General features: G+C 64.7%; 197 protein-coding genes and 2 pseudogenes (2 of these 199 only partly in view). 114 read left to right on the top strand and 85 right to left on the bottom strand.

The annotated features are described in order from the left end of the window. Positions 1-624: the 3' portion of a LysR family transcriptional regulator gene (locus tag I6F24_RS02835; protein ID WP_109144533.1), read on the top strand. 309 nt of this gene lie to the left of the window's left edge; 624 of the gene's 933 nt are visible here — the last part of the coding sequence; the start codon falls outside the window, past its left edge; the stop codon is at positions 622-624. Positions 625-639: 15 nt separating this feature from the next. Here I6F24_RS02835 and I6F24_RS02830 read toward each other — a convergent pair whose 3' ends face one another. Continuing rightward, positions 640-1611 (bottom strand): hypothetical protein, encoded by a 972-nt coding sequence (locus tag I6F24_RS02830; RefSeq protein WP_225149936.1) that lies wholly within the window; start codon positions 1609-1611, stop codon positions 640-642. A gap of 365 nt (positions 1612-1976) precedes the next feature. Between I6F24_RS02830 and I6F24_RS02825 the strand changes: the two genes are divergently transcribed. Continuing rightward, positions 1977-3689, top strand: a complete 1713-nt coding sequence (locus tag I6F24_RS02825) for an IlvD/Edd family dehydratase (protein WP_225149935.1) — start codon at positions 1977-1979, stop codon at positions 3687-3689. Positions 3690-3701: 12 nt separating this feature from the next. Here I6F24_RS02825 and I6F24_RS02820 read toward each other — a convergent pair whose 3' ends face one another. After that, the gene (locus tag I6F24_RS02820) at positions 3702-4496 is read right to left on the bottom strand and encodes an enoyl-CoA hydratase-related protein (RefSeq protein ID WP_225149934.1); all 795 of its coding nucleotides are present in this window, start codon (positions 4494-4496) and stop codon (positions 3702-3704) included. Positions 4497-4723: 227 nt separating this feature from the next. Between I6F24_RS02820 and I6F24_RS02815 the strand changes: the two genes are divergently transcribed. Then, on the top strand, positions 4724-5941 hold the full coding sequence (locus I6F24_RS02815) for an FAD-dependent oxidoreductase (protein WP_225149933.1): 1218 nt from the start codon (positions 4724-4726) through the stop codon (positions 5939-5941). 161 nt (positions 5942-6102) lie between these two features. On the opposite strand, the gene I6F24_RS02810 is transcribed toward I6F24_RS02815, so the two are convergent. Together I6F24_RS02810 and I6F24_RS02805 are read right to left on the bottom strand one after the other, a co-directional pair. Continuing rightward, positions 6103-7011, bottom strand: coding sequence for a ribokinase (locus I6F24_RS02810; protein ID WP_225149932.1), 909 nt, complete (start codon positions 7009-7011; stop codon positions 6103-6105). Between the two features lie 6 nt (positions 7012-7017). After that, positions 7018-7911 (bottom strand): sugar kinase, encoded by an 894-nt coding sequence (locus tag I6F24_RS02805; protein ID WP_057027031.1) that lies wholly within the window; start codon positions 7909-7911, stop codon positions 7018-7020. Between the two features lie 212 nt (positions 7912-8123). On the opposite strand from I6F24_RS02805, the gene I6F24_RS02800 reads away from it, so the two are divergent. The 9 genes from I6F24_RS02800 to I6F24_RS02760 all read left to right on the top strand — a co-directional run bounded on the left by I6F24_RS02800 (position 8124) and on the right by I6F24_RS02760 (position 17601). Beyond that, the gene (locus I6F24_RS02800) at positions 8124-8972 is read left to right on the top strand and encodes a VOC family protein (protein ID WP_225149931.1); all 849 of its coding nucleotides are present in this window, start codon (positions 8124-8126) and stop codon (positions 8970-8972) included. A gap of 174 nt (positions 8973-9146) precedes the next feature. Next, the gene (locus I6F24_RS02795) at positions 9147-9854 is read left to right on the top strand and encodes a TetR/AcrR family transcriptional regulator (RefSeq protein ID WP_193375190.1); all 708 of its coding nucleotides are present in this window, start codon (positions 9147-9149) and stop codon (positions 9852-9854) included. 321 nt (positions 9855-10175) lie between these two features. Next, positions 10176-10985, top strand: a complete 810-nt coding sequence (locus I6F24_RS02790) for an ABC transporter permease (protein WP_225127396.1) — start codon at positions 10176-10178, stop codon at positions 10983-10985. A 57-nt stretch (positions 10986-11042) separates the two neighbouring features. Beyond that, a complete protein-coding gene (locus I6F24_RS02785) occupies positions 11043-12035 on the top strand; it encodes an ABC transporter substrate-binding protein (RefSeq protein WP_036025832.1) in 993 nt (330 codons plus the stop codon). A gap of 14 nt (positions 12036-12049) precedes the next feature. After that, entirely contained in the window at positions 12050-12880 is an 831-nt protein-coding gene (locus I6F24_RS02780) for an ABC transporter ATP-binding protein (protein WP_162130845.1), read from the top strand. 4 nt (positions 12881-12884) lie between these two features. Continuing rightward, complete coding sequence (locus I6F24_RS02775; protein WP_036025830.1) at positions 12885-14279, top strand: hypothetical protein; 1395 nt, start codon at positions 12885-12887, stop codon at positions 14277-14279. Continuing rightward, positions 14276-15427, top strand: a complete 1152-nt coding sequence (locus I6F24_RS02770) for a Gfo/Idh/MocA family oxidoreductase (protein ID WP_036025827.1) — start codon at positions 14276-14278, stop codon at positions 15425-15427. Before I6F24_RS02775 ends, I6F24_RS02770 begins: the two co-directional genes overlap by 4 nt. A gap of 120 nt (positions 15428-15547) precedes the next feature. Then, on the top strand, positions 15548-16738 hold the full coding sequence (locus I6F24_RS02765) for a dihydrodipicolinate synthase family protein (protein WP_036025824.1): 1191 nt from the start codon (positions 15548-15550) through the stop codon (positions 16736-16738). Then, complete coding sequence (locus I6F24_RS02760) at positions 16738-17601, top strand: sugar phosphate isomerase/epimerase family protein (protein WP_036025822.1); 864 nt, start codon at positions 16738-16740, stop codon at positions 17599-17601. The genes I6F24_RS02765 and I6F24_RS02760 overlap by 1 nt, the downstream gene beginning before the upstream one ends. Positions 17602-18158: 557 nt before the next feature. On the opposite strand, the gene I6F24_RS02755 is transcribed toward I6F24_RS02760, so the two are convergent. The 3 genes from I6F24_RS02755 to I6F24_RS02745 all read right to left on the bottom strand — a co-directional run bounded on the left by I6F24_RS02755 (position 18159) and on the right by I6F24_RS02745 (position 23586). Next, positions 18159-21530 carry an adenylate/guanylate cyclase domain-containing protein gene (locus I6F24_RS02755; protein ID WP_225149930.1) on the bottom strand — a complete coding sequence of 1124 codons (3372 nt, stop codon included), beginning with the start codon at positions 21528-21530 and terminating at the stop codon, positions 18159-18161. Between the two features lie 37 nt (positions 21531-21567). After that, positions 21568-21954, bottom strand: a complete 387-nt coding sequence (locus I6F24_RS02750; RefSeq protein WP_225149929.1) for a DUF4440 domain-containing protein — start codon at positions 21952-21954, stop codon at positions 21568-21570. Positions 21955-22056: 102 nt separating this feature from the next. Beyond that, on the bottom strand, positions 22057-23586 hold the full coding sequence (locus I6F24_RS02745; RefSeq protein WP_225149928.1) for a Spy/CpxP family protein refolding chaperone: 1530 nt from the start codon (positions 23584-23586) through the stop codon (positions 22057-22059). A 167-nt stretch (positions 23587-23753) separates the two neighbouring features. Between I6F24_RS02745 and I6F24_RS02740 the strand changes: the two genes are divergently transcribed. Continuing rightward, on the top strand, positions 23754-23927 hold the full coding sequence (locus I6F24_RS02740; protein WP_158284420.1) for a hypothetical protein: 174 nt from the start codon (positions 23754-23756) through the stop codon (positions 23925-23927). A gap of 290 nt (positions 23928-24217) precedes the next feature. Here I6F24_RS02740 and rocD read toward each other — a convergent pair whose 3' ends face one another. Both rocD and I6F24_RS02730 read right to left on the bottom strand, forming a co-directional pair. Then, positions 24218-25432 (bottom strand): ornithine--oxo-acid transaminase, encoded by a 1215-nt coding sequence (gene rocD, locus I6F24_RS02735; RefSeq protein ID WP_225149926.1) that lies wholly within the window; start codon positions 25430-25432, stop codon positions 24218-24220. Between the two features lie 231 nt (positions 25433-25663). Further along, complete coding sequence (locus tag I6F24_RS02730) at positions 25664-26884, bottom strand: cytochrome P450 (protein ID WP_225149925.1); 1221 nt, start codon at positions 26882-26884, stop codon at positions 25664-25666. Positions 26885-26989: 105 nt separating this feature from the next. On the opposite strand from I6F24_RS02730, the gene I6F24_RS02725 reads away from it, so the two are divergent. From I6F24_RS02725 to I6F24_RS02685, 9 genes are all read left to right on the top strand, one after another. Further along, positions 26990-27532, top strand: a complete 543-nt coding sequence (locus I6F24_RS02725; RefSeq protein ID WP_036004713.1) for a phosphonopyruvate decarboxylase — start codon at positions 26990-26992, stop codon at positions 27530-27532. Next, entirely contained in the window at positions 27529-28119 is a 591-nt protein-coding gene (locus I6F24_RS02720; RefSeq protein ID WP_225114420.1) for a thiamine pyrophosphate-dependent enzyme, read from the top strand. The genes I6F24_RS02725 and I6F24_RS02720 overlap by 4 nt, the downstream gene beginning before the upstream one ends. A 139-nt stretch (positions 28120-28258) precedes the next feature. Continuing rightward, on the top strand, positions 28259-28960 hold the full coding sequence (locus I6F24_RS02715; protein WP_063822469.1) for a TetR/AcrR family transcriptional regulator: 702 nt from the start codon (positions 28259-28261) through the stop codon (positions 28958-28960). Between the two features lies 1 nt (position 28961). Further along, positions 28962-30155 carry an efflux RND transporter periplasmic adaptor subunit gene (locus I6F24_RS02710; RefSeq protein WP_036004727.1) on the top strand — a complete coding sequence of 398 codons (1194 nt, stop codon included), beginning with the start codon at positions 28962-28964 and terminating at the stop codon, positions 30153-30155. A gap of 69 nt (positions 30156-30224) precedes the next feature. Continuing rightward, entirely contained in the window at positions 30225-33320 is a 3096-nt protein-coding gene (locus I6F24_RS02705) for a MexW/MexI family multidrug efflux RND transporter permease subunit (RefSeq protein WP_036025801.1), read from the top strand. A gap of 130 nt (positions 33321-33450) precedes the next feature. Then, positions 33451-36045: an ATP-binding protein gene (locus tag I6F24_RS02700; RefSeq protein WP_225149924.1), complete on the top strand. Its 2595-nt coding sequence runs from the start codon at positions 33451-33453 to the stop codon at positions 36043-36045. Further along, the gene (locus tag I6F24_RS02695; protein WP_025034870.1) at positions 36042-36431 is read left to right on the top strand and encodes a response regulator; all 390 of its coding nucleotides are present in this window, start codon (positions 36042-36044) and stop codon (positions 36429-36431) included. The genes I6F24_RS02700 and I6F24_RS02695 overlap by 4 nt, the downstream gene beginning before the upstream one ends. Next, positions 36428-37678 (top strand): adenylate/guanylate cyclase domain-containing protein, encoded by a 1251-nt coding sequence (locus I6F24_RS02690; protein ID WP_036004735.1) that lies wholly within the window; start codon positions 36428-36430, stop codon positions 37676-37678. The genes I6F24_RS02695 and I6F24_RS02690 overlap by 4 nt, the downstream gene beginning before the upstream one ends. 9 nt (positions 37679-37687) lie before the next feature. After that, positions 37688-38434 carry a hypothetical protein gene (locus I6F24_RS02685; protein ID WP_225127385.1) on the top strand — a complete coding sequence of 249 codons (747 nt, stop codon included), beginning with the start codon at positions 37688-37690 and terminating at the stop codon, positions 38432-38434. A 21-nt stretch (positions 38435-38455) separates the two neighbouring features. Here the strand turns inward: I6F24_RS02685 and I6F24_RS02680 are convergent, their stop codons facing one another. The 12 genes from I6F24_RS02680 to I6F24_RS02625 all read right to left on the bottom strand — a co-directional run bounded on the left by I6F24_RS02680 (position 38456) and on the right by I6F24_RS02625 (position 52181). Beyond that, positions 38456-39340: an ABC transporter permease gene (locus tag I6F24_RS02680; RefSeq protein ID WP_057027046.1), complete on the bottom strand. Its 885-nt coding sequence runs from the start codon at positions 39338-39340 to the stop codon at positions 38456-38458. Positions 39341-39343: 3 nt separating this feature from the next. Further along, a complete protein-coding gene (locus I6F24_RS02675) occupies positions 39344-40285 on the bottom strand; it encodes an ABC transporter permease (protein WP_025034874.1) in 942 nt (313 codons plus the stop codon). A 10-nt stretch (positions 40286-40295) separates the two neighbouring features. Continuing rightward, positions 40296-41804, bottom strand: coding sequence for an ABC transporter substrate-binding protein (locus I6F24_RS02670; protein WP_036025792.1), 1509 nt, complete (start codon positions 41802-41804; stop codon positions 40296-40298). Positions 41805-41826: 22 nt separating this feature from the next. Then, positions 41827-42933, bottom strand: a complete 1107-nt coding sequence (locus I6F24_RS02665; RefSeq protein ID WP_036025789.1) for a dipeptide ABC transporter ATP-binding protein — start codon at positions 42931-42933, stop codon at positions 41827-41829. Further along, positions 42933-43922: an ABC transporter ATP-binding protein gene (locus tag I6F24_RS02660; RefSeq protein ID WP_036025786.1), complete on the bottom strand. Its 990-nt coding sequence runs from the start codon at positions 43920-43922 to the stop codon at positions 42933-42935. The genes I6F24_RS02665 and I6F24_RS02660 overlap by 1 nt, the downstream gene beginning before the upstream one ends. Beyond that, positions 43919-44629 (bottom strand): DUF1028 domain-containing protein, encoded by a 711-nt coding sequence (locus I6F24_RS02655; RefSeq protein ID WP_036025784.1) that lies wholly within the window; start codon positions 44627-44629, stop codon positions 43919-43921. The genes I6F24_RS02660 and I6F24_RS02655 overlap by 4 nt, the downstream gene beginning before the upstream one ends. A 9-nt stretch (positions 44630-44638) precedes the next feature. Beyond that, positions 44639-46444 (bottom strand): gamma-glutamyltransferase family protein, encoded by a 1806-nt coding sequence (locus I6F24_RS02650; protein WP_036025783.1) that lies wholly within the window; start codon positions 46442-46444, stop codon positions 44639-44641. Positions 46445-46531: 87 nt separating this feature from the next. Continuing rightward, positions 46532-47521: an oligopeptide/dipeptide ABC transporter ATP-binding protein gene (locus I6F24_RS02645; RefSeq protein WP_036025780.1), complete on the bottom strand. Its 990-nt coding sequence runs from the start codon at positions 47519-47521 to the stop codon at positions 46532-46534. Continuing rightward, positions 47518-48504, bottom strand: a complete 987-nt coding sequence (locus I6F24_RS02640) for an ABC transporter ATP-binding protein (protein WP_036025779.1) — start codon at positions 48502-48504, stop codon at positions 47518-47520. The genes I6F24_RS02645 and I6F24_RS02640 overlap by 4 nt, the downstream gene beginning before the upstream one ends. 13 nt (positions 48505-48517) lie before the next feature. Next, on the bottom strand, positions 48518-49489 hold the full coding sequence (locus tag I6F24_RS02635; protein WP_036025778.1) for an ABC transporter permease: 972 nt from the start codon (positions 49487-49489) through the stop codon (positions 48518-48520). 11 nt (positions 49490-49500) lie between these two features. Continuing rightward, positions 49501-50481, bottom strand: coding sequence for an ABC transporter permease (locus I6F24_RS02630; RefSeq protein WP_036025775.1), 981 nt, complete (start codon positions 50479-50481; stop codon positions 49501-49503). 104 nt (positions 50482-50585) lie between these two features. Next, positions 50586-52181 (bottom strand): ABC transporter substrate-binding protein, encoded by a 1596-nt coding sequence (locus I6F24_RS02625; protein ID WP_036025774.1) that lies wholly within the window; start codon positions 52179-52181, stop codon positions 50586-50588. A 322-nt stretch (positions 52182-52503) separates the two neighbouring features. On the opposite strand from I6F24_RS02625, the gene I6F24_RS02620 reads away from it, so the two are divergent. From I6F24_RS02620 to I6F24_RS02595, 6 genes are all read left to right on the top strand, one after another. Then, a complete protein-coding gene (locus I6F24_RS02620; RefSeq protein ID WP_036025773.1) occupies positions 52504-52761 on the top strand; it encodes a DUF6489 family protein in 258 nt (85 codons plus the stop codon). Continuing rightward, positions 52761-53561, top strand: coding sequence for an alpha/beta hydrolase (locus I6F24_RS02615; RefSeq protein WP_036025771.1), 801 nt, complete (start codon positions 52761-52763; stop codon positions 53559-53561). Before I6F24_RS02620 ends, I6F24_RS02615 begins: the two co-directional genes overlap by 1 nt. Before the next feature lie 45 nt (positions 53562-53606). Beyond that, entirely contained in the window at positions 53607-55157 is a 1551-nt protein-coding gene (locus I6F24_RS02610) for a wax ester/triacylglycerol synthase family O-acyltransferase (RefSeq protein ID WP_036025769.1), read from the top strand. 10 nt (positions 55158-55167) lie between these two features. Beyond that, positions 55168-56163: an alpha/beta hydrolase gene (locus I6F24_RS02605; RefSeq protein ID WP_036004787.1), complete on the top strand. Its 996-nt coding sequence runs from the start codon at positions 55168-55170 to the stop codon at positions 56161-56163. A 132-nt stretch (positions 56164-56295) separates the two neighbouring features. Next, complete coding sequence (locus I6F24_RS02600; protein WP_225149923.1) at positions 56296-59532, top strand: cytochrome P450; 3237 nt, start codon at positions 56296-56298, stop codon at positions 59530-59532. Between the two features lie 139 nt (positions 59533-59671). Continuing rightward, positions 59672-60346: a spermidine synthase gene (locus tag I6F24_RS02595; protein WP_109144507.1), complete on the top strand. Its 675-nt coding sequence runs from the start codon at positions 59672-59674 to the stop codon at positions 60344-60346. Between the two features lie 13 nt (positions 60347-60359). On the opposite strand, the gene I6F24_RS02590 is transcribed toward I6F24_RS02595, so the two are convergent. Both I6F24_RS02590 and I6F24_RS02585 read right to left on the bottom strand, forming a co-directional pair. Then, positions 60360-60821: an ester cyclase gene (locus I6F24_RS02590; protein WP_225127369.1), complete on the bottom strand. Its 462-nt coding sequence runs from the start codon at positions 60819-60821 to the stop codon at positions 60360-60362. A 122-nt stretch (positions 60822-60943) separates the two neighbouring features. Next, positions 60944-61858, bottom strand: a complete 915-nt coding sequence (locus I6F24_RS02585; RefSeq protein ID WP_109145881.1) for an alpha/beta hydrolase — start codon at positions 61856-61858, stop codon at positions 60944-60946. A 162-nt stretch (positions 61859-62020) separates the two neighbouring features. Here I6F24_RS02585 and I6F24_RS02580 point away from each other — a divergent pair, with 162 nt between their 5' ends. The 16 genes from I6F24_RS02580 (at position 62021) to I6F24_RS02505 (ending at position 75967) form a co-directional block, all read left to right on the top strand. Beyond that, the gene (locus I6F24_RS02580) at positions 62021-62401 is read left to right on the top strand and encodes a hypothetical protein (RefSeq protein ID WP_225149922.1); all 381 of its coding nucleotides are present in this window, start codon (positions 62021-62023) and stop codon (positions 62399-62401) included. Further along, positions 62398-63480 carry an alpha/beta fold hydrolase gene (locus I6F24_RS02575; RefSeq protein ID WP_225149921.1) on the top strand — a complete coding sequence of 361 codons (1083 nt, stop codon included), beginning with the start codon at positions 62398-62400 and terminating at the stop codon, positions 63478-63480. The genes I6F24_RS02580 and I6F24_RS02575 overlap by 4 nt, the downstream gene beginning before the upstream one ends. Then, positions 63477-64070, top strand: a complete 594-nt coding sequence (locus I6F24_RS02570; RefSeq protein WP_225127366.1) for a GNAT family N-acetyltransferase — start codon at positions 63477-63479, stop codon at positions 64068-64070. The genes I6F24_RS02575 and I6F24_RS02570 overlap by 4 nt, the downstream gene beginning before the upstream one ends. A gap of 223 nt (positions 64071-64293) precedes the next feature. Continuing rightward, positions 64294-64749: a phasin gene (locus I6F24_RS02565; protein WP_036004804.1), complete on the top strand. Its 456-nt coding sequence runs from the start codon at positions 64294-64296 to the stop codon at positions 64747-64749. 196 nt (positions 64750-64945) lie between these two features. Further along, on the top strand, positions 64946-66232 hold the full coding sequence (locus I6F24_RS02560) for a DUF445 domain-containing protein (protein WP_225149920.1): 1287 nt from the start codon (positions 64946-64948) through the stop codon (positions 66230-66232). Between the two features lie 200 nt (positions 66233-66432). Further along, entirely contained in the window at positions 66433-67203 is a 771-nt protein-coding gene (locus tag I6F24_RS02555) for an alpha/beta hydrolase (protein ID WP_036025751.1), read from the top strand. A gap of 131 nt (positions 67204-67334) precedes the next feature. Next, positions 67335-68201, top strand: a complete 867-nt coding sequence (gene paaX / locus I6F24_RS02550) for a phenylacetic acid degradation operon negative regulatory protein PaaX (protein ID WP_036025750.1) — start codon at positions 67335-67337, stop codon at positions 68199-68201. Between the two features lie 75 nt (positions 68202-68276). Further along, positions 68277-69269: a 1,2-phenylacetyl-CoA epoxidase subunit PaaA gene (paaA, locus tag I6F24_RS02545; protein ID WP_036025764.1), complete on the top strand. Its 993-nt coding sequence runs from the start codon at positions 68277-68279 to the stop codon at positions 69267-69269. A gap of 9 nt (positions 69270-69278) precedes the next feature. Further along, positions 69279-69566: a 1,2-phenylacetyl-CoA epoxidase subunit PaaB gene (gene paaB, locus I6F24_RS02540; RefSeq protein WP_036025749.1), complete on the top strand. Its 288-nt coding sequence runs from the start codon at positions 69279-69281 to the stop codon at positions 69564-69566. Next, positions 69566-70342, top strand: a complete 777-nt coding sequence (paaC, locus tag I6F24_RS02535) for a 1,2-phenylacetyl-CoA epoxidase subunit PaaC (protein WP_036025747.1) — start codon at positions 69566-69568, stop codon at positions 70340-70342. Before paaB ends, paaC begins: the two co-directional genes overlap by 1 nt. Then, entirely contained in the window at positions 70336-70836 is a 501-nt protein-coding gene (gene paaD, locus I6F24_RS02530; protein WP_036025745.1) for a 1,2-phenylacetyl-CoA epoxidase subunit PaaD, read from the top strand. The genes paaC and paaD overlap by 7 nt, the downstream gene beginning before the upstream one ends. 2 nt (positions 70837-70838) lie before the next feature. Then, positions 70839-71921 (top strand): 1,2-phenylacetyl-CoA epoxidase subunit PaaE, encoded by a 1083-nt coding sequence (gene paaE, locus I6F24_RS02525; protein WP_036025744.1) that lies wholly within the window; start codon positions 70839-70841, stop codon positions 71919-71921. Between the two features lie 101 nt (positions 71922-72022). Then, positions 72023-72472, top strand: coding sequence for a hydroxyphenylacetyl-CoA thioesterase PaaI (paaI, locus tag I6F24_RS02520; protein WP_036025743.1), 450 nt, complete (start codon positions 72023-72025; stop codon positions 72470-72472). Between the two features lie 39 nt (positions 72473-72511). Next, positions 72512-73843, top strand: coding sequence for a phenylacetate--CoA ligase PaaK (gene paaK, locus I6F24_RS02515; protein WP_036025742.1), 1332 nt, complete (start codon positions 72512-72514; stop codon positions 73841-73843). A gap of 64 nt (positions 73844-73907) precedes the next feature. Next, positions 73908-74909 (top strand): zinc-binding alcohol dehydrogenase family protein, encoded by a 1002-nt coding sequence (locus I6F24_RS02510; protein ID WP_036025741.1) that lies wholly within the window; start codon positions 73908-73910, stop codon positions 74907-74909. Positions 74910-74911: 2 nt separating this feature from the next. After that, complete coding sequence (locus I6F24_RS02505; protein WP_036004835.1) at positions 74912-75967, top strand: YeeE/YedE family protein; 1056 nt, start codon at positions 74912-74914, stop codon at positions 75965-75967. Here the strand turns inward: I6F24_RS02505 and I6F24_RS02500 are convergent. Then, the gene (locus I6F24_RS02500; protein WP_036025740.1) at positions 75946-76860 is read right to left on the bottom strand and encodes a DMT family transporter; all 915 of its coding nucleotides are present in this window, start codon (positions 76858-76860) and stop codon (positions 75946-75948) included. The two genes, I6F24_RS02505 and I6F24_RS02500, sit on opposite strands and share 22 nt — an antisense overlap. Positions 76861-76943: 83 nt before the next feature. Between I6F24_RS02500 and I6F24_RS02495 the strand changes: the two genes are divergently transcribed. Beyond that, positions 76944-78389 (top strand): PLP-dependent aminotransferase family protein, encoded by a 1446-nt coding sequence (locus tag I6F24_RS02495; RefSeq protein WP_036025763.1) that lies wholly within the window; start codon positions 76944-76946, stop codon positions 78387-78389. Positions 78390-78399: 10 nt separating this feature from the next. Here I6F24_RS02495 and I6F24_RS02490 read toward each other — a convergent pair whose 3' ends face one another. The 4 genes from I6F24_RS02490 to I6F24_RS02475 form a co-directional block, all read right to left on the bottom strand. Beyond that, entirely contained in the window at positions 78400-79623 is a 1224-nt protein-coding gene (locus I6F24_RS02490) for an alpha/beta fold hydrolase (protein ID WP_036025738.1), read from the bottom strand. Positions 79624-79648: 25 nt separating this feature from the next. Then, a complete protein-coding gene (locus I6F24_RS02485) occupies positions 79649-80308 on the bottom strand; it encodes a sulfite oxidase-like oxidoreductase (RefSeq protein ID WP_036025737.1) in 660 nt (219 codons plus the stop codon). Positions 80309-80393: 85 nt separating this feature from the next. Further along, positions 80394-81617, bottom strand: a complete 1224-nt coding sequence (locus I6F24_RS02480) for a cytochrome P450 (RefSeq protein WP_036025735.1) — start codon at positions 81615-81617, stop codon at positions 80394-80396. Between the two features lie 56 nt (positions 81618-81673). After that, on the bottom strand, positions 81674-81883 hold the full coding sequence (locus I6F24_RS02475; RefSeq protein WP_018648108.1) for a ferredoxin: 210 nt from the start codon (positions 81881-81883) through the stop codon (positions 81674-81676). A gap of 136 nt (positions 81884-82019) precedes the next feature. Between I6F24_RS02475 and I6F24_RS02470 the strand changes: the two genes are divergently transcribed. Then, positions 82020-82667 (top strand): TetR/AcrR family transcriptional regulator, encoded by a 648-nt coding sequence (locus tag I6F24_RS02470; protein ID WP_036025733.1) that lies wholly within the window; start codon positions 82020-82022, stop codon positions 82665-82667. Positions 82668-82764: 97 nt separating this feature from the next. Here the strand turns inward: I6F24_RS02470 and I6F24_RS02465 are convergent, their stop codons facing one another. From I6F24_RS02465 to I6F24_RS02450, 4 genes are all read right to left on the bottom strand, one after another. Next, positions 82765-83403: an aspartate/glutamate racemase family protein gene (locus tag I6F24_RS02465; RefSeq protein WP_036025731.1), complete on the bottom strand. Its 639-nt coding sequence runs from the start codon at positions 83401-83403 to the stop codon at positions 82765-82767. Between the two features lie 168 nt (positions 83404-83571). Further along, positions 83572-84582, bottom strand: a complete 1011-nt coding sequence (locus tag I6F24_RS02460) for an amino acid ABC transporter substrate-binding protein (RefSeq protein WP_036025729.1) — start codon at positions 84580-84582, stop codon at positions 83572-83574. A 12-nt stretch (positions 84583-84594) separates the two neighbouring features. Beyond that, the gene (locus I6F24_RS02455) at positions 84595-85944 is read right to left on the bottom strand and encodes an aspartate aminotransferase family protein (protein ID WP_036025726.1); all 1350 of its coding nucleotides are present in this window, start codon (positions 85942-85944) and stop codon (positions 84595-84597) included. A gap of 3 nt (positions 85945-85947) precedes the next feature. Next, a complete protein-coding gene (locus tag I6F24_RS02450) occupies positions 85948-86820 on the bottom strand; it encodes a MurR/RpiR family transcriptional regulator (protein ID WP_074447505.1) in 873 nt (290 codons plus the stop codon). Positions 86821-86908: 88 nt separating this feature from the next. On the opposite strand from I6F24_RS02450, the gene I6F24_RS02445 reads away from it, so the two are divergent. From I6F24_RS02445 to I6F24_RS02435, 3 genes are all read left to right on the top strand, one after another. After that, entirely contained in the window at positions 86909-88090 is a 1182-nt protein-coding gene (locus I6F24_RS02445) for an ABC transporter permease subunit (RefSeq protein ID WP_036004908.1), read from the top strand. 2 nt (positions 88091-88092) lie between these two features. Further along, positions 88093-89202, top strand: a complete 1110-nt coding sequence (locus I6F24_RS02440; RefSeq protein WP_036004866.1) for an amino acid ABC transporter permease — start codon at positions 88093-88095, stop codon at positions 89200-89202. Between the two features lie 100 nt (positions 89203-89302). After that, a complete protein-coding gene (locus I6F24_RS02435) occupies positions 89303-90739 on the top strand; it encodes a hypothetical protein (protein WP_050995958.1) in 1437 nt (478 codons plus the stop codon). Between the two features lie 114 nt (positions 90740-90853). Here the strand turns inward: I6F24_RS02435 and I6F24_RS02430 are convergent, their stop codons facing one another. Further along, positions 90854-92272, bottom strand: a complete 1419-nt coding sequence (locus I6F24_RS02430) for an amidase family protein (RefSeq protein WP_036025722.1) — start codon at positions 92270-92272, stop codon at positions 90854-90856. Between the two features lie 127 nt (positions 92273-92399). Further along, on the bottom strand, positions 92400-93176 hold the full coding sequence (locus tag I6F24_RS02425; RefSeq protein ID WP_036025720.1) for an SDR family oxidoreductase: 777 nt from the start codon (positions 93174-93176) through the stop codon (positions 92400-92402). 153 nt (positions 93177-93329) lie between these two features. Here I6F24_RS02425 and I6F24_RS02420 point away from each other — a divergent pair, with 153 nt between their 5' ends. Next, complete coding sequence (locus I6F24_RS02420) at positions 93330-94403, top strand: tartrate dehydrogenase (RefSeq protein ID WP_036025718.1); 1074 nt, start codon at positions 93330-93332, stop codon at positions 94401-94403. Between the two features lie 197 nt (positions 94404-94600). On the opposite strand, the pseudogene I6F24_RS02415 reads toward I6F24_RS02420, so the two are convergent. The 5 genes and pseudogenes from I6F24_RS02415 to I6F24_RS02395 form a co-directional block, all read right to left on the bottom strand. Next, a pseudogene (locus I6F24_RS02415) lies at positions 94601-95242 on the bottom strand (suppressor of fused domain protein). Positions 95243-95406: 164 nt separating this feature from the next. Then, positions 95407-96480, bottom strand: coding sequence for a malate/lactate/ureidoglycolate dehydrogenase (locus tag I6F24_RS02410; protein ID WP_036004878.1), 1074 nt, complete (start codon positions 96478-96480; stop codon positions 95407-95409). An 11-nt stretch (positions 96481-96491) separates the two neighbouring features. Continuing rightward, positions 96492-97403, bottom strand: a complete 912-nt coding sequence (locus I6F24_RS02405; protein WP_036025717.1) for an NAD(P)-dependent oxidoreductase — start codon at positions 97401-97403, stop codon at positions 96492-96494. 12 nt (positions 97404-97415) lie between these two features. Beyond that, positions 97416-98666, bottom strand: a complete 1251-nt coding sequence (locus tag I6F24_RS02400; RefSeq protein ID WP_074447504.1) for a Zn-dependent hydrolase — start codon at positions 98664-98666, stop codon at positions 97416-97418. Positions 98667-98698: 32 nt separating this feature from the next. After that, positions 98699-99616 (bottom strand): LysR family transcriptional regulator, encoded by a 918-nt coding sequence (locus tag I6F24_RS02395; RefSeq protein WP_036004923.1) that lies wholly within the window; start codon positions 99614-99616, stop codon positions 98699-98701. A 120-nt stretch (positions 99617-99736) separates the two neighbouring features. On the opposite strand from I6F24_RS02395, the gene I6F24_RS02390 reads away from it, so the two are divergent. From I6F24_RS02390 to I6F24_RS02365, 6 genes are all read left to right on the top strand, one after another. Beyond that, positions 99737-100552: a putative hydro-lyase gene (locus I6F24_RS02390; RefSeq protein ID WP_057027085.1), complete on the top strand. Its 816-nt coding sequence runs from the start codon at positions 99737-99739 to the stop codon at positions 100550-100552. A gap of 89 nt (positions 100553-100641) precedes the next feature. Next, positions 100642-101886 (top strand): ABC transporter substrate-binding protein, encoded by a 1245-nt coding sequence (locus I6F24_RS02385; RefSeq protein WP_036025707.1) that lies wholly within the window; start codon positions 100642-100644, stop codon positions 101884-101886. A gap of 175 nt (positions 101887-102061) precedes the next feature. Further along, positions 102062-102940 (top strand): branched-chain amino acid ABC transporter permease, encoded by an 879-nt coding sequence (locus I6F24_RS02380; protein WP_036004931.1) that lies wholly within the window; start codon positions 102062-102064, stop codon positions 102938-102940. Next, positions 102940-103923 (top strand): branched-chain amino acid ABC transporter permease, encoded by a 984-nt coding sequence (locus I6F24_RS02375; RefSeq protein ID WP_036004933.1) that lies wholly within the window; start codon positions 102940-102942, stop codon positions 103921-103923. The genes I6F24_RS02380 and I6F24_RS02375 overlap by 1 nt, the downstream gene beginning before the upstream one ends. Then, the gene (locus I6F24_RS02370; RefSeq protein WP_225149919.1) at positions 103920-104651 is read left to right on the top strand and encodes an ABC transporter ATP-binding protein; all 732 of its coding nucleotides are present in this window, start codon (positions 103920-103922) and stop codon (positions 104649-104651) included. The genes I6F24_RS02375 and I6F24_RS02370 overlap by 4 nt, the downstream gene beginning before the upstream one ends. Then, positions 104635-105339, top strand: coding sequence for an ABC transporter ATP-binding protein (locus I6F24_RS02365; protein WP_225149918.1), 705 nt, complete (start codon positions 104635-104637; stop codon positions 105337-105339). Before I6F24_RS02370 ends, I6F24_RS02365 begins: the two co-directional genes overlap by 17 nt. 13 nt (positions 105340-105352) lie before the next feature. Here I6F24_RS02365 and I6F24_RS02360 read toward each other — a convergent pair whose 3' ends face one another. Then, positions 105353-105670, bottom strand: coding sequence for a hypothetical protein (locus tag I6F24_RS02360; protein ID WP_225149917.1), 318 nt, complete (start codon positions 105668-105670; stop codon positions 105353-105355). 53 nt (positions 105671-105723) lie between these two features. Continuing rightward, positions 105724-106398, bottom strand: coding sequence for an aldolase (locus I6F24_RS02355; protein ID WP_225149916.1), 675 nt, complete (start codon positions 106396-106398; stop codon positions 105724-105726). A 106-nt stretch (positions 106399-106504) separates the two neighbouring features. Here I6F24_RS02355 and ltnD point away from each other — a divergent pair, with 106 nt between their 5' ends. The 6 genes from ltnD (at position 106505) to I6F24_RS02325 (ending at position 115208) form a co-directional block, all read left to right on the top strand. After that, positions 106505-107422, top strand: coding sequence for an L-threonate dehydrogenase (ltnD, locus tag I6F24_RS02350; RefSeq protein ID WP_225149915.1), 918 nt, complete (start codon positions 106505-106507; stop codon positions 107420-107422). 13 nt (positions 107423-107435) lie between these two features. Then, a complete protein-coding gene (otnI, locus tag I6F24_RS02345; RefSeq protein ID WP_036025697.1) occupies positions 107436-108218 on the top strand; it encodes a 2-oxo-tetronate isomerase in 783 nt (260 codons plus the stop codon). Further along, on the top strand, positions 108215-109489 hold the full coding sequence (otnK, locus tag I6F24_RS02340; RefSeq protein ID WP_036025695.1) for a 3-oxo-tetronate kinase: 1275 nt from the start codon (positions 108215-108217) through the stop codon (positions 109487-109489). Before otnI ends, otnK begins: the two co-directional genes overlap by 4 nt. A 168-nt stretch (positions 109490-109657) precedes the next feature. Beyond that, the gene (locus I6F24_RS02335; RefSeq protein ID WP_074447503.1) at positions 109658-111349 is read left to right on the top strand and encodes a methyl-accepting chemotaxis protein; all 1692 of its coding nucleotides are present in this window, start codon (positions 109658-109660) and stop codon (positions 111347-111349) included. A 244-nt stretch (positions 111350-111593) separates the two neighbouring features. Next, positions 111594-113282 carry a CHASE3 domain-containing protein gene (locus tag I6F24_RS02330; RefSeq protein WP_225149914.1) on the top strand — a complete coding sequence of 563 codons (1689 nt, stop codon included), beginning with the start codon at positions 111594-111596 and terminating at the stop codon, positions 113280-113282. A 231-nt stretch (positions 113283-113513) separates the two neighbouring features. Then, a complete protein-coding gene (locus I6F24_RS02325; protein WP_225149913.1) occupies positions 113514-115208 on the top strand; it encodes a methyl-accepting chemotaxis protein in 1695 nt (564 codons plus the stop codon). Between the two features lie 141 nt (positions 115209-115349). Here I6F24_RS02325 and I6F24_RS02320 read toward each other — a convergent pair whose 3' ends face one another. Both I6F24_RS02320 and I6F24_RS02315 read right to left on the bottom strand, forming a co-directional pair. Continuing rightward, positions 115350-116858 (bottom strand): acetyl-CoA acetyltransferase, encoded by a 1509-nt coding sequence (locus tag I6F24_RS02320; protein WP_225149912.1) that lies wholly within the window; start codon positions 116856-116858, stop codon positions 115350-115352. 123 nt (positions 116859-116981) lie between these two features. Next, the gene (locus I6F24_RS02315; protein WP_225149911.1) at positions 116982-118115 is read right to left on the bottom strand and encodes a nitronate monooxygenase; all 1134 of its coding nucleotides are present in this window, start codon (positions 118113-118115) and stop codon (positions 116982-116984) included. A 285-nt stretch (positions 118116-118400) separates the two neighbouring features. Here I6F24_RS02315 and yghU point away from each other — a divergent pair, with 285 nt between their 5' ends. Further along, the gene (gene yghU, locus I6F24_RS02310; RefSeq protein WP_036023001.1) at positions 118401-119273 is read left to right on the top strand and encodes a glutathione-dependent disulfide-bond oxidoreductase; all 873 of its coding nucleotides are present in this window, start codon (positions 118401-118403) and stop codon (positions 119271-119273) included. Between the two features lie 188 nt (positions 119274-119461). Here the strand turns inward: yghU and I6F24_RS02305 are convergent, their stop codons facing one another. The 4 genes from I6F24_RS02305 to I6F24_RS02290 form a co-directional block, all read right to left on the bottom strand. Continuing rightward, positions 119462-120076 carry a flavin reductase family protein gene (locus I6F24_RS02305; protein WP_036023002.1) on the bottom strand — a complete coding sequence of 205 codons (615 nt, stop codon included), beginning with the start codon at positions 120074-120076 and terminating at the stop codon, positions 119462-119464. Positions 120077-120145: 69 nt separating this feature from the next. Then, positions 120146-121423: an acyl-CoA dehydrogenase family protein gene (locus I6F24_RS02300; protein WP_036023003.1), complete on the bottom strand. Its 1278-nt coding sequence runs from the start codon at positions 121421-121423 to the stop codon at positions 120146-120148. Between the two features lie 311 nt (positions 121424-121734). Beyond that, complete coding sequence (locus tag I6F24_RS02295) at positions 121735-122115, bottom strand: VOC family protein (protein ID WP_036023004.1); 381 nt, start codon at positions 122113-122115, stop codon at positions 121735-121737. A gap of 105 nt (positions 122116-122220) precedes the next feature. Next, positions 122221-123000, bottom strand: coding sequence for an SDR family oxidoreductase (locus tag I6F24_RS02290; protein ID WP_036023005.1), 780 nt, complete (start codon positions 122998-123000; stop codon positions 122221-122223). Positions 123001-123168: 168 nt separating this feature from the next. Between I6F24_RS02290 and I6F24_RS02285 the strand changes: the two genes are divergently transcribed. From I6F24_RS02285 to I6F24_RS02275, 3 genes are read left to right on the top strand one after another with little or no spacing between them, the layout of a single operon-like run. Further along, positions 123169-123957 (top strand): enoyl-CoA hydratase/isomerase, encoded by a 789-nt coding sequence (locus I6F24_RS02285; protein ID WP_036023010.1) that lies wholly within the window; start codon positions 123169-123171, stop codon positions 123955-123957. Further along, positions 123954-124940 carry a phosphotransferase family protein gene (locus I6F24_RS02280; protein WP_036023006.1) on the top strand — a complete coding sequence of 329 codons (987 nt, stop codon included), beginning with the start codon at positions 123954-123956 and terminating at the stop codon, positions 124938-124940. The genes I6F24_RS02285 and I6F24_RS02280 overlap by 4 nt, the downstream gene beginning before the upstream one ends. A 3-nt stretch (positions 124941-124943) precedes the next feature. Next, the gene (locus tag I6F24_RS02275; RefSeq protein WP_036023007.1) at positions 124944-125321 is read left to right on the top strand and encodes a DUF6285 domain-containing protein; all 378 of its coding nucleotides are present in this window, start codon (positions 124944-124946) and stop codon (positions 125319-125321) included. Between the two features lie 252 nt (positions 125322-125573). On the opposite strand, the gene I6F24_RS02270 is transcribed toward I6F24_RS02275, so the two are convergent. Next, positions 125574-126353, bottom strand: a complete 780-nt coding sequence (locus I6F24_RS02270; protein WP_036023008.1) for an enoyl-CoA hydratase-related protein — start codon at positions 126351-126353, stop codon at positions 125574-125576. 211 nt (positions 126354-126564) lie between these two features. Between I6F24_RS02270 and I6F24_RS02265 the strand changes: the two genes are divergently transcribed. Continuing rightward, the gene (locus I6F24_RS02265) at positions 126565-127839 is read left to right on the top strand and encodes an acyl-CoA dehydrogenase family protein (protein WP_036023009.1); all 1275 of its coding nucleotides are present in this window, start codon (positions 126565-126567) and stop codon (positions 127837-127839) included. A 142-nt stretch (positions 127840-127981) separates the two neighbouring features. On the opposite strand, the gene I6F24_RS02260 is transcribed toward I6F24_RS02265, so the two are convergent. Both I6F24_RS02260 and I6F24_RS02255 read right to left on the bottom strand, forming a co-directional pair. Further along, positions 127982-129559: a fatty acid--CoA ligase gene (locus I6F24_RS02260; protein WP_225149910.1), complete on the bottom strand. Its 1578-nt coding sequence runs from the start codon at positions 129557-129559 to the stop codon at positions 127982-127984. A 297-nt stretch (positions 129560-129856) separates the two neighbouring features. Next, positions 129857-130729: an SDR family oxidoreductase gene (locus I6F24_RS02255; RefSeq protein ID WP_036023013.1), complete on the bottom strand. Its 873-nt coding sequence runs from the start codon at positions 130727-130729 to the stop codon at positions 129857-129859. A 116-nt stretch (positions 130730-130845) separates the two neighbouring features. Here I6F24_RS02255 and I6F24_RS02250 point away from each other — a divergent pair, with 116 nt between their 5' ends. The 3 genes from I6F24_RS02250 (at position 130846) to I6F24_RS02240 (ending at position 133916) form a co-directional block, all read left to right on the top strand. Further along, positions 130846-131655, top strand: coding sequence for a crotonase/enoyl-CoA hydratase family protein (locus I6F24_RS02250; RefSeq protein ID WP_109144462.1), 810 nt, complete (start codon positions 130846-130848; stop codon positions 131653-131655). Between the two features lie 140 nt (positions 131656-131795). Next, positions 131796-133340, top strand: coding sequence for an acyl-CoA synthetase (locus tag I6F24_RS02245; RefSeq protein ID WP_225149909.1), 1545 nt, complete (start codon positions 131796-131798; stop codon positions 133338-133340). Positions 133341-133511: 171 nt separating this feature from the next. Continuing rightward, positions 133512-133916: a YccF domain-containing protein gene (locus I6F24_RS02240; RefSeq protein ID WP_036023017.1), complete on the top strand. Its 405-nt coding sequence runs from the start codon at positions 133512-133514 to the stop codon at positions 133914-133916. Between the two features lie 73 nt (positions 133917-133989). On the opposite strand, the gene I6F24_RS02235 is transcribed toward I6F24_RS02240, so the two are convergent. The 3 genes from I6F24_RS02235 to I6F24_RS02225 form a co-directional block, all read right to left on the bottom strand. Beyond that, positions 133990-135384 (bottom strand): TRAP transporter large permease subunit, encoded by a 1395-nt coding sequence (locus I6F24_RS02235; protein WP_225127319.1) that lies wholly within the window; start codon positions 135382-135384, stop codon positions 133990-133992. A gap of 26 nt (positions 135385-135410) precedes the next feature. Further along, on the bottom strand, positions 135411-135974 hold the full coding sequence (locus I6F24_RS02230) for a TRAP transporter small permease subunit (protein ID WP_109144460.1): 564 nt from the start codon (positions 135972-135974) through the stop codon (positions 135411-135413). A gap of 93 nt (positions 135975-136067) precedes the next feature. Beyond that, positions 136068-137174: a TRAP transporter substrate-binding protein gene (locus tag I6F24_RS02225; RefSeq protein WP_036006206.1), complete on the bottom strand. Its 1107-nt coding sequence runs from the start codon at positions 137172-137174 to the stop codon at positions 136068-136070. Positions 137175-138401: 1227 nt separating this feature from the next. Here I6F24_RS02225 and ppc point away from each other — a divergent pair. Continuing rightward, positions 138402-141200, top strand: coding sequence for a phosphoenolpyruvate carboxylase (ppc, locus tag I6F24_RS02220; protein ID WP_225149908.1), 2799 nt, complete (start codon positions 138402-138404; stop codon positions 141198-141200). A 70-nt stretch (positions 141201-141270) separates the two neighbouring features. Here ppc and I6F24_RS02215 read toward each other — a convergent pair whose 3' ends face one another. From I6F24_RS02215 to I6F24_RS02205, 3 genes are all read right to left on the bottom strand, one after another. Further along, complete coding sequence (locus I6F24_RS02215) at positions 141271-142185, bottom strand: SDR family NAD(P)-dependent oxidoreductase (protein WP_109144458.1); 915 nt, start codon at positions 142183-142185, stop codon at positions 141271-141273. A 187-nt stretch (positions 142186-142372) separates the two neighbouring features. Then, complete coding sequence (locus tag I6F24_RS02210) at positions 142373-143512, bottom strand: thiolase (protein ID WP_225145124.1); 1140 nt, start codon at positions 143510-143512, stop codon at positions 142373-142375. Positions 143513-143516: 4 nt separating this feature from the next. Further along, complete coding sequence (locus tag I6F24_RS02205; RefSeq protein WP_027558650.1) at positions 143517-143930, bottom strand: Zn-ribbon domain-containing OB-fold protein; 414 nt, start codon at positions 143928-143930, stop codon at positions 143517-143519. Positions 143931-144106: 176 nt separating this feature from the next. On the opposite strand from I6F24_RS02205, the gene I6F24_RS02200 reads away from it, so the two are divergent. The 5 genes from I6F24_RS02200 (at position 144107) to I6F24_RS02180 (ending at position 149120) form a co-directional block, all read left to right on the top strand. Next, entirely contained in the window at positions 144107-145456 is a 1350-nt protein-coding gene (locus I6F24_RS02200; protein ID WP_225149907.1) for an amidase, read from the top strand. Continuing rightward, positions 145449-146135: a DUF2848 domain-containing protein gene (locus I6F24_RS02195; RefSeq protein WP_225149906.1), complete on the top strand. Its 687-nt coding sequence runs from the start codon at positions 145449-145451 to the stop codon at positions 146133-146135. The genes I6F24_RS02200 and I6F24_RS02195 overlap by 8 nt, the downstream gene beginning before the upstream one ends. A gap of 280 nt (positions 146136-146415) precedes the next feature. Next, entirely contained in the window at positions 146416-147162 is a 747-nt protein-coding gene (locus tag I6F24_RS02190; protein WP_036023029.1) for a 2OG-Fe(II) oxygenase, read from the top strand. A gap of 9 nt (positions 147163-147171) precedes the next feature. Beyond that, positions 147172-147825, top strand: coding sequence for a DNA oxidative demethylase AlkB (alkB, locus tag I6F24_RS02185; RefSeq protein ID WP_036023030.1), 654 nt, complete (start codon positions 147172-147174; stop codon positions 147823-147825). 53 nt (positions 147826-147878) lie between these two features. After that, complete coding sequence (locus I6F24_RS02180; RefSeq protein WP_036023032.1) at positions 147879-149120, top strand: MFS transporter; 1242 nt, start codon at positions 147879-147881, stop codon at positions 149118-149120. On the opposite strand, the gene I6F24_RS02175 is transcribed toward I6F24_RS02180, so the two are convergent. From I6F24_RS02175 to hpaH, 6 genes are all read right to left on the bottom strand, one after another. Beyond that, positions 149098-150723, bottom strand: coding sequence for a thiamine pyrophosphate-dependent enzyme (locus tag I6F24_RS02175; RefSeq protein WP_036023033.1), 1626 nt, complete (start codon positions 150721-150723; stop codon positions 149098-149100). The two genes, I6F24_RS02180 and I6F24_RS02175, sit on opposite strands and share 23 nt — an antisense overlap. A gap of 25 nt (positions 150724-150748) precedes the next feature. Further along, positions 150749-151618, bottom strand: a complete 870-nt coding sequence (locus tag I6F24_RS02170) for a fumarylacetoacetate hydrolase family protein (protein ID WP_036023034.1) — start codon at positions 151616-151618, stop codon at positions 150749-150751. Beyond that, positions 151618-152601, bottom strand: coding sequence for a 3,4-dihydroxyphenylacetate 2,3-dioxygenase (gene hpaD, locus I6F24_RS02165; protein WP_036023035.1), 984 nt, complete (start codon positions 152599-152601; stop codon positions 151618-151620). The genes I6F24_RS02170 and hpaD overlap by 1 nt, the downstream gene beginning before the upstream one ends. 134 nt (positions 152602-152735) lie before the next feature. After that, positions 152736-154274 (bottom strand): 5-carboxymethyl-2-hydroxymuconate semialdehyde dehydrogenase, encoded by a 1539-nt coding sequence (gene hpaE, locus I6F24_RS02160; protein WP_036023037.1) that lies wholly within the window; start codon positions 154272-154274, stop codon positions 152736-152738. Next, positions 154267-154665 (bottom strand): 5-carboxymethyl-2-hydroxymuconate Delta-isomerase, encoded by a 399-nt coding sequence (locus I6F24_RS02155; RefSeq protein ID WP_036023039.1) that lies wholly within the window; start codon positions 154663-154665, stop codon positions 154267-154269. The genes hpaE and I6F24_RS02155 overlap by 8 nt, the downstream gene beginning before the upstream one ends. Before the next feature lie 20 nt (positions 154666-154685). Continuing rightward, positions 154686-155492 (bottom strand): 2-oxo-hept-4-ene-1,7-dioate hydratase, encoded by an 807-nt coding sequence (gene hpaH, locus I6F24_RS02150; RefSeq protein WP_225149905.1) that lies wholly within the window; start codon positions 155490-155492, stop codon positions 154686-154688. A gap of 111 nt (positions 155493-155603) precedes the next feature. Here hpaH and hpaR point away from each other — a divergent pair, with 111 nt between their 5' ends. The 8 genes from hpaR (at position 155604) to I6F24_RS02110 (ending at position 167657) form a co-directional block, all read left to right on the top strand. After that, positions 155604-156122 carry a homoprotocatechuate degradation operon regulator HpaR gene (gene hpaR / locus I6F24_RS02145; RefSeq protein WP_225149904.1) on the top strand — a complete coding sequence of 173 codons (519 nt, stop codon included), beginning with the start codon at positions 155604-155606 and terminating at the stop codon, positions 156120-156122. A gap of 115 nt (positions 156123-156237) precedes the next feature. After that, complete coding sequence (locus I6F24_RS02140) at positions 156238-157014, top strand: aldolase/citrate lyase family protein (RefSeq protein WP_061020197.1); 777 nt, start codon at positions 156238-156240, stop codon at positions 157012-157014. 103 nt (positions 157015-157117) lie between these two features. After that, the gene (locus I6F24_RS02135; RefSeq protein ID WP_225149903.1) at positions 157118-158641 is read left to right on the top strand and encodes an altronate dehydratase family protein; all 1524 of its coding nucleotides are present in this window, start codon (positions 157118-157120) and stop codon (positions 158639-158641) included. A gap of 237 nt (positions 158642-158878) precedes the next feature. Further along, on the top strand, positions 158879-159397 hold the full coding sequence (locus I6F24_RS02130) for a PAS domain-containing protein (protein ID WP_036006163.1): 519 nt from the start codon (positions 158879-158881) through the stop codon (positions 159395-159397). Then, a complete protein-coding gene (locus I6F24_RS02125; RefSeq protein WP_225149902.1) occupies positions 159375-160679 on the top strand; it encodes a methyl-accepting chemotaxis protein in 1305 nt (434 codons plus the stop codon). Before I6F24_RS02130 ends, I6F24_RS02125 begins: the two co-directional genes overlap by 23 nt. A gap of 292 nt (positions 160680-160971) precedes the next feature. Continuing rightward, on the top strand, positions 160972-164241 hold the full coding sequence (locus I6F24_RS02120) for a transglutaminase family protein (protein WP_225149901.1): 3270 nt from the start codon (positions 160972-160974) through the stop codon (positions 164239-164241). A 27-nt stretch (positions 164242-164268) separates the two neighbouring features. Further along, complete coding sequence (locus I6F24_RS02115) at positions 164269-166782, top strand: circularly permuted type 2 ATP-grasp protein (protein ID WP_109144443.1); 2514 nt, start codon at positions 164269-164271, stop codon at positions 166780-166782. Then, positions 166779-167657, top strand: a complete 879-nt coding sequence (locus I6F24_RS02110) for a transglutaminase family protein (RefSeq protein WP_225149900.1) — start codon at positions 166779-166781, stop codon at positions 167655-167657. The genes I6F24_RS02115 and I6F24_RS02110 overlap by 4 nt, the downstream gene beginning before the upstream one ends. A gap of 74 nt (positions 167658-167731) precedes the next feature. On the opposite strand, the gene I6F24_RS02105 is transcribed toward I6F24_RS02110, so the two are convergent. The 3 genes from I6F24_RS02105 to I6F24_RS02095 are packed head-to-tail and all read right to left on the bottom strand — an operon-like array spanning position 167732 to position 171341. Then, complete coding sequence (locus I6F24_RS02105; RefSeq protein ID WP_036006150.1) at positions 167732-169843, bottom strand: xanthine dehydrogenase family protein molybdopterin-binding subunit; 2112 nt, start codon at positions 169841-169843, stop codon at positions 167732-167734. Continuing rightward, entirely contained in the window at positions 169840-170817 is a 978-nt protein-coding gene (locus tag I6F24_RS02100; RefSeq protein ID WP_036006148.1) for a xanthine dehydrogenase family protein subunit M, read from the bottom strand. Before I6F24_RS02100 ends, I6F24_RS02105 begins: the two co-directional genes overlap by 4 nt. A gap of 2 nt (positions 170818-170819) precedes the next feature. Then, positions 170820-171341: a (2Fe-2S)-binding protein gene (locus I6F24_RS02095; protein WP_085968940.1), complete on the bottom strand. Its 522-nt coding sequence runs from the start codon at positions 171339-171341 to the stop codon at positions 170820-170822. A gap of 779 nt (positions 171342-172120) precedes the next feature. Between I6F24_RS02095 and I6F24_RS37735 the strand changes: the two genes are divergently transcribed. After that, complete coding sequence (locus I6F24_RS37735; protein ID WP_225149899.1) at positions 172121-172885, top strand: AraC family transcriptional regulator; 765 nt, start codon at positions 172121-172123, stop codon at positions 172883-172885. Here the strand turns inward: I6F24_RS37735 and I6F24_RS02085 are convergent. The 5 genes from I6F24_RS02085 to I6F24_RS02065 form a co-directional block, all read right to left on the bottom strand. After that, positions 172849-173673 (bottom strand): phosphodiesterase, encoded by an 825-nt coding sequence (locus I6F24_RS02085; RefSeq protein ID WP_225149898.1) that lies wholly within the window; start codon positions 173671-173673, stop codon positions 172849-172851. The genes I6F24_RS37735 and I6F24_RS02085 overlap by 37 nt on opposite strands. A gap of 63 nt (positions 173674-173736) precedes the next feature. Then, on the bottom strand, positions 173737-175017 hold the full coding sequence (locus I6F24_RS02080) for an ABC transporter substrate-binding protein (RefSeq protein ID WP_225149897.1): 1281 nt from the start codon (positions 175015-175017) through the stop codon (positions 173737-173739). A 28-nt stretch (positions 175018-175045) separates the two neighbouring features. Continuing rightward, positions 175046-175882, bottom strand: coding sequence for a carbohydrate ABC transporter permease (locus I6F24_RS02075; protein ID WP_225149896.1), 837 nt, complete (start codon positions 175880-175882; stop codon positions 175046-175048). Beyond that, on the bottom strand, positions 175879-176826 hold the full coding sequence (locus tag I6F24_RS02070) for a sugar ABC transporter permease (protein WP_225149895.1): 948 nt from the start codon (positions 176824-176826) through the stop codon (positions 175879-175881). Before I6F24_RS02070 ends, I6F24_RS02075 begins: the two co-directional genes overlap by 4 nt. Next, complete coding sequence (locus tag I6F24_RS02065; protein WP_225149894.1) at positions 176819-177970, bottom strand: ABC transporter ATP-binding protein; 1152 nt, start codon at positions 177968-177970, stop codon at positions 176819-176821. The genes I6F24_RS02070 and I6F24_RS02065 overlap by 8 nt, the downstream gene beginning before the upstream one ends. 152 nt (positions 177971-178122) lie before the next feature. Here I6F24_RS02065 and I6F24_RS02060 point away from each other — a divergent pair, with 152 nt between their 5' ends. The 6 genes from I6F24_RS02060 to I6F24_RS02035 all read left to right on the top strand — a co-directional run bounded on the left by I6F24_RS02060 (position 178123) and on the right by I6F24_RS02035 (position 184041). Next, positions 178123-179022, top strand: coding sequence for a LysR family transcriptional regulator (locus tag I6F24_RS02060; protein ID WP_057027230.1), 900 nt, complete (start codon positions 178123-178125; stop codon positions 179020-179022). 210 nt (positions 179023-179232) lie between these two features. Beyond that, positions 179233-180060: an HD domain-containing protein gene (locus tag I6F24_RS02055; RefSeq protein WP_036023069.1), complete on the top strand. Its 828-nt coding sequence runs from the start codon at positions 179233-179235 to the stop codon at positions 180058-180060. 134 nt (positions 180061-180194) lie between these two features. Further along, positions 180195-181088: an alpha/beta hydrolase gene (locus tag I6F24_RS02050; protein ID WP_036023109.1), complete on the top strand. Its 894-nt coding sequence runs from the start codon at positions 180195-180197 to the stop codon at positions 181086-181088. Positions 181089-181259: 171 nt separating this feature from the next. Beyond that, positions 181260-181886: a GTP cyclohydrolase I FolE gene (folE, locus tag I6F24_RS02045; RefSeq protein WP_036023070.1), complete on the top strand. Its 627-nt coding sequence runs from the start codon at positions 181260-181262 to the stop codon at positions 181884-181886. A 144-nt stretch (positions 181887-182030) separates the two neighbouring features. Further along, on the top strand, positions 182031-182606 hold the full coding sequence (locus I6F24_RS02040; RefSeq protein WP_036023073.1) for an HdeD family acid-resistance protein: 576 nt from the start codon (positions 182031-182033) through the stop codon (positions 182604-182606). Positions 182607-182829: 223 nt separating this feature from the next. Continuing rightward, positions 182830-184041, top strand: coding sequence for an ABC transporter substrate-binding protein (locus I6F24_RS02035; protein WP_036023074.1), 1212 nt, complete (start codon positions 182830-182832; stop codon positions 184039-184041). 440 nt (positions 184042-184481) lie between these two features. On the opposite strand, the gene I6F24_RS02030 is transcribed toward I6F24_RS02035, so the two are convergent. Beyond that, complete coding sequence (locus I6F24_RS02030; protein ID WP_225156168.1) at positions 184482-185375, bottom strand: hypothetical protein; 894 nt, start codon at positions 185373-185375, stop codon at positions 184482-184484. A 353-nt stretch (positions 185376-185728) separates the two neighbouring features. Between I6F24_RS02030 and I6F24_RS02025 the strand changes: the two genes are divergently transcribed. Both I6F24_RS02025 and I6F24_RS02020 read left to right on the top strand, forming a co-directional pair. Beyond that, entirely contained in the window at positions 185729-185878 is a 150-nt protein-coding gene (locus I6F24_RS02025) for a hypothetical protein (protein ID WP_157785985.1), read from the top strand. Continuing rightward, positions 185875-186549, top strand: a complete 675-nt coding sequence (locus I6F24_RS02020) for a DNA methyltransferase (RefSeq protein WP_225149893.1) — start codon at positions 185875-185877, stop codon at positions 186547-186549. The genes I6F24_RS02025 and I6F24_RS02020 overlap by 4 nt, the downstream gene beginning before the upstream one ends. Before the next feature lie 29 nt (positions 186550-186578). On the opposite strand, the gene I6F24_RS02015 is transcribed toward I6F24_RS02020, so the two are convergent. After that, entirely contained in the window at positions 186579-187319 is a 741-nt protein-coding gene (locus I6F24_RS02015) for a hypothetical protein (RefSeq protein WP_036023078.1), read from the bottom strand. Further along, positions 187282-187722, bottom strand: a complete 441-nt coding sequence (locus I6F24_RS02010; RefSeq protein WP_225149892.1) for a hypothetical protein — start codon at positions 187720-187722, stop codon at positions 187282-187284. The genes I6F24_RS02015 and I6F24_RS02010 overlap by 38 nt, the downstream gene beginning before the upstream one ends. Before the next feature lie 537 nt (positions 187723-188259). Between I6F24_RS02010 and I6F24_RS02005 the strand changes: the two genes are divergently transcribed. Next, positions 188260-189474, top strand: coding sequence for an acyl-CoA dehydrogenase family protein (locus I6F24_RS02005; RefSeq protein WP_036023081.1), 1215 nt, complete (start codon positions 188260-188262; stop codon positions 189472-189474). Positions 189475-189630: 156 nt separating this feature from the next. After that, entirely contained in the window at positions 189631-189924 is a 294-nt protein-coding gene (locus I6F24_RS02000; protein ID WP_225127281.1) for a hypothetical protein, read from the top strand. Positions 189925-190138: 214 nt separating this feature from the next. Here the strand turns inward: I6F24_RS02000 and I6F24_RS01995 are convergent, their stop codons facing one another. Then, positions 190139-191878 carry a methyl-accepting chemotaxis protein gene (locus I6F24_RS01995; protein ID WP_036023111.1) on the bottom strand — a complete coding sequence of 580 codons (1740 nt, stop codon included), beginning with the start codon at positions 191876-191878 and terminating at the stop codon, positions 190139-190141. A gap of 235 nt (positions 191879-192113) precedes the next feature. On the opposite strand from I6F24_RS01995, the gene I6F24_RS01990 reads away from it, so the two are divergent. The 4 genes from I6F24_RS01990 (at position 192114) to I6F24_RS01975 (ending at position 198598) form a co-directional block, all read left to right on the top strand. After that, complete coding sequence (locus I6F24_RS01990; protein ID WP_036023084.1) at positions 192114-193496, top strand: ethanolamine ammonia-lyase subunit EutB; 1383 nt, start codon at positions 192114-192116, stop codon at positions 193494-193496. A gap of 148 nt (positions 193497-193644) precedes the next feature. After that, positions 193645-195231 (top strand): B12-binding domain-containing radical SAM protein, encoded by a 1587-nt coding sequence (locus tag I6F24_RS01985; RefSeq protein WP_036023085.1) that lies wholly within the window; start codon positions 193645-193647, stop codon positions 195229-195231. Between the two features lie 6 nt (positions 195232-195237). Beyond that, complete coding sequence (gene eutC / locus I6F24_RS01980) at positions 195238-196023, top strand: ethanolamine ammonia-lyase subunit EutC (protein WP_036023087.1); 786 nt, start codon at positions 195238-195240, stop codon at positions 196021-196023. Between the two features lie 208 nt (positions 196024-196231). After that, positions 196232-198598: an MMPL family transporter gene (locus I6F24_RS01975; RefSeq protein WP_036023089.1), complete on the top strand. Its 2367-nt coding sequence runs from the start codon at positions 196232-196234 to the stop codon at positions 198596-198598. A 21-nt stretch (positions 198599-198619) separates the two neighbouring features. Here I6F24_RS01975 and I6F24_RS01970 read toward each other — a convergent pair whose 3' ends face one another. Both I6F24_RS01970 and I6F24_RS01965 read right to left on the bottom strand, forming a co-directional pair. After that, positions 198620-199453, bottom strand: coding sequence for a hypothetical protein (locus tag I6F24_RS01970; protein ID WP_036023090.1), 834 nt, complete (start codon positions 199451-199453; stop codon positions 198620-198622). Positions 199454-199544: 91 nt separating this feature from the next. Continuing rightward, entirely contained in the window at positions 199545-200042 is a 498-nt protein-coding gene (locus tag I6F24_RS01965; protein ID WP_036006098.1) for a hypothetical protein, read from the bottom strand. 458 nt (positions 200043-200500) lie between these two features. Here I6F24_RS01965 and I6F24_RS01960 point away from each other — a divergent pair, with 458 nt between their 5' ends. The 6 genes from I6F24_RS01960 to I6F24_RS01935 all read left to right on the top strand — a co-directional run bounded on the left by I6F24_RS01960 (position 200501) and on the right by I6F24_RS01935 (position 206657). Continuing rightward, complete coding sequence (locus I6F24_RS01960) at positions 200501-200734, top strand: hypothetical protein (protein WP_025035011.1); 234 nt, start codon at positions 200501-200503, stop codon at positions 200732-200734. Between the two features lie 190 nt (positions 200735-200924). Then, positions 200925-201809: a squalene synthase HpnC gene (hpnC, locus tag I6F24_RS01955; RefSeq protein ID WP_036023092.1), complete on the top strand. Its 885-nt coding sequence runs from the start codon at positions 200925-200927 to the stop codon at positions 201807-201809. Further along, positions 201799-202638 (top strand): presqualene diphosphate synthase HpnD, encoded by an 840-nt coding sequence (gene hpnD / locus I6F24_RS01950; protein ID WP_036023093.1) that lies wholly within the window; start codon positions 201799-201801, stop codon positions 202636-202638. Before hpnC ends, hpnD begins: the two co-directional genes overlap by 11 nt. Beyond that, positions 202638-203894, top strand: coding sequence for a hydroxysqualene dehydroxylase HpnE (gene hpnE, locus I6F24_RS01945; protein WP_036023095.1), 1257 nt, complete (start codon positions 202638-202640; stop codon positions 203892-203894). Before hpnD ends, hpnE begins: the two co-directional genes overlap by 1 nt. Before the next feature lie 64 nt (positions 203895-203958). Further along, entirely contained in the window at positions 203959-205911 is a 1953-nt protein-coding gene (gene shc, locus I6F24_RS01940) for a squalene--hopene cyclase (protein ID WP_036023097.1), read from the top strand. Then, a complete protein-coding gene (locus I6F24_RS01935; protein WP_036006088.1) occupies positions 205908-206657 on the top strand; it encodes a phosphorylase in 750 nt (249 codons plus the stop codon). Before shc ends, I6F24_RS01935 begins: the two co-directional genes overlap by 4 nt. A 165-nt stretch (positions 206658-206822) precedes the next feature. Here the strand turns inward: I6F24_RS01935 and hpnH are convergent, their stop codons facing one another. Both hpnH and ispH read right to left on the bottom strand, forming a co-directional pair. Next, a complete protein-coding gene (hpnH, locus tag I6F24_RS01930; protein WP_225149891.1) occupies positions 206823-207983 on the bottom strand; it encodes an adenosyl-hopene transferase HpnH in 1161 nt (386 codons plus the stop codon). A 36-nt stretch (positions 207984-208019) separates the two neighbouring features. Continuing rightward, on the bottom strand, positions 208020-208946 hold the full coding sequence (gene ispH / locus I6F24_RS01925) for a 4-hydroxy-3-methylbut-2-enyl diphosphate reductase (RefSeq protein ID WP_036006084.1): 927 nt from the start codon (positions 208944-208946) through the stop codon (positions 208020-208022). Positions 208947-209400: 454 nt separating this feature from the next. Here ispH and I6F24_RS01920 point away from each other — a divergent pair, with 454 nt between their 5' ends. Further along, positions 209401-211989, top strand: coding sequence for an MMPL family transporter (locus I6F24_RS01920; protein WP_109144425.1), 2589 nt, complete (start codon positions 209401-209403; stop codon positions 211987-211989). On the opposite strand, the gene I6F24_RS01915 is transcribed toward I6F24_RS01920, so the two are convergent. Further along, complete coding sequence (locus I6F24_RS01915; protein WP_036006080.1) at positions 211957-212619, bottom strand: DUF2147 domain-containing protein; 663 nt, start codon at positions 212617-212619, stop codon at positions 211957-211959. The two genes, I6F24_RS01920 and I6F24_RS01915, sit on opposite strands and share 33 nt — an antisense overlap. Before the next feature lie 141 nt (positions 212620-212760). Here I6F24_RS01915 and hpnO point away from each other — a divergent pair, with 141 nt between their 5' ends. Beyond that, positions 212761-214152 carry an aminobacteriohopanetriol synthase HpnO gene (gene hpnO / locus I6F24_RS01910; RefSeq protein WP_036006078.1) on the top strand — a complete coding sequence of 464 codons (1392 nt, stop codon included), beginning with the start codon at positions 212761-212763 and terminating at the stop codon, positions 214150-214152. A gap of 38 nt (positions 214153-214190) precedes the next feature. Here the strand turns inward: hpnO and I6F24_RS01905 are convergent, their stop codons facing one another. Together I6F24_RS01905 and I6F24_RS01900 are read right to left on the bottom strand one after the other, a co-directional pair. Then, positions 214191-215072, bottom strand: coding sequence for an alpha/beta hydrolase (locus I6F24_RS01905; protein ID WP_036023102.1), 882 nt, complete (start codon positions 215070-215072; stop codon positions 214191-214193). Positions 215073-215085: 13 nt separating this feature from the next. Further along, positions 215086-216705, bottom strand: a complete 1620-nt coding sequence (locus I6F24_RS01900) for a GMC family oxidoreductase N-terminal domain-containing protein (protein WP_036006074.1) — start codon at positions 216703-216705, stop codon at positions 215086-215088. 171 nt (positions 216706-216876) lie between these two features. Between I6F24_RS01900 and I6F24_RS01895 the strand changes: the two genes are divergently transcribed. Next, positions 216877-218049 carry a M20 aminoacylase family protein gene (locus tag I6F24_RS01895; protein WP_225113506.1) on the top strand — a complete coding sequence of 391 codons (1173 nt, stop codon included), beginning with the start codon at positions 216877-216879 and terminating at the stop codon, positions 218047-218049. 104 nt (positions 218050-218153) lie between these two features. On the opposite strand, the gene I6F24_RS01890 is transcribed toward I6F24_RS01895, so the two are convergent. Together I6F24_RS01890 and I6F24_RS01885 are read right to left on the bottom strand one after the other, a co-directional pair. Continuing rightward, positions 218154-219596, bottom strand: coding sequence for a UdgX family uracil-DNA binding protein (locus tag I6F24_RS01890; protein WP_225149890.1), 1443 nt, complete (start codon positions 219594-219596; stop codon positions 218154-218156). Then, on the bottom strand, positions 219596-220831 hold the full coding sequence (locus tag I6F24_RS01885; protein ID WP_036023108.1) for a putative DNA modification/repair radical SAM protein: 1236 nt from the start codon (positions 220829-220831) through the stop codon (positions 219596-219598). The genes I6F24_RS01890 and I6F24_RS01885 overlap by 1 nt, the downstream gene beginning before the upstream one ends. Positions 220832-220993: 162 nt before the next feature. Between I6F24_RS01885 and I6F24_RS01880 the strand changes: the two genes are divergently transcribed. Genes I6F24_RS01880 through I6F24_RS01870 form a run of 3 tightly spaced genes read left to right on the top strand, consistent with a single transcriptional unit; the run spans position 220994 to position 226735 of the window. Continuing rightward, a complete protein-coding gene (locus I6F24_RS01880; RefSeq protein WP_225149889.1) occupies positions 220994-221782 on the top strand; it encodes a DNA repair protein in 789 nt (262 codons plus the stop codon). Continuing rightward, complete coding sequence (locus I6F24_RS01875; RefSeq protein WP_225149888.1) at positions 221679-223274, top strand: DNA polymerase Y family protein; 1596 nt, start codon at positions 221679-221681, stop codon at positions 223272-223274. Before I6F24_RS01880 ends, I6F24_RS01875 begins: the two co-directional genes overlap by 104 nt. Beyond that, positions 223271-226735: an error-prone DNA polymerase gene (locus tag I6F24_RS01870; protein WP_225149887.1), complete on the top strand. Its 3465-nt coding sequence runs from the start codon at positions 223271-223273 to the stop codon at positions 226733-226735. The genes I6F24_RS01875 and I6F24_RS01870 overlap by 4 nt, the downstream gene beginning before the upstream one ends. 166 nt (positions 226736-226901) lie before the next feature. On the opposite strand, the gene I6F24_RS01865 is transcribed toward I6F24_RS01870, so the two are convergent. Further along, the gene (locus tag I6F24_RS01865) at positions 226902-227672 is read right to left on the bottom strand and encodes an SDR family oxidoreductase (protein ID WP_057027153.1); all 771 of its coding nucleotides are present in this window, start codon (positions 227670-227672) and stop codon (positions 226902-226904) included. 200 nt (positions 227673-227872) lie between these two features. Further along, entirely contained in the window at positions 227873-228160 is a 288-nt protein-coding gene (locus I6F24_RS01860) for a hypothetical protein (RefSeq protein ID WP_036006055.1), read from the bottom strand. Positions 228161-228250: 90 nt separating this feature from the next. On the opposite strand from I6F24_RS01860, the pseudogene I6F24_RS01855 reads away from it, so the two are divergent. The 3 genes and pseudogenes from I6F24_RS01855 to I6F24_RS01845 all read left to right on the top strand — a co-directional run. Next, a pseudogene (locus I6F24_RS01855) lies at positions 228251-228466 on the top strand (CoA transferase); the annotation flags it as partial. A gap of 145 nt (positions 228467-228611) precedes the next feature. Then, positions 228612-229862 carry an efflux RND transporter periplasmic adaptor subunit gene (locus tag I6F24_RS01850; RefSeq protein ID WP_225149886.1) on the top strand — a complete coding sequence of 417 codons (1251 nt, stop codon included), beginning with the start codon at positions 228612-228614 and terminating at the stop codon, positions 229860-229862. A 29-nt stretch (positions 229863-229891) separates the two neighbouring features. Continuing rightward, a protein-coding gene (locus I6F24_RS01845) for a CusA/CzcA family heavy metal efflux RND transporter (protein WP_225149885.1) crosses the window boundary here: on the top strand, positions 229892-230686 show its beginning. Its footprint extends 2322 nt past the window's final position; the window shows 795 of its 3117 coding nt (coding positions 1-795); the start codon lies at positions 229892-229894; its stop codon lies off the right edge, out of view.

The raw sequence follows: 230686 nt of genomic DNA, 5'->3' as shown, positions 1-230686 counted from the left end.
CGGCTATGCTTGCAGCCGATCCTTGCCGAGTTTCTTGCGGCATTTCCGGAGGTGGATGTTCAGCTCATCTTGCAGGACCGGACGCTTAACCTTCTGGACGAGAACATTGACGTCGCGCTTCGTGTCGGCGATCTCGCCGACAGCGGCCTGATCGCCGTGCGCGTTGGGGAAATTCACCGCGTCGCCTGCGCCAGCCCGTCCTATCTGAAGCTGCGGGGAACGCCGAAGGCTCCCGATGATGTCTCCGCCCACGACTGCATCAGCTATCCTCCGCTTCAATCGCCGGGCACGTGGAGATTCAAACGAGGGCAGACCGAGTATGCAGTGCCGGTGCGGTCGCGCTTCATTGCGAGCAATCTGGAATCGGCCATCGATGCCGCGCGCGCAGGCATCGGGATCACCGTCGTGTTCTCCTATCTGGCGTCGGATGCGCTGAGGTCTGGAGAGCTCGTTGCGGTCCTGCAGGACTTTCAACCGCCGCCGCAGCCGGTCAGCTTCGTCTACTCGCCCAACCGCTTCATGCCGGCGAAGCTGCGAGCGTTTCTCGACTTCGCAGGGCCGCGCCTGAGGGCGCGCTTGGCCGACAGTCCCGGAAACGTTGCGCCGCGGAGGCCGCGGGCGTAACTGCGGGCCCGCACATCAGAAATGCAGGTTGAGCCGCAACAGCGCCTGGTGCCGCTCGAACTGATCGAGGTTGAGGCTGCGAACGTCGCCGATCGCCTGGCCGGCAACCTGCATCTGCCAGGTGCCGGAGATGCCGACCTCCTTCGAGATGTTGTAGGAGAAGGTTGGGCCAGCAAAGACTGCGTCTCCCAAAAAGCGGTCGAGGCCGCCGCCGTCATAGGCCCGCGCGTAGCGCACGCCGAGGCCGAGCACGAGGTCTGGCTGCACTACGTAGGAGATCGCGGCCTGGAGCTGCATCTCGGAATCGTGTCGCCAAAGATTGGTCGAGATCTCGCGGGTTCCGCCGGTCCCGTACCAGACGTTGAAGGCGGCGAACAACCTGTCCTTGACCAGCTCGCGATCGAACAGGGCGGCAAACTCTGCGCCATATTGCGCGATGTGCATGCCGCTGCCGTCGTCAATCCGGCTCCAGCCGGGCTGCGCATGGAGGGTCAGCCCAAAAGGCGCGACGGCGCGATCGAGCAGCTTGTAGCGCAGTTCGAGCGCCACCCCGCCGAAAGCGAGGTCGCGATGATCGGCAAATCCCGGAGCGCCATTGATGTGATGTCCGGTCAGTGCGAATCCGGGTGCTATCCGGAAGTTGTCCGAGACCGTGTATTTGACCTGATTGAGATTGGCCCAGGCTGCGTAAGTGCCGGAGCGCTTGCCGAATGCGCCGACATTCTCGAACTCGATCTCCATTTCGCCGGGCTTGCCGATGTCGGAGCCCATGCTGAAACCGAAGATGTGCTCGGTGTCGATCTCCGAATGAGCCGACGGCAAACCTCCCGTCAGCTTGCTGACGCCGGGGGCCGGTGTGGAGCCGGGCCAGGCATAGGCGAGGCCGCGTGGACCGTCGTCGGCAGAGGCGGAGACGCAACTCGCCAGATGACCGGCGACGACAATTGCGGCCGCTGTTGCGCCCCGGAAGCTCGACTTTCTCAGCACGACATCCACCAACCCACGCGAACCAAGGGCACTGATCGACGCAGGGAGCTTGGTTCACGCGCAGCCCCTGCGATTGCAAGTCATTCGCAAGAACAATTCCACAGAATGGCCGGCCGTGCAACTACTTGCTAATCATTCTTAGTTGCGTTCAATGGAATTCACTTCGGCTGGGCGGCGGGTCGGGTCCGATCCACGCTGGAGAGGCTGGAAACGGGAGATTCCCTGCGCGTTCGGAGCCGTCCCGTGCGGCAATGCCGCGCGGTGCTCAGGAGTGCCAGAAACCAAGCGTCAGGCCTGCAAGTCGAGTTATTGACAATCAGGGCGCTGGCCTTACCACCACGACAAAAGCTGAAGGGAGCGCCCTGATGACGAGTGGCTTGCGCAAGGGTCTGACGAGCTATGGCGATGCCGGTTTCTCGCTGTTCCTGCGCAAGGCGTTCATCAAGGCCATGGGCTATTCTGACGACGCGCTGGAGCGCCCGATCGTCGGCATCACCAACACCTATAGCGACTACAATCCCTGCCACGGCAACGTCCCTGACATCATCGAAGCCGCCAAGCGCGGCGTGATGCTGTCGGGCGCGATGCCCTTCGTGTTCCCGACCATCTCGATCGCGGAGAGCTTTGCGCATCCGACCTCGATGTACCTGCGCAATCTGATGGCGATGGACACGGAGGAGATGATCCGCGCCCAGCCGATGGATGCGGTGATCGTGATCGGCGGCTGCGACAAGACGCTGCCGGCGCAGGTGATGGCCGCGATCAGCGCCGACCTGCCGACCGTGGTCATCCCCGTCGGGCCGATGGTGGTCGGTCATCACAAGGGCGAGGTGCTGGGGGCCTGCACCGATTGCCGCCGCCTCTGGGCGAAATATCGCGCCGGCGACATGGACGATGCCGAGATCGAGGCGGTGAACGGCCGGCTGGCGCCATCGGTCGGCACCTGCATGGTGATGGGCACGGCCTCGACCATGGCCTGCATGATCGAGGCGATGGGCCTGTCGCTGCCGATGAGCGCGACGATTCCCGCGCCGCATGCCGAGCGCTTCCGTCTCGCCGAGGCCAGCGGCAAGGTTGCCGCGGAGATGGCCAAGACCAAGGGTCCGAAGCCGAGCGAAGTGTTGACGCCGGCCTCGTTTAGGAACGCGCAAGTCGTGCTGCAGGCGATCGGCGGCTCGACCAACGGCCTGATCCATCTCACCGCAATGGCGCATCGCTCGCCGCACCGGCTCGACCTCGCAGCGTTCGACCAGATCGGCCGCGAGGTGCCGGTGCTGGTCGATCTCAAGCCGTCCGGCGAGCATTATATGGAGCACTTCCACCACGCCGGCGGCGTGCCGAAGCTGCTGGCGCAGCTCGGCGATCTCGTCGACCTCGATGCCAAGACCATCAGCGGCCAGACGTTGCGGGAGATCGCGGCGAATGCGGAGGACGTGCCAGGCCAGGATGCGATTCGTCCGCGTGATAATCCGATCAAGAAGGAGGGCGGCCTCGCCATCCTGCACGGCAATCTCGCCCCGCGCGGCGCGGTCATCAAGCAATCCGCCGCCAGCCCGAAGCTGCTGCAGCACACCGGGCGCGCCGTCGTGTTCGAATCCGTCGAGGACATGACCTTGCGGGTCGACGATCCCGATCTCGACGTCAACGCCGACGACGTGCTGGTGCTGCGCAACGCCGGCCCGAAGGGCGCGCCGGGCATGCCGGAAGCCGGTTATCTGCCGATCCCGAAGAAGCTCGCGCGCGGCGGCATCAAGGACATGGTGCGCATCTCGGATGCGCGCATGAGCGGCACCGCGTTCGGCACCATCGTGCTGCACATCACCCCGGAATCCGCCGTCGGCGGGCCGCTGGCGCTGGTTGAGAACGGCGACATGATCCGCCTTGATGTGGCCAAGCGCAGCATCGAGCTCTTGGTTGACGCCGCCGAGCTGGAGCGGCGCCGCGCTGCGTTGAAGCCGGTGGCCGCGCCGGAAGAGGCGCGGCGCGGCTACGCCTGGCTGTTCAACGAGACCATCCTGCAGGCCGACGAGGGCTGCGATTTCGACTTCATGCAGAGAACGGGCCCCGCGAAGGGCTGAGCCACCGCCTTGCTACTTCCCCTTGCTCGTGAACTTCTTCACGGCGGTGCGGAACGCTTCCGTGTTCATCGCCATGATGATCTTGTGCTCCTCGGCATCGAGCTGCTGCTTCACCGGCGTGGTCGCCGCCTGATAGACCAGCTGCTTGGTGCCGGCGATCGAAGCCGGCGGGTTCTGCGCGAGACGCTCGGCAAGTTTTTGCGTCGCGGTCTTCAACTCGGCCGCGGGGACGGTCTTGGCAACCAAGCCCCATTCATAGGCCTGCTGCGCGGTAAAATTATCCTCGGCGAGAAAGATCTGCAGCGCCCGGCGGGAGCCGACCGTGCCGACGATGCCGACCGTCGAGCCGCCGTCCGGCGACACCCCGATCTTGGCATAGGCCGGCGTGAACTTGGCATCGTCAGCGGCGATGCAGAGATCGGTGACGAAGGCGAGGCCCATGCCGGCGCCGGCGGCCGAGCCGTGCACGCTCGACAGCGAGATCTTCGGCATGCGCCTGATGATCTCGATGAAGGCGTGATAGTGCTTCAATAGCTCGCCGACGACGGGCGTCACCGTGCCGGCTTCGGCGGCGGCCCCGATCGTCTGCAGGTCGCCGCCGGCGCAGAACGCGCGGCCTTCGCCTTCGAGCACCACGACGCGGATGTCGTCGGCGCCTTCGATATAGGTTGCGAGCTGCTCGAGCTTCTGGGCAATCGCAAGATCGATCGCGTTGAATGCGGCAGGGCGGTTCAGCGTGATGGTCGCGATCGGGCCGTCGACCTTGAGCAGGGCGGGATCGTCGGGCTTTGAGACGGGAGCGGTCATCTTAAATTCTCCGGCAGGAGGTCGAGGCTCGAACTAAATCGCAGAAGGGCAGGGGTGACAATCCCCGAACCACCGCTCTTGCGCCGGGCGGAACGATAGGCTCAAATGGAGCCGCTTTCGCCAAGGGACGGACACGAGCGCCGGCTCCTCGCAAGGCCAGCAAGCAAAATCAGCGAGAGAGGAGGCGGCATGGGTCACGCTCGTGTCTTCCGGAAATGGGCTGTCCGATGACTGGCCCGGTGATCATCGTCGGTGCCGGCCATGGCGGCTACCAGATCGCGGCATCGCTGCGCCAGGCCGGCTTTGCCGAGCGCATCTGCCTGATCAATGACGAGCCGCATCTGCCCTATCAGCGGCCGCCGCTGTCCAAGGCCTACATCAAGGGCTCCGCGGGCCCGGAGAGCCTGATGTTCAGGCCTGAGAAGTTTTACCAGGACCAGAGCATCGAGCTGATCGCCGGCCGCGCCGCCTCGATCGACCGCGCCGCGCGTAAGGTGCATCTCGCATCCGGCGAGACGCTGGACTATTGGCACCTCGTGCTGGCGACCGGCGCGCGCAATCGCCTGCTCGATCTGCCCAATGCCAATCTGCCCGACGTGAAATATCTGCGCATTCTCGATGACAGCGAGGCGCTGCGCGCGATCATGCCGTCGAAGACGCGCGCCGTGATCATCGGCGCCGGCTTCATCGGCCTCGAATTCGCCGCGACCGCCCGCATCAAGGGCCTCGAGGTCGACGTGCTCGAGCTCGCCCCGCGTGTGATGGCGCGGGCGGTGACGGCGGAGGTCTCCGGATATTTTCAGGCGCGCCACCGCGAGGCCGGCATCCGTATCCATCTCGGTGTGCAGGCGACCTCGATCGAAGCCGAGGCCGGCAAGGTCACCGGCGTGTCCTTGAGCGACGGGCGGCATCTGCCGGCCGACCTCGTCGTGGTCGGCGTCGGCGTGCTGCCGAACATCGAACTCGCGGCCGAGGCAGGGCTGCCGGTCGCCGCCGGCATCATCGTCGATGAATATCTGTCGACGGCTGATCCCAACATTTCGGCCATTGGCGATTGCGCGCTGTTCGCAAGCCCGCGCTTCGGCGGATCGCTGCGGCTGGAATCGGTACAGAACGCCACCGATCAGGCCCGCTGCCTCGCAGCAAAGCTGACCGGGGATAAGAAACCGTACGACAGCCATCCCTGGTTCTGGAGCGATCAGGGCGACGACAAGCTCCAGATCGCGGGGCTGACGACCGGCTACGACCGCGTCGTGCTGCGCGGCGATCCCGCCAAGAAGGCATTCTCGGCGTTCTGCTATCACGGCGACAAGCTGCTCGGAATCGAATCCATCAACCGCGCCGGCGATCACATGTTCGGCCGGAGATTGCAGGCTATGGACCGCTCCATCACGCCGGAGCAGGCCGCGGACGAGAGCTTCGACCTCAAGAGCGCGCTGGCATGAAGTTCTTCTCCCTCTCCCCGTTCTTACGGGGAGAGGGCTGGGGTGAGGGGCTTTCTCCGCGCATAGGATGGCAGTCGGACTCGCGGAGAGTCCCCCTCACCCGGAATTTGCTCTCGCAAATTCCGACCTCTCCCCGCAAGCGGGGAGAGGCGAAGAGGCCTCTACAGTATCGCCGCCACTTCCGCCCCCGTCGGCATCGACGGTCCGGCGCTCATGCGCTGCACGCTGATCGAGGCGGCGGCATTGGCGAACGTCAGCGCCTCACGCAAGGGCGCGCCATCAGCGAGTTGCGCGGCGAGCGCGCCGACGAAGCAGTCGCCGGCGCCGGTGGTGTCGAGTGCCTTCACCACACGGCCGGCCACCGAGATCTCCTCGTGCCCGGCGAGCGCGAGCACGCCGCGCTTGCCGAGCGTGACGCAGATGGTCTGGTCCTCGCGCGCCTGAAGTTTTCGCGCGACATCGATGATGCGGTCGGCCGCGTCGCTCTCGGAGAGCTCAACGCCGGCGAGGAAGCCGAGCTCGGTTTCGTTCAGCACGAGGATGTCGACCAGCGCCAGCAGCTCGCCCGGCATCTTCTGCGCCGGCGCCGGGTTCAGCACGGTCACTGCCCCCGCCGCGCGGGCGCGGTGGAAGAAGGCAGCGATCGTCGGCAGCGGAATCTCGAACTGGCTGACGGCGACGTCGCCCTTCAGCAGCGGCACGACCTTGACGTCATCAGCGCCGACCAGCCCGTTCGCTCCGGGAACGACGACGATGGTGTTGTCGGCCTCGGCCACCGTGATGATGGCCGTCCCGGTGTGCGCCTCGGCCGTCTCCACGACATAGCCGAGGTCGATGCCCTGGTCGCCGAGAAAGGCCTTCAGCTCAGCGCCCAACGAATCCCTGCCCAGCCGCCCGATCAGCGTGGTCCGCGCCCCTAACCGCGAGGCCGCGACCGCCTGGTTCGCGCCCTTGCCGCCTGGGAAATACAGGACCTGGCGGCCGGCGACGGTCTCGCCGACGCGCGGATGGCGATCGGCCGTGGCCACCACATCCATGTTGATGCTGCCGGCAACGAAGACCCGCCCCATCTCTTTCTAGACCCTGACCTCGAACTCGTGCCTGACCTTGGCGATATCGACCAGCGTCGGCAAGCCGGCCTCGTTGCCGAGGCGCTGGATCTTGTAGGTCGAGGCGGCGCGGGCAAAGTCGAAATGCTCGCGCCAGCTTTTGCCGGGATGGGCGAGGTAGGAATAGACATAGGCGCCGTGGAAGACGTCGCCAGCGCCGTTGGTGTCGATCACGCGCTCGCGCGGGATCGGCATCGCCGGCATCACCTGCACCGTGCCTGTTTCGTCGTACCAGAACAGGCCCTTCTCGCCCATGGTGACGCCGCCGATCTTGCAGCCGCGGCTCTTGAGATAGTCGAGCATCTTCTCCGGCGTCAGATCCATCTGCTCGCACAGGCGCTCGGCGACGATGGCGACGTCGATGAATTCGAGCAGCTCATGGGTGTTGGTGCGCAGGCCGCCGCCGTCGAGCGAGGTCAGGATGCCGGCCTCGCGGCACACCTTGGCGTAGTGGATGGCGGCATCCGGCTGGTGGCCGTCGACATGCAGCGCGCGGCAGCCGCCGAGATTGAGCATCGGAAAGGGGTGGATGTGCTCGTCGTCGCGGCAGCGGACGATGGCGCGCTTGCCGTCCTTGGGCATGATGAAGGAGAGCGAGGACTGGTTGACCTTGCGCCCATGCAGCGAGATGCCGTACTTCGCGCACATGTCCTGGAACATGCGCCCCAGCCAGTCATTGGCTGCGGTCGCGATCAGGTCCGGCACGATGCCGAGCTTGGCGCAGCAGAACGCGGCCGTCACCGCATTGCCGCCGAAGGAGACCGCGTAGTCACGCGCCACGTGTTTCTCGTCGCCGGTCGGCATGTGGTCGGTGATGAAGACGACGTCGATATAGGTCTGTCCGATGAAGAGAGCCTGCATTGCTTGTCCGTGATGCGCTTGTGGTCCCGGCCGGCGAGATTACTCTAGCACCGGTTCCGCTCCGGGGGGACGCTGAAATTATTCGCAAATCTGCCGCCCGAAGCGCTTGAGGTCAGCATGGTCCGGGAATACGACCATCACTGGCCCATGCCAAGCCCGGACAAACGCCGTCTTTCGCTCCCGGGGTTCCCCGTCCACAAAAAGGGTGCAGAATGATCATCGGCCTCGATCACATCGTCGTTCTCGTAGGCGATATCGGTGCGGCCAAGGTGGCCTATCAGACGCTGCTCGCCCGCGCGCCAGCCTGGCAGAACTCGGGCGAGGGCGCCGACCGGGTGCTGTTCACCCTCGACAACATGACCATCGAGCTGATGGCCCCTCACGGCTTCAGCGTCACCGCCGACCGTATGCGCGCACTGCTCGGCAACCAGGAAGGCATCCTCGCCAGCCTGTGCTTTCGTGTCGCCGACATCGGCAAGATGCACCGCCGGCTGGAGCGGGTGGCCCTGAGGCCCGATCCGGTCGCCGAGGTCGAAAGCAGCGACGCCGTCACGGGTGCCGTGCTGCACTGGAAGCGCACGCGGGCCGCGACGGAGCTGACGCGCGGCGTGCGCATGTTCTTCCTGGAGCTGGCCGACGAGCGTCCGAAGTCGGCCGCGACCGACATCGCGCCGATCGAGGGGCTCGACCACGTCGTCGTCACCACGGAGGATTCCGAGCGCGCCGCCGCGCTCTACGGCGCCCGGCTCGGCCTTGATCTCGCGCTCGACCGCTCGCACCAGGACTGGGGCCAGCTGATGTTCTTCCGCTGCGGCGACCTCATCGTCGAGGTGGTGCGCCGCCCGGTCGCGGGCGGCGATGTCGCGCATGACCGGCTCTGGGGCCTGAGCTGGCGGGTCGGCGACATCGACGCCACCCGCGCCCGCCTGATCGCGAGCGGACTCGACGTCTCGGAGGTCCGCACCGGCCGCAAGCCGGGGACGCGCATCATGACCGTGCGCAACGGCACCTGCGGAATCCAGACCGTGCTGCTGGAGCGTTCGCCGAGGCCGGTGGAGTGATTCTGTCATTCCGGGGCGATGCGTAGCATCGAACCCGGAATCCATTTCGCGGCTGACTCTGCCGCCCAATGGATTCCGGGCTCGCGTCAAGAGGCGCGCCCCGGAATGACGAACATTCTCAAACTCACGCTCGCGTGCTACACGCGTCTTGTCGGCACCCAGCGAGCACCCGGTTTGGCGAAGGCAAAGCGAACTTTGAAATGGCAGCGCGACCCCGAGGGGATGCGGCTGCGCATTCTCGAAGCCGCGAAGCAGGAGTTTTCCGCCCATGGCCTTGCCGGCGCGCGCGTCGACCGCATCGCGGCCAAGGCCGGCGCCAACAAGCGCATGCTGTACTATCACGTCGGCAACAAGGACGAGCTCTATCTCGCCGTGCTCGAAGGCGCCTATGACAAGATCCGCAGCGAGGAGCGGGGGCTCGACCTCGAACATCTCGATCCCCCCGAGGCGATCCGCCGCCTGATCGAGTTCACCTGGAACTACTTCCTGCGCAATCCCGAATTCTTGTCGCTGCTGCAGACCGAGAACCTCGCGCGCGCCAAGCACCTGAAGAAATCGACCAAGGTCAAGTCGATGCACTCGCCCTTCGTCGAGATGATCCGCACCGTGGTGCGCCGCGGCGTCGACAGCGGCGACTTCCAGGTCGCGGTCGACCCCGTGCAGCTCTACATCTCGATCGCAGCGCTCAGCTTCTTCTATCTCTCCAATTCGGCAACGCTGAGCGTGATCTTCGGCCGCGATCTCCTGGACAAGAAGGCCAAGGAGGAGCGGTTGGCGCATATGGTGGGCCTGGTGCTGGCCGCGCTGACGGGGCAATCCGCGGCGCTGTTCGAGATCGCGAAGACGCCGAAGTCGCGCGCCGCGGTCGTGCAGGCGGTGTAGCCCGTAGCCATGATGGGGCGCCTTGCTCCGTCATTGCGAGCGCAGCGAAGCAATCCAGACTGTCTCCGCGGAAATATTCTGGATTGCTTCGCTGCGCTCGCAATGACCACGTGGAGGCGCGTGCACCTCACTCCGCCCCCGTGCCCCGACGCAGCGCAGCAACGCTTACATTGCAGCGCGTCCGGGACACGGAAGGCGATAGTCCCGTCCCCAAAAGCTCCCGGAACCCCGAGCACAAAACGTCACAGGGAAAGCTCTGGACAGTATTTATCCAACGGGTTAATTTCTCCCCATAACGAAGAAGACTGCCGGGAGTGAAAATTGGCCGAGCCGAAGCCGCAAAACGCTGTTTCCAAGCTGCTGAATGCAGCCTGGGTTCGGCCGTTCTTGTTCCTGGTCTTCATCGTCGTCGCCTGGGATCTCGCGATCCGGCTGTTCAGAATCCCGGCCTACCAGATACCGGCGCCGCTCGACGTCGTCGCCGTGCTGCGCACCGAATGGCCGGAGCTGCTGCGCCAGTCCTGGCCGACCACCTATGCGACCGTCTGCGGCTTCCTGCTGTCGGCGCTGTTCGGCATTCCCGTCGCGATGTTGATCGCGGGCTCGAAGACGGTGGAGAGCTACGTCTATCCACTGCTGGTGTTCTCGCAATCGGTGCCGAAGATCGCGATCGCCCCGCTGTTTGTGGTGTGGTTCGGCTTCGGCATCATTCCCAAGGTGATCTCGGCGTTCCTGCTCGGCTTCTTCCCGGTCGTGGTCTCCGCGGTGCAAGGCTTCAAATCGGTCGATCCCGATATGGTCGATCTCGCCCGTGCCATGCAGGGCAGCCGCCTGCAGGTGTTCCGCGCGGTGAACCTGCCGCATGCGCTGCCGGCGATCTTCTCCGGTCTCAAAGTGTCGGTGACGCTGGCCGTGGTCGGCGCGGTGGTCGGCGAGTTCGTCGGCTCCAATTCCGGCATCGGCTACGTGATGCAGCGCTCGATCGGCACTTTCGACCTGCCGACGATGTTCGCGGCGCTGGTGATCCTGGCGCTGCTCGGCGTGGTCCTGTTCTGGATCGTCGACCGGGTCGAGAAGCTGGTCATTCCCTGGCATGTCAGCCAGCGCGAGGACATGATCTTTGCATCCTGACTAAAGCAACGAGCGGCCACCAACGGCCGACGCAACCAACGGCAAGGGAGAGAAACGATGAAGCGGTTGATTGGAGCTGCATCCGTAGCACTGATGGCGTTCGCAGCCATGCCGGCGCAGGCAGCCGACAAGGTCGTGCTGATGCTGAACTGGTACGTCTATGGCGAGCACGCGCCGTTCTATTACGGCAAGGCCAAGGGCATCTACGCCGCCGAAGGCATCGAGCTCGAGATCCAGGAAGGCCGCGGCTCGGCTGCGACCACGCAGGCGGTTGCCGCCAAGACCGCGGACTTCGGCTATGTCGACGTCCCCACCATGATGCGCGCCGCGATCAAGGGCGCGCCCGTGGTCGCAACCGGCGTGCTGCTGCAAACGAGCCCGATGTCCGCCATGGGCTTCGCCGACAAGAACATCAGGAAGCCTGAAGACATCAAGGGCAAGACGGTGGCGATCACGCCGGCCGATTCCATGACGCAGATCTGGCCGCTGTTCCTGAAGAAGACCGGCCTGAAGGAGAGCGACTTCAAGACCGTCGCCGGCGACGGCCAGACCAAGCTCAACGCCGTCATCAACGGCCAGGCGGATCTCCTGCTCGGCTACGTCATGGATCAGTCGATGAAGATCAAGGACGCGACCGGCAAGGATGTCTATCCGATCAAGTTCGCCGACTACGGCATCAACATGGTCTCCTCGGGCGTCATCGCCAACACCGACTACGTGAAGGCCAATGCGGACCTCGTCCGCCGCTTCATGTCGGCGACGACCAAGGCGGTCGAAGCTGCCGAGAAGGAGCCGAAGGCGGCGGCGCAATCGATCCTCGATGCCAACCCCAAGGGCGGCAAGATCGACACGCTGACGCAGGGTTTTGAGCTGACCATCCCGCTCTACCGGACCGCGGAGACCAAGGGCAAGCGGCCGTTCCAGGTCACCGACCAGAACATGACCGAGACCGTCAACCTGCTGGTCGAATATGGCGGCCTCGACGCCAAGGCCAAGGAGAACCCGAAGGCTTTCTACACCAGCGATTACCTGCCGAAGAGCGGCTCGTGAAACCTGCGACTGTCATGAGTGAAACCGCGCAGTCGGCCGCTCATCTGAGACTGGTGAGCGACCGGGCTGCCGGCGATGCGTCGGGCATCAAGCTGTCGGGCGTGTCGAAGACCTACCGGACGCGCGACGGCGATGTGCCGTCGCTGCGGCCGCTCGACTTCCACATCAATGACGGCGAGTTCTTCGTCGTGGTCGGCCCTTCCGGCTGCGGCAAGTCCACGTTGCTCAAATTGATCTCGGGCCTGCTGGCGCCGACCACGGGCGAGATCCTGGTCGAGGGCCAGAAGGTGACGACGCCGCACGGCAATGTCGGCATCGTGTTCCAGAACGCGCTGCTCTTGCCCTGGCGCAACATCCTCTCCAACGTGATGCTGCCGATAGACATGAAGCGCCTGCCGCGCCAGGAATATCTCGACCGCGCCAAGTCGCTGCTGAAGCTGGTCGGCCTCGAAGGCTTCGAGAAGAAGCTGCCCTGGCAGCTCTCCGGCGGCATGCAGCAGCGCGCCTCGATCTGCCGCGCGCTGGTGCACGATCCGAAGATCATGCTGATGGACGAGCCGTTCGGCGCGCTCGACGCGCTGACACGCGAGCGCATGAATGTCGAATTGATGCGGATCCAGCGCGAGACGAAGAAGACCGTGCTCCTGATCACGCATTCGATTCCGGAGGCCGTGTTCCTCGCCGACCGCGTGCTGGTCATGACCGAGCGCCCCGGCGCGATCGCCGCGATCTACGACGTGCCGCTGCCGCGCCCGCGCTCGCTCGACGCGATGGCCGACCCGGTGTTTACGGAGCTGGTGCAGCGCATCCGCACGCATTTCTTCTCGCAAGGGGCGTTGGACTGAAACCATGTCCCCCCGCCTGAAGCTGCGAGACATCGCCTTCTTCGAACGTCCCGTGCAGTTCGCGCGGCCGTTCCGCTTCGGTGCGATCACGATCAACGCGACGCCGCAGCTGTTCGTGCGGGCCGAGATCGAGGTCGAGGGCCGGGGCACCGCCGTCGGTGCCAGCGCCGAGCTGCTGGTGCCAAAGTGGTTCGACAAGCGGCCGGAGCTGTCGCCAGCGCAGACGGTGGACGAGTTGCGTCGCTCGCTGGAGATCGCGCGCGGACTCTATCTGGCACGGACCGGCTTCCAGACGGCGTTCGATCTGCATGCCTCCTGCATCGGTGCCCAGATCACGACCTGCGCGAAGAAGAATATTCCGGCGCTGGCTGCTGCCTACGGCCCCGCGGAGATCGACAAGGCCATTCTCGATGCGCTGCTCCGCGCCGTCGAGACCAGCTTCTTCGACGGAATAGCCGGCAACATCGCCGGCATCGATGCGCGGCTTTCTCCTGACGTGAGCGAGAAAGACATCAGGACGTTCCTCGCCGGCCGGGTGCCGCTCGAGCGTGTTGCGATCAGGCATACCGTCGGCCTTGATGATGTCGTGGAAGGCGAGGGCGGCGTTGCCGATCCACGCGAGAATACCGGAGCACGCTACTTCAAGCTCAAGCTGTCCGGCGATCCGGCTGCCGATGCGGCGCGGCTCACCCGGATCGGCAAGGAGCTCGACGCGCTCGGGCGCGACTACAAGGTGACGCTCGATGCCAACGAGCAATACGCGGATCTCGCCGCGTTACAGGCCCTGATGGACCGGCTCGATCATGACGCCACGCTGCGCCCGATCTCAACGCGCCTGCTCTATGTCGAACAGCCGATGCCGCGCGACATCACGCGGCAATCGCCGCTCGGCTCGCTCGCCGCGCGCGGCTTCATCATCGACGAAGCCGACGATTCCTACGACGCGTTCCCGGCAGCACGGGCGCTCGGCTATCGCGGCATCTCCTCGAAATCTTGCAAGGGACTTTACAAGTCCATCATCAACGCCACGCGTGCGGCGAAATGGAGCGCGCAAGGCGAAGCCTTCTTCATCACTGGTGAGGACCTCACCTGCCAGGCCGGCCTTGCCGTGCAGCAGGATCTTGCGCTCGGTGCCTTCATCGGCGTCACCCACGCCGAGCGCAACGGCCACCACTACGTCGATGGCTTTGGTGAAACGCCCATAGCAGAAGCTCAGGCCTTCGCCGCCGCGCATCCCGATCTCTATGCCGATGCCGGGCGGGGTATCCGCCTCTCCATTCACGACGGCGATCTCCTGACGGGATCGCTTCATTGCGTGGGCTTCGCCTCGTCGGTCCATCCGGACTGGTCGGCATTGCGCCCGCTCGCCCAGCCAAGATCTCAGGAGCAATTGGCATGACCACCCAACGCCTCGGCCTCATCATGAACGGCGTCACCGGCCGGATGGGGCTCAACCAGCATCTGATCCGCTCGATCGTCGCGATCCGCGACCAGGGCGGCGTGCGCCTGAAGAACGGTGACCGTGTCATGCCCGACCCGATCCTGGTCGGCCGCAGCGCCGACAAGGTCGAGGCGCTGGCCAAACGCTACAACATCACGCGCTGGACCACCGATCTCGATGCCGCGCTCGCCGACAAGAACGACACCATGTTCTTCGACGCCGCGACGACGCAGGCCCGTCCCGGCCTGCTGACCCAGGCCATCAACGCCGGCAAGCACGTCTATTGCGAGAAGCCGATTGCGACGAATTTCGAGGAAGCGATCGAGGTCGTGAAGCTCGCCAATGCCAAGGGCGTCAAGCACGGCACGGTGCAGGATAAGCTGTTTCTGCCGGGGCTGAAGAAGATCGCTTTCCTGCGCGATTCCGGCTTCTTCGGCCGCATCCTCTCGGTGCGCGGCGAGTTCGGCTATTGGGTGTTCGAAGGCGGCTGGCAGGAGGCGCAGCGGCCCTCCTGGAACTATCGCGACGAGGATGGCGGCGGCATCATCCTCGACATGGTCTGCCACTGGCGCTACGTGCTCGACAACCTCTTCGGCAACGTCCAGAGCGTGAGCTGCATCGGCAACACCGACATCCCCGAGCGTTTCGACGAGCAGGGCAAGAAGTACAAGGCGACTGCTGACGATTCCGCCTACGCCACGTTCCAGCTCGAAGGCGGCATCATCGCCCACATCAACATGTCCTGGGTGACGCGGGTCTATCGCGACGACCTCGTCACCTTCCAGGTCGACGGCACGCTCGGCTCGGCGGTCGCGGGCCTCACCGATTGCATGATCCAGGCGCGGCAGGCGACACCGCGCCCGGTGTGGAATCCCGACGAGAAGCGGCTGCACGACTTCTACGGCGACTGGCAGAAGCTCCCGGATAACGTCACCTACGACAACGGCTTCAAAGAGCAGTGGGAAATGTTCATCCGCCACGTCTACGAGGATGCGCCCTACAAGTTCACGCTGCTCGAAGGCGCCAAGGGCGTTCAGCTCGCCGAATGCGCGCTGAAGAGCTGGAAGGAGCGCCGCTGGATCGACGTCGCGCCCATCAAAGTGTGACATTCCGATGCTCATGATTTCGTCATTGCGAGCGAAGCGAAGCAATCCAGACTGCCTCCGCGGAAAGACCCTGGATTGCTTCGTCGCTTCGCTCCTCGCAATGACGGAGAGAGGACCAAAATGAACAAGCCCGTCCAACCAATGTCATCCCTGTCGCTGAAGCTGCCCAAAGCCGATCGCTCGATCGAGACCTATCGGCTCGCGGCCTCGCGCACGTTCCCCGCAAAGCTCGAGGGGCCGCTGAACCGCATCGCCTTCTCGGCCGTGCACACGGTCGCCGATCCCTTTGCCGACAACGATCCCTGGCTGTCGGCCGCCGTCGACTGGGACAAGACCATCGCCTTCCGCGAGCACGTCTGGGACCTCGGCCTCGGCGTTGCCGAAGCCATGGACACCGCGCAGCGCGGCATGGGGCTGGACTGGCCGACCTCGCTGGAGCTGATCACGCGCTCGGTCGCCGCCGCCAAGCGGCGCAATGCGCTGGTGTTCTCCGGTGCAGGCACCGATCATCTCGCGGTCGAGGACGCTGGGAGCCTCGACGACGTGATCCGCGCCTATGAAGAGCAGATCTCGGCGGTGGAGAAAGTCGGCGGCCGCATCATCCTGATGGCCTCGCGGGCCCTGACAAAACTCGGTCGCAATGCCGACGATTACGCCAAAGTCTATGACCGCGTGCTCTCGCAAGTCCGCGAGCCCGTTATCATCCACTGGCTCGGCGACATGTTCGATCCGGCGCTGGCGGGCTATTGGGGCACGAGGGATCTCGACAAGGCCATGGACATTGCCGTCGCCATCATCAACGGCAATGCCGCCAAGGTCGACGGCGTCAAGGTCTCGCTGCTCGACAAGCAGCGCGAGATCGACATGCGCCGGCGTCTGGACAAGCGGATCAAGATGTATACCGGCGACGATTTCAACTACGCGGAGCTGATCGCCGGCGATAGCGAAGGTTTTTCACACGCGTTGCTCGGCATCTTCGATGCCATCGCGCCGGCGGCGTCCTACGCGCTGTCGCGGCTGGCGGCAGGCGACGAGGCCGGCTTCCACGACGTGCTTGGCCCGACGGTCCCGCTGTCGCGTCACATCTTCAAGGCGCCGACGCGGTTCTACAAGACCGGCGTCGTGTTCATGGCCTATCTCAACGGACACCAGGATCACTTCACCATGGTCGGCGGACAGGAGAGCACGCGGTCCACGCTGCATTTGGCCGAACTGTTCCGTCTCGCTGACAAGGCCGGCCTGCTCGCCAACCCTGAACTCGCGACGCAACGGATGAAAACCGTGCTCGCCACCCACGGTATCGAATCCTGATGCGCGATTTTTCGTCCGACCACCGCTGGCTGTCGCTGAACACGGCGACCGTCCGCAAGCAGGGTGACCTCGTCGCCATCATCGAGGCCTGCGCGAAGCACGGCATCCGAGCCATCGATCCCTGGCGCGACCAGGTCGCGAACGTCGGTCTCGACCGCGTCGCGCGCGCGGTGCGCGAGGCTGGCCTTGATCTCTCAGGCTATTGCCGCGGCGGCATGTTCACCTCGGACGCCTCGCGCCGGGGCGAGGTGCGCGACGACAACCGCCGCTGCGTCGACGAAGCCAAGGCGCTGGGCGCGCCCTGCATCGTCCTCGTCGTCGGGGGCCTGCCGCAATATTCGCGGCCGGGAAGCGAGGCCTCGAAGGACATCGCGGCGGCCCGTGGACAGGTCGAGGAAGCGCTTGCCGAGATGCTCGACTACGCCAAACAGGCAAAGCTGCCGCTGGCGATCGAGCCGCTGCATCCGGCCTATGCGGCCGACCGCGCCTGCGTGAACACGACCAAACAGGCGCTCGACATCTGCGACCGGCTCGACCCCGGCCGCACCGGCATGCTCGGCGTCGCGCTCGACGTCTATCACATCTGGTGGGACCCGGAGCTGATGGACCAGATCGCACGCGCCGGCCGGGACCGCCTGCTGGCGTTCCATGTCTGCGACTGGCTGGTGCCGACCAGGGACATCCTCAACGACCGCGGCATGATGGGCGACGGCGTCATCGACATCAAATCGGTGCGTGCAGCGGTCGAAGCGCAGGGCTTTGCCGGCTATTCCGAGATCGAGATCTTCTCCAACGAATGGTGGGGCAAGCCGATGGACGAGGTGCTGAAGACCTGCATCCAGCGACATCGGACGGTGGTGTAGTTGCCTCGAGTGTCTCGTGAAAAGTCAGACGATTGCGCTATCATCGATTTTACCGTCGAATCCCGGACTATCACTCGTCAATTCGATCTGCGAAGCTCTGCCGACACAAATGCGCTTGCGACCAAGCAGGCGCGGAGGGAGGTTCGCAGTGGAGAAAGTGCGACGCTTGCGTGCGACGAGCTCACTGTGCCGTCAACAGGCCGCGTACAACAGCATGAACAAATGGAAGCTGCTCGCAGAGGCAGAATACTGGATCATCTGGCTGACCTCGAGCTATCTTCCCATTTCCAACAATGCAACGCCATTGGCTTGAATGAGGTAGAGCAGCCTCAAGCGATCACAGATGCGAAGTGCTGAGCGGAAGACGATTTCCGCCGCGTGAGGACAGAAAGGCCGTGTACTCATAAAAGGAAGTCGGGCTGATCGTCCAGAGCAGCACTGCTTGTGACCCACAGCGGAATTGCCTCGTGTTCAGATCCAATAACGCAAGTACAGGGTTGCCGTATCATCTGTGTGCTCGCTGTGCGGCAACGTCTGAAGCTTGAAAAGGCGCGCGATCATGATCGGGAAAGCTCCTCCATGAGCGCCTTGGCGGAACGAAGGTCCGGCGTTTCGAAGCCTTCCGTAAACCAACCGTAAACCGAGCCAAGAAGGCACCGCGCGTCGGCTATCCTACCCTGGTCGTGCCAAAGCCGAGCCAAACTCATTGCGGCACGTAATTCAAAGGACTTTGCGCTCTGGCTTTGGGCGACCTTGAGTGCAGTTTGCAAACACCCCTCGACCTCGTCAGCTGGAGCACCACGAATCCGGTGCAGCTCGCCATCGATGCATGCAAGTTCTGCCTCCCACATATGCTCGTCGCTGCGCGCGGCAAGGACCTTTGCTTCGGCAAGGGCAGCGACGCCGTTGTCGTGGTCACCTGAGTGGAGGTAGGTGGCCGCGAGCATCCATAAGTACCGAACCTGGTACCAACTGGCTCCGAGCCTGTTCCGCTCGTTCAGACTGAGGCGCATGAGCGCCAGGCCGCCCTCCACGTTGCCCTCTTGGGCCATGGCCCAGCCCCGCAGGATGAGGCCGCTCTCGCGCCAATAGTTCAAGCTGTTCTGATCGGCGAGATCGATGATGGACTCGGCGTGCGCTTTGACGGCCGCCACGTCACCCATTAGCTCCGCAGTGGCCGCCCCGCCATAGACCTGCACATGCGCGGTAAGGTTCGTCTGATTCAACTCCATGGCGTATTGGGATGCGGCACGGCTAGTCCGCTCAGCCTGTTCGGGGTAACCCAAAACCCAAAGCACAATCGCCAAGTAGGGTAGCGCCGAGGCCTTTGGGTCATGTACGTAGTGCACAGGTGGCGGCCGATGCGCCTCCGGCTGATAGCGACTCAAGATCGTTTCGAACTCCGAGCGTGCGGTCAGAAACTCACCGGCATGCATGGCGGTTAGCGCGGCCAGACGATGCACAGCTAGTTCCAGCGCTGTGTCACTGGTGCGCTCGGCGGCGCGCTGGGCCTCGGCTACGAGGCTCTGCATGGCAGCAAAGTCGCCGCGCACGAAGTGGAAAATGAATTTGCCGCTAAGGGTGGAAAACAAGGCGCCCGTGTCGTCGAGTTCATAGCAGAGCGCATGAGCCCTGCTGAAGGCTGTGCCAAGCTGCGGAGCCGTGTATCCGTGAATGGCAATCAGTGGACCTCCGATTGCTGTTTGCAGAGCGAGCTCCTGGCGATCGCGCTCCGGCCCTTGTGGATTGGACCTGAGTGCCTCCAGCCCCCTTGTGAGATGAGTGATCGCTTCGAGATTTGCGGAACGCCCAGCCGCAATGCGGCCGGCCCGCAGCCAATAATCCACCGCCTTTCCTGCCAGTCCACCCTCGGTGAGATGCAGAGCGATCGTCTCCGGCTCCGCCTCCGCACGGGCAGGGTAATGTTGTTCGAGAGCTGCAGCTATGCGGGCATGGATCTGCTGCCGCTTGCTCTTTAGAAGACTCTCGTGCGCGATGTCCTGCACCAGCGCATGTTTGAAGCTGTAGCCAACATTCGGAGGTACGCCACGACGGAATATCAGTTCCGCGGCCAATAGGTCATTGAGAGCATGCTGGAGCGCGTGCTCGTCGAGCGCCGTTACAAGGCGCAGAAGATCGTGTCCGAATTCGCGTCCGATGCAAGCTGCAATCTGGGCAACTTCCTTGACCGGCGCCAATCGATCAAGCCGGGCCATCAAGGAGTCCTGCAGCGTCGTCGGGATCGCCAGCGGCGGTAATGGGCCGATCAGCTCATAACGGCTGCCGTGGTCTTTGAGCAGCCCGGATTCGACGACGGCTTTGGTGAGCTCCTCGACGAACAACGGCACGCCGTCGGTCTTGGCCAGAATCTGCTCAAGCACCTCCTGAGGGAGTGTTTTGCCGCCCGTGATCCGGTCAACGACTGCCGCCCCTTGCCGACGTCCCAGCCGGCTTAGAAAGAGCGCTGTCACATGTCCATGACCCGTCCAGCGCGGAATGAACTCGGGCCGGAAGGTAACGATCATCAAAATTGGAAGTCGCTGCACCTCGTCGACGAGCCGATCGAGGAATTCGAGCATGGTAGGGTCCGCCCAATGGACGTCCTCGTAGACGGCAAGCACTGGCTGTCTTGCCGCTAAGCCTTGTATCTGTTCCAGAAGGGCCTGGAAGGTTCGCTCCTTCTTCTGGTGCGGACTGAGTGCGAGAGGCGGGTATCTCTCCCCGGTCGGGATTGCCAAGAGATCCGCGAGAACCGGCGCGCTCTCATGCACATCGTCCGCACCAAGCGCGAGCATGGCCTCGAGTTTATCGAGCTGTTCGTCGGAAGCGTCCTCCCGCCGTATTGCCGCTGCCCGTTCAAGGAGGCCAACGACGGGATATAGAGCGGTGTTGGTATGAAATGGTGAACAGAAATGACTCAGCGGCGTGTGCGGCACACGGGCGACCTGGTCGCGTAAGGCTCGCACGAGCCGCGACTTGCCAATGCCGGCTTCGCCGCCGAGCAGGACGATCTGTCCTTCCCGCTCTTTCGCCCGCTCCCAGCGATCCAGGAGCAATGCAAGTTCTTCATTCCGTCCGACCAGTGCGGTCGTTGCCAAGCCATGCCGAGCCTCGAACCTGCTCTCTGCCGCGCCTTCACCAATGACAAGCCACGCCTGCACCAGTTCCGGGAAACCTTTGAGAGGCACCGTGCCGAGGTCGCGGTACGTGAAAGCTTCGCCGAGTAGGCGGCGGGTCGATTCCGCAATCACCACATCACTTGGGTTGGCCAGATCTTGCAGTCGGGCGGCTAGGTTTGGTGTTTCGCCGATGACTGCGCGCTCGCGAGCCTCTCCCTCGCCAATCAACTCGCCGACGACGACGAGACCCGTTGCGATGCCGACGCGAGCGGCGAGCGCTGCACCACTCGGTTCGGTAAGCGATGCGACCGCGTTGGTCACTCGAAGCCCGGCGCGAACGGCGCGCTCCGCCTCATCTTCGTGCGCCCGCGGCCAGCCGAAATAAGCGAGAACGCCATCGCCGAGGAATTTGGCTATGTGGCCTTCGAATCGGTCGATCTCGCCCACCACGGTGTTATGGTAGGCCTGCAAGAGGTCACGCAACTCCTCGGGATCCCGCCCTGAAGCAAGTGCCGTCGAGCCGACCAGGTCGACGAACATGACCGTGAGCTGTCGACGCTCCGCGTCCGAATGGATCGATGGCTTCGCGTAGCCGGTAGGGCGATTGGCCTCGACCGCCACCGGGGTGATCGGTGGAGCGAGTGCATGGATTGCTCTTAGCACAGCCTTGCGCGGGCCGAGTGGCAAGCCAAGCTCCCGCAGGTCGGCTTCGGTCAGTTCTGGCAAAATTTCGGACGTGATTTCAGCGTCACAAAAGGTCTTTATGTAGCGCTCCAGCCCGAGACCGCGAAGCCATTGCGCGATATCCACGACAAGCCTCCTCGTGCCGCATCAGGCAACGGTCAGCTCAATTGAACGTATGCAACTTCAGCTTCAGCGAACCATCTTCCTGTCGCTCAAACACGTGGGTTGCGATCCCGCCTGCAGGTTGGCTGGCGCCATCCGCTGTCTTACCGTTGGCGCTCCAATGGGCCGTGCCGTAGACGATCTTCTCATCTCCGCCGGCGTCGATGACGACCAACCTGTGATCGGTGAATCCGCTTGAAAACAGCCCAGCAAAGAAGCTCTCGATCTCTGTCGGACCGGATATCACTTGATGCGTCGGCGGCAACAATTTGGCGTCTGGCACGTAAGTCGCCGCGATAGCCCTGGCATCTGCTTTGTTGAATGCTGAATCCCACGCGGCGTACGCCGCAGCAATGTCGTGTCTTATGGAGGAAGCTAAGGCTGTCATGATCCCTCCCTCAAACGCGGGCTTGCTTTCGTTGGAGAACGATAACGTCACCTGACGTCGTTCGACCGCTGCAAACTGCAACGAGGGAACGCGACGCCGCCTTCATTGGGCTGCGACCTGTTGCAGTCTGTTGAAGCGCGCCTTCTGCTCGCTGCTCAGCGTGGCATAGAACTCGTCCAGGGCGGGTTCGACCAGCTTGGCGGCCGTCAGCATGGCCTCGAGCCGATGCTGCATCGTCTCCAGCCGTCCGACAGGTGTCAGCGGCGCATCGTTCGGACAGGCCGCCTGTAGGCCCTCAACGCCCTTCGCCGTCGCTTCGCTGAGGCGGTCGAGCGCCTCCTTCTGCTTGCCGGCTGGGTGGAGCACAGCCTCGATCCTCTGGATCGGCAACTGCGTCAGCCCGGACTTCGGATCGCCACAGCCCTCGCTACTCGCCTCCTGCTGCTGCGGCGAGCGCTCGCCGACATTGGGGCCAAGCGCGTTGAAGCGGGCCTGCTGCTCGTCACTGAGCGAGTTGTAGAAATTCTCCAGTGCCGGTCGAACGATCTTGACGGCTTCAAGCGTCGCGCTGATGCGGTTCATCATCGCGCGCAAGCGGCCAGGGGGAGTCAGTGCATAAGTCTCCGCGCAGGAATCCTTGAACACACCGGCAGCGTTGGCCGCCGCCGTCTTCAGCTCGTCCAGCAATGCGCGTTGCTCCGGCGTCGGCCGCACCGCCTGTGCGATATCGGCAAGCGGCCAGGCGGTCACGCCCTTGTCCGGCGTGGCACACAATTGCTGAAGCGTCTGCGGGCTCACGCTGGCACGCTGGCGCGCGCGGTAGCCGCCGCCGGCTTGAGGGTAGTCAGACGAGTTGGTGCTGGCATAAGCGGAGTAGGGGCCGTCACCGCCCCAGAACACGGTGTCGACGAAGTCGTCATAGGCGTACGCCCAATATCCGGGCTCGTAGCCATAGGACCAGAATGTGTAGTTGAAGATGTCGGAATAGGCGTAAGGCCAGAACACGGGCCCAAGCCAAGCCACGAACACCGCGGGATGACGGTGACGCCAGGCCTGCCGGGGTGCCCAGCCGCTTTGGCGCGTGACGAGAGCCGCTTGGGTCAGCGCAGTGGACTGCTCGCGGAAGCGTTCCGCAAACCGTCCGCGCTCGGCGGCCTGCGCAGCGGCTGCAAGTGCCGGAGCGCGCTCCGCCGGAGCCTGCAGCCCAAGCCGCTGCTGGCGCGCCAGGTCAATTTGCTGCGCGCGCTGCTCTCGGCCAAGCAAGCGGTTTTGCGCCTGGAGCATTCGCTGCTGCGCCCGTTGCGCTTGCACGCCTTCGGGCTTTTGCGACTGCAATTGCTGCACCCGCTGCTGCAGGCGTTCGATGCGGGCCTGGCGCTCCGTCGTCTGGCGCGACAGCATGTCGCGCTGCCGCTGCTCGACGTGCTGCGAGCGCTGTTGCACGCGTTGCTCGCGCTCAAGAAGACGGCTCTGCGACTGCAGCAGCCGTTGCTGCTGTTGCTGCGCCCTTGCGCCTTCCGGTTTCTGCGATTGCAGTTGCTGCACGCGCTGCTGCAAGCGGTCGATGCGGTCTTGGCGTTCCGCGGATTGGCGCGAAAGCATCTCACGCGGCGGTCCCGAACGCTCGCTCACGGCCGGGGGTGCACTTGGGCGCGAAGGGGCGGCGATCTGCGGCGTCGGCCGCGGCGCCATGGCCGGACGTTGCGGCGCTGCCGGCGGGCGATGGATTTCGCGCCGGGGCGCTGCCACCTGCGGGGCGGCTCGGGGGGCACTGATTTGTGGGGTCGGACGCGGTGGCGGTGAGGCGATGTGGGGCGCCGGACGTGGCGCCATCGCCGGTCGCTGCGGCATGGCTGGCGGCGCGGCGGGACGCGCCATGGCTGGCGGAGCCGCCGGACGCGCCATGGCTGGCGGAGCGGCCGGACGTGCCATGGCTGGCGGTGCTGCTGGCGGTGCGGCTGGACGAGCCATAGCCGGTGGTGCTGCCGGTGGTGCTGCCGGGCGGGCCATGGCCGGTGGTGCTGATGGCGGCGCTGCGGCTGGTCCTGGTGGTCCTCCACCCCGTCCGTGTCCGAGAGGTCCCTGGGCTGGCGCGCTCGTCGTCAGCATCGAGACGCCAACCAAAACAGCCGTCAGGCAAACGCCACGCGGAAGCATGATCCTAGCTCCCAACTCGTAATCGCCCACGATTTTCAACGCACAGACTGTGGAATCGTTCGTCCTTGGTCACAGCCGGCATTGCGATCTTCCGACGCAGCCAGTCTCAAGAGAAATCCTGCGTCAGGATCGCGGCGAACCGCTCCAGCGCCCAGTCGACCTGGTCGCTTGTGATCACCAGCGGCGGGGCGATGCGGATGGTATGCTCATGGGTATCCTTGGCGAGGATGCCCTTGGCCTGGAGCGCCTCGCAATAGCGGCGTGCGCGCCCGGCCTCGGGATGCAGCTCGACCGCCAGCATCAGGCCGCGCCCGCGCACCTCGCGGATCGTATTGGCGCGAATGTCCTTCAAGCCCTCCAGAAAGCGCGCGCCTTGCCTCGCCGCGTTCTCGATCATGCCTTCCTCGACCAGCACGCGCATCGCCACGCGGGCCACGGCGCAGGCAAGCGGGTTGCCGCCGAAGGTGGAGCCGTGCTGCCCGGGTCGCAATGTCCCGAGCACGTCGTTGTTCGAGAGCACGGCCGAGACCGGATAGAAGCCGCCGGACAGGGCCTTGCCGAGCAGCGTCACGTCCGCCTCAATTCCCTCGTGCTGTTCGGCGAGCAGCTTGCCGGTGCGACCGAGCCCGGTCTGGATCTCGTCGAGCACCAGCATCACGTTGTTGGCGGTGCAGAGCTCCCGGACCTCAGTGAAATAGCCGGCCGGAGGAATGACGACACCGGCTTCGCCCTGGATCGGCTCGACCAGAAAGGCGACCGTATTTGGGGTGATTGCTCCCGCAAGCGCCGGGGCGTCGCCGAACGGGATGACCTTGAAGCCCGGCGCGAACGGCCCGAAGTGTCCGCGTGTCTCGGGGTCGGTTGAAAAGCCGACGACGCCCAGCGTGCGTCCGTGGAAATTGTTGGCACAGACGATGATCTCGGCCTGGCCGTCCGGCACGCCTTTCACCTCGTAGCCCCATTTGCGGACCGACTTGATCGCGCTTTCGACCGCCTCGGCGCCGCTGTTCATCGGCAGTACCTTGTGGGAACCGGTGAGCGCGGCGATCTCCTCGTAGAACAAGGCGAGCTGGTCGTTGTGGAAGGCCCTCGAGGTGAGCGTCAGCCTGTGCGCCTGTTCGACCATCGCCGCCAGGATCTTGGGGTGGCAGTGGCCCTGGCTGACCGCCGAATAGGCGGACAGACAATCGAGGTACCGGTTGCCTTCAGTATCCCAGACCCAGACACCTTCGCCACGCGACAGGACGACCCCAATCGGCTCGTAATTACGGGCCCCGAAGCGCGCTTCTGTCGCGATGAAATCAATGACCGACGCGCTCATCTGTCGTCACTCCATTGCTGCGCGCGGGGGCGTCAATCGACTGCACCGGGCGGGTCGTGCCCAATGAATGTGGGTATCGGTTTGTCAGCTCGGAAGCCTTGATGCGCCGATGGCGCGGCGCGGCCTGATAGTCCCGAAATGTCAGGTGGTTCTGCCGGGCCACAGGGCACCGTTCCGCGACCCAGGCTCTACTGTGCATGGGGTTGTTTTCGCAGTTTGGTTGCCGGCCCCTCAGCCAAGCGCGCAGGGCACGCTCAAGAAGCCGCGGAACCGCACCCGTCCGCCGCGCACCGGCTGACCGCTGACGGCATAGTTCGGAAAGCGCGCCAGGAAGCGCGAGATCGCAATCGCCCCCTCCAGCCGCGCCAGGGCCATGCCTGCGCATTGATGCGCGCCTGTGGCGAAGGCGAGGTGCCGGTTCGGCGTGCGCGCGATATCGAAACGCTCGGGGTCGGGAAACTGCGCGGGGTCGCGATTGGCAGCCCCGATGCACAGCGTCACCGACGTGCCGGCATCGAGCATGACGCCGCCGAGCTCGACCTTCTCGGTGGTCATGCGGTTGCCGAGCTGGTTGGAGCTCTCGTAGCGCAACATCTCCTCGACCGCAGTCTTGATCATGTCCGGGTTCTCGATCAGGCGCTGCTTCTGGTCGGGATGGCGGTCGAGCGCCACGAGGCCGTTGCCGATCAGGTTGGTGGTGGTCTCGTGGCCGGCATTGAGCAGGAAGATGCAATTGTGCAGAAGCTCCTTCTCGGTCAGCCGCTCGCCGTTCTCTTCCCCCTGGATCAAACGCGTCAGCACGTCGCGCTCGGGATTGCCCGGCTTCGCGCGCCGCCGCGACACCAGCGTTTGCAGATAGGCGAGGAAGTCCGCCACCGCCTTGTTGCCGCGCGCAGCTACTTCGGGCGACACTACGGGTTCGAGAGCACCCAGGATCGCCAGCGACCAGTCGCGCAGCGGCCCGCGCTCCTCGTGAGGCACGTCGAGCAGGTTGCCGATCACCTCGATGGGAATCGAAGCGGCAAAATCCTCGATCAGTTCGCAAGCGCCCTTGGTTTCGATGGCATCGAGCAGGCCGTCGACCAGCTTGATCAGGTCCCCCTCCATGCTGGCGATCGCGCGCGGCGACAGCGCGCCCATGATCAGGCGGCGCACGCGGGTATGGGACGGTGGATCGTTGAACACGAGGCTCGTGGTGTGGTGCTCGTACAGCGGGGTGTCGCCGTATTTCGGCGCGAACTCGCGCTTCTTGTCCGAGCTGAACGACTTGGTGTTCTTGTAGGTGGTGACGAGATCATCGTAGCGGGTCAGGAACACGGTGCCGTTGCGCAGGCGCTTGACCGGCTCGTTCTCCCGCAGTGCACGATAGGTCGGATAGGGGTTGTCGTAGAACTCCGGCGTCAGCTTCTCGAGGTCGAAGCTTGCGGCCAGCGCCTTCGCATCTGCGTTCATCCCGTTATACTCGCCGGTTAAAGCCGATATGCCGTTTTTGTTGTTCTGGTCGGCGCATGCATGCGTCTACAGTCTTCGCACACTGCTAGCTGACCGGACAGGAAAATGCACGCACGCGCTGACGCTGCCGACACGGCGCCGAACTGGCCCGACGATATTTTCGCGACCCTCCAGCGCTTCGACGTCCGGCAGGTGCCTTACGTTCCGGACGCCGGTCATTCCAAGCTGATCCAGCGCGTATTGGCCTCCTCCACCATGCGCGGCATTGCGCTGACGACGGAGGAGGAAGGCGTGGCGCTGCTCGCCGGCGCCTGGGCGGGCGGACAGCGCGGCGTGCTGCTGATGCAATCGAGCGGCGTCGGCAATTGCATCAACATGCTGTCGCTGATCCCGATCTTGCGCTTTCCGTTCCTCACGCTCGTGACGATGCGCGGCGAGTGGGGCGAGTTCAATCCGTGGCAGGTGCCGATGGGCTCGACCACGCAAGGCGTGTTCGAGCTCTCCGGCGTCAAGGTGCTGCGCGCCTCGCACGCTGCCGAGGTGCCTGCCGTCTTGGAAGCGGCCGCGGCGCAGGCCTACAACGCGCTGACGCCAACCGCCGTCCTTCTGTCGCAGCGCCTGATCGGCGCCAAGGTTTTCACCAAATGAGCAAGGCCAATCTCCTCGACCGCCGGCAGGTGGTGTCCACGTTGCTGGCGAACCGCAAGAACGTCGTCGCGATCGGCGGCCTTGGCGCTTCCACCAACGACATGTGCGCCGCCGGCGACCACGCCCGCAACTTCTACCTCTGGGGCGGCATGGGCGGCGCCGCGATGATCGGGCTGGGTCTGGCGCTGGCGCAGCCGAAGCTGCCGGTATTGGTCATCACCGGCGACGGCGAGATGCTGATGGGCATGGGCAGCCTTGCCACCATCGGCCTGCAGAAGCCGGCCAACCTCTCGATCGCAGTGCTCGACAACGAGGCCTATGGCGAGACCGGCGGCCAGACCAGCCACACCTCCGCCGCCGCCGACCTCGTCGGCATCGCCAGGGCTTGCGGCATTAAGGACAGCCGGGCTGTCACGACCATGGCCGAAGTCGAAGCCTTCGCCAAAGCCGTCCACGGCGTCTCTGCGGGTCCGCGCTTTGCCAATGTGAAGATCGACAGCGCCGGCCTGGAGCGGATTCTGCCGACGCGGGACGGGACCTACATCGTCAACCGGATCCGTGCTGACCTGGGCTTCCAGCCGATCTAGGCGGTCCGGCAATCCCTTGCTGAACGTCTGCACGCGGGCCGTGCAGGCTCGGCCAATTTCCATTGATTCTAGGTCGCACGCAGGTTGCGATGCAACATAGTGCTTGACTCCTGCGTGGGTGAGTGCTTACTCACCCAGCATGAGCTCATTGCGTATGACGAGCGACCTGAGGCGTCAATTGATCCTCGGCGCCGCAAAGCGCTGCTTTGCCCGACACGGCTATAACGGCACCACGACCAAGAGCGTGGCGGCCGCCGCTGCCATTTCTGAAGCGCTGCTGTTCAAGCATTTCCCGTCCAAGGCGGCGCTCTACGCCGAGATCCTCAGCGACGAATGCGAGGCGGATCCCGCTCTGATGGAGCTGCTCGAGCGCGAGCCGTCGACGGCTACGCTGGTCGAGGTGATCCGCGGCATGGTCGAACACTTCCTCCAGATCGCTGACGGTCCCGATCAGGAAGAGGCCCAGCGCCTGCGGCTAATGGCCACGAGCCATTTGGATGACGGCGAATTCGCCCGATTGCTGTATGCCAAGATCGAGACGCTGATCGGCGCTGTCTTCGTCGCCTCGCTCGAGCGTGCGGTTGCGAGCGGTGACGCGCGGCCCTGCGCTGGCGATCCGCTCAACCTGTTCTGGTTCGCGCATCATGCGGTGATGACCGCGGCGCTGACCAGGCTGCCGGCCACGCCCTGTCTTGCTTACGGCAGGGCGACCGACCTGGAGCGGCAGCTCTGTGAGTTTCTCCTGAGGGGTATCGGACTTAACGACGCCGCAATTGCTTCGCATCTGGGCCGCAATCAGGCCGCGGATGCGAACCGGGCGGCGATTGCAGAAAGTGCATGACATGAACATCGTGGCCGAAAACAAGATTTCGGGGCAACCGATCGACAACAAGGCTCCCAAGCGTCCGGTCCGGCCAGTGCGCTGGTTCATCATCGTTGGCACGCTTCTGGCCGTGCTCGTCGGAGGGCTCGTCTGGTTCAATTACTTCCGCGGCCAGATGATCAAGCAATTCTTCGCCAACAACAAGCCGCCGCCGACCGCTGTCAGCGCGGCCGAGGCGAAGTCGGAGGTGGTGCCGAACCTGCTCACCGCGGTCGGCAGCCTCGTCGCCGTGCATCAGGTCGACGTCAGCGCCGACGTCAACGGCCGTGTCACCGCGATCAAGTTCGAGCCGGGCACGCGCGTCGAGGCCGGCACGCCGCTGGTGCAACTGTTCGACGCGCCCGAGCAGGGCGATCTCGCCAACTACAAGGCGCAAGCGACCGTCGCGCAGCTGTCGCTTGAACGCGCCAAGCAGCTGGCCTCGCGCCAGTTCGGTCCGCAGGCGACCGTCGATACCGCGCAGGCTGCCTATGACCAGGCCCAGGCGGGCATCGCCAAGACCGAGGCGTTGATCTCGCAGAAGCTGGTGCGCGCGCCGTTCGCCGGCGATCTCGGCATGCGCAAGGTCGAGGTCGGCCAGTATCTGACCGCCGGCACGGCGATCGTGTCGCTGACCGATCTGTCCGAGCTGTGGGCCAACTTCACGGTGACGGAAAAGGATTCCGGCAGCCTCAAGGTCGGCCAGGTCGTGCGGTTGAAGGTCGACGCCTATCCGGGCCGCACCTTCGAGGGCAAGATCACCACGATCGAGCCCCAGATCTCGACCGATACTCGCAACATCCGCGTGCAGGCCACGATTGCCAATCCGGAGAAGATCCTGAAGCCCGGCATGTTTGTCACCACGACCGTGGTGCTGCCGGAAAAGCCGGCCGTGATCACGGTGCCTGAAACGGCAGTCGATTACACGCTGTACGGCGACTCGGTGTTCGTGATCACCGAGAAGAAGGAAGAAGACGGCAAGACCAGCCTGTCGGCGGTGCGCACCTTCGTGCAGACCGGCAACCGGGTCGAGGGTCGCGTCGAAATCGTCAAGGGCCTGAAGGTAGGCGACAAGGTCGTCGCTCTCGGCCAGCTCAAGCTGCAATCAGGCGCGCCGGTATCGATCTCGACCGATCCGGCCCCGCAGATCCCGGCGCAGCCGCCGCGCTACTGACAATATCCTCGCGTGATCCGGCCCGGCCGGATCACGCGTCTTGAAAAAAAGAAATCGAGATCGCCCGCGATGGCCTTTACCGACATTTTCATCAAACGACCGGTCCTGTCGGTCGTCGTCAGCCTGCTGATCCTGCTGATCGGCCTGCGCGCGGCAATGGTGCTGCCGATCCGGCAATATCCGAAGCTGTCGAATACGGTCATCAACATCACGACCGTCTATCCCGGCGCGTCCGCAGACCTGATCCAGGGCTTCATCACCACGCCGATCGAGCAGGCGGTCGCGTCCGCCGAAGGCGTCGACTACATCACCTCGTCCTCGGTGCTCGGCACCTCGACGATCCAGGTCTACATCAAGCTGAATTTCGATCCGAACCAGGCGCTCACCGAGGTGTTGGCGAAGACCAATTCAGTGAAGTACCTGATTCCGAAGGAATCCAACGACCCGATCGTCACCAAGACCACCGGCCAGACCACGGCCGTGATGTATCTCGGCTTCTCCTCGGACGAGCTGTCCGGCTCGGCCATCTCCGACTATCTGACGCGTGTGGTGCAGCCGGTGCTGTCGACCGTCGACGGCGTCGCCTCGGCCGACATTTTGGGCGGCCAGACCTTTGCGATGCGGCTGTGGCTCGATCCCGTGAAGATGGCGGGCCGCAACGTATCGCCGGCTGACGTTGCGGCGGCGATCCAGGCCAACAACTTCCAGTCCGCGGCGGGCCAGACCAAGGGCTATCTGATCGTCTCGAACGTCTCGACCAACACGGGCCTGACCAACGTCGATCAGTTCAAGAAGATGATCGTCAAGGCCAAGGACGGCGGCTTCGTGCGGATGGAGGACATCGCCACCGTCGAGCTTGCAGCCCAGAGCACGGATGCCAGCGTCGCCTTTAACGGCGAGCGCGCGATCTTCATTGGCGTGCAGGCGACGCCACAGGGTAATCCGCTGACGCTGGTCAAGGGTGTGCGCGCGCTGTTCCCCGAGCTCGAACGCAACCTCCCGCCCTCGATGAAGATGAAGGTCGCCTACGACTCGACCAAGTTCATCCAATCTTCGATCGACGAGGTGCGGAATACATTGGGCGAAGCCGTCATCATCGTGATCGTGGTCATTTTCCTGTTCCTGGCCTCGCTGCGCTCCGTCATCATTCCCGTCGTCACCATTCCGTTGTCGATGATCGGCGTCTGCACGATGATGCTGGCGCTGGGCTTCAGCTTCAACCTGCTGACCCTGCTCGCGATGGTCCTGGCGATCGGCCTCGTCGTCGACGATGCCATCGTCGTGGTGGAGAACATCCATCGCCATCTGGAGGAGGGCAAGACGCCGGTCCAGGCCTCGCTACAAGGCGCGCGCGAAATCGTCGGGCCGGTCATCTCCATGACCATCACGCTCGCCGCCGTGTACGCGCCGATCGGGTTCCTCGGTGGCCTCACCGGGTCGCTGTTCCGCGAATTTGCCTTTACCCTCGCAGGCTCGGTCATCGTATCAGGCGTGATCGCGCTGACGCTGTCGCCCATGATGTGCTCGGTGCTGCTGAAGAACACCGAAGAGGGCCGCTTCGCCAAGTTGGTGAACCGGGTGTTCGGCGCCATGACGCGGTGGTATGGCCGCAAGCTCGACCGCTCGCTCGACTACAAGGCCATCACCGGCCTGTTCGCCGTGACGATCCTGGGACTCGTCGGCTTCCTCTACATGAACACTTCGAAGGAGCTGGCGCCCGAGGAAGATCAGGGCATCGTGTTCGCGGTGACCAAGGCGCCGAAATACGCCAACATCGACTATGTCGATTTCTACGGCGAGAAGCTCGACAAGGAATTCCAGAAATTCCCCGAGACCGATCTGCGTTTCGTGCTGAACGGCATCAACGGCCCGCAAGGCGGCATTGCCGGCATGCTCTTGAAGCCCTGGGACGAGCGCACACGCTCGTCGATCGCCTTGAAGCCGCTGGTGCAGGCCGAGCTCTCCAAGATCGAGGGCGTGCAGGCGTTCGCGTTCAACCTGCCGCCATTGCCGGGCGGACCCGGCGGTCTGCCGATCCAGATGGTGATCAATTCCACGGCCAGCTTCCAGACCGTCTATGAGCAGATGGAGAAGCTGAAGGAGGCTGCACGCAAGAGCGGCATGTTCATCGTCTCCGATAGCGACCTCGCCTACAACCAGCCGAACGTCGAGGTGACGATCGACCGCACCAAGGCTCAGGACCTCGGCGTCAACATGCAGAACCTCGGCTCGACGCTCGCGGTGCTGCTCGGCGGCAATTACATCAACCGGTTCAACCTCGAGGGCCGCTCCTATCAGGTGATTCCGCAGGTGCCGCGCGGCAAGCGGCTGTCCCCGGAATCGCTCGGTGGCTACTATGTGACGACCAACACCGGGCAGCAGCTTCCGTTGTCGACCGTGGTCTCGATCAGGACCAAGACCGATCCGAATTCGCTGACGCACTACAACCAGCTCAATTCGGCGACGTTCTCCGCCGTGCCGATGCCCGGCGTGACCGTCGGCGCTGCGGTCGACTTCCTCGAAGGCGAGGCCAAGAAGCTGCCGCAAGGCTTCAGCCACGACTATCTGGCTGACTCCCGGCAATACGTGCAGGAAGGCAATCAGCTTGCCATCACCTTCGGCTTCGCGCTGATCATCATCTTCCTGGTGCTGGCGGCCCAGTTCGAGAGCTTGCGCGACCCGCTGGTCATCATGATCTCGGTGCCGATGGCGATCGTCGGTGCGCTGATCCCGCTGTTCTTCGGCATGGCGACCATAAACATCTACACCCAGGTCGGTCTGCTCACCCTGGTCGGCCTGATCACCAAGCACGGCATCCTGATGGTGGAGTTCGCCAACGAGCTCCAGGTTAACGAGCGGCTCGACCGCCGCTCGGCCATCGAGATGTCGGCCCGCATCCGTCTGCGGCCGATCCTGATGACCACGGCCGCGATGGTGACCGGCCTGATCCCGCTCCTGACCGCGACCGGCGCGGGCGCGGCCAGCCGCTTCTCGATCGGTCTCGTTGTCGTCGCCGGCATGTCGATCGGCACGCTGTTCACGCTGTTCGTGCTGCCGGCAGTCTATGTGGTGCTGGCGACCGACCATCGCGCGGCGGCCGATTCGGAGCGGAACAAGCAGATCGGCGAGCTGGACCTCGATTCAAAGGCGCTACGGCCGACCTGAGGCCGCCGGCAGGCTAGTCCCGAAAGGGCGGCAGCGGTGATCCGCTGCCGCCCTTTTCGTTGGGTCTCGGGCGAGCTCCTTGCCGCGCTTGCGAGAGACAAGGTCCGGTCTTCTTGCTAGGTTCCGTGGAATGAGCCTGTCCCTCCACCCCGATACACCTCGAGCCGGGACATTGCCGAGCGCGGCCCCAGGCGAGGTCGCCTCCGGCGACACTGCGGGGCGCGGAATCCGGACCCGGCTCTTCGCCAAATACGTCGCGCTTTTCGTGGCGGTCGTCGCCATTGCGCTGCTCGCCAATGGCCTGTTCGAGGTCTACTTCTACTATCGCGAGCACAAGGCCTCTCTGATCCGGGTCCAGCACGAGCAGGCCGAGGCGGCCGCTGCCAAGATCGGCCGGTTCGTCAAGGAGATCGAGAGCCAGCTCGGCTGGACCACGCAGCTGCCCTGGTCGGGCGGCTCGATCGAGCAGCGCCGGTTCGACGCGCTGCGCCTGTTGCGCCAGGTCCCTGCGATCACCGAGCTGGCCCAGGTGGATTCGACTGGCAAGGAGCGGCTGCGGGTCTCGCGGCTGGCGATGGACGCGCTCGACAGCGGGATCGACCTGTCGAGCGATCCGAAGTTCACCGAGGCGGTCGCGCGCAAGGTCTATTACGGGCCGGTCTATTTTCGCCGGGAGTCCGAGCCCTACATGACGCTGGCGCTTGCGGGCGCACGAAAGGATGCCGGCGTTAGCATCGCCGAGGTCAATCTCAAGCTGATCTGGGACGTCGTGTCCCAGATCAAGGTCGGCGAGCACGGCAACGCCTACGTGGTCGGCCCGGAGGGCCGCTTGATCGCGCATCCCGACATCAGTCTCGTGCTGCGCAACACCGACATGTCCGGCCTTGCGCAGGTACGCGCCGTGCAGGCCGGCGGCGCCATGCCTGACGTGCTTTCCGAAGCCCACAACATCCAGGGGCAGAAGGTGCTGACCGCATCGGCCCCGATCGAGCCGCTGCGCTGGACCATGTTCGTCGAGCTGCCGGTCGAGGAAGCCTATGCCGCGCTCTATGCTTCGCTGCAGCGCCTTGCAATCGTGCTGCTCGCGGCATCCATCTTCGCGGTGCTGGCCGGGATCTTCCTGGCGCGCCGCATGGTCGGGCCGATTCAGGCGCTGCGGAGCGGCGCGGAACGAATGGGCGGTGGTGATTTCTCCCAGCGCATCTCGATCAAGACCGGCGACGAGCTCGAAGGGCTCGCCGACCAGTTCAACGACATGGGCGCGCGCCTGCAGGAATCCTATGCGGACCTCGAGAACAAGGTCGAGAAGCGGACCGCCGAATTGCGGGAGTCGCTCGAGCAACAAACGGCGACGTCGGAGGTGCTCGAAGTCATTAGCTCCTCTCCGGGAGAGTTAGAGCCGGTGTTTCAGAAGATGTTGGAGAATGCTACCCGCGTCTGCGGTGCGAATTTCGGCACGATGAATCTGTGGGACGGCCAGAAATTCAACATCGTCACCGACTACAACATTCCGCCCGATTTCTCCGCCTTCCGTAAGCGGACTCCGATCTTCCCACATCCAGGAACGACGCTGGCTGCAATCATCGCGACGCATCAGCCCGCGCAGATCAATGACTTGAGGGAAAGTCCTGGGTACAAGGCCGGTGTTCCCTTTGTCGTTGGAATGGCCGACATTGCCGGCGCCCGAACCCTTCTCTCCGTACCCATGCTGAAAGAGGATGATCTGATCGGCGCGATGACGATTTTTCGACAAGAGATTCGCGGCTTCACGGACAAACAAGTCGCGCTGGTGGAGAACTTTACCAAGCAAGCCGTCATCGCGATCGAGAATACGCGCCTGCTGAAGCAATTGCGCGAGCGTACGACCGAGCTATCGCAATCGCTCGACAATCTGCGCACCGCGCAGGACCGCCTGATTCAGACCGAGAAGCTCGCTTCCCTCGGCCAGCTCACCGCCGGCATCGCCCACGAGATTAAGAACCCGCTCAACTTCGTCAACAACTTCTCCGCGGTCTCGACCGAGCTGATCGACGAGCTCAACGAGATCCTGCAATCGGCCGCGCTCGACGGCAAGACGAAGGAGGAGGTCGACGAACTGACCGGCATGCTCAGGGCCAATCTCGAGAAGGTGGTGCAGCACGGCAAGCGCGCCGATTCCATCGTCAGGAACATGCTGCTGCATTCGCGTCAGGGTTCCGGCGAGCATCGCGCCGTCGACATCAATGCGGTGGTCGAGGAGAGCCTCAATCTCGCCTATCACGGCGCGCGCGCCGAAAGGCCTGCCTTCAACGTCACGCTCCAGCGCGATTTCGACCCGGCTGCCGGCATGATCGACGTCTATCCGCAGGAGATCACGCGCGTCTTGCTGAACCTGATCTCGAACGGCTTCTATGCCGCGACCAAGCGCAAGGAGAGCGAGGGCGATGCATTCGAGCCCACCTTGCGCGCGGCAACGAAGAATCTCGGCGACAGGGTCCAGATCCGGATTCGCGACAACGGCACCGGGATTCCAGCCGAGGTGAAGGAAAAGATGTTCAATCCCTTCTTCACCACCAAGCCGGCCGGCGAGGGCACGGGACTCGGCCTTTCAATGAGCCACGACATCGTGGTGAAACAACACGGCGGCACGATCGACGTGGACACCACACAAGGTGTATTCACCGAGTTCATCATCACGCTGCCGCGGACGATGGCAGCGGGCGACACTTCCGGAGGAAAGTCTTGAACGTTTACATCCTGGTCGTCGATGACGAGCCCGACGTCGAGGCACTGTTTCGGCAGCAGTTCCGGCGCGACCTGCGCGCCGGCCGGTTTCAGATGGAGTTTGCCCTCTCGGCCCCCGAGGCGCTCGAGCGCGCCGCCGAAGTCCGTGATCCCTCGCTGATCCTGATCCTGTCGGACATCAACATGCCCGGCATGAGCGGGCTCGACATGCTGCCGAAGGTGCGTGCCGCGCATCCCGATGTTCCCGTCATCATGATCACGGCCTATGGCGATGCGGAGACGCGCCGCAAGGCGATCGAACGGGGCGCCGTCGGGCTCCTCACCAAGCCGATCGACTTTGCGCTGCTGCGGCAGGAGATCGACACGAGGCTCGAGCAAGCCGCATGACTGCGACCATCCTCTTCGTCGACGACGAGCCGGATCTCGAGGCGCTGATCCTGCAGAAATTCCGCAGGCAGATCCGCGATGGGCAGCTCGCGCTGATCTTCGCGCGCGACGGCCTGGAGGCGCTGGAAGCGCTGGAGCAGAATCCGCATGTCGACATGGTGGTCTCCGATATCAACATGCCGCGAATGGACGGCCTGTCGCTACTCGCGAAGCTCCAGGAGGCCCAGGAGAAGAAGTCGACCATCATCGTCTCGGCCTACGGCGACATGAGCAACATCCGCACCGCCATGAACCGCGGTGCGTTCGACTTCCTGACCAAGCCGATCGACTTCGCCGACCTCGAAGCTACGATCGAGAAGACCGTCCGCCATGTGGAGATGCTGCGCGAGGTGCGGCGGCGCCAGATGGAAGCCGAGCGCGCCCATGCCTCGCTGTCGCGCTTCTTCTCGCCGGAGATTGCAAGGCGGCTGGCCGCGAACGTCGATGGCGACGGCATTGAGGTGCAGTGGCGCGATGTCGCCACCCTGTTCACCGATATTACAGGCTTCACCTCGCTGGTCGAGACCGCGCCTCCGCAGACCCTGGGCGAGCTCCTCAACGAATATGTCGGCGGCATGACCGAGATCGTCTTCGCCCATGAGGGGACGGTCGCCAAGATCATCGGCGATGCGATCCAGGTGCTGTTCAACGCCCCCGGCGACCAGCCGGACTATGCAACGCGCGCGGTCGCCTGTGCCCATGCTCTCGACGCTTGGGCGGAGGATTTTTCGGCGCGCTGGAAGGCAAGAGGCGTGAATTTCGGAGCTACCCGCATCGGCGCTCATGCCGGTCCGGCGCTGGTTGGCAATTTCGGCGGCAACCGCTTCTTCGACTACACGGCCTATGGCGACACCATCAATATTGCGGCCCGGCTTGAGGCGGCGAACAAGCACCTGGGAACGCGCATTTGCGTTAGTGCCAGCGTTGCGAATGGGGCCGAAAACTTTCGTGGCCGTCCCGTGGGCGACCTGATGCTGCGCGGACGCAGCGAGCCGCTGCGCGCATTCGAGCCGCTGCCGCAGGCGAGGTTCGAGGCGCCAGCGACGGCGCAATATGCCGAAGCGTTTGCCAAGATGGAGGCCGGCGATGCCGCGGCCATGCCGTCCTTCGCCGCGCTGGTCGGCATGCACGCCGACGATCCGCTGGCCGGATTTCACCTGAAGCGCCTGCTCAACGGCGCCAAGGGCACTCGCATGCAACTGGAATAGGAGTCCGTCATGACGCGCGAATTCTCGGCCGGCAACTATCGTTTCATCCCGTCCGTGTTCCAATATTCCGCCGGTGCTGCCGCGGATGAGGGCTACGAGATCGAGCGGGTCCGGTTCGACCGCCTGGTGCCGCTCGCGGAAGGGTTTGCGCTGGCCGCAAAGTTCATCCAGGAGGCGGGGCGTCCGCTGACGGCATTCTGTGCCTGCGAGCTGCGCTCGCCCGCGGCCTTCAGCGAGGAAGGCTTTCGCGCGTTCAATCTGCACTATGTGAAGACGCTGTCCGAATGGGGCATCTTCGACGGCAGCACCAATCCGGTGGCGCGCAGCAATGTCTGCCCCGAGATCGATCCGCCGTCCGAACCGTCGTTCTATGCGTTCTCCTTCACGCGTCCGACGCGGTCAGATTTGCCGAGCTTCGTCATCGCCGGCGGCGCCGAGGCGCGCGAGGGCAGCGGCTCCTATGTCGAGCGCACGGTGCGCTACCGCGATCTCAGCCCGGAGGGGCTGCGCGAGAAGGTGCGCTTCACCACCACGTCGCAGATGGAAAACCGGATGGCAGCCTTCGGCTTCGGCTGGAAGGATACAACCGGGGTGCAGGCCTATTCCGTGCACGACTTTCACCATGCGCTGGTGGACGAGTTGGTCCGCCGTGGCGCGCTCCGCTCCGGGCTGACCTGGCATTTCGCCCGTCCGCCGGTGGTCGATCTGGAATTCGAGATGGATTGCCGCCGCGTGCTGCGGGAGGTGGTGGTCTGAGCTGCTCACCAAGAGGAATAATCAGCGCTGCCTTGGGTCGAGTGCGTCGCGCAGCCCGTCGCCGAGCAGGTTCAGCGACAGCACGACGAGAAAGATCGCAAGGCCCGGCCAGATTGCCATCCAGGGCGCCTGGGTCAGGAAGCGTTGTGCCGCGTTGAGCATGCTGCCCCAGGACGGCGCCGGCGGCTGCTGGCCGAGGCCGAGGAAGGAGAGGGCGGCCTCGGCGATGATGGCCGCAGCGATCGAGAGCGTCGCCTGCACCAGAAGCGAGGGGAGGATGTTCGGCAGGATGTGCGAGAGCGCGATCCGCCACGGCGGATTGCCGAGTGCGCGCGCGGCCTCGACATAGTCTTCGGCTTTGACGACGAGCACCTGGCCGCGGGTCAGGCGGATGAAGATCGGCGTCGCCGAGATGCCGATCGCAATCATGGCATTGCCGAGGCTCGGGCCGAGGAACGCGGCGAGCGCGATCGCCAGGATCAGGAACGGGCAGGCCAGCATCGCATCGGTGATGCGGCTGATCAGCGCGTCGGTGAAGCCGCCGCGGTAGCCGGCGAGGAGACCGAGCGGCACGCCGATGCCGAGCGCGATCGCGACCGAGATCAGGCCTGCGAGCAGCGAGGCGCGCGCGCCGTAGACGACGCGGCTGAGGATGTCGCGGCCGAGCTCGTCGGTGCCGAACCAGTGGGCCGAGGTCGGCGGTTTGCGCACCAGGCTCCAGCTCGTCGCGATGGGATCATAGGGCACGATGAGCGGAGCGAGCACGGCAAGGGCGATGAACATCGTGAGCACGACGAGCCCGAACACCGCTGCCTTGCGCTTGAATAGCCGCCGACGCGCGCGGCGGGCCGGGCTATCCAGCTCGTCGGCTCGCGTGAGAGGGCTCGGCAGCGCGGCGTCGGTCATGGATCAGCCCCGGAGCCGCGGATTGACGAGGATGTAGGCGATGTCGGCCACCAGATTCAGCGTGATGTAGACCGTGGCCGTCACCAGGACGACGCCCTGCACCACGGCATAATCGCGGTTGAATACGGCATCCACGATCAGCTTGCCAAAGCCGGGAATGGAGAAGATCTGCTCGGTCAGGACCGCGCCGGAGAGCAGCGTACCGAGCTCGAGCGCGCCGAGCGTGATGACGGGGGTCAGCGCATTGCGCATGGCATGCTTGAGGATCACCGTGCGCTCCAACAGTCCTTTGGCGCGCGCGGTGCGCACGTAGTCGCTTTCCAGCACCTGAAGCATGGCGCTGCGCGTATGCCGCATCAGGATCGCGGCGATCGCATTGCCGAGCACGAAGGCCGGCATGATGGTGACGGCCAGGCTCGCGCGCCAGTTCTCGGTGAGCGGCACGTAGCCGGAAGCCGGCAGCCATCCAAGCTCGATCGAAAACAGGAAGATCAGCATGATCCCGAGCCAGAAGTTCGGCGTCGAGATGCCCCACAGCGCAAACAGGTTCGCGCCGTAGTCCCAGGCCGAACCTTTCTTCACGGCCGCGACGATGCCCGCGGGAATGCCGATCAGCAACGCGATCAGGATCGCCATCGAGCCGAGCTGCAGCGTCACCGGCAGCTTCTGTGCGATCAACTCGCGCACCGGCATCTTGTTGCGCAGCGACTCGCCGAAATCGCCAGAGAGCACGCCCTTGATCCAGTAGGCGTACTGCACCGGGACGGGCTGATCGAGCCGGTACTGGCGGCGGATCTGCTCGATCACGGCGGGATCGCGCTCCTCGCCCGCCATCACCAGCGCGGGGTCACCCGGCAGCAATTGCTGCAGCGAGAAGATCAGCACCGAGACGAAGAACAGCGTCGGCACGATCTGCACAAGTCGGCGGGCGAGGAAGTTCAGCATCCTCGCAGCGTCACTTCAGCTTGAGGCCGACAACGCGGACGAGGCCGTCCGGCATTTGCCTATAGCCTTCGAGCTTGGTCGTGTGCGCGATGATGATGCGGCGGTGATAGAGGTAGAGCAGCGGCTCTTCCTCCTGGACCAGCTTGGCCAGGACCTCGTAGCTCGCCTTGCGCTTGGCGGGATCGGTGACGAGCCGCGCCTCCTCCAGCGCCTTGTCGGCCTGTGGATTGTTCCACCCGCCATAGTTCTGGGGTGCGCCGTTGTGCAGGAACACGAAAGTGTTGCCGTCGGGATCGACGCGGCCGCTCCAGGCGAGCATGTAGGCCTGATAGTCGCCCGTCTCCGCCTGCTTCAACCCGGTTGCGAATTCGGTGAGGCGTATCTTCATGTCGAACCCAGCTTCCGCTGCCATCGACTGGATCACCTGCGCCGGTGTTTCGGTTTCCGCGCCCTTGGGCACCAGGAAGTCGACGCTGACCGGCGGCGTCACGCCGGCCTCCTTCAGCAGCGCCTTGGCCTTCTCGACGTTGCGGGGACGGATCGGAAGCGATTTCTGATAATAGGGATGATTCGGATTGACCCATTGATTGCCGACCTGAAACTCGCCGTTGAACACGACCTGGTTGATCGCCTCGCGGTCGATGGCAAGATCGAGTGCCTGCCGCACCTTGGCGGATTGGCTGAGCGGGCCCTTGGCCTTGTCCTTGCCGATGTTCAGCGTGATGCCCTGATAGCCGAGTTCGATGGCGGTCGCGACCTTCAGCCGCGAGTCGGCGCGCACCTCCTTGAGATCGGTGGCGAGCACGCGCTCGATCAGGTCGAGGCCGCCGGATTTCAGGTTTGCGAGCCGCACGGTCGCATCGACGATCGGCTGGAACACGATCTTGTCGATGAAGACGTTGTCCTTGTTCCAGTAGTCGGCGAATTTCTCGAACACGATGCGGTCCTGCTGCACGCGCTCGACGAACTTGTAGGGGCCGGCGCAGACCGGGCGAAGGCCGAACTTGTCGCCGGCCTCCTTGGCGGCCTTCGGCGACATCATCATTCCGGCGCGGTCGGTGAGCTGAGCGAGCAGGGGCGAGAACGGCGACTTCAACACCAGCTTGACCGTGAGGGGATCGACGATTTCGACGTGATCGACCGAGGCGAGCTCCGGCTTGCGGAACGAGCCGGGGAACGTCAGATGCCGCTCCAGCGAGAATTTTGCGGCCTCGGCATCGAACGGCTCACCGTCGTGGAATTTCACGCCGGGCCGCAGCTTGATGACCAGCGCCTTGCCGTCGTCGGCGGTTTCGCTCGAGAGCGCCAGCTGCGGCACGATGTTGAGCTTCTCGTCGATGTCGAACAGCTTGTCGCAGAAGGAGGAGAACACGATGCGGCCGACATAGGTGCGCGCCATCGTGGGGTCGAGGATATCGGGGTCTTCCGCGAGGCCGATGCGCAACGTGGTCTGGGCCTGCGCGGCCCCGATCGACACCAGCACAGCGGCGGCTGTTGCGGCCAAGCGAAACATCTTCATCGGTCAATCCCCATTGCTTCGGCTATTTCGTTGCGGACGCGGCGTACTGTATACCAACCCCGGCGGGGCTGCTGCCTTCCGTCTTTTGGCTGAAGGCCGCGACCAGTTTTGCAAGCACCGGCGAAAACCCACCGGCCGCGGGCAGAATGGCGTCGGCAGACGGCAGCTCCGCGGTGCGGTGACAGGCGGTGGCATGGCCCGTGTGGTCGGCCAGAAGCGCAGGCGCCTCATTGCGGCAGCGCTCGATCACGAACGGGCAGCGGGTGTGAAAGCGGCAGCCGGCGGGCGGATTGAGGGCGCTCGGGATTTCGCCCTCCAGCAGCACCGTCGTCCGTTTCGCCTTCGGCTGTGGCAGCGGGATCGCCGACAGCAGTGCGCGGCTGTAGGGGTGGCGCGGCGCGGCGAACAGCGCGTCGGCTTCCGCCGTCTCGACGATCTGGCCGAGATTCATCACCGCGACGTGGTCGGCGATGTGCTTGACCACGGCGAGGTCGTGCGAGACGAAGATGTAGGCGAGGCCGAGCCGGTCCTGGAGCTCGCGCAGCAGGTTCAGGATCTGGGAGCGGATCGAGACGTCGAGCGCCGAGACCGGCTCGTCGCAGATGATGAGCTTCGGCTCGACCGCGAGCGCGCGGGCGATCGCGATGCGTTGGCGCTGGCCGCCGGAGAATTCATGCGGATAGCGGCGGGCGAGGCGCGGCTCCAGCCCGACCAGCCGCAGCAGTTCGGCAACGCGCTCGGCCCGCCGCACCGGCGGCACCAGATCGTGCAACGCCAGCGGCTCGGTCAGAATCTGGCCGACCGTCATGCGCGGATTGAGCGAGGCGTAGGGATCCTGGAAGATGATTTGCGCCTCGCGGCGGAAGGCGCGCAAGGTCCCGGCGTCGAGCGCGAGCAGGTTGCGGCCGTCGAAGCGGATCATACCAGCGTCCGGCTCGATCAGCCGCAGCACCAGGCGGCTGACGGTGGACTTGCCGCAACCGGATTCGCCGACCAAGGCCAGCGTCTTGCCGGCCTCCAGCGAGAAGGACACGCCATCGACCGCCTTGACGTGCGCCAGCGCGCGGCCGAGCAGCGAGCGCTGGGCGACAAAATGCTTGACCAGGCCTTCAACCTCGAGCAGCGCCATCACGACACCAGCAATTCGAGCGGGGCGCGGATGCAGCGCGAGAGGTGGCCGACGCTGACTTCGACCAGCGGCGGCGGCACCCTGGTGCAGGCGTCGAGCACGAAGGGGCAACGCGCGGCGAAGCGGCAACCGCCGGGCGGCTGCGCCATGTTCGGCACCATGCCTTCGATCGTCGCAAGCTGCTCGGCGCGGTGGTCGAGCCGCGGGATAGAGCCGAGCAGGCCGACCGTGTAGGGATGCTGCGGCGCGGAGAACAACTCGTCGACCGGCGCCCGCTCGACGATCTCGCCGGCGTACATCACCGCGACCTCGTCGCAGACCTCGGCGACGACGCCGAGATCGTGGGTGATCAAGATGATCGCGGCGCCGCTCGCGGCCTTCAGCTCGCGCATCAGCTCCAGGATCTGGGCCTGCAGGGTGACGTCGAGCGCGGTGGTCGGCTCGTCCGCGATCAGCAGCCGCGGGTCGCAGGCGAGTGCCATCGCGATCATCACGCGCTGGCGCATGCCGCCGGAGAGCTTGTGTGGGTAGTCGTCGATGCGACGCTCGGGCGAAGGGATATGGACGCGGCGCAGCAGCTCGATCGCGCGGTCGCGCGCGCTCCTCCGCGAGCCGCCCCGGTGACGCAGGATCGTCTCGATGATCTGGTCGCCGATCGTAAAGCTCGGATTGAGCGAGGTCATCGGCTCCTGGAAGATCATCGCCAACCGATTGCCGCGCAGATCGCGCAGGGTCTGGTCCGGCGTCGTCAGCAGGTCGAAGCCGTCGAAGCGGATCGCGCCACTTATTTCCGCGCTCTGCTTCGGCAGCAGGCCCATGATCGCCAGCGACGTCACGCTCTTGCCGCAGCCGGATTCCCCGACGAGACCGAGCGTCGCGCCATTGGCGACGCTGAGATCGACGCTGTCGACCGCGTGGGTGATACGGCCGTCGTCGCCATGAAAGCGGATACGCAGATCCTTGATCTCGATGAGGGGGCTGGCGCTCATGATCGTCTCGCGCGCGCCGCTTCGATGCTGGCGTCGATGACGCTGCGATCGGTGTTGCCGGCCGGGTTCTGCCGCGTCGGCATGGAGGCGCGGAAATGCACCCAGAGCTCGTGGCTGACGCGCTCGAGCCGTTCGAGCTCACCGAGCGGATCGGAATGGTCGTCGGCGCGAATGTCGAGGGCCGGCCATTCCTCCTCGCCGTGGATCACGAGCGCGGCCGATTGCTTGCCGCGCTTGTCGCCGCCGGCGGCTTCGCCGGCGCGCATGGCCGCGAGCAGGCGGCGCGGGAAGGGCAGGCTGTCGCTGGCGATATAGGTCTTCGCCGTCTCGTCGAGCACGTCGGCCTCGGTGAGCATGTTGCCGGCGATCGAGAAGCCGCTGCCCGCGACGTGGCCGCACCAATCGACACAGTCGCGCCCGGTATGCGCGGCGATGGCGCCGCTGGCATCCATGACGTGGACCTGTCGGCTCTCGCGGCCGTCATCAGTTGCCAGCAGCGCGGCGAGCACGTCGTGCGCATTGAGGCCCTCGCGCAACAGCTTGACGCCGTCGATGCCGTAATAGGGATTGACGAAGGCCTGCGTTGCGATGGCGCCAAGGCCGGCGGCGATGTAGGGCACGCGCGCACCGACTGCGAAGAAGCGGGTCGCGACCGCGATGCCGAACTGGCCGGTAGCAGGATCGCGCGCGATGATCGACCAGGTCATGTGCTGCCTTCAGCGCCCCGCCGCGTAGCCCTGCATGCCGCGCGGATTGGCCGCGGCACGGCGGCGGCGACCGACGCGTGAGGCGGCCGTGAGGCGGCCTTCGGACCAGTCGGGACCGATCTCGACGATATGCCCGCGCTCGCGCAGGTTCTCGATGGTCGCCTTCGGCACGCGGTTCTCGACCACGAGCACGCCGGGACGCGCGGTGCGCGGCCAGAACGAGATCGGGAAATGCTCGGAATGCCAGGCCGGCGCGTCGATGGCTTCCTGGAGATTGAGGTTGCAATGGACATGGCGCAAGAAGAATTGCGTGATCCACTGGTCCTGCTGATCGCCGCCGGGCGATCCCCAGGCGAGGTAAGGCTCGCCATCGCGTAGCGCCATGGTCGGAGAGAGGGTGGTGCGCGGCCGCTTCCCCGGCGCGAGCGCGGCGGGATGGCCTTCCTCCAGCCAGAACATCTGAGCGCGGCTGCCGAGGCAAAAGCCGAGCTCGGGAATGATCGGCGAGGATTGCAGCCAGCCGCCCGACGGCGTCGACGACACCATATTGCCGTCCCTATCGATGATGTCGAAATGCACGGTGTCGCCGCGCACCTCGCCGAAGCGGCCCACGGTCGGCTCGCCGGCGCCGAGCGCGCCGACCGCCTCGCGCTGGCCCTCCGCGCGGCGCAGCTTGACGACACCGCCGAAGCCCTCAACCGAGCCCGGAATGAAATCGAGCGAAGCCTTGTCGGTGACGAGCTTGCGGCGCTCGTCGTTGTAGGTATCCGACAGCAGCGTTGCGATCGGGATCTCGTTGAACTTGGGATCGCCGTAAAATTTTTCACGGTCGGCGAAGGCGAGCTTGGCGCATTCGATCTGGAGATGGATGAACTCCGGCCCGGTCGGATCGAGTCCGTCGAGTGCAAAGCCCTTCAGCAGCGCGAGCTGCTGCAAGGTGACCGGACCCTGACTCCAGACGCCGGCCTTGCAGACGGTGTAGCGGCCATAGTCGTAGGTGAGTGGCGCCTCGACTGTCGGCTGCCAGCGCGCCATGTCGTCGGCGGAGAGCACGCCGCGATGTGGCGAGCCGCTGACGTCCATCACCTCCTGGGTTCGGCAGAACTTGTCGACGGCTTCCGCGACGAAGCCTTGCGACCAGGCTTTGCGCGCGCGCTCGATCTCCGCATCGCGGCCACCGCCGCCGCTTTCCGCCTCGCTCAGGATCCGGGCGTAGGTCGCAGCCAGTGTCTTGTTGGTGAACAGCGTGCCTGGCTTCGGCACTTCACTGTTCGGGAGGTAGACCGCGGCGGACGTCGGCCAGTGCTTGCGGAACAGCTGCTCGACGGTCTGGATCGTGGCGCAGGCGCGCTCGACCAGCGGATAGCCGTCGCGGGCGTAGGAGATCGCCGGCTCCAGCACGTCGCGCACGCGCATCGTTCCGTAGTCGCGCAGCAGCATCATCCAGGATTCGAAGGTGCCGGGAACGCAGGCGGCGAGCAGACCCGTGCCCGGCACCATGTCGAGGCCTTCGCTTCTGTAATGCGCGATGGTGGCCCGCGCCGGCGCCGGGCCCTGGCCGCAGATTACCTCGGTGCGGCCGCGCTTGACGTCATGCACGATGATGGGCACGTCGCCGCCGGGACCGTTCAGATGCGGCTCGACCACCTGGAGCGTGAAGGCGGTGGCAACGCCGGCATCGAAGGCATTGCCGCCCTTTTCCAGGATGGCCATGCCCACGGCAGTCGCAATCCAGTGCGTCGAGGCGACGACCCCGAACGTGCCCTCGATCTCGGGCCTCGTCGTGAACGGATCGGGATTGATATTACTGCCCATGGGACTTCACCACCTTATTTCCGGCGCGCGCAATTGATCACAGGGCCACCCCGCTTCCAAATGCGCAGGCTGCATGGCACGCGCGCGTCACGCCGGGACCGGCGCGGTGTTGACCGCATGGCAGGCGACGCCGTCGATTAGTTCCGGGGTTTCCTTGCGGCAGAGATCGAACGCCAGCGGACAGCGCGGATTGAAGGCGCAGCCGGAGGGCGGATTGATCGGGTTCGGAATCTCGCCCTTGACCGGAATGCGCTGGCGGCCGCTCATGGCAAGATCAGGCACGGCGCCCAGCAGCATCTTGGTGTAAGGCATGCGCGGATTGGCGAACAGCTCGCGTCCGTCCGCAATCTCGACGATACGGCCGAGATACATCACGCCGACGCGGCTCGCCATGTGGCGCACCACGGCGAGGTTGTGGCTGATGAACATGTAGGTCAGGCCGAACTTGTCCTGGAGGTCGCGCATCAGGTTCAGGATCTGCGCCTGCACGGAGACGTCGAGCGCCGAGGTCGGCTCGTCGCAGACGATGAATTCGGCGTCGGACGCGAGCGCGCGCGCGATCGCGATGCGTTGGCGTTGGCCGCCGGAGAATTCGTGCGGATATTTCAGCCGGTCGTCCGGATGCAGGCCGACGAGGCTGAGCAGCTCGCCGACGCGAGCCTGGATGTCGCGCTCGCCCTGGATCAGGTCGAAGGCACGGATCGGCTCGGAGATGATGGCATCGACCCGGAAGCGCGGGTTCAGGCTCGCATAGGGATCCTGGAAGATCATCTGGATGCGCCGGCGCAGCTTCCGCCGCGCTGGCGCCTGCCGCGGGTCGGTCATGGAGACGCCGTCGATCAGCACGTCGCCGGCGCTTGGCGGCAGCAGGCCGACGACCATGCGTGCCACCGTGGTCTTGCCGGAGCCGGACTCGCCGACCAGGGCAAACGTCTCGCCCTTCCTGATGTCGAAGGTAACGTGATCGACTGCCTTGAGATATTCGAGATGTCCGCCTTCAAGCACGCGGTTGAGCCAGGGTTTCGAGACGTCGAAGACGCGGCGCAGGTTTGTGGCCTGGACGAAGGGAGCACTCATGCCACGCTCTCCGCCGGCACGTCGTCATAGAGGTGGCAGGCCACCGATTGCGCGCCGCGCGGCAGCGGCTCCGGCCGATCGACACGGCAACGATCGAAGGCGAAGGCGCAGCGCGGATTGAACGAGCAGCCGCGCGGGATCGCCGACAGGCGCGGCATCGAGCCCGGGATCTGCACCAGGCGCTTGTCCTCGCCCGCAAGCGTCGGGATCGCGCCCATCAGGCCCTTGGCATAAGGATGCAGCGGATTCTTCACGAGGTCCTGCACCGGGCCGATCTCGGCGACGCGGCCGGCATACATCACCGCGACGCGGTCGGAGGTTTCGGCGATCACGCCCATGTCGTGCGTCACCAGCATCACCGCGGTGCCGTGGTCGCGTCCGAGCCGCTTGATCAGCGAGATGATCTGGGCCTGCACGGAGACATCGAGCGCGGTGGTCGGCTCGTCCGCGATGATCAGCTCGGGCTCGGCACAGATCGCGAGCGCGATCACGACGCGCTGGCGCATGCCACCGGAAAACTCGTGGGGATAGCCGTCGATACGCTTTTCCGGCGCGGGAATGCCGACTTCGGCCAGGAGGTCGATGGCGCGGCGGCGGGCGGCCGACTCGGACAGATTGAGGTGGGTGCGGATCGTCTCCACGATCTGGTCGCCGACCTTGTACAGCGGATTGAGCGATGTCAGCGGATCCTGGAAGATCATGCCGATGCGCTTGCCCCTGATACGGCGCATCTCCTCCGGCGGCAGATTGTCGATGCGCAGGCCCGCGAGATGAATCTCGCCGCCGGCAATGCGGCCGGGCGGATCGATCAGGCCGATCACCGCGAGGCCGGTGACGGACTTGCCGGCTCCGGACTCGCCGACGACGCCGAGCACCTCGCCCTTGGCAATGTCGAAGGAGACGCCGTCGATGGCGCGCAGCGTGCCGCGGCGGGAGGCAAACTCCACGTGAAGATCGCGCACGGAAAGGACGGGTTCGGTCATGGACGAGGCGTATTCATCGAAGCTTCGGATTGAGCGCGTCGCGCAGCCAGTCGCCGAGCAGATTGATCGATAGGATCAGCGTTGCGAGCGCGAGCCCCGGGAAGGCGACGATCCACCATTCGCCGGCGAACAGATAATTGTTGCCGATGCGGATCAGCGTGCCGAGCGAGGGCATGGTATCGGGCAGGCCGACGCCGAGGAAGGACAGCGTCGCCTCGGTGATGATGGCGAGCGCAAGGTTGATGGTGGCGATGACCAGAATCGGGCCCATCGTGTTCGGCAGCACGTGCCGCAGCATGATCTTCGGCGCCGGCAGGCCGATCAGCTGTGCGGCGGCGACGTAGTCCTTGTTCTTCTCGACCATCACGGAGCTGCGCACCGTCCGGGCATAGCCGACCCAGAAGCTCAGGCCGATCGAGATCACCAGCACCACCAGCATGCTGGTGGCGTCCAGCCGGTTGCCGAGGATTGATTTCGCGATGCCGTTGACCAGCAGCGCGATCAGGATTGCAGGGAATGTCAGCTGCACGTCGGCGATCCGCATGATCACGCCGTCCACTGCGCCGCCGAAATAGCCGGCGATCAGGCCGAGGGCGATGCCGAGCGCGCCGGCGAAGATCACGCCGGCGACACCCACGGCGAGCGAGATGCGCATGCCATAGAGAATCGCGGAGAACACGTCGCGGCCCTGCTCGTCGGTGCCAAGCAGGAACGGGCTCTGGCCGTCCGCAGTCCACAGCGGTGAAATCCGCGAATTGATCAATTGCAGCTGTGCCGGATCGAACGGGTTCTGCACCGCGAGCACGGATGCAAAGATCGCAAGCAGGAAGAACAGGACCGTGATAGCCGCAGCCACCATGGTGAGCTTGGAGCGGCGGAACGAATAGAACAAGTCGCTGTCGAGCGTGCGGCTGAACCAGCCATGGGCGGCCTGCACCGGCTGCGCGCTCTGCTTGTCGGAATTGGAGACGACTGCGTCGGACATTGCAGGCTGCCCTATGCGGCGCGACCGACGGTCGAGCGCAGGCGCGGATCGACCACCGTGTAGAGAATGTCGACCACCAGATTGATGGTGACGAAGATCAGTGAAACCATCAGCAGGTAGGCGGCCATGATCGGAATGTCGACGTTTTGCACGGCCTGGACGAACAGAAGCCCCATGCCCGGCCATTGGAACACGGTTTCGGTGATGATCGAAAATGCAATAACCGAGCCAAACTGAAGCCCGGCCACGGTGATCACCGGAATCAGCGTGTTCTTCAGCGCGTGGCCGAAATGGATCGCACGCGTGGTCAGCCCCCTCGCGCGGGCGAAGCGGATATAGTCGGTCCGCAACACTTCCAGCATCTCCGCGCGCACCAGCCGCATGATCAGGGTCATCTGGAACAGGCCGAGCGTGATCGAAGGCATGATCAGTGCCTTCAGTCCCGACACCGTGAGCAGGCCCGTCGTCCACCAGCCGAGCTTGACCACCTCACCGCGGCCGAACGAGGGCAACCAGCCCAATGTCACTGCGAACAGGTAGATCAGGAGAATGCCGATCAGGAAGGTCGGCAGCGAGATGCCGATCAGCGAGACCGCCTGGAATAGTTTGGCCAGCACGGTATCGCGCTTGAGCGCCGAATAGACGCCCATCAGGATGCCGAACACCATTGCAAACACGGTCGCACAGATCGCAAGTTCCAGCGTCGCGGGCATGCGCTCCATCAACAGCGTCGCGACCGGCTGGCGGAACTGGTAGGAGACGCCGAACTTGAACTGCGCCGCATCGGCGAAATAGCGCACGAACTGCACCGGCACGGGGTCATCGAGGCCGAGCGACTTGCGCACGATCGCGCGTTCGGCGGCCGAGGTGTCGATCGAGACGATCTGGTTGACGGGGTCGCCGGCGAAGCGGAACATCGAGAACGCGATGATGCCGACGGCGAACATGACGCCGATGGCCTGAACGGCGCGGCGAAGCGTGAAAGCGAGCATGCCTTCCACTGTCCTTGGGTGAGCGTACGGCCGACGTCCTTGGCGGCCGGAAAAGAAAAGGTCCCGGAAGGCGGATGCCGCCGGGACCTCGTGTTCAACCGATCCTATTCCTTCTTGGTTGCCCAGTGGAACATGACGAGATTGTCGGCGCGCTGCGGCAGGTTCACCTTCTTCGAAACGCCCCAGGCCAGCGCCTGCTGGTGCAGCGGGATGTAGGACCAGTCCTTCATGCCGATTTCGTAGGCCTGCTTGATCAACTGGTTGCGCTTGGTGGTGTCGGCTTCGACCAGCACCTTGTCGGTGATGGCGTCGAACTCCTTGTTGCAATAGCCGCCGAGATTGGCCTCGCCGCGCGAGGATTTCGCATCGTCGCGGCAGCCCATGATGTCGTAGAGCACGTTGTGGGAATCCATCGTGCTCGGAGTCCAGCCCAGCAGGTAGAACGAGGTCTGGTAGCCGCCCTGCTTCAGCACCTTGGCGAAGTACTGCGCCTTCGGTTGCGCCAGGAGATTGATCTTGACGCCGATGCGGGCGAGCATGCCGACCACGGCCTGGCAGATCGCGGCGTCGTTGACGTAGCGATCGTTCGGGCAGTCCATGGTGACCTCGAAGCCGTCGGGGTAACCGGCTTCGGTCAGGAGCTTCTTGGCGCCGTCGGGATCGAATTTCGGCCGCGTGAACTCCTTGGACAGCACGAACAGTTCCGGTGCGATCATCAGCGCCGACGGCGTCGACAGCCCGCGCATCACGCGCGTCTTGATCAGCTCGATATCGATCGCCTTGTAGAAGGCCTCGCGGACGCGGACGTCCTTGAACGGGTTCTTGCCCTTGATGTTGGAGTAGAGCAGCTCGTCACGCATCTGGTCAAAGCCGAGGAAGATGGTACGCAGCTCCGGTCCCTTCAGCACCTGGGCGTTCGGGCTGGAATCGACGCGGGAGATGTCCTGGATCGGAACCGGCTCGATGACGTCGACTTCGCCCGAGAGCAGGGCGGCGACGCGGGTGGCGTCGGAAGCGATCGGGGTGAAGATGATCTCCTTGAGATTGCCCTCGACCTTGCCCCAATAATTGGGATTGGCCTTGAACACCGTCTTCACGCCGGGCTGATGGCTTTCAATGATGAAGGGACCGGTGCCGTTCTCGTTCAGTGAGGCATAGCTCGGCGTGGTCGCCGCCACCGGCGTCGGATCGACGACGTTGTTCTCCTCGGCCCATTTCTTGTTCATGATGTACCAGACATCCCACGCGTTATGCAGAATGGGATTTGGCGAGGGCAGGACGAAGTCGACGGTATAGTCATCGACCTTGACCACCTTGACGTCCGGCGCAAGGCGAGTCTGCATGTTCGACCCCTTCTTGCGGACGCGATCGGCCGAGAACACCACGTCGTCGGCGGTGAAGGGGTTGCCGTTGTGGAATTTCACGCCCTTGCGCAAATGGAAGCGCCAGCGCGTCGGCTCTGGGGTTTCCCAGCTTTCCGCCAGCGCCGGAATGATCTTGAGGTCCTTGTCGCGCGCCGTGAGGCCCTGATAGACGTGGCCGAGATGAGCGTGGGTGGTGCTCTCGTTCAGGGTATAGGGATCGAGCGACTTCAGGTCACCCTGGTTGGCATAACGTAGCGTCTGGCTCGATGCTGGCGAGACCGCCAACGCGAGCGTACCGGCGAGTGTCGCCGCAAACAGACTTTGACCGACTGACATTCTTGACCCTCTCCACACTGCCGCGCCGGTGATTTTTGATTGTTCGGCGAGGCTGACTGATCCATGTTGCCCAGAGTTCTCGACCCGTGCAAGCGTCATTCCAGCAAGGAACGCGCCAAGTTGCGCCGCTGTGCAGCAATGCTGCCCGGCAATCCCCGGCAGGCCGGCGAGCTTCTGCGCGGGGGCGCGGGCCGACAATTTGATTGACCATACCCGTCGATTGGGGAAGCTGGTCCTAGCGGCTTCCCCTCAGGTCGCTTGCCTTGCAGACCTTCTCGCGGTGATACTCCGACAGGCCGCTCGAATCTCATCCGGAGGGGACATGAAGGTTAACATCGAAATCGACTGTACCCCCCTCGAAGCCCGTCAGTTCTTCGGTCTGCCTGACGTGGCGCCGATGCAGACCGCCGTCATGGACAAGCTGCAGCAGCAGGTGCTCAGCAATATTGAGAAGATCTCGCCGGAATCGCTGATCCAGAGCTGGTTCACCTTCGATCCCAAGATCGCCGAGCGGTTTCAGGACATGTTCGTCGCGATGGCCGGCCTCGGCGGCACCCGCAGCGGCGACAAGAAAAAATAGTGTCGCCCGAGCCGGACGGGGCGCTGCAAGAAGGCCGGCTTCGTCCGCCGGGTCTCGGCCTGCTGCTCGCCGAGGCCCGTGGGCTATTCGAGTTGAATGCGAGCCTCTTGCTGTCGCCGCTCCTGATGCGGGCGCCGCGGGGCGATGGCCATCCGGTGCTGGCGCTGCCGGGCTTTCTCGCCAGCGACCTCTCCATGGTGCCGATACGGCGCTATCTCAGCGAGCTCGGTTATGCGGCGCATGCCTGGCGGATGGGCCGCAATCTCGGCGGGCTCGGGCGAATGCGGGATTCGCTGCGCATGCGCTTGGCCGAAATCCATGCCGCCACGGGACGCAAGGTCAGCCTGGTCGGTTGGAGTCTCGGCGGCGTCTATGCCCGCGATCTCGCGCTTTGGGCGCCGGACAAGGTCCGCTACGTCGTCACACTCGGCAGCCCTTTCGCCAACGATGTGCGGGCGACCCACGCGACGCGGCTCTATGAGACGTTATCCGGCGAGAAGGTGGAGGACTATGCGGAAGCACGCGAGGCGATTGCCGGCGATCTGCCGGTGCCGGCAACGTCGATCTATTCGCGCGCCGACGGCGTCGTGAACTGGCGGACCTGTCTGCTGCGCCCCTCCGACCGTGCCGAGAACATCGAGGTGCACCTGGCGAGCCATATTGGGCTTGGCGTGAACCCGGCGGTGCTGTGGGCCGTGGCGGATCGCCTGGCGCAACCGGAGGGAGACTTCCGGCCATTTGACCGGGCGGGGCCGTTTGCCATTGCATATGCCCCGCCGGACCGGGCAGTATCGGCCTGACGAGAAGCGCCGCCAAGGCGCCCGTCGAATACTCGGGAGGGAACCATGGCTGACGGTAAGAAGCTGTCGTCGCTTGACGCGTCGTTTCTCTATCTGGAAACACCGGAGATGCCGATGCATGTCGGCAGCATGGCGATCTTCCGCCTGCCTGACGACTACAAGGGCGATTTCTTCGAAGAGTTCAAGGCGATGATCGTCTCGCGCCTGCACATCGCGCCGATTCTCAAGGCGCGGCTGGAGAAGGCGCCGCTCGACATCGATCATCCCTCCTGGGTCGAGGACGACCAGTTCGACATCGACCGCCACATCTTCCGGGCAAGCCTGCCGCAGCCGCGCGACCGCGCCACGCTCGAGCGCATCGTCGGCTGGATGCATGCCAAGCTGCTCAACCGCGCCCGTCCGCTCTGGGAGTTCTACGTGTTCGAGGGCATGAAGGACAACGAGGTCGGGCTCTATTCCAAGATGCACCATGCCGCGATCGATGGCGGCGCCGGTGCGGCGCTGACCAACATGATCTACGACATCTCGCCGATCCCGCGGAAGGTCGATCCGCCGACCGCGGGCAGCAAGCCCGGGCAGGAGCCGCGCGACATCGCCGCCAACCTGCTCGACTCCTATCAGCAGCTGTTCAGCCAGCCGCTGGAGGCTTCGCAAGCGGCGAAGAACCTGCAGCTGCCCCGCACCGGCAAGAGCGATATCGGCTCGATCCTGTTCGACAACGCTATGTACCAGATCGAGAGCGCGGTGCGCTTCGCCGGCAACATCCCGACCGTGCTCAAGAGCGTCTCCGACGTGCTCGGCAAGATCGCCGATCCGAAGTCGCGCGAGAGCCTTGCCAGCATGGTGTCGCCGCCGACCATGCTCAACAAGACGATCTCCTCGGAGCGGAGCTTTGCCGGCGTATCGATCCCGCTGTCGCGGGCGAAGGCGCTGGCCAAGCAGGCCGGCGGCAAGCTCAACGACGTGGTGCTGGCGCTCGCCTCCGGCGTCGTCCGCCGCTATCTCCTGCGATACGGCACGCTGCCGGCGAAATCCCTGACCGCAGCGGTGCCGATCTCGCTGCGGGAGGAGGGCAACACCGAGGCCAACAACCAGGTGTTCGGCATGATCTGCTCGATCGCCACCAACATCGAGGATCCCAAGGCGCGGCTGGAAGCGATCATCGCGCAATCAACCAAGTCCAAGGAGATGTCGCATCCTTTGCGGGCTTTGATGCCGCAGGTCTCCAACATCTCGATGCTGGGCGCGCCGATCATGGTGCAGATTCTGGCGCTGCTCTACAGCCGCTCGAACCTCTCCGACGTGCTGCCGCCCGCGGCCAACATCACCGTGTCCAACGTGCCCGGGCCGCGGCAGACGCTCTATGCCGCCGGTGCCGAGCTCTTGCACATCTTCCCGGTGTCTATCTCGACCCACGGGCAGGCACTCAACATCACCGTGCAGAGCTATCGCGACCAGCTCGATTTCGGCTTTATCGTCGGTGCCAACATCATTCCGCATGTGCAGGTGATGTGCGACATGCTGCCTGAGGAATTCGCCGCGCTGGAGGCGGCGTACACGCCGCCGGCCGCTGATATCAAGGGCGCCGCCGAGTAAGGACTTTGCAATGATTGAAATGCCGCCGCTCAAGTTCGCGACGACGAACGGAATCCGCATGGGCTATTACGAGGCGGGCCCGTCCGATGACAAACCGCCGGTCGTGCTGTGCCACGGCTGGCCGGAGCTCGCATTCTCCTGGCGTCACCAGATCAAGGCACTAAGCGAGGCCGGCATCCGCGTAGTCGCGCCCGACCAGCGTGGCTACGGCGCGACCGACCGGCCCGAGCCGGTCGAAGCCTATGACATGGAGCACCTGACCGGCGATCTCGTCGGTCTGCTCGATCATCTCGGGATCGACAAGGCGATCTTCGTCGGCCACGACTGGGGCGGCTTCGTCGTCTGGCAGATGCCGCTGCGGCATCCCACGCGCGTCGCCGGAGTCGTCGGCGTCAACACCCCGCATTGGGACCGCATGCCGATCGACCCGATCGCGCTGTTCCGCCAGCGTTACGGCGACCAGATGTACATCGTCCAGTTCCAGGATCCCGCGCGCGAGCCGGACAAGATCTTCGGCAGCCGCGTCGAGCAGACCTTCGACGCCTTCATGCGCAAGCCGCTGGCAAAGCCGGCAGCGAAACCGGACGAGCCGCCGATCGCGGGTGTCGGCGCCTCGTCGAAGACCAACCTGGCTTTCCCGCAGATGATTGCGGCGTACGACGCCAAGGTCGATCCGCGCACGCCGATCCTGTCGGCTGATGAGAAGAAGGTGTTCGTCGACACCTTCACGAAGACCGGCTTCACCGGCGGCATCAACTGGTACCGCAACTTCACCCGCAACTGGGAGCGCGCCGAGGGGCTGGACCACCACATCCACGTGCCCTCGTTGATGATCATGGCGGAGAATGATGCCGTGCTGCCGCCCTCGGCGGCCGACGGCATGGAGAAACTGATCGATGATCTCGAGAAGTATCTGGTGAAGGACAGCGGCCATTGGACGCAACAGGAGAAGCCGGAGGAGGTCAGCGCCAAGCTGATCGAGTGGCGGAGAAGGCGGTTTGGCTAGCGGTCGTCATTGGGAACGCGTCATTGCGAGGAGCGAGGCGACGAAGCAATCCAGACTGCCTCCACGGATACATTTCTGGATTGCTTCGCTTCGCTCGCAACGACGACATTGAGGCAGGGGGACTACATTTCGATGTCATCCAAGAACCGTCTGGACCCGATTCCGCAGCCGCCGACCAAGCCAGTGGTCGGCAATATGCTGTCGCTGGACGCGGCCGCTCCCGTGCAGCACCTGACGCGGCTTGCCAAGGAGCTCGGTCCGATCTTCTGGCTTGACATGATGGGCTCGCCGATCGTCGTCGTCTCCGGCCACGATCTCGTCGACGAGCTCTCCGACGAGAAGCGGTTCGACAAGACGGTGCGCGGCGCGCTGCGGCGCGTGCGTGCGGTCGGCGGCGACGGCCTCTTCACCGCCGACACCCGTGAGCCGAACTGGAGCAAGGCGCACAACATCCTGCTGCAGCCTTTCGGCAACCGCGCCATGCAGTCCTATCACCCGAGCATGGTCGACATCGCCGAGCAGCTCGTCCAGAAATGGGAGCGGCTCAACGCCGACGACGAGATCGACGTGGTCCACGACATGACCGCGCTGACGCTGGATACGATCGGCCTGTGCGGCTTCGAGTACCGCTTCAACTCGTTCTACCGGCGCGACTACCATCCTTTCGTCGAGTCACTGGTACGATCGCTCGAAACCATCATGATGACGCGCGGCCTGCCGTTCGAGCAGCTCTGGATGCAGAAGCGGCGGAAGACGCTGGCCCAAGACGTCGCTTTCATGAACAAGATGGTCGACGAGATCATCGCCGAACGCCGCAAGAGCGCGGAAGGCATCGACGACAAGAAGGACATGCTGGCCGCGATGATGACCGGCGTCGACCGTTCCACCGGCGAGCAGCTCGACGACGTCAATATCCGCTACCAGATCAACACCTTCCTGATCGCAGGGCACGAGACCACCAGCGGCCTGTTGTCCTACACGCTCTATGCGCTGCTCAAGCACCCGGAGATTCTCAAGAAGGCCTATGACGAGGTCGACCGCGTCTTCGGCCCCGACGTCAACGCCAAGCCGACCTATCAGCAGGTGACGCAGCTCACCTACATCACGCAGATCCTGAAGGAGTCGCTGCGGCTGTGGCCGCCGGCGCCGGCCTACGGCATCTCGCCGCTGAACGACGAGACCATCGGCGGCGGGCAGTACAAGCTCAGGAAGGGAACGTTCGTCACCATCCTGGTGACGGCGCTGCATCGTGATCCCAGCGTGTGGGGTCCCAACCCCGACGCCTTCGACCCCGAGAATTTCAGCCGCGAGGCGGAGGCAAGACGGCCGATCAATGCCTGGAAGCCGTTCGGCAACGGCCAGCGCGCCTGCATCGGCCGCGGCTTCGCCATGCATGAAGCAGCGCTCGCACTCGGCATGATCCTGCAGCGCTTCAAGCTGATCGACCACCAGCGCTACCAGATGCATCTGAAGGAGACGCTGACGATCAAGCCGGAAGGCTTCAAGATCAAGGTGCGGCCGCGTGCCGACCGCGAGCGCGGCGCCTATGGCGGGCCAGTTGCGGCTGCGTCCTCGGCACCAAAGGCGCAGCGTCAGCCCACCACGCGGCCCGGCCACAACACGCCGATGCTGGTGCTCTACGGCTCCAATCTCGGCACCGCCGAGGAGCTCGCAACGCGCATGGCCGATCTTGCCGAGATCAACGGTTTTGCCGTGCATCTCGGCCCGCTCGACGACTATGTCGGCAAGCTGCCGCAGGAGGGCGGCGTGCTGATCATCTGCGCCTCCTATAACGGCGCGCCGCCCGACAATGCGACGCAGTTCGTCAAATGGCTCGGCGAGGATCTGCCGAAGGATGCCTTTGCCGGTGTGCGCTACGCCGTGTTCGGCTGCGGCAACAGCGACTGGGCCGCGACCTATCAATCGGTGCCGCGCTTCATCGACGAGCAATTGTCGAAGCATGGTGCGCGCGCGGTCTATCCGCGCGGCGAGGGCGATGCCCGCAGCGATCTCGACAGCCAGTTCCAGAAATGGTTCCCCGCCGCCGCGCAAGTCGCGACCAAGGAGTTCGGCATCGACTGGAATTTCACCCGCACCGCCGAGGACGATCCGCTCTATGCAATCGAGCCGGTCGCGGTGACCGCCGTCAACACCATCGTCGCCCAGGGCGGCGCAGTGGCGATGAAGGTGCTGGTCAATGACGAGCTCCAGAACAAGTCCGGCGCGAATGCTTCCGAGCGCTCGACGCGCCACATCGAGGTGCAGCTGCCGGCCAACCTCAGCTACCGCGTCGGCGATCACCTCAGCGTCGTTCCGCGCAACGATCCTACGCTGGTTGATTCAGTTGCCCGCCGCTTCGGCTTTTTGCCGGCCGATCAGATCAGGCTCCAGGTGGCCGAAGGCCGGCGCGCGCAATTGCCGGTCGGCGCGGCCGTGTCGGTCGGCCGCCTGCTCAGCGAGTTCGTCGAGCTGCAGCAGCTCGCGACGCGCAAGCAGATCCAGATCATGGCCGAGCACACCCGCTGCCTCGTCACCAAGCCGAAGCTATTGGCCTTCGTCGGCGAGGAGGCGGAACCGCTCGAGCGCTATCGCTCCGAGATCCTCGCCAAGCGCAAATCGGTGTTCGACCTGCTGCTCGAATATCCGGCTTGCGAACTACCGTTCCACGTCTATCTCGAAATGCTGTCGCTGCTGGCGCCGCGCTATTACTCGATCTCCTCCTCGCCGTCGGTCGACCCGGCGCGTTGCAGCGTCACGGTCGGCGTGGTCGAAGGTCCGGCTGCCTCCGGCCGCGGCACCTACAAGGGCATCTGCTCGAACTATCTCGCCAATCGGCGGGCGGGCGATACGATCTACGCAACCGTGCGCGAGACCAAGGCGGGCTTCTGCCTGCCGGACGATCCTTCCGTGCCTGTTATCATGGTCGGTCCGGGCACGGGACTTGCGCCGTTCCGCGGCTTCCTCCAGGAGCGCGCCGCGCGCAAGGCGAAAGGGGCCGCGCTCGGCCCGGCCATGTTGTTCTTCGGCTGCCGCCATCCCGACCAGGATTTTCTTTACGCGGAGGAGCTGAAGGCGCTGGCGGCGAGCGGCATCACCGAGCTGTTCACGGCATTCTCGCGCGCGGACGGGCCGAAGACCTATGTGCAGCACGTGATCGCGGCGCAGAAGGACAAGGTCTGGCCGCTGATCGAGCGGGGCGCGATCATCTATGTGTGCGGCGATGGCGGCAAGATGGAGCCCGACGTGAAGGCGACGCTCGTCGCGATCCACCGCGACAAGAGCGGCAGTGATGCCGCGGCAGGCGCGCGCTGGATCGAGGAGATGGGCGCGAACAACCGCTATGTGCTGGACGTCTGGGCGGGCGGGTAGCCGCAGATCGTGGGGTGGGTTAGCCCCGCGGATTGCGCGAAGCGCAAACTGCTAGGCGTAACCCACCAATTCTGTCCGAGCGGCGGGTTACGCCTTCGGCTAACCCACCCTACGATCCTGTTCGTGCTAAAGCATTCCCATGATTCCCTGGGAAAAGATTGACACCGCCAAAATTCCCGGTTCCGACGAGGAGCTTCGCCTGATGCGCCGGGGCAAGGAGTTCTCCATCAAGCTCGGCACCAACGAGCTGATGAACAGCCGCCTGTCGGGGTCGGAAGCAGCGCTGGCAACCCTTGCCGCGAAGCAGATCGAGAAAGTCGCAAAGCCCGTCGTTCTCATCGGCGGTCTCGGCATGGGTTTTACGCTACGCGCGGCGCTGGCCGTGCTCGGAGCCCAGGCGAAGATCGTGGTCTCCGAGTTGGTGCCGTCGGTCGTCGCCTGGGCGCGAGGCCCGATGGCCGAGGTCTTCGGCGATAGCCTCGATGATGCCAGGGTGAGCATTCGCGAGATCGATGTCGGTGAAATCATCCGGGCGAAGCGTTCGGCCTTCGACGCCATCCTGCTCGACGTCGACAACGGGCCCGAAGGGCTGACCCGGAAGGGCAATGACGCGCTCTACGATGCGAGCGGGCTGCAGGTTGCGAAGACGGCGCTGCGGGCGGGAGGCGTGCTGGCCGTCTGGTCGTCGGGACCCAATCCGCCGTTCACAGGGCGCCTCAAGCGCGCCGGCTTCGACGTCAACGAAGTCAACGTTCGCGCCACCGGCAGAGGCGGCGGCGCGCGCCACGTGATCTGGATCGCGCGGAAAGGCTAGGCGCGCCTCGAGGCTAGAACATCGTGTTGCCGTTCGCCGGGTTTTCAGGAATCTCCTGAATGACGTCCCAATGCTCGACGATCTTGCCGTTCTCCAGCTTGAAGATGTCGACGATCGCGCGGCCCCTGGTGCCGGGCTCGCGAACGGAGTGGACGTGCAGGATGACGAAGTCGCCCTCCGCGAAGCTGCGCTTGATCTCGCTGCGCGAGTTCGGAAACTTCTCGCGCAGGAAGCCGATGAACTTCCGGAAGCCCTCCGGCCCGTCGGGAGCGGTTGGATTGTGCTGGACGTAACGGTTGCCGACATAGGCGAGGGCGGCGTCGGCGTCCTTCTGATTGAGGCCCTTCTCATAGAAGGCCAGCACAGTTTGGCGGTTGGCTTCTTCCTGCGCGCTGGCCGCCATCGCGGCGCCGCCGGCGAGAGACAACATGAGAATGGAAGCGGCCATTGCCGCCGATCGAATGATGAAGTGCATGTGAGCTCCGAGAGGCCGCAGCCTCTGTCTGGCGTCTGAGACGGTCTGTATAGCCTTCATCGGAACCCGCGTTAAGACAGGCACCGGCTGCTCACATGGTCACCTGGAGGAGACCGGCCGGCCTAGGCCGCCTGCGCCGCCGCGCCATGCGCATGCTTGTCGATCGCGTCGATGATTTCCGGCCAGAAGCGCATGGGCAGCGCGTGGCCCATGCCCTCGATCATCAGCAGCTTTGCGTTCGGGATCGACGCAGCCGTGTCCTTGCCGCCTTCGGGGCGGACCAACGGATCGACGGTGCCGTGAATCACGAGCGTCGGAACCTTCACGGTGTGCAGCCGCTCCTTGCGGCTGCCCGAGGCAAGCACGGCGCGGAGCTGACGGCCGACGCCGGCCGGATTGAGCCCGCGCGCGAACACCCGCTCGGCGCGGCCGGGGTCGAGCGCTTCCTCTTCCGGGAAATGCCCGGCGCGCAGCACCTTCCAGGTCTGGCCATAGCGGACGATGAACTCCTCCTTGCTGCGCGGCGGCGGTGCCATCAGCACCGCGGCGGCCTCGCGCGTCGGCGGCGGCACGCGCGGATTGCCCGTCGTCGACATGATCGAGGTCAGCGAGCGCACGCGGTGCGGAAACGACAGCGTCACCTCCTGCGCGATCATGCCGCCCATGGACGCCCCGACGAGATGCGCCGACTTGATGCCGAGCGCATCCATCAGCCCGACCGTGTCCTTGGCCATGTCGATCAGCTTGTAGGTGGCGGCCACCGGGATGCGCAAGAAGCGCAGCTTCAGCAGCTCGAACGGCGTCAGCCGCTTGCCGCCGGTGAGATGGCTCGACTTGCCGATGTCTCGGTTGTCAAAGCGGATCACGCGGAAGCCGCGTGCGGCGAGCTGCTCGCAGAACGCATCGTCCCAATGGATCATCTGCGCGCCGAGGCCCATGATCAGCAGTAGCGGCTCGGCATTTTCGTTGCCGAAGATCTCGTAGCAGATGTCGATGCCGTTGGCGCGGACGGTCTGGGACGGTTGATGGGCGGTCACGGGTTCCTCCTGCTGACCGATGCTGTATCGCACGGTTTCATTCCACGAAGAAGCCGCGTCTCCGACGTTGCGTCAGTTGCTTGCCGGTTGACCGGCACCACGCAACGGTGTGGTATGGCGGGACAAGAAGGGTGCAAAGCCCTCCGCATTGGGAGGACGCTGATGACCGACAAGATCACTGATCCGGTCGCCTTGTGGCAGAAGATGGTTGGCGAAATGGAGAAGGGTTTCAACTCCTTCGCGACTAAGGCGATGGAGACGCCCGAATTCTCGCAGGCCATGAACCGCGCCGGCGGCGTTGCTGCAGGTGCTCAGAAGCAATTCGGCGATCTCATGGAGAGGTACCTGATCTCGATGAACCTGCCGAGCCGCGAGCAGATGACCGGCATCGCGGAACGGCTCCAGTCGATCGAAGGCCAGCTCGGCGAGATCAAGTCGATGCTGAGCCAGATGTCGGCCACGTCGGGCGCGCCGCAACCCGGCGCCGCGCCGCGGCCACCGCGAACCAAGCGTCCGCCGTCCGAAGGCGGAGACCACGAATGAACGCGCCGGCGGGACTTGATCTTGCCTCGATCCCGGAGCGCATCCAGTCCGAGGTGCAGCGCGCGATTCAGCGCAGCATCAAGGGCGTCGAATATTTCTCGACCTCGGGCCCCTCGCTCGGCTCGACGCCAAAGGACGTGCTGCACTCGCGCGGCACCATGAGCCTCTATCACTACCGGCCGATGTCGGACGAGATCTACCGCGTGCCGGTGCTGATCGTAATGGCAACCACCAATCGCGGCTACATCCTCGACCTCGTGCCCGGCCAGAGCTTCATCGAGTTCCTGCTGAAACGCGGCTACGACGTCTACATGCTGGACTGGAGCGCGCCGAGGCCGGAGGAGAAGAGCCTGCGCATGGAGGACTATGTCCTCGACTTCATTCCGAACTGCGTCCGCCGCGTGCAAGCCGATTCCGGCGAGCAGGACGTCTCGGTCATCGGCTATTGCTTTGGCGGCGTGCTGTCGCTGCTCTACGGCTCGATCCACAAGGACGGGCCGATGAAGAACCTGATCTGCTTCACCACGCCGATCGACTTCCGAGAGATGAAGCTGTTCTCGAACTTCTCCGATCGCCGCTATTTCGACGTCGACCACCTCGTCGACAGCGTCGGCAACGTGCCGCCGGAGATGATCCTGTCCTCGTTCGAGATGCTGCGGCCGGCCTCGCGTACGGTGAGCCAGATCCAGCTCTGGGAGAACATCTGGAACGACGAGTTCGTGAAGTCGTACCGCATGTTCGATCGCTGGGCGACCGACACGCTGCCGCTCGCCGGCGAATATTTCCGCACCATCACCAAGGACCTGATGTGGGACAACAAGCTGTTCGACGGCACCATGTCGGTCGGCGGCCGTGCGGCCAAGCTCGAGAACATCACGGTGCCGATCCTGCATGCCGTCGCCGAGCACGATCATATCGTGCCCTATGAGGCGGCCAAGCACCTGATCGCCAAGGTCGGCTCGACCGACAAGGAAGAGGTGATCCTGAAGGGCGGTCACGTTTCGCTCGTTGCCGGCGCCAACGCGGTGAAGCGGCTGTGGCCGAAACTGGATTCCTGGCTGGGAAAGAGATCGATATGAGCGAGCAGCGTTCCTATCCGCGCCATGTCAAGACCGACGCCGGCACTATCGAGATCCGCCTGATGTCGCCCGCGGACGAGGCCGCGGTGCTGGCTTTTGGCAAGGGCCTGCCGACCCATGACCTGTTGTTCCTGCCACGCAACATCAGCGAGCCGAAGGTGCTGTCGGCCTGGGTCAAGGAAATCGAGCGCGGAGCTATTCAGAGCCTGCTCGCGGTGAGAGAGGGCAGGGTCGTTGGTTGCGGCACGCTGGTGCGCGATCCCCATTCCTGGTCGCCTCATGTCGGTGAGATCCGGATGGTGGTTTCGCCTGAGGTCCGCGGCAAGGGCGTGGGCAAGGCGCTGTCGCAGGAGACTTTTGCGCTGGCGCTCGGAGCGGGCCTGGAAAAGCTCTCGGTCCAGATGACGGTGGATCAGCAGGCGGCGATCGCCCTGTTCGAGAGCCTCGGCTTCAAGGCCGAGGCCCTGCTGCGGGACCATGTCCGGGACGTCGACGGCAAGACCCACGACATCGTCGTGCTCGGCCACAACATCGCGCAGGTCCAGGCTCAGATGGAGGCCTACGGCCTGCCTGGCGCCGTGCAGCACTAAACAGGGGGCGTCCGACATTGGGTCCGGATCGGACCCATTCACGTGCCCCCATGGCTACGGAAGCATCAGGATGCCTCTCGCGAGGGCTGTTCACTATTTCGTGATATCGCACTGCAATATCAATATTGCGATGCACAATTAACCGTGCCATATAGGTCGTGCCCCGGGCCAATGCGGACGGGGTGAGCCCATAGCTCAAACCATTGAGGATGGAGAGAACCCCATGACCACTGAAACCAACACCGCTTTCGAGGGCTTCAAGGACGCTTTCAAGAACATCCAGAACCTGGAAGTTCCCGAGGCCGCCCGCGAATTCGTCAAGAAGACTGCCAACACTGCCAAGGACCGTGCTGCCGAGGTGTTCGCTGGCTCCGAGCGCGTGACCGCCGCCGTCGAGAACGCGGTGACCGAGTCCATCACCGAGGCCGGCAAGATCAGCCGCAACATCCAGCAGGCGATCTACGAGGACGCCGAGGCGTTCTTCTCGGGCATCGACAAGCTCGCGTCCGCCAAGTCGGTCAGCGAAGCCGTCGAGATCCAGTCGAGCCTGCTCCGCTCCCGCGGCGAAGTGTTCGTCTCGCGCGCCAAGGCGACCGCCGACTATCTCGGCAAGCTCGCCGCCAACGGTGCGAAGTCCGCTCAGGACAATTTCGCCAAGGTCTACAGCAAGACCGCCTGATCTGGCGCCTGAGCACAAACTGAATTTAAGGCCCGCTTCGGCGGGCCTTTGTTTTTGCGCCGCCGTCATTGCGAGGAGCTCGCGACAAAATTGCGTAGCAATTTTGCGCTGATGCGATGAACAATCCAAAGTCTTTCCTCTGAAAGATTCTGGATTGCTTCGCTTCGCTCGCAATGACGAGTACTGTGATGCAGTCATGGACTCGTCTGTCACCTTTTCCTTCGACGCCCCCGGCGATGCTGCACGCGCGGCCGAGCTGCGCCGCGTCAAGACGCTGGCGACTTTGGTGCTGGCCGCGACGCTGGCACTGTTCGTCGTCGCGAAATGGCTGCTGCCCGTGCATCCCGTGTTCGGCTTCATTGCCGCCTTCGCCGAGGCCGCGACTATCGGCGGGCTCGCCGACTGGTATGCCGTGGTGGCGCTGTTCAAGCGGCCGCTCGGCCTGCCGATCCCGCACACCGCGATCATCCAGAGCAACCAGGCCCGCATCGCCGACAAGCTCGGCGAATTCATCCAGGTGCATTTCCTCGAGGCGGGTCCCGTCGAAGCCAAGCTGAAGGAGATCGATTTCGGCTCCTTCGTCGCCGACTGGTTGCGCGACCGCAAGCGCAGCGACGACCTCGCGCGCTTTGCCCTGCGTCTCTTGCCGGAGGCCGTATCCGCAACCGAAAGCTCCGGCCTGATGACCTTCATCATCCGCCGCATGTCCTCGCAGCTCCAGGCGATCGACCTCGCGCCGCTGGCGGCCGGCACGCTGCGCGGCTTCGTCGCGGAGGGACGGCATCAGATCCTGTTCGACGATCTGCTGCGCGTGATGCACGAGACCTTGAACCAGACAGAGACGATGGCGATGATCCGCGAGAAGGTGCGCGCGGAATTGCCGACCCTGCTCAAGCTCTATCGTGCCGACAAGTTTCTGGTGAACAAGATCGTGGCCTCCGCCACCGCCTTCTTCAACGAAGTGCGCAGCGACCCCAAGCATCCGTTCCGCGGCGAGTTCGACCGCATGGTGCTGAACTTCGTCGACAGGCTCGGCACCGATCAGGCCTATATCGACCGCATCGACGGCCTGAAACGCGATCTCCTGGCGCGGCCGGAGCTCGCCGATCTCGCCCGCACCGTCTGGGCCAACACGCGCTCCTTCATCGAGCGCAGCGCGAGCGGCGAGACGCAGGTGCTGCAACATCATCTCGCCGGGATGTTCGTCTCAGCCGGCGAGGCGCTCGCCAGCGATGCCGAGTTGCGCGGCGAGATCAATAAGGGTCTCGTCACCGTGCTGCGCAGCTTCGTCGCGGACCAGAAGAGCGGCGTCTCCACCTTCATCTCCGATCAGGTCAAGGCGTGGAATATGACGCAGCTGATTTCGCTGATCGAAATCAACATCGGCCGCGACCTGCAATACATCCGCTTCAACGGCTCGTTGATCGGCGGGCTCGCCGGGCTCGCGCTCTACACCGTAGAATTCCTGCTCCGATTGTTGTGACTTTTGCGTCACGGCCGTTAGCATTAACGCGCGGACCTATTGTCGCCGCGCGTCTCTCCCGCTTGAATACCAGGAACCGGCCGCCTAGCTGATTCATGTTGCGCTGCGGAACGATCCAGAAGCCGGCGAGTTGGAATCTGTCTACGCATTTGCCGGCCTCGCCGGCCTCCTTTTCAGCGATTCTTCCCAGGGGACCATTGATGACCGCTACTGCCCAAACGCTGCGTCCGCCGTCCCGTACCTTGATGTTTCTGGAAGGACGCGCGATCCACGAGTTCGGCGCATTCCTCGGCGCGCTGCCGCTGCTGAGCCTTGCGCCGCGCGGCGATGGGCATCCGGTGCTGGTGCTGCCGGGCCTCGTGGCCTCCGACACCTCCACTGGCGCGCTGCGCACGTTTCTGAGCAGCAAGGGCTATGCAGTGGCTGGTTGGCGCCAAGGCCGCAACTACGGCCTGCGGCCCGGCGTGCAGGATGCGATGCTCGGTCAGATCCGAGAGCTCAACGACACCCACGGCCGCAAGATCAGCTTGGTCGGTTGGAGCCTCGGTGGCATCTATGCGCGCCAGCTTGCCAAGATGGTGCCGGACAGCGTGCGCCAAGTGATCACGCTTGGTAGCCCCTTTGCCGGCGATCCACGCTCGACCAACGCCTGGCGCGTCTATGAATGGGCGAGCGGCCGCAAGGCCGACGAGGTTGATCCGCGTTTCGGCGGCGAGCTTGCCGCTCCGCCGCCGGTGCCGACCACCGCCATCTTCAGCCGTACCGACGGCGTCTGCGCCTGGCAAGGCTGCATGGAGAAGACGGGCGCACAGACCGAGAGCATCGAGGTCGAGAGCAGCCATTGCGGCATGGGCCATCATCCGGCCGCCGTCTATGCCGTAGCCGATCGCCTCGCGCAGAAGGAAGGCCAGTGGCGCCCGTTCGATCGCAGCGGCTGGCGCAGCGTGGTGTATCCCGATCCGCATCGGTAGCGCTCCTCTTCACCACTCCCTGCAAGCTGGGCGAGGTCGGATTGCATCGGAGATGCGATAGCGGGAAGAAGGAGAAGAGCCGTCGTCCCGCTCCACTGTCGCGCCTGCACCAAACGCGCTAAGGCTGCTGCATGGCGCATCCGCTCTCTCGTATCATCGACCAGCTCAAGCGCGAGCCCTCGCGCACCGGCTCCATCGTCATCACAGTGTTTGGTGATGCCATCGTGCCGCGTGGTGGCTCGGTGTGGCTCGGCACGCTTCTGGAATTCTTCGAAAGCCTCGACATCGTCAGCGGCGTGGTGCGCACCGCAATGTCGCGGCTTGCCGCCGACGGCTGGCTGACGCGCGAGAAGGTCGGTCGCAACAGTTTCTATCGCCTGGCCGACAAGGGCCGCCAGACCTTCGAGGCCGCGACGCGCCACATCTACGATCCGCCGCCGTCCGACTGGACCGGACGTTTCGAGCTGCTGCTGATCGGCAATGGCGAGGATCGCGACGCATCGCGCGAAGCGCTGCGCAATGCCGGCTTCGGCAGCCCGCTGCCGGGCGTATGGGTCGCGCCATCGGGCGTTCCGGTGCCGGATGAGGCCGCGGGCGCGATCCGCCTCGAAGTCTCGGCGGAAGACGACAGCGGCCGCCGTCTGCTCAGCGCGAGCTGGCCGCTCGATCGGACCGCCGATGCCTATCTGAAATTCATGAAGACGTTCGAGCCGCTGCGCGCCGCGATCGCGCGCGGCACGGATCTGTCCGAGGCCGACGCCTTCACCGCGCGGATCCTCTTGATCCACCATTACCGCCGCGTCGTGCTGCGCGATCCATTGCTGCCCGAGAGCCTGCTGCCGCCGGATTGGCCGGGCAGGGCGGCCCGCGAACTCTGCGGCGAGATCTATCGCGCGCTGCTTGCTCCGTCCGAACAATGGCTCGACAGCCATGGAACCAATGAAAAAGGGCCGTTGCCGGCCGCGCGAAAGCTGCTGGAACGAAGGTTCGGCGCCTGATCATTATGTTACAGAAATATCTTGCATGATGTAAATCTTGTTATATATTCTCTCTCAATAAACGGGAGGATGCGCATGTACACCCAGGCGCTGAACACGGCCGAGACCGCTGATCGCGATCTCGAGGACGCAGGCAAAGCTGCGCAATTCCAGGCCCGCATCGATGCCGAGGAGCGCATCGAGCCGAACGATTGGATGCCGGCGGCCTATCGCAAGACGCTCACCCGCCAGATCTCCCAGCACGCGCATTCCGAAATCGTCGGCATGCTGCCCGAAGGCAACTGGATCACGCGCGCGCCGACCTTGCGCCGCAAGGCCGCGCTGCTCGCCAAGGTGCAGGATGAATGCGGCCACGGGCTCTATCTCTATGCCGCCGCCGAGACGCTCGGCTCCTCGCGCGAGGAGCTGGTCGACGCCATGCTCGCCGGCAAGGCCAAATATTCATCGATCTTCAACTATCCGACGCTGACCTGGGCGGACATCGGCACGATCGGCTGGCTGGTCGACGGCGCCGCGATCATGAACCAGATCCCGCTGTGCCGCTGCTCCTACGGGCCTTATGCGCGCGCGATGATTCGCGTCTGTAAGGAGGAGTCCTTCCACCAGCGCCAGGGTTACGAGATCATGGTGACGCTGTGCCGCGGCTCGGAGGAGCAGAAGGCGATGGCGCAGGACGCGCTGAACCGCTGGTGGTGGCCGGTGCTGATGATGTTCGGTCCGCCCGACGCGACGAGCCAGCACAGCGACACCTCGACGAAGTGGAAGATCAAGCGCTTCTCCAATGACGAGCTGCGCCAGAAGTTCGTCGATGCCACCGTGCCGCAGGCGCAATATCTCGGCCTCACCATTCCCGATCCCGGCATGACGCAGGACGCTGACGGCCACTGGCGCCACAGCGAGATCGACTGGACCGAATTCAAGCAGGTGCTGACCGGCAACGGCCCCTGCAATCGCGACCGCATGGCCGCGCGCCGCAAGGCGCACGAGGAGGGCGCCTGGGTGCGCGAGGCGGCAGCTAGCTATGCCGCCAAGCGCGCCCAGCGTCAGACCGCCCAGGCTGCCGAATAGGAGACCGATATGGCCACGCCGAACACGCCGCTGTGGGAAGTCTTCATTCGCAGCCGCAACGGGCTCGCACACAAGCATGTCGGCTCGCTGCATGCGAGCGATGCGATCATGGCGCTGCAGGCCGCCCGCGACATCTACACCCGGCGCGGCGAGGGCCTGTCGATCTGGGTCGTGCCCTCGAGCGCGATCACCGCGAGCGATCCCGCCGAGAAGGGCATGATGTTCGAGCCGGCGGAATCCAAGATCTACCGGCACCCGACGTTCTACGAGGTGCCGGATGAAGTGGGGCACATGTGATGGTGGTCGCCAACATCCAGGTCTCCGAAACCCCGCTGGTGATCTACGCGCTGCGCCGCGCCGACGATGCGCTGATCCTCGGTCATAGGCTGTCGGAATGGTGCGGGCACGCGCCGATGCTGGAAGAGGACATGGCACTCTCCAACATCGCGCTCGACCTGATCGGCCAGGCGCGGGAGCTCTACACCTTTGCCGCCAAGGTCGAAGGCAGGGACAACGACGAGGACAAGCTCGCTTACTTGCGTGACGTGCGGCAGTACCGCAATCTTCTCCTAGTCGAGCAGCCCAACGGCGATTTTGCCCAGACCTTGGTGCGGCAATTCTTCTATTCCGCCTTCGCCGATCTCTACTGGCGCGCGATGATGAATTCGCGCGATGCGACGCTGGCGGCGATTGCTGCGAAATCGGAGAAGGAGAGCGCCTACCATCTGCGCCATGCCTCGGAATGGATCATCCGGCTCGGCGACGGCACGGAGGAGAGTCATCGCCGGGCGCAGGCTGCGATCGACAATCTCTGGGCCTTTACCGGCGAGATGTTTGCCGTCGACGACGGCGAACGCGCGCTGATCCATCGTGGCATTGCCGTCGATCCCGCAAGCTTGCGCGGGCGCTGGCTGGCGACTCTCTCGGAGGTCACGCGTGAAGCAACGCTCGCGCTGCCGCAGAACGACTGGATGCAGCAGGGCGGTCGCTCCGGTCGTCACAGCGAGCATCTCGGCCACCTCCTGTCGGAGCTGCAATCGATGCAGCGAACTTTCCCGGGGCTGATATGGTGACGGTGACCGATGACGCCGCGCTGCGCCAGCGCGCCTGGGACGCCGCCGCAAGCGTGGTCGATCCGGAAATTCCGGTGCTGAGCATTGCCGATCTCGGCGTGCTGCGCGACGTCGTTCTCGACGGCGATCATGTCGAGGTCGCGATCACACCGACCTATTCGGGTTGCCCGGCCATGAACATGATCGCGCTCGAAATCGAGGTTGCGCTGGAGCGCGCCGGTTTTCAACATGCAAAGGTACGGACCGTGCTGTCGCCGGCCTGGACCACGGACTGGTTGACCGAGGACGGACGCAAGAAGCTGCGCGCCTACGGCATCGCGCCGCCGCAAGCTTCAAACTCGCGCCGCGCGCTGTTCGGCGATCAGACGGTGGCGTGCCCGCAATGCGGCTCGGACAAGACAGAGCTGCTGTCCGAATTCGGCTCGACCTCCTGCAAGGCGCTCTGGCGCTGCAAGGCCTGCCGCGAACCCTTCGACTATTTCAAGTGCCATTGACCATGTCCGCAGCCGCACCGCGCTTCCATCGCCTCGCCGTCAGGGACCTCCGTCGCGAGGCTACGGACGCCGTCTCGATGACCTTTGCCATCCCCAACGAACTCGCCGGCGATTACGCCTTCACACCCGGCCAGTATCTGACGTTGCGCGCCACGCTCGACGGCGAAGAGGTGCGCCGCTCCTATTCGATCTGTTCCGGCCCTGACGACGGCGAGATCCGTATCGCCGTCAAGAAGGTCGACGGCGGCGCGTTCTCGAGCTGGGCCGCCGAAGATCTCAAATGCGGCGACGAACTCGACGTGATGACGCCGACCGGCCGCTTCGGTCTGGTCCCGCCGGCAGATCGTGCGCGCGTTCATGTCGGCTTCGCCGCCGGGTCCGGCATCACGCCGATCCTGTCGATCGTGAAGGGCGTGCTCGCGCGCGAGCCGGACAGCCGCTTCTTCCTATTCTATGGCAACCGCACCACCGACAACATCATGTTCCTCGAAGCGCTCGAGGAGCTCAAGGACCGCTTCATCGATCGTCTCTCGATCTTTTACGTGCTCTCCGGCGAGGAGCAGGACATTCCGATCCTGCATGGCCGGCTCGACGGCGACAAGGTGAGGGTGCTGCTCCGCGCGCTGGTGCCGGCGGCCAGCGTCGATCACGTCTTCATCTGCGGTCCTCTTGGCATGAGCGAGGACATCGAGGCGACCTGCCGCGATCTCGGCATCGCCGACGAGCGCATCCATGTCGAGCGCTTCGTCTCCGAGTTCGGCGGCAAGCCGCGGCCGAAAAAGGCGGTTGCGCCCGACGCGCCGCCGAAGGCGATCGCCTCGCTGATCATCGACGGCAAGCGCCGCGACGTGCCCGTCGCCCAGGACGAGGCCATCCTCGATGCCGCGCTGCGCGCCGGCGTCGATCTGCCCTTTGCCTGCAAGGGCGGCATGTGTTCGACCTGCCGCGCCAAGCTGGTCGAAGGCAAGGCGCCGATGGACATCAACTATTCGCTGGAACCGTGGGAGCTCGAGGCCGGTTTTGTTCTCACCTGCCAGGCCAAGCCGTCCACCGAGCGCGTCGTGGTCGATTATGATCATGTCTGATCAGGCGTTCTGCGGCTCCGCAATGCAAATGCGTCGCAATATTTGACAGTGTGAGCCAACCAGAACAACATCATGAGCAAACGTCTGGCCGGGAGAAGCGCGTGAACGTGAAAGCCGCCCTGTCGCCTGAGGATATTGCCCGTGCCTGCGCCGAGGCGATGTGGGCTGAGGACGATGCCTCCAAAGGTCTCGGCATGGAGATCGTCGAGATCGGCCCGGGCTTCGCGACGCTCGCCATGACGGTGCGGCCTGATATGGTCAACGGCCAGCGTATTGCTCATGGCGGCTTCATCTTCACGCTCGCCGATTCCGCCTTCGCGTTCGCCTGCAACTCGCACAATGAGCGCGTCGTCGCGGCGCAGGGCCAGATCACTTTCATCAAGCCGGGCAAGCTTGGCGATCGTCTCATCGCAAGAGCGCGGGAGATCACCCGCGGCGGCCGCTCCGGCATCTACGACGTGCGTGTCACGGCGGGCGAGGTCGTCATCGCGGAATTCCGCGGACATTCCCGCGTCATTCCCGGCAAATGGCTGCCGGCGCAAGATCAATAAAACCAAACAAAAAAGAACAGGCAATGTGGGGAAACGAGGATGGCTCTGACGAGGCTCAAGGAAGGTGGCAACGCCTATAGCGCCGAGATGGATGCGCATGAGCGCGCCTCGCGCGGCGAGATCATGGCGCTGCAGAAGCAGCGGTTGGCGTGGTCGCTGAAGCACGCCTACGACAACGTCGCGCATTACCGCAAGGCGTTCGACAAAGCGGGCGTGCATCCGTCCGACTTTCGCGAGCTCTCTGATCTCGCCAAATTCCCGTTCACGGTCAAGACGGACCTGCGCGACAATTATCCCTTCGACATGTTCGCCGTGCCGCGCGAAAAGCTGGTGCGGGTGCATGCCTCATCCGGCACGACCGGAAAGCCGATCGTGGTCGGCTATACGCAGCGCGACATCGACACCTGGTCCGAGGTGATGGCGCGCTCGATCCGGGCCGCCGGCGGCCGCACCGGCATGATCATCCACAATGCGTATGGCTATGGACTCTTCACCGGCGGTCTCGGCGTGCACTACGGCGCCGAGAAGCTTGGCTGCACGGTTGTCCCCATTTCCGGGGGCATGACCGAGCGGCAGGTGCAGCTCATCAATGATTTCCGGCCCGACATCATCACGGTGACGCCGAGCTACATGCTGGCGATCCTCGACGAGTTCAAGCGCCAGAAGCTTGATCCGCGCCAGTGTTCGCTCAAGATCGGCATCTTCGGCGCGGAACCCTGGACCAACGCGATGCGCGCCGAGATCGAGGACGCCTTCGACATGGACGCGACCGACATCTATGGCCTGTCCGAGGTGATCGGCCCGGGCGTCGCTCAGGAATGCATCGAGACCAAGGATGGCCTGCACATCTGGGAGGATCATTTCTACCCGGAAGTGATCGACCCCGAGACCGGCGCGGTGCTGCCCGACGGCGAGAAGGGCGAGCTGGTCTTCACGTCGCTCACCAAGGAAGCCTTTCCGGTGATCCGCTATCGAACCCGCGACCTGACGCGGCTGCTGCCGGGAACGGCACGGCCGGGCATGCGGCGGATGGAGAAGGTGACCGGGCGCTCGGACGACATGATCATCCTGCGCGGCGTCAATCTGTTCCCGACCCAGATCGAGGAGGTGCTGCTCGCGACCGACTGGTGCGGCGGCCATTTCATCCTCGAGCTCACCCGGGAAGGCCGCATGGACGAGCTCACCATCATCGCCGAGGCGCGGCCCGAGAGCTGGGACGGCCGCGGCCTCGTCGACCATGCGGATCGAATTTCGACCCACATCAAGAATACGATCGGCGTCAGCTCCAGGGTGCAGGTAGTTGCGCCGGCCACGCTGGAGCGCTCGCTCGGCAAGGCCAAGCGGCTCTTCGACAAGCGGCCAAAGGACTGACCGGACGGATTGACTCGACCGGCGCCAGAGGCGACAAGGCCCGCGAGAAATCGCGGGTCTTTTCATGTCAGCCGATGCCAAAACCGTCGAAGCGCGCTGTGTGCGCCTCAGCGCCAAAGCTGAAAATGCCGCTGCGCTTGCGCCGACAATTGAGCGGCAGATGCTTGCGCGCGGGCCGAACGATCTTCTGATCGAGGTGAAGGCTGCCGCGGTCAATCCCTCCGACGTCAAGGCTGCGACCGGGCTGATGCCCTATGCCGTGTTCCCCCGGACCCCCGGCCGCGACTATGCCGGCGTGGTGATTGACGGGCCCGCCGGCACCATTGGGAACGAAGTGTTCGGCTCGTCCGGGGACCTCGGCATTCGTCGTGACGGCACTCATGCGAGCCATCTCGTGGTCGAAGCCGATGCGGTCGTGGAGAAGCCGAAGACTGTGTCCTGGGAGGAGGCCGCCGGCATCGGCGTGCCCTTCGTGACCGCGATGGAAGGCTTTCGCAGGGCGGGCGTGCCGAAGCGCGGCGAGACCGTTCTGGTTTTCGGGGTGAATGGCAAGGTCGGTCAGGCCGCGGTGCAGATCGCGACCTGGCAGGGCGCGCGCGTGATCGGTGTGGTGCGCAGGGCGGAAGCCTATGAAGGCCACACCAACGCGCCCATCGAGGTGATCGACGCCTCCGCCACCGAAATCGCCGCGCGCGTGCACGAATTGACCGGCGGCAAGGGCGCCGACGTCGTCTTCAACACGGTCGGCGATCCCTATTTCCAGGCCGCGCACAAATCGCTCGCGCTTCGCGGCCGCCAAATCCTGATCGCCGCGATCGACCGCATCGTGCAGTTCAACATCCTCGAATTCTATCGGGGCCAGCACACTTATGTCGGCATCGACACGCTGGGTCTATCCTCGGCCGCGACGGGTGCGGTGCTGCGCGACATCGGGCCGGGTTTTGCGAGCGGCCATCTGAAGCCGTTTCCGATCAGGGCGAATGCGATCTATCCGCTGGAGCGCGCGAAGGAAGCGTATGTTGCGGTCGCCGGCTCCTCGCGTGACCGGGTGATCCTGAAGCCGTAACCATGGAATCCACGCAACTCGTTATCCTCGCCGGCCTGGCCATCGGTCTCGTCTACGGTGCCGTTGGCCTGCTCAGCGGTTTCTGCCTGATGAGCAGCATGCGCGGGTTACTGGCTGAGGGCGACGGGCGGCTGGTGCGGACCTACGCGCTCGCAATCGCTGTTGCGATCGCCGCGAGCCAGTTCCTCGCCGGCAGCGGCACGGTCGATCTCGGCAAGTCGATCTATCTGCAGCAATCGTTTTCCCCGGCGGTGCTGTTCCTCGGCGGCCTGCTGTTCGGCTACGGCATGGTGCTTTCGAACGGCTGCGGCTCGCGGGCGCTGGTGCTGCTCGGCCGCGGCAATCTCCGCTCCTTCGTGGTCGTGATCGTGCTCGCGATTGCCGCGCAGATGACGCTGAAGGGCCTCATCGCACCGGCGCGCATTGCGCTGGTCCAGGCAACGCAAGCCACGGCTCCTGCCAATTCGCTGCCGTCGTTGCTGGCGACGCTCGGCTTCACGGAATCGCTTTCACGCGCGCTCGCCGCGGCCGCGACAACCGTCGCGCTGAGCCTGTTCGCTTTCGCGCATCCTGCGTTCCGTCGCTCGCCCGGTCAGGTCGTAGCGGGCATCATTGTGGGCCTCCTCGTCGCCGGCGGCTGGCTGGCCACCGGCTATCTCGGTGCCGACGACTTCAATCCGGTCCCCGTGACCTCCCTTACGTTCGTCGCGCCGATCGCCGATAGCCTGCAATATGCCATGCTCTCGACTGGACTGACGCTCAACTTCGGCATCGCGACGGTGGCCGGCGTCTTCGCCGGCAGTCTGGTGACGGCACTCGCAACTGGCCGCTTCAAGCTCGAAGGCTATTCCTCGCCGCGCCACATGCTCCGCTCAGGGACCGGTGCCGCGCTGATGGGGATCGGCGGCGTGATGGCGTTCGGCTGCTCGATCGGGCAGGGGCTCACCGGCGTGTCTACGCTCGCGCTGGGATCGTTCGTCGCGGCTGCCGGCATCCTGCTCGGCACCGCGGCGGGCCTGCGCGGGGTTCTGCGGGTTCAGCCTCTCGCGGTGGCCTGACTGCGCAACAACCGATCGCCCAGCGTCGCAAGGCCGATGCCGGAGACGATCAGCGCGGCCGCGACGGCAAGGCTCGCGTCGATGGGTTCACCCAGAAGGATCGCAGCGCTGGCGATGCCGACCAGCGGTGTCCCGGTGGTGCCGAGCGACGTCGTCAGGGCTGAGATGCTCTTGTTGACCATCGACATCGCCCAATAAGCCAGGACTGTTCCGACCAGGCCCGAATAGAGAAACAACAATACGAGCCTCCACGACCACTCCACATGCGGGAGGCCATCCACAGCCGTCGCGCCGACCGACAGCACGATCGTTGCCACGAGCACCTGCCAAAGCAAAAGCTGAAGCGGAGATCCGATCCAGCGATGCGCGCGGATATAGATGATGTTCGCAGCCCAAGAGATCGCGGCCAGGATGACCATGCCGGCGCCGAGCAGCACGTTTGGGTTGGTCCAGTCGATCGAGGATGGATTCAGGATGACGGCAAGGCCGATCAGCCCGAGCAGAGCGCCGGCGAGCTTCGGCGCCGTCAGCGTGTCCTTGCCGAAAAGGGGCGCGGCGAGTGCGACCCAGAGCGGCGTGGTGTAGCCGAGCACGATGCCCTTGCTTGCGGGCAGGAAGCGAAGGCCGCTGGCAACCAGGATCGAGAACAGCGTCATATGCAGCAGCGCCACGCTCAGGATCACGGGAAAGTCGCGTCGCTCCGGGATCACGAGATTGTTGCTCAGTCCGAGCAGCACGAACAATCCAGCCAGCGCGATCCAACTCCGGATTGCCGCGCTCCACAACGGCGGGACGAACTGCACGAGCTGCTTGGTCACCGACCAATTCACGCCCCAGGCCAGCACCACGATGAAGAACAGGCCGATGGCCGCACGGGGTGACAGGGTGTTCATGTCGCAGGTCCTTGAAGCAGTCCGAGCCGCCGGATAGCATCCCGACTGGCATTTGAAAAAGTGCCAGATTGGAGAAGAAGAGAGTGCCAGTATCCGACACGACGATCTCCGCGTTGATCGAGCTGAAGCGGACCGATGGCGAGGGGCTGGTGGCGCAACTGACGAACCAGCTGCGAGGCCTGATCGCGACCGGCCGCCTCGGCAAAGGCCGCGTGCTGCCGTCGAGCCGACGGCTTGCGAGCGATCTCGGCGTCTCGCGCAACACCGTCACATACGCGTTCGAGCAGCTCGCGGCCGAGGGATATGTCGCAGCGTCTCATGGCCGCCGTCCCGTGGTCATGATCGACGGCCACGAACGCATCGAACGGGGCGCCGTCGCAGCGGGCGAATGCGTCGGCAAACTGCGGCTCTCGCCTTGGGCTACGAAGCTCCAGCAGGCCGACTGGCCGATGTCTTATCGGGGGGAGCTCAAACCGCTGCGCCCGGGGCTGGGCGATTTCAGGGAGTTTCCGAACGAGGTCTGGGCACGCTGCCTGCGCCGCAGTGCCGTGCATGCGGGCAGGCGCGAGCTGGGACCGGTCAACCGGCTGCGCCTGCGGGAGGCGCTGACGAATTATCTGGCGACGAACCGGGACGTCCGCGCCACGGCGGAGCAGATCATGATCCTGCCGAGCGCGCAGGCCGCGCTGACCTTGATTGCTGCCACACTCATTTCACCGGGCGATCATGTATGGGTTGAAGACCCCGGCTATCCTGGCGCGGCGGCTGCCTTTCACGCATCCGGCGCGCGCCTGACCGGCATCAGGCTGGATGAACAGGGCATGCAGCGAATGCCAGGCCTTGGAGCTCCCAGGCTGATCTTCATGACGCCGTCGCATCAGCACCCAACCGGCCGGTTGATGTCGCTAGCCCGTCGAACCGAGTTTCTCGCGGCAAGCCGGCCCGGCAGGACCTGGATCGTCGAGGACGATTACGACGGCGAATTCCACTACGACAGCCGGCCGGTGCCGGCCTTGCAGGGGTTAGATGCCCATGGCCGTGTGTTCTATGTCGGCACATTCTCGAAGGCGATGAGGTCGGACATCCGGCTCGGCTATCTGGTCGCGCCGGCGGCGCTGGTCAGCACCTTGGAGATCGCGCAGCAGCACATGGGACTGATCGCCGCCAGCCACATCCAGGAGGCGCTGGCCGAATTCATCGCCGATGGGCACTTCCTCGCACATCTGCGCCGCATGCGCCGGCTCTATCACGCGCGCCGCGATCATCTTGTCGAGGAGCTGCAGCGGCATCTCGGTGGCATGCTCTTGGTCGAAGTGCCCCCCGGCGGTATCCAGCTCGTCGCCCGTCTCGAGCGCGGCCGCACTGATCGGGCGGCGGTGAAGCGGCTGGTCGAGGCGGGCGTCGAAACGCGCGCCTTGTCCAGCCTGGCGCTCGGCAAGCCGCGCGATCACGGCCTGCTGCTCGGCTTTGCGGCGTGGCGCGAAAACGAGATCAGCGCGGCCGTGCGCACGATGGCGTCGTGCTTCTAGTGGGGCATCGCTACTCCACCGCTTTCGTCACGATCCGGATCTCCGACGTCAGCGTCCGGTGCACCGGGCACTTGTCGGCGATCTCCATCAGCTTCTTGCGCTGCTCGGCATCGAGGGCGCCGTCGATCGCGATGTCGCGCTCGATCTGGTCGAGCATGCCCTCGCGGGTCTCGCACTCCGCACAATCCTTGGCGTAGATCTTGGAATGCTTCAGCGTCACCGTGACGCGGTCGAGCGGCAGCGACTTGCGGTCGGCATAGAGACGCATGGTCATCGAGGTGCAGGCACCTAAGCCGGCGAGCAGGAAATCGTACGGGCCGGGCCCGGCATCCGCGCCGCCGGCTGCAATGGGCTCGTCCGCCACCAGATGATGCGGGCCGACGATGATGGTCTGGTTGAACTTGCTCTTGCGGGTCTCCTGCACCACGACCTTCCGCGGCTCCTCCGGCAGATCCATCGCCTTTGCGGGCGTCGCTGCATCGACGTAACGGCTGGCCCAAGCCACGATCACGTCGGCGGCGTAGAGCGCGTCGGCAGGCTTGGTCAGAAGATGATCGGCATGGTCGAGCGAGACGAAGCTCTTGGGGTGTCTTGCTGCAACGAAGAGCTTCGTTGCGTTGTCGATGCCGACGGTATCGTCAACGGGCGAATGCATCACCAGCAGCGCCTTGTGCAGGCCGGTGACGTCCTTCATCAGCTCGTGCTCGGCGATGTCGTCGAGGAATTCGCGCTTGATCCGGAACGGGCGTCCCGCGAGCGAGACTTCGACCTCGCCTTGCGCGCGGATGTTGTCGAGATGCTCCCTGAACAGGCCGGTGACGTGGGCGGGATCCGAGGGCGCTGCGATGGTGGCCACCGCTCGTGCCTCGGGAATTTGTCCGGCAGCGGCGAGGATCGCGGTGCCACCCAGGCTATGGCCGATCAGGATCGAGGGTGCCTTGCGGGTCTCGCGCAGATGATCGGCCGCGCGCACGAGATCGGCAACGTTGGAGGAGAACGTCGAATTGGCGAAATCACCGCCGCTGGAGCCGAGCCCGGTGAAGTCGAAGCGCAGCACCGCGATGCCCTTGGCGGCGAGCGCGACCGAGATGCGCTTGGCCGCCAGCGTGTCCTTGCCGCAGGTGAAGCAATGCGCCAACAGCGCGAAAGCCGCGGGCTCGCCGTCAGGCAGCTCCAGCGCGGCCGCGAGCTGATGGCCGCCTTCGCCGGTGAATTGAAAGCGTTCCGTCGGCATGGGCTTCCCCCCGTCTTGCTCGAACCTAATCGCCCGAATAGCGCTGCTCGGCCCAGGGATCACCGCGGTTATGATAGCCGCGGACTTCCCAGAAGCCCGGCGCGTCCTCGGTCAGGAATTCGATGGCCTGGAGCCATTTCGCGCTCTTCCAGAAATAGAGGTGCGGCACGACCAGCCGCACCGGGCCGCCATGCTCCTCCGTCAGCGGCTGGCCGGACCAGCTGTGGGCGAGCAGCGCGTCCTCGGCGGCAAAATCCTCCAGCGCGAGGTTGGTGGTGTAACCGTCATAGGAATGCAGCACGACGAAGCGGGCATCCTCGCGCGGCTGGCAGGCCACCAGCAGCTCGCGCGTGGCGAGCCCTTCCCACTCGTTGTCATAGCGCGACCAGGTCGTGACGCAATGGATGTCCGAGGTGAACCGGGACTGCTTCTGCGCGGCGAATTCGGCAAAGGTCCAGAACGCGGGGGTCTCGACCGCGCCATAGACGTCGAGCCGCCAGCGCTCGCGCGAGACCGGCGGCGTGACCCCGAGATCGAGTACCGGCCAGTCCTTGGTGAGGTGCTGCCCGGGCGGAAGCCTTTGATCCTCCGGGCGTGTCATCTTGCCGGTGAGAAAGCGGCCCTCGCGCGCCCACTTCTCCTTGGTGCGCGTCAGCTTGCTGTCGGATGGCGTCTCGTCGGTCATGGCCTGTGCTCGTGGCGATGCATGGCGGAGGCGTGCTTGGTGTCGCGCCGCCATGAAAGGCCTGTCCGCTTCCTTTGGGAAGGCCTTACATCGCCTTTCCGAGCAAAAATGGCAACTGGCGGGGGCCGCGCACCGTTCCTTGCGACCAAGTCACAGTGCCTGCCGGATCGAGCCGGAAGTCGGGAATCCGCTTCAGCCATTCCTCCAGCGCCACCTGCATTTCCATGCGCGCGAGGTTGGAACCGACGCAGCGGTGGATGCCGAGGCCGAAGGCCGCGTGACGATTCTCGCGCCGGTCGATCACGACTTTGTCAGCGTCCGGAAACATCGTGGGGTCGCGGTTGGCTGCCGGGAACGACAGCAGCACCATGTTGCCCGGCTTGACCGGACAGCCGGACACCGTGGTCTCCTTGACCACCTCGCGCGCCATCGTCACCGGCGAATAGGCGCGCAGCAGCTCCTCCACGGCGGTTGGAATCAGTCCGGGCTCGGCGATTAGCCGCTCGCGGTCGGCCGGCGTCTTCGCAAGATGCCAGAGCGAGGAGCCGATCGCGCTCCAGGTGGTGTCGATGCCGGCGATCAGCAGCAGGCGCAGCGAGCCCATCACATGGGTGTCCTCGAGCGGATTGCCGTTCTTGTCCCTGGCGTTCATCAGGTAGGAGATCAGGTCGTCGGTGGGCTTGCTCTTGCGCGCTTCGATGTGGCCGCCGAAATAGGCCGTCATCTCCTGCACGGCCTGGAGCAGCTTGCTCTCGTCCTTGATGCCGAGCTCAAGGATCATGTGGATCCAATTGATGAAAAGGTCGCTGTCGCTCTCGGGAATACCGAGCATGTGCGCGATCGCCCGAACCGGGATGTGCTTGGTGTAGCGCGCCGCAGCGTCCACCCTCTGCTCGGCGATGAAGTCGTCGATCAGCTCGTTGCAGATGGCGCGGACGCGCGGCTCGAGCTTCTTCATCGCGTCCGGGGTGAACGGCGGCAGCAGCAATTGCTTGGCCGGCTTGTGCTCGGGCGGATCGGAGGTGATCGGCGGGGCTGCGTTCCTGCTGGTGATTTCCGGCCGTACGTCGCGGACGATGATGCGGCGGGAGGAGAAGTGCTCGGTGTCGTTGGCGATCTCGCGCACGGCCTCATAGGTCGTCGGCAAATAGCAGCCGAGGAAGCGTTTCGTGTGCACCACGGGGCTTACGGCTCGCAGCTCGTCCCAGATCGGGAACGGGTCCTCGGTCCATTGCGGATCGGTGTGGTCGAAATCATGAACCCAGTCGGTGACGGGCGGATGGGCGACAGGCTGGTCGACGTCGGACATGGCAGGGAATCCCTTGGCTCGTGTTCGCTGAACGCAGCGGGGCGGCAACGGCCGCACTATTCCTCGATCACATCGATTGCGATTTCCGGGCAGTTGGATTTCGCAAGCCAGGCCTTGTCCTCGAGTCCCGGAGGGACGGTGCCGTCACCAGCTTCGTGCGCGTTGCCGTATTCGTCGAGCTCGAAAAGCTCCGGCGCGAGCGCCTTGCAGCGGGCATGGCCCTGGCATTTGTCGGGATCGACGTGAACCTTCAGTCGCTCTGCCATTCTCGGCTTCCTTGGTCGTGTGCGCGCGAGGGCGAAGGCGGCGCGTTTCCTCATCTCGGTTCTATTTAAGTTATATACTATTACATTCGCGGCGGGCTTCCCTTGTCAAGCGGGAACTTGTAGGCTTCGCCCCGACATGCGTTCACGACCAGCCCGCAAGCCCGCGAAGACCTACCACCATGGCGATCTCCGCGATGCGTTGATCGAGGCCGCACTGCAAGAGGCAGAGCGGGGCGGCGCGGAGGCGATCAGCATCAAGGCGCTTGCCAAGAAGCTCGGGGTCTCGCAGCCGGCGCCATACCGGCATTTTGCCGACCGCGAGGCGCTGCTCGCCGCCGTTACCGCGCAAGCATTCCGGCAGCTCTCGGCGCTCTTGCGTGATGCGATGGCAAAGCCGTCGCAGCAATCGAAGCTCTCGCGGCTCGCACAGGCGACGCTCGATTTCGGCTTGCGCCGGAATGGCATCTACCGCCTGATGTTCGCCTCGCGCACGGTGTCCTGCGCGGCCAAGGGCAGCGAGCTGCACGAGGCGACGCGGGAGACCTTTGCGCTCGTCATCGAAGCTCTGGAAGCGCCCGCCGTGGGCTATTTGCGCGAACGGCAGGCGCTCAAGATCTGGGCGGCGCTGCACGGCGTGGTGATGCTGGCCGAGCAGGGCCTGTTCACGGGCGAGGCGGCGCATGCCACGCGCGAGGAGCTGGTCGAGGATTTCGTCAACGAGACGAAGGCTGCGCTTGCGGTCGCGATCAAGGATGCGCGACGTCGGACCAAGGCCGGCGCTTAGAGCATGATCCGGAAAAGTGCATGGCGGTTTTCCGAAAAGATCATGCTCAAACAATAACCTAAAGCGCGATGACGATCCATCCTAATCGCATCGCGCTTTAACCCTTCGCCTTCAGCAGCTTCATCAGCTTTTCGACCGCGCTGTCCGGCGTGGTCACGACGGGGCGGCCGGCGGCCTCCGCGACCAGCGGCGCCGTCGCGGCGATGCTGAATTGCGCCAGCGCGATGACGTCGCAATCGCGCAAGCTCCGTGAGGCCTCCGCGATCAGCCGGTCATGCGTGGCGCGGTCGCCGCGGTCGAGCGCGGCCAGCGCGCCGTCGGCGAGCTTCGGCACCACCTCGACGGAGGCGGGAAACTCGGGCGGCATCGACGCCAGCGTCGGCGGAAAGGTCGAGAGCAGGCCGATGCGCCGGCCCATGGTCACCGCCCTGTCGATCATGGCCTCGTTCGGCTTCAGCACCGGCATCGACGCATGCGCGCGCGCGACGGCCTCGATGCACGGGCCGAAGGCGGAGCAGGTGAACAGGATTCCATCCGCTCCCGTCGCCGCTGCATAGTCGCCGAGCGCGAGGAACCGTTCCGTCATGGCATCGTTGAGTTGCCCGTCGCGGGCGAGATCCGCCGAGAGACTGTCGTCAAGCAGGTTCATCAGCCGCGCCTCGGGCCACGCCTGCGCAAACGCTGCCTCGATCGGGGCGATGGAATGCTTGAGGGCGTGGATAAGGGCGATGCGCATGGGGGGCTCGATGCTTCTTCTCCCTCTCCCCGTTCGTACGGGGAGAGGGTCGGGGGTGAGGGGCTCTCTCGGCACAAAAAGGTGAGAGTTGGACGCGCGGAAACTCCCCCTCACCCGGATTGCTGCGCAATCCGACCTCTCCCCGCAAGCGGGGAGAGGTGAACTCCCTTACTTGAACGGAATGGCGTACATCAAGCCGCCTTTGCTCCAGAGGCCGTTGAGGCCGCGATCGAGCTTGAGCGGGCTGGCCTTGCCGACATTGCGCTCGAAAATCTCGCCGTAATTGCCGCCGGCCTTGATCGCCTTGACCAGCCATTTGTTGTCGAGCCCGAGCCGCGAGCCGAGGTCGCCGCTGGCCCCCAGCAGCCGCTGGATCGCAGGCGTTTGCGACTTCGTCATCTCCTCGACATTGGCTTGCGTGACGCCGAGCTCCTCGGCCTCGATCAGGCCGTAATGCAGCCAGGCGATGATGTCGCTCCAGACCTCGTCGCCGTTGCGGGTGAAGGGTCCGAGCGGCTCCTTACTGATGGTCTGCGGCAGCACAATGTAGTCGGCTGCGTTCGGCGCGGCCGTGGTCACCGCGCCGGCGAGGGCCGAAGCGTCCTGGGTCATCGCATCGCAGCGGCCGCCGAAGAAGGTCTGGTACATTGTGTCGACGCGGTCGAACACCAGGGGCTTCCAGTCGATGCCGTTGGCGCGGCCGTAATCGCCGAGCGTGACCTCGTGCGTGGTGCCCTGCGCGACGCAGACGGTGGCGCCCTTGAGGTCCTTCAGCTCCTTGACGCCGAGGTCCTTCTTCACGACAAAACCCTGGCCGTCGTAGAAGTTGATCGGACCCTGCCGCAGGCCCAGCGTCGCGCCGCGCAAATAGGTCTGCGTCGAGTTGCGATAGAGCACGTCGATCTCGCCCGATTGCAGAGCGGTGAAGCGGTTCTGAGCCGTCAGCGAGACGTAGCGCACCTTGGTAGGATCGCCGAGCACGCCGGCCGCCAGCGCGCGGCAATAATCGACGTCGAGACCCCTGTAATTGCCTTGCGAGTCCGGCGCCGAGAAGCCGGCAAAACCGGCACTGACGCCACACACCAGCGTGCCGCGGCTCTTCACCGTATCGAGCGTCGCCGCCGCTGCGATCACCGTCGATGCCGCGAGCAGGCCCGCTGCGATAACCACTTTCCTCATACTACTCTCCCCTCACTGATTGACACTACGCAACACGCTGTCGACGGCCGTGCCCAGCTTGTCGACGATCAGGTCGATTTCGTCCGCCGAGGCGATATAGGGCGGTGCCAGCAGCACGTGGTCGCCGCGCACGCCATCGACGGTACCACCGGTGGGATAGCAGCCGAGGCCACCGGCAAAGGCCTCCGCCTTGATCTTCTGGTGCAGCTTGAGGGCCGGATCGAACGAGGTGCGGGTAGCGCGATCGGCGACCAGCTCGATCGCCCAGAACAGGCCGCGGCCCCTGATGTCGCCGACATGGCGATGATTGCCGAAGCGTTCGGTCAGGCGCTGCTCGAGCTGCTTGCCGCGCTCCTTCACGCGGTCGAGCAGGCCATCCTCGCGGATCACATCCTGCACCGCGAGCGCCGCAGCGCAGGCGAGGGGATGCGCCAGATAAGTGTGGCCGTGCTGGAACGCGCCCGAGCCTGCGCGGATGGTGTCGATGATCTTGCCGCTTGCCAGCATCGCACCGATCGGCTGATAGCCGCCGCCGAGCCCCTTTGCGATCGCCTGGATGTCGGGGGCGAGACCTTCTTGCTCCCACGCATGCATCGTGCCGGTGCGGCCCATGCCGCACATGACCTCGTCGAGAATGAGCAGCGCACCGTGACGGTCGCAGATCTCGCGCATCGCTTTGAAGTAGCCGTCCGGGGCGGTCACGGCGCCGGCGGTGGCGCCGACGACGGGCTCGGCGAGGAAGGCGGCGACGGTGTCGGGGCCGAGCCGCTGGAACTCGGCTTCGAGGTCGGCGGCGAGGCGCGCGACGAACCGCGCGTCCGACTCGCCCTCGCGCTTCTCGCGATAGGCGAACGCCGGCGTGACGTGGCTGAAAGCGGTCGAGAGCAGCGGCGCATAGGGAGCGCGACGCCAGGCATTGCCGCCGGCGGCGAGCGCGCCGAGCGTGTTGCCGTGATAGCTCTGCCGCCGCGCGATGAAGTGCTGCCGCTGCGGTTCGCCGCGCTCGATGAAATATTGCCGCGCCAGCTTGATGCTGGCTTCGATCGCCTCCGATCCGCCGCTGACGAAATAGGCGTAGGCGAGCCCGCCGGGCTCGTGTCCGACCAGTGTTTCAGCAAGTGCTTCCGCCGGCTCGGAGGAGAAGAAAGCCGTATGCGCATAGGCGAGGGTGGACGCCTGCTTGGCCATCGCCGCGATCACGCGCGGATGCTGGTGGCCGAGGCAGGAGACCGCCGCCCCGCCGGAGGCATCGATGATGCGACGTCCGTCCTCGGCGAAGAGATAAACGCCCTCGCCGCCGATCGCCTTTGGCGGGGTTTCGCGCAGCGAGCGATGCAGCACGCGGCTGGTGCGAGTGCTCATGGGTCAACCTTTCTCCGGGACGTAGGTGGAGGCAGCAGTGAGCCGCGCCTCGGTGTTTTCCAGCCGCTTCTTCGCGGCGGCGCCGCCGAGCGAGAATGTGACCGCCGCGAGCGACTGCGCGATCGCGATCGCGCCCGTGAGACTGGGGAAAAAGCCGGGCGAGGAGGCTGCCTCGAACAGCAGCACATGGTCGGCGCCTTCGGCCATCGGTGCCGACAGGCTGTCCGCAATCGCGATCAGCGTCGCGCCGCTGCGATGCGCGGCCTGCGAGACGCGGACGCTCGCATGCGTGTAAGGCAGGAAGCCGATGACGATGACGGCTTCGCTGGGCCGGAACGCGCCGAGATCGAGGTCGTCGGGCCCGGACGTGCCGACGAGCTGCACCTGTTCGGGCCGGAACAGGCGCAGCTCGTAGTTCAGGAGTTCCGCGACGCTGCGGCAGCTGCGATAGCCCGCGATCCAGATCCGCTTGGACTCGTGCAGCGCGCGCGCCGCTTCCGCGATCGGCTGTGCCGGGATGCGCGGAAGGCCGGCGGCCTCGGCCTCGAGCTTGTCGAGGATGAGCGTAACATCGGCGTTCGGCCCGTGACGGCGGCCTCTTGTGCGGCCGGAGAAGGGCGCGGTCTGGGACGGCCGCCGCGCCTCGGTCAGCGCCGCACGCAGCTCGTCCCATCCGGAATAGCCGATCGCTTTCGCAAGCCGCGTGAACGCGGCGGGATCGGCACCGGCTTCCGCTGCGAGATCGCGCATCGAGCGGGTGGTGGCATCGTAGTCGTTGGCGGCGACGAAACGGCCGACCTCCTGTAAGCGCAGGGGGAGCGACGGCAATGCGATGCGCAGTTCGCTCAAGGGCGAGGATTTCGCGGGCTCGGCCATGAAACATTTGTTGCATGAATCTGAGTTCGATGCAACAGTTGACGTGCGTCGCCGGAAACCGCTGCATTCGACGAAGGATTTTTGTGCTGTGACCGCCGATCATCCCAGGCCGCCGCCGCGCCGCCGCTTCGTGCTCGGCCGCAACCAATTGAAGGGCCTGTTCTGGCAGGTCCTGGTGGTCGGCATCGCGATCGCAGTGATCGCCTTCCTCTGGTCCAATACCGTCACCAATCTGTCGGCCCGCCGCATTACGACCGGCTTCGCTTTTCTCGGCCGTGAGGCCGGTATGCCGATTGCCGACAACCTGCTCGCCTACAATCCTGGGGATACCTACCTCTGGGCCTTCGTCGTCGGCGTCGCCAACACCTTGCGCGTCGCCGTGATCGGTATCGTGCTCGCGACGATCCTCGGCACCCTGATCGGGATCTCGCGGCTGTCGGCCAATTGGTTGCTGTCGCGGCTTGCCGCGGTCTATGTTGAAACGCTCCGCGACATCCCGCTGCTGCTCCAGCTGCTGTTCTGGTACGTGCTGATGCAGGCGCTGCCGGCTGCACGTGCCGCCTGGCGGCCCGTCGAGGGCATATTCCTGTCCAATCGCGGCCTGATCCTGCCTGCGATCCCGTTCGGTCCGCCGCAACTCACGGTGCTCGGCACCGCGGTGCTGGGCTGTGCGGTGTTCTTCCTCTTCCGTCGCTGGTTGGTCGCACAGCAGATGCGCGACGGCAAGCCGCGGCCGGCCTGGCCGTCTGCGCTCGGCCTCATCGTCGTGGTGCCGGCGGCGGTCTCGCTGGTGCTCGGCGCGTCCTGGACGGTCGAGTGGCCGCAGCTGCGCGGCTTCAATTTCGTCGGCGGGCTGACGCTCGCGCCGGAATACTTCGCGCTGCTGATCGCACTGGTGACCTACACCTCCGCCTTCATCGCCGAGATCGTGCGCAGCGGCATCCAGTCGGTGCCACGCGGGCAATGGGATGCCGCCAACGCACTCGGCCTGCGTCGCAGCTTCATGCTGCGGCAGATCATCTTGCCGCAGGCGCTGCGCGTCATCGTGCCGCCGATGACGAGCCAGTATCTCAACCTGACCAAGAACTCCTCGCTCGCGGTCGCGATCGGCTACCAGGACGTGGTCTCGATCGCCAACACAACGCTGAATCAGACCGGACAGGCCATCGAAGCTATCGCGCTGATCATGGCGGTGTTCCTGACCATCAGCCTTTCGATCAGCTTCTTCATGAACTGGTACAATGCGCGCATCGCGCTGGTGGAGCGCTGATCATGACCGCGATCACGGACATCCCCGATGCACCCCGGACCGCCCGCCGACCGCAGCTGGGCAATCCGGTGCTGCACTGGCTGCGCAAGAACCTGTTCTCCTCGATCCCGAATGGGATCATCACCGTTCTGCTAATGGTGCTGCTCGCCAAGGGCATTTTCAGCTTCGTGCAATGGGGCATCGCCAATGCGGTCTGGCTGACGCCCACCAACGATTCCAGCGCCTGTCGCGCCGCGCGTGGCCTCGGCGCCTGCTGGGCCATCGTCCCCGAGAAGTATCGCTTCATCCTGTTCGGCACCTATCCGTTCGACGAGCAGTGGCGGCCGGCACTGTCGGTCGTGCTGTTCATCGCACTGTACTACCTCTCGACCCGCCGCGCGCTGTGGCGGCGCGAGCTGGTCTATCTCTGGATCGGTGCACTGGCGGTGATCAGCGTGCTGATGTGGGGCGGCGTGCTCGGCCTGTCCTTCGTCTCGCAGGACCGCTGGGGCGGCTTGCCCGTGACGCTGATCCTGGCGACGTTCGGCCTCGCTGTCGGCTTTCCGCTCGGTATCCTGGTCGCGCTCGGGCGGCGCTCGAAGCTGCCGGCGATCCGCTCGCTCAGCGTGCTCTATGTCGAGCTGATCCGCGGCGTGCCGCTGGTGAGCCTGCTGTTCATGGCGAGCGTGATGTTTCCGCTATTCATGCCGGCCGGATTCAACATCGACAAGCTGCTGCGCGCACAGATCGCGATCATCCTGTTCGCCGGTGCTTACCTCGCCGAAGTGATCCGCGGCGGGCTTCAGGCCGTGCCGCGCGGGCAATATGAAGCCGCCGACGCGCTCGGCCTGTCCTACTGGCGCAAGCACCGGCTGATCATCCTGCCGCAGGCTATCCGCCACGTCATCCCGCCGCTGGTCAACACCTTCATCGCCTTCTTCAAGGACACCAGCCTGGTGCTGATCATCGGCATCTTCGACCTGCTGACGACGGCGAAGACCGCGATCATCGATCCCGCCTGGCAGCAGTTTTCGGTCGAGGTCTACATCTTCGTGGCCGCGATCTACTTCGTCTTCTGTTTCGCGATGTCGCGCTACAGCCGGAGCCTGGAGGCGCCGACAACGCCGAAGTGACGGTTTCTCGTTTGGTGCCGCTTGTTTGCGCTTGCGCCGATTTCCGATCTTGATCTCTAATACCAGAGGTTGCTCCTGCGGTCGACTTGGCGAGGCTGTCATGCGCGTGGCCGTTTTGCGGCAATTCACCGCCGCCCAGATTTGCGTCCTGATCTTCACAACCGCTCTCGGCGTGTCATCGTGCGCCGCGGAGGGGTTGCGGCGCTATCGCGCGCCGATCGGTGAGAGTTCGATTTCGGGAATTTCGTCGGGCGCGTTCATGGCCGTTCAGTTCGGCACGGCATGGTCGTCGGTGATCAAGGGCGTCGGTGTGGTCGCGGGCGGCCCTTACTGGTGCGCAAAGGCGGACGCGTTCGACGCCGTCACCTGGTACTGGGGGCCGATCCGGCGGGCCACGGGTGCATGCATGAAAGGGCCGGCGTCGGATCTGAATCCGAAGGATTTTACGGCAAAGGCCGACGCGAAGGCCGCAGCGGGCGAGATCGACCCTCTCAGCAATGTAGGCAGGCAGAAGATCTATCTCTTTCACGGCTACAATGACGCGATCGTCGACAAGGCCGCGACCGATGCGGCCGCCGATTTCTATCGCCATTATCTGGGGGATGCTAATCGCGGCAACTTGTTCTATCAGGCCACGCTCGGCGCGGGCCACTCGTTCGTCGTGGCGAAACAGGGCGCACCCGGGCTCAACGACTGCAAGGCCAACACGGCGCCCTATATCGACCAATGCGGCTATGACCAGGCCGGCGTCATCCTGCAGCATATTTACGGCCGCCTGAATCCGCCCAATGCCGCGCAGCTTGCAGGTTCGGTGAAGAGCTTTGATCAATCGATCTATACCACGCCGCATCTGCCCGATGCGCTGAGCATGGGCGATACCGGCTATGTGTTCGTACCTAGGGATTGCGAGCAGGGCAGTCCGTGTCGAGTCCACGTCGCGCTCCACGGATGCAAGCAGGACGTCGCCGATATCGGACGCAGATTCGTGGATGAGGCCGGCTACAATGAGTGGGCGGACACGAACCGAATGATCATTCTCTATCCGCAGACCAAGACCAGCCCATACTGGCCAAGCAATCCGCAGGCCTGTTGGGATTGGTGGAGTTACGTCAACCATCAGGATAGCTACGTGACGAAGTCCGGATCGCAAATCAAGGCGATCAAGGCGATGCTGGATGCGCTCACGGCCGCTGCCGCGGCGCCCGCCGGCGCGACCGCGCCCTCGCTATCGGCGCCGCAGTCGCTCACGGTGATCGATACGTCGGATAGCGGCGCTGACCTGGCCTGGTCTCCAGGAGACGACGGAACGACCTACCGGGTTTCGCGTGCGGGACCCGATGGTGCGTTCCAAGCGGTTGGCGACGTGACAGGCGCGAGCTTTGGGGATTCCGGTCTGACGCCGAAAACAACATATCGATGGCGTGTCTCGGTCATTCTGAACGGGGCGGTGGGGCCGAGCTCCGAGGAGGCGACCGGCACCACGCGATCGACGCCTCCTCGCTGCGCCAATCCCGGCTCCTGCCCGATCGCCAAATAGCGAACCGAGCAACCGTCCCAGCCTGGAGGCGGCCAGCGGGAGGTGAGGTCTCGTGTCCCGGCTCTGCGACGCAGCGCTGGCGCGCTGCCCCTTGTCCGGGACACGAGAGTGAGGCTAGTCCTTCACCTTCGGATCGATCGGCGTCGTACCGCGCAGGCCCAGAATATCCTCCAGCACCTTCGCTCCGGCAATCACCTGCGCATCGGCGCGCGGCGCGCCGACCACCTGCACGCCGACCGGCAGGCCCGAGGCCGTGAAGCCGCAGGGCAGGGAGAGAGACGGGCAGCAGGCCAGCGTGATGGCGTAGACGATGCCGAGCCACTCGACGTAGTTTTCGAACCTCTTGCCGGCGCATTCGGCGACATAGCGATGCTCGATCGGGAAGGGCGGAACGATCGTGGTCGGCGTCAGCAACAGATCGTAGCTCTTGAAGAACTCGACTGCCCGCGCCGTCATGCCGACGCGCTGCGCCTCGGCGCGCGCGAGCTGCTCGACTGTGAGCTTCAGACCCTCCTCGATGTTCCAGATCACCTCGGGCTTGAGCAGGTCGCGCTTGGTGCGCAACAGATTGGCCTTGGTGATCGCAAAGTCGAAGGCGCGCAGCACGTGGAAGCATTCATGCGCCTCGCGCCAGTCCGGATGCGCCTCCTCGACGATGGCGCCGGCTTCGGCGAAACGTTCGGCGGCCTTTCGTGTGATCGCCTTCACTTCGGGATCGACCGGGGTGATGCCGAGATCGGGCGAATAGGCGATGCGCCTCGGCCGCTTGCCCGCCTGGGCCGCCGACAGGAATGAGGTTGCGGGAGCCGGCAGCGACAGCGGATCGTCGGCATAGTCGCCGCTCATGGCATCCAGCAGCAGCGCGAGATCCTCGACGTTGCGCGCCATCGGGCCGACCACGCCGAGATTGCGATCGATGCCGGACTTAGGGGTATGCGCGACGCGGCCGATGCTCGGCCGCATGCCGACGACGCCGCAGAAGGCCGCGGGGCTGCGCAAGGATCCGCCCATGTCGGAGCCTTGGGCGAGCCAGGCCATGCCGGTCGCCAGCGCCACCGCCGCGCCGCCGGAGGAGCCCGCGGCCGATTTCGTCGTGTCCCAGGGATTGAGCGTCGCGCCGAACACCTCGTTGAACGTGTTGGCACCGGCCCCGAACTCCGGCGTGTTCGACTTGGCGTAGACGACCGCGCCGTTTGCCTCGAGGTTCTCGACCATGAGGTCAGACTTCGCGGGAATGTTGTCCTTGAAGATCGGCGAGCCCTGCGTATTCAACACACCCGCAACGTCGGTCAGATCCTTGATCGGCACCGGCAGCCCGGCGAGCAGCCCGCGCGCACCGGCCGGCTTCTGCATCAGTGTCTTCGCACTCTCCCGCGCGCGATCGAAGCACAGCGTCGGCAGCGCGTTGACCTTGCCGTCGACCTCCTGGATGCGCGTCTCCACCACGTCCAGGAGCTCGAGCGGCGAGACGTCGCCGGAGCGCAGCTTGTCGACGACGGTGCAGGCGGTTTCGCGGATCAGATCCTGGGACACTTAGTTTGCTCCTGTCCTTATTCGAGGGCTCGTCATTGCGACGAGCGAGGCGACTAAGCAATCCAGACCGGTTGCCACAGAGGCATTCCTGGATTGCTTCGCTGCGCTCGCAATGACGAGAATAGAGTTAACCCCACCCGGCGCTGATGCCGCCGTCGACGGTGTAGATCACGCCCGACGTATAGCCGGCGCGATCCGACGCCAGGAACGCCATGAGGTCGCCGATCTCGCGCGCATGCGCGGGACGGCCGAGCGGCAGGCTCTTCTGGAATTCCTTGTAGCGGCTCTCGTCGCCGAACTGGTGCTTGGCCCGCGTCTTGAGCAGGGTGACGTGGCGGTCGGTGCCGACGGGGCCGGGATTGATGCCGACCACGCGGATGTTGTCGCCCAGGCTCTTGCCGCCGAGCGCCCGTGTGAACGCCATCAGCGCGGCATTGCCGGCGCTGCCGCAGATGTAGTTGGCGTCGAACTTCTCGCCGGCCGCGCCGATGTCGTTGACGATGACGCCGCCGCCCCTGGCTTTCATCTGGGCGTAGATGTAGCGAGTCAGGTTGATATAGCCGAACACCTTCAGTTCCCAGGCGTGCCGCCAGGTCGCCTCGTCGATCTTGCCGATCGAGCCGCCCGGGATGTCGCCGGCATTGTTGACGAGCACGTCGATGTCGGCGGCTTCCTTCGCCAGCCGGGCCACGTCCTCCTCCTTGCGCAGATCGACGATGCTCGTTGTGGCGTCGATCTGGTGCGCGGCGCGCAAACGGTCGGCCAGCGCCTTGAGCTGATCGCCGCTACGCGCCGCGAGGAGGAGATGCGCGCCTTCCTCGGCGAAGGCCTCGGCGGCGGCTGCGCCAATGCCCTTGGACGCGCCGGTGATCAGGACGCGCTTGCCGCGCAGATGCAGATCCATGGGGATACTCGTTCGTGGGAACAGGATCAAATCAGTAGGCGCTTGGCCGCGCCATGGTCAACATTGCAGTGCAGCGTTGCACTGCCGCCGCGTTTGGTCCATTGCAGTGCAGTCAGAAGGCGGCGACTGCCGGACCAACCAAGGACGTTCTCGATGAGCAAGAAACAATACCGGATCGCGGTCATTCCCGGCGACGGCATCGGCAAGGAGGTGATGCCCGAGGGCCTGCGCGTTTTGGAGGCGGCGGCGAAGAAGCACAACGTCTCGCTGCAATTCGACCATTTCGACTTCTCGTCTTACGACTATTACGAGAAGCACGGCCAGATGATGCCCGACGACTGGAAGGAGAAGATCGGCAAGCACGATGCGATCTATTTCGGTGCGGTCGGCTGGCCGGCCAAGATCCCGGACCACGTCTCGCTGTGGGGCTCGCTGATCAAGTTCCGCCGCGAGTTCGACCAGTACGTCAACCTGCGCCCGGTGCGGTTGATGCCCGGCGTGCCGTCGCCGCTGGCGGGGCGCAAGCCCGGCGATATCGATTTCTGGGTGGTGCGCGAGAACACCGAAGGCGAATATTCCTCGGTCGGCGGCCGCATGTTCCCGGACACCGACCGCGAGTTCGTGACGCAGCAGACGGTGATGACCCGTACCGGCGTCGACCGCATCCTGAAATTCGCCTTCGAGCTCGCGCAGTCGCGGCCCAAGAAGCACCTGACCTCGGCGACCAAGTCCAACGGCATCTCGATCACCATGCCCTATTGGGACGAGCGCGTGGAGGCGATGGCCAAGAAGTTTCCAGGCGTGAAGTGGGACAAGTACCACATCGACATTCTCACCGCGAACTTCGTGCTGCATCCGGACTGGTTCGACGTCGTGGTCGGCTCCAACCTGTTCGGCGACATCCTCTCCGATCTCGGCCCGGCCTGCACCGGCACCATCGGCATCGCTCCGTCCGGCAACATCAACCCGGAGGGCGATTTCCCATCCGTGTTCGAACCGGTGCACGGCTCGGCGCCCGACATCGCAGGCCAGGGCATCGCCAACCCGATCGGCATGATCTGGTCCGGCGCGATGATGTTCGAGCATCTCGGGGAGAAGGAAGCCGGCAAGTCGATCGTCGAGGCGATCGAGCGCACGCTCGCCGAACGCACGCTGCGCACCAAGGATCTCGGCGGCAATGCCGACACGACGGCGTGCGGCAAGGCGGTTGCGGATATGGTGGATTAGTTCGCCGCTTCACCCTCTCCCCTTGTGGGAGAGGGTGGCTTCGATGCGAAGCATCGAAGACGGGTGAGGGGTCTGTTTCCGCAGAGGCAGACCTATCAGCCGTAAAATTGTTCGCCGAGAGAACCCCTCATCCGGCGCTTCGCGCCACCTTCTCCCACAAGGGGAGAAGGGAACGGCAGCAGTGCTTTGGCCTACGACTACACATACGACTTCCGCGACGGATCGAATATCGGCGGATAGTCGTTCTCGTCGAGCAGATCGAGAAACGGATCGAGCCCCCTGGACTTGATCAGCCCGAGCTCCTGATGCGAGATCAGGTTCACGGTCAGGATCTCCACCGGATCGCCCGCAATCTCCAGCGCCTCGGCGATCTCCTTGTCGGGGCCGATGATCGGTGTGAGCAACAGGAACGTCTGGAAGTCCGTTCCTGCAACCGGCGGCTACGGAAGCGCGACGCGATGGCCGAAGCCGAACCAGGTCGTGTCGATGAACGGCAGATTGGCCAGCCAGCGCAGATTGGCGCAAACGTCCTGCGTCGGCTCGCGGACGTACCACATCAGCTCGGCCCGGGGCTTCGCGTCGCCGGGGACGCCGTGCATCCGTTGCTCGCTCATCCCGTTGGTGAGAAGGACATAGCCTTCGTCGGAGCCCTCCTGGCAGACCGGGACGAAATCGCGGCCGAAGGCGTGGATGTCGATGCGGCGCTCTGCGTTATCAGTGAATGTGCGCTCGGGCTCGCCAAGCTCGCTCTCGTAGATGGCGAGCCGTTGCCGGTAGAGATCGGATCCGGGCGACGGAAGGTTTGAGCCGGACACGAATTTTGCGAGACGGGAGAGCATGCGAACCTCGGGCGGATGCAATCGGATATCCGCATTGTCGCAAGGTCATGCGGGGCGGTTCAAACCCGTGCCGCGAGCACGTCGACATTTCGCCGCCGTCCAGTCTCTCTTGCGCGATTGGTCATGAGGCGCGAGGCGACGCCGAGGAGCGCGCCTCGCTCCGATCAGCTCGCGATCTTCTCGATCGCCGTCTGTTCCAGCCCGAACTTCTTCCCGGCATCCAGGATCTCCTGCCAGGTGGTTGGGTCGACCGGGATGCCCTCGGCGAGACGTTTCTTCTTGATCTCGCGCTCCGGCTCGCCCGCGATTCTGACCTTGTCGACGCCGGGGGCAGGCGGCGAGCCGGTGTGCCAGCTCACGAAGCTCTCAACTTCGCGTGCAAGGTTCTCGCCGGTGCCGAGCTTGCCCGGATCGATGACGATCGAGAGCATGCCGTTAAGGACGTTGTACTTGCCGTCGGACGAGCCCTTGACCACCTGGCCGCCGGAGAGCGCGCCGCCGAGGATCTCGCACACCAGCGCAAGGCCCGAGCCCTTGTGCTCGCCGAACGGGAGGATGGCACCGTAGGGCGGAATCACGGTGTAGCGCGGATTGATCGTGGGCTTGCCCTCGTGATCAATGATGGTGCCGACCTCGAGCTCGACGCCCTTGTTATGGGCAACACGGGTCTTGCCCTGCGCGATCCTGCTGGTGGCGAAGTCGAGCACGATCGGATCCTTGCCGGCGCGCGGGATGCCGACGCAGAACGGATTGGTGCCGTGGCGTGCGTCGCTGCCGCCCCAGGGCGCCACGATCGGGCGCGAGATCACGTTGACGAAGTGGATCGAGACCAGCCCGTGGTCGATGCACTGCTCGGCCCAGTGGCCGATGCGGCCGATGTGATGCGAATTTGAGAGGCCGACAAGGCAAACACCGTTCTTCTTTGCGCGCTCGGCCGCGAGCTCCATCGCTTCATGGCCGATCACCTGGCCGTAGCCGGTGAGGCCGTCGAGGGTGAGAAGCGGGCCGGTGTCGAGCACGATCTTGACGTGCGAATTCACGGCGAGGCCGCCATTGGTGACGCTCTGGACGTAGCGCGGAATCATGCCGACGCCGTGCGAGTCGTGTCCCTTCAGATTGGCTTCGACGAGATTGGTGGCCACGAGCTCGGCCTCGCGGTCCGAGGAGCCGCCGGCCCTGACGATGGCATGGATGGCCTTGGTGAGCGACTCTGCCTTGATGATGCGATAGTCGGCCATTGTTGTTGCTCTTATCCCTTCACGATCCGGCGGCAATGGACCAACGCCGCTTCAATCAGGTTCTCGCTCGCCTCCGGTGTGCGGAAGGCCGAATGCGCCGACAACGTCACGTTCGGCAGCTTCGTCAGCGGATGATCGCCGGGCAGCGGCTCGATGTTGAAGACATCAAGGCCGGCGTGGCGGATATGGCCGGACTTCAGCGCCTCGATCATGGCGGCCTCGTCGACAACAGCGGCGCGGGCGGTGTTGATGAGAATGACGCCGCGTTTCATAGCAAGGATCTTCTCGCGCGTGATCATGCCGCGCGTCTCGTCGTTGAGCAGCAGGTGCAGCGACACCACGTCGCTTCTCGCCAGCACGCTGTCGAGATCGGTAAATTCGACCCCCGGATAGCTCTTCGGCGAACGGTTCCAGGCGATCACCTTCATGCCGCTGCCGGACGCGATGCGCGCGACCTCCGCGGCGATGCCGCCGAAGCCGATCAGGCCGAGCGTCTTGCCGGTGAGCTGCATGCCGTCCTCGCGCAGCCAGTTCCCGGCCCGCATCTCGCGGTCCATCATCGCGATGACGCGGGCCGACGCCCACATCAGCGCGATCGCGGATTCCGCAACCGCCGTGTCGCCGTAGCCCTTGATCAGATGCACGGAGATGCCGAGCTCGGCGAGCTCTTCCGGATTCATGTAGCTGCGCGCGCCGGTGCCGAGGAACACGACGTGCTTCAGCCCGGTGCATTTCTTCGCGACCTCGGTCGGCAGCGCGGTGTGGTCGACGATCGCGATCTCGGCGCCGTCGAGGACTTCCGGATATTGCTCGGGCGTGATGTCGGGATTCCTGTTGATCCGCACCTTGGGATCGCCAGGCTTCTCCAGCCGCTCCATGATCACGGCCAGCGATTCATTGGCGTCGACGAAAACTCCGCGCATGGTTCTCTCCGCTCAGGATGCGACGCCGGCGACTGCCAGCACGGTATGCATGAGGACGTTGGTGCCCGCGGCGCAGTCGCCCTGCGTCGCATCCTCCAGCTCGTTGTGGCTGATGCCGTCCTTGCAGGGCACGAACACCATCGCCGCCGGCATGATCGTGTTGAGGTTGCAGGCGTCGTGGCCAGCGCCGGAGGTGATGCGGCGCGAGGAATAGCCGAGCGTCTTCGCGGCGTTCTCGACGGCAGCAATCAGCTTCGGATCGAAATGCGTCGGCGGCTTGCGCCATACCAGATCGATCTTGACCTCGACCTTGCGGCGCGCGGCGATCTCGGCGATTGCCGCTCGCAAATCGCCGTCGAGCGCGTCCATGATGGCACCGTCGGCACTGCGGCAGTCCATGGTGAAGGCGATCTCGCCGGGAATGACGTTGCGCGAGGGATTGGCGATGACGGCCTCGCCGATCGTGCCGACGGCGTTCGGCCCGTGCTTCCTCGCAATCGACTCCATCGCCAGCACGATCTCCGACAAGGTCGCCAGCGCATCGCGCCGCAGCGGCATCGGCGTGGAGCCCGCATGGCTCTCGAAGCCGGAGATCTTGCCGTCGTACCAGAGCACGCCCTGGCCGGAATCGACCACGCCGATGGTCTTGCCTTCGGCTTCCAGGATCGGCCCCTGCTCGATGTGCAGCTCGACGAAGCAGCCGAGCTTCTGGAAGCCGACCGGCTTGTCGCCGCGATAGCCGATGCCGTCGAGCGCCTGGCCGACGGTGGTGCCCTCGGCGTCCTTGCGCGACAAAATGTCGTCGGTGGTGAAGTCGCCGACATAGGCGGCGGAAGCCATCATCGCAGGTGCGAAGCGCGAGCCTTCCTCGTTGGTCCAGTTCACGATGCAGATCGGCGCCTCGGTCTCGATGCCGGCATCGTTCAGCGTGCGGATCACCTCCAGCGCGCCGAGCGTTCCCAGGATGCCGTCATACTTGCCGCCGGTCGGCTGGGTGTCGAGGTGCGAGCCGATGCCGACGGGCAGCTTCGACATGTCGCGGCCCTTGCGCAGGCCGAACTGTGATCCGAGCGCGTCGACGTGGACTTCCAGTCCGGCATCCTCGCAGGCCTTGCGGAACCAATCGCGCACCTGCTTGTCTTCACGGCTCAACGTCAGCCGCCGCACGCCGCCTTTGGCCGTCGCGCCGAATTGCGCGGTCTCGTGGATGGAGCCCCACAGGCGGGCGGAATCGATTTGCAGGTTGGTCGCGGCTCGGCTCATGCGGTCGTTCTCTCTTTTGTCCGGCGCCTTTTTCAATGACGCGCCTGTGCGGGCGCGTCAACCGCGAGGCTGCTCTGCGCAATTTGCCGTGCAAGCTCGGCGACGCGCTCCACGGCGACGACATCGGGCGAGGCCAGCCAGCTCGCGGTGAAGGTCAGCGGCGCGATGGAAAGATCGGTGTCGAGCAGCTGCAGCCGTCCGTCGGCGAGTTCGTTCTCGACGATGGCGTCGGGGATCACGGCGATGCCAAGGCCCTCGACCGCCATGTGGATGACGGTCGCCAGCGAAGCGGACGCATGCAGGCGGATCGGCGGCAGCTCCGGCCGGTCGAACACCTCGCGCACGACCTCGTAGGGCTTGGTCTTGCGCGGGAAGGTGATGATCGGAAACCGCGCGAGGTCCGCCGGCGTCACCGGGCCCTTGCCGAGCCCGAGCGAGGGACTCGCGAGGAAGCCGATCGGATAATCGGCGAGCACGCGGTTGTGCACGCCGGAGGCGGACAGCGGTCCGACCACGAAGGCGAGCTCGATCTCCTGTGCGAGCAGGCGCGCGGTGAGGTTCGGCGTGATGTCGACCTCGATCTCCAGCGACAGGTTCGGATAGACCTCGTTGACGCTCTTGACGAGCCGCGGCAGCCAGGTGTGCACGATGGTCTCGGCGACGCCGAGCCGCATCACGCCGCGCATCGCGGAAGCATCGCCGATCTCCGCCATCATCGCAGCGCGCAGGCCGATCAGCTTCTCCGCGTAGACCATCATCTGTCGGCCGCTCGGGGTCGGGGAGGCGATGCGATGATCGCGGTTCAGGAGCTTCACGCCCATCTCGCGCTCGAGCTGGGCGATGCGCTGGGAGATCGCCGGCTGGGTGGTGTTGAGGCGTTGCGCGGCGCCACGAAAGCTGCCGAGCTTCACGACCCATAGGAACGTCTCGATCGACCTGAAGTCCAGCATTGGAAGGATTTTCCCAATCGATAAATCAGATTTATCGAGATTGATTAGAAACGAAGATTAGACTTTATAGCACGCTTGGTGTTGGCTTGTCTTTGTCGAGTTTATAGGCAGGTCGATCACATGACTGTTTTGGTGGCAGCGCAGCAAACTGAAACACCAGACGCCCTCCCGAGCCGCAAGGCCCGGCTCGCCTACCGCGAGGGGCTGGTCGCATCCACCGCCGGCGCCGCCCCCGGATATGTCCAGGGCAATCTGGCGATCCTGCCGGCGGAATATGCCGGTGCGTTCCACCGCTTCTGCCAGCTCAATCCCAAGCCGTGCCCGATCATCGGCATGTCCGATGTCGGCAGCCCTTACATCCCCTCGCTCGGCGCCGATCTCGACATCCGCACCGACGTTCCGCGCTACCGCGTCTGGCGCGACGGCGAGGTCGTGGACGAGCCCACCGACGTGAAGAGCTACTGGCGCGACGATCTCGTCACCTTCGTGCTCGGCTGCTCGTTCTCGTTCGAGGAGGCGTTGCTCGAGGAGGGCATGCCGATCCGCCACATCGAGAAGAACGTGCGCGTGCCGATGTACCGCACCAACATCGCCTGCGGTGTATCAGGTCCGTTCGCCGGTCCCATGGTGGTGTCGATGCGTCCGTTCAAGCCGGCCGATGCGATCCGCGCGGTGCAGATCACCTCGCGCTATCCGGCCGTGCACGGCGCGCCCGTGCATCTCGGCCATCCGCATCTGATCGGCATCAAGGATATCGCCAAGCCCGACTACGGCGATCCGGTGCCGGTCGCCGACGACGAGATCCCGGTGTTCTGGGCCTGCGGGGTGACGCCGCAATCGGTCATCAACGCCGCGAAACTGCCGTTCGCGATCACGCATTCGCCCGGCCTGATGCTGGTGACCGATCTCAAGAACAGAAACATGGCCGTGATTTAGTGGGCAGCGTCTGCTGCTTCTTCGGGCTTTACCGCATCCACCAATCGCTTCATTCGATCAGCCGAAATTCAGTAACAGGGGACTTTGCCATGACGATCACTCGCCGCGACGTGTTGTTGGGGGCCACCGCCACTGCCGTCCTAGTGCCGCTGGCAGCGCGCGCACAGAGCTCGGAAGTCGTGATCGGCGTGATCTATCCCTTCTCCGGCGGCAGCGCGCAGCAGGGCGTCGACGCGCAGAAGGCCTATGAGACCGCGCTCGAAGTCATCAACAAGGACAGCGATTTCGACCTGCCGCTGGCGAAGGGCGAAGGCCTGCCGGGCCTCGGTGGCGCCAAGATCCGACTCGTGTTCGCCGACCATCAGGCCGATCCGCAGAAGGGCCGCGCCGAGGCCGAGCGCCTGATCACGCAGGAGAAGGTCTGCGCCGTCATCGGCACTTACCAGAGCGCGGTGGCCGTCACCGTCAGCCAGATCTGCGAGCGCTATCAGGTCCCGTTCCTGTCCGCCGACAATTCCTCGCCGAGCCTGCACCGCCGCGGCCTGAAATATTACTTCCGCGCCTCGCCGCACGACGAGATGTACTCGGCTGCGATGTTCGACTTCTTCGACGCCATGAAGAAGAAGGGCACCAAGATCGAGACGCTGTCGCTGTTCCACGAGGACACCATCTTCGGCACAGATTCCGGCAATGCCCAGACCAAGATCGCCGGCGAGCGCGCCTATAAGATCGTCACCGACATCAAGTATCGCGCCAACTCGCCCTCGCTCTCTGCCGAGGTGCAGCAGCTCAAGACCGCCAATGCCGACGTGCTGATGCCGTCGAGCTACACCACCGACGGCATCCTCCTGGTCAAGACCATGGCCGAGCTCGGCTACAAGCCGAATGCGATCGTGGCGCAGGACGCCGGCTTCTCCGAGAAGGCGCTCTACGATGCCGTCGGCGACAAGCTCGAAGGCGTGATCTCGCGCGGCACCTTCTCGCTCGACCTCGCGCAGAAGCGGCCGATGGTCGGCAAGATCAACGAGATGTTCAAGGCCAGGTCCGGCAAGGATTTCAACGACCTCACCTCGCGGCAGTTCATGGGCCTGATCATCCTCGCCGACGCCATCAGCCGCGCCAAGTCGACCGACGGCGAGAAGATCCGCGACGCGCTGGCCGCGACCGACATCCCGGGCGAGAAGACCATCATGCCCTGGAAGCGCGTCAAGTTCGACGAGATGGGCCAGAACAACGACGCCGATCCGGTGCTGCTGCAATATGTCGGCGGCAAGTTCGTCACCATCTTCCCGCCGCAGGCCGCGATCGCCGAGGCGATCTGGCCGATGAAGTAAGCGCTGCGGGGGCAGCGGAGCAGGCGCTGTGGGAAGCAAGCTGCTCCCACACCGTCATTGCGAGGAGCGAAGCGACGAAGCAATCCAGACTGCTTTCCTTCGAAACATTTCTGGATTGCTTCGCTTCGCTCGCAATGACGAAGCCTGTCGTGACGTTTCGAACGGGGGACCAGAGTTGACAGCCCAAGCCATTATCCAGAGTCTCGCGAGCGGCCTTCTGATGGGCCTGCTCTACGGATTGATCGCGGTCGGCCTCGCGCTGATCTTCGGCCTGATGGACGTCACGAACTTCGCCCATGGCGAGTTCCTGATGATCGCGATGTATCTGTCTTTCTTCCTGTTCGCGTTCTTCGCCATCGATCCGCTGTTGTCGGCGCCGTTGGTCGCCGCGGCACTCTTCATATTCGGAGCGGTCGTCTACCTGCTCCTTGTACGTTTCGCCATGCGGGCCAAGGCCAACGCCGGCATGGTGCAGATCTTCACCACCTTCGGCCTCGCCATCGTCATGCGCGGCCTTGCGCAGTATTTCTTCACGCCGGACTATCGCAGCATCCCACAATCCTGGCTCGGCGGCAAAACCATCTCGGTCGGCGGAATCTTTCTGCCGGAGCCGCAACTGGTCGGCGCGCTGGTCTCGATCGCCGCTTTTGCAGGTCTCTACTTCTTCATCCACCGAACCGATTTCGGCCGCGCGATCGAAGCGACCCGCGAGGATCCCGGTGCAGTCGCGCTTGTCGGCATCGACAAGAACCGCGTCTTCGCGTTCGGCTGGGGGCTCGGCGCCGCGCTGGTCGGTCTCGCAGGCGCGATCATGGCGGTGTTCTTCTACATCTATCCCGACGTCGGCGCCTCCTTTGCGCTGATCGCCTATGTCACGGTGGCGCTCGGCGGCTTCGGCAGCGTGTTCGGCGCCTTCGCCGGTGGCATCATCGTCGGTCTCGTCGAAGCGGTCACCGCGCTGGTGCTGCCGCCGTCGCTGAAATCGGTCGGCATCTACTCGGTCTATCTGCTGGTCGTCTTCATCCGGCCGCGCGGCCTGTTTGGATCGATGTGATGGACAAGGATTTTGCAGCGCGGCGCCGCCGCGACCTCATCATCGCCGCAGCGCTCGCTACCATTGCCGCGCTGACGCCGTTGTTCGTGAAGGACGTCGTCGTCCAGAACATCCTGATCCTGACACTGATGTATGCGGGATTGTCGCAGAGCTGGAATATCCTGTCCGGCTATTGCGGGCAGATCTCGCTCGGCCACGCGCTGTATTTCGGTCTCGGGGCCTACACCACCGAGCTGCTGTTCACGAAGTTCGGCGTGCTGCCTTGGTTCGGCATGCTGGCGGGCGGAGTGGTGTCGGCGCTGATCGCGATGGGGCTCGGCTATCCCTTCTTCCGCCTGCGCGGCCATTACTTCGTGATTGCCACCATCGTCATCGCCGAGATCGGCTTGCTTTTGTTCCACAACTGGGAATGGGCCGGTGCCGCGATGGGTATCACCATTCCGATCCGCGGCGACAGCTGGCTGAAATTCCAGTTTCTGCGCACCAAGCTGCCCTACTTCTATTTCGCGCTGGCGCTGTGCTGCCTCGCCTGGTTCGTGACATGGTGGCTGGAAAACTCCAAGTGGGGATTTTGGTGGCGTGCCGTCAAGGACAACCCGGAGGCGGCCGAGAGCCTCGGTGTCGACGTGTTCAATTCCAAGATGGGTGCGGCCGCGGTCTCCGCCTTCCTTGTCGCCGTGGGCGGCAGCTTCTACGCCCAGTTCGTCTCCTACATCGATCCGGAAAGCGTCATGGGCTTTCAGTTCTCGCTGCTGATGGCGCTACCGGCCGTGCTCGGCGGCATCGGCACCCTGTGGGGGCCGGTGTTAGGGGCGGCCATCCTGATCCCGCTGACTGAGCTGACGCGCTTCAAGTTCGGCGGCTCGGGGCGGGGTGTCGACCTCATTGTCTACGGCACGCTGATCGTTCTGATCTCGCTGGCCCTGCCGCGCGGCCTGCTGAGCCTGTTTTCACGCCCGAAGAAGACGGGAGCTGCCCGATGAGCGCGCTGCTCGAAACCCGCGGCGTCTGGCAGCGCTTCGGCGGCCTCGTCGCCAACAGCGACGTCTCGATATCGGTCGACCGCGGCGAGATCGTCGGCCTGATCGGCCCGAACGGCGCCGGCAAGTCGACGCTGTTCAATCTGATCGCCGGCGTGCTGCCGCCGACGCAAGGCTCGATTTGGTTCGACGGCGAGGACGTCACCCGCATGCCGGCGGCGATGCGCTGCCAGCGCGGGGTAGGACGCACCTTCCAGGTGGTCAAGAGCTTCGAGACCATGACTGTCATCGACAACGTCATCGTCGGTGCACTCGTGCGCAACACCGTGATGCGCGAGGCCCGCCGCAAGGCGCATGAGGTGCTGGAGTTCACCGGCCTTGCAGCGCGCGCCGACGTGCTCGCGAGCGACCTCGTTCCGGCCGAGAAGCGCCGCCTCGAAGTCGCGCGGGCGCTTGCGACCGAACCGAAGCTGCTGCTGCTCGACGAAGTCCTCACCGGACTGACGCCGACCGAGGCGCAGACCGGCGTCGCCTTGGTGCGCAAGGTGCGCGATACCGGCATCACCGTGCTGATGGTCGAGCACGTCATGGAGATCGTGATGCCGCTGGTCGACCGAGCCATCGTGCTCGACCTCGGCAAGGTGCTGGTCGAGGGCAAGCCCGCCGACGTCGTCCGCGATCCCAAGGTGATCAAGGCATATCTGGGAGATCGTCATGCTGTCGGTGCGTGAAGTCACCACCGCCTATCAGGGCCTGGTCGCGATTTCCGCGGTCTCGATCGAAGTCCAGAAGGGCGAGATCGTCTGCGTCGCCGGCGCCAATGGCGCGGGCAAGTCGACGCTGCTCAAGTCCATCGCTGGCGCCGAACGCCCGCGCTCGGGCAGCGTGACGTTCGACGGCAAGCGCCTCGACGGCATGGCGCAGCATCACATCACGGCGACCGGCATCGCCTATGTGCCGGAGAACCGCCGTTTGTTTCCGCGCCTGTCCGTGCGCGACAACCTTCGCCTCGGCAGCTATCTCTACCGGGGCGAAGCGAACCGGGAAGAGCCGCTCGACCTCGTCTTCAAGCTGTTCCCGCGCCTTCAGGAGCGCCTGGAGCAGCGCGCCGAGACGCTCTCCGGCGGCGAGCAGCAGATGCTCGCCATCGGCCGCGCGCTGATGACGCGTCCGCGGCTGTTGATGCTGGACGAGCCCTCGCAGGGCATCATGCCGAAGCTGGTCGACGAAATTTTCCAGGCGGTGAAGCTCATCCGTGACTCCGGCATGACCGTCCTCATCGTCGAGCAGCGCATGGCCGAATGCCTGGAGATCGCCGACCGCGCCTACATCCTGCAGACCGGCCGTGTGCTGATGCAGGGCCCGTCCGCGGAGATCAAGGGCAACCCCGACGTGAGGAAGGCGTATCTGGGCCTCTAAGCTAAGTCAGAAATCAATTAGGCAACAATGCGCTCGGAGCCATCATGTCTGCTTCGTCTTCGTGGACAAGGAGCCTGCCTCCCAGAATGAATCCTTGCCATCCTCGTCCCGAAAGTGCGTAGACGTTGAGGCCTTCCTCGATCAGATCGATGGGATTGCTCGGGAAACCCTGCAGATAGCCATGGTCAACTTGCCTGATTTCGATCCCCTCGAACCAAGATCGAATCTCCATCGCACGCACATCGAGGATCAGCACGTCGAGCCGAGTAGGATAATTGTCCGTCTTGCCACTCCTGAACAGCAGTGGCCCATGGCCGGCCGCGTAGCTCATCAAGGAAAACTTCCTCTCCGACTTGAAGTGAGCATGGTTGCTTTGCATCGTGCCTACTCGTGATCGTGGTGCTCCGGCAGCGTCACCTCGAACACCTTCACCAGATCCTTCACCTGCGCCGGCGACAAATACCGCGGGTTCATCCCGCGCAGCAGCAGGTACAGCTTCGCCGTCTCCTCAAGCTCCTCTGTCGCGAAAACCGCCGCCTCCAGCGTGTCGCCGGCGACGACCGGGCCGTGATTGGCGAGCAGCACGGATGAATATTTCCCCGCCAGTCCCTTGATCGCATCCGCGACCGCGGGATCGCCGGGGCGGTAATAGGGCACGAGCGCGGTGGCGCCGCATTTCATCAAATAATAGGCCGTCATCGGCGGCAGCGCGGCGCGCGGGTCGATCTCGGGCAGCATCGACAGCGCCACCGAATGCGTGGAGTGCAGATGCACGATGGCCCGCGCGCTGCCGCGCGTGTCGTAGAGCGCATTGTGCAGCGGAACTTCCTTGGTCGGCGCGTCGCCCGACACCAGCCGGCCCTGCTGGTCCAGCCGTGATAGTCTTGCGGGATCGAGGAAGCCGAGCGAGGCGTTGGTCGGCGTCACCAGCCAGCCGCCATCGTCCATCTTGACGCTGATATTGCCGGAGGAGCCCGGCGTCAGCCCGCGCTCGAACAGGGACCGTCCGAAGCGGCAGATGTCCTCGCGCAGCCGTGTTTCATTGCTCATGGCCGTCATGCTTGCTTGTCTCACGCTTTGGCAGCGCGGCCAAGCCGTGTTATTCGGTTGCCAAGCTGCCGCAAAGGGCGGCCATCCGGGAAACGCTCGCAAGGGTCAGTTGCATATGTCCGCCTCCACCTCACGAAATCAGCGTATCGCCGTCGTCGGGCTCGGCTCGATGGGATTTGGCATGGCGACCTCGCTCAAGCGCGCTGGCCATGCCGTGACCGGCTGCGACGTCTCGGCGGATGCCGTCGCGCGCTTCGTGAAGGACGGCGGCGCGGGGGCCAAGACGCCGGCCGAAGCGGCCAAGGACGCAGACATCGTTGTCAGCGTGGTGGTCAATGCCGCGCAGACCGAAACCATCCTGTTCGGCAAGGATGGCGCCGCCGAGACCATGCCCAAGGACAGCGTGTTCGTCTCCTCGGCGACGATGGATCCCGACGTGGCGCGCCGTCTTGCCAAGCAGCTGGAGGCGACCGGCCGGCACTATCTGGATGCGCCGATCTCCGGCGGGGCGCAGCGCGCCGCGCAAGGCGAATTGACGATTCTTGCCTCCGGCAGCTCGGCCGCCTTTGCCAAGGCGCGGCCGGCGCTCGATGCCATGGCTGCAAAGCTCTACGAGCTCGGCGATGCCGCCGGGCAGGGCGCTGCGTTCAAGATGATCAATCAGCTGCTCGCCGGCGTTCACATCGCCGCCGCCAGCGAAGCCATGGCGTTCGCAGCCAAGCAGGGCCTCGACATCCGCAAGGTCTACGAGGTGATCACGGCCTCGGCCGGTAATTCCTGGATGTTCGAGAACCGCATGCCGCATGTGCTCGACGGCGACTACACGCCGCGAAGCGCGGTGGAGATCTTCGTCAAGGACCTCGGCATCATCCAGGACATGGCGCGCACGGCCCGATTCCCCGTGCCGGTCTCCGCCGCCGCGCTCCAGATGTTCCTGATGACATCGGCCGCCGGCATGGGCCGCGACGACGACGCATCGGTCGCGCGCATGTATGCGCAGGTCACCGGCGTCAAGCTGCCCGGCGACAAGTAACAGAGGATCTCCAATGCCCCGTTTCGCCGCCAATCTCTCGATGATGTTCACCGAGGTGCCGTTCCTCGACCGCTTCGACGCCGCCGCGCAAGCGGGCTTCACCGCGGTGGAATTCCTGTTTCCGTACGAGCATGCCGCCGAGGCCGTCGGCGAACGGCTCAAGCGCAACGGCCTGACCCAGGCGCTGTTCAACCTGCCGCCGGGCGACTGGAACGCCGGCGAGAAGGGCTTTGCGGCGCTGCCATCGCGCTTTTCCGATCTCAAGGCGAGCCTGGAGACGGCGCTGCCTTATGCCAAGGCGACGGGCGTCAAGCGCCTGCACCTGATGGCCGGCATCGCCAATCGCGGCGAGCGCGTCGCGATCGAGGCCTTCTACAAATCGGTGGCCTGGGCCGCCGAGTTCTTCGCGCCGCACGGCATCGACATCGTGATCGAGCCGATCAATGCGCGCAACGTGCCCGGCTACTTCCTCAACGATTTCGGCTTTGCGCGGGATCTGATCCAGGAGCTGAGGCTTGCGAACCTGAAGCTCCAGTTCGACATCTATCACTGCCAGATCATCCATGGCGACGTCACGATGCGGCTGCGCGAGATGATGCCGATCATCGGCCACATCCAGATCGCGAGCATTCCCTCGCGCAACGAGCCCGATGGCGAGGAGCTGAACTATCCGTTCCTGTTCGATGAGCTCGACCGGCTCGGCTATGCCGGCTTTGTCGGCTGCGAATACAATCCGCGCGGCAAGACCACCGATGGCCTCGCCTGGTTCAAGCCCTATGCGGGAGTGAAGCCGTGACCCCAGCGTTAGGCTGCATCGCCGACGATTACACCGGCGCCTCCGATCTCGCCAACACGCTGACGCGCGCCGGCCTGCGCACCGTCCAGACCATCGGCGTGCCCGCCGACGATCTCGCGCTGCCCGAGGTCGATGCCGTCGTGGTGTCACTGAAGAGCCGCTCGATCGAAGCCGGCCTCGCGGTGTCGCGCTCGCGCGCCGCTGAAACATGGCTGCGCGGCCGCGGCGTGGGCCACGTGCTGTTCAAGATCTGCTCGACCTTCGATTCCACCGACGCCGGCAATATCGGTCCGGTCATGGATGCGCTGCGCGCCGATTGCGACGAGGGAGCCGTGCTGGTGACGCCTGCCTTTCCGGAGACCGGGCGCACCGTCTATCAGGGCAATCTGTTCGTCGGCGCCGTGCCGCTCAGCGAGAGCCCGCTAAAGGACCATCCGCTCAACCCGATGCATGATTCCAACCTGGTGCGCGTGCTGGCGCGCCAGAGCAGCACGCAGATCGGCCTCGTCGATCTCGCCACCGTCGCGCGCGGTGCGGAGGCCGTGCGGGCACGGCTGGCCGAGCTCGCCGCCAGGGGCATCGGTGCTGCGATCATCGACGCCGTGTTCGACCGCGACCTCGAGACCATCGGTCTCGTCGCCGCTGAACATCTTCTGTCGGTCGGCGCGTCCGGCATGGGCCTCGGGCTTGCGCGCGCGCTGGTGTCGACGGGTAAGGTGAAGCCGGCGCCGAGCGGCGAAACCGGCGCGGCCGTCGGCGGCCTGGCGGCATGCCTTGCCGGCAGCTGCTCGCAGGCGACGCTTCAGCAGATCGCCAGCGCCGAACGCATCATGCCGGTGCTTCATCTCGATCCGGAGCGGATCGTCGCGGGCGCCGCTGAAGCGCAGCGTGCGCTGGACTGGGCGAGGCCGCGGCTTGCGCAAGGTCCGGTGCTGATCGCTTCGAGCGCGACGCCGGACGCCGTTGCGGCCGTGCAGGCACGCCATGGCCGCGATGCCGCAGGCCACGCCATCGAGCAGGCCATGGCCGGCATCGCCGAGGGTCTGGTGCAGGCCGGCGTCCGTCGCTTGATCGTCGCCGGTGGCGAGACATCCGGCGCCGTGGTCGATCGGTTGAAAATTCCTGGATTTCTCGTAGGAGTAGAAATCGCGGCGGGAGTCCCGGTGCTGCGCGCGGTCGGTGCAAGCTCCGGCGAGATGTTGCTCGCTTTGAAATCTGGAAACTTTGGCGGTCCGGACTTCTTCTCCGACGCGCTTAGGCTCATGCGCTGAGCGCAGAGCCTCCTTAGTCCATCGTTCATTTCTTTCGGCTTCGGTACTCGTACGGAGCCGCAGTTAACATTTGCGCAGGTGCTCTGCGCTCAGATGTCGCCGCAGCTCCTCTTTGGTTGATTCTTAGAGCTTCGACGCGCATCCGCGCCAGCACAACGAGATCCGATTATGTTCGCCAATATTTCCATCCGCGCCAAGATCATCAGTGTCGTGGCATTCCTGCTCGTCGCGATGGCCGGCATGGGCCTGCTCGCCATCATGAAAATGCGGTCGATGAACGCCAACACGGTCGACATCACGATGAATTGGATGCCCAGCGTGCGGGTGCTGGGCGAGCTTCGGGCGAGCGTCATCACCTATCGCAACGTGGTCCGCCAGCACATGCTTTCCGACACGCTGGACGAGAAGCTCGCCAACGAAAAGACGGCCGTGACGGTGCTCGAGGCGCTTGCCAAATACCGCAGCCGCTACGAGCCGATGATCACCTCGCCGGAGGAGAGGGCGCTCTACACCCAATGGGCAAAGCTCTGGGACGATTACAAGAGGGGCACCGAAGAGGTGATGGCGCTCTCGCGCAAGGAAGCCGGCAAGATCCCACACGAGGCCCGGGAGCTGAATACGAAGACCGTCAACAAGCTCGGTCTTCAGGCAGACGAGGTCCTGACCAAGGACATCGAGCTCAACACCAAAGGCGGAGAACAGGCCGCCCAGGACGCCGCCGACAGTTACGCCTACGCCTTCATGCTGGTCTCGGCCATTCTCGGCGCTGCTATCGTCATCGGCATCGCCGTCAGCTTCTATCTCGTCCGCGACGTCTCTAGCGGCATCAACTCGATCACCCTGCCGATGCAGGCCCTGGGCCGAGGCGACCTCTCCGCCGAAGTCCCGCATCGCGGCGAGAAGACCGAGATCGGCGCCATGGCCGACGTGCTCCAGATCTTCAAGGAGGCGTTGATCGCCAAGAAGGCCGCCGACGAAGCCGCCGCGGCCGACGCCGAAGCCAAGATCGAGCGCGGCCGCCGCGTCGACGACATCACCCGCGAATTCGAAACGATGATCGGCGAGATCGTCCAGACCGTGTCATCGGCCTCGACCCAGTTAGAGGCCTCCGCCTCGACCTTGACCGCGACCGCCGACCGCTCGCAGCGGCTCGCGACCACGGTGGCCGGCGCTTCGGAGGAAGCCTCCACCAACGTGCAGTCGGTGGCCTCGGCGACCGAGGAGATGGCCTCGTCGGTCGGCGAGATCAGCCGCCAGGTGCAGGAATCGGCGCGGATGGCGGGCGATGCAGTCGGTCAGGCCCGTGCCACCACCGAGCGCGTCAGCGAATTGTCCAAGGCCGCCGCGCGCATCGGCGACGTCGTCGAGTTGATCAACACCATCGCCGGCCAGACCAACCTGCTGGCGCTGAACGCCACCATCGAGGCGGCGCGCGCAGGCGAAGCCGGCCGCGGTTTTGCCGTCGTCGCCTCCGAGGTGAAGGCGCTCGCCGAGCAGACCGCGAAGGCGACCGGCGAGATCGGCCAGCAGATCTCCGGTATCCAGGCGGCGACCAACGATTCCGTCGGCGCCATCAAGGAGATCTCCTCGACCATCGAGCGCCTGTCGGAGATCTCGTCGGCCATCGCCGCTGCGGTGGAAGAGCAGGGCGCCGCGACGCAGGAGATTGCCCGCAACGTGCAGCAGGCGGCGCATGGCACCCAGCAGGTGTCGTCCAACATCACGGACGTGCAGCGCGGCGCGACCGAGACCGGCACGGCCTCCTCGCAGGTGCTGTCCGCGGCGCAGATGCTGTCGAATGATTCGGGCCGGCTGAAGAACGAGGTCAGCAAGTTCCTGACCAACGTCCGCGCCGCGTAGACAGACGTGGGTTCCACAAGCAAGGGCGGCGCCATCGGCGCCGCTCATAGTTTTTCCTGCGCGCGTTGCGCTGTCGATATGCCCGTAGAATTGCGACGTACTCTTCAGCGAAAGCTCCGTACTACTGCGTAGCGTCGTTAAACCTAACAATCCTGAGCGACGGTAAGATCGTGGCGGAAGTCGTAGCACGATCGGAGCCGGTCCGGACCAGCAACTCCCGACCGTCAGCATTGGGGAGGATTTAATGTCTTGGATCAACAACCTTCGTATTTCCATTAAGGTTTCCGCCGTATTCGCGGCGATCTGTCTCGTCGTCGCCGGCAGCACCGCAGCCATCTACAACTCGCTGAGCGTAATGAATTCCACGGCGAAGATGACAGTGCATACCTATCAGGTGCTGGAGCAGCTTTCCGAGCTTGTCGGTGCGATGGTCAATCAGGAAACCGGCGTTCGCGGCTATCTCGTGTCTGGCGATGCCGGCTTTCTCGCTCCTTACGAAGCCGGGCTGAAACAATTTCAGACTGCGGCGGCCAAAGTCGGCAGCCTGACCTCGGACAACGCCACGCAGCAGAAGCGACTCGAGCAGGTCAAGGCGCTTGCCAACGACTGGGCAACCAACGTCGCGCAGCGCGAAATCGCGCTGATGAAGGATCCGGCAACCCAGGCGAAGGCGCGTGAGCTCGAGGCTTCCGGAGCCGGCAAGAAGTCGATGGATGGCCTCCGCGCCGTCGTCCAGGAAATGGACAGGGAAGAGCGGTCGCTGTTGTCAGTGCGGGCGGCTGCCTCCGACGCCGCCTCGTCCAGCGCCACCATGGCCATGCTGATCGGAGGCCTCGTCACCCTGCTGCTCTCGCTCGTGGGCGCCTTCGGCGTCGCCTTCGCGGTCACCCGCCCGATCCAGCGCATCACGACCGAGATGGGTGTTCTCGCGAATGGGGACACCTCGGTGATCGTATCGGGTATCGAACGCAAGGACGAGATCGGTGAGATGGCTCAGGCGGTCCAGGTGTTCAAGACCAATGCCATCGAGGTTGAGCGGCTGAAGGCGGAACAGGCTGAAACCGAGCGTCGCAATGCCGAGCAGCGCAAACGCGACATGGTCAGGCTCGCCGACGACTTCGAGAGCGCCGTCGGCCAGATCATCGGAACAGTGTCGTCGGCATCGACCCAGCTGGAAGCATCGGCCACCACCCTCACAGGTACGGCCGAGCGGTCCCAGAAGCTCGCGACCACGGTGGCCGGCGCTTCGGAGGAAGCCTCCACCAACGTGCAGTCGGTGGCCTCGGCGACCGAGGAGATGGCCTCGTCGGTCGGCGAGATCAGCCGCCAGGTGCAGGAATCGGCGCGGATGGCGGGCGATGCAGTCGGTCAGGCCCGTGCCACCACCGAGCGCGTCAGCGAATTGTCCAAGGCCGCCGCGCGCATCGGCGACGTCGTCGAGTTGATCAACACCATCGCCGGCCAGACCAACCTGCTGGCGCTGAACGCCACCATCGAGGCGGCGCGCGCAGGCGAAGCCGGCCGCGGTTTTGCCGTCGTCGCCTCCGAGGTGAAGGCGCTCGCCGAGCAGACCGCGAAGGCGACCGGCGAGATCGGCCAGCAGATCTCCGGTATCCAGGCGGCGACCAACGATTCCGTCGGCGCCATCAAGGAGATCTCCTCGACCATCGAGCGCCTGTCGGAGATCTCGTCGGCCATCGCCGCTGCGGTGGAAGAGCAGGGCGCCGCGACGCAGGAGATTGCCCGCAACGTGCAGCAGGCGGCGCAGGGCACCCAGCAGGTGTCGTCCAACATCACCGACGTGCAGCGCGGCGCAACCGAGACCGGCACGGCCTCCTCGCAGGTGCTGTCGGCGGCGCAGATGTTGTCGAACGATTCGAGCCGGCTGAAGAGCGAGGTCAGCAAGTTCCTGACCAACGTCCGCGCCGCGTAAGGCGCGGCCGAAGGATAGATCAAACCGGGAGCGGCGCCAAAAGCGCCGCTCTTTTTTTTCTGCGTAGCGTGATGTCGTCTGGCGGTAGGATCATGGGGAGCCGACCGTAAACATACGGGGTGCCCGTTTCATGGATAGTTAAATTCGATTCACGAGAATCGGCGGAAGGCGCCTCGAGCAGCGGCCGTCCTGTCCTGGAATGAACGCATACCGCATTGTTTGGGGGCTCTGATGCGCAAAAATCTTCCCGTCACCACCGTTGAATATCCGGTCAGTGATGAGACGTTGATCGTTTCGCGGACCGATCTGAAGGGCAAGCTCACCTACTTCAACGAGGACTTCCTCGCGGCCGCTGGCTTCACGTCCGCGGAACTGATGGGCCAGCCGCACAATATCGTTCGTCACCCGGACATGCCGCCGGAAGCATTCGACAATCTCTGGAACACGCTGAAAGCCGGCAAGCCCTGGCTCGGCGCAGTCAAGAACCGCCGCAAGAACGGTGACTTCTATTGGGTGCTGGCGACGGCTTCTCCGATCCGCGAGAACGGCGAGGTCAAGGGCTATACGTCGATCCGCACCAAGCTGCCGGCCGACCAGCGCAAGCTCGCCGAAGAGGTCTATGCCGCCATCGGCGAGAAGAAGCCGCATGGCTATCGCATCGACGCCGGCATCATCCGCCGCCGCTCCTGGCTCGACCACTTCAGCATCTTTACCGGGACGCTGAAGGCGCGCCTGATCACGATGATGGTGCTGCAGTCGCTGTTCATGCTCGCGCTCGGCATCGGTGGCGCGGTCGCCACCGGCGGTTCGACCAGCCTGATCCTGTCGCTGCTGGCTGTCGCCGGTGCGGCTATCGTCGGCTTCGCAGGCCTTGCGACCATGCGTGCTATTCAGGGACCGATGCGGCAGCTCAACGACACGCTGGTCAACCTCGTGCAGGACAAGCTTGACAATCGCATCGTGATCGAGCGCGACGACGAGATCGGCGAGGCGCTGCGCAACCTTCAGACCGTGCAGACCATCGTCCGTTTCAGCCGCGACGAGGTGCAGGCGGTGCAGCGCCGCGCCGAGGCGCAGCGCAAGGCCGACATGACCAAGCTTGCCGACGGTTTCGAGGCGGCGATCGGGGAAATCGTCGAGACCGTATCGGCCGCCGCGACCGAGCTCGAGGCATCGGCCTCGACCCTGTCCTCGACCGCGGGCCGGGCGCAGGAGCTGGCCACGGTGGTCGCGTCCGGCTCGGAGGCCGCCTCCAGCAATGTCCATTCGGTGGCTTCGGCTGCCGAGGAGATGTCGTCCTCGGTGCGCGAGATCGGGCGGCAGGTGCAGGATTCCTCCCGGATCGCGAGCGCGGCGGTCAGCCAGGCGCATGCCACCACCGAGCGTGTTAGCGAGCTGTCGCGGGCTGCGGCGCGGATCGGCGATGTCGTCGAGCTCATCAATGCGATTGCCGGCCAGACCAACCTCCTGGCACTCAACGCTACCATCGAGGCGGCGCGGGCTGGCGAAGCCGGCCGCGGCTTCGCGGTGGTGGCCTCCGAGGTCAAGGCGCTCGCCGAGCAGACGGCCAAGGCCACCGGCGAGATCGGCCAGCAGGTCGGCGGCATCCAGGCGGCGACGCAGGATTCGGTCAGCGCCATCGGGGAGATCAGCGGCACCATCGCGCGTCTGTCGGAGATCGCTTCGGCCATCGCGACGGCCGTGCAGCAGCAGGGCGCAGCGACCCAGGAGATCGCCCGCAACGTGCAGCAGGCCGCCCTGGGCACCCAGCAGGTCTCGTCCAACGTCGGCGACGTGCAGCGCGGCGCCTCGGAGACGGGATCAGCGTCCACGCAGGTGCTGTCGGCGGCCCAGATGCTGTCCCGCGATTCCAACCGCCTCAAGCTCGAGGTCGGCAAGTTCCTGAACTCGGTTCGCGCCGCCTGACTCTCGACCGCGTCGGAAAAAACAGGCGCCGAAGGGCTGAGATCTCGTAGGGTGGGCAAAGGCGCTCTTGCGCCGTGCCCACCATTCTTTCCGGATCACACGAAGGCCGTGGGCACGCTTCGCTTTGCCCACCCTACGAGATCACGCCACCCGCCACTCGGGCACGTTATCTTCTGCCATAGCGATTTCGCCGAACGAGCCGACCGGGGTGCGATCCATGGCGAGCAGCTGCGCCAGCGTCGCGCCGTCGCTCGCCGGGACCCGCGCCAGCGTGCGGCGATCGTCCTCTGTCCGCAGCATCACGACGCCATGCTCGATATTGCCGCCGCGGCCGTAAAGCACGGTGAAGCTCTCGACCGTGCCCTTGCCAGTGGCCTCCGCGACGAACTCCGGCACCGCGCGCTTGTTGCGGTCCGCATCGGCCTGCACGCTCGTTTCCTGCACCAGCGCCTCGCGCGGCGCCGTCTTCGACACCACCAGCGCGTGGTGCTTGGTGACGAAGCCGCCCTGGCCATAGAGCAGGCCGAGCTTGGCGCCGTCGCGCAGCCGCCGCACCATAGCGCAGGCGGCATGCGTCATGTAGGTGTTGAGCGGCGCGCCGAAGAAGGTGAGGCCGCCCGTCACGGTCGGCTGCACGTCGGCACCTAAGCCCAGTGTCCGCCGCGCCATTTTGGGCACGCAGGGGAAGCAACTGTAGAGCTCGATCGCGTCGAAGGACTTGCCGTCGCCGCCGGCGAGGTCCATCGCCGCTTTCAGCACGGCGTTCTGCGGGTGGCTCTCGTAAAACTGGTCGCGCAGCAGATAGTCACGCGGCTCTTCCGCGGAGGCGCCGCCGAGCGGGTAGACCAGTTTGTCTTCGGCGATCCCGGCTGCGCGTGCCTTGGCGAGACTGGTGAGCAGCAGCGCACCGCCCATGTTGACGCTGGGGTTCGCCACCATCAGCTTGTTGTAGGGCCAGGCGATCAGGCGATTGTCCGCGGTCGGCGTCGTAATCTCCTCCGGCGTGTAGCGCCGCTTCAGCCAGGCGTTCGGGTTCTCCGCGGCGGCTTCCGAATAGCGCGACCACAGCGTGCCTGACTCCGCCATGGCTTCGCGTGGCGTCTGACCCCAATGCGCGGAGGAGGCCGCTTCATAGAATGGATAGACGGTCACAGGTCGAAACACGCCGAGCTTCACCGCCAGCGGCTTCTGGAACGCCGCGCCGCGCTTCGGCTCCTCGACGTCATGGGCGAACGGCGTCCACGGCAGCTTGACGCCGGCGCGCTCCGCCTTGGTAGCGCTCGATTGCGCTTCCGCGCCGCACACCGCCGCCACGCTGCACTCGCCGCGCGCGATGCGCTTGGCCGCCTCGTGGATGTAGCGGATCGGGCTCTCGCCGCCGACTGGGCCGTAATAGCAATGCGCGGGCGAGATGCCGAGGCGCTGAGCCAAAAGCTGCTCCGGATCGCGATAGCGCCAGCTCAGGAAATTGACGACGTCGAGCGATTGCACCTCGCCCAGCAGTTTTGCGCCGGCGTCTTGTTCGGCGCGCCGCAGCGCCTGTTCGAGCAGGTCGAGCGGTTCGAGACCCTCGGCGATCTCCTTGGGGCGATCGACGATCTCGCCGATGCCGACGATGACGGGGATGCGGTCTTCGGGGATATTGGTCATTTCTTCTTGCTTCAGTTCACGATGTCAGTTGTTCGTCATTGCGAGCGCAGCGAAGCAATCCAGGATCTTTCCGCGGAGGCAGTCTGGATTGCTTCGCTGCGCTCGCAATGACAAGTGGGATCGTCACTCCGCCACCAGCGCATTCATGTGCTCGACGGCTTCGGCGAAATCCTGCTTGAACTCCTGTACCACCGCACCCGCCGACTTGACGCTGTCGATCAGGCCGACGCCCTGGCCGACGAAATAGCTGACGAGATCGCGCGCCTTGGCGTTGCCGCTTGCGGCGGCTCGGTCGATCGAATGGAAGGCGTCGCGGCTAATGATGCTTTGCAACGGCATCGGCAGCGCGCCCGGGCTATCCGGCGCGCGGTCCCAGGCGTCGGTCCAGACTGAGCGGAGCTGCCGGGCCGGCTTGCCGGTGCGGCCCTTCGAGCGCACCGCATCGCGCGAGGATGCCGCGATCATCTTCTCGCGAAAGATCTCGCTTGTCTCGGACTCGACCGTGGCCAGCCACACCGAGCCGGTCCAGACGCCGGCCGCGCCCATCGCCATGCAGGCCGCCATCTGCCGTCCCGTCATGATGCCGCCGGCTGCCAGCACCGGCACGTCTCGGATAGTCTTGATCGCCTTGATCACCTCCGGCACCAGCACCATGGTCGAGACCTCGCCGCAATGGCCGCCGGCCTCGGTGCCCTGCACGACGAGAATATCGACGCCGGCCGCGACCTGGCGCAGCGCGTGCTCCTTGGCGCCGACCAGCGCTGCAACCGGCACGCCGTGCTTCTTGCCCATCTCGATCATCGCCTTCGGCGGCACGCCCAGCGCATTGGCGATCAGGCGGATCGGATGATTGAAGGAGACCTCGAGCAGCTGAAGCGCGGTCTTGCCGTCGAACGGCTGCGGCTGGTTGTCCGCGACCTCGGTGGTGGTCAGCTCGATGTCGTACTTCTTCAGGAGATCGCGCGTGTAGTTGCGGTGCTCCTGCGGCACGCGCGCTTCCAGGCTCTTCCAGGTGACGTCCTTCTCGCCGGCCGTCGAGATGTTTTCCGGGATGAGCACGTCGATGCCGTAACGCTTGCCATCGACGTGATCATCGATCCATTTCAGCTCACGCTCGAGCGTGTCCGGCGTATGCACGGTCGCGCCCAGCACGCCGAAGCCGCCGGCGCGGCTGACGGCGGCAACGACGTCGCGACAATGGCTGAAGGCGAGCAGCGGGAATTCGATCCCCAGCATGTCGCAGATCGGCGATTTCATGGCTCTCTCCCGGCGGCAGGCTTCGCATTCTCGTTGCTTTCGCTGGCAAAGCAAAGTGACGCTAGCCGATCGATGACATGCCGGATCTGGCGAGGCATCTTGTGTGCAGACGTCGCGCTCTATCCGCGGGCCGCAGGCCCTGCGGGCACCCGGGAATGACGGAGGGGAGGGGCTGCCATGACAAAACGCAGAGTTGTCCCATCCGGCAATGCATTGCGGCGCCCTTGTCATCGGCCGTTTGCGGGTTAATTAATGCAGACGCATCCTTTTTGCCCGGAGCCCCGCATGACCGACGCCCCTTACGTGCCGCCCAAAGTCTGGACCTGGAACAAGGAGAACGGCGGGCAATTCGCCAACATCAACCGCCCGATTGCCGGGCCCACCCACGACAAGGAGCTGCCAGTCGGCAAGCATCCGCTTCAGCTCTACTCGCTGGCGACGCCGAACGGGGTCAAGGTCACCGTGATGCTGGAGGAGCTCCTGGCGCTCGGCCACAAGGGCGCCGAATATGACGCCTGGCTGATCAAGATTGGCAATGGCGATCAGTTCGGCAGCGGCTTCGTCGACATCAATCCAAATTCCAAGATCCCGGCGCTGATGGATCGCTCCGGCCCCGAGCCTGTCCGGGTGTTCGAGTCAGGCTCGATCCTGTTCTACCTCGCCGAGAAGTTCGGCGCCTTCCTGCCGAAGGACGTCAAGGCCCGCACCGAGGCGATGTCCTGGCTGTTCTGGCAAATGGGCAGTGCGCCCTATCTCGGCGGCGGCTTCGGCCACTTCTACGCCTATGCGCCGACCAAGATCGAATACGCCATCGACCGTTTCGCAATGGAGACCAAGCGCCAGCTCGACGTGCTCGACCGGCGTCTCGCTGACAACGAATATCTCGCGGGCAAGGACTACACCATCGCCGACATGGCGGTGTGGCCCTGGTATGGCGCGCTCGCCAAGGGGCTCGTCTATGGCGCCGGCGAATTTCTGTCGGTGCAGGACTACAAGAACGTGCAGCGCTGGACCGACCAGATTGCGCAGCGCCCCGCCGTGAAGCGCGGCCGCATGGTCAACCGGGTCTCCGGCGATCCCGCCAGCCAGCTCCACGAGCGCCACGACGCGAGCGACTTCGAGACCAAGACCCAGGACAAGCTCGTGCCCGCGACGTAGCTAACGGGTTCATCACCTCTCCCCGCAAGTGGGGAGAAGTCGAATTCGATCGCAGATCGAATTCGGGTGAGGGGGTACAGGTCCCTCGACAGTCTCGCGCGTGGAGAAAGCCCCTCACTCCAACCCTCTCAGCGCGAGCCAAGCTCGTCGCGGCCCCATGGGGCGAGGGAGCGCACCGTTGCTGCGGCCTATTTCTTCATGCCCTCCGCCGCCGGAAACACCACGCGGTCATCGGTGCGGCAGTAACGGTCGGCGAACATGCGGCCGATTGGGTGATAGCGGTCCATGTGCACCCGCATCGCCTTGTCGTCCCAGAGCTCGTCGCGGATGTGGAAGTGGAGGCCTTCGCCCATGATCAGGCGACGATCGTCGTTGACGTCGATCAGCTTCCAGAGCTTGCACTCCATGGCCCAGGGCGTGTCGGCCAGCCGGGGCACGGCGATCTTCGCCGAGGGCGCGAGCTTTAGCCCGAGATAGTCGGGTTCGCTGATCTCAGGCGGAAAATCGCCGCTGGACTCGTGCATCGCCCGCGCCAGCGGCTCGTCCGTGAGATTGACCACGAATTCACCGGTGCGCTGGATGTTGAGAAACGTGTCCTTGTCCTCGCCGTTCGGCTTGCGGTTGGCCGCGAACATGCAGAGCGGCGGATCCTCGCAGAAGGCGTTGAAGAAGCTGAACGGGGCGGCGTTGACCACGCCGGTCGGCCCGAGCGTGGTCACCCACGCGATCGGCCGCGGCAGAATGAAGGACGTCAGCACCTTGTAGCGCTCGCGTGGCGTCAGCTCGCTGGCGGCGTAGTCCATGGTGGCTCCGTTTCTTTCTGCGCCTCTCCCCGTGGGCGGGGAGAGGCCGACGCGCGCCAAGAGAGCGGCTCACGCCATGCTCAGCTCGTGGCGGCCCACCACCATCCAGTGCACCTCGTCCGGACCGTCGGCGAAGCGCAGGTGCCGCACGTCCTGATACATCTCGGCGAGCGGGGTCCAGTGCGAGATGCCGGTGGCGCCGTGCATCTGGATGGCCTGATCGATGATCTTGCAGGCGCGCTCGGGCACCATGGCCTTGACCATGGAGACCCAGACGCGAGCCTCCTTGTTGCCGAGCACGTCCATTGCCTTCGCCGCTTTCAGCACCATCAGCCGCATCGCCTCGATCTCGCAGCGCGCCTGCGCGATGATCTGCATGTTGCCGCCGAGATGGGCGATCTTCTTGCCAAAGGCCTCACGGGTGAGGCCACGCTGCACCATCAGGTCGAGCGCCTTCTCGGCCTTGCCGATGGTGCGCATGCAGTGATGGATGCGGCCGGGGCCGAGGCGGAGCTGCGAGATCTCGAAGCCACGGCCTTCGCCGAGCAGGATGTTCTCCTTCGGCACGCGCACATTGTTGAAGCGCATGTGCATGTGGCCGCGCGGGGCGTGGTCCTGGCCGAACACGTACATGGGACCGAGCACCTCGACGCCGGGCGTGTCGCGCGGCACCAGGATCTGCGACTGCTGCTTGCTCGGCGCCGCGTCCGGATTGGTCTTCACCATCACGATGAGGATCTTGCAACGGGGATCGCCGAGACCCGAGATGTAGTACTTCTCGCCGTTGATCACCCATTCGTCGCCCACGAGTTTTGCGGTCGTCGAGATGTTCTTGGCGTCGGAGGAGGCGACGTTCGGCTCGGTCATGACATAGGCCGAACGGATCTCGCCGTTGAGCAGCGGCTTCAGCCATTTCTCCTTCTGCTCCTTGGTGCCGACCCGTTCCAGCACTTCCATGTTGCCGGTGTCGGGCGCCGAGCAGTTCATGGTCTCCGAGGCCAGCGGACTCTTGCCGAGCTCTGCCGCGATATAGGCGTAGTCGAGATTTTTCAGGCCCTGGCCGGTCTCGTCATCGGGCAGGAAGAAGTTCCAGAGGCCTTCCTGCTTGGCCTTGTTCTTGGCCTTCTCCAGCACCTCGAGCTGCTTCGGCGTAAAACTCCAGCGATCTTCCTTGCCTTCGCCGGCCTTGGCGAACTCGATCGACATCGGCTCGACGGTATCGCGGATGAACTTCTTGACGTGATCGTAAAGCGGCCGGACCTGGTCCGACATCCGCAAGTCGTTGAGCTCGTCGCCGGGATTGAGCGTGTAGTTGGTGGTGCGGGGAATGTAGGTGTGTTTTGTCATTGGTCCTCCCGGGATCGCTAGAATGTGTTGTGCGCAAGAATAGTCGCAGCGTCGGCAAAGTGCGAGGGCGCATTTTCACGCGTGAGGCCATGCCATGCGATGGAATATCGCAAGGCCGTTTGAAATGTTGTTTGAATGGGAGCGACGCGCTGGGCACGCTCGCGCCACGCTCTCCGCCATCATCGCCCGCCTTGTGCGCACTTGCGCACTGGGGCGGGCGATCCAGTACTCCGAGACGGCAGTGATTGAACAGAGTAGCTGCAGCGTACTGGATTCCCCGCCTTCGCGGGGAATGACAGCAGTGGATGTGGCTAGTTCGCCATCCGATGCATCGCGCAGATCTTGTTGCCATCGAGATCGCGCAGGTAGGCCAGATAGAGCTTGCCGCCCGGGCCCTGGCGAATGCCGGGCGGATCCTCGATCGATTTTGCGCCGGCTGCAACGCCCGCCGCGTGCCACGCATCGACCTGTTCCGGCGAATTGGCGGCAAAGCCGATCGTGCCGCCGTTGGCGCAGGTCGCCGGCTCGCCGTTGATCGGCTTCGATACCGAGAACACTCCGGTCTTGGTGATGTAGAAGATGCGGTGGCCGTCGACCCTGGCCGGCCGCACCTCGAGCGTGCCGAGCAGTTGGTCGTAGAACGCCTTGGCCTTGTCCAGGTCGTTGGTACCGATCATGACGTGTGAAAACATTTGCCCGTTCCCTCAGTGTTGTAGCCCGGATGGAGCAGAGCGAAATCCGGGTCTGCTTGCTTTTGGCCGTCCCGGATTCGCTGCGCTCCATCCGGGCTACGAGAATCAAAACGCGGTATAGCCGCCGTCGATCACGAACGTATCCGCGGTGTGATACGACGACGCCTTGCTCATCAGATACACCGCGATGCCGCCGAAATCGGAGGCTTCGCCGAAGCGCCGCATCGGAATCCGCGGCATCACGTTGGCTACGAACTTGTCGTTCGCCATGAGCCCTGCGGTCATGTCGCTCTTGATCCAGCCCGGCAGGATCGCATTGGCGGTGACGCCGTGACGTGCCAGCTCGACGCCGAGCGCGCGCACCAGCGCGTTGATGGCGGCCTTGGTCGCGGCATAATGCTCGTTGCGCGCGGTGCCGAAGATCGAGGCGAGGCTCGAGGTCGCAACCAGCCGGCCGAAGGGATCGCCGGCATTGGCGCGCTCGGTCATGTGCTTCGCGGCGGCCTGAAAGGCGTGGAACACGCCGTCCAAATTGGTCGCGAACATCGTGCGCCATTCCTCCTCGGTGCGCTCGATGAAGGCGCGCCGGCCGCCGCCGCCGATGCCGGCATTGGCGAAGCAGCCGTCGACCCGGCCGAAGGAATCGAGCGTCGCCTTCATCGCGGCATTGACCGAGGCCGGATCGGTGACGTCGCAGACGCGGCTCTCGACCTTGCCGGGAGCGCCGGCCATGCTCGCAGCGGCGGCCTTGTTCTTGTCAGCGTTGCGGCCCCAGATCGAGACGTTGCAGCCCTGGCCCGCGAGCGCCTGTGCGATGCCGAGCCCGATGCCGCCATTGCCACCGGTGATCACGGCGACGCGGCCGGAGAGGTCGAAGAGGTTCATGGCGCGTTTCCTGTTTCTTGGGTCTGCGGCCTCTCAGCCGCTGCGCACAAGATTGCTTGCTATGCTCCGATCACCATGGACAAGACCGCGCCAAAAATCAAATATGCGCCCCGGCAAAACGAATTCCGGCATGCGAAACTGGCGCGGGCCGCAACTGACGAGGACATCATGCAGTTCAAACACGTCACGCTCGACTTCGATGGCGCGGTAGCGATCCTCAAGCTCGACCATCAAGAGGTGATGAACGCGGTCTCCGTGGACATGCTGGGCGGCCTCTCCGAGGCGCTCGATGCGATCGAGGAGAAAAAGGACGAGGTACGCTGCGTGGTGCTGACCGGAGCGGGGCGGGCGTTCTGCACGGGTGCCAATCTGCAGGGCCGCAACAACCAGTCGAAGAAGACCAAGGCCGGCCTGACGCTGGAGACCGGCTTCCACCCCTTCCTGCGCCGCATCCGCAATCTGCATTGCCCGATCGTCACCGCGGTCAATGGCCCGGCCGCCGGCGCAGGCATGAGCTTCGCGCTGCTCGGCGACATGATCTTGTGCGCGCGGTCCTCTTACTTCCTCCAAGCCTTCCGTCGCATCGGGCTCGTGCCGGATTGCGGCTCGACCTGGCTGTTGCCGCGCCTCGTCGGCCGCGCGCGCTCGATCGAATTGTCGTTGATGGGCGAGCGCCTGCCGGCCGAGAAGGCGCTAGAATGGGGCCTTGTCAACCGCGTCTATGATGACGGCGTCTTGATGGAGGAAGCGATGAAGCTGGCGCGCGATCTCGCCAGCGGGCCGACCGTGGCGCTGTCGCTGATCCGCAAGCTCTATTGGGACAGCCCGGAAAATTCTTTCGAGGATCAGCTCAATCTGGAATTCCAGTGCCAGCTCCGCGCCGGCGACACCGAGGATTTCCGCGAGGGCGTCGGCGCCTTCCTCGAGAAGCGGCCCGCGCAGTTCAAGGGCAAATGATCGAGGCGGCGCTTTCACGCAGCGTCCAGCGCTGGTGCAAAGGGGCGACCGGCGCGACCTGTGCGGCAAAGCTCTCCGGCGGCGCCAGCCAGGAAACCTGGCGCTTCGACATCTCCCATCCCGACGGGCCGATCGGCGCGATCCTGCGGCGCTCACCAAAGGGCTATGGCGCCGCGCCGACCCGCGCGGCCGGTCTTGCCGCGGAAGCGCAGTTGATGCAGCTCGCCTATGAGGCCGGCGTGCCGTCGCCCCGCGTCCTGCATGTGCTGGTGCCGGAGGACGATCTCGGCACCGGCTTCATCATGCAGCGCGTCGAGGGCGAGACCATCGCGCGCAAGATTCTTCGCGATCAAGAGTATGCGGCGGCGCGGCCGCGTCTGGCGCGGCAGATTGGCGGCATTCTCGCAGGTCTGCATCGGCTGCCGCAGGACAAATTGCCTGCGTTGCGCAGCAGGGGCGCGACCCAGGAGATCGCCGAGTTCGAGCGCGACTATCGCAGCCTGAACTGGCCCAAGCCCGTGTTCGAGCTGGCGCTGCGTTGGCTCCGCGATCACGATCCGGGTCCCTCAGTCGAGACCACGCTGGTGCACGGCGATTTCCGCAACGGCAATCTCATCATCGGCGCGGATGGCGTTCGCGCCGTGCTCGACTGGGAACTCGCCCATCTCGGCGATCCCATGGAGGACCTCGGCTGGGTCTGCGTGAACTCCTGGCGCTTCGGCGAGATCGACAAGCCCGTCGGCGGCTTTGGCTCGCGCGAGGAATTGTTCGCCGGTTACGAGGCTTCGGGCCGCAAGGTCGACCCTGAGCGCGTCAAGTTCTGGGAAGTGATGGGCACGCTGCGCTGGGGCATCATGTGCGGCGGCATGATGCAGCGCTTTCGCGAGGGGCCCGACCATTCCATGGAGCGCGCCATGATCGGCCGCCGCGCCAGCGAGACCGAGATCGATCTGTTGCGGCTTCTGGCGCCGCGCGGGAGCTGACACATGCAGGACGAGCCGACCCCGATCGAGCTGACCAAGGCAGTCGCCGATTTCCTCCGCAGCGACATCACGCCGCTGATCTCCGGCCACCAAGCCTTCAAGCTGCGCGTCGCCATCAACATCCTCGACCTCGTCACGCGGCAGCTGACGCGGGAGGAGGGAAGCGATGCGAAGGAGGTGGAGCGCCTGCGCGCGCTGCTCGGCCTGGATGGCTCAATCGCCGAACTCAACCGCGTGCTCGCCGAGCGCATCGCCAGGGGAGAAGTCGATCTCGCGACCCCCGGTCTCGCCGAGCATCTCTGGGCGACCACGATGGACAAGCTCGCGGTGGATCAGCCGAACTACGCGTCCTACAAGCGCGAGCTGGGGCGGGGCGGATAGCTCTCTCCCCGTCATTGCGAGGAGCCCTTGCGACGAAGCAATCCAGACTGTCTCTGCTGGGCAGCCTGGATTGCTTCGCTACGCTCGCAATGACAGTGTTGAGAGAGGGGGCGCTCCTCTCTCCGCCGTCATTCCGGGGCGTCGCGAAGCGACGAACCTGGAATCCATTCATCCGCACGTTCTGTCGCTCAATGGATTCCGGGCTCGCGCCTGTCGGCGCGCTCCGGAATGACGAGTGGGGAGACCCGTTTCCTACTTCCCCACCCATTTCGGCGGCCGCTTCTCGGAAAATGCCTTCGGGCCCTCGATGTAATCCTGCGAGGCGACCATCGCCTGCACGGCCGGATAATCGCGTTGCTCCGCGATCGCCTGCTCCAGCGACACGCCAAGCCCCTTCTGAATCGCCTGCTTCGAGGCCCGGATCGACATCGGCGAATTCTTGGCGATCATCTCGGCCCAGCGCAGCGCGGCCGCGAGCGCCTCGCCCTGCGGCACCACCTCGTTGACGAAACCGAGCTCGAGACCTTCCTTGGCGCTGACATGGCGCGCGGTGAGGATCATGCCCATGGCGCGCTTCAGCCCGATCTGCCGCGGCAGCCGGTGCAGACCGCCGGCGAGCGCGGCAAGGCCGACGCGCGGCTCGGGCAGGGCAAAGGTCGCGTTCTCCGCGGCGATGATGAGGTCGCAGGCGAGCGCAATCTCGAAGCCGCCGCCCATCGCGACGCCGTTCACCGCGGCGATGATCGGCTTGTCGCAGTCGAAGCGCGAGGTCAGGCCGGCAAAGCCGCCCTTGTCCCAGCCGCGCTTTCCGCCCGCCGCCTGCCACTTCAAATCGTTGCCGGCGCAGAACGCCTTGTCGCCGGCGCCGGTGACGATTGCGATCCACTGCTCGGGATCTCCGGAGAAATCGTCAAACACCTTCTGAAGCTCGAAATGCGCATCGGTGTGCAGCGCGTTGTAGACCTCGGGCCGCGACAGCGTCACGATCGTGATCGGCCCCTTGCGTTCCACCTTTGAGAATTTCAGCTCCATCGCGCGCTCCCGGATTTTCTTTCGAAGGAATATTGGCCCCATACTACCGTGCGGGTGCGCCAGAGCACCATCGAATTGCGCGGGCGCGCCTTGCGCTCCTCACATCTCGGCTTGCTTGACTTGCACGCGCTCTTCTCACCTTAATCGCACCAAGCAAGAATGCGCCCAGCGCCTTAACGCAAAACGATAAAATCAATCCGGGAGAGAACCTGTGGATTTCTCATTGCCTGCCGATCTCGTCGCCTATCTCGGAGAGCTCGACCGTTTCATCGAACGCGAGATCAAGCCGCTGGAACGGGCCGACGACAACATCCGCTTCTTCGACCATCGCCGCGAATGGGCGCGGACCGATTTCGAGAATGGCGGCCTCCCGCGCCACGAATGGGAGGCGCTGTTGCGCAAGGCCAAGGACCTCGCGGATGCCGCCGGGCATTTGCGCTTTCCTGTGCCGAAGCAATATGGCGGCAAGGACGGCTCCAACCTCTGGATGGCCGTGATCCGTGAGCATTTTGCCGCAAAGGGTCTCGGCCTGCACAACGACCTCCAGAACGAGCATTCGATCGTCGGCAACTTCCCCGTCGTCACCATGCTCGACCGCTACGGCCGCGACGACCAGAAGGCGATGATCGACGGCTCGATCAGGGGCAAGTACCGCATCACCTTTGGCCTGACCGAGCCGCATCACGGATCGGATGCCACCCACATGGAGACGCGCGCGGTGGCAGCCACGCGCGACAACGTCAAGGGCTGGATCATCAACGGCGAGAAGATGTGGACGACAGGCATGCATGTCGCCACGCACTGCGCGCTGTTCGCGCGCACCAGCGGCAACGATGGCGACGCCCGCGGCATCACCTGCTTCCTAGTGCCGGCCAAGAGTCCCGGCGTCAGGGTCGAGGAGTACATGTGGACCTTCAACATGCCGACCGACCATCCGCGTGTCAGCTTCACCGACGTCTTCGTGCCGGAGGATGCGCTGTTCGGCGAGGTCGGCCGCGGACTGTCGCTGGCGCAATGCTTCGTCCACCAGAACCGTATCCGGCAAGCGGCAAGCTCGCTCGGCGCCGCGGTCTACTGCATCAACGAGAGTGTGAAATACGCGCGTGAGCGCAAACCGTTCGGCAAGGCGCTGGCCGAGAACCAGGCGATCCAGTTCCCGCTGGTCGAGCTCGCCACGCAAGCGGAGATGCTGCGCCTCCTGATCCGTAAGACCGCCTGGGAAATGGACCAGCTCGACGAGGAGCAAATCGAGCGCACCCTGTCCGACCGGGTCTCGATGTGCAACTACTGGGCAAACCGCCTCTGCTGCGAATCCGCCGACCGCGCTATGCAGGTCCATGGCGGCATGGGCTATTCACGCCACAAGCCGTTCGAGCACATCTATCGCCACCATCGCCGTTATCGGATCACCGAAGGCAGCGAGGAGATCCAGATGCGGAAAGTGGCGGGGTTCTTATTCGGCTATATGGGGCCGGGGAAGCATTAGAGGCTCGCACTGCTATCGTAGGGTGGGTTAGCGCTGCGATTGCGCGAAGCGCGATCGCAGGGCGTAACCCACCAGCGCAATCCGCGTGGATTGCAAAGAGGTGGGTTACGCCTACGGCTAACCCACCCTACGGCACCGCGGATCAATTCACCCGCCGATCCTTCCCCGCCCAATACGGCTCGCGCAGCTGCCGCCGCAGGATCTTGCCTGACGGATTCCTCGGCAGCGCAGGCAGGAATTCCACGCTCTTCGGCGTCTTGTAGCCGGCGATGCGCGTCCGGGTGAAGTTGATGATCTCGGTGGCAGTCGCCTGCTTGCCCGGCTTCATCACCACGATCGCCTTCACGGCTTCGCCCCATTTGTCGTCAGGCACGCCGATCACGGCGGCTTCGGCGACATCGGGGTGGTCGCACAGAGCGCTCTCGACCTCGGCCGGATAGATGTTCTCGCCGCCGGAGATGATCATGTCCTTGATGCGGTCATGGATGTAGAGATAGCCGTCCTCGTCCATGTAGCCGGCATCGCCGGTGCGCAGCCAGCCGTCGCTGCGCAGCGTGGATGCGGTCGCCTCCGGCAGGTTCCAGTAGCCGGCCATGTTGGAGCCCGAGCGCGTCGCGATTTCGCCGACCTGCCGCGGCGGCAGCGGCTTGCCGTCCGGATCCAGGATCGCGATCTCGACGCCCGGCAGCGCCTTGCCGGCCGAGCGCATCCGCTCCAGCCCCTCGACGTGATCCTCCGGCGGCAGCGCGACGATGGTGCCGGTGGTCTCGGTCATGCCGTACATCTGCACGAAGCCGCATTTGAAGACCTCGATGCATTCCTTCAGCAGCGCTGCGGGAATCGGCGAGGCGCCGTACAGCATGTATTTCAGCCGCGAGAAGTCGACCGTCCTGGCGCGTGGCTGCCGCACCACGAACTGCATCGCCGCCGGCACCATGAACAGTTTTGTGATGCCCGACTGCTCGAAGAAATCCAAAACCTTGGTCGGGTCGAACTCGCGCGCGATCACGCCGCGGGCGCCGTGATAGAGCCCCATGACGCCCCACCCCGAACCGCCGATGTGAAAGATCGGCATCGCCACCAGCGAGACATCGTCGGTCGACCACCGGTTCCACTCCGGCTTGTCCTCGGCATTGCCGGATTGCACCAGGTTGAGGAAGTTGGCATGCGACAACATCGCGCCCTTCGGCTTGCCCGTCGTGCCCGACGTGTAGAGCTGGATCGCGATGTCCGTGGTGTCGATCGGCACCTTCGGATCATCGCCGCTCTGCGCATCGCGCCATGCCGTAAAATCCGGCCATTCCGGCGCGCCGCCCTCGGTGGTGATGACGGTGCGCACGCTTGGTATCTGCTCCCGGATCTGGCGCACTTGAGTGATGAACTCCGGCCCGACGAACAGCACCGGCGCCCTGCAATCCGAGACGATGAAGGCGACCTCGGGCCCTGCCAGCCGCCAGTTCACCGGCGCCATCACGACGCCAGCCTTCATCGCACCCATCAGGAGCTCGAAATAGATGTCGCTGTTCTTGCCGAGATAGGCGATGCGGTCGCCCTTCTTCACGCCCATTGCGAGGAGCGCGTTCGCGACCTTGTTGGTCTTGATGTCGAACTCGGCGAAGCTCGTGGTGCGGCCCTCGAATTCATAGGCGATGGCGCTGTCGCGGCTCTTCGCACGCTCGCGCACCATGTCGGCGAGGTTCGCCAGTTTCTGTGTGGACATGTTTCTCCCGCAGGCGTTTGTTTTTATGCCCGGGAGTGTGGCGTCATCCGCCGGTGAAGACAAGATGGGCTCCGCTGTCGTCCCGGACAAGCGCGCGCCTCAAGCGCGCGCAGATCCGGACCCATAGCCACAGGAAGTTGTTTGGCGAAGACACGCAGTTACCTGTCTCGCGCCACGACTGCTCCCTGTAGTTATGGGTCCCCGCCCCCTTGCGCTTTGCGCACTAGGCGGGGACGACAACTGGGGGCGTGGTGAAAACGTCAGCCCCTTACACGTCCGCGCATTTGCAATGCGCCGTCACCCCCGCTTCGCGCGGTCCTTCTCGTTCTGAGCCATGATGCTCTCGCGCGCGGTCTTCCAGTCGTCGTCGCTCCAGTCGCGGAGCTGGTAGAAGTTGCCGCCCATGGCGAGCGCCTGGGCGCCGTCCATGGCGATGGTCTCGCCGTTGATCCAGTCGCAGCCGCCGGAGATCAGGAATACCGCGACGTTCTGCAGTTCCTCCATGGTGCCGACCCGGCCCATCGGGTTCATCGCCCTGGTGCGCGCGCCGGCTTCGTCACCGGGCTTGATGCGCTTGCTCATGCCCTCGGTCGGGATTTCGCCCGGGGCGATGGTGTTGAGGCGGATGCCGTGTCGTCCCCATTCTGTGGCAAGCGACATCGTCATGGCGTGGATCGCCGACTTGCTCATCGCCGATGGCACCACGTAAGGCGAGCCGTTGCGCACCCAGGTCGTGGTGATCGAGACGACGTTGCCGGGCTGCTTCAAGGCGATCCAGCGCTTGCCGACCGCATGTGTCACGTAGAACGTGCCGTGCATGACGATGTTGGCGACCGCATCGAAGCCGCGCGGCGAGAGCTCCTCGGTCCGAGAGATGAAATTGCCCGCGGCATTGTTGATGAGGTCGGTGAGGGGGCCATCGCGGAAGATGCTCTCGATCATCTCCTCGACCGCAAGCGCGTTGCGGATGTCGACGCCGTGGCTGGTGACGCGGCCGCCATACAGATCCATCAGCTCGGTTGCGGTCTCGTCGCACACGATCTTGCGCCGACCGCAAATGTGCACCTCGGCGCCGAGCTGGAGAAAGCGCGCCGCCATCGATTTGCCGAGACCGGTGCCGCCGCCGGTCACGAGAATGCGCCGGCCGGCCAGAAGATTTTCCTTGAACATGGCTGTTTCCCCCGTAGGGATTGTCAGTTAATTGGTCGATTGACTAAATCCGGCCGCCGGCGTCCTGTAAAGCGGCACTGAACAAGAACAGGCAAGAACTAGGGGAGAATTCGTCCATGGAAGATCGCGTCTCGATCTCGATCTCGGAAGGCGTCGCCGATGTGCGCCTGGTGCGCGCCGACAAGATGAACGCGCTGGATCAGCCCATGTTCGAGGCCCTCGTCGCCGCAACCGACCGGCTGTCGAAGGAGAAGGGCGTGCGCGCCGTCGTGCTCTCGGGCGAAGGCCGCGCCTTCTGCGCCGGGCTGGACATGGGGCGTTTTGCCGCCATGAAGGAGAAGGGTGGCAACGGAATTCCGGGTGGCGAAAATCGCGATCTCACGGTGCGCACATATGGCAAGGCCAACTTCGCGCAACAAGCAGTGTGGGGCTGGCGCCAGCTACCGATGCCTGTGATCGCGGCCGTGCACGGCGTCGCCTTCGGCGGCGGCTTCCAGCTCTCGCTCGGCGCCGACATGCGCTTTCTCAGCTCGGATGCGCGCATGTCGATCATGGAGATCAAATGGGGCCTCGTGCCCGACATGGCTGGCACGCCGATCCTGGCCTCGCTGGTGCGCGATGACATCCTGCGCGATCTCACCTACACCGGACGGATCTTCTCGGCGCAGGAGGCGCTGGCTTACGGCCTCGCCACGCGCATCTGCGACGATCCGCGCGCTGCGGCGCTTGATGTCGCGCGCGAGATCGCAGGGAAAAGCCCCGATGCGATCCGCGCGGCCAAGCGGATGCTGAACAATCTCTCGGTCGATCCGGGCCCGGCGCTGCTCGCCGAATCCGTCGAGCAGCAGAAGCTGATCGGCAGCCCCAACCAGACCGAGGCCGTGCGCGCCAATCTGGAAAAGCGCGCGCCGAATTTTGCGGATTAGCTTTGGGTCATTCCGGGATGCGCCGTAGGCGCAGGCCCGGAATCCATCGAGCCGCATCGTTCGCTGTGAAATGGATTCCGGGTTCGATGCTGCGCATCGACCCGAAATGACGGCACAAACAACAACAAAGAAAAACAACAATGAGCCAAACGTCCCCCTTCCTCGGCATCGTCTCCGGCGAGCGCCGCCGCTCTCACGGCGAGGTCACTGAGCGCGCCGACCGCATCGCCTCCGGCCTCGCCAAGATCGGCGTCCGCCAGGGCGATTGCGTCTGCATGCTGATGCGCAACGACATCGCCTTCCTCGAAGCCGCCTACGCCGCGATGCGGCTTGGCGCCTATGGCGTGCCGATCAACTGGCACTTCAAACCGGAGGAGATCATCTACATCCTGAAGGATTCCGGCACCGCCGTCCTGATCGCTCATGCCGACATGCTGCACGGTTTGCGCGATGCGATTCCTGAGGGAGTCACCGTGCTCAGTGTGCCGACGCCGCCGGAAATCCGCTCCAACTACAAGATCGATCCGGATCATCTGACGAAGCCGGACTTCGCGATCGACTTCGAAGCCTGGCTCGCGCAACACCCGCCCTATGACGGCCCGATCGTGCCGCAGCCCATGAACATGATCTACACGTCGGGCACGACAGGCCATCCCAAGGGCGTCCGCCGTAACGCGCCGACGCCGGAGCAGCAGGCTGCCGGTGAGCGCATGCGTGCGATGATCTATGGGCTCAAGGCCGGCGCCCGCGCATTGCTGCCGGGGCCGCTCTATCATTCCGCGCCGAACTCGTTCGGCATCCGCGCCGGCAAGCTCGGCGGGGTGCTGGTGCTGATGCCGCGCTTCGAGGCGGAGGAATTCCTGCAGGCGATCGAGCACTACAAGATCGACACCATCTTCATGGTGCCGACCATGTTCATCCGCCTGATGAAGCTGCCCGAGGAGGTGCGCAGGACGTACGACGTCTCCTCGCTCCGCCACGTCATCCACGCCGCCGCGCCGTGCCCGGCCGACGTCAAGCGCGCCATGATCGAATGGTGGGGGCCGGTGATCTACGAGTTCTACGGCTCGACCGAATCCAGCGCCGTGACCTTCGCGACCTCCGAGGATGCGCTGAAGAAGCCCGGCACCGTCGGCAAGATCTCGCCGGGCGCCGAGCTGCGCTTCGTCGGCGACGACGGACGCGTACTCGGCGTCGGCGAGATCGGCGAGATCTATTCGCGCATGGCCGAGATGGCCGATTTCACCTATCACAACAAGCCGGAGAAGCGCGCCGAGATCGACCGCGACGGCTTCATCACCTCCGGCGACGTCGGCTATATCGATGAAGACGGCTACGTCTTCATCTGCGACCGCAAGCGCGACATGGTGATATCAGGCGGCGTCAACATCTACCCGGCCGAGATCGAATCCGTGCTGCATGCGGTGCCCGGCGTGCATGATTGCGCCGTGTTCGGCATCCCCGACGCCGAGTTCGGCGAGGCGCTGATGGCGGTGGTGGAGCCGCAACCCGGGGTCACGCTCGCTGCTTCCGATGTCCGCGCCGCGCTGAAGGCGCATCTGGCCGACTACAAGGTGCCCAAGCACATCGAGATCCGCACCGGCCTGCCGCGCGAAGATTCCGGAAAAATCTTCAAGCGCCGCCTGCGCGATCCCTATTGGGAGCAGGCGGGGCGGAAGATCTAGCTACTTCGTAGCCCGGATGGAGCGAAGCGTAATCCGGGATCTCTCGCCGTGGAAAGATCATCCCGGATTACGCTTCGCTCCATCCGGGCTACGCCCCGCGCGCTGGAAGCGTCCTAGCACGGACAAATTCCGAGCCTATATGGATGGGATCATCCACCTCCGGATCGTCCCATGGCCCCCGTTTCCATCCTGCTCAACATCCTCTGGATCCTCATCGGCGGCGCCTGGATGGCGTTCGGCTGGCTGATCGCGGCCGTTGTCATGGCGATCACCATCATCGGCCTGCCCTGGGCGCGGGCGGCGTTCAACATCGCCGTCTACACGCTGCTGCCGTTCGGCTCCCGGGCGGTCAACCGCTACGATGTCACCGGCGTCGAGGATATCGGCACCGGCCCGCTCGGGGTGATCGGCAATATCATCTGGTTCGTGCTCGCCGGCTGGTGGCTCGCACTCGGTCACCTCCTGACCGCGCTCGTCCTCGCCGTCACCATCATCGGTATCCCGTTCGCCTGGGCTCATCTGAAGCTCGCCGGCATCGCGCTCTGGCCGATCGGCAAGGTGATCGTGCCGGCTTAGGACGTTGCCTCAACATCGGCGCTCGGCGGCAGAGCGGAGCCGTGTGGCGCCGTCGCGGACTCAATCGCGCGGGCTACTTCTTTTTTGGTGTCAACCAGTCCTCGTCTTCCAGGGACGGTGCTTGTTTCTGCTGTTCCAGGATTTTTCTGTACTCCTCCGGGATCACCTGGCTGCGAGATGCTTCATGCAGCGTGTGCGGGAACCAGGTCGCAATGCCGGGGAAGGCAATCATCAGGCCAACGCAGATCACCTGCAGCACCATGAACTGGAACATGCCAGCGTAGATCGTTCCGAGGCTCCAGCCCTTGACCACCTGCTTGAGATAGTACGCTGACATGGCGACGGGCGGCGACAGGAAAGCGGTCTGCAGCACCACCGCAACCAACGCTCCGAACCATATGAGGTCGATGCCCATGCCTTTCACGACAGGATAGAAGATCGGCAGAAACACCAGGATGATGGCCGGCCACTCAAACGGCCACCCCAGCAGGAAAATGAGAAGGAGCACGACAATCAGCATGAGGCTCGGCGGCAACTGCAGGCCGAGCATCGTCTCGGTGATCCAGTTCGCTGAGCCAAGGCGGGCGAACACCGCACCGAAAATGTTCGACGTGACCGCCAGCAGGAGGACCATGCTCGACGTCGCCATCGTCGAGATCAGCGCCCGTTGCAGTCCGCTGAGCGAGAACCTGCGATATGCGATGGCCAGGATCAGCGCGCCGACGCTGCCGATGCCGGCGGCCTCCGTCGGCGTCGCAAGCCCCCCGATGATCGAGCCGAGCGTCGCCGTGATGAGCCCGAGCAGCGGCAGCGTGCCGACGGCCACCTCGCGTGCAATGTATCCAGCGGAGTAGATCCGCTCATCCTTTGGCACTGGCGGCCCGAGCTTGGGATTGATGAAGGAGCGGCCCATCAGATAGATGATGTAGACGCCGGCCAGCAGAAAGCCCGGTCCGAAGGCTGCAGCATAGAGATCGGCGACCGAAACCCCGAGCACCGGCCCCATCACGATCAGCATGACCGACGGGGGAATGAGAATACCGAGCGTGCCGCCCGCCGTGATGGTGCCCGCTGAAAGCTTGGCATCATAGCCCGCCTTCGTCATGATTGGCGATGCCATGATGCCAAGAACGGTGACGGCTGCGCCGACGATGCCTGTCGCCATCGCGAACACGGTCGAGGTCAGGATGACGACGAGGAAGAGTGCGCCGCGCACCGGCGCAAGCAGCATGCGGAACGCGGTAAAAAGGCGCTCCATGAGTCCCGCCTGCTCGGTGATGAAGCCCATGAAGATGAACAGCGGTACGGCGGCGAGAAGTTCTTCCTTCATCATGCCGATGGTCTGGAAGTAACCAAGCTCGAAGACCGTCCCGCCCATGCCCCAGTAGCCGAACGAGAAGGCGAGAAACAGCAACGTGAACGAGATCGGCACACCGATGAAGATCGCGCCCAGCAGCACCAGCAGCATGATGAGGCCGATGAGCGCTTCTGCGGTCATATCTCGACTTTCTCCTTATGCTCCAGCTCGACGCCGGTGCGCGCCATGTAGATGCTCTTGATCAACTCGGACACGCCCTGGACCAGCAGCAGGAGGCAGGCGAGCGGCACGACGAATTTGAACGGCCACAGCACGGGCCGCCAGGGAGTCTGGTCCGAGGTCTCGTTGATCAGCCAGGCGTAGTGGAATTCGTTCCAGCTGATCAGGAACAGCATGATCAGGCTCGGGAAGAAGAAGACGACATAGGAGATCGTATCGATCCAGCCCTTGCTACGGATCGAGAACTTCTCCCAGAAGAAGTCGGTACGGATATGAGCACCCTTGTGCAGCGCGTAAGCGGCGCCAAGCATGAAGAGCGAGCCGTACAGCATGTAGGTCGCGTCGTAGGCCCATATGGTCGGCGCGTTGAACAGGTAACGCGCTCCAACCTCATAGGCGACGGCGAGAACCAGCGGCACCGAGAGCCACGAGATGATCGTGCCGGTCCGGTCGGTGAAGCCGTCGATCATCCTGATGATAGCCAGAAGCGCCGGTGGCTGCCCGCCTGTTATCTCAGCCATGCCTCGCCCCTTTCGCCGATCATTCGTGCGGCGCAAAGCAGGCCGCCTGCGTGCGAATTGAGGGCGGTCAAATCGACCGCCCTCGGAGGAGTCCTATTTCTCGGTTGGGAAGTAGTAGTTCGCCATGAAGGAGTATGGCGGGAAGTAAGACCTCTTGTACGGCACCACAGCGCTGGCATACGCCTTCTGCGAGTCGTGCACCTTCTTGAAGAACGGGTTCCTGGCGCCCTCGGCCGCCGCGATCTCGTCCCACTTCTTGATGAAGGCCAGCAGGATCTCCGTCGGCGTGCGGAGGATCTGTACGCCGTGCTTCTGCTGCATCTCAATCAGCGCATCGGCGTTCTGGCGCTGCCACTTGGTCCACCAGACGAGGAATGTCTCGTTGGCCGCCGACTTGATGATCTCCTGATGTTGCGGGCTGAGCTCCTTCCACACATCGCCGTTGATGACGAGCTCGCCGACCGTCACGTTCTCATGCAAGCCGGGTGAATAGTGATACTTCCAGACGTTGTGGAAGCCGAGCTGCATGTCCTCGATGCCGCCGACCCATTCGGCGCAATCGATCACGCCGCGTTGCGCGGAGGGAATGATTTCTCCGCCCGGCATGTTGACCACCGTGAAGCCGAGCGCCTGCCACACTTCGCCGGCCATGCCGGTCTGGCGGCATTTCATGCCCTTCATGTCCTCGACCGTCTGGATCGGCTTCTTGAACCAGCCGAACGCCTGCGGCCCTGCAGGCAGGATTGGAAACACGACGAGGTTGAGCTTGAGCTCCTTCTGATAAAACTCGTTGTAAAGCTCGAGGCCGCCGCCGTGATAGAGCCAACCCATCACGTCCATGAAATCCATGCCGAAGGTGCCGCCGGGACCGCCGGTGAACAGGATCGCGGTCTTGTTCTTGCCGGTCCAGTAGCCGGCCCACGCATGCGCTCCGTCGAGCACCTTCTTGTTGGTTGCGTCCAGCACCTCGAACGCCGGCACGACCTGGCCGGCGGGCATCGCCTCGATCTTCAGCGCGCCGGCTGACAGCTTGTTCACTCGATCGACGAAATAGGTGAAGTTGTCATAGAGCGTGAGGGACGCCGGCCATGTGGCCTGCATCTTCAACACCTTCGTCTGCGCCATGACTGTTGTGGTGGATACGACAAACGCCGAAGCGATCAGGGCAACGGCGACCAGTCCCAGAAACATGCGTTTCATGAGCCATCTCCTCCCTTGGACAACGTGACCGCGGCGAACTATTCTCTTCGTTGTTCTTGGTCGCCAAGTCTTCAAACCACGTCTGTCATCATTCTGCCACCATCGCCGCAAGTTGTCATCTTGCTTTCTGGCCGTAGCAAGCGCTGGAATTGGACATGGTCGAGACGTCAGCTCTTGGCCACGAACCTCATTCGTTTGTTGCGCTGGCTGTCGGTGGCAAACCAGACGCCGGGGGCAGCCTTTGGCTGCGGCGGGACGGGGCCAGGCGATGCGGCGCACACCATCCCTCGCGTTGCCCGACGGGCAAAACACGCCAATGCAGGTCAAGTGGCGGGAGTGCAAATATTCTGATTGACCGAATTCGCTGTTTCGGGTAAACCGCAGCACATCCCGGCTCGTCAAAGGGACGTTTCGCGATCGTCACGATACGTAGGCCGGGATGCGATGGACGCGGCAGCGCCGGCGCGTGACGGGATGGCAGGGCGGGCAAACCCGTGAGCCATCGCGATCCGCGGCACGACACGGTGTGGTCACAGCGTTGCTTTTCGGCACTGGGGGCGAGCACGCGCGAGCTTCCGACTGTCCGGGGAGGGACGTCCGCGGACGGCAAAAGCGTGTGGTCCTGACGCCCGGGGTCTGTGCGTCAAGGCTTGCGGTGGTGAAGCGGCCCGACCGGGTGCGCGCATCAGTGATCCGCAAGGCGACGGGGGCAATAGTGCATCGCTCCCCGGGGAGAGCGCGCCATAAGCCGTAAAACCATTGCGCAGGGAAGGCCGGGATGTTCCGGCATCACCTGTGGTCACCCCGCGTGCGTCTTGTCGCGTGCGGACCTTGGGTGCCGGCTGGCGCCCGGCCTTCCCTGCGCCCTTGCTTCTCGATGAGGGCGAAACGGAAAGCAAAACTTCGGGCGCCTGCGCCGCGAGACCGCGAAGGCATGCTTATTATACGACTAGCTATTTTCTCGTGCCCCGGACGCAGCGCAGTGCGCCGCGCCTTCGCGGCGTGGTGCGCTGCAGAGCCGGGGCCCATTGCGGCGATGCGCTCTGAGGCTCCTGGGTCCCGGCTCGGCGCAGCAAGGCTCGAAGGCGTTGCTGCTTGTCCGGGACGCGAGATCGTCGCGCTCCGATCCACGGTGCGTCGCCCCCAACTTCATCTTGCACTGCGGTAGAAAAGTATCGCACACTCCGTCGGACCGGGCCGCCAAGGGCGCGAGCAGGGGAGCGAGCCATGTCCCTCCAGACCGTACCATCCGACAGCACTGAGCAGCGCCCCAACCGACCTGAGGATGTCCAGGCGATGGAGGCCGATGCCCGGCTGCGGGACGACATCCGCCTGCTCGGACGCATTCTCGGCGACACCGTGCGCGACCAGGAGGGCGCCGACGTGTTCGACCTGGTCGAGCGCATCAGGCAGACCTCGATCCGGTTCCACCGCGACGAGGACCGGCTCGCCCGCCGCGAGCTCGAGCAGATCCTCGACAGCATGTCGACCTCCGAGACGGTGCGGATCGTCCGCGCCTTCAGCTATTTCTCGCACCTTGCCAACATCGCCGAGGACCAGAACAACATCCGTCAGATGCGCGCGCGCGCGGCGGCCAAGAATGGCGGCTCCGGCGTGCTGGCGGAGATACTGGCGCACGCCAAGGCGGCGGGCATTGGTCCCGACCAGCTCCGCACCTTCTTCAAGACCGCGCTGGTCAGCCCGGTGCTGACCGCGCATCCGACCGAGGTCCGCCGCAAGAGCACCATGGACCGCGAGATGGAGATTGCAGCCCTGCTCGATCGCCGCGAGCGGGTTGCACTGACCGCGGAGGAGGCGGCTGCCAGCGACGAGCAGCTCCGCCGCGAGGTGCTGACGCTGTGGCAGACCAACCTCTTGCGCCGGACCAAGCTCACCGTGCTGGATGAGGTCGCCAACGGCCTGTCGTTCTACGACTACACCTTCCTGCGCGAGGTGCCGCGGCTCATCAACGCGCTGGAGGATCGGCTGGAGGAGAGCGGCGAGCAGGCGGCCGGCGAGCTTGCCTCGTTCCTGCGCATGGGCAGCTGGATCGGCGGCGACCGCGACGGCAATCCCTTCGTCACCGCCGACGTGATGCGCGGCACGCTGCGGCTGCAGTCGAGCCGGGTGATGCAGTTCTATCTCAACGAGCTGCACGTGCTCGGCGCGGAGCTGTCGATCGCAGCCCATCTCGCCGACGTCTCCGAGGAGCTGCGCACGCTTGCGGAGCGTTCGCCGGACACCTCGCCGCACCGGAGCGGCGAGCCCTATCGCCTCGCGGTATCAGGCATCTATGCCCGTCTCACCGCGACGGCTGAAAAGCTCGAAGTCGAGATCACGCGCCGGCCTGTCGGCAAAGCGGCGCCTTACGAGAGCGTCAGGGAGCTGCTGGCCGATCTCGACGTGCTGCATCGCTCGCTGATCTCCAACAACGCCCGCGTCATCGCGCGCGGCCGGCTGCGGCTCTTGCGCCGCGCGGTGGATTGCTTCGGCTTTCACCTGGCCCGGCTCGACATTCGCCAGAACTCGGCCGTCCACGAGCGCACCATCGCCGAGTTGATCGACGCCGCCAATCCCGGCATGTCCTATCTCGCGCTTGGCGAGGACGCTCGCATCTCGCTGCTGACCAACGAATTGCGCTCGACGCGCGCGCTGGTCTCGCCCTTCGTCAAATACAGCGACGAGACGATGGGCGAGCTCAACGTGTTCCATGCCGCCGCGGAAGCGCATGCGAAATTCGGCTCGGACGCCATTCCTCAATGCATCATCTCGATGTGCAAGGGCATGTCGGACATGCTCGAGGTCGCCGTGCTCCTGAAGGAGGTCGGCCTCGTCCATCCCTCCGGCCGCAGCGCCATCAACATCGTGCCGCTGTTCGAGACCATCGAGGATTTGCAGGCTTCGAGCAGCATCATGGACCGCATGCTGTCGTTGCACGATTACCGCCGGCTCGTCGACAGCCGCGGCAGCGTGCAGGAGGTCATGCTTGGGTACTCCGACAGCAACAAGGACGGCGGCTTCGTCACCTCGGGCTGGGAGCTCTACAAGGCCGAGATCGGCCTCGTCGAAGTGTTCGAGCGGCACCACGTGCGCTTACGCCTGTTCCACGGCCGCGGCGGCTCGGTGGGGCGCGGCGGCGGGCCGAGCTATGACGCCATCATCGCGCAGCCCGGCGGCGCGGTGAACGGCCAGATCCGCATCACCGAGCAGGGCGAGATCATCTCGTCGAAATATTCCAACACCGAGGTCGGCCGCAACAATCTGGAAATCCTCGCCGCGGCGACGCTGGAGGCAAGTCTGCTGCATCCGCGCCAGAGCGCGCCGCGCCGCGAATATCTGACCGCGATGGACGAACTCTCGAACCTCGCCTTCAAGGCCTATCGCGGCCTCGTCTACGAGACCGAAGGCTTCGTCGAGTACTTCTGGTCGTCCACCGTCATCAACGAGATCGCCACGCTCAACATCGGCAGCCGTCCGGCTTCGCGCAAAAAGACCCGCGCGATCGAGGATCTGCGCGCGATTCCCTGGGTGTTCTCGTGGGCGCAATGTCGCCTGATGCTGCCGGGCTGGTACGGCTTCGGCAGCGCGGTCGAACAGTGGATCGCGGAGCATCCAGAGCAGGGCATGCCGTTCCTGAAAGAGCTCTACCAGGAATGGCCGTTCTTCCGCATGCTGCTGTCGAACATGGACATGGTGCTAGCCAAGAGCTCGATCGCGATCGCCTCGCGCTATGCCGAGCTGGTGCCGGACGAGGCCTTGCGCGAAAAAATCTTTGGCCGCATCCGCCGCGAATGGCATTCCTGCATCGAGACGCTGCTCGACATCATGGGTCAGGACCGTCTGCTCCAGGGCAACCCGCTGCTGGAGCGCTCCGTGCGCCACCGCTTCCCCTATCTCGATCCGCTCAACCACGTGCAGGTCGAGCTCTTGAGAGAGCACCGCGCGCAGAACCCCGACGAGCAGGTGCTGCGCGGGATCCAGCTGACGATCAACGGGATTTCGGCGGGCTTGCGGAATACGGGGTAGGGCGAATTGCGAATGGCGAGTAGCGAATAGAAACCCTATTCGCCATTCGCCACTCCCTATTCGCGCAATCTCACACCGGATCCCAGGTGAAGATGTCGGCCGAACGATCGAGCTTGTAGAACGAGCCCTTCAGCGCCGGCATGCCGTGTTCCGCGATCGACTGCGGAGTCCAGCCTTCGCTCCGCTGCACCGAGCGGATCGGACGGTTCTGGCTGAACAGGAAGATCTCGTTCATGCGCACGCCAAAGATCTGGCCGGTGACGTCCTTGGCGGAATCGCCGAGCAGGTAGCCGCAGAGCGGCGCGATCTTCTCCGGGCCCATCTGCTTGATCTTCTCGACGCGCGCCTTCTCGGCGTCGGTCTCGGTCGGGATGGTGCCGATCATGCGGGTCCAGGCGAACGGCGAGACGCAGTTGGAGCGGACGTTGAAGCGGCCCATGTCGAGCGCGATCGACTTCGACAGCCCGACGATGCCGAGCTTGGCCGCCGCGTAATTGGCTTGTCCGAAATTGCCGATCAGGCCGGAGGTCGAGGTGAAGTGCACGAACGAGCCCGACTCCTGCTCGCGGAAGATGCGCGCCGCGGCGTGGCTGACGTAGAACGAGCCCATCAGATGCACCTTGATGACGGCTTCGAACGCTTCCACGCTCATCTTGTGGAAGATCATGTCGCGCAGGATGCCGGCATTGTTGACGACGCCGTCGAGCCGGCCGAAATGATCGGTCGCGGTCTTCACGATCTTGCTGGCGGGGATCGCTTCCGCGACGCTCTCGAAATTGGCGACCGCCGTGCCGCCGCGCTTCTTGATCTCCTCGACCACCTCCTCGGCGGGCGCCGCGTTCGCGCCGGCGCCGTCGGCGGCTCCGCCGGGATCGTTGACGACGACCTTGGCGCCCTCGGCGGCGCACAGAAGCGCAATCTCGCGCCCGATGCCACGGCCTGCGCCGGTGACGATGATGACCTTGTCTTGCAGTGATTTGCTCATGTGGGTTCTCCGCTATGCGTTCCGGCGTTTCTTACCTCGCCCCGCTTGCGGGGAGAGGTCGGATCGCATCGAAGATGCGATCCGGGTGAGGGGGTACAGGTCTCGCGGCCATCTCATCCGTGGAGAGAGGCCCCTCACCCCAACCCTCTCCCCGTAAGAACGGGGAGAGGGAGAGGCGAGCGGCGCATTACCTCTCGTTCGTAAACACGATCGTGCCACTCGCGGCGAACATGCCGCCGACACCATGGCACACCGAAATCTTCGCGTTCGGCACCTGTGCCGGCGCGATGCCGCGCATCTGGCGCACGCTCTCCTGCAGCGCGTACATGCCGTACATGCCCGAATGCATGTAGGACAGGCCGCCGCCATTGGTGTTGAGCGGCAGTTTCCCGCCGGGACGCGTGTTGCCGTCGGCGATGAACTGGCCGGTCTCCTCATAGGGCATGAAGCCGAGATCGCCGAGGCCGAACAGCGGCAGATGCGCGAACGCGTCGTAGATCATGAGATGGTCGACGTCGCCGTGGGCGATGCCGGCTTCCTTGAACGCCAGCGGCCCGGCGGTCTTGAACGCACGCGAGGAGTTGAACGTCTCCATCTGGCTGACCATCGGCGTCTCGACGCTCTCGCCGGTGCCCATGATGTAGACCGGCTTGCGCGGAAAATCCCTGGCGCGGTCGGCCGAGGTCAGGATCAGCGCGCCGCCGCCGTCGGTGACGAGGCAGCACTGCAGAAGCCGGAACGGATAGGCGATCATGCGCGAGTTGAGGACATCGTTGACCGTGATCGGCTCCTTCATCATCGCGCGCGGATTCTTCGCCGCCCATTCCCGCTGCACCACCGCCACTGAGGCAAGCTGCTCGTGGGTGATGCCGTAGGTCTTCATGAAGCGCAGCACGGGAATCGGGAACATGCTGGGCGGGCCGTAGACGCCGAAAGGAGCCTCGAACTGGCCGTTGAGGCTGTCGGCCGGCGTCGAGCGCGGCAGTTTGCCGATCATCGACTTGCCGCTCTCGGCGTGGGTGATCAGCACCGTCTTGCACAGACCCGCCTCGATCGCCGCCGCGGCGTGGCGGACATGCAGCATGAAGGAGCAGCCGCCGACCGAGGTGCCGTCCACCCAGGTCGGCTTGATGCCGAGATAGTGGCAGACCTGCTGCGGCGTTTCGACCGCGGTGGCAAAGCCGTCGATGTCGGACAGCTTCAGCCCGGCGTCGGCAATGGCGTTGAGCGCGGCATCCGCGTGCAGCTGGAGCTGCGAGGCGTTGGGAATGACACCGAGCTCAGTGGTCTCGGCCGCGCCGACGACGGCAACCTGGTTCTTGCGCATGGCCTTACCCCTTCGCCGGGCGGAAGACGGGAAGGGTGATCTTGTCGTCGAGCTCCTGGAACGCGACCTCGAGCTTCATGTCGAGCTCGAGCGCCTCGGGGGTCTGCGGGCAGTCGATGATGTTGCTCATCATCCGCGGGCCCTCGTCGAGCTCGACCACCGCGATGGCGTAAGGCGGCGTGAAGCCCGGCGCGGCCGGACGATGGTTGATCACGTAGCTGTAGAGAAAGCCCTTGCCGCTGGCCTTGAAGATGCTGACCTTGCGCGAGGCGCAGGAGGGGCAGAACGGGCGCGGCGGGAAGTAGACATGGGCACAGGCATCGCAGCGCTGCAGGCGCAATTCGCCGGCCTTGGTGCCGTCCCAAAAGTGCTGGGTCTCCGGCGTCGGTTTCGGTCGCGCGCGCTGCGGTTCGGCCATGTGGGCGGCTCCTCCCAAAAGCAGGCCTCGCGCCCGCCGGTTTCGAACTTGATGCGACAATCGACCATGGCGCGTCAACGGTCCAGCAATGCGCATGCATGCCATCATGCGCACAATGCTTGTGTCGAGCTGAGCCAGCGCTATAGATTGCGCGCGAAATATTCCGTGAGACAGACATGCCTGATTTTCCGACACTGGCGCAGCTTGCCGAAGACCTCGAAAGCGGCCGCACCACCTCCCGCAAATTGGTCGAGGCCTGCCTCGCCAGGATCGCCGACCCCGCGAGCGAGGGCCAGCGCGCCTTCATCCATGTCGACAAGGACGCCGCGCTCGCCGCCGCCGATGCGATGGATGCCTTGCGCAAGGCCAAGGCGGCGCCGTCGCGCTATGCGGGCATCCCGGTCTCGATCAAGGATCTGTTCGACATCAAGGGCCAGGTGACGCGCGCCGGCTCGCGCGCGCTGGATGACTCAGCCCCTGCCGAGCACGATGCCGCGACGGTGGCGCGGCTGCGCAAGGCCGGCTTCGTCGTGATCGGCCGCACCAACATGACCGAGTTCGCCTATTCTGGCATCGGCATCAATCCGCATTATGGCACGCCGAAGGGGGCCTGGAACCGCTCGGAAGGCCACGTGCCCGGTGGCTCGTCCGCCGGCGCGGCGGTGTCCGTGCTCGACGGCATGGCGCATGGCGCGCTCGGCACCGACACCGGCGGCTCCTGCCGGATTCCGGCCGCCTTCAACGGCATCGTCGGCTACAAGCCGACGCAGCGCCGCGTGCCGCTCGACGGCTCGGTGCCGCTGTCGTTCTCGCTCGATAGCATCGGGCCGCTGGCGCGATCGGTCAGTTGCTGTGCCATACTCGATGCCGTGCTCGCGGCCGAGCCGATCGTCGCCTTGAGGCCGCGGCCGATCCAGGGCATGCGCCTCGCGGTGCCCACCACGATCGCGCTCGACGATCTCGACGCAGAGGTGGCCAAGACCTTCGAGCGCGCGCTGAAGACGCTGTCCGATCACGGCGCCATCGTCGAGCGTATCGAGATGGCGGAGTTCCATGACGTCGGTCCGATGAACGCGAAGGGCGGTTTCGCGGCGTCCGAGAGCTATGCCTGGCACCGCTATCTGATCACGGCCAAGGGCGACGTCTACGATCCCAGGGTGGCGGTGCGCATCATGCGCGGCGAGGCGCAGAGCGCGGCCGACTACATCGACCTGCTCAACGAACGCCGCTCGCTGATCGCGCGCGTCAATGCGCGCATCGCGCCCTATGACGCCCTGGTGCTGCCGACCACGCCCAACACACCGCCGAAGATCGCCGACCTCGCCGACGATCAGGCGTTCACCCGCGAGAACATCCGCGCCTTGCGCAATTGCAGCCTGATCAACCTGATCGACGGTTGCGCCATCTCGCTGCCCTGTCATCGCGAGGGCGACGTTCCCGTCGGCCTGATGCTGGCGGGCGCAGGCGGCTCGGACCGCCGTATCTTCGAGCTTGCTGCCGGCATGGAGGCCGTCATTCGTGTTTGATCTCACTTTCACCGTCGATGCCCAGGACACCACCACGCCGCTGACGCTGGCGATCGACCAGCTGGTCATCGCCGGCTGGACCGGCCGCGACACGGTCGCGCGCGACAAGCACATCGCCGAGCTGGAGGAGATGGGCATCGCCCGCCCGGCCTCGACGCCGATCTACTACCGCGCCTCGGCGCGGCGGCTGACCCAGGAGGACAGCATCGAATGCACCGGTGGCGATTCCTCCGGCGAGGTCGAATTCGTGCTGATCGGCTGGCAGGGCCGCATCTTCGTCGGCTGCGGCTCCGATCACACCGACCGCAAGGTCGAGGCCTACAACGTCACGGTGTCCAAGCAGATGTGCGACAAGCCGATCGCCTCGACGCTCTGGGAGCTCGAGGACGTCATTGGCCATTGGGACAAGATGATCCTGCGCTCCTACGCCACCATCAAGGGCGAGCGCGTACTCTACCAGGAGGGCACGCTGGATGCGATGCTGCCGGTTACGGACCTCATCGCGCGCGGCTTTGGCGGCGGCAAGTTCCCCGACGGCTGCGCCATGTTCGGCGGCACGTTCGCCGCCAAGGGCGGCATCCGCCCGGCCGACCGCTTCGACTTCGAGCTGGAAGACCCCGTGCTGAAGCGAACGATCAGGCACGGCTACGACGTGACGACGCTACCGGTGCGGGGCTGATCTCTCTCCGCGTCATTGCGAGCGAAGCGAAGCAATCCAGGGTCTCTCCGCGGAACCAGTCTGGATTGCTTCGTCGCAAGGGCTCCTCGCGATGACGGGGAGACGATCATCGGAAATCGGGTGGTTGTGGCGCCCGGGATCTGCGACACCCGCTCCCGTCATTCCGGGGCGCGCCCACTTGGGCGCGAGCCCGGAATCCATACTCCCGATCGTGGTTATGGATTCCGGGCTCGCGACTTCGTCGCGCCCCGGAATGACGGATGTGAATGGGATGATTGCTATGGCCATCGCGAAACGCGTTTCCGCACCAGACTCCGTTCCCAACCTCGCCGACCATGTCGACGCCCTCGACTGGCCGCAGATCACCGCCGAGCTCGACACCCAGGGCTGCGCCGTCCTGAAGAACCTGCTGACGCCTGACCAATGCCGCGCCATCGCCGCGCTCTACCCGGACGATGCGCACTTCCGCAGCCGCATCGTGATGGGCCGCCACGGCTTCGGCCGCGGCGAGTACAAGTACTTCGCCTATCCGCTGCCCGATCTGATCGCGCAGCTGCGCCCGGCGCTCTACGCGCATCTTCAAGCCGTCGCCAATCGCTGGAACGAGGCGATGGGGATCGACATCCGCTATCCCGCCGCACACGCGGCGTTCCTGAAGCGCTGCCACGATGCCGGGCAGGCGCGGCCGACGCCCCTGCTGCTGCAATATGAGGCCGGTGATTACAATTGCCTGCACCAGGACCTCTATGGCGAGCACGTGTTCCCGCTCCAGGTCGCGATCCTGCTCTCCGAGCCCGGACGCGACTTCACCGGTGGCGAGTTCGTGCTGACCGAGCAGCGCCCGCGCATGCAGTCCCGCGCCGAGGTGGTGCCGCTGGCACAGGGCGATGCGGTCGCCTTCGCTGTGCATCATCGTCCGGTGCAGGGGACACGCGGCACCTACCGTGTTAATCTCCGCCACGGCGTCAGCCGGATCAGGTCCGGCCAGCGCCACACGCTGGGTGTGATTTTTCACGATGCCAAATGAGCGGAGCCGTTGACGGCTGATTTGTTCGATAGCGTCGCAGAAGCCCAACCGTCGCGCGAAAACATCGCCGATGGGGCCGTGCTGCTGCGCGGCTTCGTCAAGCCGATCGAGAGCGGGCTGATCGACGCCGTGCGCGCCATCGTGGCGCAATCGCCGTTCCGGCGGATGACGACGCCGGGCGGCCATCTGATGTCGGTGGCGATGACCAATTGCGGCGAGCGCGGCTGGATCACGGATCACACCGGCTATCGCTATGATCCCATCGATCCGCGCACCGGTGCGCCATGGCCGGCGATGCCGCCGCTGTTGGCCGATCTCGCCCGCGGCGCCGCGGAGCAGGGCGGCTTTGAAGGCTTTGCGCCCGATGCTTGCCTCGTCAACCGCTACGAGCCCGGCACGCGGCTGTCGCTGCACCAGGACAAGGACGAGCTGGACTATTCCGCGCCGATCGTCTCGGTCTCGCTCGGCCTGCCCGCGACCTTCCTGTTCGGCGGCCTCGCGCGCAATGACAAGCCGCGCCGCTTCCGCCTCGTCCATGGCGACGTGGTGGTCTGGGGCGGGGCCAGCAGGCTCGCCTATCACGGCGTCGCGCCGCTCGCCGACGGCGAGCATCCGCTGCTCGGCCGGAAGCGGATCAATCTGACCTTCCGCAGGACGCGCTGACGCGTTTCCTCGCCGCCTTCGCTCGTCTAAGCTTCGGGCGGGGAGGCGGCGACATGACCACCACACAGAACTCGACCGGCACGGGCACGGCGAACCGCACGGGGCTTTATCTCGCAGGCCTGCAATTGGTGTTCACGCTGGGCTGGACGACCTACGTTGTCTACCTGCCAAAGCTGGCCGCAGAGGTCGGCATCGCGCCGTCCGCCGTGATCCTCATCCTGATGCTGGATCAGGCGATCTTCACCATTGCGGACACCGCGATGGGAATCGCCGCCGACAAGCTCGCGCCCCATGTCGGCAGGCTCGGCCTGTTCGTCGCCCTCGTGACCGCGATCTCCTGCGGCGCCTTCGTCGCGCTTCCGTTCGTTGCCGGAGCCGGTGCGGCGGCGCAGGGCTGGTTCATCGCGCTGATCGTGGTCTGGTCGATCACGTCCTCCGCGTTGCGGGCGCCGCCGCTGACCTTGCTCGGCAAGTACCGCGCCAAGCCGCAGGTGCCGTTCCTCGCCGCGCTGACCATGCTCGGCTACGGCGTCGCCGGCGCGCTCTCGCCCTATCTCGGCGTGGTGCTGCGCGAGCACGATGCGCGGTTGCCGTTCGTGATCTCCAGCGTGGTGCTGCTCCTGACCGCGCTCGGGCTGTCCAGGATCGAGCACGACGTGGCGCGCGACACCGTTCCGCCCACACCGGACGAAGCGGCAGAGCCGCTCGGTCTCGTCCCGATCGCCTTCATCGTCGCGATGGTCGCGCTCGCACTCGGCTACCAGCTGCACTTTGCCATGAACAGCGCACCGTTCTATCTGCGCTTTGCAGCTCCCGGCGACCTGCAATGGCTGATGCCGGTGTTCTGGATCGGCTTCAACATCGCGATGTTTCCGGCAAGCCTCGTCGTCAAGCATCGCGGCGGCCTCGTCGTGATGGGCGCCGCCGGCCTGTTCGGTGCGGTGGCGATTGCGGCGGCCGAGTTCGCCGGCAATCTCAACATGCTGATCGCCGCGCAATTTCTCGCCGGAGCTGCCTGGGGCTGCATGCTGATGAGCGCGGTCTCGGCTGCGCTCGCGATCGGCTCGACCGGCGCGGAAGGCAAGGTCACGGGCCTCGTCTTCTCCGCGCTTGCCCTCGGCACCTTCGCGCGGATGGCGGCGGTTGCCGGCGGCCTGCAGAAGATGCCGGAATACGCGCCGCTGCTGCACTGGGCGCCGGTCGCCTGCTGGTCGGTCGCAGGCGCCGGTCTGCTGGTGATTGCAGCCGCGCGGCTGCAGGGAAGGTCCGGCCTCAAGGCTTCGGCGGGTGAATGAAGGCCCACGGGCTGACTTCGGAATCCCTGGGCACCTCGACGGAAATCAGCACCGGCCCGCCGTGGCCAAGCGCCTTCTCCATCGCCGCCTTGAACTGCTCCGGCGCGGTGACGCGCGCAGCAGTCACGCCAAAGGACGCCGCGAGCTTTACGAAATCCGGATTGACGAGGTCGGACGCCACTACGCGGCCATCGAAATGCTGGCGTTGGTCGCGGCGGACATTGCCGTAGGCGTTGTTGTTGAACACCAGCGTCACCACGCCGATGTTGAACTGCACGGCGGTGGCAAGCTCCTGCACGCCGAACATGAAGCCGCCGTCCCCGGTGATGGCCACCACCGGCTTGTCGGGATTGGCGACCTTGGCGCCGAGCGCGGTCGGGAAACCCGAGCCGAGCGTGCCCTGGTAGCCCGAGGTGATGAAGGTGCGCGGCTGGTACACCGGAAAGCCGTACCAGGAGGCGAAGCCGACCTGCGATAGTTCGTCGGTGACGATCGCGTTCGCCGGCAGTACCTCGCGCAGGATGTTGAGATAGGCCATCTGCGGCTGGACCCGCTGGATCTCGGCTTGCGCGGCCGCGGTGGCCTCGCGGATCGTGCCGCGCCGTCCGGAGGTCTTGCTGTAGCCGGCCTTGCCCACGGCGGCAGCGAGATCGCGGGTCGCGGCCCTGGCGTCGGCGACGATCGCAGTGTCGGACGAGAACCGCCGCATCTCGACCGGATCGATGTCGATGCGGATGCTCTTCAGGCCAGCGGGCCGGTACGGCCAGCGCGACATGGTCGGCAGCTCCAGCCGCGTGCCGATGCCGATCATGAGATCGGTGTTCGGCCACAGCCTGTAGGCCGCGGCCATGGTGAGCCCGAGCTCGTGCGCATTGGAGACGATGCCGCGGCCGCTACGGAAGGCGACCACGGGCGCATCGATCATCTCGGCGAGTTCGAGGATCTCCTCACCCGCTTCGATCGCGCCGCTGCCGACGAAAATCATCGGCGCCTTGCTGGTCCTGATGAGCGCGGCGGCCTGCTTGATCATATCAGGATCGGGCTGCGGCGCCGGCAGCGGCTCCAGCACCTGCGCAGGCACTGTTGCCGCGCGCTGCGTGAAGACGTCCCAGGGCATCTCGACCGAGGCGGGGCCGCGCCGTCCCGACATCATCTCCTGGAACGCGCGTGCCACGATCGTCGGCGCATTGCCGGGATATTCGATGCGCTCGGCCCATTTCACATAGGTGCGCAAGGTTGCGAGCTGGTCCGGCATCTCATGCAGATGGCCGCGACCCTTGCCCAGGAACGAAGTCGGCACCTGGCCGGTGACGCACAGCACCGGCTCGTTGCAGCCGAACGCGGTGAGCAGCGCCGCGCTGGCATTGAGCACGCCCGGGCCGGGTACCACGCTGAACACGCCGGGCCGGCCGCTGGAGCGCGCATAGCCGAATGCCATGTAGCCGCAGGCCTGCTCGTGCCGCGCGCCGATCACCTTGAGCTGGGCCTGGTGGAAGGCGTCGAACAGGCCGTAGACCTGCGCGCCGGGCAGGCCGAACACGGTGTCGACGCCGTGGGCGACAAGCCCGCTTACGATCGCTTCGCCGCCGGTGAGGCTGGTCATTTGGCTATTCCATTTCGCTTGTTGTTCAGGCTTCGTCGACCACGCCGTTGCGCAAGCGTCCGATCCCCTCGGCCTCGACCTCGACGATGTCGCCGGGCTTCAGATATCGCGGCGGATCGAACCGCGCACCCGCGCCGGTCGGCGTGCCCGTGACGATGATATCGCCGGGGACGAGGGTTGCGAAGGTCGAGATATAGTTCAGGAGATAGCGGAACGAAAACATCAGCCGGCTGGTGCGATCATCCTGTCTGAGCTCGCCGTTGACATGCGTGGTGAGCCTGATGTCGGCGACCTGCGATTCCCGCGTGTAGGGCACGAGCCACGGGCCGAGGCTGCCGCTGGAATCGAAGTTCTTGCCTTGCGTCACGTTGAACTTGGCGTGGCGCAGCCAGTCGCGCACCGAGCCCTCGTTGCACAGTGTCAGCGCCGCGATGTGATCGAGCGCTGTGCTTTCGGGGATATGCCGGCCTGGCTTGCCGATCACCAGCACGATCTCGCCCTCATAGTCGAGCTGCGCGGAGGCGCGCGGGCGCACCAGCGGCGTGTCGTGGCCGACGAAGGAGCGGGGCGAGCGCATGAACATGCTCGGATATTTCGGCGCCTCCTGGCCGTCCTTGTACTCGGCATTGCGGTCGGGATAGTTGACGCCGATGCAGATGATCTTCTCCGGCGCCGGGACCGGCGGCAGCCAGGTGATCTCAGTGAGCGCGTGATCCGGTTTGCGGCCAGCGGCCTCTTCGGCAAAGCTGATCAGCTTGCCCGCAGCGATCACCTCGCGCAGCGTGGGATAGTCTCTGGCGTGACGCGCGGAGAGATCGACGATGCCGCCCTCCAGGACGGCGCCATAGCTGACATCACCCTTGACGGAATAGGTGGCGAGACGAGGCAGCTTCATCAATCCGCCACCAGCACATCGGCCACGAATTTCGGCTCGCGCACGGCCTGCCCCGTGAACGGCGAGCCCTGCTCGAACCAGGAACGCGGGGCAGGGGCGCCCCACAGCGTCTGACGGCGCGGATCGCGCAGCGACCAGCGCAGCGGCTCGTGGTCGTGGTCCCCGGTGAAATAATCGCTGGTGTAGAGCTCGAGGCGGTGTCCGTCGGGATCGCGCACATAGAGGAAGAACGCGTTCGAGATGCCGTGGCGTCCCGGACCGCGTTCGATGTTCTTCACGAAGCCCCGCGAAGCCATGACGTCGCAGAGATGGATGATGTTCATCGCCGTCGGCGTCCAATAGGCGAAATGGTGCAGCCGCGGACCCTTGCCGTTGGTGATGGCGAAATCGTGGACATTGCCCTTGCGATGCATCCAGGCCGCGGCGATGCGCCCGTCCGGCCCGTCCTCCTCGGCATATTCGGTGAGGCGAAAGCCGAGCCGGGCGTAGAATTCCATGGTGTCCTGCACTTCGGCGGCGAAGACGTTGAAATGGTCGAGCCGCTGCGGGTGGCAGCCCCGATAGAGGTCGTAGCGACGCAAGAGATGCGGCCGCCGCTCCATCGCCGCGTAGAGCTCGATTCTAAAGCCAAAGGGATCGGTGAATTGCAGCGTGCGGCCCTGGAACGGCTGGTCGACGAAGGCGTAGGCGAGGCCGTTCTCGGACAGGAACGCGGCGGCCTTGTCGAGATCTTTGTCGTTGCCGACCTTGAAGCCGAGCCGGGCGCAAGCCGGCGCGGCGGCTTTCCGTAGCACCAGGGAGTGATGCTGGTGCTCCTCGGCCGCGCGCAGGTACACGACCTCGTCGTCCGCGTCCTCGACATGCAGGCCGACCATGCTTTCGTAGAACTCGCGGCTCAGCTTCAAATCGGTGACGTCGAGCACGACGTGGCTCGAGCGAATGATGTTGAACGGCGGCTCGAAGACGTGTTGCGGTACCGGCATGTGCGTTTCCCCTCTCTCGGCTTCGTCATTCCGGGGCGTGCGAAGCACGAACCCGGAATCCATTCATCCACCAACTCTGCTGCTCGATGGATTCCGGGTTCGGCCCTTCGAGCCGCCCCGGAATGACACCGCCGCTAGATTCCCAGCTTCTGAATCTTGTGCGTGCCCCGCGCCAGCGAGACGTGCTTGGTTTCCATGTAGAAGTCGAACGAATAATCGCCGCCGTCGCGCCCGATGCCTGAAGCCTTCATGCCGCCGAACGGCGTCGGCAGGTGGCGGACATTCTCCGAGTTCAGCCAGATCATGCCGGCCTCCAGCGCATCGGCAACGCGCAGCGCGCGTCCCATGTCATTGGTCCAGACATAGCCGGTCAGACCGTAACGGATGTCGTTGGCGATCTCGACCGCGTCCGCCTCGTCGCGGAACGGCAGCACGGTGAGGAACGGCCCGAACACCTCCTCCTGCGCCACCCGCATCTTGCCGTGCGCCCCGGTCACCAGTGTCGGCTCGACATAATGCCCGCCGCCGGGCCCGTCATAGGCCTTGCCGCCGACCGCGATCGTCGCGCCGTCCTGGCGCGCCACGTCGAAATACGAGCAGACCTTTGCCAAGTGCCGCTCGTGGATCAGCGGGCCGATCTCGGTGGCGGGATCGAGGGGATGGCCGACCTTGAGCGCCTTCACCCGCGCCGTCAGCTTCTCCACGAATTCTTTCGCGATGCTCTGCTGGATCAGCAGGCGGCTGGAAGAGGTGCAGCGCTCGCCGTTGAGCGAGTAGATCATGAACACGACGGCATCGAGCGCGCGGTCGAGATCGGCATCGTCGAACACGATCACCGGATTCTTGCCGCCGAGTTCGAAATGCACGCGTTTCAGCGTGGGCGCGCCCTGCATCATGATGGCCGAGCCGGTCGCGCTCTCGCCGACGAAGCCGATTGCCTTGATGGCGGGATGCTCGGTCAGCGCCTTGCCCGCTTCCTCGCCGAAACCGTGCACGGTGTTGAGCACGCCGTCGGGGACGCCGGCTTCCTTGACGAGCCTGGCGAGAATGGAGGCCGTCACCGGCGACCATTCGGCCGGCTTGTGCACGACCGTGCAGCCGGCCGCAAGCGCCGGGGCGATTTTCCAGGTCGAGAGCATGAATGGCGTATTCCATGGCGTGATCACGCCGACCGGGCCGATCGGCACCCGCGTGGAGACGTTCCAATGCTCGTCGCTCGGCGTGTTGAGGCCGTCGCGCGCCTCAGCGCATTTGTCGGCGAAGAAGCGGAAATTCTCGGCGGCGCGGATCGCGGCCTTGGCCATGAAGCGATAGGCCTGGCCGGTGTCGATGCATTCGAGCACGGCGATGTCGTCGGCGTTGTCCTCGATGGCGTCGGCCACCCGATGCAGCAGCTTCTTCCGCATGGCCGGACCCATGTCGCGCCAGGACTTGAAGGCGAGCGCAGCCGCAGTCGCCGCCGCGTCGATATCCTCGGCCTTGCCCCGCGCGACACTGGCGAGCACGGCACCATCGACCGGCGACCTGGTCTCGAACGTCTCGCCGGAGATCGAGGCGACGGTCTTTCCGTCGATCATGTGACCGATGCCGTCCGCGCGCAGAGTCTTCAAAAGCGGCGCGAGGCGGTCACGGTTGGCCTGGAACAGATCGGCTTTCGGCGTGGGCTTATCCATGAGCGGCCTCCGCTTTCAGGGCGTCGTGAATGTTGTTGCGCTTCCAGCTGGTGTCCTTGTCGTTGATCTGCATGTCGAACGACAGGGCGAACTTGCTGGCGGCGAAGACGGGATCGAGATGTCTTGAGAGCGCCTGGAAGACGTGCTCGCCGGCCTTCTGGCGGGTAGGCAGGTCGCGGCCCTCGCCGATGCGCAGCACCATGTCGAGAAAGCCGTAATCCTGCTTTGCATCCGCAATCGCATAGTGCTCGCAGCGGATGGCACGAACGCGGATGCCGCCGAGCGGGAAGATACCGGTCTCGCTAGCTGCCTTGCGCACGACCTCGCACACCGCGGCGATGTCGAGGCGGCCGTCGAGATTGGCCGAATATTCGATGGTGAAATGCGGCATCGCGGTTTCACTCCCTGTCTTCAGGCGAAGTAGCAGCTGACCGAGCCATAGGCGCCATAATCAGCCTGGATTGTGTCGCCCTTGCGGGTCTCGATCGGACGGATGATCGAGCCGGCGAGCACGACCTGGCCCGGCTCCAGCGCCAGCCCAAGCGGGGCGATCTTGTTGGCGAGCCAGGCGACGGCGGTGGCGGGATGGTTGAGCACGCCGGCGGCAAGGCCGGTCTCTTCCAGCTGGCCGTTCTTGAAGCACAGCGCTCCGATCCAGCGCAGGTCAGCATCCAGCGGGCGGATCGGCCGCCCCCCGAGCACGATGCCGGCATTCGCCGCATTGTCGGCGATGGTGTCGAAGATCTTTCGCGTCGCCTTGGTCTTGGGATCGACGCGCTCGATCCGTGTATCCAAAATCTCCAGCGCCGGCACCACGAAGTCGGTGGCGTTGAGCACGTCGAATAGCGTGCAGTCGGGCCCAGAAAGGCGCTTGCTCATGACGAAGGCGAGCTCGGCCTCGACGCGCGTCGCGATGAAGCGCTCGGTCGGCACCAAACCTCCATCGGCGAAGAACATGTCGTCGAGCAGCACGCCGGAATCCGGCTCGTCGATGCCAAGCGCACTCTGCATCGCCTTCGAGGTCAGGCCGATCTTGTGGCCTTTGACCACGCGCCCCTCGGCGATCTTGGCGTCGACCCAGGCCTTCTGAATCGCGTACGCATCCGAGATGCTGATGTCCGGGAAATCTTGCGAGAGCTGGCGGATCTGCGTGCGGGTCTTCTCCGCCTGGTGCAGACGCCTCGCGCAAGCTTGGATATCGTCGTTGGAAAGCGCCATTTGTGATCTTACAAATCGTGGTGCCGCGAGATACTTAACATGTTAAGTGAATGCGTCAAACACAAATTCGGCTTGCTGCACTGCAAACGTTTTGCGGCTTGAAAGGGCGTCATGACCAAGAAATCCGCCGATCCCGCCAATGGTCACCCGCCGGCTGCGCGCCAGGTGCCGATGCGCGATTTCTCTCGCTCGCTGCCGATGTCGCTGCTGCGGGCCCGGGAAGCGGTGATGCGGCAGTTTCGTCCCTCGCTGCGCGAGCACGGCCTGACCGAGCAGCAATGGCGCATCCTGCGGGCGCTGGCGGCGATCGAGGCGGTCGAGGTCACGGAACTCGCGCGCACCGCGTTCCTGCTCGGGCCGAGCCTGTCGCGCATCCTGCGAGACCTCGAGGCGCGCAACCTGATCGAGCGCAAGACGGCGAAAGCCGACCAGCGCCGCAGCATGGTCTCGATCTCGAAGGAGGGGCTCAAGCTGATGGCGTCGGTCGCGCCGACGTCGGAAGCGATCTATGCCGAAATCACGCGGCGCTTCGGCGCACGCAAGCTCGCCGAATTGCAGGAGATGCTCGGCGAGCTCGAACGGAGCCTTGCGGGGCTCGGCGGCGCGGACGAGACAATAGCCGGGGAGTGAAACCAGATATGCGTGCGTGCGCGGCGAGAGCCATGGACATTCGCGCTTTTTTTCGCTCAAAGTGCGGCCGAACCCGATCCGCGGCGAGTGAGAGCAACAGGGAAGGAAAGGCAACGTGGCCAATAAAGTCAAAGAGATCTGGAAGTCGGGCAAGGCGGTCGTCAACGCGTGGCTCGCCATCCCCTCCGGCTTCTCGGCCGAGATGATCGCGCAATGCGGCTTCGACAGCGTCACGGTCGACATGCAGCACGGCGTGCAGGACTATCTCTCGATGGTGCAGTGCTTCCAGGCCATGGACAAGCATCCGATCACCCCGATGGTCCGCGTGCCCTGGAACGAGCCCGGCATCATCGGCAAGGTGCTCGATGGCGGCGCCTATGGCGTGATCTGCCCGATGGTCAACACGCCGCAGGAAGCCCGGAACCTGGTCTCGTATTCGAAATATCCGCCCAAGGGCGTGCGCTCCAACGGTCCGATCCGCGCTGGCATGTACGGCACCGCGGGCTCTTATCAGAAGACGGCCAACGACGAGATCGTGCTGCTGCCGATGATGGAGACGCGGACCGCAGTCGAGAACATGGAAGCGATCCTCGACGTCGAAGGCATCGACGGCGTCTATATCGGCCCGTCCGATCTCGGCTTCTCCTACGGCCTCGAGCCCAAGCTCGACCGCAGCGAGCCCGAGATTCTCGCGATCTACGAGAAGATCATCAAGGAATGCGGCAAGCGCGGCCTCAACCCGGGCATCCATTGCAGCGGCGCCGAAGGCGCAGCGCGCGCCATCAACATGGGCTTCAAGCTGGTGACACTGTCCAACGAAGTCGGCCTGATGACGACCTACGCCAAGATGCAGGTGAACGCGACCCGCAAGGATTCGGGCGGCAAGGCCTGAGAAGCTTGCGAATGGCGAATGGGGAGTAGCGAATAGGGCTACTCCCTTTTCCATTCGCCACTCGCCATTCGCTATTCGCTATTCGCCTCCGAAGGAGACTCCCATGACCATCAGCCCCGTCATCCGCCTGCATCCCGATGATGGCGTGGTGATCGCGCGCGCGAGCTTGCCGCCGGGCACATTGGTGGCCGACGGCGTGACCGCGGTCGATCGCATTCCCTCCGGCCACAAGGTCGCGATCAAGCCGATCGCCGAAGGCGAGCCGATCAGGCGCTACGGTCAGATCATCGGCTTTGCCACGCAAGCGATCGCGCCGGGCCAGCACGTGCACGTGCAGAATTGCGGCATGGGTGATTTCGCCAAGGACTATGCCTATTGCGCCGACGTCAAGCCGACGCCGAACTTCGACCTGCCGGCGACGTTCGAAGGCATCCGCCGTCCGGACGGCCGCGTCGCCACGCGCAATTATATCGGCATCCTCACCTCGGTGAATTGCAGTGCGCATGTCGCGAGCCTCGTCGCCGACGTCTTCAAGAAGAATCCCTTCACCGGCGACAATCCGCTCGCCGATTTCCCCAACGTCGACGGCGTGGTCGCGCTGACCCACAAGACCGGCTGCGGCATGACGCAGAACGAGCCGCTTGCATTGCTCCGCCGCACCCTCGGCGGCTATGCCCGGCACGTCAATTTCTCCCACGTTATCGTGCTCGGTCTCGGCTGCGAGGTGAACCAGATCGGCGGCCTGATGGAAGAGCAGAAGCTTGCCGGCCGCCTGCGCGCGATGGATATCCAAGAGGTCGGCGGCACCCGCAAGACGGTCGAAGCCGGCATCGCCTTCGTGCGCGAGGCGCTCGCCGATGCCAACAAGGTCCAGCGCGAGACGGTGCCGGCGAGCGAGCTCACCGTGGCGCTGCAATGTGGCGGCTCGGACGGCTATTCCGGCGTATCGGCCAATCCTGCGCTCGGCGCAGCCAGCGACCTCATCGTGCGTCACGGTGGCACCGTGATCCTGTCGGAGACGCCGGAGACCTACGGCGCCGAGCATCTCTTGACGCGCCGCGCCGTCAGCCGCGAGGTCGGCGAGAAGCTGGTCGACCTGATGCGCTGGTGGGACGAGTACACCGCGCGCGAAGGCGCCGAGATGAACGCCAATCCGAGCCCCGGCAACAAGGCCGGCGGCCTTACCACCATTCTGGAGAAGTCGCTCGGCGCGATGGCGAAGGCCGGCACCACCAATCTCGTCGAGGTGCTGCGCTACGCCGAGCCCGTCACCAAGAAGGGGTTCGTGTTCATGGACACGCCCGGCTACGACCCCGTGGCCGCGACCGGGCAGGTCGCAGGAGGTGCCAACCTCGTCTGCTTCACCACGGGCCGCGGCAGTGTGTTCGGCTGCAAGCCGGCGCCGTCGATCAAGCTCGCCACCAACACGCCCATGTACAGGCGCATGGAAGAGGACATGGACGTCAATTGCGGCACCATCCTCGAAGGCGAGGAGAGCGTCGAACAATGCGGCCAGCGCATCTTCGATCTCATCCTCAAGACCGCCTCGGGCCAGCCGACCAAGAGCGAGAGCTTCGATTTCGGCGGCGCCGAGTTCGCGCCCTGGGTGCTCGGCGCGACGATGTAGTCGCGCGAGCATCGCCGCGCAACCCAATCAAGCGCCGCCGGTATCCGATGATCGCAACCGGAATCGGAGCGCGTGTGGCGATCCGAAATGCAACGGCCGTTCGCTAAGTAATGATACGGAGGTGGGCGCCTGCCGCAAAAAGTTCCCGGCTTACACCTGGTTAACACTGTTGCCGTAGACAGGAGGCGATGCGGCTTCACAGCGTGGTGGGGCCGGCGTGATTTGAGGATCGAGCCGATGCAAGCGATACGTCCCACTGGGGTGGAAAATCTCCTCGGTGAGGAGGAGCTGATCGTATCGAAGACCGATCTCAAAGGCCGCATCACCTACGCCAACGACGTCTTCATCCGCATGGCGAAGTACTCGTGGAAGGAGCTGATGGGCGCGCCCCACAGCCTGATCCGCCATCCCGACATGCCGCGCGCCGTCTTCAAGCTGCTCTGGGACACGCTGCAGTCCAAGCAGGAGATCTTCGCCTACGTCGTCAACCTGGCGAAGGACGGCAGTCACTATTGGGTATTCGCCCACGTCACGCCGACATTCGACGAGCGCGGCAACATCGTCGGCTATCACTCCAACCGTCGCAAGCCGGATCCCGCGCAGATCGAGCGCATCAAGCCGATCTACAAGACGCTGTGCACTGAGGAGGCGCGGCATGCCAATGCCAAGGAGGGCATGCAGGCGAGCTTCGAGGCGATGGTCGGGCTGCTCAAGCAACAGGGTGTCGGTTACGATGAATTTGTGCTCTCTCTCTAAGGCGCAGGGAGCAACCGCGCTCGCGTGTGGTCTTGCCGTCCTTGCGTTCGTTCTCTCGCTTCTCGGCATGACTGGGATCGCGAGTGCCGCTTCTCTCGGCGCGACGATCGCGCTCTCCGGCTATGCCGTCTGGTGCCAGCACCGCACCGCGGTTGCCGTCGACGAGGTCGCCGCTGTGTGCCGCAAGGCGGCGGGCGGCGATCTCGAGGCGCGCATCCTCAGTGAGCGGCAGGCCGGGCGCATCGGCGCCATCCAGAGATCGGTCAACGACATGCTCGACATTACCGATGCGTTCCAGCGGGAAGCTTCGGCGTCGATGGAGTATGCCAGCCGCGGCAAGTATTTCCGCAAGATCCTGGCGCGCGGATTGCCCGGCTCGTTCCGCCGCTCGGCGACCGTCATCAATGCCGGCACCGACAGTCTCGGCCGCCGCGTCGTCGAGATCGCGGACCTCGCCAGGCGGTTCGGCACGCATCTCGATCAGGTTGCGGGCACGCTGATGGGCGCCGCGACCGATCTCGAATCCGATGCCGGCCAGATGGCGGCGGCGGCGGAGAAGACCAGCCTGCAAACCTCCGGCGTGCTCTCCGCATCCGACCAGGCCTCGCGCAACGTCGCCACTGTCGCCAGCGCCGCCGAGCAGCTCGCATCGTCGATCGCCGAGATCAATCGCCAGGTCGCCGGCTCGACCGCGAGCACGGGACGGGCGGTGAACGAAGCCAATCGCGCCGGCAGCGAGATCCGGAGCCTTGCGGACGCCGCGATGCAGATCGGCGACGTCGTCAAGCTTATCAGCGAGATCGCCTCCCAGACCAACCTGCTCGCGCTCAACGCCACCATCGAGGCGGCCCGTGCGGGCGACGCCGGCCGCGGTTTCGCGGTGGTGGCCTCCGAGGTCAAGAGCCTCGCCAAACAGACCGCGAAGGCGACCGAAGAGATCAGCGCCAAGGTTGGCGAGATGCAGCAATCGACCACCAATTCGGTCGCCGCCGTCGAAGCGATCGCGCAGACCATCGCCGAGATCAACGGCATCACCGCCTCGATTGCAGCCTCGATCGAGCAGCAGGGCGCCGCAACGCGCGAGATCGCCCGCAACGTTCACGAAGCCTCAACCGGCACCTCGCAGGTCTCCTCCAACGTGACGGGCATCAGCGAAGCCGCCGCCGACACCGGCCGCGTCGCTGCACGCGTCAACCACGCCTCCGAACGCGTCCACGGCGAAGTCGAGACGCTCCGCCGCGAAGTGACCCAATTCCTGCAAAGGCTGACCTCGGCGGCGTAGGGCTTTCAAACCCTCTCCCCTTGTGGGAGAGGGTGGCTTCGCTGAAAGCGAAGCCGGGTGAGGGGTCTCTATCCTCACGAGCGGTTTTGCGGGTTGAGAGAGACCCCTCATCCGGCGCTTCGCGCCACCTTCTCCCACAAGGGGAGAAGGGAAGAGCCTCGCCGGCGCGGCCCAATAACAACCACCATCACCCGCCCCGCACCTTACCTAGGCACCCCGTGCCCGTTGTTAGTGCTTGATCGCGTTGACCTCAGGTGTTCTGCTCAAAAAAGCTGCTGGAGCACCGCATCCCGTGTCGATCTACGTCGCGCTACACCACGTCACGCACTACAAATACGACCGCCCGATCGACCTTGGCCCGCAGACGATACGGCTGCGGCCGGCGCCGCATACGCGCACGCCGATCCTGAGCTATTCGCTCAAGGTCACGCCTTCCAATCATTTCGTGAACTGGCAGCAGGACCCGCAGGGCAACTGGCTGGCGCGCTACGTCTTTCCGGAGAAGACCACCGAGCTGAAATTCGAGGTCGACTTCACGGCGCAGATGACGGTGGTCAACCCGTTCGACTTCTTCGTCGAGCCCTATGCCGACAGCTTCCCGTTCGACTATCCCAAGGATCTGAAGACGGAGCTCGCGCCGTATCTCGAGACCATCAAGCCCGATCGCCTGTTCGCCAAGTTCCTCGACACCATCCCGCACGAGGCCCCGAACACCGTCAATTTCCTGGTCGACCTCAATCGCGAGATCCAGAAGAAGGTCCGTTACATCATCCGCATGGAGCCGGGCGTGCAGACGCCGGAGGAGACGCTTGTCTCCGGCGCAGGCTCATGCCGCGACTCCGCCTGGCTCTTGATCCAGACCTTGCGCCATCTCGGGCTCGCCGCCCGCTTCGTCTCGGGCTATCTGGTCCAGATCCGTCCCGACATCGATCCGATCGAGGGGCCGCCGGAAGTCGAGAACGATTTTACCGATCTGCACGCCTGGGCCGAGGTCTATCTGCCGGGCGCCGGCTGGATCGGATTCGACGCGACCTCGGGCATGCTCGCAGGCGAGGGGCACATCCCGGTCGCAGCCACGCCGCACTACCGTTCGGCGGCGCCGATCTCCGGCGGGGCCGGCTTTGCCGAGGTCGAGTTTTCCTTCGACATGAGCGTGAAGCGCATCCGCGAGGCGCCGCGCATCACAAAGCCGTTCTCCGACGAATCCTGGGCGCGCCTCGACGATCTCGGCGAGCAGGTCGATGGCGATCTCGCCAGCGCGGACGTGCGCCTCACCATGGGCGGCGAGCCGACCTTCGTCTCGGTCGACGATCTCGAGGCGGGCGAGTGGAATACGGAGGCCGTCGGCCCGACCAAGCGCGCGCTCGGCGACGATCTGATCCGCCGCCTGCGCACGCGCTTCGCGCCGGGCGGGCTGCTGCATTACGGCCAGGGCAAATGGTATCCGGGCGAGAGCCTGCCGCGCTGGGCCTTCGGCCTCTATTGGCGCAAGGACGGCGTGCCGATCTGGAAGAACGCCGACCTCATCGCCAGGATCGAGAATCCCAGGAGACCGGAGGTCAAGGATGCCGAGGCCTTCATGGAAGGCACGGCGGCGCGGCTCGGCGTCGACCTCGGCTACATCATGCCGGCCTATGAGGATCCCGCCTATTGGCTGCAGAAGGAAGCGGAGCTTCCGGTCAATGTCGATCCCACCGATTCAAAGCTGTCCGATCCCGAAGCCCGCGCACGCATGGCGCGGGTGTTCGATCAGGGTCTGAATACGCCGCGCGGCTTCGTGCTGCCGATCCAGCGCTGGAATGCGCCGCCGCGCTGGCGCAGCGAACGCTGGCCGCTGCGGCGCAATCATCTGTTCCTGACGCCGGGCGATTCGCCTCTCGGTTTGCGCCTGCCGATCGGCTCGCTCGGCTACGTCCCGCCCAACCAATATCCCTACATCGTCGAGCAGGACCCGATGGAGGCGCGGGACAAGCTGCCGGTGTTCACGCTCGCCGCGCGTCCGGAATCCCCGCCGCGGGCGGCGCCCGAGCAGCTCAACACCTCCGTTCCGGTGCGCACCGCGATGTCGGTCGAAGTCCGCGACGGCGTAATCTGCGCCTTCATGCCGCCGGTCGAGCGCATCGAGGATTATCTCGAGCTGATCTCGGCGCTCGAGGACACCGCCGAGGAGATGCAGCTTCCGGTCCATGTCGAGGGTTACCCGCCGCCGTTCGACCCGCGCATCGAGGTGATCAAGGTGACGCCCGACCCCGGTGTCATCGAGATCAACATCCAGCCGGCCAAGAGCTGGCGCGATGCGGTCGAGATCACCACCGGCCTCTACGAGGATGCGGCCAAGGTCCGCCTCGGCGCCAACCGTTTCTTGGTCGACGGCCGTCACACCGGCACCGGGGGCGGCAATCACGTCGTGGTCGGCGGCTCCTCACCGCAGGACTCGCCGTTCCTGCGCCGGCCCGATCTTCTGAAGAGCCTGGTGCTGTATTGGCAGCGCCATCCGGCGCTGTCCTATTTCTTCTCCGGTCTTTTTATCGGCCCGACCAGCCAGGCGCCGCGCATCGACGAGGCGCGCCACGACAGCATCTACGAGCTCGAGATCGCGCTCTCGCACGTGCCGCCGCCCAGCTACCAGACGCCGCTCTGGCTGGTGGACCGGCTGTTCCGGCATCTATTGGTCGACATCACCGGCAACACCCACCGCGCCGAGATCTGCATCGACAAGCTCTATTCGCCGGAAGGAACGACGGGCCGGCTCGGCCTCGTCGAATTCCGCGCGCTCGAAATGCCGCCGGATCCACGCATGTCGCTGGCGCAGCAGCTCCTGATCCGTGCGCTGATCGCAAAGTTCTGGCGCGAGCCGCTGAGCGGCAAGTTCGTGCGCTGGGGCACCGCGCTGCACGACCGCTTCATGCTGCCGCATTTCATCTGGGAAGATTTTCTCGACGTGCTCGGCGAGCTCAAGCAATCGGGCTATCCGTTCGAGCCGGAATGGTATCTGGCCCAGCTCGAATTCCGCTTCCCCGCTTTCGGCCGCATCCACCATGGCGGCGTGACGCTGGAGCTGCGGCAGGCGCTGGAGCCCTGGCACGTGCTCGGCGAGGAGGGCTCGGCCGGCGGCACCGTGCGCTATGTCGATAGCTCGGTCGAGCGGCTCCAGGTCAAGGCCGAAGGCTTCGTCGAGGGCCGCCATTTCGTCACCTGCAACGGCCGCCGCCTGCCGATGACCCCGACCGGCCGCTCCGGCGAGGCTGTGGCTGCCGTCCGCTTCAAGGCCTGGCAGCCGGCCTCCGGCCTGCACCCGACCATCCCCGTGCACGCGCCGCTGACCTTTGACCTGATCGATACCTGGAACGGCCGCTCGCTCGGCGGCTGCGTCTACCACGTCGCCCATCCTGGCGGGCGCAACTACGACACCAAGCCGGTCAATACCTACGAGGCCGAGGCCCGGCGGCTGGCGCGCTTCCAGGACCACGGCCACACCCCGGGTCCGATGCAGCCGCCGCCTGAGGAACGCACAAATGAATTTCCGCTGACCCTCGACTTGCGGACCCCGCTCCTGCAATGAGTATGATGGTGGGGGAGGGAAAGGCCCATGGGCGAGGGCGCAGCCGAAGACAACGACCAGGCGGGCAGGGCAAATGCCCAGCAGCGGATTGCGCAGTGGGTCCGCGACTATAGCCGCCTGCCCGGTATCCCCGACGAGTTTCTGGGGCCCGACGGTGCGCCGCGCGCGGTCTGGAGCCGCTTCTTCGACGCCTTCGGCGCGCTGGCGCCCGACGAGATCGAGCGTCGCTTCGGCATGGCCGATCGCCATCTCCGCGAGGCCGGCGTCACCTACCGCGCGCCCGGCGATAGCGCCGACCGGCCCTGGTCGATCAGCCATCTGCCGCTTTTGATCGACGAGGCCGACTGGCAGCAGCTTTGCGCCGGCATCACCCAGCGCGCCGAGCTGCTCGAGCGCGTGCTGCGCGACATTTATGGCGAGGGGCGCCTCGTGGCCGAAGGCGCGCTCCCGGCCGCGGCGATCGCCGGCAGTCCCGAATATCTCCGTCCGGTCTGCGGCGTGCCGCCGCCCGGCGGACGTTATCTCTCGATCTATGCCGCCGATGTCGGCCGCGGGCCCGACGGCCGCTGGTGGGTGCTCGGCGACCGCACCCAGGCGCCATCGGGTGCGGGCTACGCGCTGGAGAACCGCCTGGTGCTGTCGCGCGCCTTCTCCGATCTCTACAAGTCGATGAACGTGCCGCGCGTCGCGCCGTTCTTCGAGGCGTTCCGCGACAGCTTGCGCGCGCGCGCCGATCGCGACGAGCCCAGGATCGGCGTGCTCACCCCCGGCAGCTTCAGCGAGACCTATTTCGAGCACGCGACGCTGGCGCGCTATCTCGGCTTCCTGCTGGTCGAGGGCGACGATCTCGCGGTCAGCGACGACCGCGTCCACATCCGCACCGTCGCCGGCCTGAAGCGGCTGGATGTGCTCTTGCGCCGGGTCGATTCCAACTCGCTCGACCCGCTCGAGCTCGATGCCTCCTCCCGGCTCGGTGTGCCCGGCCTGATCGACGTGCTGCGCAAGGACGGCGTCGTCGTCGCCAACATGCCGGGCTCGGGCGTTTTGGAGGCGCGGGCGCTGCTCGGCTTCCTGCCGGCCCTGAGCCGCCGCCTGCTCGGCGAAGACCTGAAGATGCCGCACATCGCGACCTGGTGGTGCGGCCAGCGCGTGGCGCGCGACGAGGTGCTGGCGCGGCTCGACGAGGTCGCGATCGAAGGCGCCTATCGGCGCGGCGTTCCCGGTTTCGACAGCAATGGTCCGGTGCTCGCGAGCGAGCTCGACGCCAGCGGACGGCAGCGCCTGATCGATGCGATCAGCGCGCGCGGCATGGACTATGTCGGCCAGGAGGTGGTGCGGCTCTCGACCATGCCGGTGTGGGAGCACGGGCAGCTCACGCCGCGCCCCTTCGTGCTGCGCGTGTTCGCCGCCGCCACGCCGGACGGCTGGGCCATCATGCCCGGCGGCTTCTGCCGCATCGCCGAGCAGCCGGACGCGCGCGCGGTGTCGATGGGCGACGGCGCGCGCGCCGCCGACGTCTGGGTCGTCTCCGACAAGCAGGTCGCGACCGCGACGCTGCTGCCGGCGACCGACAAGGTGCGCATCCGCCGCATCGCTGGCGTGCTGCCCAGCCGCGCCGCCGACAATCTGTTCTGGCTCGGCCGCTATCTCGAGCGCGCCGAGGCGACGCTGCGGCTGGTGCGCGCCTTGGGCTCGCCGAGCGGGCCGAACAAGGGCACGGCGGCCTCGGTGCAATCGGCCGAACGCATCCAGCGCCTCCTTGTCGCCTGGGGCGCGGTCTCGCAATCCTCGCGCACGGCCGCGGGGCGTATCGTCGCCGAAGCGCTGCAGGGCGCGGAGCGTTTCGGCTCGGCCCTGTCGCTGGTGAGGGCGGCGCAGCGCACGGCGACCTCCTTGCGCGAGCGGCTGTCGCCCGATGCCTGGCAGGTGATCACCGAGATGGCCGAGCGCCTCGCCATCGAGGTGGAGGACGACGACAGCGTGCTGAGCGCCGCCGAGCTGACCTTGCAGGAGCTGGCGAGCTTCGCAGGGCTCGCGCAGGAGAATATGAATCGCGCCGCGGGCTGGCGCTTCCTCGACATCGGCCGCCGCATCGAGCGCGCCATCAACACCACGCGCTTCACCCGCCAGTTCGCCTATGACGAGGCCGGCGACGAGGATCTCGACATCCTGCTGACGCTGGTGGATTGCCAGATCACCTACCGCTCGCGTTATCTGCTGGCGCCCATTCTGGCCCCGGTGCGCGACCTCGCGGTGCTCGACGGCTACAATCCGCGTTCGGTGGCGTTTCAGGTGACGACGCTGAACGAGCACATTGCGGCGCTGCCGAGCCTGAAGGAGCATGGCCTGATCGAGAAACCGCAGCGTCTCGCCGTGGCGATGCAGGCGATGCTCGCGACCGCCGAGGCCGAGAAGCTCGAGGTCAAGACGCTGTTCGCCCTGGAGCAGGATCTGCTCAGCCTCGGCGAGGCGATCGGGCAGCACTACTTCCCGCACGGTCCCAATGCCAGCCGGCCGGAAAAGCTGACGGGGCTGGCGTGATCTACGACATCCGTCACGTCACCACCTACGAGTACGAGAATCCCGTCAGCTTCGCCCGCTGCACGCTGCGGCTGGAGCCCAGAAGCGGCGGCGGCCAGGAACTGATCTCGCACGAGGTCGAGATCCATCCGCGCCCGGCCGAGCGCAATGTGCGGCGCGACTTCTTCGGCACGCTGACCGAGAGCGTGACGATCGAAGCCGCGCATCGCAATCTGCGCATCGACTCGCGCTCGCGTGTCTCGGTGTCGCGCAAACCGCCGGCGCGAGATGCGGTCAGCCCGCCCTGGGAGAGCGTCCGCGACACCGCGTTCGAAGCCACCAGCCTCGGGCCGTCCTCGCCGGTCGGTTATGTCTTTGCCAGCCCCCTGGTGCCGGTGCTGCGCCCGGTCAGCGCCTATGCGGGGATGAGCTTTCCGCCCGGCGCGGGCATCCTCGCCGGCGCCGTCGACCTGATGCGACGCATCCGCGGCGAATTCCGCTACGATCCGAAGGCGACCGTGATCTCGACGCCGCTCGACGAGGTCTTCGACAAGCGTCACGGCGTCTGCCAGGACTTTGCCCATGTCATGATTGCCGGGCTGCGCGGGCTCGGCCTGCCGGCGGCCTATGTCAGCGGCTATCTGCGCACCATTCCGCCGCCGGGCCAGCCGCGGCTGCAAGGGGCCGACGCCACCCATGCCTGGGTGTCTCTCTGGTGCGGACCCGAGCTTGGCTGGATCGATCTCGATCCGACCAACGATCTCCTCATCGGCAACGATCACATCGTGCTCGCAATGGGACGCGATTTTTCCGACGTCTCGCCGGTCGACGGCATCATCGTCGGCTCGCCCAAGCAGAAGCTCGGTGTCGCCGTCGACGTGCTGCTGGTGGAGTAGGGTGGGTACGTCAGCCTCTTCGATGCAGCACAACCACATGCCCAGGAGTGGCGTATGCCACCCCCTTTACAGCGCTAAGCGGTCAGCACGTCTTCGATCCGGATCGGCAGGGTGCGGACGCGCTTGCCGGTCGCATGAAAGACGGCGTTTGCGATCGCGGGGGCGATACCGACCAGGGCGATTTCGCCGAGACCCTTGACCCCGAGTTCATTGACGTGCGGATCAGCCTCCTCGACGAAGTGCGCTTCGATCTGGGGAATGTCCAGGTTGACGGGCATCAGGTAGTCGGCCATGTGAGCGTTGACCGGCCGGCCGTCGCGCGCGTCGAGAACGGTGCGCTCCATCAGCGCCATACCGATGCCGCCGACCATGCCGCCGGTGCATTGGCTGTGGGCGAGACGCGGGTTGACGACGCGGCCGATGCCATAGGCGCCGACCGCGCGGCGAACGCGGATCGTGCCGACGTCGGGATCGACGGCGACCTCGACGAAGACGGCGCCGAACGAGTGCATCGAGAACCTGGCGGCAGCCTCGGGATCCCGTTGAGACGACGCCGTGGCTTCGATCGGCCGATCGTTCCGGCTCTTCGCGGCCTGTTCTCGCACGGCGATGCAGGCAGCGCGGATCGCGGAGCCCACCGAGGCCATGGTCCAAGAGCCGCCGTGGGATGGGGCAGGCGGATAATCGGAGCGACCAAGGCTGAAGCGCACCTTTTCGACAGGGAGCCCGAGAGTCTCGGCGGCGACCTGCGTCATCGACGTATAGGTGCCCGGACCCATGTCGCTGGCCGCGATCTCGACCTCGGCTGTCCCGTCCCGAAGCAGCCGCGCCCGCGCGGTGGCCGGCGCGTGAAAGGCCGGATAGCTTGCCGAGGCTACTCCCATCCCGATCAGCAGGCGGCCGTCGCGCATCGAGCGCGGTTCGGGCGTACGGCGCGACCAGCCGAACCGTTCGGCCCCGAGATCGTAGCATTTCATCAGCGATCGGCTGGAGAAGGGCTTGTTTTCTCCCTCGTCGATCTCCGGCTCGTTCCGGCGCCGCAGATCGATCGGATCCAGGCGGAGCTTATAAGCCAACTCGTCCATGGCGCATTCGAGCGCGAAAACGCCGCTGGCCTCGCCAGGGCCACGCATGTGGTTTGGCGTTCCGGTATCGAGCGGGACCAGACGGTAGCGCGTCCGCACGTTGGGCGAGGAGTAGAGGAACGTCGTGACCGAGGTCAGAGCTTCCATGAATTCTTCGTAGCGACTGGTCTCGCCCGTGCCTTCGTGCACTACGCTGATGAGCGTTCCGTCCGCCGTGGCGCCGAGAGCGATCCTCTGCACCGTGCGCGGCCGATGTCCGGTGGTGAAGAACATCTGCTTACGCGTCAGGACGAGCTTCACCGGGCGCCCCACGTGCCGGGCGGCCATGGCCGCGAGCGTCACATGGGGCCAGGTTCTGAGCGAGGTCCCGAAGGCCCCGCCGATGAACGGGCAGATGACCGTCACTTTTTCGGGCGACAGACCGAAGATCGCCGCGATCTCGGCCTGCTCGTTGACGACGAACTGGCTCTTGCTCCAAAGCGTCAGGCGGTCGCCGTTCCAGCTGGCGATCGTCGCATGCGGCTCCATCGGATTGTGGTTCTCGCGCGCGATGTCATAGGTCTCATCGACCTTCACCGGCGCGTCGGCCAGGGCCTTATCCGCACTTCCGCGCGCCTTGTCGGCGGGCAGCCGGGCGTCCGGCTGTTTGCCAGCCTCGGGCACGATGGGACGGGCTTCGGGACCTGCGGAATCGATGATTGGCCGCTCGGCCTTGTAGGTGAGGCGCAGCGCCGCGGCGGCGCGCTCCGCCTGCGCAATGGTTGCGGCAACGACGAGCGCCACCGGCTGTCCGTGGAAGCGCACATGGTCGTCCTGCAGCACATGCAGCCGCTCGCCCGTCGCCGGATCGATGTAGCTCTTGTGCGGGCGGTACGCCAGGCGTGGCGCGTTGAGATGCGAGAGGACGGCGAGAACGCCCGGCATCTTCTCGACCGCCGCGCTGTCCACGCCGGTCACTCGTCCAAGCCCTATTGTGGCGCTGACGATCACGGCATAGGCCTGGCCGGGCTGATTAAAATCGGCCGCGTACCGCGCGGAGCCCGTGACCTTGGCACGGCCATCCACGCGGGGCAGCGGCTGTCCGATGACGCTGATGGTCATGCAATTCCTCCCGTCATTTCGAAGGCGCGGACGATCGTCCGCGGCAGGAGTTCGAGTTTGTAATGATTGCCGGACAGCGGGCGGGCCCCTTCCAACGCCGATCGGGCGGCCGCCTCAAACACCTGCCGGCCCGGTACCTTGCCGATCAGCGCCGCTTCCACCGCGCGCATGCGCCAAGGTCGGGTGCCGACCCCGCCAACCGCGAGCCGCGCGCCGCGGATCACGCCGTCCACGACGTCGAGCGCCGCTGCCGCGGAGACCAGCGCAAATTCGTAGGACGCGCGGTCGCGCACCTTGAGATAGCGCGCCCGGCGGCTATCAGGGCCCCCGGGGACCCGCACTTCAACGATGAGCTCGCCCGGCAGCAGCGTGTGTTCGAGATGGGGAGTGTCGCCGGGCAAGCGAAACAGCTCCTCGACCGGGAAAGTGCGCTCGCCCTTCGGCCCCCTGACCCGCATAGTGGCATCGAGCGCGACCAGCGCGACCGCAACGTCCGAGGGGTGCGTCGCCACGCAGTGATCGCTGGTGCCGAGAATGGCGTGACCGGCATTCAGGCCGTCGCGTGCGGCGCAACCCGAGCCAGGGCTGCGCTTGTTGCAGGATGCGTCGAGCATCCGAAAGTAGGGGCAGCGCACGCGCTGGAGCAGGTTGCCGCCGATCGAGGCCATGTTGCGCAGTTGCGGCGAGGCGCCCTCGATCAGGCTCTCGGAGATCAGCGGATAAAGACGCTGAACATCGGAATGGGCGGCGATGTCGGCCATCCGCGCGAGCGCGCCGATGACGAGGTCGGACCGGTCGACGCGAATACCGGACAGCGGAAGCGCGTTGATGTCGACGAGCTGCTGTGGCTGCTCCACCTCGTCGCGCATGAGATCGACCAATGTCGTGCCGCCGGCGATGAGGCGGCCTCCGGAGGATGCGGCGGCGACGGCGGCCTCGATGGAGGTCACCTTCTCGATCGTGAACGGGAGCATGGTCAGACCCTCTTGGCGGCGTCGGCAACGGCGGCGACGATCCCGGGATACGCCCCGCAGCGACAGATATTGCCGCTCATCCAGAACCGAATGTCCTCCGGCGAGCCCGCATGGCCTTCGGCGATGCAGCCGACGGCCGACATGATCTGCCCGGGGGTACAGAAGCCGCACTGCAAGCCGTCGTGCTCGACGAATGCGCTCTGGAGCGGATGAAGCTCACCATTCTTCTCGAGACCCTCGATCGTCTCGACAATGGCCCCGTCGTGCATCGCAGCCAGCGTCAGACACGACACGACCCGCCTGCCGTTGAGCAGGATGGTGCAAGCGCCGCAGGCGCCCTGATTGCAGCCCTTCTTCGTACCGGTGAGACCGAGATCTTCGCGCAGAAGGTCGAGCAGGGATTGCCGCGTATCCAAGTCGAGCTCCTGTCTCGTTCCGTTCACGTTCAGACGAACCCGTGCCGTCGATGCAGCGGGCTTGCTTTCGGATGCGGGTTGCGCGGTAACCTGGGGCACCACCGCCATGGAAGCCGCTCCGCCGACAGTCAGCAGGAGCGAACGGCGCGATACTCCGCCCCGCGTGCTTTCGGTCTCAGCAGCGCCGGCGGCGAACGGTTCTTGGTTTGTCATGGTGGTCGGGATCCCCTCGGATGATCCGGCCCAGTAGGCCATGATCCCGACGGACGCACCGTTCCGATATTGCGGCGACTATCGCAATCTTGCGACGAAGTGGCGCCCGCGCCTGTGGACTCTGCTTCTCGCCCATCACGGCCAAGGCAGCCCAGCTGTGAGTGGTAGACCGGGCGCAATGAGATCAAGCCCAACCCACGTGCCACTTGCCATCGGAGTTGTCTCGATACCGCGAAGTCAATCATGCGCACTATTTGTGCAATCAGCCAGACATTGCGACATTTCGACCGCAGCTTCCATTCCCGCCATGTCGTGAAACATGGTATGTCGATGAAGCGCCTGTCGCGGGTGCGGCCAAATATGACATAACCAAAGCGATGCCTGATCGAAATCCTTTTCAGACGATGGTCCGGCTGCTATCGGAAGCCCCGCCGCCTTTGGCACCCATCCAGTTAAACTGCGGCACACAACTCACTCATCGTTTTGTTCGCGGCACGCGTTATGGCTATGCCCCAGGCATGCCCGGACACCTTGTCGGCACCTACTATGGAGAGCCTCAGCACAGTGCGTGGACGGTTGAGCGACGGCGGCTCTCTGCCCCGCTGCGGCCGAATTCTATCACTGTGATTCCCGACCGGCATGATGGAGATTGGGAAGTTGAAGGACCGCTCCACGTGTCCCATGTCTATCTCACCAACGAACGACTGGAGCATTGCCGAACACTCATCGGTGGGCGAGGCAAGGTAGAGCTGGCGCCACGCGTCGGCAGCGAAGACGCTGTGACCTCACAGCTTCTTGCAATCCTCAGCGACCCCGACGTCATTGTCGATCCTTCGGCAAAGTTGCTGGTCGATCGCGCGGTTGACCTACTCTGCATCCAGCTATTGCGTTCGCACAGCATAGTGCAGATGCCGCAGAGCCTCGCTTATACTCGCGGCGGGCTCGCGCGCTGGCAGCTCAGGCGTGTGACCGAATACATGCTGGCGCATCTCGACAAGCCGATCGGCCTTGACGAACTTGCGTCCCTGGTCGGCCGCAGCCGCTATCATTTTTGCTCGGCGTTCCGTCTCTCGACAGGATTGACGCCGCATGTCTGGCTAACTCGGCAACGCATGTTGCTTGCGCAACGCCTGCTGAATGATCCAAATCTATCGATCAGTGAAGTTGCGCTCGCAGTCGGATATTCAACGCCGTCGGCTTTCGCCCAGACTTTCCGCAGAATTGTCGGCACGACGCCGCGATTTCCGCCGATCCTTGTAGCCTCACATCGGATGTCAGCTTCTGGCCCATCTCCGACCCGGGCGAGGACGCCAGCGCGCTGCTATCGAGGTGGAGCGGACTCTCCAAGGAGTGCAGCGCGGGCTTATGAATACGCGCCCCTGGAAAGGGTCGGCGCTCGCCGTCACCGCACCATGGTCTCGCGATCCCAGGCCTTGTAGTCGGGCGAACCTTGGATGCGGATCGGACCGTCGTAGCCGTATTCCACCATGTGCACGGTCACATAGTCCTCCCCGAAAAATGCGACGCCGTAGGATTGCGGCAGGTCGCAGGCGCTCAGCAGCTTCGTCTCGGAGAACAGCGGAAAGCTCGCATGGTTGGTGCCCCGCAGCGACGAGACGGGGACGCCTGCAATCGAGCCTGCAAGCGGCAAGTGACAATGCCCGAAGAATACGTGGCGGATCTTGGCCCGGTGGCGACTGACGAGATGCCGGAATGGAGCCTCGTCGAGCAGGCCGATCTGGTCGAACGGGACGAGATGCACAGGCATCGGGTTATGGTGCATGAAAAGCAGGAACGGCCCGTCATGCTCGGTAAGCCGGGCCTCGAGCCAGCCGAGACGATCGTCGCAATAACGGCCGGCGTGCGTTTCCGGATGGGCGGTGTCGAGGAACAGGCAGCGGCCGGCAGCCGTATCGTGGATGCCATGGACGAAGCCGTTGTCGTCGGCGAGGTCGGGGAACACGCTCAGGAAGGCGGCGCGCCGATCATGGTTGCCGATGCACAGGCGCACCGGCAGCGGATATGCGTCGAGGCGCTGCTTGAGCCATTGATAATCGGCGAGATCGCCCCAATCCGAGAGGTCGCCGGTGATCACCATCAATTCGGCGTCGTGATGATCGTGCAGCGCATGCGCCAGCGCCCGCTCGAAATTGACGCGCGGATCGCGGCCGCCGATGGTCGCACCGGGCGCCGTCAGGTGAATGTCGCTCAGATGCAGCAGTTTCATCGTCATCTCCAGTCATGCGGCACGGGGCGCCGAAGCGTCCCGTGCCGGCAGATGTCAGCACGCTCAGCGCGCCGCGCCTGTGGTCTTCGGCAGCAGCTTCTGCACGTCAGCCGTCATGTCGGCGAGGACGGCCTCCGGCTCCTTTGCGCGGGCGCCCGAGATGATCGAATTGAGATGATCCTTGATCACGTCGGTGATCTTCAGGCCGTTGTCGCCGGGGAAGGCGTACCATTTGGTGAGCAGCGCGAGCTGGCTGACCGCGGTGTAGTTGTTGGGGTTCTTGACGTAGAAGTCCTTCAGATAGACCTCGTTGGCGACCTTGTTCGGCGGCATGTAACCGGTGGTCTCCGCCATGATCGCGGCGCCCTTGGGGCCGGTCCAGAATTTCACCGCTTCCCAGGCGGCATCGCGCTTGGCCTTGTCCTTGGCGAGGATCAGCACGACGTTGCCGCCGGCCGGCAGCCTGCCCTTGGTGGAGGCGACGTCCGGGAACGGAATCGTCTTCAGCGCGAACTTGCCGCCGGTCATATGCGTGACCTTGTTGAGGTCCGAGGTCGAGGTGACGTGGAAGCCGGTCTTGCCGGCCGCGAACGCCGCGCGCATCGACGGCTGGTCGAGATTGGGCATGCCGGCCTCGTTGACGAGCCGCGCGATCGTATTGATGGCGAACTTGCCTTCCGCTCCGTCGAACGCGACCTTGGTCTCGTCGGCATTGAGCATGGTGCCGCCGCGCGCGAACACCGGCGCCTGCCACAGCCAGTTGCCGGTGATGTCCCAGGCATAGGTGACGCCGTTGGTGTCGTTGCCGAGCGCCTTGATCTTCTTGGCCAGCGCGATCAGCTCGTCCCAGCTCTTCGGCAGATTGTTCACGTCGCCGCCGGCCTGCTTGACCAGGTCGAGGTTGACGTAGACGATCGGCAGCGAGATCGCGAAGGGCAGGGCGTAGACCTTGCCGCTGGCGGTGCCGATGTCGAACATCGCCTGGTGGAAGCCCTGCTTGTCGAAATCCTTCTCCGCGGCGATGTAGCCGTCGAGCTCGGCCGGGATGTTCTTGTCGACCAGGACGCGGATGCGGTTCAAGCCCTGGAACGAGACGTCAGGCATCTGATTGGTCACGGCCTCGCGCAGCACCTTCTGGGTGCCGTCCTCGTAGGATTCGTAAGGCGCCCGCATCGTGACCTTGATCTCCGGGCGCACCTTGGCGAATTCCTCGGCGATGCGCTTGTGCGTCTCGGTGAACAGCTCCGGATAGGGATATTGCATCACGATCTCGGTCTTTGTCTGCGCGAGCGCAGATCCGGCCGCAAGCGACAGAGCCGCCGCGGCGATGATGGTCTTCAGCATGATAGACTCCTTGTTTGAGGTGACGTGGCTACTTCATCCCGGTGAGGGTGATGCCCTCGATGAAACGGCGCTGGGCAAAGAGGAAAGCGATGACGAGCGGCGCGATGATCACCATCGCCGCCGCCATCAGCGGGCCGTAGCTGGTGCCGGCCTCGCTGTTGCGGAAATGGGCGACCGCGAGCGGCGGCGTGCGCAAATGCTCGCTGTTGAGCACGATCAGCGGCCAGAAATAGTCGTTCCAATGCGCGACCACGGAGAAGATGCCGAAGGCGGTCACTGCGGGAATCGCGGCCGGCAGCATCACCCGCCAGACGATGCCGAATTCGGAGATGCCGTCCATGCGCGCGGCGTCGACGAGATCGTCGGGCACGGTCTTGAAGAACTGGCGCATCAGGAAGATGCCGAACACCGAGATCGTGAAGGGCAGCACCAGCGCGGCATAGCTGTCGAGCAGGCCGATCTTGTGCAGCAGCAGGAAGACCGGGATCGCGGTCGCCTGCGGCGGGATCAGGATCCCGAACAGCACCAGCGCGAACAGCGTCTCACGGCCGACGAAGCGAAGTTTTGCCAGCGCGTAGGCCGCCGGCAGCGCCACCATCACCTGCAACACGAAGATCGAGACCGTGACGATGATTCCGTTGAGCAGGAAGCGCAGCAGATTGGCCTTGGCGAAGGCCTCGCGCAGATTCTCGACAAGCGCGAACTGGTGCGGGATCAGGTGCAATTCGCTGGAGAAGATCTCGGTCTGCGGCTTGGATGCGGTCGAGATCATCCAGATGAAGGGGGCCAGCATGAGCGCGGCGCCCGCGATCAGCAGCACGTGGCGGAGGATCGCCCGGACTGGGATGGGATGCGCGTTGCTCATGTGTAGTGCACGCCGCGATCGGCGAGCCTCGATTTGATCAGGGTGAGCGCGAGGACGAAGACCAGGAAGACGACGGTGATGGCCGCGGCATAGCCCGAGCGGAAGAATTCGAAGCCTTCCGTGTACATCGTGTGGATCAGAACCTCGGTGGATTTCGACGGGCCGCCCTTGGTCAAGACGTGCACGGTGTCGAACACCTGGAACGAGCGGATGCCGGAGATCACGACGACGAAGGTCGTGACCGGCCCCAGCATCGGCCAGGTCACGAGGCGGAAGCGTGCCCAGCCGCTCGAGGCGCCGTCGATCTCAGCCGCCTCGTAGAGCTGCTTGGGAATGGAGACGAGGCCGGCGAGGAACAGCACCATGTTGAAGCCGACGGCCTGCCAGATGCCGATCGCGCACAGCGCATAGAGGGCGGTGCTGCGGTCCTGGAGCCATGCGAAGGCCGGCAGGCCCGCGCCGCGGAGAAGCCCGTTCACCAGGCCGAATTGCGGATGCAGCATGAATTCCCACACCACCGCCATCGCGATCAGGGTCGCCATGACTGGCAGGAAATAGATCGTCCGGTAGAGGCTGCGCAGGCTGGTGCCGCTCTGGATCAAAAGCGCGATCGCAAGGCCGGCGATCACGGCGCCGGGCACCACGATCACGACGTAAGTCAGCGTGTTGCGCAGCGCGGTCCAGAACACCTTGTCGGCGAACAGGTCCTGGTAGTTGGCGAGCCCGATCCAGGAGAAATGCGGCGCGCCGAGCTGATAGTCGGTGAAGGAGAGGGCGATCACGCCGGCGAGCGGACCGAGCAGCATGACCAGCATGAGCGCGGCGGCCGGCGTCACCAGCGCGTAGGCGGCATGGCCCCGCCTGCTGCCATGGGCCGGCAGCGTGCGCCTCGTCGTGCCCGCGGGAGCAACAGTCGCCCCGATGGTGATGGAGCCGTCAGACATGGGCAGGCTCACGGATGCGCTCGGCCTGCTCCATTCTGAGCTCGATCCGTTTCCCGGCCCGATCGAACATCCGCACCGCGTCAGGTGCGAAGCCGAAGGCGACGGAGCTTGCCATCGCCGGCAAATGCTTGACGTCCGCGAGCCGCGCGATCAGGCGCGACCCGGTGCCTTCGACCGCGAGATGCACGAAGGCCTCGGCGCCGAGATTCTCCAGATGGACGACGGTTCCGGAGAACGGCCCGGTGCCGAGCTCGACCCGCTCCGGGCGGACCCCGATGCGGCAATCGCCGGCCGCCGCATTGCACGTAAGTTTCAAGGCGGTCCCCAGCACATCGACGCCGCCGTCCTTGCGGATCCGGCCGGGGAGGACGTTGATCTTGGGGCTGCCGATGAATTCGGCAACGCGGATGTCGCCGGGCTCGTTGTAGATCTCGGCCGGCGTGCCGGCCTGGATCAGCTCACCGCCCATCATGACGGCGATCCGGCTCGACATCGTCATCGCCTCGGCCTGGTCGTGCGTGACGTAGACGAACGTTGCCTTGAGGCGGCGATGCAGCTCGGCGAGCTCTGCGCGCATGTGGACGCGCAGCTTGGCGTCGAGATTGGAGAGCGGTTCGTCGAACAGGAAGGCCACCGGTTCTCGCACCATGGCGCGTCCGACCGCGACGCGTTGCCGCTGTCCGCCGGACAATTGTCCGGGCTTGCGCCGCAGCAATGGGGTGATGTCGAGCTGCTCGGCGATGCCTTCGATGTCGGCGCGAATGTGCCGTTCCTTGGCGCGCCGGCCCGGCAGCAGCGCACCCAGTAGCGGCAGTCGCTCGATCGCGGAGAGGCGCCGTATCCGCAGCGGCACCGCGATGTTGTCGAAGGCGCTCAAATGCGGATAAAGCGCATAGGATTGGAACACCATCGCGAGGTTGCGCGCGCTCGGGCGAATGCCGTCCATGGCGCGGCCGTCGATGTGGACCTCGCCGGAATTTTGCGGCTCGAGCCCGGCAATGATGCGAAGCAGGGTCGACTTGCCGCAGCCGGACGGGCCGACCAGCGAGATGAACTCGCCGTCGGCGATGCGGAAATCGATGCCTTTCAGGACGTCGGTGCCGTCAAAGGACTTGCGGATTGCGGATAGTTCGATTTGCGCCATGCGCGCTGATCCCCTGCTGGTCCGTTTGCGGCGCACGAGGAGTAGGAAGCGCGTCTGACATTCACATAACGGTCAATGGCCCGGCTTATGGTCGTCCCAAGTTTTGCTTTCAGGTCCGGAAGACGGGGAAGAACGATCTTGGGTTGCTTGTTGTGGCGTTGACGTCGTCGCGTGTCCGGGCGGTCAATGCGGTGTTCGAGACCGGCAGCTTTGCCGCTGCGGCAAGGCGGCTCGGGGTGTCGCAGCCGGCCGTTGCGCAGCTGGTGCGGGATCTGGAGGCCGAGTTCGGGGTGGCGCTGTTCGACCGACACGGCCAGACCCTGATCGCGACGTCGCTGTGCCGGCGGCTCTATGCCGCAACGAGCCGCATGCAGGCGGTCGAGGCGGATGCGCTCGCCATCCTGCAGCAGCGCGACGAGCTCACCGGGGGTGAGCTTCGCATCGGGCTCGGCAACGCCATGCCCGGCATGGCGTTGATCGCGGCGTTCCGCAATCTCTATCCGAAGATCCAGATCAACATCGAGATCGGCAGCTGGTCGGCGATCATGGCCGCGGTGGTCGACCAGCGCGTCGACGTCGCCGTACTGCCGGAGGTGCCGCAGGACAACCGCTTCCGGCGCGAGCCCTGCGTGCAGCAACGCGTCGTTGCGATCTGCCATCCCGTTCACGACCTCAGCCGCCAGTCGCGCGTGTCCATCGCCGGCCTCATGCAATATCCGCTGGTGTTCCGGACCCGGGATTCCGCGACCCAGCGCGCCGTCGACCGGGCGTTTCGCGCCCTCAACCTGCGCGCCAGTCCGGCGATCATCGTCAATACGCGCGAGGGGATGCTGGAGGCGGTGGCCAACCGGCTTGGCGTCGGCTTCGTCTGGGAGCACGGCTCGAGCCGCATCGACCGGATCGCGAAGGTGGCGATCGCGGAAATCGAGGCGGAGTCGCCCGAATACATCTTCTCGCTGGCGGGCAAGCGCGGCAAGCTGGTCGAGCTGTTCTACCTGGCCCGAAGCCTTTCGCGCCCGGCCGACGGCGCCGATATCCTGGCCGCGCCCTGAGCGGCGGCCGCCTTCCCGCCGCTTTGGGTTGTGCTGAACTGTGACGGCAACCGTGATGTTGCGCAGCGGGACGGTAAGGTATTTGCGTATTTTCCGTCCCCGAAGTTTGGTTACCCGGCCCAAGATGGGCTATGCTCCCCGCTGCGTCGACGACAAGAATGAGACGTCGGGAGATGGCATGGGATACCAGCGGCGGACGGGGCTGCGTCCATGATAACCTTACCCAGACTGGCAGCTGAATCGCTGGAGCAGTTCCTCGGCAACTTCATGCGCCGCCGGTACGATGAGACTTCCGCAAGCATCGTTGCAAGCGCAACCCGTACCGCGATGGAATGCATCGGCAACAGCGATGCGCTCTACCACAATATCGAGCATACGATGCTGGTGACCCTGGCCGCCCAGGCGATCCTCCGCGGCCGAAGCCTTCATACCCATCTTTCGGCGGAAGATTACGTTCATGTCCTGATCGCCTGCCTCGCCCACGACATCGGCTATGTCCGCGGCCTGTTCGAGGAGGATGACGCCGACGGCTTCGTCATCGACGCCGCCGACAACAAGATCTCGTTGCCGCGCGGCGCGTCGGACGCGAGCCTGATGATGTATCACGTCGACCGTTCGAAGCTGTACGTGACGCGGCGGCTCCGCCATATCCCGGGAGTCGATCCGGAGCGCGTTGCCCGCGCCATCGAGGGGACGCGCTTTCCCGCCCGTGAAGGCCAGGAATACGACGACGAAGCCTCGATCCTGCGTGCGGCCGACTTCATCGGCCAGCTCGGCGATCCCAACTATCTGCGCAAGGCCAACGCGCTCTATTACGAGTTCGAGGAGGTCGGCATCAACCGCCAGCTCGGCTACGACTCGCCCGCCGACATCGTGAACCGCTACCCGCAATTCTATTGGAACAGCGTTGCTCCGCACATCCAGACCGAGATCGGCTATCTCAACAAGACCGAGATCGGCCGGCAATGGATCGCCAACCTCTACAGCAACGTGTTCCGCGCCGAGCGCGACATCTCGCTGTCCGGTCCGCAGAAATAGGCCCCTTGTAGCCTCGTAGCCCGGATGGAGCGTAAGCGAAATCCGGGATTCGCGGATACAGGCGTCCCCGCATTGCGCTTCGCTCCATGCGGGCTACACGAGCTCTGCGCAACGAGATCATCCGTGAGCAAATCATGCAACAAAAAACCATCATCACTGATATCCTCGACATCGCTTATCGCGAATACGGTGCGCCGGACGGCTGGCCCTGCATCATGGGACATGGCTTTCCCTATGACGCGAACGCCTATGCCGAGACCGCGCCGATCCTCGCCGAGGCCGGCGCCCGCGTGCTGGTGCCCTGGCTGCGCGGTTACGGGCCGACGCGGTTCCGCTTCGCCGAGACGCTGCGCTCCGGCGAGCAGGCGGCGCTCGGCGCCGATCTCCTGGCCTTCATGGATGCGCTCGGGATCAAGCGGGCCATCGTCGGCGGCTATGATTGGGGCGGGCGCGCCGCCTGCGTGGTTTCGGCGCTCCATCCGGAGCGCGTGATCGGTCTCGTCTCCGGCAATTCCTACAACATCCAGAACATCGCCCTCGCCATGGAGCCGGCCTCGCCGCCGGAGGAGGCGGCGTTCTGGTATCAGTATCTCTTCCACAATGAGCGCGGCCGCCGCGCCTTGGAGCGCAACCGCCGCGGCTTTGCCCGTCAGCTCTGGACGATGTGGTCGCCGAAATGGGCCTTCGATGACGCGACGTTCGAGACAAGCGCCGTGTCATTCGACAACCCTGACTTCGTCGACGTCGTGATCCATTCCTACCGCCATCGCTACGCGCTGGTGGCGGGCGATCCCGCCTATGCGGGGATCGAGGCAAAGCTCGCCGCGCAGCCGCCGATCCGTGTCCCCTCGATCGCGATCGACGGCGACAGCGACGGCGTCAACCCCGGCACCGCCCACCACGCGCGCAAGTTCGAGGGATTTTTCGAGCGGCGCGTCTTCACCGATGCCGGTCACAATTTGCCGCAGGAGCGGCCGGCCGAATGGGCGCAGGCCGTGATCGACGTGCGGAAAGCGGCTGCGTCATAGGCGGCCCCGAGGCGCCCTCGGCGCACCTCATCATGAGGGGATTGGCGGGTCGGCACTAGGCCCTCCACCCGTTCCCCCAAATTTCCCCGACTTTCGGGAACCTTTTCCGATTGCGGCCGTCCAAGCTGTGGCCCGCTTCCATATGCGGGCTCGTTGCAGGGGAGAAGCTTGATGAAGTCACAAGTGCGCAAGCTGGAACGTGTCGCGGTGGCGCAGGCGCCGTCCGATCGGCCTGAGAGGGCGGAGGTCGAACAGGCGATCCGGACCATGATCCGCTGGGCCGGCGATGATCCCGCGCGCGACGGTCTGCGCGAGACACCTGATCGCGTCGCACGCGCTTTCGAGGAGTATTTTTCGGGGTACGCGCAGGACCCGACGGAAATTCTGCAGAAGACTTTCGAGGAAATCGAAGGCTATGACGAGATGATCGTGCTGCGCGGCGTTCGCTTCGAGAGCCATTGCGAGCACCACATGGCGCCGATCGTCGGCCGCGCCTGGGTCGCCTATATTCCGCAAGGGCGCGTGGTCGGCATCTCCAAGCTCGCACGCGTGGTGGACGTCTACGCAAAACGGCTCCAGATCCAGGAGAAGATGACCGCGCAAATCGCCAATACCATCAACGATGTGCTCAAGCCTGAAGGCGTCGGGGTCATTATCAAGGCGACGCATCACTGCATGACCACGCGCGGCGCGCACAAGCCCGGGACCGATCTCGTCACCAGCCGTATGCTGGGTGTGTTCCGCGACAATGCGCTGACGCGCCAGGAACTGCTGGGGCTCGCCAGTTCGGACGATTGACCTGCGCTCGGCGCTGACCCGCCGCATTCGATCTTGATTTGCGTCAAGGTTGCGGCAGGCGAGGTCTGCTCTGCTGGGTGTTGTCTCGGTCGGGTGCGTGCTATCATGGCGTGTGCCCGGGGGCTTCGCATGCAGGAGTGGCCCATGACAACTGCGTCAGATACGTCTCATCCGTCCGGTCTCGGCTGGGGAATGGCTGCGCTACACGCCAAATGGGGCTGGATCGTCGCGCTCGGCGTCGTCTACCTGATTGCCGGCTTCGTCGCGCTCGGCAGCATGGTGATGGCGACGGTGGCGAGCGTGATCGTGGTCGGCGCAATGATGATCGTCGCCGGCGTCACCGAGGTGATCGGCGCATTCCAGATGAAGAGCTGGGGAAAGTTCCTGATCTGGGCCTTGCTCGGTGTGCTCTACATCGTTGCCGGCTTCCTCACCTTCGCGAACCCGCTCTTCGCCGCGGTTCTGCTCACGCTGTTCCTCGGCGCCTCGCTGCTGGCCTCCGGCGCGGTCAGGCTGTTTCTCGCCTTCAGCATGAAGCGCGAAAGCCCGTGGGGCTGGGTGGCGGTGTCGGCCGTCGTCACGCTGCTGCTCGGGCTGCTGATCCTGGTGCGCTGGCCGGTGAACAGCGTCTACATCCTCGGCCTGTTCCTCGGCATCGACCTGATCATGGCCGGTGCCGGATGGGTCAGCTTGGGCTTCGCCTTGAAGCGGCGCGGCTAAAGCATGATCCGGAAAAGTGCCGAAGCGGTTTTCCGGAAAGCTCATGCGTCAAGAACAACCTGACGCACGATGACGATTCATCAAAATCTCGTCGCGCTTCAGGCGATGCCATCAGCAACTCGACGCAAGACCATCTTGATGAACTCCGCTGATCTGACGCGCTGACAAGAAGCAGCGCGCCGCGCGGTCGTTTCGCCGCGGCGACAATCATTGGGGAGAAACCATGAAAGCCGCTTTGGCCCTGGCCGCAGCGCTGGCTGCCGCCTGCTTGTCCGCTCCTGTCTCCGCGCAAAAATCCTACGGTCCTGGAGTTAGCGACACCGAGATCAAGATCGGCAACACTATGCCCTATAGCGGCCCGGCATCGCCGCTCAGCATCACGGGACGGGTGATCTCCGCCTATTTCGACGAGATCAACGAGAAGGGCGGCGTTGGCGGCCGCAAGCTCAACCTGATCTCGCTCGACGATGCCTTCTCGCCGCCCAAGACCATGGAAGCCGCGCGGCGCCTCGTCGAAGGCGACGGCGTCGCCTTCATCTTCGCCACCATGGGCACGGCGCCGAGCTCGGCGATCGCAAAATATCTCAACAGCAACAAGGTGCCGCAGATCTTCCTGATCAGCTCGGCCTCGAAGTGGAACGATCCCGCCAACATGCCTTGGTCGATCGCGCTGCCCTGGGCGCCGAACTACACCAGCGAGGCTGCGATCGACGTCGCCTATGCCCGCGCCAGGAACCCGAATGCGCGCTTTGCGGTGCTCTACCAGAACGACGACGCCGGCAAGGAATATCTTCGCGGCGTCAAGGAGGCGCTCGGTGCCGACGCCGACAAGGCGATCGCGATGGCCTCGAGCTTCGAGGTCGCCGATCCCACCGTCGATTCCCAGGTCCTGACGCTCGCCAATACCAAGGCCGACGTCTTCATGATCTATTCGGTGACGCCGCGCGCCTGCGCGCAGGCGATCCGCAAGGCGCACGAAGTCGGCTGGCAGCCGACGCGCTTTCTGGCCTCCGGCTGCGCCAACAAGGCTACCGTGATGGCGCCCGCTGGCCTGGAGGCCGGCAAGGGTGTGCTGTCGCTCGGCGCGCTCAAGCCGTTCGTCGAGGCGCCGAAGGACGATCCGGCGATGACGGCCTATATCGACTTCATGAAGAAGCGCCTGCCCAATGCCGACATCAACAACGTCGCCGGCCTCTATGGCTACACCGTCGCCGAGGCGCTGGTGGCGCTGCTGAAGCAGTGCAAGGACAATCTGACGCGCGAGAACATCATGGCGCAGGCCGCGAATCTGAAGAACGTGCCGCTGTCGCTCCTGATGCCCGGCATCACCCTCAACACCACGCCGCAGGATTTCCGCCCGATCAAGGACGGCTACATGCTCCAGTTCGACGGCAACGACTGGGTTATCGCGAGCGAGCTGTTGCGCGGAACGTGAGGGACGGCCGATGTAGCGGCGGCGTAGACGGTGCACCCTCTCCCCTTGCGGGAGAGGGTGCACCGCCGACTAAGTGCCCGCAACAACCTATCCGCTCTGCTATCGACAAGGCTGGATGGGAACCGAGCGCTGGATCGTCGCTAGGCCAGCGCCTGAACAACTCGTATAGAAAGCGTCAGTTCGATCGGGATAAAAGTAGGCGAGACGGAACGCGCCAGGCGTAGAATCCCCCCTATCAGAGACGTCCGGCACCTGGAATGGTTGAAAAAACAGTAAAGCTGCGGCGTTGGTCGATACTCCGCCGCAGGCTACCCGCGCGGGGACCAGTCTCTTCTCGTTAACGTTCTGGCTTTTTACGCATTTCATCGCTTGCGCTTGAGCTGTACCCGTGAACGCTGCAGTTGCGAGCAGAAATAAAATGGTTCGCATTGATCTTTCTCCTATGGTCGTCGCACAGCGCTCCGAAGGCGCTCAATCTCAAATGACCTATCTAGCTCTTTGTGATCTCCGAGCGCGTCTGGTCCAATGGTGATCAGGAGTTCGTCGGTCGTCGTTCTACTTCCGCTAAGGAACGGCGCGTTGGGATTTGCGATAACGTTGACGAAGTGCCAGGTGGGCGTGATATCTCCCCCGGCTACGACCTCGAAGGTTACGTGATGCGTTATAGTCTCGAACGGACCGTTCTTAATCCTCTCGGAAAGAGTTCGTGACGAGTCCCAAGTCTCAAGTGCGGCCTTCAGCGTTTGATGGATACCGAGATTGCCAGCAATAGGCTCGCGAACTCCAGTCTCGTTCGTAATGACATCGCAGTATTGCGGCGGGCGCTCACGAAATGAAATCTTCTTTCCATCCAATAGTTCTTTAAAGGGCAGAAAGTAGGTCATCGTCATTTCGCGTGTCCCAGCCGTAGAGCCGCTGGCGCCAGCCGCGATCGTGAAAACAGTTGGTGGAGCATCCGCCGTGAGGCCGGGGCTGATTGTGCTTTTGTCCAACGCTCGAATCGTAAGCGCGATCTTCGCAGCCCAACTGTAGAGCATCGCCCGCTTAGGGTCGTTAGGCCCGTACTCGCGGGCTACAGCATTATAAAGCTCGCACCTCACATGCTCAGCGATGCCTTTGACAAAATTACGGAAATCATTGTCGCTGGCATAACTAAGTCGCATGACCGGCAGGGTGGACCCGCAGCTGCCAAAAAAACTGACAACAAAACCCCCGCGACAGAAAGCACTCGCCTCATCGCACTGCCCCCAATGCGCAGAAAATCTCTTTAGGTAATTCCGGAAGTATACATCCATCGGTTGTCTCGTCCAGTGCGCCAGGATCCGTTTGATCAAGATTATCTGCAAATGAATGCCTAGCTCCGCCAAGCGTTAGGCGACCCATTGTACAGATCCTCCTCACGACCGATAAACTATTCTGGCGCAGTCCTATTGCGTCTCAAGGCCATCACCAGTCGTGCGTCTATCCCCAATGCACGGCCAGTTGGACAGGGAAGATGGTGCCAAGGCGCGTACGAGCAAGGCATCCAACCGTATCCCTGAAGGGAGCCCTCGGCCGGCCCCTCCGTTGCGCGTCCGCTAACTCCTCGTTTCCCGTCCGGCCGCGATTGGCGCAGCAGCTGGTAAGACCAAATGGGAGATAGTCAAATGAAAGCAATCAGAAGATCCAGGCGCCACATGCGTTTTATGTGGTCGAGGATGAAGGCGACAGTGCCTTCTGGACCAAGATCGGCGCCGCATGGCCGCACCGGGACGGCAAGGGCTTCAACATCCAGCTCAGCTGTATGCCCCTGCGTCTCATCGTCCGCGAGCCGAAGGCTGAGGAGGCGGGGCGATGAGCCCCGCTGCCTCGCGGCAGCTCCGCAATACAGTCGTCAACGGAGACTGTGTTGCGGTGATGCGCCGAATGGAAGCCGCAAGCGTGGACTTCATGCTCACCGATCCGCCCTACCTCTGCCGCTACAAATCGCGCGATGGGCAGACCATTGCCAACGATGACCGCGTTGGCTGGCTTGAGCCAGCGTTCAGCGAAATGTACCGCGTTCTGAAGCCTGGTGCATTCTGCGTCAGCGTCTACGGCTGGCATGCAGCTGATAAGTTTATCGGTGCTTGGCGCAAGGCTGGCTTCCGCATTGTCGGACATACAGTCTTCAGGAAGCGCTACGCTTCTCAGTCAGCTACATGCGATCCGAGCACGCGCGGGCCTACCTGCTTGCCAAGGGCTACGCCGCCCTACCCGCCCGGCCGGTGCCTGACGTCATCGACTGGAGCTACACGGGTAATCGGCTGCATCCGACAGAAGCCGATCAAGGTCTTACGTCCGCTTATTGAAGCGTTCTGTTCCGATGACGGTATCGTATTGGACCCGTTCTGCGGGTCCGGATCGACGCTGGCCGCAGCAAGGCACGCCGGACATTCGGCTGTTGGCATTGAATTAGATGCCGGGCACTGGCAAACAGCAGCCCTGCGACTACATTTCATATTCAGCGACGCAGCGGCGTGCAACTAAGGCAGCCGCACGTCGCTCAGTTGATCTACCTAATTCAGGTCTCGGGTGATATCCGAGTTCGTAAGCCACCCCTCAACTTTTTCCGACGGCGAGCCGCTCGCAGTCACGAATACGTCTTGAGCGCCCTTGATCTTAAGCATTTCGTCTCGCGCATCCGCCAAGGAGGCATCCATTTTGACGACGGCGAACTTTGTCACGATGGACCGGATTTCTTCATTTCCAAGCTTGTGAGAAAGAAATTCGCTCAACTTGATCTTGCTAAGGTCGGCGACAGGAGAACCCGACGATAGCTTGGATACAAGATATTTGTTCAGTGTGCCTTCATGAACAACACAGAGGGCTTTCTGGTCCGCAAAAATCGGCACGCGCGTGTTGCCCTCCTCAACCTTTTCTTTCAATTCACGCACACTGAACTTTGTCTCCGGGGCGGGATCGCTCAGCGCCTCTATCCTTTTAAACGGCTTCATGGCTTGCCGAACGGACACTTGCGCGAGTTGTTGGTCTGGAGTCAGTCGGTTGACCATCCGCTGCACGCTTTGGTTTGCGCTGTCAAAGTTCTCTCGGGCAAAGTAAAAGGCGAGTATGGTCCCAGCCCAAGTACCAAACAATGGTAACAGGGCTGAGAACACTTTATCTATTTGGGCTTCGGTGTTGGTCTTATTGATTAATAGTGTCGCTATAAATATTGCACCGAAGAACGAACACAGAAACACTGTCCAAGCGAGGCGATCCTTAAAAGGCTTCGCCTCGGGTGGGTTGGATTCCGACATGGCTTCCTCCGCAATGCTTATCCTTCCATCTCACCGTAAAGCCGTGAAATTCTGGATACTGTCCAACCTTGCGGGTTTCCATTCTGACGGAGGGAGTGTGGAAGATGATCTCTCTCTGTACCAACTCGGTCTGCGGTATATCAAAACTCCAATCCTGAAGCTTCATAGTCACTTCAGGCAAGTCCAGCTTGATCGTCACGACCTCCCAGGACACATCGATATCAATACCGATCCAACCTTCTATCGGGTTGTCAGGGTCTGGGCCTTCTTCCCGCAATCTTTCGAACTCTTGCTCATACTTTCCGGTGATCGACTTGATCCTATCCTTGAGGTTCTTGCTGAGGTCGGTTGCCCTCGCAAGCAGGGCATCTTGATGAGTGGCACAGGGGTTTTCGTCTGACATCACAAACACTCCTTGCATGGCATACTGAAATTTCGGGGCGGCGCGGGCATGCGAATGCCCACCGCACATCGATGGCGCTGAAAATTCTTTAGTCAGTCATGTTGAAGTAGATGGATACTCGAAGAATTTTGGACGCAACAATCGCGTCGGGCTTTCTCCCCGTCGTACGTCTAAAAATTTGAGAGCGTTATAGGAAATTATTACCCTCTACCTTAGCGCGAGTTGTTGGCCGGTCAAGATGGTTTGCGCGTCTAGCGTGTGACATCTTGGCAGAACGGGGAGGTGCCAGATCGAATCCATGATTGTGGGTCCGACGTTGATGATGCGCTAATGGAGCAATAGCCTCCCCTTTGGGGACTTCGACCGAACACCGACGCTAGGGGGGCTCATCATGCGCTTTTAAGCCGCGTGCGTTAGTGCACGCGAGAGGGCGCCATGAACGAGCCCGAACTCCAGATTATGCTAATCGCCCGTGACGTTAACGTCGCGATAGCCACCTTCTCCCACAACAAGGGGAGAAGGGAAAAGGAGACCACCATGGACTTTCAGCACTCCGCCCGTTCCTTGGAGCTCCAGGCGCGCGTTCGCCAGTTCATGCAGGCCCATGTCGAGCCGGTCGAGGAGCTCTACTACGAGCAGGTCAAGCCGGAAGCTTCACGCTACAAGACTCCGCAAATCCTTCAGGATCTGAAGCGGCGGGCGCGCGAGCAGGGGCTCTGGAACCTGTTCCTGTCCGGCGAGCACGGGCCGGGTCTGACCAATCTCGAATACGCGCCGGTGAAGGAGATCATGGGCCGCATCCTCTGGGCGCCCGAGGTCTTCAACTGCTCCGCGCCCGATGTCGGCAACATGGAGGTGCTCGCAAACTACGGCACCAAGGCGCAGCAGGAGCGCTGGCTGAAGCCGCTCCTCGAGGGGCGCATCCGCTCCGGCTTCTCGATGACGGAGCCGCAGGTCGCCTCCAGCGACGCCACCAACATCCAGTGCGAGATCCGGCGTGACGGCGACGACTACGTGATCAACGGCCGCAAATGGTTCACCTCGGGCGCGATGAACGAGGATTGCGAGATCCTGATCGTGATGGGCAAGACCGCACCCGACCATCCCGACCGCCATCGCCAGCAATCCATGATCCTGGTGCCGAAGAATACGCGTGGGGTGCGCATCGTCCGCGACATGCTCACCTACGGCTATGACGATGCGCCGGTCGGCCATCCCGAGATCGTCTACGACAACGTCCGCGTGCCCGCCGAGAACATTTTGCTCGGCGAGGGCCGCGGCTTCGAGATCGCGCAAGGCCGGCTCGGCCCCGGCCGCATCCACCATTGCATGCGCCTGATCGGCTGCGCCCAGCGTGCGCTCGAACTGATGTGCCAGCGCGCGGTCTCGCGCGTCGCCTTCGGTAAGCCGCTCGCAGAGCAGGGCTCGGTGCGCGAGGACATCGCGCATTCCTTCTGCGAGATCGCGCAAGCCCGCCTGCTTACCTTGCAGGCCGCCGACAAGATGGACCGCGAGGGCAACAAGGCCGCGCGCGACCTGATCGCCGCGGCCAAGATCGTGGTCCCCAGCATGGCCGCCCGCGTCATCGACCGCGCCATCCAGATTCACGGCGCCGCCGGTGTCTCGCAGGACACGTTCCTCGCGCGGGCTTACGTCTACGCCCGCTTCATCCGCATCGGCGACGGGCCGGACCAAGTGCATCTCGCGGCCGTCGGGAAGGAGCTGATCAGGCGCGGCGGGGTGATGGGGTAGCGCCGTGGCCCTTGGCCGGATTGCGCATCGGCGGCGCTTCGAAGCGCCGCGACGGGCAAGTCTTTTGGCCGCGATGCAGTATGGCCTCAGATCAGTGTAGTACGATAGTAACTGCTGACCGAGAGTGACCCTGCACGCCATGGCGGGTTCACCCAGGTGAAAGAGCACAGATCGCTTTTGCGCGAGAAAACGTCCGATGCCGAAGGCGAGCGCGCAAGACTGGACAGCATCATCGATTTCGAGCGGCGGCACTTGCTCGCGGACCTGCGCGCCGGTCGTCCGGATGTGATCCTCGTGGATACCCGGCTGCTCAGCGCGGTCCCGTTCGACTGGCTGGCCTGGGCAAGGTCCGATCCGGAGCTCCAGGCCGAACTAAGTCGTTACCGCGAGCTCGAGGATGCCGGCGGCCGCGTCCGGATCTTGGTCGCTCGATCGGGTTCGGAGCGGTAACCCCGTTCGGTTGCCAGCCGCGGCACAGGCGCCACGCTCGGCATGCTGACATCATGCCCCTGTTTTGCCCGACGAGTCAAAATCGGTCCGTAAAAACAGCAGGGCTTCGCGCCGGGCCGCCAAGCCATTGAAAAAGCTGACCCCCGTCTACTGTGCATGGGGTTGTTTTTCCGTTTTTGCTGGAGCGACCGTTTTCGCGGCGCCAGGCGGGCCGCTACCCCGCCTTGGCGATGCGACCGTCCGCCGACCCCGCGCGCAGATTCTGGAAGAACGTCTCCACCTCCCGCGACAGCGTCTGCGCCGTCTCGGTCAGGCTGCTGGCTGCGGTGAACACCGAAGCCGCCGCGGTATCGGTCTCGCCGATGGCATCGCGCAGCGAGGTGATGTTCGCCACCAGCGTCTCGTTGCCTTGGGCAGCGCTTTGCGCGTTGGAGGAGATCTCGCGCGTGGCCTGGTCCTGCTGACTGACGGCGCCGGCAATCGCGGACGTGACCTCGTTGATCTCGCGCACCGCCCCGCCGATCTCGCGCACGGCGTCGACGGCGTTCCGCGTCGAGGCCTGGATCATCGCGACGTTCTCGCTGATCTCGGCCGTGGCCTTGGCGGTCTGGCCCGCGAGCGCCTTCACCTCGTGGGCGACGACGGCAAAGCCGCGGCCAGCATCGCCGGCGCGCGCCGCCTCGATGGTGGCGTTCAGCGCGAGCAGGTTGGTCTGCTCGGCGATCGCCTGGATCAGGTTGAGCACGCCGTCGATGCGTTGCGTGGCTGCAGCGAGGCTCTCGATCTCGGAGATCGACTTCTCGGTGCGCTGGCCGGTCTGCTCGACCGCGCCGGCGCTCTGCCGCACCTGGCGGCCGATCTCCACCACCGAGGCCGAAAGCTCCTCGGCCGCGCCCGCCACCGCGGTGACGTTGTGCGAGGCCTGCTCGGTGGCGTTCGCCGCGGTGCCGGCGCGGCTGCTCGCATCCGCTGTGACACGCGTGATGGTCTGCGCGGTCTCGCGCATGACGGAGGCGTTGTCGCTGAGGCCGCGCATGATCGCGCCGATCGCCTCGCGAAATTGCTCGACGGACCGCTCGACGTGACGGGCGCGCTCCTCGCGCGCGGCGGCGTCTTGCGACACTTGCGAGGCGAGGTTGCGGTTGCGCCCCATCGAGTCCTGGAACACCTGGATGGCGCGGGCCAGCGCGCCGATCTCGTCGGCGCGGTCGGAGTGCGGCACCACGACATCGTCGGCGCCGTCGGCGACCTGCTTGATGGTGGCGGTGATCGCGGCGAGCGGCCGGGCGATCGAGCGGGCAATGATGACGATGCCAGCGACGACTAGGGCCAGCGCCACGCCGCCGAGGCAGGTGAGGATGAACGACAATGTGCGGGCGGTCTCGGTCTGCTGCGCGATCTGCCTGCCGCGCTCGGCATAGACCTTGGACAGCGCCTCGAGGTCCTTGTTCAGCGCCGAGCGGACGCTGCGGTTGGCGTCGTTGTCGCCCCATTCGCGGCCCGCTGCCGCGTTGATCTCGACGCCGCGCCGCACCAGCTCCTTGCGGAACTCGACGAACTGCTCGATGCGCTTCTTGAAGGTCGCGAACTGCTCGGCATCGTCGGCCTTGACGATGGTCTCCCAGCGCTTCACGACGTCGAGGATCTGGGAGTTGAACTTGAGCAGGCCGTCGCCGTATTTCTTCACCACGGCCGGCTCGGTCGACATGTAGATGCCGCGCGATTCCATCACCACCGCATAGACGAGGGAGTTGACCCGCTCGACGTTCAGCGCGGCGGCATTGGCCGTCTCAATCGCGACTGCGAGGTCCGCGCTGCGGCGGCTGTTGTAGTCGGACAAGATCGCGATCGCTCCCGTGAGCAGCGCGAACAGCGCGAAGATCGCATAGAGCTTGCTGGCAAGCGTGAAGCGGCCTGCCGGCTTGGCGGCATTCCCAGATCGGTCGGATGTCATGATGTTCAAGGAGCCCGGATTGGCCTGACCGGCCGGTGAACGGGGTCAGGCAAATTGTTGCAAAACTATGCAGAACGAAGATGGACGCCTCGTTAACGCGCGGCCTGGCCGCCTCCGTCCTTGGTCGAAGGAAAGGTAAGTCATTTCAGCGTCTTGATCCGAAGGTTTAGTTTCAGGATAGTCTTTTGGGATAGTCTTGGAGTCGGCCGTTGGCCGAGCAACCCCGGAGAGACCCTTGGTCTACCGCCACAGCATCGACGCCACGACCTACAGCTTCCCTGACCTGCGCGACCTGCTCGCCAAGGCGACACCCCCGCGCTCCGGCGACCGGCTGGCCGGCATTGCCGCTGCCAGCTCCGAGCAGATGATCGCCGCGCGGATGGCGCTCGCCAATGTGCCGCTCGGCCAGTTCCTGCAGGAAGCCGTCGTTCCCTACGAGGCCGACGAGGTCACCCGCCTCGTCATCGACAGCCATGACGCTAGGGCGTTCGCGCCGGTGGCATCGCTGACGGTCGGCGCCTTCCGCGACTGGCTGCTGTCGGACGCCGCAACGCCCGAGATCCTGCGCAAGCTGGCGCCCGGCATCACGCCGGAGATGGCGGCCGCGGTGTCGAAGCTGATGCGCAACCAGGATCTGATCCTGGCGGCGCGGAAATGCGAGGTCACCACCGCCTTTCGCAACACTATCGGCCTGAGGGGGCGGATGAGCACACGCCTGCAGCCGAACCATCCCTTCGACGATGCAAGGGGCATCACCGCCTCAATCCTCGACGGCATCCTGCTGGGGGCGGGCGATGCCTGCATCGGCATCAATCCCGCCAGCGACGACCCCGCCGTCATCGCGCAATTGCTGCGGCTGCTCGACGAGATCATCGCGCGGCTGCAGATCCCGACGCAAGGCTGCGTCCTGACCCATGTCACGACGACGCTGTCGCTGATCGGGCAGGGCGTGCCGGTCGACCTCGTCTTCCAGTCGGTCGCGGGCACCGAGGCCGCCAACCGCAGCTTCGGCATCGACCTCGCACTGTTGAAGGAGGCGCAAGAGGCCGGGCTGTCACAGTCGCGCGGCACGGTCGGGCGGAACCTGATGTATTTCGAGACCGGCCAGGGCTCGGCGCTGTCGGCGGGCGCCCATCACGGCGTCGACCAGCAGACCTGCGAGGCGCGCGCCTATGCGGTCGCCCGCGCCTTCGCTCCGCTGCTGGTCAACAGCGTGGTCGGCTTCATCGGCCCGGAATATCTCTATGACGGCAAGGAAATCATCCGCGCGGGGCTGGAGGATCATTTCTGTGGCAAGCTGCTCGGCCTGCCGCTCGGGGTCGACATCTGCTACACCAACCACGCCGAGGCAGATCAGGACGACATGGACAATCTCCTGACGCTGCTCGCCGCCGCCGGCGTCACCTTCATCATGGGTGTTCCCGGTGCCGACGACGTCATGCTGAACTACCAGTCGACGTCTTTTCACGACGCGCTCTATGTCAGGGACGTCTTCGCGCTGCGCCGCGCGCCGGAATTCGACGACTGGCTGGCGCGCTCGGGCATTGCAGGTGCCGATTTCCGGATTGCCGGCGATGCAGGCCTGCTGCCCGATTTTGCCGCGCGGCTGATCGCATGAGGCGGAAGGTCAACTCGGTTGGGAAACCATCGGCGCCTCTCGGAATTATGCTTACGCCACAATATTGAGAAATTCCGCCGACAGCATTACGCTATGTGTCGGGCTGGCAATTTCCGCACCATCGGTTGAGTGTGGCGGGGGAGCTTTGATGCGAGCTGAAAGTAACGGAACGTCCCGGCGGATTCTCTGCGTGTTTCCGCGCTACACCTCGTCCTTCGGCACGTTCGAGCATTCCTATCCCCTGACCGATGGCGTCCGCGCCTTCATGCCGCCGCAAGGGCTGCTGCTGATCTCCGCCTATCTTCCGAAGGAATGGCAGGTCAAATTCGTCGACGAGAACCTGCGCCGCACGACGAGGGAGGAGTTCGAATGGGCGGAAGCCGTCTTCGTCAGCGGCATGCACATCCAGCGCCAGCAGATGAACGACATCTGCCGCCGCGCCCATGAGTTCGATCTGCCGGTCGCGCTCGGCGGGCCTTCTGTCAGCGCCTGTCCCGACTATTACCCGTCCTTCGATTATCTGCATGTCGGCGAGCTCGGCGATGCCACCAACCAGCTGATCGAGATCCTGTCGCGCGGCACCTCGCGGCCCGAACAGCAGGTCGTGCTCACGACCAAGGACCGCGTGCCGATGACGGAGTTTCCGATCCCGGCCTACGAGCTCGCCGACGTGAAGAAGTACTTCCTCGGCAGCATCCAATATTCCAGCGGCTGTCCCTACCAGTGCGAGTTCTGCGACATCCCCGGCCTTTACGGCCGCAATCCGCGCATCAAGACGCCGCAGCAGATCATCGCCGAGCTCGACCGCCTGCGCGAATGCGGCATGACCGACACGGTCTATTTCGTCGACGACAATTTCATCGGCAACCGCAAGGCGGCCATGGACCTGCTGCCGCACCTGATCGAGTGGCAGAAGCGGACCGGCTACGTGGTGCGGCTCGCTTGCGAGGCGACGCTCAACATCGCCAAGCGCCCCGAGATCCTCGAGAAGATGCGCGAGGCCTATTTCATCACCATCTTCTGCGGCATCGAGACGCCGGATCCCGACGCGTTGAAGGCGATGCAGAAGGACCACAACATGATGGTCCCGATCCTGGAGGGCGTGCGCACCATTAATTCCTATGGCATGGAGGTGGTCTCGGGCATCATCATGGGGCTCGACACCGACAAGCCGAACACCTCGGAGGCGCTGCTCGCCTTCGTCGAGGAGTCCCGGATTCCGCTGCTCACCATCAATCTGCTGCAGGCGCTGCCGAAGACACCGCTATGGGACCGGCTTGAGCGCGAGGGGCGGCTGGTCGAGGACGATGGCCGCGATTCCAACGTCGACTTCCTGCTGCCCTATGACGAGGTCGTCGCGTCCTGGAAGCACGCCATGGCAGTCGCTTACGCGCCCGACAAGGTCTACGCGCGCTATCAGCACCAATGCGACCACGTCTATGTGAACCGGCTCAAGGTACCGGTGCCGGACGAGATGAAGACCTGGCGCAGCATCCGGCGCGGCCTCGTCATACTGCGCAACATCTTCTGGAAGGTCGGCGTGCTCGGCGACTATAGGCGCGTGTTCTGGAAGTTCGCGCTGGGCCGCATCAAGCGCGGCGACATCGAAGGCCTGATCGGCTGCACGCTGGTCGCGCACCATCTCATCACCTTTGCGCGCGCGGCCTCCAGCGGCAAGCAGAACGCCTCGAACTATTCGATCCGGCTGCGCGAGGCCGCCGTGCCCGCCGAATGATGCCACATGTCTGACCCGGCCCTGCCGCGCCGTCCGACCCTCGATTTGCGCTCGTTTACGCCTGCGCGCGTCGCGCTGGGGCGCAGCGGCGCGAGCCTGCCGACGAGAGCGTTGCTCGATTTCACGCTGGACCATGCCCGCGCGCGCGATGCTGTGCATGCGGCCTTCGACACGCCGCGTCTCATCGCCGATCTCGACGCACTCGGTGTTGCGGTGACCGAGGTCAGGAGCCGGGCGGTCGATCGCGGCGACTATCTGCGGCGGCCGGATCTGGGACGACAGCTCGACCCGGGCTCGGCTCAGCGTCTGGCACGAAGCATCTCGGCGCCGTGCCAGCTCGCGGTCGTGATCGGAGACGGCCTGTCCGCGGCGGCGGTCCATAGCCATGCGGCGATCGTGGTAAGGCGCCTGTTGCAATCGCTTGCGCAGGGGGATGCCGTCGCGATCGGCCATGTCGTCGTCGCCTCGGGCGCGCGCGTCGCGCTCGGCGACGAGATCGGCGCCATTCTCGGCGCGCGCATGGTCATGATGCTGATCGGCGAGCGGCCCGGCCTGTCCGCGCCCGACAGCCTCGGCGCCTATCTGACCTTTGCGCCGAGGCCCGGCCGCACCGATGCCGAGCGCAATTGCGTCTCCAACATCCACCACGCCGGGTTGAGCCACGAGGAGGCGGCGTTCAAGATCGCCTGGCTGGTCCGCGAGGGGCTGGCCCGGGAGATCACCGGCGTGGCGCTGAAGGACGAGAGTGCGGACCGCGCGCCGCGCCAGATTGGCACATCCTCGCCGGGATGACGGTCATTCCACGCCCGGATCGCCACTTTTCTGATCGATTCGGCCGCGCCGGGCCTGCTTGCGAAAAGACCTGTTGACCTGCTAAACCGCTGCCGGCGATTTTCCGCGCATTTTCAAAGGGCAAGCCTCCCATTGGTATGGCGTTTTCAAGCCGTTCGCGCGGCGCGATAAGCTCACAGCCCGAGCCGATTTAGGAACTGGACAAGGCATGCTCGAAAAGCACAGCGAGAGTGAGGTTCATGTCGACAAGGTCGAGCAGGGATCTACGTCCTCCATCGCCTTCGGGCTGGAGCGTCTCGGGCTGATCGCCGTTCGGGCCCCGATCGTCTCCTGCATCGTCCTGCTCGCGCTGATCGTCGGCGCGGTGTTCGGCATCTACCGGATCAAGATCGACGATTCGCTGTCGCAGCTGTTCCGCTCCGACACCCGCGAGTTCCGCCAGTACGAAGAGGTCACCAAGAAATTCCCGGCGGAGGAGTTCGACGTCCTCGTCGTGGTCGAGGGCAAGACCCTCCTGGAACGCAGCAACCTCGAGAAGCTGCGCGACTTCGTCACCGACCTGCAGCTGGTCGAAGGCACGCGCGGGCTGGTCTCGCTGTTCTCGGCGCGCCAGGCGCCGGCCCCCGGCAAGCTGCCGGCGGCCCTGTTCCCGCCCGAGCTACCGGAGGGCGCGGCCTATGACAAGTTCATCGAGACCGTCAAGAACAACGAGATCATCCGCGGCAAGCTGCTGTCGGAGGACGGCACATTGGCGCTGGTCGTGCTGTCGCTCGATCCGGAGGTGGTCGCTTCCAACAAGTTGACCAAGACCGTCGCCGACATCCGTGCGCTGATGAAGGAGACGCTCGGGGACACCGGCCTCAACGTGCAGCTCTCCGGCGTCCCGGTGATGCAGCTCGAGATCCGCAACGCGGTCGAGCGCGACGGGCTGACCTACAACATCCTCGGCATCCTCGCCGGCTGCATCATCGCCATCATCTTCTTCCGCAAGATCTCGTTCATGATCGCGGCGGCATTCCCGCCGATGATCGCGATTCTGCTGGCGCTCGGCGCGCTCGGCTGGGCCAATTTCAACCTCAACATGTTCCTGAACGTGATGACGCCGCTCATCATGGTCATCAGCTTCTCGGACTCGATGCAGCTGACCTTCGCCGCGCGCGACCGGCTGATCGCGGGCCAGGACAAGTTCACCGCGTTCAAGAACGCGGTGCTGGTGGTGGGCCCGGCCTGCGTGCTGACGCATGGCACCGCCGGCATCTCCTTCATCGCGCTGCAATTCTCCGACTCCGACCTGATCCGCAAGTTCGGCGAGGCGGGCCTTGCCGCCACCATCATCGCGCTGGTCGCGGTGCTGTCGCTGGTGCCTGTCTTCGGCGTGCTGTTCGTGCGCAACGAGAAGGTCTTTGCAGTCAAGTTCCAGGGCGCTGATGCCGGCGTACAGGCGCTGCGCAATTTCTGCTATTGGATTGCGGTGCGCATGGTCGGCCGGCCCGGCCTGTTCAGCCTGCTGGCGGTGCTGTTCGTCGGCGGCCTCGGCGTCATCTATGCCAATCTGGAGCCGCGCTACCGGCTCGCCGACCAGGTGCCGGACAAGCGCCAGGCGGTTGCCGCCAGCGACCGGTTAGACGCCAAGCTGACCGGCGCCAATCCCGTCAACGTGCTGATCGTGTTCCCGAAGGGTGAATCGCTTTATTCGCCGCAGACGCTCCAGACGATCGCCGAGGTGCACGCGACAGTCGAGAAATCCGCAGGGGTCGGCAACGTGTGGTCGCTGGAGACGCTGCGCCGCTGGCTGGCGGAAAAGGCCGGCAGTGCCGACGTCGCGACGCTGAAGGAATATGTCAGCGTCATCCCCGAGCACCTGGTGCGCCGCTTCATCGACGCCGAGCAGGACGCTGTCGTGGTGGCCGGCCGCGTGCCGGACAAGGATTCCAGCCAGCTCCTGCCGATCGTCGACAAGCTCGATTCGGAGCTCGACGCCGTCCGCAAGAAGCATCCGGGCTATGAGATCGCCGTGACGGGTCTCGCCGCCATCGCCGCGCGCAACTCGGCCAACATGATCGAGAAGCTGAACCACGGCCTCACGATCGAATTCGCGCTGGTCGCGATCTTCATCGGCCTCGCCTTCCGCTCCTGGGTGGTGACGCTCGCCTGCATTCTGCCGGGCATCTTCCCGGTGGTGATGTCGGGCACGGTGCTGTGGGCGATGGGCGAGGGGCTGCAATTCGCCAGCGTCGTTGCGCTCACGGTCTCGTTCGGCCTCGGCCTTTCCGCTACCATCCACTTCCTCAACCGCCTGCGGCTGGAGAACAAGCCGGGTGTCGGCTCGGCGCTCGCGGTGGAGCGGGCCACCGTGCTGGTGGGACCTGCGCTGATCCTGACCACGGTGGTGCTGGCCTGCGGCCTCGTCGTCACCGTGTTCTCCGACCTGCCGTCGCTGCGGCTGTTCGGCTGGCTCAGCGCCTTCTCGATGGTGATGGCATTGGTCGCTGATCTCTTCATCCTCCGGCCGACGGCGATGTGGCTGATCAATCTGCACGCCAAGCTGCATGGCGCGGACAAGCAGGCGATCTGAGGGGCCGGCGCCGGACCGCCCTCACGCGCCGATACGAACGATCCCGTACGGATTGAACTTGAAGTCGCCCTCGGCGTAGTCCTGCTCCCGCGACAGCGCGAGCTTGCGGTCGCGCAGCGTTGCCTCGATGCCGCGCTCGGCCATTGCGTCCGCGATTTCGTCCATCAGATTCGCTGCGTTCCGGTCGCTGCCGCGCGATCGCGCGACATAGATATCCGGCAGTCCGACGAGGTGGAAGCCGACGCTTTCGTTGTAGGTGTCGCCGGCAAGCGGACGCTTGGCGAAGGCGAGGCGGCAGGTCCGGGCCATGGCTGCCGTGACGGCAAGGCCCTGGCTCGGGTTCGCGGCGGCCTTGCACTCCTGGGCCAGTTGCCGCCATCGCGCCAGGCCGTGGGCAACGCCCGCGCTTTCTCCTTTCACGGCCGTGGCGCCGGCCTCGATCATCTCCTCGACAATTCGCAAGGCGGCAGCTGAATAGGCGACCGTCTTGTGCTGCTCCATCGGCGGGCTCAGCACGTAGAGGACCGCTTTGTGATTGAGTACGGCCATTTCGTCCGCCTCGGACCACGCTTTCGGAAAGACGCGGTCCCAGCACACACCGAAAGAGCGCTCCATGTGCGGATCGGGTTTGGCTTGCGAATAGGTGCGGTCGATCTCGAAGCCGAAATCGGCGATCGTCTTCGCCACCGCCTTGGGCGGATGCAGCAGGCTTTCATTCTTGCCGAGGAAGCAGAGCACGTGACGCGGCTTCACGGACGAAGGCTGCATGTTCGCTCCCTGCCGATCGCTGGCGAAGGCGCGGCTGGCCACGAAGAGCCCGGCGGCCTTCAGCAGATGTCTGCGGATCGGGTCCATCTCAGCAAATCCAGCCGGTCAGTTCGTGTCAGCAAAAAGCCCCCGGCTCGCGAGAACCGGGGGCATGTTCCTCATTGCGTGCGAAAGGCCTTCAGCCCTTCGTCATCGTGATGTTGACGCCGCGGATCTCGCCCTTGGACGAGATCTGCACCGTCTGCTTGGTGCCGTTGGTGCGCAGCGACAGGTTGGCGGCAAAGCCGTTGGCCTCGACGAAGACCTCGATCTGGCCGCCGCCGGCGGTGCCCTGGAGATTGCCGAAGATGTTGCGGCTGGACTCGCTCCAGTTGCCGGAGATGCGGTCGCCCTGGCTCGTCACGTCGCTGGTGAGGTTGAACTTGTAGCTGTCGGAGGCGCAGCTCAGCGCCTGCTTCAGGTTGAGGCCGCTGCCGGCGACCTTATAGTCCGCTTTGCAGCGAATGCGCTCGGTGGAGCCGTCGGACAGCGACACCGTGCCGGTTCCGGTCCACGCGCCGTCGAAACCGGCAAACGGTCCGGACGACTGCGCGTGGCTTGCCGATGCCGAGAAGAGCAGCGCCACCCCGATGCCGGCCGCCCTGATTGCCAGTCCAGATCGCCAAAAGAATGTCATCTCGAATATCCCGCTTTGGAATGACGTTCGCTTCGATCGAGAACGTCTCGCCACATCGAAAGTTTAGTGCTCCGAGCAAGTCGCAGGTTCAAAGCCCTGCGGCCAGAGACGGCGGTTCACGCGACCGCGCCGTGCTTCCAGGGGCCGCGATTTGCCGCGCTTCGTCATGTTTCCGGCAGCCGAGGACGGGCGAAGAGATGCAGCGCGGCAACAGGTCTGCATTAAAACGCAATGCTCCCGAATTATGATGTAGTATCAATCCCTTACATCTGTCAATGAAGGCGCGGGGAAGACCTGATTCGGCGGGGGCGGCGCCAATTTGGCCGCATTTGCCAGTGCTTGTGCCTTCCCTGAGGCCGCTACAAGCGGCGACTTGCCATCAGAACCAATCCGTTCCGGCCATCCGCCCTGCGCAGTCCGGGATCGGTGCGATTCTGCCGTCAGAATGAAGGAATACAATGCGCAATCTTCTCGTCGCTCTCACCCTGCTGTCGGCCTCCCTTTCGACGGCAGCGTTCGCCCAACAAGGGCGTGGCACGGACGCCGAGCAGAAGGCCTGCACCCGCGATGTGCAGAAGTTCTGCCGCCCGGTCATCGACCAGGGCGATTTCACCATCCTGGCCTGCCTCAAGGAGAACCGGGCCAAGATCTCGCAGGCCTGCGACCAGGTGCTGAAGAACCACAATCAATAAACTCGGCCATTGGCCTAGAAAGGCGGCCCTCGGCCGCTTTTCCGGGCCCAATTCGAAGGGGCAGCCATCGACGGACAGGATTGGTTTTGCGGCCGTATTCCCCTATATGGGGGCCGCGGCGGCGTCGCCGGCGTGAGCCCGCCCGAGCGAAAAAGCCCTTCCTGTCCAAACGATTGTAAACCAGCCCTCGATGACCTCTGCGAGCGAATTGCGATCCGGCAAGGGTGACCGCGACGAGAATTTTCCCGTCGCGTCCTGGATCATTCATCCGCGTCATCGCGCCCTGATCCTGGCCTATTACAATTTCGTCCGCACCGCGGACGACATCGCCGATCACGCCACGCTCCCCCCCGACCAGAAGCTCGCTTATCTCGATCTGCTCGAGGCGGAACTGCTCGGCAAGGGTGACACCCAGCCTGAGGCCGTCAGCTTGCGCCGCGCGCTGGCCGAGCGCGGCATGGCGCCACGTCATGCGCTCGACGTGCTGATCGCCTTCCGCATGGACGTGACCAAGCTGCGCTATGAGACCTGGGACGAGGTCATCCATTATTGCCGCTACTCGGCGATGCCGGTCGGCCGCTTCATGCTCGACGTTCACGGCGAGAGCACCTCGACATGGGCCGCCTCGGACGCGCTCTGCGCGGGCCTTCAGATCAACAATCACCTGCAGGATTGCGGCAAGGATTATCGCGAGCTCAACCGCGTCTATCTGCCGCGCGATGCGCTGGCAGCACACGGCGCCACCGTCGAGCAGCTCGGTCTCGCGCAGTCGCCGCCGGCGATGCTGGCCTGCCTGCAGTCCCTCGCCGCACGCAACGAGGCGTTGCTCGGAGAGGGCAGGTCGCTCGCAGCCGAGATCCGGGATTTCCGTCTCGGCGTCGACGTCTCCGTCATCCAGGCCTATGCCGACCGCATCGTGCGCTTGCTCAAGGTACGCGATCCCTTGCGGGAGCGCGTGCATCTGAACAAATTCGAGCTGCTCGCCTTCAGCCTCGCCGGGATCATCGGCGAAGTTGGCCGCCGTGCGATCCGTCGCAAGGCCATTTCCAGACCGGGGACTGCCCATGACGCTTGAGGCGACCACGCCCGGCGCCAATTACGGCTCGACCGCATCCGGCAGCTCGTTCTATGCCGCGATGCGCATCCTGCCGCGTGATCAGCGCGAAGCGATGTTTCAGATCTACAGCTTCTGCCGCCAGGTCGACGACATCGCCGATTCCGACGGCCCGCGCGACGAGCGGCTCGCCGCACTTCAGGAATGGCGCAACGATATCGACGCGCTCTATCAGGGCCATCCGCCGCCGCGGCTGAAGGACTATGTCGTCTCGGTGAAGACCTTCGGGCTCAAGCGCGAGGATTTCCTCGCCATCGTCGACGGCATGGAGATGGACGTGCCGCAGGACATCCGTGCGCCCGACATGGCGACGCTGGATCTGTATTGCGACCGTGTCGCCAGCGCCGTGGGGCGGCTGTCGGTGCGCGTGTTCGGCATGCCCGAGGAAGACGGCATCCTGCTCGCGCACCACCTCGGCCGCGCGCTGCAGCTCACCAACATCCTGCGCGACATCGACGAGGACGCCGGCCTTGGCCGGCTCTATCTGCCGCGCGAGGCGCTGCTGCATGCCGGCATCACCTCTGATGATCCGAACCGCGTGATCGCCGAGCGCGCGCTGCCGAAGGTCTGCATGCCGCTGGCGCAGCGCGCCAAGGTGCACTTCGAGAAGTCGGACGAGATCATGAACCGCAACAGGCGCCGCGCCGTGCGCGCGCCGCGGATCATGTCAAAATACTACCATTCCATTCTGGACCTCCTGATCGCGCGCGGCTTCACCGCGCCGCGCGAGCCGGTGCGTGTGTCGAAGATCACGCGCATCCTGATCCTGCTCCGTTACGCTTTCATCTGATGCAAAACACAGCTCACATCATCGGCGCTGGAATTTCCGGCCTCTCCGCCGCCGTGCGGCTCGCCAATGCCGGCTTCAAGGTCGCCGTGCACGAGGCGACGCACCAGGCCGGCGGCCGCTGCCGGTCCTATTTCGACGGCGCCACCAATCTCACCATCGACAACGGCAATCATCTGCTGCTGTCGGGCAACAGCCATGCGCGCGCCTATGCGCGCGCGATCGGCACCGAGGCGGGCCTGGTCGGCCCCGAGCGGGCGCAATTTCCGTTCGTCGATGTCAAGACCGGGCAGCGCTGGCAGATCGATCTCGGCGATGGCCGGTGGCCGACCTGGATGCTCGACGAAAGCCGCCGCGTGCCCGACACCGGCCTTTCCGATTATCTCAAGCTGGCGCCACTGATCTGGGCGTCGGAGGAGACGCTGGTCGGCAAGTCGATTCCGACCGAGGGCATCCTCTATCAGCGCCTGGTGCAGCCGCTGCTGCTGGCAGCTCTCAACGTCGATCCGCCCGAGGGCTCGGCCGGGCTCGCCGGCGCGATCGTGCGGGAGACGCTGCTTGCGGGCGGGCAGGCCTGCCGTCCGCTGATTGCGCGCGATGGTCTCAGCGCGGTTCTGATCGAGCCCGCCGTGAAGTTTCTGCAAGAGCGTGGCCACACCGTTCAGCTCGGCCATGAGCTGCGCTCGTTCGTCAGCACGGACGGCAAGGTGACCGCACTGAATTTCGGCAGCGAGGATTTGATCCAGCTCGGCGCGGGCGATGTCGTCGTGATGGCGGTGCCGCCGCGCGCGGCAGCCAACCTGCTGCCGGGGCTGAAGACGCCGACCGAATTCCGCGCCATTGTGAACGCGCATTTCCGCTTTGAGCCGCCGCCGGGCTCGGCGCCCATCCTCGGCGTGATCGGCGGCGTGGTGGAATGGCTGTTCGCGTTCCCGAACCGGCTCTCGGTGACCATCAGCAATGGCGACCGCCTGGTCGATATGCCGCGCGAGGAACTGGCGCAGACGATCTGGAACGAGGTCTGCCAGGCGGGCGGTGTATCCGGTGAGCTGCCTCCTTGGCAGATCGTGCGCGAGCGCCGCGCCACATTTGCGGCGACGCCGGCCCAGAACGCCCTGCGTCCCGGGCCGGTCACTGCGCTGAAAAACCTGTTCCTCGCCGGCGACTGGACTGCTACGGGATTGCCAGCAACCATCGAGGGATCGGTCCGGTCGGGTGACCGCGCCGCCGATCTGGTTCTGGCCGCCAAAGGATCCTGAAAGGCGGCCCGACGGGCAATTCTCCCGGTCAACTTTCAATCGACTATCGGAGCAATCGAGCGACATGGATTCCGTGACCGCGACCAGCCGCGAAGCTTTGGAATCGAGCATTGCGTCGGCCACCCAGGGCCTCCTCGGCTTCCAGCAAGCCGACGGCCATTGGGTGTTCGAGCTCGAGGCCGACTGCACGATTCCGGCCGAATACGTTCTGCTGCGCCATTATCTCGCCGAGCCCGTCGACACCGTGCTCGAGGCCAAGATCGGCAACTATCTGCGCCGCATCCAGGGTACCCATGGCGGCTGGCCGCTGGTGCATGACGGCGAGTTCGACATGAGCGCCAGCGTGAAGGCGTACTTCGCGCTGAAGATGATCGGCGACTCCATCGACGCGCCGCATATGGTGCGGGCGCGCGAGGCAATCCATGCCCGCGGCGGCGCGATCAACAGCAACGTCTTCACCCGCTTCCTTCTCGCGACCTTCGGTGTCGTGACCTGGCGCGCGGTGCCGGTGCTGCCGATCGAGATCGTATTGCTGCCGTTCTGGTCGCCGTTCCACCTCAACAAGATCTCCTACTGGGCGCGCACCACGATGGTGCCGCTGATGGTGATCGCCGCGCTGAAGCCGCGCGCGAGGAATCCGAAGGGCGTCGGCATCGACGAATTGTTCCTGCAGGATCCGCGCTCGATCGGCATGACCGCCAAGGCGCCGCACCAGAGCATGGCCTGGTTTCTGTTGTTTCGTTCGCTCGATGCGATCCTGCGCGTGATCGAGCCGCTGTTTCCGAAGAGTCTGCGCAAGCGCGCGATCGACGCCGCGCTCGCCTTCACCGAGGAACGGCTCAACGGCGAGGACGGCATGGGCGCGATCTACCCGCCCATGGCCAACATCGTCATGATGTACGACGCCCTCGGCAAGGACGAGAACTTCCCGCCACGCGCGATCACGCGCCGGGGCATCGACAAGTTGCTCGTCATCAAGGACGACGAAGCTTATTGCCAGCCCTGCGTCTCTCCGGTGTGGGACACGACGCTCACCGCGCATGCGCTGCTGGAGGCCGGCGGTGACAAGGCGGTGCCGGCCGCCAAGCAGGGCCTCGACTGGCTGATCCCGAGGCAGGAGCTCGAGGTGAAGGGCGACTGGGCGGTGAAGCGGCCCGACGTGCGCCCGGGCGGCTGGGCCTTCCAATACAACAATGCCCATTACCCCGATCTCGACGACACCGCCGTCGTGGTGATGTCGATGGACCGCATGCGCCGGGAGCACGGTGCGGCCGGCTATGACGACGCGATCGCCCGCGGCCGGGAGTGGATCGAGGGCATGCAGAGCGACGACGGTGGCTGGGCCGCCTTCGACGTCAACAACCTCGAATATTACCTCAACAACATCCCGTTCTCGGACCATGGCGCGCTGCTCGATCCGCCGACTGAGGACGTCACGGCGCGATGCATCTCGATGCTGGCCCAGCTCGGTGAGACCGCCAAGACCAGCAAGCAGGTGGCCGCCGGGGTCGCCTATCTGCGGAAGACCCAGCACCCGGAGGGGTCCTGGTACGGCCGCTGGGGTATGAACTTCATCTATGGAACCTGGTCGGTGCTGTGCGCCCTCAACATGGCCGGGGTCGACCACAAGGACCCCATGATCCGCAAGGCGGCGGCCTGGCTGACCTCGATCCAGAACGACGACGGCGGCTGGGGCGAGGACGCCGTCAGCTACCGCCTCGACTACAAGGGCTGGGAGGCCGCTCCCTCGACCGCCTCGCAAACGGCATGGGCCTTGCTTGCCCTGATGGCGGCAGGCGAGGTTGATCACCCGGCCGTTGCCCGCGGGGTGGAGTACCTGATTGCAACACAAGACAAAAAAGGACTGTGGGACGAGCAGCGGTACACCGCCACAGGCTTCCCCCGCGTGTTCTATCTACGTTATCATGGTTACCCAAAGTTCTTTCCGCTGTGGGCGTTGGCGCGGTATCGGAACTTACGGAACACCAACAGCAGGGTGGTAGGGGTCGGAATGTGACTTTGGGGACGGGGGACTATGTTACCGCGGGTCAGGCCATCGACCCGCGGCCGATACTGATCGTGACCGGATTGGTTCAGGAGGCCCGCATCGCGGCTGGGCCCGGAATGGCGGTCATCTGTTCATCCAGCAGCCCGACCCAGTTGCGGGCGCTTCTGACGGTGGTGGATCCTGAGACGATTCGCGGTGTGATCTCGTTCGGCGTGGCCGGCGGGCTCGACCCGAGCTTGCGCTCCGGCGACGTCGTGCTGGCGACCGAGGTGCTCTCCGGCGACACCCGCTGGGCCGCCGGCCTGTCGCTCGGCGACGATCTGATCGATCGCCTGACGTCCGGCCGCCGCCGCGTCGTGCGCGGTAGTCTCGCCGGTGCCGAGGAAGTGGTCACGAAGCGCTCCTGCAAGGCGGCCCTGCACTCCGAGACGGGGGCCGCCGCGGTCGACATGGAAAGCCACATCGCCGCGGCCTACGCCGCCGACGCCGGGCTGCCCTTCGCCGCCGTCCGCGTCATCAGCGACCCCGCCCACCGCGCGCTGCCGGCGCTGGCCCGCGCCGCGATCAAGCCGAACGGCCAGATCGACCTCGGAGCCGTGCTGCGCGGCATCGTGCGCAATCCGGCAACGCTGCATGCCCTGGTCTCGACCGGCATCGACTTCAACCGCGCCCTGCGGTCGTTGCGCGGCTGCCGCGATTATCTGATCGGGACGGAGTTCGTCGAGAGCGAGGCCTTGGTGTCGAAGGCGGCGTGAGCGGGGGCTTCGATCTGAGAATAAAGAAAGGGCCCGGTCGCCATTGGCGTCCGGGCCTTTTTGTTTCGACGTTCGTAGCCCGGACGGAGCGAAGCGTAATCCGGGGCCTTGGAGAGACCATCCCGGATTTCGCTTGCGCTCCATCCGGGCTACGGGCTCTGCGCTTTACGCCGCCGTCGAAGCCTTTTGCGCGGCCTTTGCCTGTGCGGCAGCGGCTTCGTCCTTGCGGATCTCCGACAGCTTCTTCTGGACCTGCTCGGAGAAGATGTACTGCGCCGGGCGCTGCTTGGAGAGGTCGATCTCCGGCGCCATCGGGCCGCTCGTCCGCACGCCGCGCAGCGCCACCCACATCGCCTTCAGCGGGTTGTTGAGCGCTGCGGTCGCAGCCGTGGGCTCGTAGCCGCAATGGGCCATGCAGTCGGCACACTTCTCGTACTTGCCGGTGCCGTAGGAATCCCAGTCGGTGGTCTCCATCAGCTCCTTGAAGGTCTTCGCGTAGCCTTCACCGAGCAGGTAGCAGGGCTTCTGCCAGCCGAAGATGTTGCGCGCGGGCATGCCCCACGGGGTGCATTCGTATTCCTGGTTGCCGGCGAGGAAGTCCAGGAACAGTCCGGAATGCATGAAATTCCACTTCTTGCCCTTGCCCATCGCAAAGACGTCGCGGAATAGCTTCTTGGTCTTGGTGCGGTTGAGGAAGTGCTCCTGGTCCGGCGCGCGCTCATAGGCGTAGCCCGGGGACATCGAGACGCCGACGCCGAGCTCGGTGGTGAGGTCGAGGAATTTGGCGATCTCCTCGGCCGGGTGGCCGTCGAAGATGGTGGCGTTGACGTTGACGGTGAAGCCGCGCGCCTTGGCCGCCTTGATCGCCGACACCGCGCGGTCGAACACGCCCTTCTGCGACACGGCCTTGTCGTGGTGGTCGCGCAGGCCGTCGAGATGCACCGAGAAGAACAGATAGGGCGAGGGCTCGAACAGATCGAGCTTCTTCTCCAGCAGCAGCGCGTTGGTGCAGAGCGAGACGAACTTCTTGCGCGCGACGAGGCCGCGCACGATCTCGCCGATCTCCTTGTGGATCAGCGGCTCGCCGCCGGGAATGGCGACCATCGGCGCGCCGCACTCGTCGGCGGCGTCCCAGCACTCCTGGGCCGTCATGCGGCGGTTGAGGATCACATCGGGATAATCGATCTTGCCGCAGCCGACGCAGGCGAGGTTGCAGCGGAACAGCGGCTCCAGCATCAGCACGAGCGGATAGCGCTTGCGGCCAAGCAGTTTCTGCTTGAGCAAATAGCCGCCGATACGCATTTCCTTGAAGAACGGGATAGCCATTACAGGTTTCTTTCTGGGCTTTTCAATTCGGGTGGGTCAGCTCGCGGCCAGTTGGGCCGGAAGCCGGAATTCGATGTTTTCCTCGCGGCCCGGCAACACCGAGACCTTCACCGGTCCGATCCGCCGCATCGCTTCGATCACGTCATCCACGAGTACCTCGGGCGCCGAAGCGCCGGCCGTGACGCCGACGGTCCTGGCATCCTTCAACCACTCCGGATTGAGCTCGCTGCCGTCGGCAATCAAATAACTCGCGACGCCGGCCTCAGTGCCGATTTCGCGGAGCCGGTTCGAGTTCGAGCTGTTGGCAGCGCCCACCACCAAGATCACGTCGACCAGCTTGCTCAAGTCCCTTACCGCAGATTGGCGGTTCTGTGTCGCATAGCAGATATCCCGGATATCCGGACCTTGAATGTCTGTAAAGCGGGCCTGAAGGGCCGCGATGATGTCCTTGGTGTCGTCGACCGACAGGGTGGTCTGGGTGATGTAGGCCACTGGCGTATCCGCCGGCAGGGTCAGCGCCTTAACCTCTTCAACGCTCTGGACAAGCTGCACCGGCCCCGGGACCTGGCCCATCGTGCCCTCGACCTCGGGATGGCCGGCGTGGCCGATCAGGATCAGGGTGCGGCCCTTACCGATGTAGCGCTTCCCCTGATTGTGAACTTTCGTAACCAGCGGGCAGGTGGCATTGAGCACCGGAAGGTCGCGCGCGACGGCCTCTTCCTCGACGCTGCGGGCGACGCCATGCGCGCTGAACACCGTCACCGCCTTCGGCGGTACCTCGGAGAGTTCCTCGACGAAGATGGCTCCTTTGGCCTTCAGGCTCTCGACGACGTATTTGTTGTGCACGATCTCATGGCGCACGTAGACGGGCGGGCCGTACTTCTCCAGCGCCCGCTCCACGATTTCGATTGCTCGTACCACCCCCGCGCAGAAGCCGCGCGGTTGCGCCAGATAAACTTCCATTGGACGCCCATCACGCAAGTTGCACCAATCCGCTCTTTGCAGTCCCCAAGCGGCACTCCGATACTGACCAATGAGTTGCAATATCCGCACCATTGGTTCGCGCCTGCGGTAGCCACCCACCCTGTGGACGGCTCCGGCGCATGGAGGCGCAATACTTTGTGTCAAAAAATCGGCGGTAGGGGAAGGTGGAACCGCTGAGGAGGCGTCTATGAGGTATTTTAGTAGGGATTGCGGTGTGCCTGCGTGCGCGACATTCCTGCATAGTCCTTCGTCACGTTCCCGCCTCAACTGCCTGGCTATACCGGCCGCCCCGCATGATTTTGCCACGGTCTCCCGCCGTTTACCTCGAACCTTCTGGCGGCGAGAACCACCCAAAACAGCAATAGGTTTCGGCCGGGAACTCCGATAAACAGCGGGCGTTTCCGGCAAGCTGTTAACCGCAGAAAGAAAAGAAGTGCTGCAAAGCGTCGTCGTTGCCATCGTCAGGGCCTGCACCCGGTTTGCCTCCCTCGTCGTCGTTCTCGGGCTCCTGCTGTCGGTGGGGGCGGGCTATTACGCTGCGCGCCACTTTGCCATCAACACCGATATCAACTCGCTGATTGCCCAGAATCTGGACTGGCGGCAGCGTGACCAGCAATTCGACAAGGCGTTCGATCAGAACGAAATGATCCTCGCTGTGGTCGAGGCCAGGACGCCGGAAATGGCGAGCGCCGCGGCAGACGCGCTCTATGCCAGGCTGAAGGACGACAGGACCAACTTCCACTCGATGCAGCAGCTCGGCAGCGGCGCGTTCTTCGAGCGGAACGGCCTGTTGTTCCTGCCGACCGAGGAGGTCGGCAAGATCACCGGCCAGTTCGAAGCCGCCGCGCCGCTGATCGAGATCATGGCCGGCGATCCCTCGATCCGCGGCCTGACCGGGGCGCTGGAGACCGGCCTTGCTGGCGTCAAGCGGGGCCAGGTCAAGCTCGACAGCACCGAGCGGCCCTTCAACCTGATCGCGCAGACAGTCGAGACCGTGCTCAACAAGGGCAACGCCAGCTTCTCCTGGCGCGAACTCGTCAGCGACGAGCCGCTCAAGGATTCCGACAAGCGCACCTTTATCGAGTTCAAGCCGATTCTCGACTACAACGCGCTGGAGCCCGGCAAGGATGCGACCGACGCGATCCGGAAAGCGGCGGCGGATCTAGATTTTGCTGGCAAATACCAAGCGCGGGTGCGGCTGACCGGTCCGGTGCCGATCGCCAACGAGGAATACGCGACCGTTCAGGAGGGCGCGGTCGTCAACGCCGTCGGCACGATTCTCGTCGTGCTGGTCATCCTATGGCTCGCGCTGCATTCGTCGAAGATCATCTTCGCGGTGTTCGTCAATCTGTTCGTCGGCCTGGCGATCACGACAGCGGCCGGCCTGATGATGGTCGGATCGTTCAACCTGCTGTCGATCGCGTTCGCGGTGCTGTTCGTCGGCTTAGGGGTCGACTTCGGCATCCAGTACAGCGTCCGCTACCGCTCGGAGCGCTACAAGCACGATGATCTCGCGGGCGCGCTGGTGCTGGCAGCCAAGCGCTCCGCGGTGCCGCTGTCGCTGGCGGCGATGGCGACGGCCGCGGGCTTCCTTTGCTTCATGCCGACCGACTACAAGGGCATCGCAGAGCTCGGCCAGATCGCCGGCGTCGGCATGCTGGTGGCGTTCATCTCGTCGATCACCGTGCTGCCGGCGCTGCTCAAGCTTTTGAACCCGCCCGGCGAGCCGGAGCCTGTCGGGTACGCCTTCCTGGCGCCGCTCGATCACTTCCTGGAAAAGCATCGGGTGCTGATCGTCGGCGGCACGCTGCTGCTCGCGCTCGGCGGCCTGCCGCTGCTCTACTTCATGAAGTTCGACTTCAACCCGATGAACCTGCGCAATCCGCACGCCGAGTCGATCGCCACCTTCCTCGATCTGCGCAAGGACCCCAATACTGGTGCCAATGCCATCAACGTGATGACCACGTCCGAGGAGCAGGCAAGGCAGGTCGAGGCGAAGCTGGAGAAGGTGCCCGAGGTGCTGAGGGTGATGTCGCTCGACAGCTTCGTGCCGCAGGACCAGCCGCCGAAGCTGAAGCTCATCGCGCAGGGCGCCAAGGTGCTGAATCCGGCGCTCAACCCCGATCAGATCGACGCGGCGCCGACGGACCAGGAGAATGTCGAATCGCTGAAATCGTCGGTCGACAATCTGCGCCGGACCGCGGGCGACGCGAAGGGCCCGGGCGCTGTTGCCTCGCGCCGTCTTGCCGACGCGCTCGAGAAGCTCGCCAACGGCGACGAGGCCACGCGCAACAAGGCGCAGGACGTGTTCGTCGCGCCATTGAAGATCGTGTTCGACCAGCTCAGGAACGCGATGCAGGCAGGTCCCGTCACCCTGAGCTCGCTGCCGCCCGATCTCGTCAGCGCCTGGAAGAGCAAGGACGGCATCATCCGCGTCGAGGCGCTGCCCAAGGGCGATCCCAACGACAACGATACGCTGCGCAAATTCGCGGCGGCGGTTCTCCAGGCCGAGCCGACTGCGATCGGCGGTCCGGTCTCGATCCTGAAATCCGGTGACACCGTTGTGAAGGCGTTCATCCACGCCGGCATCTATGCGCTGCTGGTGATCGGGCTGCTGCTGTGGATCACGCTGCGCCGCTTCGTCGACGTGCTGATGACGCTGGTGCCGCTGCTGGTTGCCGGCGCGGTGACGCTCGAGATCTGCGTGTTGATCGGCCTGCCGCTCAACTTCGCCAACATCGTCGCGCTTCCGCTGCTGCTCGGCGTCGGCGTCGCCTTCAAGATCTATTATGTCGTGGCCTGGCGCTCGGGCAGGACGAACCTGCTCCAGACCAGCCTGACGCGCGCGATCTTTTTCAGCGCGCTGACGACCGCGACCGCGTTCGGCAGCCTGTGGCTGTCGAGCCATCCCGGCACGTCCAGCATGGGCAAGCTGCTGGCACTGTCGCTGGTGACGACGCTCGCCGCCGTGCTGCTGTTCCAGCCGGCCCTAATGGGCAAACCCCGCAATCTCAGCGAGTAGGCAGATGTCGCCGACCGGGTCGGCGGCGCCCTTCTGACCGGGCTTGGCTGCGCCGGCGGCCTTGGGAGCTGCGGGCGCAGGCGTGGTGGTGCCGCTCCCGGCTTGGGCTGCTTGGGCCCCTTGCCCCGCTTGCCCCCCTTGGGGCTTCGGCGCAGTGCCGCTGGATTTCGCTGCGCCCTTGGCCATTGCGTTGGCAGGGCTCGAAGGGATCGGCGGGCCGACCCGGGTCCAGGTTTCGCCGCCGCAGAGGAAGCCCATGACGCAGCCCTTGATCTCGAGCTGGTCGGGACCGGCCGGCGTGATGGTCGCGCTGTAGAGCTGGCCGTCCTTGGCGTTGTAGACCTGTCCTTCCCACTGATCGACGCCGGGCTTCTTCTTCATGTCGATCAGGGTTGCCATGCCGAGCGTCGGCCTGTTCTTTTTCGAGGCGTCCGGATTGTTCTCGTCGCGTCCGCCGGGCTGTTTTTCCCAGGAAACCGCGCCCCACATGCTGCCATAGCATTGGGCGACGCGAATGTTGGCAACGCCGTCGGCGACCCGCCAGTCGCCGGTCGGATCCGCGGCGAGCGCGGGCGTCAGGCCGGCGTAACCGCCAGCCAGTATTAGTCCGGTGTAAAGGGCCAAACGCATGTGTGTTCCTTGGCAGTGCAACATGGTCTAAAGCTGTGCTTGCGAAGATGGTCCGAAAAAGGGCAAAAGGCCGCACAGACCGTTTTCAGTAACGGTCCGTTTTCAGTTGACGAGACGGCCCTCAACCGAAGTATGTAGCGGATGCACAGCCCAAATCCAGACATGTCTCAGCTATTCGCGGACCGTCAGGCCCAGCGCAGCACCCTGCATAACCGGTATCTGAACGAGCAGTTCGTCCGGGTTCTCAAGACCATCGGCTACGATGTCGGCTTTCAGAAGGGGCATGGGCAGTATCTCTACGACCGTGAGGGCGCGCGCTATCTCGACCTGTTGTCCGGCTTCGGCGTGTTTGCGATCGGGCGCAATCATCCGGTCATGCGCGAGGCGCTCAAGAGCGTGCTCGATGCCGACCTGCCCAACCTCGTCCAATTCGACGTCTCGACGCTCGCAGGTGTGCTGGCTGAGCGCCTCCTGAAATACGTTCCCTATCTCGACAAGGCGTTCTTCGCCAATTCCGGCGCCGAATGCGTCGAGGCCGCGATCAAGTTCGCGCGCGGCGCGACGGGGCGTCCCGGCATCGTCTATTGCGCGCACGGCTATCACGGACTGACCTACGGCGCGCTGTCGCTGACCGGCGATGCCAATTTCCGCACCGGCTTCGAGCCGCTGCTGCCGGGCTGCACCGCGATCCCGTTCAACGACCTGGCGGCGCTGGAAAAGGCGCTGGCCTCGCGCGAGGTCGCAGCCTTCGTGGTCGAGCCGATCCAAGGCAAGGGCGTCAACATGCCCACCGACGAGTTCCTGCCCGGCGCGGCCGCGCTCTGCAAGAAATACGGCACGCTGTTCGTCGCCGACGAGATCCAGACCGGCATGGGCCGCACCGGCCGCTTCCTCGCGGTCGAGCACTGGAACGTCGAGCCCGACATGGTGCTGCTATCGAAGTCGCTGTCGGGCGGCCACGTGCCGGTCGGCGCCGTGCTGACGCGCAAGAGCATCTTCGACAAGATCTTCAACCAGATGGACCGCGCGGTGGTGCACGGCTCCACCTTCTCCAAGAACGACCTCGCGATGGCCGCGGGCATAGCCACGCTCGACGTCATGGAATCGGAGAAGCTGATCGATGCGGCCGCCAAGCGCGGCGCCGAGCTGCGCCTCGCGCTGACGCGCATGGTGCCAGGCTACGAGCTGCTCAAGGAAGTCCGCGGCAAGGGCTTGATGATCGGTATCGAATTCGGCCCCCCGAAGTCGCTGCGCCTGCGGGCCTCCTGGAACGTGCTGGAGACCGCCAACAAGGGCTTGTTCTGCCAGCTCATCACCGTGCCGCTGTTCAAGGATCACAAGATCCTCACGCAAGTCGCCGGCCACGGCAGCCACACCATCAAGCTCTTGCCGCCGCTCACGATCACCGAGGAAGACTGCGCCTGGATCGAGCGCGCCTTCGACGACGTCATCGCCGGCAGCCACAAGGTCCCCGGTGCGATCTGGTCGCTCGGCAAGACGCTGGTGGACAACGCGGTGCGCAGGTCGGCTTAGAGACGTTCGCTCAGGCCGCCTCGGTCCGCGGCCGAACCTTATTTGGCAAACTCGCGCACGGCTTCCACCACGTGCTCCGGCACTTCCTGCGCGACGCAGTGGCCGGCATTCTCGAAAACCCGTGTGGTCACACCCGGGATCAGCGACACAGCGCGTCGCGCCATCTCCTTGTAGATTGGACCCGACTTCGCCGCTGTCGTGACGCGCACCGGGCAGTCGATCTCGCTGAGCATCGCGAACGGATTGCCGCGGGCATCCCCAATGTAGACCTGCTCCATCGCCTCGTAGATGGGAAGCAAGATCGCGGCTTCGATTTTGGGCGTGCAGCAGAGCCGGACGCGGCCGTCATCCAGGGGCGCGAAGCCGTGGCGCACATACGTCCGTAGCGAGGTTTCGGTCCAATCCGCAAACGCCGGTGCTGCGCGGTAACGTTCGAACACTGCGTCGGGACTGTCGAACTCGGCGCGTCGGCGTAGCGTGCCCTGCACGCGGGCGAGCGATTCTTCGCTCAATCCTCCGGAGCGCGCCGCGCGCGGGTCCATGACGGTCGGCTCCATCACGAACAGGCGTGCGAAGCGACCGGGCAGGAGTTTCGCCGCGAGAAGGAGATCGGTCGCACCCGCGCTGTGGCCGATCCCGTAGATGTCGCGGAGATCGAGCGTATCGACCACCCGGCAGATGTCGTCGGCGTAATCAAGGAAGTGATAGGCGCCGGGTTTGTGGCTTGCGCCATGACCGCGTCGGTCGAGGGCATAGACGGTGTAGGTCGATGCGAGCTCGCGCGCGACCTCGTGCCAGACGTCGGCGACGAAGCCGGTGCCGTGTACGAGCAGGGCAGGCGGCTTGCCGCTGTCGCCCCATTGCAGCATGGCGATCTCTGCGTCGGCGGGACCGATTGAGAAACGGTGCGGATCGATCATGAGCGATGGGATGCTACTTCGCATCCTCCAGAATCATCGTGGCGCCCTTCTCAGCGATCATCGCGGTCGGCGTGTTGGTGTTGCCCGAGGTGATCGTCGGCATGATCGAGGCATCGACGATGCGCAGGCCGTCGAGGCCGTAGAATCGCAACCGCTCGTCCACCACCGCCATTGGATCGTTCGCCGTGCCCATCTTCGCGGTGCCGACGGGATGGAAGATGGTGGTGCCGATGTCGCCGGCGGCTTTTGCGAGGGAGGCATCGTCGTCGCCGACGGAGGGGCCGGGCAGATATTCGCTGGGGCGATATTTGGCCAGCGCTTTCTGCTGCATCAGGCGCCGCGTGGTGCGAATGGCGTCGGCGGCGACCTGGCGGTCGTCGTCGGTCGACAGGTAATTTGGCGCGATGATCGGCTTCTCGTCAGGCGTTGTCGCGCGCAACCGCACAGTGCCGCGCGAGGTCGGTTGCAGATTGCACGCGCTCACCGTGATCGCAGGGAAACGGTGCAGGGGATCGCCGAACTTGTCGAGCGAGAGCGGCTGCACGTGGAATTGGATGTTGGCGCGGGCGCGCGTCGCATCGGAGCGCGTGAAGATGCCGAGCTGCGACGGCGCCATGGTGAGCGGGCCGCGGCGGCGGACAGCGTAGTCGAGCCCCATCAGGCCGCGGCGCAACAGATTGTAATAGGTCTCGTTCAGCGTGCGCACGCCCTCGACCTTGTAGATCGCGCGCTGTTGCAGGTGATCCTGCAGATTGCGCCCGACGCCGGGCTTGTCCATGACGATGTCGATGCCGAGCGGCGACAGCCAGTCGGCCGGTCCAATGCCGGAGCGATGCAGCACCTGCACCGAGCCGATCGAGCCTGCCGAGAGCACCACCTCGCGCTTTGCGCGCGCCTCGATGATCTCGCCGTTCTGGATGAAGCGCACGCCGACGGCGCGGCCCTGCTCGATGATGAGGCGGTCGACCAGCACGTGCTTCTCGAGCCGCAGATTGGGGCGCCTCAAGGCCGGCTTGAGGAAGCCGCGCGCCGAGGACCAGCGCCGGCCGCGCTTCTGGTTGACGTGGAAATAGCTGGTGCCTTCGTTGTCGCCGGTGTTGAAATCCGGGATGCGCTTGATGCCCATCTCCTCGGCGGCGTCACCGACCGCGTCGAGAATGGCCCATGACAGCCGCGGCGCTTCGATACGCCAGCCACCGCCGGCGCCGTGATGCTCGCTGGCGCCGAGGAAGTGGTCCTCGAGGCGCTTGAACAACGGCAGCACGTCGTCATAGCCCCAGCCGGTCAGGCCAAGCTGGCGCCAATGATCGTAGTCGGCAGCCTGTCCGCGCATCGAGATCATGGCGTTGATCGCCGAGCAGCCGCCGATCACCTTGCCGCGCGGATAGGCCAGCGAGCGGCCGTTCAGGCCGGGCTCGGCCTCGGTCTTGAACATCCAGTCCGAACGCGGATTGCCGATCGCGAAGAGATAGCCGACCGGGATATGGAACCAGATCCAGTTGTCGTCGCCACCAGCTTCAAGGATGAGAACGCGGTTGCCTGGGACAGCCGACAGCCGGTTGGCGACGATGCAGCCCGCGGTGCCGGCTCCGACGACAATGTAGTCAAACTCACCTTCAAGTCGCCTCGGCATTCTGCTTCCACCCGGATGGTCTCTTTGCTTTCCGTTAATAGGCAGACGCAGCCGACCGGGACAAGCCCGGCCATGCCGGGTGAACAGGGCTAGACCCCGATTGCCGGCGGTTGGGTGGACCGACGCTTGCATGGTAGACAGACCTGCATTTCCAACAGTTCGAGACCTTCCATGCCCATCGTGAACCGCGTCGCCGACCTTCAACCCGATATCCAGGCCTGGCGGCGGGACATCCATCAGCACCCCGAGCTGTTGTACGATGTCCACCGCACCGCAGCATTCGTTGCTGACCGGTTGCGGGAGTTCGGCTGCGACGAAGTCGTGACCGGTCTCGGCCAGACCGGCGTCGTCGGCGTTATCAAGGGCAACAAGCCGACCGGCGAGGGGCTCAAGGTGATCGGCATGCGTGCCGACATGGACGCGCTGCCGGTCGAGGAGCAGACCAATCTGCCTTACGCCTCCAAGATCCCCGGCAAGATGCACGCCTGCGGCCATGACGGCCACACCGCGATGCTGCTCGGCGCGGCCCGCTATCTCGCCGAGACGCGCAATTTCGCGGGCGATGCCGTGGTGATCTTCCAGCCCGCCGAGGAGGGTGGCGCCGGCGGCGCGGCCATGGTCAAGGACGGCCTGATGGAGCGGTTCGGCATCGAACAGGTCTATGGCATGCACAACGGCCCGGGCATCCCGGTCGGCTCGTTCGCGATCAGGCCAGGCCCCATCATGGCGGCGACCGACGAGGTCGACATCATGATCGAGGGCGTCGGCGGCCACGCCGCGCGTCCGCACAAATGCATCGATTCCGTGCTGGTCGGCGCGCAGGTGATCACGGCCCTGCAGTCGATCGTCTCGCGCAGCGTCGATCCCCTGGAATCGGCGGTCGTATCGATTTGCGAATTCCACGCCGGCAACGCCCGCAATGTCATTCCGCAGACTGCGACCCTGAGAGGCACCATCCGCACGCTGTCGCCGGAGGTGCGCAAGCTGGTCGAGAAGCGCGTGCATGAAGTCGTGGCGGGCATGGCGCAGATCACGGGCGCCAAGATCGACCTGCACTACAAGCGCAATTATCCGGTCGTGAACAATCATGCGGCGGAGACCGAGGTGGCACGGCGCATCGCCACGCAGGTCGCGGGCGAGGCCCATGTCCACGAGATGGCGCCGCTGATGGGCGGCGAGGATTTCGCCTACATGCTGGAAGCGCGGCCCGGCGCCTTCATCTTCTGCGGCAACGGCGACAGCGCCGGCCTGCATCATCCCGCCTACAATTTCAACGACGAGGCGATCGTCTACGGCACGTCCTATTGGGTGAAGCTGGTCGAGGAGCAGCTCGCGGCGTCGTAGGACCGGGTCCGAAGCACAGATGAAGGGCCCGTGCATTCCACGGGTCCTTGTCTATTTGAGAAATCGGATCGTCGACAACGGCGTGAAGCCATTTCCCACTGTATTCACGCAGCCCGTGCGGCCTTCTTCTGCAGGCCGGCGGCGATCTTCAGATCTTCGACGAAGCGCCGATATTCCAGAACCTTGGCTTCGGGATCAGGCAGTCGCAGCAAATAGGACGGGTGCACGGTCACCAGCGCCTTGCGGCCTTCGGGAAGCTCGATCAGCCGGCCGCGGTTCTTGCCGATGGGGGTGATCTTGCCGAACACGCTCTGCGCGGCAGTGGCGCCCATTGCCACGATGAGATCGGGCTGGATCGCCGATACTTCCCGCTCATACCATTGCCGGCACGCCCGGATCTCAGGTGTGTTCGGCTTCTGGTGCAGGCGGATCTTTCCGCGCGGCACGAATTTGAAGTGCTTCACCGCGTTGGTGACATAGACCTTCTTGCGGTCGACGCCGGCCTCCTCCAGTGCGCGATCGAGCATTTGCCCGGCCGGGCCGACGAAGGGATGGCCGGCGAGGTCTTCCTTGTCGCCGGGCTGCTCGCCGACCAGCATGATGTTGGCATTCTTCGGCCCTTCGCCGAACACGGTCTGTGTCGCGTCCTTGTAGAGATGGCAGGCGCGGCAATGCGCGGCCTCCTCGCGGAGCGTTTCGAGATCGTCGGCAGCTGACTTGCGTTTCATCGGAGCCTCCGGCCGCTTCTGAGGCTTGTGCGTATCGGTTGCGGCATTGGCGATCATGGCGCCGGTCATGCGCTCGGCGTCCTCGATCAAGGGCTTAATGATCGAAGCCTCGGGCAGGTTCCTCCAATATTTCTTCGGCATCTCGGCCTGCATCGCCTTCACCTTGAGCCGGGCCGGATTGAAGATGCTGGCATAGTAGCGCCGCCAGGTTTCCTCCAGCCGGTCTTCGCCCGGCGCCTCGCTCTTGCTGACGCCCGGCGTGAACGAGAGCGCATGGCCGTCCCAATGCGCGCAGAGGTCCGGCGTCAGGATCGACCAGGGCATGTCGGCAAAGCGCTTGGCGAAGAACGGCGCGGCGAGCTCGACGACGTGATGCTCCGGCTCGAACCAGGCGACGTAGTGCGCCTGGCGTTCCCGGCCGATCTCGCGGAAGCGCACGAAGGCATGCATCTTGTGCTCGTCGCGATAGACCGCTTTCGCCATGGCCGTGACAAGCGCGACATCGGGGTCGGTCGCGACCTCAATGAGATCGTGATTGTCCTTCAGCCGGAACAGCAGGCGATACAGGATCGCAAAGCGCTCGCCGTCGCGATGCAGGATCGCCGCCTTGGCAAGCTCGACGAATTTTGCCGAGACGGTGAACGTGCCGTCGTTCACCTCGAGGATTGGAGACGGCGAGGACGGTGCGAACAGCTCGGCTTCGTGGCCCTGCACGGTCCAGGTGACCGCGCCGGGCGGCACGTGATGGAGCACGAGGCTGCGCGCGGCTTTGCGCCAGCCGTCGAAATCGGTTTCGGTGTCGAGCATGATGTACTGCATCAGAAGCCAAATCCCAGTTGCGTTGCTTTCGGCTTGAACCGTTCGATCAACCCGGCGGCATCGAGACGATGCGGTGAGGGACGGTGATCGCTGAGGACGATGAACGGCAGCGCCTTGTTGCGGGGCACATGCAGCCGCGCGAGATCGGCGAGGCGGATCGTGGTGGTGCGCCGCGTCGCGAGGATGCGTTCGACCGTCCTGGTGCCGAAGCCCGGAACGCGCAGCAGCTCCTCGCGGCTGGCGCGGTTGACGTCGAGCGGGAAGCGGTCGCGGTGGCGCAGCGCCCAGGCCAGCTTGGGATCGATGTCGAGCGGCAGCATCGCGCTGTCGTCGACGATCTCGCCGACATCGAAGCCGTAGAACCGCATCAGCCAGTCGGCCTGGTAGAGCCGGTGCTCGCGCAGCAGCGGCGGCGCGCGCAGGGGCAGCGCGCGGCTGGCATCGGGGATCGGGCTGAAGGCGGAGTAATAGACGCGCCGCAGCCGGTAGGCGCCGTAGAGATTGGCGCTGGTGTGGAGAATGGTGTGATCGGAGGCGCTATCTGCGCCGACGATCATCTGCGTGCTTTGTCCGGCGGGCGCGAAGCGCTGCGGTTTGGCCTTCGTCTTGGCGCTGCGGCTCTCCTCGGCCTCGTCCAGCTTCAGCCGCAGCCGGCCCATGGTGCGGCGGATCGCGCGCACGTCCTTCTCCGGCGCGAATTGCTGCAGGCTCGTCTCCTCAGGCATCTCGATGTTGATCGAAAGGCGGTCGGCATATTTGCCGGCCTCGGCGATCAGCGCGTCGTCGGCCTCGGGAATGGTCTTCAGATGGATGTAGCCGCGGAAATGATGCTCCTCGCGCAGTTTTCGCGCGACGCTCACCACTTGCTCCATCGTGTAATCAGGGCTGCGGATGATGCCGGAGGAGAGAAACAGGCCCTCGATGTAATTGCGCCGGTAGAAGTCGAGCGTGAGCCTGACCAATTCGTCGATGGTGAAGCGGGCGCGTGGGACATTCGAGGAGGCGCGGTTGACGCAATAAAGGCAATCGTAATTGCAGGCGTTGGTCAGCAGCACCTTGAGCAGGGAGATGCAGCGTCCGTCCGGCGCGTAGGAATGGCAGATGCCCATGCCCGGCGCGGTCGAGCCCATGCCCTTGCCGTCGCTGGAATCCCGCTTCTCGGTACCGCTGGAGGCGCAGGATGCGTCGTATTTGGCGGCATCCGCCAGAATCTCCAGCTTGCGTTGTACGTCCATGTTTGAATCTCTTTGATTCCGCTCATGAATCTTTGGATGCGCCAATTCGATTGACTCTGCCGGCGCCGTTAGCTTTATATTAGAACATATCATGAACAAATGAGCCAGCCGCTGGTTCTCTTTTTGAGAGCCATCGGCAATCACCTCTGAGGAGCGGCGAGCATGAGCGGCGCACGTATGAGCGCGCTTGCGATCCTGCGCGGCCAGATCGAGCGCATCGAGACGGCGGAAGTCGTGCATCCGCGCGATCGCATCGTACTCGGCCATGGCGCGGCCGACGCCGCGCTGAAGGGCGGGCTCGCGCGCGCGGCGATCCACGAGGTGTTTTGCGAGGGGCGACAGGGCGCGGCCGCGACGGGGTTTGTCATGGGCCTTGCGGGACGCGTGAGCGCACGCCGGCCGCTATTGTGGGTGCGGCAGGATTTTTCGGAGCTCGAAACCGGCGCGCTGTCGATGAGCGGGCTATCCGAGCTCGGCCTCGATCCGCGCTGTGTGGTGATGGTGCGCGCCGCCGATGTCGAGAGCGCGCTACGCACCTCGGCCGACGCGCTCGCCTGCGATGCGCTGGGCGCCGTCGTGCTCGAGCTCTGGGGCGAGACCAGGCAGTTCGATCTGGTGGCGAGCCGCAAGCTGACGCTGGCCGCGCAAGGCTCGGGCGTGACCGGCCTCTTGCTGCGGATGGCCGCGCAGCCGCTGCCCTCGACCGCGGAGACACGATGGATGCTGCGTGCGGCGCCTTCGCCGCCGGGCTCGGTGTGGAGTGCCTGGGGCGCGCCGGTGTTCGATGCCGAGCTCTTGCGCAATCGTCATGGCCCCTGCGGCCGGTGGATCATGGAATGGAATTGTGATGAGTGCCAGTTCAGTGAACCGTCGACGTATCCTCAGCCTGTGGCTGCCGCGCCTGCCCATCGACAGGATCCAGCGGTTCCTTGGCAGCGCCGGGCTGGGTAAAACCAACCATGAGCCGAGCATTGTCGTCATCAAGGACAACAATGCGCTGGTGATCCATGCGCTGGACGAGGCCGCCGAGCGCCTCGGCCTGTATATCGGCCAACCGCTGGCCAATGCGCGGGCGATGTGCCCGGATTTGCGTGTGTTCGACGCCGATACCGTGGCCGATACGAAGACGCTCAGCGACATCGCCGATTGGTGCGACCGCTTCACGCCGCTGGTGGCGCTCGATCCACCGCACGGGCTGTTCCTGGACATCACCGGTTGCGCGCATCTGTTCGGCGGCGAGGCCGCGCTGTTGCGGACATTGGTCCGGGCGCTCGACCGGCAAGGCTTTGCCGTCAGCGCGGCGATCGCGGGCACCTCGGTCTGCGCCCGCACGCTGACGCGGCAGGTATCCGGCACCATCGTGGCCGATGGCGGCGAGGCGGAGGCGATCAGGTCGTTTCCAGTCTCCGCGCTCGGTGCGGGTGAAGCCATCACCACCGGCCTGCGCCGTGCCGGGCTGAAGACCATCGGCGACGTCGCCTCGCGCAGCGCCTCCGAGATCACGGCGCGGTTCGGCGCGCGCTTCTCCACGCTGCTCGCCCATGCGCTGGGGCAGGGTGATGCGCCGATCAGCCCGCGCAAACCGCTGCCCGATTACATCGTCGAGAAGCGCTTTGCCGAGCCGATCGCAACCGACACCATGATCGCGATGACGCTGTCGCGGCTCGCCGACACGTTGATCGCGTCCATGGAGAAGCAGGGCAAAGGCGCGCGGCGGCTTGAAGCCGCGTTCTTCCGCACCGACGGCGTGGTGCGCACGATCACGGTCGAGACCGGGCGTCCGGTGACGCGAAGCGCCGTGGTCGACCGCTTGTTCCGCGAGCGGCTCGATGCCCTCGCCGATCCCCTCGATCCCGGTTTCGGCTTCGACATGGTGCGATTGTCGGCGAGCCGCACCGAGATCGTGGTGCAGGAGCAGCGCGATCTCGATGCCCATGTCCACGACAATGACGAACTCGCGGCGCTGATCGACCGCATCGCCGCGCGGATCGGCGGCAGGCGTGTCGTCGTGCACCTGCCGCAGGATACCCACATCCCCGAAAGCGCGGTGCTGGCCGCATCGGCGCAGCATCATCTCGCTGCTGCCATGCAGGCCGAATGGCCGGCGCGCGTCGCGAGCGAGCCGCCGCTGCGTCCCTTGCGGCTGTTCGACAAGCCGGAGCCGATCAAGGTGCCGTTCGCGACCGTGCCAGACGGTCCGCCGCATCAATTCACCTGGCGGCGCGCGCTGCATGCGGTGGTGCGGGTAGAGGGGCCCGAGCGCATCGCGATGGAATGGTGGCGGCAGGACGGCAAGCAGCTGACGCGGGATTATTTCCGCATCGAGGATGCCGAAGGCCTGCGCTTCTGGATCTTTCGCGACGGTCTCTATGAAGGCGAGGTGTTCGACGGTGACGGCAAGCCTGCGTCTCCCGGCTGGTATGTGCACGGTCTCTTCGCATGAATACGCTTAGCTATGCCGAGATCGGCATCACCACCAATTTCTCCTTCCTGCGCGGCGGCTCGGATCCGCGCGCCTATGTGCATCAGGCGAGCAAGCTCGGGATTCCCGCGATCGGCATTGCCGACCACAACACGCTTGCCGGCGTGGTGCGCGCCTATCAGGAGCTCGACAATGACGAGGTGCTGCACAAGCCGAAACTGTTGATCGGCGCTCGCATCGTCTTCATCGACGGCACGCCCGACATCCTGGTCTATCCACGCGATCGCGCGGCCTATGGCCGGCTGTGCCAGCTCCTGACAAGGGGCAAGCGTGGCGATGACATCACGCGGATCGAAAAGGGCGAGTGTCATCTCAGGCTTGACGATCTCCTGGAATTCTCGGAAGGCCAGCTCCTGGTGTTGACGCTGCCGCATCGTTTCGAGCTGGCGCGGGCGCTGGATGTCCTCGCAAAGCTGAAGGCGAGCCGTGCCGAGGGCGTGTGGCTGGCGGCGAGCCTGCTCTATCGCGGCGACGACAAGCGTCGCCTCTTGCGGCTCGATGATCTCGCCGCAAAGGCCAAGGTGCCGCTGCTCGCGACCAACGAGGTGCTGTATCACGATCCCGGCCGCCGTCCGCTCCAGGACGTGCTGACCTGCATTCGGGAAAAGACCACGATCGAGGCGATTGGGCGGAAGTTAGAGGCCAATGCCGAGCGCTTCCTGAAGACGCCGCGCGAAATGGCGCGGCTGTTCCGCGATTTTCCCGAGGCGATTGCGCAGACCATGCGCTTTGCGGACGCAATCGAGTTCTCGCTCGATCAGCTCAAGTATCAATATCCCGACGAGCCGGTACCGCCGGGCAAGACCGCGCAAGGGCATCTGGAGGATCTGACCTGGGCGGGCGTCGACAAATATTTCGGCGGCAAGATCGGCGACAAGCTGCGCGCCACCTTGAACAAGGAGCTCGCGCTGATCGCCGAGCTGAAATACGCGCATTACTTCCTCACCGTGCATGACATCGTCCACTACGCGCGCAGCCAGAACATTTTGTGCCAAGGGCGCGGCTCGGCGGCGAATTCGGCCGTGTGCTACGTGCTCGGCATCACCTCGGTCGATCCGACCAAGGTGGACCTCTTGTTCGAGCGCTTCATCTCCAAGGAGCGGCTGGAGCCGCCCGATATCGACGTCGATTTCGAGCATTCGCGCCGTGAGGAGGTGATGCAATATGTCTATCGCCGCTACGGCCGCCACCGCGCCGCGATCATCGCCACCGTCATCCACTACCGCCCGCGCAGCGCCATCCGCGACGTCGGCAAGGCGCTCGGCCTGACCGAGGACGTCACTGCCGCGCTCGCCGACACCGTTTGGGGCAGCTGGGGCAAGGGCCTCAACGACATGCAGGTCCGGCAGGCCGGGCTCGATCCGAACAATCCCATGATCAACCTCGCGATCGAGCTTGCGACCGAGTTGATCGAATTCCCGCGCCATCTGTCCCAGCATGTCGGCGGCTATGTGCTGACCCAGGACCGGCTCGACACCTATGTGCCGATCGGCAATGCCGCGATGGACGACCGCACCTTCATCGAATGGGACAAAGATGACGTCGATGCACTGAGCATGATGAAGGTCGACGTGCTGGCGCTGGGCATGCTGACCTGCATCAGGAAATGTTTCGATCTGATCGACCAGCACAAGGGCGAGCGTTTTATGCTGGCGAGCGTCCCGCAGGACGACCCCAGGGTTTACGACATGCTGTGCCGCGGGGAATCGCTCGGCGTGTTCCAGGTCGAGAGCCGCGCCCAGATGAACATGCTGCCGCGGCTGAAGCCGCGCACCTTCTACGATCTCGTCATCGAGGTCGCGATCGTGCGCCCCGGGCCGATCCAGGGCGACATGGTGCATCCTTATTTGCGGCGGCGGAACGGGCTGGAAAAGGTGAGCTATCCGTCTCCGTCGCCGGAGCATGGCGACAAGGACGAACTCTACAAGGTGCTGCACAAGACGCTCGGTGTCCCGCTGTTCCAGGAGCAGGCGATGCGCATTGCGATCGAGGCCGCGCATTTCACCTCCGAGGAAGCCAACGGCCTGCGCCGCTCGATGGCGACCTTCCGCAATGTCGGCACCATCGGCCAATATGAGGAGAAGCTGATCGGCAACATGGTGGCGCGCGGCTACGATCCCAACTTCGCCAAAAGCTGCTTTGACCAGATCAAGGGATTTGGATCCTACGGCTTTCCGGAGAGCCATGCCGCGAGCTTTGCACAGCTGGTCTACATTTCGTCGTGGCTGAAGCACTATCATCCCGACGCCTTCTGCTGCGGTCTGTTGAATTCGCAGCCGATGGGCTTTTATGCGCCGGCGCAGATCGTCAGCGACGCCCGCAAGAACGGCGTCGAGGTGCGCGACATCGACGTGTCCTACAGCTTTGCACAGAACACGCTGGAGGAGGGGAGCGGTCAGTATTGCGCCGTGCGCCTCGGCTTTCGCCAGATCGATGGATTCCACTGGCTGGACGAGGATGAGGAGCGCCTGAAGCGCTCTCAGTCGTCATTCCGGGGCGCGCGTAGCGCGAACCCGGAATCCATCGCGCCGCATACGCCTGGCGGAGGAATGGATTCCGGGCTCGACGCTGACGCGTCGCCCCGGAATGACGGTGTCGAGAAAGCCCAGGACTGGGCCGACCGCATCGTCGCCGCGCGAAACCGCCGTCCCTTCACCTCGCTGGAGGATTTCGCCCGCGACACCGGTCTGCCCAAGCGCGCGCTGATCCTCTTGGCGGATGCCGATGCGTTCCGCTCGCTCGGGCTCGACCGCCGCGAAGCGCTGTGGCAGGTGCGGCGGCTGCCCGACGACGTGCCGCTACCGCTGTTCGAGGCGGCGACCGCGCGCGAGCAGCCGGACGAAGGCGCAAAACCGCTGCCGGTGATGCCGCGCGCCGAGCAGGTGGTCGCGGACTACCAGACCATCCGGCTGTCGCTGAAGGGCCATCCGATGGAATTCCTGCGCGAGATGTTTACGCGCGAGCGCATCGTGGCCTGCAAGGAGATCAGCCATGAGAACGAGCGGCGCCGCGTCCGCTGCGCCGGTGTGGTCCTGGTGCGGCAGCGGCCGGGCAGCGCCAGCGGCGTCGTGTTCATGACGCTGGAGGACGAAACCGGCATCGCCAATGTCGTGGTCTGGCCCAAGATCATGGAGCAGTACCGGAAAGAAGTGATGGGCGCGCGCCTCATCCTGGTCGAAGGCTACATCCAGAGCAGCCCCGAAAAGGTGACGCATCTCATCGCCCAGCGCATGATCGACCGCTCGCACGATCTGGTCGGCCTCGCCAACGATGCGCTCGGCCGCAAGCATCCGCTGCCCGCAGGCGCCACCGTGGTCGAACCGCTGAACGAAGACCCTCGCGCGCTTACGGACATGCCCGCGCAAAAAATCCGTCACCCCCGCAACGTCCGTATCCTGCCGCCCTCGCGGGATTTTCATTGAGCGAGCGCGGGCTACTGCCGACGTTTGTTGCGATGATTGCGCCTCATTCTCAGTCGTCATGCCCGGGCTTGACCCGGGCATCCACGTCTTTCGGAGTGCGCAGCAGTGCGTGGATGGCCGGTCAAGCCCGGCCATGACGGAGGAGAGAGAGCTCGGCAAGCTGCCCTCAAAAATTCACCCTGTTCGAAATCGCGCCGTCCACGACGAAATTCGAACCCGTCGTGAATCCCGACACCGGGCTGGCCAGAAACACCGCCGCGCTCGCGATGTCCTGCGGCGTTGCCATGCGGCCGGTCGGGTTGCGCTTCATCGCGTCCTGGTACCGCTCCGGCATGTTCTTCTCGATCATCTCCCAGACGCCGCCTTTGAAATAGACGGTGCCGGGCGACACGACATTCACGCGGATCTTCTTCTTCGCGTATTGCCGCGCCAGTCCCTTGGCCATGTGGATCAGCGCGGCCTTGATCGGGCCGTAGGAGCTGGCCGTGTCCGCCTGCGCCGCGGAGATCGACGAGATGATCACGAAGGCCGCATCGCCGCTGCCGGCGCCGCTTGTCTCGAGGAATGGCCGGGCGGCGTCGAAGGCGTGCACGGCGCCGAGCACATCGAGCCGAAAGTTCTGCTCCCAGGATGCGGGATCGTGCCCTTGCGCCATTGCGCCGGCATTGGAGAACAGCATGTTGATGCCGCCGAGCTCTTGCGCAGCCGTCTCGATCCAGCTTTTCAGCGCCGCGCCGTCGGTGACGTCGACGGGGCCGCCGGTGGCGCGGATGCCGCCCGCCTTCAGCTCCGCGACGGTGGCCGCAACCTGATCGGCGTTTCGCGCGCACACCGCGACATTGGCGCCTTCGCCGGCCAGCGTCGCCGCAATCGCCCGCCCGATGCCACGCGTGCCGCCGAGCACGACGGCGTTCTTGCCTTTGAGACCGAGATCCATTGTTGGCTCCTTTTTGTTGGTGCTGCGAGTGTAGCTGTTTCGCGAGGCGCCCAGAAGCCTCCACGTCGTCATTGCGAGCCACCGGGTCCGCGCAAAGCGCGGCCCGATGACAGGCTCCGCGAAGCAATCCAGAAATGCATCCGCGGAAGCATCCTGGATTGCTTCGTCGCAAGGGCTCCTCGCAATGACGCAGAGAGACTTCACTCCGGCGCCGCTCCCACCGGCGGGCCGCCGGGCGGGCGGTGCAGGAAGGTCAACGAAGCATAGGCGCCGGCCCAGGAGCCGATTGCGGCAAAGGCAACGTAGAAGACGTTCTCGGTGTAGCTGATCACGGCGTAAGAGGAGAGCAGGTACCAGACCGCGCTCCAGTTCGCCGCCGGGATGCGCTTGCGCGCGATCACGGCCGAGGTGAACATGACATAGACGGCGTCGGTGGCCGCAGTCGCGATGAACACGGCACCTGCGATGAGGGGATCGATGGCGGCCATTGCAATCCTTTCTGCGATCATGACACGGTCGCGAAAAGTACAGCAAATGAGCGGGGAGAGAAGCAGCCATGCAGAGCCCCGCCGACATTCTGGCTGTGGAATCTCGGCCGGCTCGAGGGCGGATTGAATACCCCGGATGTTACGGGAGAGGCTGTACATGCTGCGTTCATAGAGCACATGCAATTTGGCTTCGGCACGTTGAAGGCGGTGCAGCATTCCGCTCGGCTGTCGAAGACGCCGGCGCAATGGAGCCGTCCGGCGATGCCGCTCGGCAGTCATCCGGCACAATGGCCGGGCCGAAGCTGACATGAAGCTGACATGTCGCAAAATTTTAACGCAGACGGAAAGGGCCGACGCGTTTTTTAGGTTGTTTGAAATCCCAATTCGGCACTATTAGCGCGAGCGATGAGGCAATCATTTGCCGAGAACGTCGCAGACACGACCGGGCCCCATGGCAGTTGAGATTACCAAGCGATTGCACGTGATTGCAAAACAACGGGTGATCGCATCCGTAGTTTTACTAGCCCTCGCCGGCGCCGGTGTCGGAGCGTACGGCTTGTTCTCTTCGGGCCCGAAGGCAAAGAAGCACTCCGAGATCTCCAGCCAGTCGCGCAGGAATGCGCAGACCTTCACGCCGACACCGTCCGAATGGGCGACGTTGACGATCGAGCCGGTCGCCGCCAGGAGCTTCCGGGCCGAGTATGTCACCGAGGGTAAGGTCGCGGTCGACGAGGATCGTTCGACGCCGGTGTTCTCGCCCTATGCAGGCCGTGTCACCAAGCTGCTCGCCAAGCCCGGCGAGACGCTGAAGCAAGGTCAACCGCTGTTTACGATCGAGGCCGCCGACACCGTGCAGGCCCAGAACGATTTCATCGCGGCGATGACCTCGCAGAACAAGGCGAAGTCGGCGCTCGAGCTTTCCGACATCCAGTTCAAGCGCGCCAAGGACCTCTACGAGGGCCATGCCATTCCGCTCAAGGATTACCAGCAGGCGGAAGCGGCCCAGGTGCAGGCGCAAAACGACATGCGCTCCTCGGTGGCGGCGCTGGAAGCCGCGCGCAACAAGCTGCGCATCCTCGGCTTCACCGACGAAGCCACCAAGACGTTCCAGGAAAAGGGCGTCATCGACCGGGAGATCACGATCTACTCGCCGATCTCCGGCACGGTCGTGCAACGCAAGATCGGCCCGGGCCAATACGTCAATTCCGGCGCCAGCGATCCGGTCTTCGTGGTCGGCGACCTCTCCACGGTCTGGCTCACCGCCTTCGTGCGCGAGAGCGATGCGGCCGCGGTGTGCATCGGGCAGGACATCACCGTCAATGTGATGGCGCTGCCGGGCCGTCCGTTCAGCGCCAAGATCAACTACGTTGCTGCCGCGATCGACCCCGCCACCCGCCGCCTGCAGGTCCGCGCCACGATCGACAACAAGGACGGGCTGCTCAAGCCGGAAATGTTCGCGAACGTCACGATCTATTCGGCCGGCGACCGCGCCGCGCCGGCGGTGCCGAAGCATGCGCTGATCTACGAGGCCGACAAGGTCCGCCTCTGGGTCGCGCGCGAGGACAAGTCGGTCGAGCTGCGCCAGATCAAGATCGGTCTCATCAACGGCAACCTCGTCGAGGTCACCAGCAATCTGAAACCCGGCGAGCAGATCGTCACCAAAGGCAGTTTGTTCATCGACCGCGCGGCGTCCGGCAGCTGATCGACGACCCAAGAAAATTGAAGACCTGAATGGATCGTCTCGTTGCCCTTGCCGTCAACCGGCGTTTCCTGATGGTCGGCATGTTCGTCGCCGTGCTGATCGGCGGCTTGATCGCGTTCAACCGGCTCAACATCGAAGCCTATCCCGATCCGACTCCGCCGATGGTCGACATCGTGACGCAGAGCCCGGGCCTGTCGGCGGAAGAGATCGAGCGCTACATCACGATCCCGATCGAGACCCAGGTCGCCGGTCTGAAGAACGTCACGACCATCCGTACCATCTCGCTCTACGGCCTCTCCGACGTCAAGATCCAGTTCTCCTTCGCCTACACCTATGACGAGGCGTTGCAGCAGGTCTTGAACCGCCTGGCTCAGCTTGCGCCGCTGCCCGGCAACGTGCAGCCGCAGATCTCCCCGCTCAGCCCGATCGGCGAGATCTTCCGCTATCGCCTCGTCGGTCCGCCGAACTACAGCGTGCTCGACCTCAAGACCATTCAGGACTGGATCCTGCAGCGCCGCTTCCGCGCCGTGCCGGGAGTCATCGACGTCACCGGCTGGGGCGGCAAGAGCAAGACCTACGAGATCCAGGTCGACTTCAACAAGCTGGTCGCTAACGGGTTGACGTTGCCGCAACTGCTGCAGGCGGTCGGCAATTCCAACGTCAATGTCGGCGGTAACACCGTTGATATCGGCCAGCAATCGGCGGTGGTGCGCGGCGTCGGCCTGATCCGCTCGATCGACGACCTCGCCAACACCATGGTGGCGCAGACCGGCGGCAATCCGGTGCTGGTGAAGGACGTCGCCACCGTCACCGTCGGTCAGAAG

The sequence above is a fragment of the Bradyrhizobium sp. BRP23 genome (assembly GCF_020194135.1).
In the GTDB taxonomy this organism is placed as follows: Bacteria; Pseudomonadota; Alphaproteobacteria; order Rhizobiales; family Xanthobacteraceae; genus Bradyrhizobium; species Bradyrhizobium yuanmingense.
Note: the sequence above shows the minus strand (reverse complement) of the source record. Positions and strands in the feature narration are given on the sequence as shown.

What these genes read in the sequence shown, in the direction of transcription:
- I6F24_RS02115 (WP_109144443.1), top strand. Translation starts at nt 164,269, where the DNA reads ATGGGCGAGGGCGCAGCCGAAGACAACGACCAGGCGGGCAGGGCAAAT.
- paaX (WP_036025750.1), top strand. Translation starts at nt 67,335, where the DNA reads ATGGCGCATCCGCTCTCTCGTATCATCGACCAGCTCAAGCGCGAGCCC.
- I6F24_RS02410 (WP_036004878.1), bottom strand. Translation starts at nt 96,480, where the DNA reads ATGGCCGACTATCGCATCATCAAGGCAGAGTCGCTCACCAAGGCCATC.
- I6F24_RS02305 (WP_036023002.1), bottom strand. Translation starts at nt 120,076, where the DNA reads ATGGACTACGCCGCCAGCGAGCTGACGCCACGCGAGCGCTACAAGGTG.
- I6F24_RS01915 (WP_036006080.1), bottom strand. Translation starts at nt 212,619, where the DNA reads ATGCGTTTGGCCCTTTACACCGGACTAATACTGGCTGGCGGTTACGCC.
- I6F24_RS02385 (WP_036025707.1), top strand. Translation starts at nt 100,642, where the DNA reads ATGACGATCACTCGCCGCGACGTGTTGTTGGGGGCCACCGCCACTGCC.
- I6F24_RS02725 (WP_036004713.1), top strand. Translation starts at nt 26,990, where the DNA reads ATGCACGCACGCGCTGACGCTGCCGACACGGCGCCGAACTGGCCCGAC.
- I6F24_RS02215 (WP_109144458.1), bottom strand. Translation starts at nt 142,185, where the DNA reads ATGAGCAAATCACTGCAAGACAAGGTCATCATCGTCACCGGCGCAGGC.
- otnI (WP_036025697.1), top strand. Translation starts at nt 107,436, where the DNA reads ATGCCCCGTTTCGCCGCCAATCTCTCGATGATGTTCACCGAGGTGCCG.
- I6F24_RS02360 (WP_225149917.1), bottom strand. Translation starts at nt 105,670, where the DNA reads ATGAGCTACGCGGCCGGCCATGGGCCACTGCTGTTCAGGAGTGGCAAG.
- I6F24_RS02620 (WP_036025773.1), top strand. Translation starts at nt 52,504, where the DNA reads ATGAAGGTTAACATCGAAATCGACTGTACCCCCCTCGAAGCCCGTCAG.
- hpaR (WP_225149904.1), top strand. Translation starts at nt 155,604, where the DNA reads ATGACCAAGAAATCCGCCGATCCCGCCAATGGTCACCCGCCGGCTGCG.
- I6F24_RS02450 (WP_074447505.1), bottom strand. Translation starts at nt 86,820, where the DNA reads ATGGCCGAGCCCGCGAAATCCTCGCCCTTGAGCGAACTGCGCATCGCA.
- I6F24_RS02035 (WP_036023074.1), top strand. Translation starts at nt 182,830, where the DNA reads ATGAAAGCCGCTTTGGCCCTGGCCGCAGCGCTGGCTGCCGCCTGCTTG.
- I6F24_RS02200 (WP_225149907.1), top strand. Translation starts at nt 144,107, where the DNA reads ATGCCTGATTTTCCGACACTGGCGCAGCTTGCCGAAGACCTCGAAAGC.
- I6F24_RS02395 (WP_036004923.1), bottom strand. Translation starts at nt 99,616, where the DNA reads ATGCTGGACTTCAGGTCGATCGAGACGTTCCTATGGGTCGTGAAGCTC.
- I6F24_RS02625 (WP_036025774.1), bottom strand. Translation starts at nt 52,181, where the DNA reads ATGTCAGTCGGTCAAAGTCTGTTTGCGGCGACACTCGCCGGTACGCTC.
- I6F24_RS01880 (WP_225149889.1), top strand. Translation starts at nt 220,994, where the DNA reads ATGAGCGGCGCACGTATGAGCGCGCTTGCGATCCTGCGCGGCCAGATC.
- I6F24_RS01860 (WP_036006055.1), bottom strand. Translation starts at nt 228,160, where the DNA reads ATGGCCGCCATCGATCCCCTCATCGCAGGTGCCGTGTTCATCGCGACT.
- paaD (WP_036025745.1), top strand. Translation starts at nt 70,336, where the DNA reads ATGGTGACGGTGACCGATGACGCCGCGCTGCGCCAGCGCGCCTGGGAC.
- I6F24_RS02820 (WP_225149934.1), bottom strand. Translation starts at nt 4,496, where the DNA reads ATGACCGCTCCCGTCTCAAAGCCCGACGATCCCGCCCTGCTCAAGGTC.
- I6F24_RS01995 (WP_036023111.1), bottom strand. Translation starts at nt 191,878, where the DNA reads ATGACATCCGACCGATCTGGGAATGCCGCCAAGCCGGCAGGCCGCTTC.
- I6F24_RS02075 (WP_225149896.1), bottom strand. Translation starts at nt 175,882, where the DNA reads ATGAGCAACGCGCATCCCATCCCAGTCCGGGCGATCCTCCGCCACGTG.
- I6F24_RS02730 (WP_225149925.1), bottom strand. Translation starts at nt 26,884, where the DNA reads ATGAACGCAGATGCGAAGGCGCTGGCCGCAAGCTTCGACCTCGAGAAG.
- I6F24_RS02300 (WP_036023003.1), bottom strand. Translation starts at nt 121,423, where the DNA reads ATGACAAAACACACCTACATTCCCCGCACCACCAACTACACGCTCAAT.
- eutC (WP_036023087.1), top strand. Translation starts at nt 195,238, where the DNA reads ATGTCTGACCCGGCCCTGCCGCGCCGTCCGACCCTCGATTTGCGCTCG.
- I6F24_RS02400 (WP_074447504.1), bottom strand. Translation starts at nt 98,666, where the DNA reads ATGAGCCGAGCCGCGACCAACCTGCAAATCGATTCCGCCCGCCTGTGG.
- I6F24_RS02175 (WP_036023033.1), bottom strand. Translation starts at nt 150,723, where the DNA reads ATGACCAGCCTCACCGGCGGCGAAGCGATCGTAAGCGGGCTTGTCGCC.
- I6F24_RS02705 (WP_036025801.1), top strand. Translation starts at nt 30,225, where the DNA reads ATGGCCTTTACCGACATTTTCATCAAACGACCGGTCCTGTCGGTCGTC.
- I6F24_RS02765 (WP_036025824.1), top strand. Translation starts at nt 15,548, where the DNA reads ATGAACAAGCCCGTCCAACCAATGTCATCCCTGTCGCTGAAGCTGCCC.
- I6F24_RS02475 (WP_018648108.1), bottom strand. Translation starts at nt 81,883, where the DNA reads ATGGCAGAGCGACTGAAGGTTCACGTCGATCCCGACAAATGCCAGGGC.
- I6F24_RS02210 (WP_225145124.1), bottom strand. Translation starts at nt 143,512, where the DNA reads ATGCGCAAGAACCAGGTTGCCGTCGTCGGCGCGGCCGAGACCACTGAG.
- rocD (WP_225149926.1), bottom strand. Translation starts at nt 25,432, where the DNA reads ATGAGCGCGTCGGTCATTGATTTCATCGCGACAGAAGCGCGCTTCGGG.
- I6F24_RS02590 (WP_225127369.1), bottom strand. Translation starts at nt 60,821, where the DNA reads ATGCACTTCATCATTCGATCGGCGGCAATGGCCGCTTCCATTCTCATG.
- I6F24_RS02080 (WP_225149897.1), bottom strand. Translation starts at nt 175,017, where the DNA reads ATGCTGAAGACCATCATCGCCGCGGCGGCTCTGTCGCTTGCGGCCGGA.
- I6F24_RS02040 (WP_036023073.1), top strand. Translation starts at nt 182,031, where the DNA reads ATGACAACTGCGTCAGATACGTCTCATCCGTCCGGTCTCGGCTGGGGA.
- I6F24_RS01890 (WP_225149890.1), bottom strand. Translation starts at nt 219,596, where the DNA reads ATGCAGTACATCATGCTCGACACCGAAACCGATTTCGACGGCTGGCGC.
- I6F24_RS02055 (WP_036023069.1), top strand. Translation starts at nt 179,233, where the DNA reads ATGATAACCTTACCCAGACTGGCAGCTGAATCGCTGGAGCAGTTCCTC.
- I6F24_RS02355 (WP_225149916.1), bottom strand. Translation starts at nt 106,398, where the DNA reads ATGACGGCCATGAGCAATGAAACACGGCTGCGCGAGGACATCTGCCGC.
- paaC (WP_036025747.1), top strand. Translation starts at nt 69,566, where the DNA reads ATGGTGGTCGCCAACATCCAGGTCTCCGAAACCCCGCTGGTGATCTAC.
- paaA (WP_036025764.1), top strand. Translation starts at nt 68,277, where the DNA reads ATGTACACCCAGGCGCTGAACACGGCCGAGACCGCTGATCGCGATCTC.
- I6F24_RS01905 (WP_036023102.1), bottom strand. Translation starts at nt 215,072, where the DNA reads ATGATCGATCCGCACCGTTTCTCAATCGGTCCCGCCGACGCAGAGATC.
- I6F24_RS02050 (WP_036023109.1), top strand. Translation starts at nt 180,195, where the DNA reads ATGCAACAAAAAACCATCATCACTGATATCCTCGACATCGCTTATCGC.
- I6F24_RS02005 (WP_036023081.1), top strand. Translation starts at nt 188,260, where the DNA reads ATGGACTTTCAGCACTCCGCCCGTTCCTTGGAGCTCCAGGCGCGCGTT.
- I6F24_RS02315 (WP_225149911.1), bottom strand. Translation starts at nt 118,115, where the DNA reads ATGAAATCGCCGATCTGCGACATGCTGGGGATCGAATTCCCGCTGCTC.
- I6F24_RS02780 (WP_162130845.1), top strand. Translation starts at nt 12,050, where the DNA reads ATGAGTGAAACCGCGCAGTCGGCCGCTCATCTGAGACTGGTGAGCGAC.
- shc (WP_036023097.1), top strand. Translation starts at nt 203,959, where the DNA reads ATGGATTCCGTGACCGCGACCAGCCGCGAAGCTTTGGAATCGAGCATT.
- I6F24_RS01970 (WP_036023090.1), bottom strand. Translation starts at nt 199,453, where the DNA reads ATGGACCCGATCCGCAGACATCTGCTGAAGGCCGCCGGGCTCTTCGTG.
- I6F24_RS02805 (WP_057027031.1), bottom strand. Translation starts at nt 7,911, where the DNA reads ATGCAGGCTCTCTTCATCGGACAGACCTATATCGACGTCGTCTTCATC.
- I6F24_RS02490 (WP_036025738.1), bottom strand. Translation starts at nt 79,623, where the DNA reads ATGCCGACGGAACGCTTTCAATTCACCGGCGAAGGCGGCCATCAGCTC.
- I6F24_RS02760 (WP_036025822.1), top strand. Translation starts at nt 16,738, where the DNA reads ATGCGCGATTTTTCGTCCGACCACCGCTGGCTGTCGCTGAACACGGCG.
- I6F24_RS02595 (WP_109144507.1), top strand. Translation starts at nt 59,672, where the DNA reads ATGATTCCCTGGGAAAAGATTGACACCGCCAAAATTCCCGGTTCCGAC.
- I6F24_RS02260 (WP_225149910.1), bottom strand. Translation starts at nt 129,559, where the DNA reads ATGTCCACACAGAAACTGGCGAACCTCGCCGACATGGTGCGCGAGCGT.
- I6F24_RS02020 (WP_225149893.1), top strand. Translation starts at nt 185,875, where the DNA reads ATGAGCCCCGCTGCCTCGCGGCAGCTCCGCAATACAGTCGTCAACGGA.
- I6F24_RS02715 (WP_063822469.1), top strand. Translation starts at nt 28,259, where the DNA reads ATGAGCTCATTGCGTATGACGAGCGACCTGAGGCGTCAATTGATCCTC.
- I6F24_RS02500 (WP_036025740.1), bottom strand. Translation starts at nt 76,860, where the DNA reads ATGAACACCCTGTCACCCCGTGCGGCCATCGGCCTGTTCTTCATCGTG.
- I6F24_RS02365 (WP_225149918.1), top strand. Translation starts at nt 104,635, where the DNA reads ATGCTGTCGGTGCGTGAAGTCACCACCGCCTATCAGGGCCTGGTCGCG.
- yghU (WP_036023001.1), top strand. Translation starts at nt 118,401, where the DNA reads ATGACCGACGCCCCTTACGTGCCGCCCAAAGTCTGGACCTGGAACAAG.
- I6F24_RS02405 (WP_036025717.1), bottom strand. Translation starts at nt 97,403, where the DNA reads ATGCGCGGAGTTTTCGTCGACGCCAATGAATCGCTGGCCGTGATCATG.
- paaB (WP_036025749.1), top strand. Translation starts at nt 69,279, where the DNA reads ATGGCCACGCCGAACACGCCGCTGTGGGAAGTCTTCATTCGCAGCCGC.
- I6F24_RS02560 (WP_225149920.1), top strand. Translation starts at nt 64,946, where the DNA reads ATGGACTCGTCTGTCACCTTTTCCTTCGACGCCCCCGGCGATGCTGCA.
- I6F24_RS01960 (WP_025035011.1), top strand. Translation starts at nt 200,501, where the DNA reads ATGCGCAATCTTCTCGTCGCTCTCACCCTGCTGTCGGCCTCCCTTTCG.
- I6F24_RS02660 (WP_036025786.1), bottom strand. Translation starts at nt 43,922, where the DNA reads ATGAGCGCCAGCCCCCTCATCGAGATCAAGGATCTGCGTATCCGCTTT.
- I6F24_RS02665 (WP_036025789.1), bottom strand. Translation starts at nt 42,933, where the DNA reads ATGGCGCTGCTCGAGGTTGAAGGCCTGGTCAAGCATTTTGTCGCCCAG.
- I6F24_RS02010 (WP_225149892.1), bottom strand. Translation starts at nt 187,722, where the DNA reads ATGTCAGACGAAAACCCCTGTGCCACTCATCAAGATGCCCTGCTTGCG.
- I6F24_RS01850 (WP_225149886.1), top strand. Translation starts at nt 228,612, where the DNA reads ATGGCAGTTGAGATTACCAAGCGATTGCACGTGATTGCAAAACAACGG.
- hpnO (WP_036006078.1), top strand. Translation starts at nt 212,761, where the DNA reads ATGCACAGCCCAAATCCAGACATGTCTCAGCTATTCGCGGACCGTCAG.
- ltnD (WP_225149915.1), top strand. Translation starts at nt 106,505, where the DNA reads ATGTCCGCCTCCACCTCACGAAATCAGCGTATCGCCGTCGTCGGGCTC.
- I6F24_RS02130 (WP_036006163.1), top strand. Translation starts at nt 158,879, where the DNA reads ATGCAAGCGATACGTCCCACTGGGGTGGAAAATCTCCTCGGTGAGGAG.
- I6F24_RS02250 (WP_109144462.1), top strand. Translation starts at nt 130,846, where the DNA reads ATGGAAGATCGCGTCTCGATCTCGATCTCGGAAGGCGTCGCCGATGTG.
- I6F24_RS01975 (WP_036023089.1), top strand. Translation starts at nt 196,232, where the DNA reads ATGCTCGAAAAGCACAGCGAGAGTGAGGTTCATGTCGACAAGGTCGAG.
- ispH (WP_036006084.1), bottom strand. Translation starts at nt 208,946, where the DNA reads ATGGAAGTTTATCTGGCGCAACCGCGCGGCTTCTGCGCGGGGGTGGTA.
- I6F24_RS02170 (WP_036023034.1), bottom strand. Translation starts at nt 151,618, where the DNA reads ATGAAGCTGCCTCGTCTCGCCACCTATTCCGTCAAGGGTGATGTCAGC.
- hpaE (WP_036023037.1), bottom strand. Translation starts at nt 154,274, where the DNA reads ATGGATAAGCCCACGCCGAAAGCCGATCTGTTCCAGGCCAACCGTGAC.
- I6F24_RS02685 (WP_225127385.1), top strand. Translation starts at nt 37,688, where the DNA reads ATGACGCGCGAATTCTCGGCCGGCAACTATCGTTTCATCCCGTCCGTG.
- I6F24_RS02085 (WP_225149898.1), bottom strand. Translation starts at nt 173,673, where the DNA reads ATGAAACTGCTGCATCTGAGCGACATTCACCTGACGGCGCCCGGTGCG.
- I6F24_RS01870 (WP_225149887.1), top strand. Translation starts at nt 223,271, where the DNA reads ATGAATACGCTTAGCTATGCCGAGATCGGCATCACCACCAATTTCTCC.
- I6F24_RS02100 (WP_036006148.1), bottom strand. Translation starts at nt 170,817, where the DNA reads ATGCTCCCGTTCACGATCGAGAAGGTGACCTCCATCGAGGCCGCCGTC.
- I6F24_RS01875 (WP_225149888.1), top strand. Translation starts at nt 221,679, where the DNA reads ATGAGTGCCAGTTCAGTGAACCGTCGACGTATCCTCAGCCTGTGGCTG.
- I6F24_RS02670 (WP_036025792.1), bottom strand. Translation starts at nt 41,804, where the DNA reads ATGAAGATGTTTCGCTTGGCCGCAACAGCCGCCGCTGTGCTGGTGTCG.
- I6F24_RS02580 (WP_225149922.1), top strand. Translation starts at nt 62,021, where the DNA reads ATGACCGACAAGATCACTGATCCGGTCGCCTTGTGGCAGAAGATGGTT.
- I6F24_RS02720 (WP_225114420.1), top strand. Translation starts at nt 27,529, where the DNA reads ATGAGCAAGGCCAATCTCCTCGACCGCCGGCAGGTGGTGTCCACGTTG.
- I6F24_RS02465 (WP_036025731.1), bottom strand. Translation starts at nt 83,403, where the DNA reads ATGCGCATCGCCCTTATCCACGCCCTCAAGCATTCCATCGCCCCGATC.
- I6F24_RS02205 (WP_027558650.1), bottom strand. Translation starts at nt 143,930, where the DNA reads ATGGCCGAACCGCAGCGCGCGCGACCGAAACCGACGCCGGAGACCCAG.
- I6F24_RS02655 (WP_036025784.1), bottom strand. Translation starts at nt 44,629, where the DNA reads ATGACCTGGTCGATCATCGCGCGCGATCCTGCTACCGGCCAGTTCGGC.
- I6F24_RS02245 (WP_225149909.1), top strand. Translation starts at nt 131,796, where the DNA reads ATGAGCCAAACGTCCCCCTTCCTCGGCATCGTCTCCGGCGAGCGCCGC.
- I6F24_RS02135 (WP_225149903.1), top strand. Translation starts at nt 157,118, where the DNA reads ATGACCATCAGCCCCGTCATCCGCCTGCATCCCGATGATGGCGTGGTG.
- I6F24_RS02800 (WP_225149931.1), top strand. Translation starts at nt 8,124, where the DNA reads ATGATCATCGGCCTCGATCACATCGTCGTTCTCGTAGGCGATATCGGT.
- hpnH (WP_225149891.1), bottom strand. Translation starts at nt 207,983, where the DNA reads ATGGCTATCCCGTTCTTCAAGGAAATGCGTATCGGCGGCTATTTGCTC.
- I6F24_RS02630 (WP_036025775.1), bottom strand. Translation starts at nt 50,481, where the DNA reads ATGCTCGCTTTCACGCTTCGCCGCGCCGTTCAGGCCATCGGCGTCATG.
- I6F24_RS02810 (WP_225149932.1), bottom strand. Translation starts at nt 7,011, where the DNA reads ATGGGGCGGGTCTTCGTTGCCGGCAGCATCAACATGGATGTGGTGGCC.
- folE (WP_036023070.1), top strand. Translation starts at nt 181,260, where the DNA reads ATGAAGTCACAAGTGCGCAAGCTGGAACGTGTCGCGGTGGCGCAGGCG.
- I6F24_RS02105 (WP_036006150.1), bottom strand. Translation starts at nt 169,843, where the DNA reads ATGACCATCAGCGTCATCGGACAGCCGCTGCCCCGCGTGGATGGCCGT.
- I6F24_RS02070 (WP_225149895.1), bottom strand. Translation starts at nt 176,826, where the DNA reads ATGTCTGACGGCTCCATCACCATCGGGGCGACTGTTGCTCCCGCGGGC.
- I6F24_RS02570 (WP_225127366.1), top strand. Translation starts at nt 63,477, where the DNA reads ATGAGCGAGCAGCGTTCCTATCCGCGCCATGTCAAGACCGACGCCGGC.
- I6F24_RS02425 (WP_036025720.1), bottom strand. Translation starts at nt 93,176, where the DNA reads ATGGATCTGCATCTGCGCGGCAAGCGCGTCCTGATCACCGGCGCGTCC.
- I6F24_RS02375 (WP_036004933.1), top strand. Translation starts at nt 102,940, where the DNA reads ATGGACAAGGATTTTGCAGCGCGGCGCCGCCGCGACCTCATCATCGCC.
- hpnE (WP_036023095.1), top strand. Translation starts at nt 202,638, where the DNA reads ATGCAAAACACAGCTCACATCATCGGCGCTGGAATTTCCGGCCTCTCC.
- I6F24_RS02435 (WP_050995958.1), top strand. Translation starts at nt 89,303, where the DNA reads ATGCGCGTGGCCGTTTTGCGGCAATTCACCGCCGCCCAGATTTGCGTC.
- I6F24_RS02290 (WP_036023005.1), bottom strand. Translation starts at nt 123,000, where the DNA reads ATGAACCTCTTCGACCTCTCCGGCCGCGTCGCCGTGATCACCGGTGGC.
- I6F24_RS02065 (WP_225149894.1), bottom strand. Translation starts at nt 177,970, where the DNA reads ATGGCGCAAATCGAACTATCCGCAATCCGCAAGTCCTTTGACGGCACC.
- I6F24_RS02240 (WP_036023017.1), top strand. Translation starts at nt 133,512, where the DNA reads ATGGCCCCCGTTTCCATCCTGCTCAACATCCTCTGGATCCTCATCGGC.
- I6F24_RS02605 (WP_036004787.1), top strand. Translation starts at nt 55,168, where the DNA reads ATGATTGAAATGCCGCCGCTCAAGTTCGCGACGACGAACGGAATCCGC.
- I6F24_RS02460 (WP_036025729.1), bottom strand. Translation starts at nt 84,582, where the DNA reads ATGAGGAAAGTGGTTATCGCAGCGGGCCTGCTCGCGGCATCGACGGTG.
- I6F24_RS02750 (WP_225149929.1), bottom strand. Translation starts at nt 21,954, where the DNA reads ATGACAGCCTTAGCTTCCTCCATAAGACACGACATTGCTGCGGCGTAC.
- I6F24_RS02330 (WP_225149914.1), top strand. Translation starts at nt 111,594, where the DNA reads ATGTCTTGGATCAACAACCTTCGTATTTCCATTAAGGTTTCCGCCGTA.
- I6F24_RS02285 (WP_036023010.1), top strand. Translation starts at nt 123,169, where the DNA reads ATGCAGTTCAAACACGTCACGCTCGACTTCGATGGCGCGGTAGCGATC.
- I6F24_RS01985 (WP_036023085.1), top strand. Translation starts at nt 193,645, where the DNA reads ATGCGAGCTGAAAGTAACGGAACGTCCCGGCGGATTCTCTGCGTGTTT.
- I6F24_RS02555 (WP_036025751.1), top strand. Translation starts at nt 66,433, where the DNA reads ATGACCGCTACTGCCCAAACGCTGCGTCCGCCGTCCCGTACCTTGATG.
- I6F24_RS02565 (WP_036004804.1), top strand. Translation starts at nt 64,294, where the DNA reads ATGACCACTGAAACCAACACCGCTTTCGAGGGCTTCAAGGACGCTTTC.
- I6F24_RS02335 (WP_074447503.1), top strand. Translation starts at nt 109,658, where the DNA reads ATGTTCGCCAATATTTCCATCCGCGCCAAGATCATCAGTGTCGTGGCA.
- I6F24_RS02325 (WP_225149913.1), top strand. Translation starts at nt 113,514, where the DNA reads ATGCGCAAAAATCTTCCCGTCACCACCGTTGAATATCCGGTCAGTGAT.
- I6F24_RS02225 (WP_036006206.1), bottom strand. Translation starts at nt 137,174, where the DNA reads ATGAAACGCATGTTTCTGGGACTGGTCGCCGTTGCCCTGATCGCTTCG.
- I6F24_RS02180 (WP_036023032.1), top strand. Translation starts at nt 147,879, where the DNA reads ATGACCACCACACAGAACTCGACCGGCACGGGCACGGCGAACCGCACG.
- I6F24_RS02770 (WP_036025827.1), top strand. Translation starts at nt 14,276, where the DNA reads ATGACCACCCAACGCCTCGGCCTCATCATGAACGGCGTCACCGGCCGG.
- hpnC (WP_036023092.1), top strand. Translation starts at nt 200,925, where the DNA reads ATGACCTCTGCGAGCGAATTGCGATCCGGCAAGGGTGACCGCGACGAG.
- hpaD (WP_036023035.1), bottom strand. Translation starts at nt 152,601, where the DNA reads ATGCCGGTACCGCAACACGTCTTCGAGCCGCCGTTCAACATCATTCGC.
- I6F24_RS02275 (WP_036023007.1), top strand. Translation starts at nt 124,944, where the DNA reads ATGCAGGACGAGCCGACCCCGATCGAGCTGACCAAGGCAGTCGCCGAT.
- I6F24_RS02155 (WP_036023039.1), bottom strand. Translation starts at nt 154,665, where the DNA reads ATGCCGCATTTCACCATCGAATATTCGGCCAATCTCGACGGCCGCCTC.
- I6F24_RS01965 (WP_036006098.1), bottom strand. Translation starts at nt 200,042, where the DNA reads ATGACATTCTTTTGGCGATCTGGACTGGCAATCAGGGCGGCCGGCATC.
- I6F24_RS02455 (WP_036025726.1), bottom strand. Translation starts at nt 85,944, where the DNA reads ATGAGCACTCGCACCAGCCGCGTGCTGCATCGCTCGCTGCGCGAAACC.
- ppc (WP_225149908.1), top strand. Translation starts at nt 138,402, where the DNA reads ATGTCCCTCCAGACCGTACCATCCGACAGCACTGAGCAGCGCCCCAAC.
- I6F24_RS02635 (WP_036025778.1), bottom strand. Translation starts at nt 49,489, where the DNA reads ATGTCCGACGCAGTCGTCTCCAATTCCGACAAGCAGAGCGCGCAGCCG.
- I6F24_RS02775 (WP_036025830.1), top strand. Translation starts at nt 12,885, where the DNA reads ATGTCCCCCCGCCTGAAGCTGCGAGACATCGCCTTCTTCGAACGTCCC.
- paaK (WP_036025742.1), top strand. Translation starts at nt 72,512, where the DNA reads ATGGCTCTGACGAGGCTCAAGGAAGGTGGCAACGCCTATAGCGCCGAG.
- I6F24_RS02320 (WP_225149912.1), bottom strand. Translation starts at nt 116,858, where the DNA reads ATGACCAATATCCCCGAAGACCGCATCCCCGTCATCGTCGGCATCGGC.
- I6F24_RS02600 (WP_225149923.1), top strand. Translation starts at nt 56,296, where the DNA reads ATGTCATCCAAGAACCGTCTGGACCCGATTCCGCAGCCGCCGACCAAG.
- I6F24_RS02645 (WP_036025780.1), bottom strand. Translation starts at nt 47,521, where the DNA reads ATGAGTGCTCCCTTCGTCCAGGCCACAAACCTGCGCCGCGTCTTCGAC.
- I6F24_RS02015 (WP_036023078.1), bottom strand. Translation starts at nt 187,319, where the DNA reads ATGTCGGAATCCAACCCACCCGAGGCGAAGCCTTTTAAGGATCGCCTC.
- I6F24_RS02485 (WP_036025737.1), bottom strand. Translation starts at nt 80,308, where the DNA reads ATGACCGACGAGACGCCATCCGACAGCAAGCTGACGCGCACCAAGGAG.
- I6F24_RS02690 (WP_036004735.1), top strand. Translation starts at nt 36,428, where the DNA reads ATGACTGCGACCATCCTCTTCGTCGACGACGAGCCGGATCTCGAGGCG.
- I6F24_RS02815 (WP_225149933.1), top strand. Translation starts at nt 4,724, where the DNA reads ATGACTGGCCCGGTGATCATCGTCGGTGCCGGCCATGGCGGCTACCAG.
- I6F24_RS02650 (WP_036025783.1), bottom strand. Translation starts at nt 46,444, where the DNA reads ATGGGCAGTAATATCAATCCCGATCCGTTCACGACGAGGCCCGAGATC.
- hpaH (WP_225149905.1), bottom strand. Translation starts at nt 155,492, where the DNA reads ATGGCGCTTTCCAACGACGATATCCAAGCTTGCGCGAGGCGTCTGCAC.
- I6F24_RS02190 (WP_036023029.1), top strand. Translation starts at nt 146,416, where the DNA reads ATGGCCATCGCGAAACGCGTTTCCGCACCAGACTCCGTTCCCAACCTC.
- I6F24_RS02710 (WP_036004727.1), top strand. Translation starts at nt 28,962, where the DNA reads ATGAACATCGTGGCCGAAAACAAGATTTCGGGGCAACCGATCGACAAC.
- I6F24_RS02095 (WP_085968940.1), bottom strand. Translation starts at nt 171,341, where the DNA reads ATGGCGGTGGTGCCCCAGGTTACCGCGCAACCCGCATCCGAAAGCAAG.
- paaE (WP_036025744.1), top strand. Translation starts at nt 70,839, where the DNA reads ATGTCCGCAGCCGCACCGCGCTTCCATCGCCTCGCCGTCAGGGACCTC.
- I6F24_RS02255 (WP_036023013.1), bottom strand. Translation starts at nt 130,729, where the DNA reads ATGTTCAAGGAAAATCTTCTGGCCGGCCGGCGCATTCTCGTGACCGGC.
- I6F24_RS02610 (WP_036025769.1), top strand. Translation starts at nt 53,607, where the DNA reads ATGGCTGACGGTAAGAAGCTGTCGTCGCTTGACGCGTCGTTTCTCTAT.
- I6F24_RS02370 (WP_225149919.1), top strand. Translation starts at nt 103,920, where the DNA reads ATGAGCGCGCTGCTCGAAACCCGCGGCGTCTGGCAGCGCTTCGGCGGC.
- I6F24_RS02575 (WP_225149921.1), top strand. Translation starts at nt 62,398, where the DNA reads ATGAACGCGCCGGCGGGACTTGATCTTGCCTCGATCCCGGAGCGCATC.
- I6F24_RS01885 (WP_036023108.1), bottom strand. Translation starts at nt 220,831, where the DNA reads ATGGACGTACAACGCAAGCTGGAGATTCTGGCGGATGCCGCCAAATAC.
- I6F24_RS02505 (WP_036004835.1), top strand. Translation starts at nt 74,912, where the DNA reads ATGGAATCCACGCAACTCGTTATCCTCGCCGGCCTGGCCATCGGTCTC.
- I6F24_RS02420 (WP_036025718.1), top strand. Translation starts at nt 93,330, where the DNA reads ATGAGCAAGAAACAATACCGGATCGCGGTCATTCCCGGCGACGGCATC.
- I6F24_RS02470 (WP_036025733.1), top strand. Translation starts at nt 82,020, where the DNA reads ATGCGTTCACGACCAGCCCGCAAGCCCGCGAAGACCTACCACCATGGC.
- I6F24_RS02125 (WP_225149902.1), top strand. Translation starts at nt 159,375, where the DNA reads ATGAATTTGTGCTCTCTCTCTAAGGCGCAGGGAGCAACCGCGCTCGCG.
- I6F24_RS02390 (WP_057027085.1), top strand. Translation starts at nt 99,737, where the DNA reads ATGACTGTTTTGGTGGCAGCGCAGCAAACTGAAACACCAGACGCCCTC.
- I6F24_RS02675 (WP_025034874.1), bottom strand. Translation starts at nt 40,285, where the DNA reads ATGCTGAACTTCCTCGCCCGCCGACTTGTGCAGATCGTGCCGACGCTG.
- I6F24_RS02700 (WP_225149924.1), top strand. Translation starts at nt 33,451, where the DNA reads ATGAGCCTGTCCCTCCACCCCGATACACCTCGAGCCGGGACATTGCCG.
- I6F24_RS02295 (WP_036023004.1), bottom strand. Translation starts at nt 122,115, where the DNA reads ATGTTTTCACACGTCATGATCGGTACCAACGACCTGGACAAGGCCAAG.
- I6F24_RS02280 (WP_036023006.1), top strand. Translation starts at nt 123,954, where the DNA reads ATGATCGAGGCGGCGCTTTCACGCAGCGTCCAGCGCTGGTGCAAAGGG.
- I6F24_RS02640 (WP_036025779.1), bottom strand. Translation starts at nt 48,504, where the DNA reads ATGACCGAACCCGTCCTTTCCGTGCGCGATCTTCACGTGGAGTTTGCC.
- I6F24_RS02480 (WP_036025735.1), bottom strand. Translation starts at nt 81,617, where the DNA reads ATGTCCGACGTCGACCAGCCTGTCGCCCATCCGCCCGTCACCGACTGG.
- I6F24_RS02270 (WP_036023008.1), bottom strand. Translation starts at nt 126,353, where the DNA reads ATGGAGCTGAAATTCTCAAAGGTGGAACGCAAGGGGCCGATCACGATC.
- I6F24_RS01900 (WP_036006074.1), bottom strand. Translation starts at nt 216,705, where the DNA reads ATGCCGAGGCGACTTGAAGGTGAGTTTGACTACATTGTCGTCGGAGCC.
- I6F24_RS02825 (WP_225149935.1), top strand. Translation starts at nt 1,977, where the DNA reads ATGACGAGTGGCTTGCGCAAGGGTCTGACGAGCTATGGCGATGCCGGT.
- I6F24_RS02440 (WP_036004866.1), top strand. Translation starts at nt 88,093, where the DNA reads ATGACCGCGATCACGGACATCCCCGATGCACCCCGGACCGCCCGCCGA.
- I6F24_RS01895 (WP_225113506.1), top strand. Translation starts at nt 216,877, where the DNA reads ATGCCCATCGTGAACCGCGTCGCCGACCTTCAACCCGATATCCAGGCC.
- hpnD (WP_036023093.1), top strand. Translation starts at nt 201,799, where the DNA reads ATGACGCTTGAGGCGACCACGCCCGGCGCCAATTACGGCTCGACCGCA.
- I6F24_RS02230 (WP_109144460.1), bottom strand. Translation starts at nt 135,974, where the DNA reads ATGGCTGAGATAACAGGCGGGCAGCCACCGGCGCTTCTGGCTATCATC.
- I6F24_RS02235 (WP_225127319.1), bottom strand. Translation starts at nt 135,384, where the DNA reads ATGCTGCTGGTGCTGCTGGGCGCGATCTTCATCGGTGTGCCGATCTCG.
- I6F24_RS02785 (WP_036025832.1), top strand. Translation starts at nt 11,043, where the DNA reads ATGAAGCGGTTGATTGGAGCTGCATCCGTAGCACTGATGGCGTTCGCA.
- I6F24_RS02510 (WP_036025741.1), top strand. Translation starts at nt 73,908, where the DNA reads ATGTCAGCCGATGCCAAAACCGTCGAAGCGCGCTGTGTGCGCCTCAGC.
- I6F24_RS01865 (WP_057027153.1), bottom strand. Translation starts at nt 227,672, where the DNA reads ATGGATCTCGGTCTCAAAGGCAAGAACGCCGTCGTGCTCGGCGGCACG.
- I6F24_RS02680 (WP_057027046.1), bottom strand. Translation starts at nt 39,340, where the DNA reads ATGACCGACGCCGCGCTGCCGAGCCCTCTCACGCGAGCCGACGAGCTG.